We start from the raw sequence: 230,686 nt of genomic DNA, 5'->3' as shown, positions 1-230,686 counted from the left end.
TCGGAGGTCTGCGGGCAACCAGTGGTCAAGATGCCGAACGACGGGAGCGAGCCGTCGCCACCCGGGACCGCGCGGCGTACCGGTTCCGGCACCTGTGTCTGGTGGGGCTCGCGGAGGATGCGGGCAGCACACCGGACCTCGAGACCGGAGACGGCGCGAAGGCCACTCTGGAGGCCGCCCGTGCCGTAGCCGCGAAGTGGCCCGGCATCCCGCATGCCCCACGCAACCTGAGCGATGCCGCGACCCGCCTTTCCGAAGCGGTCCACGAAGCCCGCCAGCGCCTCGGCGCCCGTGCCGACCTGGACCTGGAGCCCGACGACGACATCCAACTGTTCACCGCCACCCTGGACGGCATGCGGGTGGGGGCGACGGGCCTGCTCACCACGCTCACCCAGGAGCGCGACCGCAGCCGTGACGACATCACCACCGGGGAGCGCCGCCTCTTCGACCAGATCCTCACCGGCGACATCCGCCGTCACCTCGCCGCCCGCATCCGTCAGGCCGGCGAACTTGTCGACCGCATGAACGGGCATCTGGAGCGGGTTCGTACCGCCTCCAAGGTCGCCGTCCAGCTTGTCTGGGACGTCCGTCCGGATCTCCCGGAGGGGACCCGCACTGCCCGTCAGCTGCTGCTCAAGGACCCCGGCCGAGTCGACGAGACCGACCGGGAGGCCCTGCACGCTTTCTTCCGCGCCCGTATCGAGGAGGCCAAGGGCAGCGACACGGCCGCGAGCTGGGAGGAGCAACTCGGCGAGGTGCTCGACTACACCGGCTGGCACCGCTTCACGGTGCGCCTCGATCGGGCGAACGGAACCGGCTGGCAGCCGCTGACCAGGAAGCTGCACGGCGCACTCTCTGGAGGGGAGAAGGCCATCGCCCTGCACCTGCCGCTTTTTGCCGCCGTCGCCGCCCACTACGAGGCCGTGCCGCTGGCACCCCGACCCATCCTGCTCGACGAGGTTTTCGTCGGTGTGGACGCGGTCAACCGCGGACAGGTCTTCGCCCTGCTCACCGCACTCGACCTTGATCTCATGGTCACCTCCGACCACGAGTGGTGCACCTACGGCGAACTACCCGGCATCGCCGTCCACCAACTCCTCACCGACGGGGACGACGACGCTGTCACCAGCGCTCGCTTTGTCTGGAACGGCACTGATCTGGAGGCGGGATGACCTGGAACGAACCGCCCTCGGGTGAACGCACCCTGCGCAGCCCCGAACTCCGCCCGCTCTGGCACACGGTCCACAGCCGACTTTCCTCCGGCCGCACCGTCACACGGGTGCGCTTGGGACCGCTCGACGAAGCTCAGCGCGAGGCTCTCGCCGACCTTCTGGGTCTGGACCGCTTGCCGGATCCTCACCCCTCCGTCTCACTGGCCCGCCTGGAAGAGGCCGTCACTGAGCTGTCCGGCCTTTCGGTGCGTGAAACTGTCACCGAACTCGTAGGCCCACTGGACGATCGCGCGACAGAACGGCGCCGCAAGGAAGATGAACGTGCCCAGCTGTGGGCATGGTTGGACGGTCATGCCACCGTGCGGGCTCAGCCCGCGCTCGCCGGCTGGACCGCGTCGTGCCGAGCCACCGGCCTGGTCGGTGGCTCACCGGAACTGACCCGAACCCTGCTCGCAGACGCGTTGACCGTGCTCGCGGAACTCCCGGCCCAGGCTGAGCCCCTGCCCGTCTTCGCCGCCCGGGTCCTGAAGGGCGACTCTCACGCACTCGACGACGGAACCCGCCTGTCCACCCTTGTCCTTCGTGCTCTGGCGACTCTTCACGACACTGTCGCGCCGGAATCCGCGGGGGAACGGCGCGCCTTGTGGACTTGCGCGGGCGTTGCCGACGACGACCTGTCGTCCACCGTTCTCGTCGGTGGACTACGTCCGGCAGGTGAAGGACCGCTTGCCCGTGTGGCCCGTGTCTGCGCCGAGGCTGGTCAGGCCGCCAGTCTGACTCTCGCCCAATTGCGAGCCCCGGGCGAGTTCACCCTCGCCTCCGATCCGGCACCCGTCGTCCACGCCGTGGAGAACCCCAGCATCCTGGCTCTGGCCGTACGTCGCTTCGGTCCCGACTGCCCGCCGCTTGTGTGCACATCCGGCTGGCCCAACAGTGCGGCCATCCACCTCCTCCGCCTTCTCGCGGATCAGGGCGCAATCCTCCGCTACCACGGCGACTTCGATGGCGAAGGCATCCGCATCGCCGCCTATCTCCTGGACAAGACGCCGGCCCTCCCCTGGCGCATGACGGCGGTGGACTACCGCGCCGCTGCAGCCCGCACATCGCACGGACCCAAGCCCGGCCGACTCACCGAGGCTCCCTGGGACCCCGAGCTGACCCGTGCCATGAGCGTCTACGGCACCGCCATAGTCGAGGAGCTGGTGGCTGACGTCCTGCTGGCAGACCTGGTCGAAGCGATCGAGTGAGGAAGCTGCTCCGGCCAGTCGTGACGCTTGTTTGACGCTCCGAGTGCCCAAAGGCCCCTCCGGCAAAATCGGTAGTTCCTGGAGGTCCGCACACGCCGTTTCCCGGTGCATGGTGCCCTGGTGGGGCTGATCGGGTGAAATGCCTGGGCCGCGATCCGCCAGCCCCTGAACCCGCGGGCGTTCAACGCGGAGCTGAAGAAGCGCATGACCGCGGCCCTGGACCAGCTCTCGGCCGCGCTCGCGAACACGGCGAGAGCGAAGCGGCCCTGCGGCACGTACGCCGGCACTTCATCACCGTCGACAACCTCCGCGCCGCGGTCACCCGGCTGGTGAACGGCACCTTCGCCGCACGCGATGGCGCCTGGTGGGGGCAGGGCACCGCGTGCGCGTCGGACTCGAAGAAGTTCGGGTCCTGGTCCAGCAACTTCATGACCGAGTACCACGCCCGCTACGGCGGCAACGGCGTGCACGGCGCGAGCGTGGTCGGGTTCGCCTTCACCGAGCTGCTGAACTTCCGCCTGCTGCCGCGGCTGAAGAACATCGGCAGCATCCGCCTGTACCGCCCGGACACGTCCCTGCCCGGCCGGCCGGCGGTCGGTGCCTCGCTGACGCGGCCGATCCGCTGGGAGCTGATCGAGCGGCAGTACGACCAGATGGTGAAGTACGCCACCGCGCTCCGGCTCGGCACCGCCGAGGCCGAGCAGGTGTTGCGGCGCTTCACCCGCGGCGGCCCCGAACACCCCACCTACCAGGCCCTCGAAGAACTCGGCCGCGCCGTACGCACGCTCTTCGCGTGTGACTACCTCGCCAGCCCCGGTCTGCGCCGCGAGATCCACGGCGGGCTGCAGGTCGTGGAGAACTGGAACAGCGCGAACACCGTGCTCCACTACGCAAGGACGGCGCTCTCACCGGGCCGGACAAGGAGCACGCCGAGACCTAGATGCTCGCGCTGCACCTGCCGCAGTCCGCGCTCGTACACGTCAACACGCTGCTCGTGCAGCAGATCCTCGCCGAACCGGCGTGGCCTGACCGCACCGTTCTGGTCGAACGTCAACCCGTACGGCACCTTCCGCCTGGACATGGACAAGCGCCTCGACCTGGCATCCACGCTGGCCCGCCCCGTACCTCGTCGGTGCCCTCGGCCCCATCGGCCGCCCTCGCCGACCGCGACCGCCTGCGGGCGGTCAGGAACCTGGCCGGGATGGAGGAAGACGGGCCGAGGGCACCGACGACGGAGATGTCCGTCAGAGATCGTCAACCCGCTCGGGTGCCCAGACTCCGCGTCAGGGTCGGGATCATCACCGCTGCGGGGACGAGGTGTAGCCCGAGGAGGGCGGTGGTGGTGGCCGTGGTTGCCCCGAAGAGAAGGGGCGGGATCAGCGAGATGGCGGTCAGCGATATGGCCGTCCACACGAATCGCTCGGCGGGGCGAGCGCTCAGGCGCAGCAGGGCGGCGGCAATGACGATGCCCACGGCCGAGAAGAAGCCGGTCACGACGGCGATGCCGGACAGCGGGATGGTCTCGCCACCATGGACCTCGAAGTCGGCGCCGGCGGCCCGGGCGAGCGCGGCGGCGAGAGTGGTGGCCGCCGCCGCTGCGAGCGTGGCGGTGAAGCCGGTGCCGACGAGGCGGCGGAGTCGGTGGGTGTGGCTGGTGCGGTCGGCGCCCGGGCCGGTTACGACGGCGGTTTCCTTCCTGCTGTTCATGTCGTTCCTCTGGTCATTCGGTAAGGGCCCGGCTTCCGGGCGGAGTGATGATGCGCACCTTGGCCGTGCGACGGTAGGGGTTGTGCAGGGCGCGGACGCCGGTGCCGCGGAGCCAGAACGCGGCGTCGTGTCCGAGGACCGGCCCCGGCTCGCCGTCACGTAGCTCCAGTTGCACCCGGCCACGGGTGACGACGCAGAACGCGTTGTGCCATTCCTCCGCGATCACGGCGATGCGTGCGCCGGCGCGCAGCGCGAGCATGTGCACCGGGTTTACTCGGTGCCGTCGGCCGGCAGGCGCTCCGGCAGTGCGAGCCGCGGGAACTGGTCGTCGTGGAACGTGGTGATCTCGGTGATCGTCCCGCCGGTAACGCGCAGGACGTCGATCGTCAGCGGCAGGTACGCGCCCTCGGACTGCTGCCAGAGGTAGAAGGCCAGGGCGGGCTGCCGGTTCACCGAGGTGGGAACGGCGCGCAGGCCGGTCATGCCCTCGAAGCCGCTCTCGGTCAAGAAGTTCACCACTGCGTCACGGCCGACGTACAGGCCGGGCGTGGGCGGCATCGAGAAGCGGACGTCGTCCCGCAGCATCGAGGCGAGCGCCTTGACGTCCGTGGCCACGCTGGCTTCGGTGTAGCGGTGCACCAGCTCACGCGTGGTGGCGTCCTCCTCTCCGCCGGTCCAGTCCTGCCGCTCGGCGGGCAGGTGCTCCCGCATCCCGGACCGGGCGCGCTGGAGCGCGCTGTTCACGGAGTTGACGGAGTCGCCGAGGAGTTCCGCGACGTCCTTCGCCGGCCAGCCGAGCACGTCCCGCAGGATCAGCACGGCCCTCGGGCGCGGCGCGAGGTGCTGGACCGCGACCAGGTACGCCAGCTCGATCGTCTCCCGCGCGACGGCGACGGTCTCCGGCTCGCCCGCGTCACCCGCGGGCAGTTCGTCGAGCAGCCGGTCCGGGTAGGGCTGCAACCACCGCGCCTCGCCGCCGGTCGCGGGCTCGGGGCGGCGCTTGGCGAGCAGGTCCAGGCAGGCGTTGGTGGCGATCCGGTACAGCCAGGCCCGGAACGTCGACCGCCCCTGGAAGGTCTCCCGCCGCCGCCAGGCACGTAGGAACGTCTCCTGCACGGTGTCCTCGGCGTCCTCGAACGACCCGAGCATCCGGTAGCAGTGCACGTGCAGCTCCCGCCGGTGCCGCTCGGCCAGCCCGGAAAACCCTGACTCGTCAACCTCGCCCAGCCCGCGCGTACCCAGCCCGCTCATACCCAGGTCCTCCAGCATGGTGTTTACGCTCATCACGTCATCCTTCCGTCTCACCCTGTCCGGTCATACATGTGACGGGCGCGGTCGCGAAAACTCATCACCAGGGTCGGTCGGCATGGCTGAGCAGCCGGAATGCCCCCGCCGTCCCGGCCGACGACGTCTGCCCGCCACCCGACTCCGGAGTGTCGGCAACTCGAGCCGGAAACCAACGTCGATCGGCTCGACCGGCTCTCCCGCTCCGTGCTGCACCTGGTGACCCTCGGCGCCGACCTGCGCGTGCGCGGCATCGAGCGCGCGGGCCCGCGGCCGGATCGGCGGGCGTCGCCCGAGGCTGACCGCGGACCGGGCTGCGCTCGCCCAGCGGCTCTACGACGAGCGACCAAGCCCAGCGAGCTACCAGCGGGTTAGTTGTCCCCTGGTGTCTGAGCCAGGACTTCGGGGCCCGGTCCACATGTCCCGCCGGCCCTCGGCAGGCCCGTCTCGCCCCGGCCCGCACACGGGAGCCCCGCCGCCGCCATGGCGCCGGGGCTCCCGTGGGTCAGCGGGCGGCGGGTTGTCCGAGCAGGGCCAGCAGTTCGCCCGGGGTGCGCAGTACGGCGGCGGGGCGCATCGCCAGGAGCGCCGGTTCGTCGGTGTCCGCCCATACCGCGGCGATCCCGGCGATACCCGCGTCGCGCGCGCTGGCCAGGTCGGTCACGGCGTCGCCCACCATGACGGTGTCGTCCGGCTTGGCGCCGAGCAGGGTCATGGCGCGGAGCACGATGTCCGGGGCGGGCTTGGCGCGGGCCACCTCGTCCGAGCCGATCACATGGGCGAAGTGGTGCAGCGCGTCCAGGCGCCGGAGCAGTGACCTCGCGCGCTCACCGCTCTTGCCGGTGGCGACGGCGAGCCCCACCCCGCGGCGGTTCAGCTCGGTCAGCAGCTCGCGCACCCCGTCGAAGAGCGGGACCTGTCCTTCCAGCCGGTAACTCTCCCGTACGAAGGGTTCCTGGAGGGCGAGCGGCAGACCCATGATCCGCATGATGTCCGGGAAATAGCGGCCCAGATGGCGGGTGTACTCCGGGAAAGGCGCCGGGCCGTCGCCGACCGTCTCCCGGTAGGCCACGGCGAACGCCTCGCGCATCACGGGGAAGCTGTCGACCAGCACCCCGTCCATGTCGAAGATGACGTGGCGCGGTATGCCCGTCAGGGAACGCATGGTCATGTCTCTCCTCGTGATGATCGCTGAGCGGGGTTACCGCCGGACCACGTCCGCCGTGCCCGCCCATCGCACGGACGTCGACGGGCGCGCCGAGGCGTACAGGTGCTCGATGACGTGGATGGTGCGGAGGGTTTCCTCGGCCGCCGCGCCCCGGCCGGCCGGATCGCGGAGCCGGGTGAGCAGGTCGTCGAGCTGCCGGTCGTACTCGACGCCGATGGGCTCCTCGGGGAGCGGCTGAGTGACCGCCTCCCCGTAACGCGTCACGACCAGTCGGGAGGAGCCCTCGCGCTGTGGGCTGAATCCGAAGGTGCAGCGCAGGGCCGCCTTGCCGCTCCTGCCCTCGATGACGAAGGAGGTGACGTCGAAGGGTTCGTGCGAGGCCCAGCTCGTGCGCAGCGCGACCGACACCTGGTCGTGGGTCACCAGGAAGGCGCGCGCGGTGTCCTCCACGTCCACCGCGCCGTCCCCCGTGGCGCCGTCCTGGCGCCAGCCGGCGGCGGCCTCCCCGCTCGCGACGAAGTCGGCCGAGAAGGCGCCCGCCACCTGGTCGAAGGTGGCGGGCCCCAGTAGCGGTGCCGCGACGTCGAACAGGTGCCAGCCCAGGTCCAGCAGGGCTCCTCCGCCCGCGAGTTCGCGGTGGGTGAACCAGCCACCGGCCGCGGGCACGCCGCGGGCCCGCACCCACGACGCCTCGATGTGCCGGATGGGCCCTATGTCACGTACCGCCGCGTACAGGGCCCGTACGTCGGCGCGCAGACGGGCCGCGCTGCCCGCCAGCAGCACTCCGCCGCCCGCGCGCTCCGCCTCGGCGAGACGCCGTGCCTCCGCCGAGGTGAGACAGACGGGCTTCTCCACGAAGACCGCCAGGCCATGCTTCAACAGCCCCTCGGCGACCTCCCCGTGCAGGTGGTTGGGGACGGCGACGACGGCGAGATCCAACGTCGACGGGTCGAGCTCACCGGCGGTGCCGAGCACCGCGATACCGGGATATCTGACCCGGGCCGCGCCCCGGGCCGCCGCGTTGGGGTCGATCACCGCCACCACCTCGAAGGCGGGGTGGTCGTGCAGGCGCCGGAGCCAGATCTCCCGGGCCGCCCAGCCGAGTCCCACCACGGCGACCCGGACCGGACCGGGTGCGTTCACAGCGCGGCCACGGTGTCGCTCACGATCTCGGCGATGCGGTGCATCTGGTCCTCGGTGCCGAGAAGGGTGCGGTGGTGCAGCCAGATCCCCTCGGCGTTGATGGTCTCCGAGGCGGGGCAGCGCGCGGCGATCTGCTCGACGGTCTCCGCGGGTGCGGAGTGCTCCCAGAAGGCGTCGGTGCGATAGACGGCGCGGAAGGCGGCGAACGCGGGCAGGCCCCGCCCGATCAGCTCGTCCACCAGGGCGTTACGGCCCTCCTCGGTAAGTCCCTCGACCCGGAACATCGCCATGTAGTGCGGATTGCGCTCGCACCGGTCGTCGAGACGCTGCGGCACGACGCGGGGTATCGCGTCCAGCAGACCGGACAGCAGGGGCCAGCGCTGCTCACGGGTGTCGATCTGGCTGTCCAGGCGGGCCAGTTGAGCCCGCAGCACACTCGCCGAGAACTCGTTCAGGCGGAAGTTGGAGCCCGAAGTGCGGTGCCGGTAGGTGCGGTCGGCCCGCGGGCGACCGCAACTGTGCCGCAGGAAGCCGAGTTCGTAGGACTCGGTGTCGGGGAAGAGCACCGCCCCGCCCTCACCGGCCGTCATGAGCTTGCCGTTCTGGAAGCTGAGCGCGGCGACGCTGCCCAGCTCGCCGATCCTGCTGCCCCGCCACCTGGCGCCGTGGGCGTGCGCGGCGTCCTGGATGAGCGGGACGTGGGAGTCGGCCGAGAGCTTGCCGAGCGCGTCCATGTCGGCGACCAGGCCGCCCATGTGCACCGGCATGATGGCGCGGGTGCGGTCCGTCACGGCGCGTTCGGCCGCGACCGGGTCGATGTTGTACGTGTCGAGGTCGACGTCCACGGGGATCGCGACCGCTCCGAGCCGCTGCGCCGCCTGCGAGGACGAGATGAAGGTGAAAGCGGGCACGATCACCTCGTCGCCGGCTTTCACCCCCAGCACCTCCAGGGCCAGTTCGAGGGCGTGCGTGCCGTTGGTCACCGCCAGCGCGCGGGGGGCACCGTGGAAGCGGGCGAACTCCTCCTCGAAGGTGTCGACCTCGCTTCCGCCCATCCGCCACCACTGCCCCTGCTCCAGCGCGCGGATCAGTCCGGTGCGCTCCTCGTCGCCGTACTGCGGCCACGCGGGGAAGTCGAGTCCCTCGGGGGAATCGGTCATTGTCATAACCTTTCTCCGGAAGCTTAATTACCGGAGACATTACCTGTGGCCGATTATTCCGTCATTCCCCTAAGGGGACCCCTATTACCCCCCAGTAGATGAAATCGTAAAAGGGTGCGCCGGAATCCTGGAACGCGGGGAGTGGGTCGCTTCCGGGGGCCGCGCGGTGGGTCCTTCGGCCGGGTGCGGCACGGCTGTCGGTGGGGCGTGGCACGTCGGTGGGGCGTGGCACGGTGGGGCCGTGGAATTGTCCGCGTCAGGGAACACCTAATGGGGGCATTCTTTTCGGTATTCCGGAATGTGCCGGTCGGTCCCGCGCGCCGTATTCGGTTATCGCATTCGGATATGGGACAGCCCTTGGCCCGGTCAGGGCGATACCTGGGCGCGGCGCAGCGCCAGCGCGGCGCACGCCTGCGCCTCGGGCGTGACACCGAGTATCCGGTGCACCCGCCGGGCGTGCTCGAACCACTCGAAGGGGCGCACGGGGCAGCCCTCGGCCGTGTTCCGCTCCATCAGCGTCCGCAGCGCCTGCGCGTACGTGGACCAGGCCGTCCGCGCCGCGTCACCGGTGACCGGGTCACCCGCCGCGATCCGGTCCGCCGCCGCGCCGAGTTCGGTCCGTACGGCCGGGGTGAACGGCCGGCTCCAGTACTGCCAGCACTGGAAGAGGAACGGTCCCCGCTGCCCGCCCGGCAGCAGCCCGGTCAGCACGCGCAGATGTCCGGCGGCTGTTGACGTCTGCTCGGCCCGTGCGAGCTGTCCGACGCCCGGTACCGACGCGGCCAGCTTCGCGCCGATGGCCGACAGGCGGTGCGCGGTGTCGCCGTCGGGGTGGCCGGGGCGCGCCGGGTCCAGCAGGACCCCGAGACCGGCCGAATCGGCGCGCAGCCGCCGTTCCAGGGCGTCGATGACATCGCTGTCGCCCCGCAGCAACAGCTCGGCGGTGCCCGGCACCGGGTGCGGGTCGGCCGGTAAGTCCGGTTCGCCGATCAGACGGACGGATTGCCAGTCGCTGTTCATGCCGGAGTCCTCACGTGTCGTGATGGGTGGAAGTCAGGTCGTGCCGCACACACCCGCCCGGTGGGCAGGCGCGGATGTCGTGTCGCGTGCTTCGGCCGGGCGGGTGGGCCTGGGTCAGATCACTGGTCGCAGGCCGAAGAACTCCCGGTAGGAGTCGATCTGTTGCTCCAGCATGTGAATGCCGTGGTGCACCTCGTGCCCCTGGGCCGCCGCCGCGCGGAGCAGCGCCGTCTCGTGCGGCTTCATGATGATGTCCGCGACCACGCAGGACGGTGCCAGCCGTGCCGGGGACAGCGGCAGCGGGTCCTGCGGACGCATGCCCAGCGGGGTCGCGTTGACGACGATCTCGGCATCCTCCAGGGCCTGTGGCGTGGTGGCGGCCGAGCGGCCCGGCCAGTGCCGCTCCAGTTGGGCGAGCAGCGCCGAGAGCCGGGGGGTGTCCGGGTCGTACACGGACAGCCGCTTCACTCCGGCGGTGAGCAGCCCCACCGCGATGGCACTGCCCGCGCCCCCCGCGCCGATCAGGGACACCCGCCGGCCCGCGGGCCGGTGCCCGGCCTCGCACAGTCCGCGTACGAAGCCCGAACCGTCGAAGTTGTCGGCGTGCCAGCCGCCGTCCGGTTCCCGGCGCATGGCGTTGGCGGTGCCGGTCACGGCCACCGTGGCGCTCACCGTGTCGGCCAGTGCGCGGGCGGCGGCCTTGTGCGGGACGGTGAACAGCAGGCCGTGCAGATTCTCGACGCAGCGCAGCCCCCGTACCGTGTCGGCCAGATTCTCCGGGCGGGTGTGCACCGGGACCAGTACGGCGTCCAGGCCGAGCCGGTCGAAGAGCGGATTCAGCAGGCCCGGCGCCTTCACCTGGGCGACCGGGTCACCCAGAACGGCGTACAGACGAGTCGTCCCACTGATGGGCCGCTTCGGCACGGTGATTCCTTCCCTGGCGGTGGTGACGGCGGTGGTGGCGGCGGACGAGATCGGCGGCGAACTCGGCGACCACCTGGGCCTGTTGGCCGTTCAGGCGCGGATCGCAGAGGGTGTCGTACCGGGCGACGAGCGGCGCGTCGTCCTGCGCGGACGCGCCGTCGAGGCACTCCGTGACGTCCTCGCCGGTCGCCTCCAGATGCAGCCCGCCCGGATGGGTGCCGAGCCGTTCGTGCACCTCGAAGAAGCCCTTGATCTCGTCCAGCACGTCCGCCAGCAGCCGGGTCTTGTATCCGCTCGGCGACTCACGGGTGTTGCCGTGCATGGGATCGCAGCTCCAGACCACCGGGTGCCCCGCCGCGCGTACGGCCTCCACCAGCGCGGGCAGTACCTCTCTGACGTGGCGCCGGCCCATGCGGGAGATCAGGGTGAGGCGGCCGGGTGTGCGGTCCGGGTCGAGCCGGCGCGCGTACTCCACCACCTCCCCGGGAGTCGTGCCCGGACCGACCTTCAGCCCGACCGGATTGGCCAGCAGTTCCGCGAAGCCGATGTGCGCGCCGTCGAGTTGCCGGGTGCGCTCGCCGATCCACAGGAAGTGTGCCGAACCGCTGTAGAGGGGACCCGCGCCCGAGTCGACGCCCGCCCGCAGCAGGGCCTGTTCGTAGTCCAGCAGCATCGCTTCATGGCTGGAGAAGACCTCCTCGCCGCTGCGGCCCAGGGCGCGCACATGGTTCATCGCCAGGGCCGCTTGCGCGTGCGCCAGCACCATGCGCTGAGGGTCGGCGGTCCGCGCGGCCGGGTCGGGCTCGAAGGAGTTGACGATGTCGCCCCGGTAGGCGGGCAGCCCCAGGGCGTCGGTCGGGGAGGAGCGCGGCTTCGCGTACTGACCGGCCACCCGCCCCACCGTGACGACCGGGAGCCCGCCGTGCCGCTCCAGCACCCCGGCCATCTGGAGCAGACACCGCAGCGTGGCGTTGAGATGGGACTCGGTGTTTCCCGCGAAGGTCTCCGCGCAGTCACCGGACTGGAGCAGCAGGGCTTCGCCCCGCGCCACCGAGGCCAGCCGCCCGCGCAGCCGGTCCGTCTCGGCGGCGGTCACCAGGGGAGGAGCGGTCCTGAGCACCCCCAGGGCGGTGCGCAGCGCATCCGGATCGGGCCAGACGGGCTGCTGTGCCGCGGGCCTGGCCAGCGCGTCGGACATGAGCCGGCCGGCCTCCAGTGTCCGCGGATACGGCCCGCCGGTAACCATCGGTATATGTTCCGGCATCGGGACGGTCCCTCCAGGGATGGCTGATCACGACCACTCCGCCATCCTCGCGGCCCCCGGGCACCCCGGGGTACCCCACACCGCCCCTATCCCTGCACCAGGGGGAGGAGGCGGGCGAGGTCGCGCGGAACGGCACGTACGCCGAACGGCACGTACGCGGAACGGCACGTACGCGGAACGGCACGTACGCCGAACCGCCGGGCCACCCTTACGAACCGCCCGGCCGCTTCTACGAACCGCCCGGCCACTCTCGGGTGTTCGCGCCCCTCCTGCCCGGCCCGCGGGCGGGCGGACGGCGCCGCTTCTCGACCACGGCCCGCACGGCCGTGGAGACCTGTCGGCACACCCCGGGCGGCACCGCGCGGGCCGCCGGCCAAGAGCCCCTGGCCGGTGACCCGCGCGGTGACATCAACTCGCGGCGTCATGCCGCCAGTTGAGGTCGCTCGGCAGTTCCTTGCGGTGCGTGATCTCCAACTTCCGGTAGACCCGCGTCAGATGCTGCTCCACCGTGCTCGCCGTGATGTACAGCTTGGTCGCGATCTCCCGGTTGGTGTAGCCCATCGCGGCGAGTGCCGCGACCCGGCGCTCGCTGCCGGTGAGCACCGCCAGCTTCACGGCGTCCCCCGAGGCGGCGAGCGCCTCCCCCAACTCACTGCTCACCGACAGCAGTTCCCGGGTGAGCGGCTCCGCCTGGCACCCCTGCGCCAGGTGCAGCGCCCTGCGGAACACCATCCGCGCCCTGCGGTTCTCGTCCAGACGGTGGTAGGCGCCGCTCAGTTTGGCCAGGGTGCGCGCCTGCTCGAACCGGTCGCCGCACTTCTCCAGCAGTTCCAGCGACTCCAGCAGCAACTGGGGCCGCCGCCCGACCGGGCCGGCCGACGCCGTCAGCCGCAGCGCCAGCGCCCGGCCGCGCGCGCTCCCGCTGCCCTGCCAGGTCAATTGGTTGCCGACCTGCTGCCGCATCTGGTCCTTGTTGCCCAGACCCAGCCACGCCTCCGCCGCTCCGGTGCGCCACTGCACCAGCCCCGCGGGGTCGAGGCCCCAGCCGCGCACCAGGTCGCCGCAGGACAGGAAGTCCGCGAGCGCCGCGTGGTAGTGCCGGGTGGCCAGATGCAACTGGCCACGCGCGTAGAGGTAGTGCACCCCGTAGGACGTCTGGAACATGGTGTCGGGAACCGGCTGCGCGAGCAGGGCCCCCGCCTCCTCGAAGCGGCCGAGACGGGCGTTGGCCAGGATGAGATTGCCCAGCGGCAGCCCGGCCGCCACGCCCCAGGCCCGGACATTCAGCTCGGTCAGCGCCTCCTGTGCGTACTGGGCCGCTCCCGGCAGGTCCCCCCTGGCCATCGCCACCTCGGAGCGCACGAAGAACATCAACGCCCGCCAGGCCAGTGTCCGTCCGCCCGCCTCCCTGCCGAGCAGCCGCTCGCACCACTCCAGCGCGGTACGGTGCCGGTCGGCCACCAGCAGGGTCCGGAACGCCATCAGGGCAGCCTCGTCGACCCAGCAGGTGTGACGGCCCAGGTGCAGATCGCGCAGGGTCTCCTTGGCCCGTACGACCGCCGCCTCGGTCTGTCCCCGGGAAAGCTGTCCCGCCATCACGGCGGCTGTCCGCAGCCACGGGTCGGCCAGCGGGGTGACGGTTCTTCCGTCGTCGGCGCGGGCCACCGGCAGGTAGTTGCGGCGGGCCAGCGGCGGCTGGGTGAACGCCAGCCACTGTTCGACGTCACGCAGTTCATCGGCGGTCGCGGGCGACTCCCCGGCCCCGGCCCGCACGATGTCCAGCAGTTGTCCGCCCTCCTGCGTCCGCCCGTGCCAGAGCAGATGCCGGATGAGGTTGAGCCCTTCCCGCAACGTCAGGTCCCCGGCCCGCAGCGTGTCGGTCAGCGCCGGCAGATGACGGCCCGCTCTCAACGGGTTGACCATCCACTCGGTGTGGGTGAGCCGGGCCCGGATCGACGCCGCCGCGTCCGGCTCGGCCGGCCCCGTCAGCGCCAGTTCCAGATATTCCGAGCCCCGCACCAAGTCCTGGGCGCGCAGCTCGTGTTCGGCGGCCTCCAGCAGGCAGGGCAGGCCCCAGGCGGGCGGCGGCGTACCGGCGCTGAGCAGATGGAACGCCACGGTGGCCGGCGCGCCGCCGCTCTCGAAGAGCAGTTCGGCGGCCCGCCGGTGCAGAGCGGCCCTGACCTCGTCCGGGATCCGTTCCACCACCGCGGCCCGCGCGGACGCCTGCCGGAACCCCCGGTCCCGCAGCAGCCCGGCCGAAGTGAGCTTGCGCCGGGCGCAGTCCACGGCCTGCGGATCGATGTCCAGCAGCCGGGCGACATCCAGCGCCGCCCCCTCGTCGCCGAGCACGGCGATGCCCCGCGCGACCTCCAGCACCACCGGATCGCGGTCCTGAAGCAGCCCCAGTACCGCGAGTTCGTAGTGGTTGGTGTCCTGCTGGGCCGCCCGGTCGTCGATCAGCGCGGACAACAGCAGGGGGTTGCCCCCGCTGGCCGCGTACAGCTCGGTGGCCAGCGGCCCCGCCGCCTCCGGGCCGAACCTGCGCGCCACCAGCTCGTACGCGCCCCCCGGGCTGAGCGGTGACACGAGGATGTGGCGCATGTGCTGCTGGCGCTGCAACTCCGCCAGGAGCGGGGCGGTGACGTCCGGGCGCTCGCCGTTGTCGGTGACCGTGACCATGATCCGGTCGGCGCTGCCGCGCCGCACCAACTGTTGCAGGAAGTCGAGCGACTGCGGGTCGGCGTGGCCGACATCGTCGACCGTGATCAGCAGCGGCCGGCCGGTCGCGATCGCCCGCAGCCGCAGGCACAGATCGTGGTAGAGCCGCTGCCTCTCCGCCCCGGCCGTCCCCCCGCCCGCCGCCTGTTCGAGCAGCCGGTCGATCGCCGCCCCGTGCGGATCAGGCAGCGGGGCGGCGTACAGTAACTGGCTGACCACTCCGAGGAACAGGCTGTCCTCGGACGGGGCGCAGGAGGCGCTGAGCACCAGGGCTCCGCGCTCCATCTGGCTGCGGGCGAAAGACTTCAGAAGAGTGGTGCGCCCGGTGGCCGGGGCCCCGCAGAGCAGGGCCACCTGTCCTTGCCCGGTCGTGCACCGTAAGGCCAAATCCTCCAGTAAAGCTATCTGGTCCTGACGTTCTATCAGTTCCACGGACCTCTTCCCCCTAGCGTCGGTCCTGCTGTGAAGCGGTGGCAGTGCGACAGACGCGTCGCAAGCTAACATCGGCCGGTGACGATCCGTCGACCGGACGGCAACCCTCCGGGGACTGCCCCGAAACCGGGACGGTGGTCCGGGCGGAAGCGTGGTGCGGCGGCCGTGCGCCCCATATGAAACCGGCCGATCCAGAAGCAGCCTGGTACAGAGGTCAGAGACGGTGTTCGTCGCGTTCAGCGGCGTGGTGCGGGTGTGTGGGCCGGGCGGTTTCGCGCCAACCTGTGCCGCGTGGAGCCGGTTACCGGAGAGTGGGCTTCCCGTTGCCGTCTGTTGTGTGCGCCTCCCCGGCGGGGGGTCGGTCCGGGGTCACCGGTGCGTCCTCGGCGGGCACCTGACGGGCAGGTTCCTCCCCGGCGGGCGCCACCTCCCCGGCCGGCGGCGGCTGCGCAGTCACCCGCGGAAGCTGGGACAGCGGCGGCGGTCCGCGATGGGTTGCCCCCTGCTCGATCAGCCAGGCGGCGGCCCGGTGGTGCCGGGCCACCCGGGACGACAGCGGGATCTGGGCGTAGGCCACCGCTCCGATCAGCGGGTGCGGGAAGGTGTACTCGGTGGCCACCGTGGCCCCCCGCCCCGGCCGCCGCCGTACCAGATCGCGCCGTTCGAGCTGCGCCAGACAGTGGTTGGCCTCGTCCGTGCCCCGCTCACCCATGGCGGCGATCACCTCCGCCGTCACCCCGATGCCGAAGACGGCCATGTCGTGCAGCACCGCCTTCTCGGCGGCGGGGAGGCTGTCCAGCCGGGCGGCGATGACGCTGTGCACCTGCTGCGGGATCGGCAGGGCCGGACCGCCCACACCGGAGAAGCGGCGCCAGGTGCTCAGGCCGGGCGCCGCGCGGTCCCAGAGCACCGGCACCCCGGACTGCAGCAGCCGGGCGTACTCCACGGCGAACCGCGGGTTGCCGCCGACGCACCGGCGCAGCTCGCTCCGGCCGATCGCGGGTATCCGGCTCTCGCCGCCGGTGACCGACGACGTACGGGGCACCCGGAGCAGCGCCTCGAACAGGCTGTCCGCGGCACCGTCGTCGAGGGGCTCAAGAGTGATGGTGGAGGACTTGGGAGTTCCCCCGCCCCAGCGCGGCCGGCGCAATCGCAGCTCGGGCCGGGTGGTGGCGACCACCAGCATCGGCGCCGCGTCGGGGCCGACCAACTCCTCGATGAAGTCGAGCAGTTGGTCGTGGGCCCGGTGCACGTCCTCGACGATCACCACGAGGGGCCGCTGCGCCGCCGCCTCCTCCAGGGTGTGCCGCAGCGCGGTCAGTGCCTGGCCCGCGTACGGTGCCCGGACCGCGTGCTCCTCAGGAGCGGCGAGCTTGGTCAGCTCGGTCAGCAGCCACTTCGACGTCGGGCGGCCCAGATTCAGCCGTTCCACCGCGAGGGCCAGTTTGTCCAGCGCGGTCGAGGGGACGTCGCCCGGCCCGATGCCGGCGAAGGACCGGACGAGTTGCCGCAGTGTCCCGTGCCCTTCCCCCACGTCGTACGAGGCCACCCGGCCGAGCACATGGCGGGGCAGCCCCGGGCAGGACGGGAGAACCCGCTCGAACTCGTCCGTCAACCGGCTTCTGCCGATGCCGGGTTCGCCGAAGACGGTCACCAGGTGACCGCGCTGGCGCAGATGTACGTCAGCCATCAGGCCGCGCAGTACGTCCAGTTCCCTGGTCCGTCCGAAGAAGGGGGCGGGCGCCGCCGGGGTGCTCTCCTCGGGACGGGCCGCGGTCACATGCCCGCCGCCGAGCTGGTCCAGGGCGGGAAAGCAGGTGAAGGCGTGACGGCTCGCCCGGAGGGTGATCTCGCAGATCCGGACGGTGCCGGGCGGCACGAAGGCGAGCGTCTGCTGGCACTGGTCGAGCACGCTGCCGGTCAGCTCGGTCAGCTCCGTCCGCCCGTCCGCGCGGTACACCGCCACCAGGGCCTGGCCCGTGGTGACCGCCGCCGCCGTGTCGAGCTGGACCGCCGTGGCGTCGAGGGAGGCCAGCGCGGCCGTACGCTCACGGATGGCCAGCGCGGCGCGTACGGCGCTCTCCGCGTCGTCCTCATGGGTGTGCGGTACGCCGAAGAGCGCCATCCGCACCGAGCCGATGGCGCCGTGGACGTAACCACCGTGGCGGCGTACTTCCTCGTGCACGATCGCGTCAACGGTGCGCAGGACATCGGCGACGCACTCGGCATCGTCCGCCGACTCGTGCAGGGGGTCCAGCTCGGCCCGCGTCATCAGGACGCTCACCAGCTTGTTCTCCTTGGACTCGACGGCGCGCGGCCCGCCGGCCCTGGACGGTCCGGTACGGGGTGCGGGCCGGTCGGCCGGCGCCCCGGCCGGGACCGCCTCCGGGCCGGCCTGCGCACCCGGCAGGAGCAGGGCCTCCTCATGGTTCAGGATCGCCTGTTCCAACTGCTGTAACTCATGGCCGGGATCCAGCCCCAGATCCTCCACGAGGCACTGACGGGTCCGCCGGTACACGGTCAGCGCGTCCGCGTGCCGCCCGCAGCGGTAGAGCGCCAGCATGAGCTGGCCGCACAGTCTCTCCCTGGTCGGTTCGGCTTCCGCCTCGGCGGCCAGTTCGCCGACGACCTGCTGGTGCAGTCCCGCGGCCAGTTCGGCCTCGACCCGCTCCTCCAGCACGCCGAGCCTGGCGCCCCGGATGACCGACAGCTCGGGCCACCGCACCCCCGACTCGGCGAGGTCGGCCAGTACCGGGCCACGCCACAGACCGAGCGCCTCGCGCAGCCGGCCGACCCCCGACTCCACTTTGCCCGCGGCCAGTTCGGCCCGGCCCAGCTCGACCAGCGCCTGGTGCCGGTACCAGTCGACACAGTCGGTCGGCACCCTCAGGACGTATCCGGGGGCGCTGGTCTCCAGGGTCACCTCGTGCTCGGTGGCCGCCGTCGCCAGTGTCCGGCGCAGGGCGGCCACCGCGTTCTGTAACACCTTGCGGGCCGTGGCCGGTGGCTGGTCGCCCCACACCGCGTTCATCAGCCGGCTGGTCGCCACCGTCTTGTTGGCGTGCAGCAGAAGGAAGCCCAGCGTCGCCCGCTGGCGGATGCCGCCCAGGGCCACGGGGCCGTCGTCGTCCAGCATCTCCAGCGGACCCAACAGGTTGAAGCGCACGGGCATATGTCTCGATCCGGCCAGTCGTGCCGCGCTGCGCTGCGGACGACGCTGATGTGAAGATCCTTACGAGCGGTCTCCGGTCGCCTGGGGAGAACGGCTGCCGGGATCTTCCGGTGGGACGGGTGCGGGTGCGGGTGCGGGGTAGCGGTTGAGGTCGCGGTTGCGGTTCGGTGCGGGTGTGGTGGTGAGTGCGGGTGCGGGTGCGGTCCGGGGATCTTCCGATGGAACGGGAGCGTGGTCAAGGGGATTCTGCCGGTCCCCGCTAAGGCCCCACTAAGGCCCCGGGCGGCCGCTCCGGTGCGGCCGGGGCGGACGGTGCTCGCGCGACGCCCAGGTGCGGGCCGACCGGGCGGTAAAGTCGTTGTGTGCCAACCTACTTGGGTATAGACGTGGGCGGGACAAAGGTCGCGATGCGCCTGGAGGGCACCGGGGCGGATCCGGCCGAAAGCACCTTCCGGTGGCCCCCGCCGGGCGATCCGAACCAGGATCTGGCCGCCCTCGGCAGCCATCTGCGCCGTCTTCTCGACGCCTGGTCCGGGCCCGTCGAGGCGGCCGGTGTCGCCGTCCCCGCCACACTCGGTCCGGCCGGACAGGTGCTCTCCTGGCCCAACCGGCCGTCCTGGACCGGGCTCGACCTCGGCGCCCGGCTGCGTGAACTGATCCCGGACACCAGGGTGTTCTGCCAGGACGACGGTGATCTCGCGGCCCTCGCGGAAGCCGCCGAAGGCGGTTACCGCGACCTGCTCTACCTCGGCGTGGGGACGGGTGTCGGCGGCGGGGTCGTCCTCGACGGGCGCCCCCAGCCGCGTCCGGGGCGTGGCTCGGCCGAGGTCGGACATGTCGTGGTGGACCGCTCGGGACCGCGCTGCGACTGCGGCCGCCGGGGCTGCGTGCAGGCCCTGGCCTCCGGCCCCGCCATGCTGCGTACCGCCGCCGAGCTGCGCGGCAGGGCGGTGGGCGCCGAAGACCTGCGCGAGGGTCTTGAACGGGCGGAACCCTGGGCCACGGAGGCCAGGGACCGCGGGTGCGCGGCGCTGGCCACGGTCGCGGTGTCGCTCGCCGAGGTGCTGCGGCCCGAGGCCGTGCTGATCGGCGGCGGCGCCGCCGCTGTGCCCGGCCTGCTGCCCACCGTCGCCGCCATGACCGCCGCGATGTCCCGCCCGGGTCACCCGGCACCGCCGGTCCGGCCGGCGGCGCTGGGCGCGTTGTCGTCGCTGCGGGGCGCGCTGCTGCTGGCCGCCGGAGCCTGAGACGTACGGCTGAGACGTACGGCTGGCACGTACGCGCCGGGCAACGACGGCCCGGTACGGGTGGCCTGACGCGGCCGGCCGTACACCGGTGCCGCGTCAGCCCCCCCCCGCGGTCGGTCCCCCTGTGGCCGGCGCCCGCCGTCAGTCCTTGACTCGCCGTCAGTCCTCGACCCGCCGCGTCAGCGCGCGTGCCGCCAGTCGGTAGCCGTACGCGCCGAGGCCCGCGATGACACCCGAGGCCAGCGGGGAGATCACCGACTCGTGCCGGAAGCTCTCCCTGGCCCAGACGTTGGACAGATGCACTTCGATCCAGGGGCGCGGATAACTGGCCAGCGCGTCCCGCAGACTCCAGCCGGCGATCATCAGGGCGCCCGGATTGATGATCGCGCCGACGGTGCCGTACGCGTCCTGGAGCGCGAGGATCAGATCCGCCTCGCTCTCGCTCTGCACGGCCGTCAGCCCCCACCCCCGTACCGCGATCTCCTCGGAGACCGCCTTCTCGATGTCCGCCAGCGTGTCCGTGCCGTAGATCTCGGGCTGACGGCGGCCCAGAGTGGACAGATTGGGGCCGTTCAGCAGCAGCACCTCAGGCATGTGCGTCTCCCTCATGAGTGATGTCGGCGGGGCTCTGCCGGGGCATGGCGGCCAGCGTGGCGGCCACCACCTCCTCCGGGACGTCCGGCACCAGCCCGACGCCCTTCCCCGAGTCGAGTACGAAGGTGAGGCCGTTCTCCGCCTTCTTGTCGCGGCGCATCAGCGAGATCAGCTCGTGCGCGGCGACGCCGGACGGCAGCGCGGTGGGCAGGCCGTAATGCCGTACCACGGTGGTGTGTTCGGCCACCCTGGCCGCGCCGATCCGGCCCAGCGCGCCCGCCAGTTGCCCGGCGAACACCGTCCCCACCGCCACGGCCTCGCCGTGCGACAGGGCGAAATCGGTGGCACGCTCCAGCGCGTGCCCCAGGGTGTGGCCGTAGTTCAGGGTGTGCCGCAGGCCCGAGTCGCGTTCGTCGCGCGACACCACGGACGCCTTGAGCCGGACGCTCGCGGCGATCTGCTCGCCGAGTTCCAGCTCGCGCAGATCTCCGGCGCCGATGAAGTGGCAGCGGGCGATCTCCCCGTACCCGCCGATGAGTTCACGCCGGGGCAGGGTGCTGAGGTAGTCGGTGTCGCACAGCACGGCGGCGGGCTGCCAGTACGTGCCGACCAGATTCTTCCCGTCGGGCAGATTCACCGCCGTCTTGCCGCCCACGCTCGCGTCGACCTGCGCGAGCAGGGTGGTCGGCAAATGCACCACGGGGGTGCCCCGGTGGTACAGCGCCGCCGCCAGCCCGGCCATGTCGGTGGTGCTGCCGCCGCCCACGGCCACCACCGCGTCGGCCCTGGTCAGGCCGAACGCGGCGAAGCGACGGCACAGCCGCTCCACCGAGGCGAGCGTCTTGTCCGGTTCGCCGTCCCTGGCCGGCTCCACCACGAAGGGCACCCCCGGATCGGGCACCCACTCGGCAGGCCGGGCCGACACCACCACCACCCGGCGTACCCCGAGCCCGGCCACAACGTCGGCCAGTGTGTGCCGCACCCCCGAGCCGATCACCACCTGGTACGAACGTTCCGCCAGCGGCACGTCGATCCGCCAGTACTGCTGTGTCGTCATCGAACACCTCCCGATGTCCGCGATCCTCCGACCGCCCCCGCCACCACGGGCACACCGGGGAGGAAAGACAGGGAGGGCTTAGGGGGGAGATCAGGGGGCCCGCGGCCGTGCCCCGGCACAAGACTGGCCCGAGCCGGAAGCGCTCGACCAAGGGAAGTGGTGACCGTGCTCCGCACCGACCTGATCCGGCCGCTGCCGGAACTGCTGCGGGACAACGCAGCACTGTACGGCGACAAGACCGCGTTCCGGGACGCCCGGCGCGCTGTCACCTACCGGGAGTTGGAGGAGCGCACCCGGCGCCTGGCCGGACACCTCGCCGACCTGCGCCTCCAGCCCGGTGACCGGGCGGCCATCTGCCTGGGCAACCGGGTGGAGACGGTGGAGAGCTACCTGGCCATCACCCGCGCCAACGGCATCGGGGTGCCGTTCGACCCGCGCGCGTCCGAGAGCGAACTCGCCTATCTGCTCGACGACAGCGGCGCCCGTTTCCTCCTCACCGACACCGCCACCCTGGCCCGGCTCTCCGGCGTCCTCGCCGAGCGGCCCGACTTACGTGTCGTGGCCGTCGGGGAACTGTCGCAGGACGTGCCGGGCGACACCCTGTCGTTCACCGCGCTCACGCGGACCGAGCCCGTGTCACCGGCCCGCGACGACCTGGGGCTCGACGAGCCGGCCTGGATGCTCTACACCTCCGGGACCACCGGACGCCCCAAGGGAGTGCTGTCCACGCAGCGCAACTGCCTCTGGTCGGTGGCCGCCTCCTACGTACCGATACCCGGCCTGTCCCACGAGGACCGGGTGGTCTGGCCGCTGCCGCTGTTCCACAGCCTGGCCCACATCGTGTGTGTGCTCGGTGTGACGGCGGTCGGAGCGAGCGCCCGGATCATCGACGGGTTCGCCCCCGAAGAGGTCCTGAGGGCGGTCAGGGAGGAGTCGGCGACCTTCCTCGGCGGGGTGCCCGCGATGTACCACTACCTCGTCCGCGCCGTCCGCGAGTCCGGCTTCGAGGCCCCGGACCTGCGGATGTGCCTGGTGGGCGGGGCGATCACCACGGCCGAACTGCGCAGGTCCTTCGAGGAGGTGTTCCACGCACCGCTGCTGGACGCCTACGGCTCCACCGAGACCTGCGGCTCCATCACCATCAACTGGCCCACCGGCGCCCGGGTCGAAGGGTCCTGCGGTCTTCCGGTGCCCGGCCTGAGCGTCCGGCTGGTCGACCCGGAAGCCGGGCACGACGTGCCCGACGGGACCGAGGGCGAGGTGTGGGTGCGCGGCCCGAACGTCATGGTGGGCTACCACAACCGCCCCGAGGCCACCGCCGAGGTACTGCGCGACGGCTGGTACCGCACCGGAGACCTGGCCCGCAGGGACAGCGCCGGCTACTTCACCGTCACCGGCCGTCTCAAGGAACTCATCATCCGCGGCGGTGAGAACATCCACCCCGGCGAGGTGGAGGAGGTGCTGCGCACCGTTCCGGGCGTCGCCGACGCGGCCGTCGTGGGCAAGCCCCACGACGTGCTCGGCGAGGTCCCGGTCGCCTTCCTGGTGGCCGGTCCCGAAGGTCTGCGCCCGGACCTGCTGCTCGCCGCGTGCCGCGAACGGCTGTCGTACTTCAAGGTTCCCGAGGAGCTGTACGAGATCGCGGCCATCCCCAGGACCGCCTCCGGCAAGATCACCCGCCATGTCCTGCTCGACCAGCCCGCCCGGCTGCGGGCGGTGGGCGGCGGCCACGTCCCGGCGCTGTTCGGCGTCGACTGGTTCCCGCTCCAGGCGCGGCCCGGCGCGTCCGCGTCCGTATCCCCGTCCGTATCCCCGTCCGTATCCGCTTCCGTATCCGAGTCTGTATCCGCGTCCGCGTCCGCGTCCGCGCCGCGCTGGTGCGTGGCGGGACCCGGCGCCGACGAGGTGGCGGTCGCGCTGGCACCCGGGGCCGCCGGGGTGCGTACGTACCCCGATCTCGGCGCCCTGCGCCGCGCGCTGGCCGAGGAGGGGGAGAGCCCCGACGCGGTCCTGCTGCTGACGGCGGCGACCGGCACCGGCGGGGCGGACGCCGCCACGGCCCGCGCCGCCGTCGCGCGGGTCGCGGGGGACATCGAGTCCTGGTACGCCGACCCCGTCGCCTCGCCCCTGCGCCTCGTCGTCGCCACCCGCGGCGCCGTCGTCACCGAGGAGGGCGGCACGACCGAGCCGGACGCCGGACAGGCGGCGCTCTGGGGCTGGGTGAGCGGCAGCCGCGCCGCGCACGGGGACCGGTTGGTCCTGGCCGACCTGGAGCCGGGCTCGGCTGCCGCGCTACCTGCCGCGCTCGCCTCGGGGGAACCGCACACGGCCCTGCGTAACGGCGTGGTCCTGGTGCCCCGGCTGAGCCGGACCGCCCCCGGCGAGCAAGAACCCGGGCAGCCGTCCCCCGGGCGGCTGCTGGTCACCGGGGCCGACACAACTGCCGCCGGTACGGTCGCACGGCACCTGGTGGCGGTGGGAGAGGCCGAGGACGTCCTGCTGCTCAGCCCGCACGGTACGGCGGACCGGGGCGCGGCGGAGCTCGCGGCGGAGCTGGTCGCGCTGGGCGCCCGCACCGAACTGCTCGCCTGCGACCCGGCCGACCGCGCGGCGCTGGCCGCCGCGCTGACCTCCTCGGACGTCCCGCTCGCCGGGGTGGTGCATATCGCGGGGCCGCCCGACGGGACACCCGACGAGCTGCGGCCCTCGGTACTGGACGGCGCCTGGCACCTGCACGAACTGACCAGGGACACCCCTGTCTCGTCCTTCCTCCTCCTGGTCGCCGGCGCGGGACCGACGGACGACCGGACACCGGGGGAGGCGGCCGAGACCGCGTACCTGGTGGCACTGTCCGCCGCGCGGCGGGCCGCCGGACTGCCCGGACTGACGGTGAACTGGCCGGCCGACGGGCCGGTGGGGGACCGCGAGGGCCTGGCCGCCCTGGACGCCGCCCGTACGGCGGACCGGTCCTCCCTGACCATCACCCGGATCGAACCGGGCGACCTGAGCCGCGGCGACGTACCGCCACTGCTGCGCGCGCTGGTCGAGACGTCCGCTCCGGGAGCGGACGGCGCTGCCGACCCGGCCACCACGGCCGCGCTGCGCGCCGGACTCGAACGGCTCGACGCCACCGGCAGGCTGGCCGCCCTCACCGACCTGGTGGCACGCGAGACGGCACAGCGTCGCCCGTCACCCGGCGGCTCCGCGCTGCCGACCGACCGGGCGTTCAAGGACCTCGGCTTCACCTCGCTGGACGCGGTGGCCCTGCGTAACGCCCTCACCGCCGCCACCGGCCTCGCTCTTCCCGTCACCGTCGCCTTCGACCACCCGACCCCCGCCGCACTCGGCCGCCACCTGCGCGCCGAGCTGTGGCCCGAGACCGCCGCACCGCCCCGCGCGAGGCGGCCGGTGGCCGTCCCCGACGAACCGATCGCCATCGTCGGCATGGCCTGCCGGCTGCCCGGCGGGATCGCGTCCCCCGACGACCTCTGGCGTCTGGTGGCCGAGGGCCGCGACGCGATCTCGCCGTTTCCCACGGACCGGGGATGGGACCTCGACGCACTCTTCGACCCCGACCCCACGGCACCCGGCACCTCGTACGTCAGGGAAGGCGGCTTCCTCGACACGGTCGCCGACTTCGACGCGGACCTGTTCGGCATCTCACCTCGCGAAGCACTCGCCACGGACCCCCAGCAGCGGCTGCTGCTGGAAACCGCCTGGGAGGCGCTGGAGAACGCGGGCATCGCCCCCACCTCGCTGCGCGGCGAGGCAGCCGGGGTGTTCGCGGGCGTGATGTACCACGACTACTCGTCGCACCTGCGGCGGGCGCCCGAGGGGACCGAGGGCTACCTGGGCATCGGATCGGCCGGCAGCGTGGTGACCGGGCGGGTGTCCTACACCCTGGGCCTCCAGGGCCCGGCCGTCACCGTCGACACCGCCTGCTCCTCCTCCCTGGTCGCCCTGCACCTGGCGGCCCGTTCGCTGCGGCAGGGTGAGTGCACCCTGGCGCTGGCCGGCGGGGTCGCCGTGATGTCCAAACCGTCGCCGTTCGTGGAATTCTCCCGGCAGCGGGGACTGGCCGCCGACGGACGCAGCAAGGCGTTCGCCGAGGCGGCCGACGGAACGAGCTGGTCCGAGGGCGTAGCCCTGCTCGTCCTCGAACGCCTCTCCGACGCCCGGCGCAACGGGCACCCGGTCCTGGCCCTGGTCCGTTCCTCCGCGCTGAACCAGGACGGTGCCTCCAACGGCCTCACCGCTCCCAGTGGACCCGCCCAGGAACGGGTGATCCGGCAGGCGCTGGACGAGGCCGGTCTCGCGCCCGCCGACGTCGACGCGGTGGAGGCCCACGGCACCGGCACCCGGCTGGGAGACCCGATCGAGGCGGAGGCCCTGCTCGCCACGTACGGCCAAGGCCGCCCGGAGGGACAGCCGCTGCTGCTCGGGTCGCTCAAGTCCAACATCGGCCACGCCCAGGCGGCGGCCGGAGTGGCGGGCGTGATCAAGACGGTCATGGCACTGCGCAACGGCGTGCTGCCCCGGACCCTGCACCTGGACCGGCCCACCAGCCGGGTGGGCTGGTCGCGCGGTGCGGTGGAACTGCTCACCGAGAACCGTGACTGGCCCGCCGTGGACCGGCCCCGGCGGGCGGGCGTCTCGTCGTTCGGAGTCAGCGGCACCAACGCGCACGTCATCCTCGAACAGGCCCCCGACGAGCCCGCCCAGGAGCCGGAGCGCACCCAACTGCCCTCGGTCCTGTGGCCGTTGTCCGCCCACACCGCCGAGGCCCTGCGGGGCCAGGCGGCGCGGCTGGCCGCGCACGCAGCCGACCACCCCGAGCTGGACCCGGCGGACATCGGTCTCGCGCTCGCCACCACCCGGGCCCCGCTGGAACACCGCGCCGTCGTCGTCGCCTCCGACCGTGCGCGGGCCGTCGACGCGCTCACCGCGCTGGCCGGGGACCGGCCGTCGCCGGACGCCGTGACGGGCACCCCGGCGGGCGGGCGGACCGCGTTCGTCCTGACCGGGCAGGGCAGCCAGCGGCTGGACATGGGCCGTCAGCTTTACGAGGGGATACCCGCCTTCGCCGTCGCCTTCGACGCGGTGTGCGAGGCCCTGGACCGCCATCTGAGCAGGCCGCTGCGCGCGGTGGTGTTCGGGACGGACGCCGCTGTGCTGGACTCCACCGAATTCGCCCAGCCTGCGCTCTTCGCCGTCGAGGTCGCTCTCCACCGGGTCCTCGAAGGCTGGGGTGTACGGCCCGACCTGCTCGCCGGTCACTCGGTCGGCGAGCTGGCCGCGGCCCACCTGGCCGGCGTCTGGTCGCTGGACGACGCGGCGGCGCTGGTCGCCGCACGGGGCCGGCTGATGAACGCGCTGCCGACCGGCGGCGCGATGGCGGCCGTGCAGGCCGCCGAGGAGGAGGTCGTTCCGCTGCTGGACGCGCGCGTGGGGCTCGCCGCCGTCAACGGCCCGCGCGCCGTGGTGATCTCGGGCGACGCCGACGCCGTGGAGCGGGTGACGGACGTCCTCGCCGGGCGCGGCCACCGCGTCAAGCGGCTGCGGGTGTCGCACGCCTTCCACTCGCCGCTGATGGCACCGATGCTGGACGAGTTCCGCGCCGTCGCCGAGCGGCTGACCTACGCACCGCCCACCGTGCCCCTGGTGTCCGGACTGACCGGCGGGCCGGCCACGCCCGAGGAGATCACCCGGCCCGACTACTGGGTGCGGCACGTGATGAGTCCGGTGCGCTTCGCGGACACGGTACGGACCCTGCACGCCGAAGGCGCCAGGACCTTCCTGGAGCTGGGTCCCGGCGGCGTCCTGACCGCGATGGTCCAGGACTGCCTGGAGGAGACCGCCGATCCCTCCGTGGCCGCCGTGCCCGCGCTCCGCCGCGACCGGCCGGAGCCGCACGCCCTGCTCGCCGCGCTGGCCCAGATGCACACCCGGGGGATCGAGGTCGGCTGGCAGGCGCTGTTCGCGGACGCGGGCGTGCCCGGAGCCCCGCTGCCCACCTACGCCTTCCAGCACCGCCGCTACTGGCTGTCGGCCGCCGAGGACAGCGCCGACGTCTCGGCCGCGGGCCTCACCGGCAGCGGACACCCGCTGATCGGCGCCGTGGTCGCCCGGCCCGGCGCCGGGGGGACGCTGTGCACCACCCGCCTGTCCCGTGCCGCCCAGCCGTGGCTCGACGGGCACCGGGTCGGCGGCGAGGCGGTGGTGCCCGGCACCGCCCTGCTGGAGCTGGTCCTGCGGGCCGGCGACGAAGCGGGTGCGGACACCGTCGACGAACTCGTCCTGCACACCCCGATGGTCCTGCCGGAGCAGGGCGGTCTGCGCGTCCAGGCCGAGGTCCGGGGCCCGGACGACTCCGGCCGCCTCCCGGTCCTGGTACACGCCCGGCCCGACACCCCGGGGGAGGTGCCGTGGACGCTGCACGCCGAGGGCTTCCTGGCCCGGCGGGAGCAGGCCCCCGACTTCCGGATGACCGTGTGGCCGCCCGAGGGCGCGACGCCGCTGCCGGTGGACGACTTCTACCGGCTGAGGCAGGCGGCCGGCTTCGACTACGGGCCGCTGTTCCAACTGCTCCGCGCGGCCTGGACGCACGGCGACGACCTGTACGCCGAGGTGGCGCTGCCGCAGGAGCACACCCCGCGCGCCGACCGCTTCGGCCTGCACCCGGCGCTGCTGGACGCGGCGCTGCACTCGGCCGCGGCCGTCGAGGACGGCGCCGCCGCCGCGGGTGACGCCCCCGGCGTGCGCGAACTGCCCTTCGAATTCCGTGACGTGGCCCTCTTCGCCTCCGGCGCCGCCGAACTGCGGGTGCGTCTGACCCGGCTGCCGTCCGGCGCCACCGCCGTACGCCTCGCCGATCCGGCGGGCGAACCGGTCGCCTCCATAGGAGAACTGGTGCTGCGTCCGGCGGCCGGGCCGGGGGACCGCGCGCCCGGCCCGCGGGAGCGGATGCTCTTCCGCACCCGCTGGAGCCCCGTGACCCTGCCCGCCGCCGAGTACGGGGCATGGGCCCACCTGGGCTCCGCCGCACCCGCGCACCCGGACTGGACGCGCTACCCGGATGCCGACGCACCGGATGCCGACGCACCGGACGCCGCCGCGCCGGCCACCGACGCGCCGGACAGCGCCGCGCCGGATGCCGCCGCACCCGACGTCGTCGTGATCGACGCGCGTGCGGAGCCCGGCACTCCCGCGCAGCGGCTCAGGGCCATGACCGGTGCGGTGCTGGCCGGTCTGAACGACGTGCTGGCACGGCCCGGAGCCGACGAGGCGCGCGTACTGGTGCTCACCCGGGGCGCCGTCGCGGTGCACAGCGCCCAGGAGGTCACCGACGCGGCCTCCGGAGCGGTCTGGGGCCTCGTCAGGTCGGCCCAGTCCGAACACCCCGGACGGATCGTCCTGGTGGACACCGACGGCGGTGCCGCCGCCCTCGGCGTCCTGCCCGCCGTCCTCGCATCCGCCCACTCCCAGGCCGCCGTACGGGGCACGGAGATCTTCCTGCCCCGGCTGGAGAAGGCCGCCTCGGGACCCGCCCTGAGCGCCCCGGACGGCTCCCGCGCCTGGCGTCTGGAGACCACCTCCGGCGGCGGCACGCTGAACGATCTCGCCCTGGTGGACCACCCGGCCGCCCTGGACCCGCTGGAACCGGGCCAGGTGCGCCTCGGTGTACGGGCCGCCGGGGTCAACTTCCGCGATGTGCTGGTCTCGCTGGGCGTGGTGCCCGGCGAGAGCGGGCTGGGCGGCGAAGCCGCGGGCGTCGTGCTCGACGTGGGCCCCGGCGTCACCACTCTCGCGCCCGGCGACCGGGTCATGGGCATGATCGGCGACTTCGGGGCCTTCGGACCCGTCGCGGTCACCGATCACCGCATGCTCGCTCCCATCCCGGCAGGCTGGTCCTATCAGCAGGCGGCGGCCGTCCCCATCGTCTTCCTCACCGCCTACTACGGCCTGCGCGACCTCGCCGGGGTACGCGAGGGCGAGACGATCCTGATCAACGCGGCGGCGGGCGGGGTCGGCCTGGCCGCCGTCCAGCTCGCCCGGCACTTCGGCGCCCAGGTCTACGCCACCGCGTCCCCGGCCAAGTGGGACACCCTGCGCTCCTGCGGCATCCCGGACGACCGCCTGGCGTCCTCCCGTACGGCGGAGTTCGGACCGCGATTCCTCGCGGCCACCGGCGGGCGCGGGATGGACATCGTGCTCAACTCGCTGGCCGGTGAACTCACCGACACCTCGCTCGGACTGCTGCCGCGCGGCGGCCGGTTCCTGGAGCTGGGCAAGACCGACATCCGGGAGCCCGGGGACACCGCCGTATCCCATCCGGGGGTGCGCTACCAGGCGTACGACATCCGGGAGGCCGGGCCCGACCGTATCCAGTCGATGCTGCGCACCCTGACCGGTCTCTTCGCCTCCGGCGAACTCAGCCCGCCGCCCGTGGCGGCCTGGGACGTACGGCGGGCCCCGGAGGCGTTCCGCCACCTCAGCCAGGCCCGCCACGTCGGCAAGGTGGTCCTCACCGTCCCGCGGGCTCTCGACCCGGCCGGAACGGTGCTCATCACCGGCGGCACCGGCGTACTCGGCGGCCTGGTGGCCCGTCACCTTCTCGCCGAGCACGGCGTACGGAACCTCCTGCTGGCGGGCCGGCGCGGCGCGGCGGCCGACGGAGCGACCGCGCTGGCGGCCGAACTCACCGCCCAGGGAGCCAGGGTGACCCTGGCCGCCTGCGACACCGGCGATCGCGAGGCCCTGGCCCAACTGCTCGCGGAGATACCGGACGCGCACCCGCTGACGGCGGTGGTGCACACGGCCGGTGTTCTCGACGACGGCGTGCTGCGTTCGATGACCCCGCAGCGGCTGGACACCGTACTGCGGCCCAAGGCCGACACCGCGCTCCACCTGGACGAGCTGACCCGCGACATGGACCTCGCGGCCTTCGTGCTGTTCTCCTCGGCGGCGGGCACGCTCGGCAATCCGGGGCAGGCCAACTACGCGGCGGCCAACGGGTTACTGGACGCGCTGGCCCAGCGGCGCGGGGCCGCCGGACTGCCGGCGGTCTCGGTGGCCTGGGGGCTGTGGGCGCAGGCCAGCGGCATGACCGCCGCGCTGGACGACTCCGCGCTGTCCCGCACCCGGCGCGGCGGCATGCGCGCCCTCACCTCGGCGCAGGGCCTCGCCCTCTTCGACGCCGCGCTGCGCGGCCCGGAACCGGCCGTGCTGGCGGCCGGGCTCGAACTGGGTGGCGCCCAACGCCCCGACCCGGTACCGGACTTGCTGCGCGATCTGATCCGGCCCGCCCGCCGGACGGCGCACACCGGCGCCGCCGGAGGCAAGGGCCTGCCGGACCGGCTGGCCCACCTGGCCGAGGACGCCGCCCGACGGGAGATCCTGGCCCTGGTACGGGGCGAGGCGGCGCTCGTGCTCGGGCACGCGACGGTCGACTCCGTCGGAGCCGAACGCTCCTTCAAGGAAGCGGGCTTCGACTCCCTCACCGCCGTCGAGCTGCGCAACCGGCTGAGCGGTGCCACCGGACTGCGGCTGCCCGCCACCCTGGTGTTCGACCACCCCACCCCCGCGGAACTCGCCCGCCACCTGTGGCCCCTGCTGTCCGGGACCGACCGGGACGAGGCGGCGCCGCCCGCCGTACCGGACGCCCCGACGCCCGCCACCGACGACGACCCGATCGTCATCGTGGCGATGGGCTGCCGGTTCCCGGCCGGCGCCGACAGCCCGGACCGCTTCTGGCGCCTGATCGAGGACGGCGTCGACGCCGTCTCGGATTTCCCGGCCGACCGGGGCTGGGACCTGGACACCCTCTTCCACCCCGACCCCGACCATCAGGGCACCTCCTACGCCCGGCGCGGCGCCTTCCTGGACGCGGCGGCCTTCGACGCCGAGTTCTTCGGCATCTCCCCGCGCGAGGCCCTGGCCATGGACCCCCAGCAGCGGCTGCTGCTGGAAGTGGCCTGGGAGACGCTGGAGAGTGCGGGCCTGGACCCCACCTCACTGCGCGGCACCGACGTCGGGGTCTTCACCGGTGTCATCAACCACGACTACGCCCAGCGGCTGCGGGACGCCCCCGCCGAGAGCGAGGGGTACCGGCTGACGGGGATCTCCGGCAGCGTCGCCTCCGGACGGGTGGCCTACGTCCTGGGACTTGAGGGCGCCGCGCTGACCGTCGACACGGCGTGCTCCTCGTCCCTGGTCGCACTGCACCTCGCGATCCGGGCGCTGCGCCAGGGCGAGTGCTCCATGGCGCTCGCCGGAGGCGTCACGGTGATGGCCACCCCGGACAACTTCATCGAGTTCTCCCGGCAGCGCGGACTGGCCGCCGACGGCCGGTGCAAGGCGTTCGCCGACGGCGCGGACGGCACCGTCTGGGCGGAAGGCGTCGGGCTGCTGCTCGTCGAGCGGCTTTCCGACGCCCGGCGCCTGGGCCATGACGTACTCGCCCTGGTGCGCGGGTCCGCGGTCAACCAGGACGGCGCGTCCAACGGGCTGACCGCGCCGAACGGACCCGCGCAGCAGCGGGTCATCCGGCAGGCGCTCGCCGACGCGCGCCTGTCGGCGGCGGACGTCCAGGCCGTCGAGGCGCACGGCACCGGCACCGCGCTGGGCGACCCCATCGAGGCCCAGGCGCTGCTGGCGACCTACGGCACCGAGCGCCCGGCGGACCGGCCGCTCTGGCTGGGGTCGGTGAAGTCCAACATCGGCCACACCCAGGGCGCGGCGGGCGTGGCGGGCATCATCAAGATGGTGCAGGCGATGCGGCACGGCGTACTGCCCGCGACCCTGCACGCCCAGTCGCCCTCACCGCACGTGGACTGGACCGCGGGGCAGGTGTCCCTGCTCACCGAGGCCCGCCCCTGGACCGAGGAGGACGGGCCTCGCCGGTGCGCCGTCTCGTCCTTCGGGGTGAGCGGCACCAACGCCCATGTGGTCCTCGAACAGGCGCCGCGCGAACCGGCGCCCGCTCCGCGGCGTGCGCCGTCGGCGCCGCTTCCCGGGGTCCTGCCGTTCCCGGTCTCCGCCCGTACCACGGGCGCGCTGCGCGGGCAGGCCGCCCGCCTGGCCGCCGCCCTGCGGTCCGAGACCGCGCCCGGCCAGGGCGATCTGGCGTACTCGCTGGCCACCACCCGGGCACACACGGAACACGCCGCGGTGATTCTGGCGGCGGACCGCGCCGAACTCCTGGCCGGACTGCGGGCCCTGAGCCGCGACGAGGAAGCGCCCGCGACCGTACGCGGCACCCGGTCCGCACCGGGCGATCTCGCCTTCCTGTTCACCGGACAGGGCAGCCAGCGGGCCGGTATGGGCCGCGAGCTGTACGACACCTTCCCCGTGTACGCCGCGGCCTTCGACGTGATCTGCGCCGAGTTCGACCAGCATCTCGACCGGCCGCTGAAGGAGATGGTGCTGGCCGGCGACCTGGGAGAACTGGATCGCACCGCCTACACCCAGCCCGCGCTGTTCGCCGTCGAGGTGGCCCTCTTCCGGCTCATGGAAGCCTGGGGGATCAGGCCCGACCGGCTGGCGGGACACTCGATCGGGGAACTGGTGGCCGCCCACGCCGCGGGCGTACTCGCCCTGGCCGACGCCTGCGCCCTGGTCGCCGCGCGCGGCCGGCTGCTCCAGTCGCTGCCCGAGGGCGGGGTGATGACCTCCGTACAGGCGTCCGAGGAGGACGTGCTGCCGCTGCTCGCCGGCCAGGACCAGGTGGGGATCGCGGGGATCAACGGGCCTCGGTCCGTCGTGCTGTCCGGCGCCGCCGAAGCCGTCGGCGAGATAGCCCGGAGCTGCGCGGAACGCGGCTGGAAGACCCGTGCCCTGCGGGTCAGCCACGCCTTCCACTCGCCTCTGGTGGAACCGGTCCTGGACGACTTCCGGAAGGTCGCGCAGGGCCTTCGGTACCACCCGCCCCGCATCGAGGTGGTCTCCGCCGTCACCGGCGGTCCGCTCGACGCGGACACGCTCGCCTCGCCCGACTACTGGACGCGGCACGTACGCCGCCCGGTCCGCTTCACCGACGCCGTGCGCACCCTGCGGGCGGCGGGCACCGGGACCTTCCTCGAACTGGGGCCCGACGCCGTCCTGACGGCCATGGTGGGCGAGACGCTTGCCGACGACGACCCCGCCGCGCGCTGCTTCGCCGCGCTCCGCCGCACCGGCCCCGAGGTGCGCGCGCTGCTCACGGCGGTGTCGAACCTGCACGCGCGCGGTGTCGCCGTCGACTGGGCCGCCGTGTTCGCCGGTACCGGTACGAGCCGGGTGGCGCTGCCCACGTACGCCTTCGAGCATCAGCGCTACTGGCCGGCCGCGGCCCGCCGTACGCGGGGCTCCGCCGCCGGGCCGCTCGGCCACCCCCTGCTGGGCGGGAGGCTGGACGTCGCGGACGGCGGCGGGCTGGTCTTCGAGGCGCCGCTGGCCCTGTGGTCGCATCCCTGGCTCGCCGACCACCGGGTGTCCGGTCGTGTCGTCGTGCCGGGCACGGCGCTGGTCGAGATGGCGCTGCGGGCCGCGGGCGAGACCGACACCGGCACTCTCGCCGAACTGCTCGTCGAGGCACCGCTGACCGTGCCCGAGGAGGGCTCGGTCCAGGTCCAGGTGGTGATCGGCGGCACGGACCGGGACGGCGGCAGGGCGGTACGCGTGTACTCCCGTACGGGCGACGGCACCGGCACCCCCTGGACCCGCCACGCCGACGGCACCCTGGTCGCCGAGGCACCCCGCCCGCCCGCCGCCGAGGACATCTGGCCGCCCACGGGCGCCGTACCGGTGGACATCGGCGGCTTCTACCCGCGCAAGGCCGCGGAAGGGTACGGATACGGCCCGGCCTTCCGGGGACTGCGGGCGCTGTGGACCCGGGGCGAGGAGACCTTCGCCGAGGTCGCCCTGCCGGACGGTGAGCTGCCGCAGGCCGCGGCCTTCGGTCTGCACCCGGCACTCTTCGACGCCGCCACGCACGCCGGGGACTTCGGCGCGCTGGGTGACGGCGGGCAAGGAGCGATCCGGCTGCCGTTCGCCTGGAGCGGGGTCACCCTGCACGCCTCCGGCGCCGCCCAACTGCGGGTACGGGTCGCTCCGGCAGGGCCCGACGCCTTCTTGCTCGAAGCGTCGGACGAGCGGGGCGGCCCGGTCGTCTCGGTCGGTTCCCTGACGCTGCGGCCGGTCGCCGCCGAGCAGTTGCGGGGCGGTACGGCGATCACCGACGAGGCGCTGTTCCGGCTGCGCTGGACCGAGGTGCCGGGCACCGGAGGGGACACGTCGCTCCGCTGGGCGCTGCTCGGCGGGAGCGGGGCCGTCCCGGACGGTTCCCTGGCCGTCCACTACCCGGACATGGGCGCGCTGACCGGCGTGCTGACCGGCGCGTCGGGCGGTGCGTCGGGCGGCGCGTCGGGCGGCGGCGTACTGCCGGACGCCGTCGTCCTCGACCTGGCCGGTGCGGACGGCCTGACCGATGCCGGTGACCTGGCCGGTCTCGACGGCGCGACCGCCGCCGAGCGGCTGCCCGAACGCACCCTGCGGCTGACCGGCCGGGTCCTGGACCAGCTCGTCGCCCATCTCGCCGAACCCGCCCTGGAGACCGTACCGCTGGTGATCCGTACCAGCGGCGCGGTCCCGGCGGCGGGCGAGGACGAAGCGTGCGACCCGGCCGCCGCGGCCGTCTGGGGCATGGTCCGCACCGCCCAGTTGGAGAACCCGGGCCGCTTCGTGCTGCTGGACACCGCTGAGCGGGAGCCGACGGTATCGGCCGCCCGGGTCCTCGCCTCCGGCGAACCCCAGGGCGCGGTGCGGGCCGGGCGTCTCCTCGTACCGCGCCTGGTCCGGGCCGCACCGCCGGCGGCCCCGGCGACGGGACGCGGCCTGGACCCGGAAGGCACCGCCCTGATCACCGGCGGCACCGGCGCGCTGGGCGGCCTGGTCGCGCGGCGCCTGGTGACCGGACACGGCGTACGCCAACTGGTGCTGCTGAGCCGTCGCGGTGCCGCCGCGCCCGGCGCGGCGGCGCTCGTCGACGAACTGACCGGGCTGGGTGCCGAGGTACGGGTCGAGGCCGCCGACGCGGCCGACCCCGCGGCACTCGCCAGGGTGCTGGCCGCCGTGCCGGCCGATCACCCGCTGACCGCCGTGGTGCACGCCGCGGGAACGACCGACGACGGCGTACTCACCGGACTGGACAGCGGGCGGCTGGCGGGCGTGCTGCGGCCCAAGGCGGACGGCGCCTGGCATCTGCACCGGCTGACCCGCGACGCGGACCTCGCCGCGTTCGTCCTCTTCTCCTCCGCCGCCGCCGTCGTCGGCAACCCCGGGCAGGCCAACTACGGGGCGGCCAATGCCTTCCTCGACGGTCTGTCCGCGCACCGGCGGGCGATCGGCCTGCCCGCCACCTCGCTGGCCTGGGGACTGTGGGGAGTCACCAGCGAACTGACCGCCCATCTGGGGAGCAGGGACGGCGTACCCCAGCTCTCCCCCGACGAGGGTCTGGCCCTGCTCGACGCCGCGCTCGCCTCCGACGCCCCCGGGCTGATGCCGGCCCGGCTCGACTTCGAGGGCCTGCGCGCCGCCGCGGCGGACGGCACCCTGCCCGCCGTCTACCACCTGCTGGTACGGCCCGCACCGAAGGCCGCCGCCCCCGCGACGGCCACCGGAGCCACCGGTACGTCCTGGCCGGAGCGGCTTGCCGGACTGACGGCGGCCGAACAGGGCGAGCTGGTCCTGGGACTCGTCACCACCTCGGCCGCGGCCTCGCTCGGCCACGCCGACGCCGAAAGCGTCGTCCCGGGACAGTCGTTCAAGGACGCCGGTTTCGACTCCCTCGCGGCGGTGGACCTGCGCAACCGGCTCTCCGCCGCCGCCGGGACCCGGCTGCCCGCCACCCTGGTGTTCGACTTCCCCACCCCCGTGGCACTCGCCGGGCATCTCCGAACGCTCCTCGCACCCGCCGCCGAACCGGAGGGAGCGGCGTTCCGGGCGGAACTCGACGGGCTGGAACGCTCCACGGCGGTCGGAGCGGAAGCGGCGGACGACAGCACCCGTACGCACGTGATATCGCGGCTGCGCGCCATCGTCTCCCAGTGGGAGCGGCACGGCGACGCGGCCGCAACCGACCTGGACTCGGCGACCGACGACGAGATCCTTGAACTGGCAGAGCAGGAACTGGGTCTGTGACCCACGCTGACAGACAGGAAGCAAATGGAACTGGGATACGCCTTACCGACCTCCGGAGCGCTCGCGACCCCGGAGAACATCAGCCGGATCGCCACCACCGCCGAACGGCTCGGCTACGACTCGGTGTGGACGTACGAGCGGCTGCTGCGGCCCGTGGAGCCGGTCGAGCCCATCGGGGGCGGCGAGCCGGCGCTGCTTCCCGACATGTACACCACCGTGTTCGAGCCGCTGGTCACGCTGAGCCACGTCGCCGCGCGGACCACCCGTATCAAGCTCGGCACCAGCATCATCGCGGCCCTGCTGCACCCGCCGGTGGTGCTCGCCCGCCAGTTCGCCACCCTGGACCAGTTCAGCGGCGGCCGGGTCGTCGCCGGGGTCGGACAGGGCTGGATGCGGCCGGAGTTCGAGACCGCCAACGTCCCGATGAGCCGCATGGGCGCGGGCCTCGACGAGGTGGTGGCGGCCATGAAGGCGTGCTGGGGCCCCGACCCGGTGTCCTACCAGGGGCGCTTCCACCGCATCCCCCCGTCGGAGATCAACCCCAAGCCGGTACGGGACATCCCGGTCCTGGTCGGGGCGATGACACCGGCCGGCATACGGCGCGCCGCACGCATCGCCGACGGGCTCAACCCGATCGCGATGTCCCGGGAATCCCTGCTCGGCGCCGCCCAGCTCTTCCGTGAGGGGGCCAGGGACGAGGGCCGGGACCCGGATGTCCTGACGGTCGTCGGACGCGCCAACGTGCCGCTGTCGGACAAGCCGATCGACAAGGACCGCCCCTTCCTCGGAGGTTCACCGGAGCAGATAGCCGACGACCTCGCCTCGCTGCGCGGGACGGGGATCGATCAGATCTTCTTCGCGAACATGGCCGCGTCCGACATCGACGAAGAGGTCGATTTTCTGGAGCGAATCAAGGCAGCCGCCCTTTCGGCCGACTGATTAAGGGGGTCGTTCATAGGGGTTCATGAGGGGTGGTTCGTCTCTGACGGGCCACCCATTATGAATACATGGCATCGATTATTCGGGAATTCGCAGTGGCCGCCGAACCGGACGTGGCCTGGGCCGCTTTGGAAGAAGTCGGCAAGGTGAACCAGCTCATCGGTTTCCTCGGCCCGGTCACCATGGACGGCGACGTGCGCCGCGTGGACATGGCGGAGAACGGCATCATCGAAGAACTCATCGTCAGCGTCGACGCCCCCCTGCGCCGTATGTCCTACAGCGTGCGCAAAGGCCCCTGGGCGCTGATACATCACCACTCGGTCATGCAGATCCTGCCGCCCGCCCAGGGGGCCGGCGGGTCACGCGTGGCCTGGCTCGTCGACCTCAAACCGGACGAGCTGGCCGAGGAGTTCGCCGCCGGGATGGAAGGCGCGGTCGAGGCCATCAAGACCTCTCTGGGCAAGACTGCGCCATGAGCGAGAAGGAGACGGCCTCCGTGGCCGGGCATCCTGGACGCGATCTGCCCGCACCCGGACGCGACCTGCCCGTACCGAGACGCGACCTGCCCGCACTGACCGGACTGCGGTTCTTCGCGGCTCTCCTGGTTTTCCTCGCCCACGCCTCACTTCTGTATAACCCGCTCGATATGTCGGTGCCCATCAACTTGTACCGGGATCAGGCGATCGCGGACAACATGGCGAAAATCTTCGCACCCGCCGGATTCGTCGGGGTGTCGTTCTTCTTCGTCCTGAGCGGCTTCGTACTGACATGGTCCCGGCGCGAGAAGGACACCGTCACCGCCTTCTGGCGCCGACGGCTGCTCAAGATCTTCCCCAACCACCTGGTGACCTGGGCGCTCACCATGATCCTGTTCGCCGCCGCGTACACCCCGGTGCACGCCTGGCTGCCGAACCTGTTCCTGCTGCACTCGTTCAGTCCCCGGTCCGACACCAACAACAGCGTCAACGTCCCGGCCTGGTCGCTCTGTTCGGAGCTTCTCTTCTATCTGCTCTTCCCGCTGATCATCCGCCCGCTGCTGCGCATCGCCGACCGCAGGCTCTGGCTGTGGGCGGGCGGCGCGGTCGCGGGAGTCGCCGTGATCGCCCTGCTGGCGCAGTACGTCATTCCGGCGGGACAGTCGTTCGCGCTGGCTCCGATGCCGATGACCAAGATGTGGTTCGGCTATCTCTTCCCGCCGTCCCGCCTGTTCGAATTCGTGCTGGGCATCTTGCTGGCACGCATCGTCATGGCCGGACTCTGGCCCCGGATCAGCGCCTGGCCGATCGCGGTCCTGGCGGTGGCCGGTTACGCGGCGGCGGTCGAGGTGCCCGCCCCGTACAACTTCTCGCTGACCACGGTCGTGCCGATCGCGGTCATCATCTGCGCCGTCGCCGCCCACGACGCCCGCGGTGAGCGCAGCGTGCTCCGCCATCCGTTCCTGGTCTGGCTCGGCACCATCTCCTTCGGCATGTACATGAGCCAGATGATCCCGATCTTCTACGGGCGCCTCGAACTGCTCGGCGGGGCGACCTACAGCACCCCGGTCGCCACCGGACTCCTGCTGCTCCTCCTGGCCGCCTGCGTACTCCTCGGCTGGCTCCTGCACGCCTGTGTGGAGTCGCCGGTCATGCGCCGCTGGGGCCGGAGCGGGACCAGACCGGCCCCGGCCCCCCTCCCGTCCGCCGACCGGTCCCCGGACCCGGCCGAAACGCCGGCCGCACCCGGCCGTCCGCTCTGAGAAAGGTACCCAGCGATGACGTCCCCCGAAAAAGAGGTGGAGACCTACCCGTTCGGTCCCTACCAGCGCCTCGACCTGCACCCCAAGTACGCCCGGTACCGCGAAGAGCAGCCGGTGGTCAGAGTCCGGATGCCGTACGGAGGCGAAGCCTGGCTGGCCACCAACTACGAGGACAGCAGGACGGTCATGGCCGACCCGCGCTTCAGCAGGGCCGCCACGATCGGCGCGGACGTACCGCGCTCACGCCAGGCGTTCGAGGACCCCATCATCGTGGCCCTCGACCCGCCGGAACACACCCGGCTGCGCAAACTCGTCACCAAGGCGTTCACCAACCGGCGTATCGAGCGGATGCGGCCCGGTGTCCAGAAGATCGTCGACTCTCTCGTGGACACCCTGATCGCCACCGGCGCCCCCGCGGACCTCGCGGAGACCGTCGCCTGGCCCCTGCCGATCACCGTCATCTGCGAACTGCTCGGTGTCCCGGCCTCCGACCAGGGGACCTTCCGGGCACTGGTCGATGTCTGGCTCACCACCGGGGACGAGCGCCCGCTGGAAGAGGTGACCGCCGCCCTCGACGAACTCATGGCGTACATGAGCGACCTGCTCGGCAAGCGGCGCGCGGAACCCCAGGACGACCTCCTCTCCGCGCTCGTCCAGGCCAGGGACGACGACGACAAGCTCAGCGAGGACGAGCTCGTGATGCTCGGCATCACCCTGCTCGCGGCGGGCCACAAGACGACGGCCAACCAGCTCAGCAGCCATGTCTTCGCCCTGCTGGAGAACCGGGAGCGCTGGGAGGAGCTCGTCGCCTCGCCCGCACTGGTCCCGAAGGCGGTCGAGGAACTGCTGCGGTACGCCCCGCTCGCACCCGCCTCGGACAACACCCGGATCGCTCTGGAGGACGTTCAACTCAGCGGTCAGCTCATCAAGGCCGGCGAGGCCGTCATGATCAACTACGCCTCCGCCAACCGCGACGAGGAGGTCTTTCCCCACCCCGACCAGCTCGACTTCCACCGGGAGTCCAACCCGCACGTCGCCTTCGGACACGGACTGCACCACTGCATCGGCGCGCCGCTCGCCCGGATGGAACTCCAGTTGGCACTCACCGCGCTGGTCACCCGCCTGCCCGGACTCGAACTCGAGATCCCCGCGGCGGAGGTGCCCTGGCGCAACGAATCGGTCGCCAGGGGCGTACGCGCACTGCCCGTGCGGTGGTGAGGCCGCGTGGACGAAACCCGCTGGACGGTCGAGGTGGACCAGTCGGCCTGCCTGGGAACCGGTGTCTGCGCCAGTGTCTTCCCCGCCCGCTTCGGACTCACCCGCGGCAAGTCCCGGCCGCTGCACGGGGAAAGCGGGCCTGACGCGGAACTGCTCGACGCGGCTGAACTCTGCCCGATGGGAGCGATCCTCGTCAGGGACCGGGCCACCGGAGTGAACGTGCTGCCCGAGGACGACTGAGCACCGCCCCGGCCGGCCGGCGACACCCTTGAGGGTCCGCCGGCCGGCCGGGGCGCGCCGCTGTGCCCGCTGTGTCCGGTGCGCCTGACGGGTCCGGTGCGTCTGCTGTGCCCGGCCGCGCGCCGATGGCGTGAACACGCCCTCGGTGGATGCGACTTCGGGTGCGTTGATGTAACTGTGGTGCAGAAATGTAACGATGTGCGAATGACATGGAGAGCCAGCGAATGACAGTCGTCATGGACGTGACCAGTCCCCGCAGCGAGGCATGCACGGTCCTCGATGTCCTCAACCGCGTCAGCAGCAAGTGGAGCATCGGCATTCTTCTGCTCACCATGAAGGGCCCGGTCCGCTTCACCGAGCTGGAACGCGCGCTGCCGGGCATCAGCAGGCGGATGCTCACCCTCACCCTGCGCAACCTCGAACGTGACGGCCTGCTGGACCGGGTGGTGTACCCCACCGCCCCGCCTCGCGTCGAATACACCGCGACCGACGTCGCCGCGGAGCTGTACGACTCGCTCTCCGGACTCACCGAGTGGGCCGCCCGGCACCAGAGCACCATCGCGGCCCACCGCGACAGCCACTCCTGCTCCTGACCGTCCCGCGAACAGGCAGGGCGGGGAGGTGAGCCCCGGTGTGGGCCGCCCCTCCCCGCCTTCTCCCCGCCCGCTCGGGATCCAGCCCTCAGCCGGCCAGCCGCGCCGCCATCTCCTCCAGCAGCACCCGGAGCGCGGGCCCGTCGGACGCCGCCCCGTAGAGATAGAAATCCGGCCGCACCAGCGCGGCCACCGCGCCCTTGCCGGACAGGTAGGGCAGATAGACGTTCCCGGTGTCCGCCACCATGTCCGTGCCGGCGGGACAGACCGTACCGGCCGGCCGTACCCACACCGTCCGCACACCCAGTGACGCCAGCAGGGCGTTGTCCCCGGCGGTCAGCAGATCACCGGGCGCCCGCGCGCTCAGCAGGACGAAACCGGTGCCGACCACCTCGTCGAACAGCCCCGTCCGGGCACCCGCGCTCACCCGCCCCTGCGGTGTCAGCTCACCGCCCGTGTCCGCCTCGGCTCCTCCCTGGTGCAGGAACCCGTCCTTGAGGGCGGCCACGGCGGACGGCTGCCCGGCCGTGCCCGGCGAGCGACGGCGCAGCGCCTTCATCAGCTCGGCCTGCTCCCTGGCCGTCTCCGGGTCCGTCTGGCAGATGATCCGGCCCAGGCTCACCGACATCCCGATGGCGTGGCGCACATGCTCCCGCCGCTCGTCGGTATAGGTGTCCAGCAGTCCCTCGTCCGCCCGGCCGGACAGCACCAGGCGCAGCTTCCAGGCCAGGTTGGCGGCGTCCCGGAAGCCCGACGACATGCCCTGGGCGGCGAACGGCGGCATCAGATGCGCGGCGTCACCCGCCAGCAACAGCCGCCCGGCCCGCCAGTGCCGCGCGTGCCGCGCCTCGAAGGTGTAGACGGCGTGCCGCTCCAGCACCGCGTCCTCCGGGTGCACTCCGCACTCGCCCAGCAACCGCCAGACGGTGTCCGGCTTGTCGAGGTCCTCCGGTGTCTCGGAGTCCAGCTTCATGAACTCCCAGCGCCGGTGCCCCGGCCCCGCCGACACCGCGGTCCGCGGCCGGGCCGGGTCGCACACCTGAAGATTGTTCGGACGGTACGTGCGCGGTGTGCGGGGTGCGATGTCGCAGATGAGCCAGTCGTGACGGAAGCCCAGATCCACGAAGTCCGCGTCCATGTTCGCGCGCACGAAGCTGTTCGCGCCGTCACAGCCGACCACCCAGTCCGCCGTCACGGCAAGCCGCTCGCCCTCCTGACCGGCCGCCTCCACCGTCGTCGCGCCGTCCCCGCCCGGGGACCGGAGGCCGACCGCCCGGTACCCGCGGATCACCCGCAGCGAGGGCAGTTCGGCCCCGCGCGCGGTCAGCGCTTCCTCGAGGCCGGGCTGATACATCGAGGTCGAGTCCGGCCAGCCGGACAGCCCGGGACCGTACGCCTCGTAATGCATCAACTCCTCGCCGTCCGCGTCCAGCCAGCGGTAGTCGCCCGAGGGTTCGCCGAACGCGCCGACCCGCTCGCCCAGCCCCGCCGCGGCCAGGATGCGCGCCGACTCGCCGTCGAAGGCCACCGCCCTCGGCAGGGGGTACGGCCGGGGCCACCGTTCCAGGACGGTGACCTCGGTGCCGCCCTGGGCGAGCAGCACCGACAGGAGCTGGCCGACCGGCCCGTAACCGACGATCAGCACCTGTGTCCTGATGGCGGGCGGTATCACCGCGCCGTCGACCGGTGTCACTCCGCCCGTCCGAGGATCTGCGCCGTCGCGGAGTCGTACGCGTCCGGGGCCACCAGGACCTTCACCGTCTCGACGCCGGAGTCGACGGTGAGCAGCCGCCGGCCCACCAGCACCCGCTGCCCGGTCTCGAAGGACCGGGACCGGATGACGGTGTCCGCGGCTACGAGTTCGCCCTCCCAGTTCCAGGCGTCCTCGCCCGGCGGCGTGGCCGGGGCGGCCCACTCGGCGAGCGCGCGGGGGCGGTCCTTCAGACGGTAGACCGCCTGCCACTCACCGGCCTTCACCCGGCGCTCGACCACCAGATACCCCTCGCTCCCGGTCACCCGGTAGTCGACGCCGTACTGATGCGCCACTTCCGGACCGACCCGCAGCGGTTCGAGGAAACCGGGACCGGCGAAGCCCACGTCGGTCAGCCACAGGTCGCCGTCCAGGCGCACACCCAGGAACATGTGCTCAAGATCCGGGCCGAACGTTCCGCCCGGACCGCGCACACCTGCCGACAGGTGGTCGACGGTGTACCCGAGGCCCAGCAGCAACCGGCGGAAGAGTCCGTTGAGTTCGAAGCAGACACCGCCACGCCCTTCGACCACCACCGGGCCGAAGGCGGCGTCCAGATCCAGGTCGACATCGGCCAGCGACGCGGTCCCCTGTCCGGTGCGCGCCGAGTTGTCGAAGGGGAGGGCCATCAGGTGCTGCTTCTGCAGACGCCGCAGCGTCTCCGGTGTTGCCTCGGTCCCGCCGTCGTGGCCGATGCGGTCGAGGTAGGTGGCGACATCGAACATGTCAGGCGCTCCTAGTGCTGAAGAGGGTGTCCTGAAGGTGCTCCGCGAGCATGACGGGGGTGGCGTGGTCGAAGAGCAGGGTGACCGGAAGGCGCAGGCCGGTCGCTTCGGCGACACGGTTGCGCATCTCGACCGCGCTGAGCGAGTTGAAGCCTTCCTCGAAGAAGGCCGCGTCGGCCGGGAATTGCTCGCCGTCCTGTCCGAGTGCGCTGGCCGCCGTCCTGCGGACCAGCGTCACGAGCTCCTTGAGCTGGTCGTCCGCCGAGAGTTCGGCGAGCCGCTTTCCGAGCTGTTCTCCGAGCGGCATCTCGTGCTCCGTTTCCGATTCCGGCAGGGAGATCCGGCCGCCCGACCGAGGGTTCTGGGCCTGTAGCCAGTAGTTTTTGTGTTGGAAGGGGTAGGTGGGGGTGTTGGTGTGGGGTGTTGGGGTGGGGGTGGGTGTGGGTGGGTGGTTGGTGGTGTGGGTGTGGAGGGTGGCGGTGGCGGTGAGGAGTTGGTGGGGGGTGTCGTGGTGTCGGGTGAGGGTGGGGGTGGTGAGGGTGGGTTGGTTGGTGTTGGTGTCGAGGTTTTGTTGGATGCTGGGGGTGAGGACGGGGTGGGGGCTGGTTTCGATGAATATGCGGTGGTTTTGTTTGATGAGGTTGTTGATGGAGTTGTGGAATTGGACGGGGTGGCGGAGGTTGCGGTACCAGTATTGGGCGGTGAGTGTGGTGGTGTCGGTGATGTATTGCTGTTCGAGGGTGGAGTAGTAGGGGGTGTGGGCTTGGGTGGGTTTGATGTCGGCGAGGAGGGTGGTGATTTGGTTTTTGATTTGTTCGACGTGGGTGGTGTGTGAGGCGTAGTTGACGGGGATGGTGCGGGTTTGTATGTGGTGGGTGGTGCAGTGGTTTTTGATTTCTTGGAGGGTGGTGGGGTTGCCGGCGATGACGGTGGAGGTGGGTCCGTTGTGGGCGGCGATTTGGGCGTGGGGGGTCCAGGGTTTGATGAGTTGGGTGGTGTCGTGGTGGGGGAGGGTGAGGGCGAGCATGGCGCCGTGGCCGGCGAGGGTGGTGGCGATGGCTTGGCTGCGGAGGGTGATGATTTTGGCGGCGTCTTGGAGGGTGAGGGCGCCGGCGATGTGGGCGGCGGCGATTTCGCCTTGGGAGTGGCCGATGACGGTGTGGGGGGTGATGCCTTGGGTGTGCCAGAGGTGGGCGAGGGCGGTCATGAGGGCGAAGGTGGTGGGTTGGACGACGTCGACGCGGTCGAGTGTGGGTGCGTTGGGGTGTTGGCGGATGACGTCGGTGAGGTTCCAGTCGGTGTAGGGGGCGAGGGCTTGGGCGATGGTGTTGATGTGGTGGGCGAAGGTGGGGCTGGTGTCGAGGAGTTGGGCGCCCATGCCGTTCCATTGGGTGCCTTGGCCGGGGAAGACGAGGGTGGTTTTGCCGGTGGTGGTGGCGTGGCCGGTGATGAGGTGGGGGTGGGGGGTGTTGGTGGTGAGGGCGTTGAGTGCGGTGTGGGTGGTGGTGTGGTCGGTGGTGATGAGGGTGGCGCGGTGGGGGTGGTGGGTGCGGCGGGTGAGGGTGTGTTGGAGGTGGGTGAGGTTGAGGTTGGGGTGTTGGGTGAGGTGGTCGGCGAGGCGTTGGGCGGTGGCGCGTAGGGCGGTGGGTGTTTTGGCGGAGAGGGGGAGCAGGAGGGGGGCGTCGGGAGTGAAGAGGGGAATGCTGCCGGTGTCGGTGTCGGTGCCGCTGTTGTTGTCAGTGCTGTCAGTGCTGTCAGTGCCGCTAGTGGTGTTGGTTTCTGTGTTTGTGGTGGGGGGTTGTTCGATGATGATGTGGGCGTTGGTGCCGCTGACGCCGAAGGAGGAGATGGCGGCGCGGCGGGGGTGGTTGGTGGTGGGCCAGGGTTGGGGTTGTTGGAGGAGTTGGATGTTGCTGTTGGTCCAGTTGATTTGGGGGGTGGGTTGGTCGATGTGGAGGGTTTGGGGGAGGTGGTTGTGGCGGATGGCTTCGACCATTTTGATGAGGCCGGCGACGCCTGCGGCGGCTTGGGTGTGGCCGATGTTGGATTTGAGGGAGCCGAGGTAGAGGGGGTGGGTGGTGTGGTGGGGGCCGTAGGTGTTGATGAGTGCTTGGGCTTCGATGGGGTCGCCGAGGGTGGTGCCGGTGCCGTGTCCTTCGATTGCGTCGATGTCGTGGGGGGTGAGTTGGGCGTTGGTGAGTGCTTGGTTGATGACGCGTTGTTGGGCGGGTCCGTTGGGTGCGGTGAGTCCGTTGGAGGCGCCGTCCTGGTTGACGGCGGTGCCGCGGATGATGGCGTGGATGGGGTGTTGGTGGTGTCGGGCGTCGCTGAGGCGTTCGAGGAGGATGAGTCCGGCGCCTTCTGACCAGCCGGTTCCGTCGGCTGCGGCGGCGTAGGGTTTGCAGCGTCCGTTGGGTGCGAGGCCGCGTTGTCGGGAGAATTCGATGAAGGTGGCGGGGGTGGCCATGATGGCGACGCCGCCTGCGAGGGCCATGGAGCATTCGCCGGAACGCAGGGCCTGGACCGCGAGATGGATCGCCACCAACGACGACGAACACGCCGTGTCCACGGTGATGGCCGGTCCTTCGAGGCCGAACATGTACGAGATCCGGCCGGAGGCGACGCTGCCGCTGTTGCCCACGCCCAGTGAGGCTTCCAACTCCTTGGGAATCTCGGGCAGCCGCGACGCGTAGTCGTGGTACATCAGGCCGGTGAAGACACCGATGTCTTTTCCGCGCAGCTTGGCGGGGTCGAGGCCGGTGCGTTCGAAGGTCTCCCAGGAGACTTCGAGGAGCAGGCGTTGCTGCGGGTTCATCGCCAGTGCCTCGCGCGGTGAGATGCCGAAGAACTCGGCGTCGAAACCACCCGCCCCGTGCAGGAATCCGCCCTCGCGCGTGTAACTGGTGCCGGAATGGTCGGGGTCGGGGTCGTACAGCGCCTCCAGGTCCCAGCCCCGGTCCTCGGGGAACCCCGAAACCGCGTCCCGGCCCTCCGCCACCAGCCGCCACAGGTCATCCGGCGACTCCACACCACCCGGCAGCCGGCACCCCATCCCCACAATCGCGATCGGCTCGGACGCCGCGCTGATCATGCGGTCGTTCTCGGACCGCAGCCGCTCGTTCTCCATCAGAGCGGTACGGAGTGCTTCGACGATCCGGGTGTCGGATGTGGTCATGATGTCTCTCCGGGGATGTCGGGGGTGTGCGCGTCGGTGGACGGGGCGCCGATCGCCCGCGCGACCAGGTCGTCGACGTCCATGGCCGCGATGAGTTCCAGCGCCCGGCTCGTGTCGTCGGCCACCACCTCGGCCGGGGTCTCCTCCTCGGCGGGGATGTCCGGCAGCAGCGCGCGGCGCAGTTCCCCGGCCAGGACCGCCGGGGTCGGGTAGTCGAACACCAAGGTGACGGGCAGCCGGATACCGGTGCCGCGCGCCAGCCGGTTGCGCAGTTCCACGGCGAGCATCGAGTCGAAGCCGATCTCCTTGAACGCCTGGTCCGGATCGACTGTCTCCTCCGGCGGAAGCCCCAGCACGTCCGACACCTGGTCGCTGACCACTTGGAGCAGCAGCGCATGCCGGTCGGGCTCCCCGAGCGCGGTCAGCCGGTCGCCCAGCGAGGTACCGGCGGGACCGCCCCGCCCGGCCGTCCGCCTCGGTTGCCGTACGAGGCCGCGCAGCAGCGGTGACAGTGTCCCGTCGGCGGCCTGGGCGCCCAGCGAGGCGAAGTCGAGCCGGGCCGGTGTCAGGAGCGCGACGGGCGAGTACAGACCGGCGTCGAACAGGGAAAGCCCCTCGTCCGAGCCGAGGGCGATCGCGCCTCGCCGGGACAGCCTGCCCCGGTCGGTGTCACCCAGATGTGTCGTCAGGCCGGACGCCTCCGACCACAGCCCCCAGGCCAGTGAGACGGCGGGCAGCCCACGGGCGGCCCGGAACTCGGCCAGTCCGTCGAGAAATCCGTTGGCCGCGGCGTAGTTGGCCTGGCCGGGGCTGCCGAGCACTCCGGCGGCGGACGAGAAGAGGACGAAGGCGGCGAGCCCCAGGTGCTCCGTCTGGGTGTGCAGATGCCAGGCCGCGTCCGCCTTCGGCCGCAGTACGGTGTCGAACCGCTCAGGGGTCAGATCGCCGAGCATCCCGTCGTCCAGGACCCCAGCGGTGTGCACCACGGCGGTCAGGGGATGTTCGGCGGGGATGCCGGCCAGCAGCTTCGCCAGCGCGCCGGGATCGGACACGTCGCAGGCGGCCACCGTTACGTCGGCGCCCAACGCGGTGAGGCCCGCCGCCAGTTCCGGTGCGCCGTCGGCCGCCGGGCCGCGCCGGCTGACCAGGATCAGATGCCGTACGCCGTGGTGGCTCACCAAGTGCCGGGCCACCAGGGCCCCCAGCGTCCCGGTACCCCCGGTGACCAGGACCGAGCCGGCCGGGTCCAGCGTCGCTACGGGTTCGTCCACCGCCCCGGGCCGCCATCGGGTCAGCCGGGGTACCGAGAGCAGCGGGCCGCGCTGAGCTAGCTGGGCCTCACCGAGAGCGGGCAGGGACACAAGTCGTTTCGCCGGGAGGTCGTCGTCGGTGTCGATCACGACGATGCGCCCGGGGTGCTCCGCCTGGGCGGTACGCAGCAGTCCCCACAGCGCCGAGGCCGCCGGGTCGACCGGCTCGGCGGCACCCGCCGACACGGCTCCACGGGTGACGACCACCAGGCGCGAGGACTCCGACCTCGCGCGGTCGTCCCAGTCACGCAGCTCTCCGAGCAACCGTCCGGTGAGGTCGCGGACCCGTTCGGGCTGGTCCGTCCGGTCCGCCGCCCACGCCGAGGTGTCCAGTACCTCGGTCTCGGTGGGAGACATCCCGTCGTCGGCGGGTTCCGCCGCAGGCAGCCACTCGGTGGCGAACAGGGCATCCGGCGCTCCCGGCGCCGAGGGCTCGCGAGAGGCCCGGAAGTTGAGGATGCCCACGGTGGCCACCGGCGCCCCCGACTCGTCGGCGAGGGCCAGCGCGACCTTGTCCTCGCCGAGGCGCGTCACATGGACCCGGAGCGAGGAGGCACCGGAGGCGTGCAGGGCCACGTCGTTCCAGGCGAAAGGCAGCCGCACCGCGCCCTCGGTCTCCTCCTGGGCGCAGAAGCCGCAGGCTTGCAGCGCGGCGTCCAGCAGGGCCGGATGCAGACCGAACAGCTCGGCCTGCTCCGTCAGTTCCTCCGGCAGCCGCACCTCGGCGAAGACCTCGTCGTCGCGGGTCCATACCGCGCGCAGCCCCTGGAAGGCGGGACCGTACCCGTATCCCTCGCGGGCTTTGCGGTCGTAGAAGTCACCGAGGTCCACCGGGAGCGCCCCGACCGGCGGCCAGACCGAGAGATCGGCGTCGAACGCGTCGTCGTCGGTGACACCCTCGGTGCCGAGCACTCCGGCCGCGTGACGCGTCCAGAGGACGGGTGAACCGTCGGACCCGGCCGGACCGGAGTGCACACCGACCGCCCGCCGTCCCTCGCCGTCCGCTTCCCCGACCACCACCCGCACCCGCCGTGCGATGCCGGGGTCGAGCGTCAGCGGCACTTCGATGATCAGCTCCTCCAGGACACTCGCGCCCACCTCGTCGCCCGCCCTGATGGCCAGCTCCACGATGCCGCTGCCCGGGACCAGCACCTGCCCCGACACCGAATGGTCGGCGAGCCAGGGCTGTGTCCGCGTGGACAACCGCCCGGCGGCGACCGTTCCGCCGTCATCCGGCAGGTCCACGAAGGTGCCGAGCATCGGGTGATCGGCCGGGTCGATGCCCGCACCGGTCAGCCCGGCGGCGCCGGTCCGCTTCGGCTCCAGCCAGTAGTTTTTGTGTTGGAAGGGGTAGGTGGGGGTGTTGGTGTGGGGTGTTGGGGTGGGGGTGGGTGTGGGTGGGTGGTTGGTGGTGTGGGTGTGGAGGGTGGCGGTGGCGGTGAGGAGTTGGTGGGGGGTGTCGTGGTGTCGGGTGAGGGTGGGGGTGGTGAGGGTGGGTTGGTTGGTGGTGTCGAGGTTTTGTTGGATGCTGGGGGTGAGGACGGGGTGGGGGCTGGTTTCGATGAATATGCGGTGGTTTTGTTTGATGAGGTTGTTGATGGAGTTGTGGAATTGGACGGGGTGGCGGAGGTTGCGGTACCAGTATTGGGCGGTGAGTGTGGTGGTGTCGGTGATGTATTGCTGTTCGAGGGTGGAGTAGTAGGGGGTGTGGGCTTGGGTGGGTTTGATGTCGGCGAGGAGGGTGGTGATTTGGTTTTTGATTTGTTCGACGTGGGTGGTGTGTGAGGCGTAGTTGACGGGGATGGTGCGGGTTTGTATGTGGTGGGTGGTGCAGTGGTTTTTGATTTCTTGGAGGGTGGTGGGGTTGCCGGCGATGACGGTGGAGGTGGGTCCGTTGTGGGCGGCGATTTGGGCGTGGGGGGTCCAGGGTTTGATGAGTTGGGTGGTGTCGTGGTGGGGGAGGGTGAGGGCGAGCATGGCGCCGTGGCCGGCGAGGGTGGTGGCGATGGCTTGGCTGCGGAGGGTGATGATTTTGGCGGCGTCTTGGAGGGTGAGGGCGCCGGCGATGTGGGCGGCGGCGATTTCGCCTTGGGAGTGGCCGATGACGGTGTGGGGGGTGATGCCTTGGGTGTGCCAGAGGTGGGCGAGGGCGGTCATGAGGGCGAAGGTGGTGGGTTGGACGACGTCGACGCGGTCGAGTGTGGGTGCGTTGGGGTGTTGGCGGATGACGTCGGTGAGGTTCCAGTCGGTGTAGGGGGCGAGGGCTTGGGCGATGGTGTTGATGTGGTGGGCGAAGGTGGGGCTGGTGTCGAGGAGTTGGGCGCCCATGCCGTTCCATTGGGTGCCTTGGCCGGGGAAGACGAGGGTGGTTTTGCCGGTGGTGGTGGCGTGGCCGGTGATGAGGTGGGGGTGGGGGGTGTTGGTGGTGAGGGCGTTGAGTGCGGTGTGGGTGGTGGTGTGGTCGGTGGTGATGAGGGTGGCGCGGTGGGGGTGGTGGGTGCGGCGGGTGAGGGTGTGTTGGAGGTGGGTGAGGTTGAGGTTGGGGTGTTGGGTGAGGTGGTCGGCGAGGCGTTGGGCGGTGGCGCGTAGGGCGGTGGGTGTTTTGGCGGAGAGGGGGAGCAGGAGGGGGGCGTCGGGAGTGAAGAGGGGAATGCTGCCGCTGTCGGTGCCGCTGTTGTTGTCAGTGCTGTCAGTGCTGTCAGTGCTGTCAGTGCTGTCGGTGCTGTTGGTGTCTGGGTTGTCGGTGTTGGTTTCTGTGTTTGTGGTGGGGGGTTGTTCGATGATGATGTGGGCGTTGGTGCCGCTGACGCCGAAGGAGGAGATGGCGGCGCGGCGGGGGTGGTTGGTGGTGGGCCAGGGTTGGGGTTGTTGGAGGAGTTGGATGTTGCTGTTGGTCCAGTTGATTTGGGGGGTGGGTTGGTCGATGTGGAGGGTTTGGGGGAGGTGGTTGTGGCGGATGGCTTCGACCATTTTGATGAGGCCGGCGACGCCTGCGGCGGCTTGGGTGTGGCCGATGTTGGATTTGAGGGAGCCGAGGTAGAGGGGGTGGGTGGTGTGGTGGGGGCCGTAGGTGTTGATGAGTGCTTGGGCTTCGATGGGGTCGCCGAGGGTGGTGCCGGTGCCGTGTCCTTCGATTGCGTCGATGTCGTGGGGGGTGAGTTGGGCGTTGGTGAGTGCTTGGTTGATGACGCGTTGTTGGGCGGGTCCGTTGGGTGCGGTGAGTCCGTTGGAGGCGCCGTCCTGGTTGACGGCGGTGCCGCGGATGATGGCGTGGATGGGGTGTTGGTGGTGTCGGGCGTCGCTGAGGCGTTCGAGGAGGATGAGTCCGGCGCCTTCTGACCAGCCGGTTCCGTCGGCTGCGGCGGCGTAGGGTTTGCAGCGTCCGTTGGGTGCGAGGCCGCGTTGTCGGGAGAATTCGATGAAGGTGGCGGGGGTGGCCATGATGGCGACGCCGCCTGCGAGGGCCATGGAGCATTCGCCGGAACGCAGGGCCTGGACCGCGAGATGGATCGCCACCAACGACGACGAACACGCCGTCTCGACCGTCACCGCAGGGCCCTCAAGACCGTAGGTGTACGCGATCCGGCCGGTGGTCGCGCTCCCCGAATTGCCTATGCCGAGGAACCCCTCCATATCGGGCGGGACCTGCTCCATCACCGGTGCGTAATCGTGGTACATCACCCCGGCGAAGACGCCGATGTCCTTTCCGGCCAAGGCCGTGGGGTCGAGGCCGGTGCGTTCGAAGGTCTCCCAGGAGACTTCGAGGAGCAGGCGTTGCTGCGGGTTCATCGCCAGTGCCTCGCGCGGTGAGATGCCGAAGAACTCGGCGTCGAAACCGCCCGCCCCGTGCAGGAATCCGCCCTCGCGCGTGTAACTGGTGCCGGAATGGTCGGGGTCGGGGTCGTAAAGCGCCTCCAGGTCCCAGCCCCGGTCCTCGGGGAACCCCGAAACCGCGTCCCGGCCCTCCGCCACCAGCCGCCACAGATCATCCGGCGACTCCACACCACCCGGCAGCCGGCACCCCATCCCCACAATCGCGATCGGCTCGTGCTTCTCCGACTCCAGCTCGGTGAGCTGATTGCGGCTGTGGCGCAGATCGACAAGCGCGCGTTTGAGATACTCACGCAGCTTTTCGTCACCGGACATCTTGGAATTCCCTTCGGAAATGCTGACCGGCGCCGCGTGCGATTCGGTCAGACGTTCGTCACCTAAGGGCTGTCCCGTTATACCTGGTGGGCGCACGACGACAGTTACGGCATCTCTCCGTGTTGTCGGAACCCCCGAATACATCAAGTATGTGGACGTCCCCTGTCTTGTGATGCACCGCATCTGAAGCCGCGCGCTGATCTACCAGGTATTACGGGACAGCCCTCGGCGTGCTTCACAGTCTGGCTTCGGCCGGGCCCGGAAAGCCCCCTGGGCCACCCCCTATGGCCTCCCTAACTTCGCCCGGCTGACTCCTCGTCAGCCATGGTGTAAAAAATTGTTGACCGGAACAGCCGGTCGATCCGTGAAGGGGTGGAGTGCCGATGCGCAAGGCGATTCAGTATGAATACGGTGGTCCCGAGGTGCTGCGGATCATCGAGGTGGACCGGCCGGAGCCGGGTCCCGGCGAGGTGCTTGTCCGGGTGCGGGCGGCCTCGGTGAACTTCGGCGAGACCAAGCTCCGCACCGGCGTGGCGAAGGCGGGTCCGCTGCCGTTCACCCTGGGCTCCGACCTGTCCGGGACCGTGGAATCCACCGGTCAGGGTGCCACCCGCTTCCGGCCGGGCGACGAGGTGTACGGCGTCCATTTCATCGGTACCTACGCGGAGTACGTCGCCGTCCCCGAGACCGCCCTGGCGCCGAAGCCCGGCGAGCTGGACCACGTCCGGGCCGCCGCGCTTCCGGTGGCCGGCCTCACCGCTCTCGCCGCGGTGGCGGAGGCGGGCTGCGCGCCGGGGCAGCGCGTCCTGATCCACGCGGGGGCGGGCGGAGTCGGTCATCTCGCTGTCCAACTGGCCAAGGAACGCGGGGCGTTCGTACTCGTGACGGCTCGCGCGGCCAAGCACGCGTTCCTGCGTGACCTCGGCGCCGACGAGGTCATCGACTACACAACGACGGACTTCACCCGGGCCGCCTCCGCGGTGGACGTGGTGTTCGACCTGGTGGGCGGCGCCTACGGTCCCCGGTCGCTCGATTCACTGCGGCCCGGGGGACTGCTGCTGAGTGCGGCGCTCGATCCGGGCCTGGACGAGAGCGAGGCCGAGAAGCGCGGGATTCGCTACAAGTGGGTGACGCTGCGCGCCACCGGAGCCGAACTGGAGAAGATCACGGCTCTTGTACGTCAGGGGCACCTCAGCCCGCACGTCGAACGGACCTTCCCCCTGGCAGATGTGGCAGCCGCCCACCGTGCCGCCGACTCGGGCCGGGTCACCGGCAAGCTGGTGATCACGCTCTGAGAGTCACCACGCGCCGCCACTAATTTCCGCGACCCCGACGCTCTGACCTGGGCGGGTACAAAAATGTTTCCGTGAGACAGAAATGTTCCTTCTTGTGCCCGCCGGAAAGGACCGAAAACCTGGAGCAGAATCAACGATTTCCACCGGAGGCAAACCATGTCCACGCCTGCCACGACTGGTCCCGTGAAGAATCGGTGGGTAGCGCTCATGGTGCTGTGCACCGGCTTCCTGATGATCATTCTCGACCAGACGATCGTCAATGTGGCGCTCCCGTCCATCCAGAAAGATCTGCACTTCTCGGCCGCCAACCTGGCCTGGGTGGTCAACGCGTATCTGATCGCCTTCGGTGGTCTGCTGCTGCTGGCCGGACGCCTGGGCGACCTGCTCGGCCGTAAGACAATCTTCCTGAGCGGGGTGTTCGTGTTCACCGCCGCGTCCGTGTGGTGCGGCGCGGCCAACAGCGAGGGCATGCTGATCGCGGCCCGCTTCGTCCAGGGCGCGGGCGGCGCGATCACCTCCGCCGTGCTGCTGGGCATGGTGGTGACCCTCTTCCCGGAACCCGCCGAACAGGCCAAGGCGATCGGTGTCTACAGCTTCGTGGGCTCCGGTGGCGCCTCGATCGGGCTGCTCGCGGGCGGCGTGCTGACCGAGGCCATCAGTTGGAACTGGATCTTCTACGTGAACATCCCGGTCGGCCTCCTGGTGGCCGTGGTGGGCATGAGGGTCCTTGACAAGGAATCCGGCGCCGGGCTGAGCCGGGGCGCGGACGTGCTGGGAGCGCTCCTGGTCACCGCCAGTCTGATGCTCGGTGTCTACACGATCCTCAAGGTGGAGCACTACGGCTGGCTCTCCACCCACACGCTCGGCCTGGGCGCCGCGACCCTGGTGCTGCTGGGGGCGTTCGTATGGCGGCAGGCGACGGCGAAGACGCCGATTCTGCCCCTGTCGATCCTCAAGACTCCGAACCTGACGGGCGCGAACCTGGTGCTCGGCATGATGATGGCGGGAATGTTCGGCTATCTGTTCCTGGGGTCGCTCTACCTCCAGTACGTCCTCGGGTACAACCCGGTGAAAATCGGCCTGGCCTTCCTGCCGGTGGCTGTCGCGATCGGCCTCTTCTCGCTCATCGTCTCCCCGCGGCTCAACATGCGGTTCGGCATGAAGGCGGTGCTGATTCCCAGCCTGGCCAGCATCGCGGTGGGTCTCGCGCTGCTCGGCCGTGCCCCGGTGGACGGCCAGTACGTGATCGACGTACTGCCGGCGCTGCTCCTGCTGGGTACCGGCGGCGGTCTCGCCTTCCCGGCTCTCGTCCAGCTCGCCATGTCCGGGGCCCGGCCGGAGGACTCAGGACTGGCCTCCGGCATCAACAACACGATGCAGCAGGTAGGTGGCGCACTCGGCCTGGCCGTGCTGGCGACACTGGCGGCGTCCGGGACGCGTAACGCCGCCGAGGACGGCCAGGACACCGCGGCGTCCCTGGTATCCGGCTACCACCTGGCCTTCGGCGTGGCCTCCGGCATCGTCGCCGCTGGTCTGGTGGTCGCGGTGATCGTGCTGCGGAAGCCGGTCGCACCGGCCCCCCGGCCGGACGACGGGACGGGCGCGCTCGAGCGCGACGTCGCCGGCAACAACGCGAGCTGATCACCGCCGCGCGTGGTGGTACCGGTGGCCAACCCCCCCGCCACCGGTACCATCGCCCGCGCGGTTCCGCAGGTGCCCGTGTCTGTGTCTGTGTTCTTTGCCAGTTCAGTGGAAAAGCCTGGAGGAGTGTTGTGAACCAAGAGTCCCGTCTTCGCAATGGAGACCCTGTGACCGCAGGGGACGGCGCGGGTGAGGCGGTCGACTGGGACGAGCTGATCGATCTGGTCCAGGGGACCGTCGTGCTGCCCTCCGACTCCGGGTACGCCTTCGCCAAGCAGGGGATTCTCGAATACTTCGACTCGCTGTCCCCGAAGGCGATCGTCTACTGCGAGTCGGCCGACGACGTGAGCGCCACCGTCCGGTTCGCCCGTGAGCACCACCTGCCCGTACGCCCCCGCAGCGGCGGCCACAACCTGGCCGGCTGGTCCACCGGGGAGGGCGTCATCATCGATGTGTCCCGCCTGAACCAGTTACGCGTCGGTGACTCGACGATCCACATCGGACCGGGTGCGCAGTCGATCGACGCGCTGACCGAACTGGCCACGCACGGCAAGCAGATCATCACCGGTACCTGCCCGACGGTGTGCGCGGGCGGATTCCTCTCCGGGGGCGGAATCGGCCTCCAGACACGGAAGTTCGGCATCGGCAGCGACCATCTGGTCTCCGCGCGCCTGGTGCTCGCGGACGGCCGCGAAGTGCGGGCCTCCGCGACCGAACACCCCGATCTCTACTGGGCGATACGCGGTGGCGGTGGCGGTGTCTTCGGCATCGTGGTCGAGTTCGAGGTCACCCCGGTCGACGCGCCCACCATCGTCTACTACAACACCATGTGGCCCTGGGCGAAGGCCCTCGAAGTGGTGACCGAGTGGCAGGAATGGTGCTCACGCGGGTCGGCCGATCTCGGATCCGTCCTCAGCATCCTGCTTCTCGACGGTGCCTCGGAGGACGAGCCGATGGTGCAGATCAACGGCGTTCACCACGGCTCCCCGGCCGACATCGAGACGGCCCTGAACGAGCTGGCCGCGGCCACCGGCGCCACCCCGCTGGTCCGGACCGCGGTCGAACTCCCTTATGACGAGGCGATGAAGCACGTCTACGGCTGCGAGACCATCACCGTGCGCGAGTGCCACCGGGAGGGCACGAACCCCGAAGCGGTCCTGCCACGCCAGCCGTTCATGCATGAGCGGACCCGGCTGCTGGGACGCCCGACGGGTGTCACGGCGGCCAAGGAACTGCTGGACGCTTTCAGCGCCGACCTCAGAGAGGGAGAGGGACGCAACCTCTACCTCATGGCGCTCGGCGGCGCGGCCAACGAAGTGGGGCGTACCGACACCGCGTACGTCCACCGTGACGCGGAATTCTTCGTGGCCTGTGCCACCCTCCTGTTCGTACCGTCTCCCGAGCCCGAAGAGGAGGAGGCCGCGCACGTGTGGCCGGCCAGGGCGTTCGACGTGATCGACCCGGTGTCCACCGGGGGGACGTATCTCAACTTCCCGAACCCCGATGTGGACGACTGGCAGCAGGCGTACCACGGCGAGAACTACGCCCGGCTGGTCGAGGTGAAGCGCGACTACGATCCGACGAACTTCTTCGGACACCCGCAGAGCATCACCGCTTGAGAACCTGGCCCGGTCCGGGCGGCTGAAACCCTCAGCCGTCCGGACCGCTCTGCCGGCGCCGGTCTCCGAGCACTGATCCGCGGCGCCGGTCTCCGAGCACTGATCCGCGGCACCGGTCCGCGGCACCGGTCCGCGGCACCGGTCCGTCAGCGCCGCCCTGCCGGGATGAACCAGGTCTGGCAGCACAAGCAGTGGTCGACGGGTCGTTCGCGGGATCGGAAGAACATGTCTCACCCGCCGGCGGAGTGGTCCCCGCCGGACGGGGCCGCGCCTTTGAAGGCGACGGCCACCCCTCGTTCGGCTTCGTCGCGGTCCCGTGGCACGCGGGCGGCGTCGCGGAAGCGTTTGGGGGCGAACCCGGTTGCCCGTTTGAAGGCGTGGCTGAAGGCGCTCTCGGAGGCGTAGCCGAGGGAGAGTGCCAGCTCCGACACCGATGTGTCCTCACGGAGCAGGGTCCGTTCGGCCAGGCGTATGCGCCATTGGTAGAGGTAGGTGAGCGGTGGCACTCCCGCCACGGCGGTGAAGACTCCGGCGAAGGCGCTGCGGGACATGGCCGCCGCCTGGGCGAGTTCGGAGAGCTGCCAGGGCCGGGCGGGATCGGTGTGCATCAAGTGCAGGGCCGGGGCGATGCGTTCGTCGGCGAGGGCGCGCAGCCACCCGGCGGGGTAGGACTCGCTCCGGGCGAGACAGGCGCGCAGTACGTGGGCGAAGACCAGGTGGGAGAGGTGCTCGGCCATGTTGTTGCTGCCGGGCCGGTCGGCGCTCATCTCGCGCAGCACCTGTTCGAGGAGCCAGCACAGCGTCGGCGCCTCCTCGCCGTCCCGGGGCAGATGTATCACCGGGGGCAGCACCTGAAGTAACAAGTCCGCGCCCGCGGTGTTGACTTCGAAATGGGCTCCGATCGATACGACGTCGGTGATGCCCTCGTCCCCGGCGTGGGCGAAGAGGTGGGGGGACGTCCCGAGCAGGGCCCGCGCGTCCTGCGGGGGCATGGACGGATCGGCGGCCATGACGAAGGGCAGACCTCCGTTGAAGGCCACCACATCCCCCGACTCCAGGAACACGGGTCGCTCGTCGCCCTCGACTGTCAGCCAGTTGACGCCGCGCAGTACGGCGTGGAGCTTGAGCCTGCCGGGGGCCGGAAACCGCAGGGCCCAGCTTCCCCCGGCGGTGAGACCGCGAGCGAGTACGCAGCGCGCACTGGTGACGTTGAGGGTGTGGGTGAGCGGGTCAGGATTGGTCGATCCCAGATATGGCGGTGCACCCATGAAAAGACTCTCGCGCAACTTATCTGGACGGGCAAGCATTCACCGCGAGCGACGGGCGGCGCATCCTGGATAAGTCACAGACCGTGACCGGCAAGCGGCACAGTACATGAATAATCCCCGGCAATTCGCACACGCATCGAGCCTGCACGCATTCGAATACCCGTTTCCTGATGGTATCCGGATTCTATTTCTTCATGGCAGGGCATGGTCGGAGGTATTCGCCGACGACCGCTGGGCCGAGCGGTTCGGACGCCGTCCGACCGATAACACCGCCTGTGAGGAGGAGAGCGCACCATGACTTCGCCCACCGTAGACGATGCACCGGGTCCGACCCGGCGAGTGCGCGCCTCCGCATCCCGTCGCTGCGAGACCGGAGGCCGGGTGCGGGCACGATCGACGGTACGGGGCGCCGGCGTCAACGGCGCGTTTTCCAGGCCGTGTTCAACCGGTCGAATATCGGCGCCCGTGCCGATGTGATGGGGACGCCGTCCGGGCCGTGTCTGCGCCCGGTCCGGAACGGGCACGACAGTCGCCCCCCCACCGTCGCGTGCACGTTCGGCGGGCCGATCACGCATGACACCGATGCGCCGACCCTCCACCAGCCTTTCCCGGCTGCCCGCGTCATCCTCAATTGATATTCCGCGAGGGGAAATTCTGCATGCCCGGCGAGAGGCTGAAGAACGTGCGTCCGCGACCGCGAGTATTGATGGTCGGGTTTGCCGGACATCAAGGAAAGGAGTACCTGCCGATCGTGCGGGAGAGTGCGGATATCGTCGGCGGCGTCGACCCCGCCCCGGCCGCGTCATCACTCGCCGACGAGTGGGGATTCCCGCATTACGACGCACTCGGTGAGGCACTGGAAAAAGTCGACTTCGACGCCGCGGTGGTCACCGTGCCGCACAGTGAGCACTTCCCGGTCTGTACGAAACTCCTGGCGCACGGCAGGCACGTCATCAAGGAGAAGCCCTTCGCCGTCACCGAGCAGGAGGCCCGGCAACTGATACACCTGGCGCAACGGGCCGACCGCAGCGTCTTCACGCTGCTGCAACGGAACTTCAACCCCGTGTTCCAGTTCGCCCGGGACAACCTCGCGCGCATCGGGGAGCCCTACTGGTTCTCGTACGACTACCACTTCAACCTGGCCCATCCGACGACGGGTTGGCGCGCCTCCACGGAGCGGGCGATGGGCGGTGTGCTCCTCGACATGGGCTACCACCTCATCGACGTACTGAGCGGAATGTTCCCCGAACACCCTCGGGTGCACTCCGCCTTCGTGCACCACTACCAGGAGATGCGGGACCGCCGACTGGAGGATCTCGTCAGCCTCATGTGCAGCTACCCCTCGACGGGGCTGGCGGGCTCGCTGCGTATCTCACGCCACAACTACGAGAAGACCGAACACCTCTGCGTGCTCGGTACGCAGGGCGCGTTGAACGTCGCCCCCGGGGTCGCCGTGCTGCACTCCGTCGGCGGGCTGCCGTTGGAGCGCTACACCTGGGACGGCCCCAAGATCGACGCCGTGCGTTCCATGATCGCCCACCATCTGGGGCACCTGGACGACCGCTACTACCGGCAGGGCCACCTCCAGCGTCAACTCGTCGCCGTACGCACGATCGACGGGATCTACCGGGACCGGTTGCGTGAGCGGAACGAGCTCGCCGACCGCTGCGCCTGACCAGCTCCACACGTAACGGCCCAAGCCCACCCGCGAAAGCAGGGAGGACCTATGACCACCGCCGACCAACTCGCCCTCCTCGGAGGCGTACCCACCATCGAACAGCCACTGCCGCACGAGGTCTGGCCGCCTCCCGCCGACGAGGCGGAGCTGGCCGAGCTGGCCGAGCAGCGGAACACCGACATCTCCATCAAGGGCAACAGCGGTCCCATCGGCCGGCTCGAGGCCGACTTCCTCGCCTTCCTGAACGACGGGGCCCGCTTCGCGGTCACCTTCAACTCCGGTACCAGCGCCCTCCTCGCCGCCTACTTCGCGCTCGGTGTGCGCGAAGGCGTCGACGTCGTGGGACCGGCACTCACCTACCACGCGGCGCTGAGTCCCGTCTTCGCGCTGCGCGGTGACGTGGTCCTGGCCGACATCGACCCCGACACCCGCGGTCTGGACCCCAAAGCCCTTCAAGAAGCGCTCACCGAGAACACCAAGGTCATCACGGTCGTCCACCAGTGGGGCCACCCCTGCGACATGGACGCGATCCTGCGGATCGCCGAGCGACACGGGCTGCGCGTCCTGGAGGACTGCTCCCACGCTCACGGCAGCCACTACAAGGGCAGGCCCGTCGGCACCTTCGGCGACGTCGCGGTCTTCTCCCTCCAGGCCAACAAGGCCGTTTACGCGGGGGAGGGCGGCATCCTCGTCACGAGCGACACCCAGGTGCACGACCGCGCCACACTCCTCGGCCACTACCGGGACCGCTCCCGGGACACCGTCATCGACGAGGAGCTGCGTGCGCACTGGGTCACCGGCTTCGGGCTCAAGCTGCGCATGTCGCCCTTCAACGCCATCGTCGCCCGGCACGCGCTCGCGGCGTTCCCGGCACGCAAGGAGGCCCGGCACCGCTGTCTGCGCCACTTCGGCGAACAACTCGCCGACGTGGCCTACCTGGAGCCGGTACACGTGGCCGACCACGTCGACATGGGGGCCTGGTACGGCTACAAACCGCTCTACCGGCCCGAGGCGCTGGGCGGCGTCCCCCGCTCCGTACTCATCGAGGCGCTGCGGGCCGAAGGCATGGAAGTGGGCGCCCCCTCCGGCCCCCGGCTGTCGACCCTGCCGCTCTACGCCCGCCCGGAGAACCCCCTCTTCCCCGGAACGCCGAAGAAGGGCAGCGCACCGGGGACCGGCTCCCGGGCCGAGCATGTAGAGCACGCCAAGCATGCCGAGCACGTGGAGCGGCACGCGCTGTCCCTGCCCACCTTCACCAACTGGCCCGAGGACATGAAGCTCATCGACCAGTACGCCGAAGCCTTCCGCAAGATCGGTCGTCACCGCGAAGCGCTCGTGCGGTACGCGGCCGAGCGGTCCCGATGACCCGCACCACCGAAGAGGGAGAGACCATGACGTTCAAGGAGTCCCCCGAGGCCGTGGCCCAGGTCCTTCAGCACGCCCTCGTCGGTGACGACCTGCCGGACTCGTTCACCCTGCTGGGGCGCGAATGGAGCCTGCACCGAGGCGTCTTCCCCAGCACCCTGAGCGCCGCCACCGAGGTGATGGCCTCGACCGTGCCCTATCCCGAGGGCGGCTCGTTCCTGGAGGTCGGCTGCGGTACGGGCGTCATCTCCGTGACCGCCGCGCTCAACGGCTGTGCCCACGTCACCGCGCTGGACATCAACGAGAAGGCGGTGGCCAACACGGTTGCCAACGCCGAGCGGCACGGTGTGGGCGACCGGGTACGGGTCCTCCACAGCGACATGTACACGGCGCTCGAGCCCACGGACCGCTTCGACACCATCTTCTGGAACGTGCCCTGGACCTACGTCGAGGACGGCTTCTCACTCTCCACCGATCTGCACTCCGCCGTCTTCGACCCCGGCTACCAGGGCCAGGCCCGCTACCTCGCCGGCGCCCACAAGCATCTGTCCGACGGCGGCCGGCTGCTGCTGGGCACAGCCGACCTCGGGGACCGCGAACGGCTCGACGCCCTCGCCGAGGAAGCCGGCATGCGGGCCGAACTGCTGCACCGTGTGCGCCGGATCGAGGAAGTACGGGTCATGGAGTACCACGTGCTCGAACTGCGCGCGAAGTGATCCGGCGGCCCCGAAATCCACTCTGTGAGCAGTGAGGCGCTCCATGTCACCACAGGACGATCTCGAACTGGCCCTGGAACTCGGCGATATCGCCGACCGCATCACCAGCCGTCGCTTCCGAGCCCGCGACCTGCGGATCCGGGAGAAGCCGGACCGTACGCCCGTGACGGACGCGGATACCGCCGTCGAAACGGCCGTACGCGAGGCACTGAGGTCCGCCCGCCCGGCCGACGCCTTCGCCGGGGAGGAGACCGGCGGCTCCGTGACGGCCGGGCGCACCTGGATGGTCGACCCCATCGACGGCACCAAGAACTTCCTGCGCGGGGTACCGGTCTGGGCCACACTCATCGCCCTGCTGGAGGACGGCCGGCCCACCGTCGGTGTGATCAGTGCCCCCGCCCTGCACAGCCGCTGGTGGGCGGCGGCCGGACGGGGCGCCTGGCTGCGGCGCGGGCCGGCCGACAGCGCCCCCCTGCCCCTGCGGGTCTCCGCCAACTCCCGCCTCGCCAACGCCTATCTGTCCACCACCAGTACACGTACGTGGGACATCTTCCACTCGCGTGAGGCATATCTGCGCCTGGCGGAGGCGTGCTGGGAGGACCGTGCCTTCGGAGACTTCCTCCAGCACTGCATGGTCGCCGAAGGGACGCTCGACATCGCGGCCGAACCGGTCGTGAACCCCTGGGACATCACCGCTGTACAGATCCTCCTGGCGGAAGCCGGCGGTGTCTGTACCGATCTCCTGGGCGCCTCGCCCCAGGGCGGCACCGGCGCCCTGTCCGCAAACCCACGGTTGCATCAACTCGCCCTGAAGGCCCTCTCGGCCCCGCCCGGCGCCGCCCTTGACCACGGGACCGAAGACCTCGGACACCCGGCATGAGCCCGGTGCGCGTCCCGTGCCCGCGATGACATCGCCCGGTCGGTACGCCCCCTCGGCCGTTCGGTCCCGGCGCCCAACTGTCAGGTCGCACATCCACAGAGAAACGGACCATCATGCTGATTCTTTCCCTCAAGGAAGGCCATGACGGCGCGGTAGCAGCCGTCGAGGACGGCAAGCTGCTCTTCTCCCTGGAAGCGGAGAAGGACTCGTTCACCCGCTACAGCGGCATGACCGCAGAGGTGTTCGCCGTAGCGGCGGACCGGCTGGACAAACAGCCGGACGTCGTCGCCATGAGCGGCTGGATCAAGGGGACCCAGGCCACCGACCAACCCTCGCGCAGCGGGTACTTCGGGGTGGGGGAATCCGCGATCTCGGACGAGGTCGGCCGGTTCTTCGGGAAGACCGTGCGCGTCTTCTCCTCCACACATGAGCGCTCCCACATCATGACGTCCTACGGAATGTCGGCACTCCGCCGGGACCAGCCCTTCTACAGCCTGGTCTGGGAAGGGAACATCGGCTCGTTCTACCGCATCGACGAGCACGGGAAGGTGACCCATCTCAAGGAGGTGCTGAACCACCCGGGCAACAAGTATTCGTACGGCTTCGCGCTCGCAGACCCCAAATTCAGTCCGCACGAGGAATTCGTCCGTTTCCAGGACGCGGGCAAGCAGATGGCCTTGGCCGGATTCGCCGAGAATCGATCGGCGACCCGGGCGGAACAGGAAGTGATCGACTTCGTCCTCGGTCAGAAGACGGTCATCACCGGCAGCCTGAAAGACCGGATGACCGATTCCCCGTTCCACAACATCGGCGTGGAGTCGGACGCGTACAAAAACCTCGCCGCGCGCCTGTCGAACGCCGTCTTCGACCAGTTCCACGCATACGCCAGGGAGCATTTGACAGAAGGACTCCCGCTGCTCATCTCAGGAGGCTGCGGACTCAACTGCGAGTGGAATCGCCGCTGGCGCGAGTGCGGACTCTTTCCCGCGGTCTTCGTCCCGCCGTGCCCCAACGACAGCGGCTCCGCGATCGGGACCGCCATCGACGCCCAGCACTTCTACACCGGCTCGGCCGACCTGGACTGGGACGTCTACGCGGGTGGCGAATTCGTCGAGGACATGGAATTCGACCCGCGGCGCTACGACACCCGCCCGGTGAGCCACGCCGAGGTCGCCCGCTACCTCCGCGACGGGAACATCATCGGCTGGGCGCGGGGCCGCTGGGAAATCGGCCCCCGCGCGCTCGGGAACCGGTCGATCCTGGCCGCTCCCTTCACCGAGGAGACGACGGTCAGGCTCAACAAGATCAAGCAGCGCGAGAGTTACCGCCCCATCGCCCCGATCTGTCTGGAACAGGACGCGGGCCGCTGGTTCGGTGGCGGGGTCCCCGATCCCTACATGCTGTATTTCAGCCAGGTCGAGTCCGGCGAACTGCGGGCGGTGACGCATGTCGACGGAACGGCTCGCACCCAGACCGTCGACCCGACGGCGAATCCGGAAATGGCCGATCTGCTGACCACCTTCGGCGAGTTGACCGGATTCAGCGTTCTCTGCAACACCTCGCTCAACTATTCGGGGCGCGGGTTCATCAACCGCACCAGCGACCTGATCGCGTACGGCGAACTCCACGGGCTGGACGGATACGTCGTGAACGACTCCTTCATCACCCCGCGACGGTGATGCGCCCGCCGCCCGGTCGAAGACGTCGCCCGAGCTGACACCCGGCCCCGGCGGACAGCGAACGCGCTGCCCGCCGGGGGTTCAGCGCGCCCTGCGGCTCGTCCCGGACGCATCGGCGAGCCAGACATGTGCCGCAGCCACCACGTCCTTGATGAAGGTGCTCCCGCCGCGCAGCGCGTTCTCGTCGAGCAGCGAGACCTCCTCGGCCGCCACCCACGCGAACTCGGTGTGTTTGTCCCATTCGAGTTGGGGCGACGAGAGGTCCCCGTCCACCTCGACGACATAGTCAGACTCGATGTGCCGCAGCCCGTTCGCCGTCCACTCCTCGTGTGCCACCCGGGCAAGAACGCGGCGCAGCCGCCACCCGGTCTCCTCCGCGATCTCCCTGCGGAGGGCGTCCAGGAGCGATTCCCCTTCCTCCACGGCTCCGCCGACGACGTCCCAGCACCCGGGGAAGAGGCGTCGGCCGGCCGAGCGGCGCTGGACGAAGATCCGGTCGTGCGGGTCGCGGATCAGCGCGCCCACCACCGGTCGGGGTTCGGTCGTCTCGGTCATCTCGGTCCTCACGGGCGTCGGGCGACCACGAAGACATAGCCGATCTGTGGGAGCGCACCGAACCGGGGAAGGGAGCGGGTGAAGTTGAAGAACTCATGGTGGCGGTCGTCGGCGGGGGGCGCGACATCGCCGAAGGCATCGGCGAACGCCTGATAGGTGCGCCGGACGTGCTCTCCGATGTCGTTGAACTCCACCACTTCCAGACCGGCGCGGTCCAGGGCCGTACGAAGCTCCGCCGGTTCGGGCAGCGCGGGGGACCCGAACGCCCGGCATGTCTGGCGGACCAGATCCGCGGTGTCCCCGCTCACCGGCGACCGGAGCAGCACATCGGTGATGACCAGCGGGCTACCGGGTCGCAAGGTCCGGGCGATCTCGGTGAGGGCGGCGGTCCGGTCGCTGATGTGCATCATGGACTCGATCGCCCAGGCACCGTCGAAGGACGCGTCTTCGAAGGGCAGCGCGCAGGCGTCCGCGTACCGGAAGTCCACGCGGTCGGCGAGCGCGGTGGCGTCCGCCCGGGTCCGGGCGAGGTCGAGATCCTGGTCGCTGACGGAGATTCCCGACACCTGGGCGCCGGTGGTCCGGGCGATGCGCAGGGCGGGCCGTCCGGTTCCGCAGCCGACGTCCAACAGGCGCCGGCCGGGTGCGGCGGCCAGTTGTCCCGCCACGAGTTCGGTGAGCCGGTCGGTGGCCTGGTCGAGCGAGCGGTCGTCCGCGGCGCTGTCCCAGTAGCCGACGTGGATGTTCCCGTCGACGGCCGCGCCGTCCACGATCTCGGACGACGGAAGGGTGTGCCGCGCGGACGGTTCGTTGGTCATCGAGGTCTCCCGAACGTGGGGGGTGTGTCAGCCGGTGAAGAGGCCCGACCGCCGCGTATCGCCGAGTGAGCGGTCAAAGACTCCAACTCGGCGTGGGCGGGCCGGACGGTCGCGCGGACGGGTGCCGGTGACGACCTCGGTGACGACCTTGGCGACGACCGAGGGACGTGGTGTTGCGTACGGATCGTACGTAGGGCGGCCGGGCACTTGCGGTCGATGCGGTGGTGGGGGGCATCGAGTGACGATTCTCCTGGGGGCCGCGCGGTTCGTCCAGGGCGCACAGGGGGGAGCCAGTGGGAACGGGTGGGCGCGGACGGCCGCCGTCGGCGCGCCCGGACGCGGCCACGTGTCCGTTTACGCCTCACGTCGTTTGTCAAAGCATGACCTCAATGCGCAGAATCACCACCGTTCTCGGTGCGGCCGCTGTCCTTTCGTCCTTCGCCGTCTCGGCGGCGAACGCCGCCGGATCCGGGCCCGAGTCCGGCGGGCTCATCACTCCGGTGAACCCGGTCAGCGAACTCGACGCCGTCGCCACGACCGGCATTCCGGCGGAGCACCACGCCGAACTTCCCAAGGTGAAGCACCAGTTGGCCGGCCTGAGTCACCTCAGAGACCTGAATCAGTTGCACCAGCTCACCGACCTCGGGGCGCCCGTACTCAACCTGCTCCCCGCGGTGGGGTGACGTTCGCGCCGACCGTGGACACGCGTTGACGAGTGGCGGCGTACGGCGCTGGGGCGCGCCGTGGCCCGTACGACCGGCCACTCCGCGTCGGCGGCCGTGTGGTGCGCCGGTGGCGGGGCCGGCGTGCCGGTGGGTCATTGCTGATCGGCGAGTTCCTTGTCGAGATTCGCGAGATATCTGCGCAGCAGACCGTGCAAGGTCTCGATCTCCTGGGAGCTGAAGCCGTCGAGTGCCCGGTCGTTGGTGTCCAGGAGTGCCGAACGGGCCTGGGGCAGCTTCGCCATGCCGTCGTCGGTCAATGAGATCAGGCTTACGCGCCGGTCGTCGGGATCGGGTGCGCGTTCGACCAGTCCGTCGCGCTCCATGCGTGCCAGCAGTTGCGCCATGGACGGCTGTTCGATCCGGGCCAGTCGGACCAGCTCCTTCTGGGGGAGCGGGCCTCCCGTTGCCAGGGCGGCCAGTACCGGCATCTGTCCGAAGCTCAGCCCGAGCGGTCGCAGTCGGCGGTCGTTGAGCCGGGCCAGCACGCGGGCGGCGGTGTTGACCAGGGAAGCGGCCGGCGAACTCGGAGTTGGAAGCATCACGTGCGCATTGTATAGGCACCTATGTATGATGGATGCATAGGTGCCTATGTAATTGGGCTGTCTTAAGGAGATGCGGATGATCATTCGGAACGTGACCGTCATCGACGGCACCGGCAGTGCTCCGCGGGCCGGGATGGATGTCCGCATCGCGGACGGACGGTTCACGGACATCCGCCCGTCGAGCACCGGGAGTTCGCCGGCGCCGGCCGGGGAGCCGGTGCTGGACGGCCGTGGCGGCTATCTCCTGCCTGGCCTGTGGGAAGGCCACACCCACCTGCGGGACTACGGCGCGTCGCTCCCCCGGCCTGAGCGGTTCGCCCACTTGCGGGACGTGCTCGCGGGGTATCTCGCGGAGGGCGTCACGTCGGTGTGCGACCTGGGGGGTATGCCGGAACTGAGCCCCGAGTTGCGCGACGTGAGCAAGGCGGACGGCACCATGGCGTCGCTGTTCACCACCGAAGTGGCGTTCACCGGTATCGACGGCTGGCCTGTGACCGGCCTCGTGGGTGATCGTTCGGGGGTGATGGAGGTAGGCAGTGCCGACGACGCGCGCCGCCACCTTCGGGGACTGCGGCTCAGTGAGGTCGACTACGTCAAGTGCATGTTCGACGGCAAGTCCGGAGGTGGCCGCCGACTGCCGCCGGAAGCGCTTGAGGTGATCATCGCCGCCGCACACAAGGCGGGCAAGAAGGTCCTTGTACATATCGCGACGGGCACGGACCTGCGGGAGGCGGTCCAGGCGGGCGCCGACTGCATCGAGCACTCCCCGATTCCACGGGACCCCCGCGACCTGGGCGAAGCCGAGCAACTCGCCGCCGTCATGGCCGAAGCGGGAACGCTCTACTGCCCGACGATCGCCACCTGGGAGCAACTGGCCTTCGGGGCGTACCCCGACTACCTGGACCGGCTCGACACCGACGGCATTCTCACCCCGGACGAGGCCAAGGAGATCGCCGCACGTCCCACCTACGGTCAACCGTTTCCCAAGCACCCCGAGGACGAGTGCCGGATCCGGTTCGACTACGCGATGCGTACGCTGCCGATCTTCCAGGAAGCCGGCGTCGAACTCGTCGCGGGCAGTGACATCGCGAGGGTCATGCCCACACCCCCCCGCGCACTGCTGCGTGAGCTCCAGTTGTTCGCGAAGGCCGGCGTGCCGAACTCCGCCATCATCTCCGCCGCCACCGGCCGGGCGGCGGAGAAGATCGGTCAGTTTCCCACGAGGGGAACCGTCACCGTGGGAAGCGTCGCCGACGCCCTCCTGCTGGACGCCGACCCCCTCGCGGACATCTCCCATCTGGTCGACCGGCGACACGTCCGTGCCGTTGTCAGCTCCGGCCACATCGCATCGCCGCTCGCCGGCAGTTGAGGCGACGCCGGTGCCGCAGGGCGCCCGGGGGTCTCAGGCCCAGCGCAGTCGGTTGCCCGTGGAGTTGCGGGCCAGGAACAGTGTGAGGTACGTCTGGCCCGCCATCGCGCCGATGCGGTGTTCGCGGCCGTAGTAGGTGTTCTCGCCGGCGGCGTCGTAGGTGCGGCCGTCGGTGAAGCGGGACATGAGGGAGAGCTGGGCGTCGTTGTGCAGGCGCTCCCACTCGGCGGCGGGCGGGGTGATGCCTCGGTCCTGTCCGGTGAGGGAGACCAGAAGGTCGAAGTTGCCGAAGTAGAAGGGGAAGTGCGTGCCCCAGTCGTTGCCCTCGGGGTAGTGAATCTCCGCCGAGTCCGCGCGGTAGATCGGGCTGGTGCCTCCCTCGGGCAGTGGGAAGGGGATGTCCACCAGCGCGGAGTACGTCAGGTTGATGTTGTGCAGCGCGGCCCGCGGCGCGGGCCGGTTCGCCAGGCCGAAGACGAAGCCCTGGTACAGGCTCTGGTCGAAGGCCACCATGTACAGCGGGTGCAGCCGTGCGTGGTTCTGAAGGGTGCCGTCGTCGGCGATGTTCGTCCCCCGGAGCCAGGAGGACAGCCGGATGCCGTTGACGCGTGCCCTGTTGGTGAGGTCGGCCGGTCTGGCCGCGGCGGCCAGCAGGAGTTCGACGTTACGGCGCCTCCAGCGGGCGCCGTTGGGGTGGCCGGGCATCATCGCGGCGGCCAGGGAGAGCGCGGCGGCGCTCCAGTTGTCCTCTTCCGCCTTGCTGTCCCCGGGGGTGACGACGGTGCCGTCGCGGCGGGTCATGTAGAGCTGATCACCGCCGGTGCCGATGAGGTGGACGCCGTCGCCGGTGGTGAGCCGGTCCGCTTCCCAGACCAGCATGGCGACGAGTTGACCGCGCTCGGTGGCGTCCAGTTGGTCCCAGAACAGCCAGCCTGCCAGCGCCGTGTAGTACGCCCACAGGGCACTCTGCCAGCCGCCGCCCCAACGGGTCGCGGTGTCCGTGTTGTTGGCCCGGTGCCGGGCGGCGAGGGTGCGGATCAGATTGTGGGTCCGGATGGTGGCGTTCGCGGCCGAGAGCGTCCTCGGGTCGTACGTGTTCGTGACCAGGGCGGTGGTGGCGGCGACCGCGGCCATGGCGGGCAGCCGGATGGCCCGCTCGTCGGTTCCCCTGAGGTCGATGTACCCGTCGGGAAGGTAGTAGGTGTAGGTGGCGGCGTACCAGGGCCCGATCAGATAGCGCGCGCTCCCGGCGAGGATGGCCGTCACCCGGGTTCCGGCGGCGTCCGCCCCTGAATAGGAGCCCAGCTTGCGCCAGTTGACGGGTACGACGCGATTGCCGTCCGCCGCCATTGCGGTGCCCGTCGTGCCGGCCCCGAACAGACCGGTGACTCCGATCGCGCCTGTCGCTCCGAGGAAGCGGCGTCGGGAGAGTGCAGGCAGGTCGGGCATGGGCGTACTCCTACTCGCGAGGGGCATGCGGGTGTGCCGGACGAATTGCTGGTGGCCGGGACCGTCAAGTGTTCAGGTCCCTCCTGACCGGGTCCGCGACAGAGAGCGCTTTCTACTAATCACCATGAGGCGAGCGGCCGTCAAGGGGGTGGGCACGTGTCTTCGGCTTGACTGTCGACGTGTGTGTCGATAGTTTTACATACATGACGAAAAGTGATGCTCTCAGCGCGAGCGGCGCCGCTTCGGACGCGCCGCGAACCCATGTCGTCACCGGTACCGCCTCCGGCATCGGTCTGGCGACCAAGCAGCTCCTGGAGGAGCAGGGGCACCGCGTCATCGGGGTGGATCTCCGTGACGCCGACGTGATCGCCGACCTCTCGACGCCGAAGGGCCGTACGGCTCTGGTCGATCAGGTGACAGAGCTGAGCGGCGGCAGGATCGACGCGATTCTCGCCGTGGCGGGCGTCGACAGCGGGGGACCGGCCACCGTCGCGATCAACTACTACGGCGCGATCGCCACCATGGAGGGCCTGCGCCCACTGCTGCTCGACTCGCCCGCTCCCCGCGTCGTCGCGGTCTCCTCGATCACCTCTGTCCACCCGTTCGACCAGCGGCTCCTGGACATCCTGCTGGACGGCGAGGAGGCGGAGGCACAGGCCCGTGCCGCCGAGGCGGGGCAGGTGTACGCGACGACCAAGCGGGCGCTGTCGCGGTGGATCCGCCGGCACGCCGTCGACGCCGAATGGGCCGGCGCGGGTATTCCGCTCAACGCGGTCGCTCCCGGTCTGGTCCGCACCGAACTCCTCAAGCGCCTCTTCGAGGACCAGGAGACCCGGCGGCGCATCGAGGCGGGCAGCCCGATGCCGCTGGGCGGACCGTACGAGCCCGTGGCCGCCGCCGAACTGCTGGCATGGCTCACGAGTGAGCGCAACGGCCACATGACGGGGCAGACCATCTTCCTCGACGGTGGCGCCGATGTGGTGCTGCGCGGCGACTCCACCTGGTAACCACGCCGCCGAAAGGTGATGACGGTGCGCCGCCTGAAGCGGGAGGGGACGCACCGTCGGCGGGTGCACCGTCGGCGGTGTCACGCCCCGCCGGGCAGCAGCCGTTCCAGAGCGTCGAGACCCGCTCGCGCGGTCACGAGAGCCGAGCGGACCGAGTCGGCCGGCCCACGGGCACCCTCGACGACCAGCATGTCGATCGCCGACTGGGTGATCTGCCGGGTGACCGCGTCCACGTCGTAGTCGGGGCCGGGGTGATACCACCACGCCACCCAGTTGCACATCCCCAGCACACTGAAGGCGGCCACGCGAGGGTCGAGCGGCTTGAACTCCCCCGCGGCGACACCGCCTTCGATGATCGCGGACAGCTCCGCCAGCACCTGGCGCCGCGCCTCGCGATGCCGCACCTGCCAGGACTCGGGGAGCATCGCCTCGGACTGGTCGAGCACCCGGAACTGACTGGGGGAGGCGGCCCGTTGACGTACGACCAGATCGGTGAACGCGCGCAGCTTTCCCTCGTGGGAGAGGTCGCTACGGGCGCGCAGGCCGGCGACCTCCTCGGCGAGCGCGAAGCCGATCTGCTCCACCAGCATCTCCAGCAACTGTTCTTTGCTGGACACATAGTGGTAGAGCGCCGTCCGGGAGACTCCCACCGCCGCGGCGATGTCCTGGAGGGTGGTCGACTCGTATCCCTGTTCCGAGAACAGTTCGGTCGCCTTCTCCAGGACATCACGCGTGACGAGTGAGCGGCGCGCGGTACTCCGCCGTCCGCTTTCGGGTGTCTTTGCTTTGGCCATGTCTGTGATCGTAGGCGAGAAGGCCGTACGAGGAACCTGGTGCCCGCGCCCATGAGTGGGCGCACGCGTGCGGTCAGACCGCCAGCGGGAAGCGGTGGGTGAGCCATTCGCCGATCGCGTCGGCCGCCAGGGCGCTGCCGGTGGGCTCACCGGGGGCGATGGGGCCGCCGAAGTGCAGTCCGCGTACGCGGCGATGTGTCAGGTCCCGCGAGCCGAGGCTGCTCAGCATCGCGGTGGTGTCGGCGGGGAAGGACGCCTGGTCGCCGGTGAGTTCGACGAGCAGTGCGGGCGCGGTGACGCCGGGCGCGCAGCGCAGGAAGTCCGCGTTGGTCGCCGTGGCGGACCAGGTGGAGAGCCACGCCTGTGGGGTGGACAGGCGGCCGAACCCGGTGAGGCCGTAATTGATGAGGTCGGGGCGGCTGCCGAGGAGCGATCCGTAGGGTCGTTCGTTGGGGTCCAGGGACTGGTCGACACCGCGCGGGTCGGCGTCGGTGCGGTAGACGGTGATGATCCTCGGGGCGAGTGAGCGGCGCCGGTCGGCGGCGTCCGCGCTTCGTTTGAAGCGTCTGCGCGCGGCCGTCGTTTCGGCGGCCAGTTGCCGGGCGTGGGCGTCGATGCGCGCGATACGGGCTCGCTGGGCGGCCCGGTAGCGCTGGATGAACTCGCCGGTGTAGGTGGAGCTTCGGGGCGCGGGGGCGAAGCCGTTGGCCGCGCTGTACGGGTCGAGAGCGGGGTCGACGGACATCGGGTCGCTCTCGTCGGTGACCGAGGGGTCGATCAGCCGCTGGAGGAGTGCGCCCTGGCCCGGATGGGGTGCCATGAAGACGACGGCGTCCGGGGCCGGCAGCTCGGCGCCGGGCAGGTCGACGGGGCGGCCGGCGGGTGTGTGGGCGATGCGTTCGTCCGGGGGGAGTGCGGCCTGCTGGTGGTAGAGCGCGGCGAGTGTGCCACCGCCCGAATGCCCGAGGGTGACCACGTGATCGAAGCCGGCGTCCCTGAGGAACGCCTGGCCCGCGGCCATGTCGAGCACGGCCTGCTCGTGGAGCAGGTTGATGTCGTTGTTGACCGAGCGCGTGCCCTGTGTCCACACGGCCGCGCCACGGGCGAGGAGTTCGGGCACCAGTACGTGGTGGGTGAAGTCCTGGCGGGGATGCATCAGGGACACGACGGTGCGGGCGCCGGGCACGGTGCGCAGGACGCCGCTCACCGTCGCGCCGTCCGCGGTGGTCAGTTCGTGCGGCGTGGAGACGGTTCGGTCGGGGATCGCGCGGGCGGTGATGTACCGGCCGGCTCCCAGACGGTCGGACGGGCTCATCGGGCCTCCACTCGCAGGGCGTTCTTGTCGTGCTGGGTGACGCGGGAGTCGGTGAGCCCGGCGACCACGCTGTACCAGACGGCGTGCCGGCACCCGGTGGCCCGGCGGTCCACGACGATCGGGCCGGGGGAGGTGATACGGAAGTACGGTCCGATCCTGTCCACCCGTACGGCGGAGTCCCGCGCGGCGACTTCGGGGATCGTGGTGTTCTCGGGGACGTCCAGGACGAAGAAGGTGCTCATCCCCGGGTCAGCTCCTCCGTAGCCGTGCCCGCGCCCGTATCCGAATTCGTACTCGTATCCCTGGCTGTGGCGTCGACGCGGGACTTCTCCCACCGCGCGGCCCTTTGGACGATCAACTCGGCCTTACGGGTGAGGAGTTTGTCCATGCTCGGTTCGGGGCCGGAGGCGACGTCGACCAGGGCCTCGACGGTGAGTTCGGCGTCGAGGTCTTCCTGCGGCGTGACGGGCCGCAGCGCGCGGGTGATCTCGACCATGTAGCCGTTCGGGTCGTGGGTGTAGATGGACTCGATGGTCTCGTGCATGACCCGCATCTCGACCGGCCATCGGGACTCGTCGAGCCGACGGCGGTACTCCGTGAGGTCGTGCTCGCTGTCGACATGGATGGCCAGATGGCGGGAGTTGATGAAGAACTGGGGCACATCGTCGGCGAACCGCGCGTAGACGTCGCCCGCGGCGCCGGCACCGGCGGGGGGCTCGTATCCGAAGTAGTAGAAGAACGCGATGCGGTCGTCGTTGCCGATGTCGAAGAAGAAGTGGACGAAGTCCGGGTGCCGCTCCGGGCCCCAGCCCGCCGCACAGATCGAGTGGACGACCGGGAACTTCAGTACGTCGCGGTAGAAGCGCACCGTGGCGACGGGATCGAAGGTGGGGAAGGCGGCGTGGTCGACGCCCTTGACCCGATGCTCGGGCGGATTCATGTCAGACCTCCTCGTGCTCGTACTCGTGCTCGTGCTCGTATTCGCGGTGGATCGACGGACAGGCGGGGGCGGTTCATCCGGCGACCGGGGAATCCACCGGGGAATCCAGCCGGAGCAGGCTTCCGGCTCCGGGGATGTCGACACTCAGCCCGAGCTTTCGCAGCAGGGTGTACGCGCCCGCCGTCGCCGCCGAGACGACCGGAATGCCGAACTCGTCCTCCGCGGCCTGGACGAGGTCGAGTGACGGCATCTGTACGCAGGCCGAGATGACGAGCGCGTCGACCCCGGCCAGGTCCAGCTCCCGTGCGGCACTCATCACCCGCGCGCCCGGGATACGGCCGACCCGCTCGTTGTCCTCGACCTCCAGCGCCCGCCAGTCGGCGACGTCGAACCCCTCCGCCTCCAGATAGGCGACGACCTTCCGTGCCAACGGGAGCGTGTACGGGGTGACCAGGGCGATCCTGTCCGCCTTCAGGGCCCGCAGACCTTCCGACAGGGCGCCGGCACTGGACAGCACCGCGGCGTTCGCCCCGCCGGCGGCGAGTTGTTCGCCGATCGCCGACTCGACGCGCTCGTGCTCGCCCGGTCCGCCGACCATCAGCGCCACCAGACAGGCGTAGAGAACGGCGTCGACCCCCGCGTCTCCCAGCTCCAGGACGCACCGTTCGCGCTGTGCGTTCATCGCTCGCAGTTGCTCCGGCGACACGGTGTGCAGCCGCATGCGGCTCGCGTGGAACGAGAAGTCCGCCGAGGGGTGCCGGCCGAGCAGTCGCGGCATCTCGGTCTCGACCGTCACGTTCGAGCTGGGTACGACGAGGCCGATCCGAATCGGTGCGGGCAGCGGTGCGGGCATGGGACATTCCCTTCAATTGACGCTGATGACTATCTTTCGACGCAAGCGTCAATATGTCAAGGGCCGCCGGTCACCTTCCACGAGTCGCAATGAGTCAGAACGGGTACGCGGGGATCTCGGCGCGGCTGGTGACCCACTGCCATTCGGTGAACTGGTCGGCGTTGGTGTGGGTGCTGTGGTTGAAGCCGTTGCCGGAGGTGCCGGTGCCGCCGATGGGTCCGTAGACCTCGTGGAGCACGGTCTGGTCGTTGATGTGGACGATCCCGGTGTGGAGTTGGTCCGCGATCCGGCCGGCCCGTGCCTCGTCGGCCGAGACGACCGCGGCCACCAGGCCGTAGCTGGTCCGGTTGGCCAGGGCGACCGCCTCGTCGTCGGTGCCGAAGGTGGTGAGGGGCGCGACCGGCCCGAAGATCTCCTCGTCGAAGGCGGGCATGCCCGGAGCGACACCGGTCAGTACGGTCGGCTGGAAGAAGAGTCCGTCGCGGGTACCGCCCACCGGCGCGCGCGCTCCCTGGGCGAGGGAGTCACCGACGATCTGCTCGACGCGGGCGGCCTGACGCTCGCTCACGATGGGGCCCACCAGCACCCCCTCGGTCATCGGGTCACCGACCACCAGCGCCTTGGCCTTCCTGACCAGGGCCTCCGTATAGGCGTCGGCGATCCGTTCGTGCACGAGGTGGCGCCCGGCGGTCAGACAGATCTGCCCCTGGTGGAAGAAGGAGCCCCAGGCGCCGGCTGAGGCCGCCGCTTCGACATCGGCGTCGTCCAGCACGATGTAGGGGTTGTTGCCCCCCAGCTCCAGGGACACCCGCTTGAGCAGCCCGCCCGCGACGGAGCCGATCTCCCGGCCGGCCCGGGTCGAACCCGTGAAGCTGATCATGTCCACCGCCGGGTCCTTGACCAGCGCCTGTCCGGTCTCGACCGCGCCCGGCAGGACGTGCAGCAGCCCCGGCGGAAGTCCGGCCTCCTCCAGCAGCCGCGCGAACACGACACCGCCGGACAGCGCGGACTGGACGTCGGGCTTGAGGACGACGGCGTTGCCGAGAACGAGCGCGGGGCCCACCGCGCGGGCCGCCAGCAGCAGCGGGGAGTTCCAGGGCGTGATGACGCCCACGACCCCGACCGGGATCCGGCGGGCGACGCTGCGCCGCCCCTCCTCCGCGCTGGCGGCCAGGATGCCCTGCGGCGCGCTGCCGAGCGCCGCGGCTTCCAGGATCTCGCGGGCGGTCATCCGGGCCTCCCACTCGCCCTTGAAGCGGATGGCCCCGGTCTCGCGCATCAACTGCTCGGCGATCTCGTCCGCGTGCTCCACAAGCAGCTCCGCGAACCTGCGCAGGACATCACCCCGCTGGGGGGCGGGCACCCGGGCCCAGGACGTCTGCGCCTGCCTCGCGGCGGCGGCGGCCGAGGCGACGTCGGCCGCCGAGGCGATGCCGGTGTGCCCCAGGACCGCACCCGTGGCCTTCTCGATCACCGGCTCGGTGCCGAGCCCCGGCTCCTGCCAGCCGTTGCTGTAGATCTTCCCGTTCCACGCGCCGTCCGGCGCGAAGAGTGTGGTGGGCATGGGTGTCTCCTCGTTGATGCCGTACGCCCGTGAGCCGACGCGTTCCATCGGCTGCCCCGGAGACGACTTGCCTTCCACAATGGGCCTGGTACGCAACCTCGTCAACCTTGACGTCAAAATATCGACGATGGAGTCGATGGGCCTCGTGCGACCGTTGGCGTGAGGCGCCGCAACGCCCGCGTGACGCGATTGTCAAATATTCGACATGCGGGGTGGACCTTCGGAGGGAGTGTCGTTAGATTGCGCGGCATGGCGAAAACAACGGCGCGCACATGTCCCGGCGGTGCAGGCGATGAGCCGGGACTCGTCCCGTACCCGGAGCGGACCGAGGCCCGCTACCGGGCGGCCGGGCTCTGGTCCGGCCGGTCCCTGCCGGTGGAGCTGACGTCCGCCGCGACCGCCCATGCGCGGCGCACGGCGCTGATCACTCCCGAGGGCCGTCGGACCTACCGGGAACTCTTCGGCGAAGCCGAGCGGTTCGCGGCCGGCCTGCTGGGGACGACGAGCCTGCGGCCCGGCGACGCCGTGATGTTCCAGATGGGCAACGTGGCCGAGACCGTCGTGTCCTATCTCGGCTGTCTGCTGGCCGGGATGCGGCCGGTGTGCACTCTGCCGCAGCACGGTGTCCGGGAGATCGGCGTGCTGGCCCGGCACATCGGCGCGCGCGGCCTCGTCGTCCAGGCCGACTTCGGGCGCGGCCGGCTCCTCGGCAACGCGAAGACGCTGGTGGCCGACGGCGTGATCGAGGACGTCGTCGTGGCACGCGGCGACGCCTCCGGCTTCGTGGCGTACGAGGACGTGCTCGCCTCCGGCGCGGCGGACGACCCGGGGGCCCTGCCGTACCGCGAACTGGATCCCCGTCAGATCGCCGTCTTCCAACTGTCCGGAGGTACGACCGGCCTGCCGAAGGTCGCGCCCCGGCTGCACGAGGAGTACACCTACAACGCCCGCGCGTGGGCCCGGACGCTGGGCTGGGGTCCCGGCAGTGTGGTCCTCTACCCGCTGCCGATCATGCACAACGCGGGAATCGCCCTGGCCCTGCAACCCGTACTCCTCAGCGGCGCGACACTGGTCCTGGCGCCTTCGGCGGACACCGGGACCCTGCTCGGCCTGATCGAGGCGACCCGCCCGGAGGCGATCCCCCTCGTCCCGCCCGCCCTGGCGATCCGGCTGCTGGACGACCCGCGCGCCAGGACCGCCGACCTGTCCTCCATCAAGGACTTCATCGTCGGAGGCCAGAAGCTGGCGCGGGAGGTGGCCGAGCGTCTGCGGGACGAACTGGGCATCACGGTGCGGCAGAAGTTCGGCATGGCGGAGGGGATGTTCCTCCTCACGCCCGCGCACGCCGATGAACGCGTGCGGCACCACACCGTGGGACAGCCGCTCTCCCCCGAGGACGAGATCCGCATCCTGCGCCCCGGCCGGGACACGCAGGTGCCGGACGGCGAGATCGGCGAACTGTGCGTCCGCGGCCCCTACACGATCCGCGGCTACTACCGCGCGCAGCGGCACAACGCGGGGGCCTTCACCGCCGACGGGTTCTACCGCACCGGGGACCTCGCCAGACGGCACGTCATCGACGGCCTGACCTGCTACTCGATCGACGGCCGGATCAAGGACGTGATCAACCGGGGGGTGGAGAAGATCCACGCCGACGAGGTCGAGGAGCTGATCATGCGTCACCCGGCCGTCTCCACGGCCGCGCTGGTGGCCATGCCGGACAGGGTGCTGGGCGAGCGCGGATGCGCGTACCTCGTACTGGAGCCCGGCGGTCAGCCGCCGACCGTGCGCTCGCTGGGCGCGTTCCTGCTGGCGCAGGGCCTGGCCACGTACAAACTGCCCGAGCGCGTCGAGCTGGTGCCCGATCTGCCGCTGTCGAACGTGGGCAAGGTGTCCAAGAAGGACCTGCGGGAGGACATCGAGGCGAAGCTCGCCCGCGAGGGGGACACCGGTTCCTAGGTCGTGACTGACACATTGCGCCGTCCGCCCGCAGGGCGGGGCGTGTGCCCGCCGCGGAGCGGCTGATGACTGGCGTCGGTGCGTGCGATCGCGCGGCGGAGGATCGCTCTCGTACCGGGCGTACTTGATCGACTTTCGACAACGCGGGAGTACCTCCCGTGCCCCTCGGGGGCTACGGGGGCTACGGGGGAAGCGTGCGCGCCGGGCCGGGCAGGGACGGGCAGCGACAACGGCGACGGGAGAGGGGCCAGGAACTGGCCCCTCTCCCGCCGTCGTCGCCGTCGTGCGGCGCCTCAGCCCGCGGTGATCGTTCCACCGCCGGCCAACTCGCCTCCGTCGACGGTGAATTCGGCGCCCGTGGCGAAACTCGACTCGTCGCTGGCCAGATAGACGACGAGTCCCGCGATCTCCGCAGGATCGGCGACCCGCTTCATGGGATTGAGCTGCCCCACGTCCAGGCCCTCGGTCATCGCCGTGGCGACAGCGCCGGGGTGCACCGAGTTGACCCGGATGTGGAACTCGGCGAGTTCCAGGGCGAGGGACTTGGTCAGACCGCGCAGTGCGAACTTCGACGCGTTGTATCCGTGGAGCCCCGCGAAGCCCCGGAACCCCGCCACCGACGACACGTTGATGATGGAGGCGGGGGCGGAAGCGATCAGGCTCGTGCGAGCGGCCTTGGCGCCGAGGAACTGACCCGTCACATTGACCGACATGATCTGTTCCCAGCTCTTGAGGCTGTACTCCTCAAGACTTCCGAAGTTCATGATCCCCGCGTTGTTCACCAGGACGCCGAGAGATCCGAAGCTGTCCAGCGCCGTCTGGACGGCGGCTTCCCAGGACGGGTAGCTCGTGACGTCGAGGTGCGTGTATACGGCGTCGTCCGTGCCGATCTCCTTGACCAGACTCTGTCCTTCGTCGTCAAGCAGATCTCCGACGACCACCTTGCCTCCCTCGGCGACGATCGCCCGCGCGTGAGCCGCGCCCATTCCGCGCGCGCCCCCGCTGATGAGGGCTACTTTTCCGGTAAGCCTGTTCATGATTTCCTCGATTCCTGGATTCCTCGATCTCTTGCTCCGAGCGTGATCAGGACGTTGCTCCCGCGGGGTCGGCCGGCGCGGGGGTCGCCTGATGACCGACAAGTCGCCACGTCCCCCGCTCCTCTCGCCAGACCACGAGATATCCGGCCACGATCGACCGTTCCTCGCCATTGACCAGGGCCCGCAGTCCGAGCACCCCGCCGGCCTGGAAAGCGTGCTCTCCCAGTCGCACGGCCGACTCCACCCGGGCGTCGACGGACCGGAAGACGAACGTGCCGTCGCGGAATTTCTCGACGAAGGACTTCTTGTCGTCCAGCAGCCCCGTCGAGTGGGTGTAACGCAGCTCCTCGGAGAGGAGCCCGGCCGACGCTTCCGCGTCACCGGAGACGAGCAGGGCCGCTCGCCTCGCTTCGAGGTCCGACGCGAAGCGGAGCAGGTCCGCGTTGCCTGACATGACCCTTCCTTCCGGCCGGCCTCTCGCCTGTGTGCGCTCGCCGACGCCACCAACCATCACACGCCTCATCGTTCGCGTCAAATTATCGACACTGGTGACTATTTGGGTCGGTGTGCAGATGTTCCATTCTTCGGAGTGAAGTTGTGCTCCGTGTACAACAGGGCGCGCGATACGAAAGTCAGCCGGATGTGACTGTCGGACGACATGAGGATGTCAGTGGCTGGCGACACGAGATGTCAGTGGGCGACGACATGAGGTGTGTCAGTAGGTAGTCGTCTCGTCGGAGTCGAGGAGGCGCAGGCCGTACTGGACATCGGGGGCCAGGACGGCGGTGTCGCCCTCGGTCGGTACGAGGAGGCCGGAGTCGATGAGCCCCGCAATGGCGGTGGCCCACTCCGGGGTGTCCCTGTCGTACGGGGAGACGCTGCCCGCGTGGTGCGCGTGGAAGAGCACCGTGGCGTCGAGGTCGGTGAGGACGTCGCGGTCCGGGGGCCGGCGGGGGGTGCGCCAGGACCGGTCGTGGTCGGCGGGGTGGAGCCAGTCCATCTGCCGGTCGGTGAGGACGTCGTTGCGCGGGCTCAGGGTGAAGTGGTGGGGTGCCGCGCGGCGCAGGGCGTACGGTCCGCCGAGCTCGGGGTGGGCCCAGGCGTGGGCAAGGGCGTCGGCGGTGCGGTCGTAAGTCCAGCGCAGCGACTCGGCGAGGTAGTCCGCGGTGAGCGGGCGGCCAGCGTGGGCGAGCGCGTTGAGGACGGCGGCCGCGTCCGCGTCGGTGCCGGGGTCCTGGGGTGGGTGCTCGGTGTCGGTGTGGCGGGGCAACTGGTAGACGGCCTCGGCGTACGGGGTGAGGTCGGCGGGGTGCAGGTCCAGGCGGCGGGCGAGTTCGAGGACGACGTGCAGGGGCTGGTTGGGCAGCGCGTCCATGGTGATGGCGCCCTCGTGGACGCCGAGGAGGTCGGCGAGCTCCCACGCGGAGAGGCCCGCGTTGTGCAGGCGGCGGCGCAGTTCGTCGCCCCAGCCGCGGGGCTTGTAGCGCGGGGGCGGGTGGAAGCGGTCGGTCACCGGTCGGGGCCTTCGTCGGAGAGGATCACCACGTCCAGGCGGCGGGCTTCCATCCAGTCGGTCAGGGGCGCGGGCCCGGCGCCGATCCCGGCGACTTCGCACATGCCGCGGTGGAGCCAGAACGGGTTGACGCCGATCCGGCGGCAGGTCCGTCCGATGGTCTCGACCAGGGCGCGGTCCGAAGCGTCGAGGGTGGGGTTCTTGGGGTCGGCGAAGTAGCGGCGGCGGGTGCCGGAGCCGTCCGCGCGGCGGTGGGCGAGGTGGGCGGCGAGGAGTTCGGCGGCGTACGGGGGCAGGGGGGTCTTGCCGGTGGTGTGCGCGTAGCTGGGGCTCTCGTCCTGGTGGCGCCGGTCGATCTCGTGGGCCCAGTCGGCGCGCAGGTAGGCGGCGGCGTCCGGGAAGGCCGGCAGGTACAGGTAGTGGCCGTGCTCGTCGAGGTTGCGGCACAGCAGATGGGAGAACCGGTCGGGGGCGGCGGTCAGGTGCAGGGAGATGACGGTGACGGCGGCGGCGTGGGTGGAGACGGTGGCGCGCAGGGCGCGGCAGATGCCCGGGGTGAGCCAGGTCGTCAGCTGGTCGGCGGCGGCCGGTCCCAGCGCGCGGGACTGCCAGCGCAGCAGGACACCTTGGGCGAACAGGGATGCCTGGATCGCGCGGAGGCGGATGAGGGCGAGGCGTCCGCTGGCGGCGGGGCCGAGGCGTTCGTCGCGCAGGTAGGCGTTCAGGGCCCGCTTGAAGGCGTTGCCGGTGCGGCCTTCGGCGAGGTGGTTGCGGTGGCGGCGTACGAAGGCGTCGGTGGCCTGGGCTTCGGTGCGGTAGGCGAGGTGGAGCTGGTCGAAGGTGTCTCCGGCGAGCTGGCGGCGGCAGGCGGCGAGGAAGAGCGGGAAGTCGGCGGTGGGCAGCGCGGGCCAGTCGGCGTCGGGGTCGGCGTACTCGTCGGGGTTCAGCGGGTGGGACACGGCCGGGGCCGGCAGGGGCAGGACGCGTTCGAAGGTGTCGCCGCCCATGGCCCGGACCGGCCGGTGGGGTGCGCCGAAGGGGATGCGCCCGCGGGCGGCGCCCTTGCGTTCGGATCGGCCCAGGCTCTCGATGGCGTTGCACATGCGGGCCGGGTCGCCGCCGCCGGACCAGATCAGCCACAGGTCGGCGTCGGCCTGGTCGGCGAGTTCGGCGAGCTGGAGGGCCTCGCGGTGGGTGAGCCGGTGGGCGCGCTCGATGAGGATGTCGGTGACGCGGGCAGCAGTGATCCACGCGGTGGCGGCCTTCCACGCGTCGGCGATGCTCAGGCGGCAGGTGCGTACGGCGGCCGGGTTCTTGCCCGCTCCGGCCAGGACGTCCCACACCAGGTCATTGGCGGAGCGCACCGGGTTGGGGCGGACCACGATCCGCTCCGCGGCCTCCAGTGCGGCAAGGCGCCGGGAAAGGTTCGGGTCGTCGTTGGAGTCGATGACGACGTACACCGTGCGGTGGGGTTCGGACGGCCGTGCGGCGGGGTCGTCGATCACCTCGCCGGTGGGCAGGACGCCGGTCACTGGAGGCCGCCGCCAAGGAGGGCGTAGGCGTTGTGGACGGTGGTGTCGTCGACGGTGCTGAGGCCCTGCTCCTCGCACAGGGCGGCGGCGGTGTGGGTGAAGACCGCCCAGTCGCGCATGGTGCCGTGACCGTACGAGCTGTCGACCTCCAGGAGGAGATCGTCGCGGGCTTCGGCGTAGATGGGGTGGTAGCGGCGCATCAGGGCGGGGACCTTGACGGGTTCGAGCGGGGAGAAGGGCAGGCGGCGGAAGACCCGGGAGCGGAGCATCGGCTCCTTGGACAGGACTTCCCAGCAGCCGTCGCCGCCGACGTAGAGCAGGGCGAAGCGGGTCCGGGGGTGATCGTGGAGGTGGCGCAGCAGCTCGATGCAGTCGCCGGTCAGGCGCTGGGCTTCGTCGACGACGACCAGGCGCATCGGGGTGGCGAGCAGGCCGACGAGTTTGGTGGTGAGGTCGAAGCGGTTGCGGGAGGAGGGGTTCTCGGTGCCGGTGAGTTCGCGCAGCAGATGGTCGGCGATCATCCGCATGGTGGGGCGGGCGGGGAAGGTCATCACGGACACTCGCGGGCGGGACACCGCATCGAGCAGGTCGAGGGCTTCCAGGGCGGCCTCGACGGCGAAGGTCTTGCCGGTGCCGGCCGGGCCGTGGACGACGCCGGTGGCGGCGTTGGCGACGAGATCGCGGACGATACGGGCGGTCATCTGGAAGTGTCCGGTGGGCAGGGCCGCGGCCCCGGTCAGGTCGACGAAGTGGCGCGGCATCAGCTCTCCGGGTCGGCAGTGGGGTCGGTCAGTCCGAGCAGGCTCGTGCTGGCCCTGGCGGCAAGCGCCTGGTCGCGTTCGCGCTGCGTGCGGGTACGGCCGTCGCCTTCGGGCACCAGCCGGGACTCGGCGGGCGGGGTGCCGTCGCCGGTCATCGGCGCAAGGGTGCGGCGGGCCTGGCGGGAGGCGCGGCGGCGCTCCTGGCCGAGGCGTTTGGCCTCGGCGGCCGCGTGGATGCGGAAGGCGTCGGTCTGCTCGGCGGTGAGCTGCCCGGTGGGGTGTGCGGTGCACAGGTGCTTGCCCGCGAGGTAGACCTCGATCTGCCGGTCGTCGTGCGGCATGTAGCGGATCTGGACGACCTGTCCGCCGCGGCCCTGGAGCTCGGGGGCGACGTAGGACAGGGAGTTGAAGCTGATCCCGTCCTTGCGGATCGTGCGCTCGGCGTCGGCGAGCATGAGGTGGCGCAGCTCGTCGGCGGGGATACGCCGCAGGGGTGCGGGATCGTCCGTCCATGCCTGGAGGGGGGTGCGGCCGCCGAGCATCCGGTGCGGGCGCTGGGTGTTGTACCAGCGGGCCCAGGCGGCGAAGCGGTCGACGAACCGCTCGATGCGCATCGGCCCGCCCGCTTGGCCTTCGGCTGCCTGCTTGGCGGCCACCGAGTCCTTCACCGGCCCGTACAGCTTGCCGCCGGCGTCGCGCGGCCCGCCGGTGAAGCCGGGGAGCTGGGAGATCAGCGTCTGCTCGATCGTGAGGTTCAGCCGCTCCACCTTGCCCTTGCGGTGCGGGGTGAAGGCGGGCAGGCGGTGCATGACGACGGCCAGGGTGCCGAGTGCGGCCTCGACGGCGTCGGCGGCGAACTCCAGGCCGCGGTCGATGCGTACGCGCTCGGGCACCGCGCCGAACGGCGAGACGTCTGGCTCGTGGAGCATCGCCATCCGCATCGCGGTGAACACCGTCCCCGAGGTCGGGGTCAGGGCGATGGACCAGCCGAGCAGGGCGCGGGTGCCGTCGTCGACGACGGTCGTCATCCACGGGCAGAGTGCTTTGCCCTTCGGCGGCAGGACCAGCAGCGGGATCTGCTTGTGGTCCATCTCCCAGCACCGGCCGCGCAGCGCGTCGGGTCGTTGCAGGTATACCGAGGCCGCGCGCCGGCCGGACTCTCCGCTCTGCCACGCCGCCCGTTCGGCCGGGGTCAGCTCCTCGGCGAACGCCCGCTGCAAAGTCCGCAGCGTCACCGGCCGTGCCCTGGCCCATCCTTCGGCGAGGAAGCCGGGCACCGGCGCACCGGCCGTGGTGCCGTCCCCGGCGACCACGGCGTGCCGGGCGCGGTGCAGGGCTGCGATGTTGCCCCGGTAGAAGGCGAACGCTTCACGGTCGGTCTCGCTGAGGAGGTAGTGCGGCCGCGGCTGCCGGACGGGGCGGGCGGCTGGCGGGGACAGCCACCGCCACACGGTGCGCTCGCTCACCCCAGTGCTCTGCGCGACGGTCCGTACGTGTCCGGCCGTCAGCACGCCGTCGGCGCGCAGCTCCTCAAGCCGGGACACCGCCGCCCGCCGAACCTCCGCCGCGATCTTCGCCACGTCCCGAAGTGTCAGTGGCATGTCGCCGCCGCGACACCCCACTGACATGAGTGCCGCTCGAACTGGCGAACCGGACCCGGAACGGCTGCGTCCCGCCCCCTCCAACTGCTAGAGCAGGGCACGTGTCCCGCCGTCCCGGAAACGACCGATTCCGGGACGGTCACCCGCCGGGGCAGCCAGGGCGCGGGAGGCGTCCCGAAAGGCGTCCCGAAACCGACGGGCGCCACGGAGAAGCGGGACGGGTATTCGGGACACGCCGCTTCGGGCGGCCAAGCGGGAAGGGAACGCGTGAACGCCGAGCTGGACGAGATCGCCCGCGCGGAGCTGATCGAGCGTGAACCGTGCCCGCGGTGCGGGGCGCCGCCCGGGTCGGTGTGCCGGGCGAACTCCGGCGTCGTCGCCGTCGATTACCACACAGGCCGCTACGGCAAGATCCCCGCGCTCAAGTCCGGGCCCGCGATCCGTATCCCCGCCGCACGCGGCCCCGGCCGCACCTGGCAGCCCGGCCCCGAACCCGCTCTCGACCCCGCACTCCTCGCGCGGGTCGGCGACCGCATCGGGTACGCCCGGGTCTCCAGCAAGGGCCAGGACCTCGCCGGACAGGTCCGCCTCCTGAAGAAGGCCGGCTGCGTACGCATCTACGTCGAGAAGATCGGCACCCGGGAGAAGATCCGCCCCGAGTACAACGCGGCGCTCGCCGACCTGCGCCCGGCCGACACCCTGACCGTCACCATGCTCGACCGGCTCGGCCGCAACATGATCGAGCTCATCACCTCCGCACAGGACCTCGCCGAACGCGACCACCGCCTGGAGATCCTCGGCGGCCCGCTCGCCGGGATGTACGACCCGCAGGGCGCGGGCAAGGTCCTGTTCGTGGTGTTCGCCGCGATGGCGGAGGTCGAGCGGGAGTTCATCCACGAGCGGACCCTGGTCGGCCTGGACACCGCCGCGGCGAACGGCAACCACGGCGGGCGCCCGCCCGCCATCGACGGTGACCAGCTCGCCGTCGCCCTCCGGCGCCGTGATGCGAAGGAACCCGTCACCTCGATCGCCCGGCACCTCGGCGTCGGCCGCTCCACCCTCTACCGCACCCTGGCCGCGTACGACGAAGCCGCAACAACCACGGCCGCCCCTCGGACGACTTGACCTTCGAGCCAGGTGGAAGGTTCACCGCCGGGGTGTGAGCACGATGCGGATCTCCCAGTTCGCCGAACGCTGCGGCGTCCCGGCCACCACCCTGTGCTTCTGCGAGGGTGCCGGGCTGCTGCTGGCCGACCGCACCCCCTCCGGATACCGCACGTTCGGCGAGGAGGCTGTCGAGCGCCTCGCGTTCATCGGCGCGGCCAAGCACCTCGGACTGCCCCTGGAGGAGATCGGCGAACTCCTCTAAGGAACGAGAGGAGACGCGAGCGAGAACCGCAGCGGCAACCCGGGCTGAGCCTGGATCCCCGCTGCGTCGCTCCCCTTGGCCGAACGGGGGCCTGGTCCGGTGCCCTTTAGAACGTTTGGCAGGACACCTCGAACGGGATCTTGACTGTCCCGTAAGCGCACACGGTCTTTGCCCCGGCCCCGTCGGCGAGCACGAAAGCACCCCCCACAGAGCCATTGGTGACCGTGGCGTCCTCGGACGCGCGGCAGCTCCCGCTCCCGCGGTAGGCATTACCGCCTGCCGACTCCACCTTGTTGCAGGTGTAGGTGGGATACAGGCCGGCCTGAGCATAAGCGGCCGCTGGGCTCAGGGTCAGCGTCGCGGCGACCAGTGCGCCGCCGAGAGCTGCGGTGATGACGCGCCTCATGTGATCAACTTCCTTTGACAGATAAGGGAACGTTGTACGGTCACCTATCTATCCAGAATCACGTTCCGTAATCAAGTAATCACCACTGGCTACCAGCCGCCTTCGGTGGCTGCCTACCGCCGACACCGAGCGCGGCAGCCGAAAACTGGGTCAGGCCGCCGAAGGCGCACCCGGGAGCCCGCCGCGAGAACCTGACGGGTGCGTTTCGCACTGACGCCCGCCATGTCGCCAGCCACTGACACTCTCGTGTCGCCCGACAGTGACTCCGGTGAGCTACCTAGAGGTTCCGTGCTATATGCGGATATAAGGCGTCGCCGACGTGGTCAGAGGCTGGAGGACTTCGGTGGCGACGTCGCGGGCGGGCCCGTACGCGTACCAGGCGAGGCGCATACGGTGCAGGCTGATGGGGTCGGTTCTCTCGACCGCCGCCGGTCGGGGCCCACGAACTGAAAGGGCTCGCCGCCGAGCGATGTCGGGGGAACCAACACTGACGCGGTACTGCTCGACGGGCGTACGGTCGTAGCCTCGGCCAAGGCACCCACCACATCGGATGTGACGACAGGAATCGTCTCCAGCGTCCGGCGGGCCGCCGAGGGGCTGACCCAGCGGCGCGATCTCGCGCCGGTCGCGACCGTACGGCTTTCGACACCGCCGCAGTCGCTGGTACCGATGGTGGACCGGCCGTCGGATCTCCGGGATTCGATCGGCGGGCACACCTTCATCTGCCACGCGTAGGTGATCGTGTCGCCTTCCCACACGACCACGCCGTTCCGAACCGGCTCGCCACTGCCTGGAATGAGTACGTCCGCTTCGATTCGTTCCATGAGGTTCCTTATGGTGATCCGATCCGTCCTTCCGGATCACGCTAAGTGACGCCCGGCGCGGCGTCATTGGGCTCTGTGCCCATGCGGAACGACCGCGCGGTGCGTATCCGGCACTCACTGGCCATGACGCACCGCGTCCCCCGGGAGTGGGGGCTCCCGGGGGACACGGCGGGTATGCGGCCGGTACGTCGACTACCGGCGCACTACCAGGTGAAGGCCGCCGACTGGGTCGTGGTGGCCGTGCAGTACGAGGTGAAGCTGCCGCCCGCGTCGTTCACGGTGAACTTCAGGGACCAGTTCGACTCGCTCGGCGCCCCCGCGAGGACCACCGAGTCGGTGGTGTCACCGGTGGCCAGGGAGCCGGCCGCGAGCGGGAGCGGACCGAACGCCATCGGGTCGCCGGTGTTCGCGGCCGGGTGCACGGTGCCGGCGAACTGCACCTCGCTCGTCGCGCCACCGGACGTCTTGTTCAGCTTGAGCGTCGTGGTGACGGTGTTGGCGTCGTACGGGAACTGCGCGGGGATGTCCGTGGAGGCGATCCGCACCGTCTTGCCGCCGGAGTCGGCCGCGGTGAGTGTGATGACGCCGCCGCCCGCGGGGCCGCAGTCGTACGAGGCGGTCGCCGTCCCCGGGGCGACGGCGAACGCCGAGCCGGCCAGGGCCAGGGACGCCGCGAGCGCGCCGGAGGCGGCGATCGCGGTCAGTGCGGATCGTCGCGTCGAGAAGCCATTCATGGGGGTGTGCTCCTTCTATGCAGATGCCGTGTCGCTGACAGAACTGAACTGCGTGCGGGTACCGGGCCCGGCGCCACGACCGCAGTACAACCCGTGATCCTCTTCTGGTGGTTGGCGATCTCTTGGCTGCCACTCGATGAACCGCCGCGCCCGTCCGGGCACGGGGCCGCGGCGCTCGTATAGGTCCGGTATGGCACGCCCCGGCAGAGTGGACTCGACTCTTCCGACCCAGGGAAAGCCCATGGACCCGACTGGAGCAGCCTTGTCCGAACCACAGCCCGTCGTCCCTGCCGTGGTCCCCGCCGTCGTCCCCGCACAGTGGCGCGTCGTGCTCAACGGCGGGGGGGAGTACTCGATCTGGCGGACCGACCGTGAACTGCCCGCCGGCTGGCGTGCGGAGGGGACCAGCGGGGCGCGCGAGCGGTGTCTGGCCCGGATCCAGGAGGTGTGGGCCGATCCGCGTCCGGCGGGCCCGCGCCGTTCTGCGGCGCGGGGGCCGGGCGCGGCGGACGACAGCGTCGCGGACGTCGTCGGGCGGCAGGCGCGCCGGGTGCCGGGGGCGGTGGCCGTGCGGGGTGAGGGGTTCGCGCTGTCCTTCGGGGCGCTCGACGCGGTGTCGAACCGCTGGGCGCGGTATCTGCGGTCGCTGGGTGTGGGGCGCGGCGCGCTGGTGGGGGTGCTCCTCGGGCGGGGTGCCGAGCTGCACGCGGTGACCCTGGGCGTGTGGAAGGCGGGGGCCGGGTGTGTGCCGCTGGACCCGGACTTCCCGGCGGCCCGGCTGACCGCGCTGCTCGCCGACACGGGGGCCCGGCTGCTGGTCACGGAAGTGGCGTACGGGCCGGACGGATTCGGGGGACAGATCCGGTACGTGGACGATCCCGAGGTGCGCGGCGCGCTCGCCCGGCACCGGGACGGGCCGCTCGCCGGGGCGCCGGATCCGCTGGACGCGGCGTATGTGACGCAGGTGCCGGGGGCGGCCGGGCGCCCGCCGGCCGTGGCGGTCACGCACCGCGGCCTGGCGCACCATATGGCCTGGGCGGCGCGGGAGTTGACCGGTGCGGACGGCGGCGGCACGGCGGTGTTCGCACCGGTCGCCGGCGAACTGGCGGTGACGGGCCTGTGGGCTCCGCTGTGGGCCGGACAGCGGGTGCTGCTCGCGCCGCGGGCGCTGGACCTGGCGGAGCTGGGCGGGTGGCTCACGGCGGCCGGCCCGTTCGCGTTCCTGACCCTGACGCCGGGTCATCTCGATTTGCTGGTGCGGCAGTTGGGCGACGCGGGGAGTGCGGCGACGGCCCTGACCTTCGTGATCGCCGGCGGGGCGCCGGGGCCCGCCGCGGCGCGGCTCGCCGGGCTGCTCGCCCCTGGCCGAGTGCGTACCGCGTACGGGACGGCCGAGATCTCGTACGGCACGTTCCTGACGCCCGTACAACCAGGCACGGACACGGACACGGACACGGACACGGACACGGACACGGAGTCGAGAGTGCTGGACACCTCCGTGGTGCCCGGCGGGGACACGGCGTTGCGGGTGCTCGACGGCGCCTGTCTGCCGGTCCCGGACGGTGCGGTGGGCGAGCTGTACGTGGCCGGTCCGGGCGTCGCGCGTGGCTACGTGGGGAGGGCCGCGCTGACCGCGCGGCGGTTCGTCCCCGATCCCTGCGGTCCGCCGGGAACGCGGATGCACCGCACCGGGCAGCTCGCGCGCCGGACGGCGGCGGGGGAGGTGCGGCTGGTGGGCCGTACCGACCGGGAGGTGTGGTCGCGCGGGCACCGGGCCGACCCGGCGGAGACCGAGGAGGCGCTGTACGACCACCCGAGCGTCGCCGAGGCCGTCGTCATCGGCGTCCAGGCCGCCCCGGGGGATGCCCGGCTGACCGCCTACGTGGTGCCGCGCCCCGGCGCGCAGGGCCTGGACGCGGTGGCGCTGGTGGCCCACTGCCGGCGGCGGCTGCCCGCACATCTGGTCCCCGCGAGCCTCACCCTCGTCGACGAGGTGCCGCGCGACGCCGACGGGCGGGTGGAGCGGTCGGCGCTCCCCGAGCCGCACCGGCGGGGCGCACGGGACAGCTCCGGCGGACGGGCCTCGCGGCGGCGCGCGCTGCTCGGCGGGTACGACCTCGCGGAACTGCTCGCGGCGCACCGGGTGCCGGGCGCCTGTGTCGCCGTCGTGGACGACGGCGGCCTGGTGGCGGTCGAGGCCGCGGGCAGCGACGGCGCGGGCAGGCCGATCACCCCGCGCACCGCCTTCCCGGTGGGGGAGTTGAGCCGGTACGTCGCGACTCTGGGCGCGCTGCGTCTGATGGACGAGGGGCTGCTGCCGCCGGACGCCGGGATCGCCCGCACCGGGGACACACCGCTCACCCTGGCCGATCTGCTGGACCGCCGCCGCGACGGCGCCGGTCCCGCGCCGGCGGCCGACGCCGGCGGTGAGGCGTTCGGCCCGCTGATGCGGCGCCTGGTGCTCGGCCCGCTCGGCCTGGACGACAGCGGCTTCGGCGGGCCCCCGCCCCGTACGAACGGCAGGAGCGGCGCCCCGCTGGCCGGCGTGGGCCACGACGCCACCGGTCGCGCGCTCGACGGCGACCAACGGGCCCTGGATCCGGCGGAGTTGTGGACCACCGCCGCCGATCTGGCCGAGGTGGCGCTGGAGATCCGGCGTTCCGTGCTCGGCGCCCCGCTCGCGTTGCTCGGCCGGGCCACCGCGGCCCGGATGCTCGCTCCCCGGGCCCGCGAACCCGGCACCGTCCGAACGGGCCGCGGCCCTGGCTCCGGCGGGCTCGGCGGCCCCGGCGGCCCCGGCAGCCGCGACGGCCGTGCCACGAGGGTCGATGTCGATGCCGTCGGCTCCGACATGGAGTTCGGTTACGAGGCGGCCCCGCCCGGCTACTACGCCGCCTCGATGCTCTGCCTGCGCGCGGGCCGCGGCCTCGTCGTGCTCGCCAACGGCCGGGCCGGGGACCGGGTGTGCGGGGAGATCGAGGCCCGGCTGAAAAGTCGTACACCGAATGGCGGACAAGCGTCGGCCCGCCGGTGACGGAACGTGGCGGCGCCCGGCAGATCCGCAGGAAGGCCATCAAGTTACCGTTGCGTAGCGTTAATTGGTACAGGATTGTGTTGTCAAGACCGGCTCCAGTCCACAGAATGTCCCCGCAGTGTCTCCGCGGGGGGTGGGGCGCGCGCAGTCTCGGGGGGAGGCGGTATGGCGCCCCATTTGTCGTTTCAGGTGCTGGGCCCGCTGAAGGTGAGTGTGGACGGCCGGCCGCTGCCGCTGCGCAGCGCGCGACAGCGCACGGTGCTGGCCGTGCTGCTGCTGACCCGGGGACGCGCGGTCTCCGTGGACGCGCTCGCGGACGCCGTCTGGCACAGCGGTCCGCCCGTCACCGCCCGCAACCAGATCGCCATCTGTGTCTCCGCGCTGCGCAAGACATTCCGTGACGAGGCGGGCGTCGACGGCCTCATCGAGACATCGCAGCCCGGCTATGTGCTGCACAGACAGGACCACTACGTCGATGTGGCCGAACTGTACGAGTCGGCCGCCGCCGCCCGCGCCGCCGCCGAGGCCGGGGACGCGAGCGAGGCAGCGGCCCGCTTCGAGGACGCCCTCGCGCTGTGGTCGGGGCCGGTGCTCGACGGCATGGACGGCAGTGCGCTGAGCGGCATGGTCGGGCGGATCTCCGAGCTGAGGATCGACCTGGCCGAGGAATACGCCGCCGTCCAGCTCCAGCAGGGCCGCTACCGCTCGGTGGTCGAGAGCTTAGGCCCGGTCGTCGCCGAGCATCCGCTGCGTGAGCACGCCCGCGCCGTCCTCATGCAGGCGTACCACCTGTCGGGCCGCCGCTCCGAAGCACTGGACTGCTACCGCGAAGGGCGCCGCATCCTCGTCGCGGAGCTGGGCGTCGAGCCCGGCGCCGAACTGCGTGAACTGCACCGCTCGGTGCTGGAGGGCGACGGACAGGCCCCGGTGCGGGCCGCCGCCGTGCCGGGCGCCGTCGTTCCCGACGCCGCGCCCTTACCCGTAGCCGTACTTGACGACGTGCCCCACCAACTCCCTTTGCCACCCGAGCCGTTCGTCGGCCGGAAGGACGAACTCGAGCTGCTGCGGCGGCTCGTGCCAACGGCGCCGGGGTACCCCGGCGGCACGACGGCCCGCATCGCGGCGGTCTGCGGCACCGCCGGGGTCGGCAAGAGCGCGCTCGCCCTGCACTGGGCCGACCGCGTCGCCGGGCGCTTCCCCGACGGCCAGCTCTATCTGGACCTCCAGGGCGCGCACGGGCACGGCGCGTCCGGCACCCCCGAGGCGGCCCTGGACCGGGCGCTGCGCGCGCTCGGTGTGCCCGGCACCTCGATCCCCGAGGGCCTTGAGGACCGGGCCGCGCTCTACCGCAGCACCCTCGACGGCAGACGGCTGCTCGTCGTCCTCGACAACGCCCGCTCCGTGGACCAGATCCGCCCGCTGCTGCCCGGCCGGGGCTGCGCGCGCGTCCTGGTCACCAGCCGGGACCCGCTGAACGCCCTCGCCGGGACGTCGGGGGTGGCCCGCGTGGAGCTGGGCGCCATGGACTCCGCAGAGTCCCTGGACCTGCTCGCCGCCACGATCGGTGAGCACCGGGTGAGCGCCGAACCGGTCGCGGCGCAGCGCCTGGTGGACCTGTGCGAGCGGCTTCCGCTGGCCCTGCGGGTCGTCGCCACCCGGCTGCTGTCCGACCACCGGTGGTCGCTGCGCCAGATGGCGGCGCGGATGGAGGACCGCCGCGAGCGTACGGGCGAGCGCACCGGCGTGCTCAGTCCGGGCGAGAGCGGGCTGCGCTCCGGCGTCTGGCTCGGCTACCGGGCGCTGTCGGTCGAAGCCGCCCGCCTCTACCGGCAGTTGAGCACGCTTCAGGTGCCCGACTTCCCGGCCTGGATCGGCGTCCCCGTCCTCGGCGTCACCCCGGGCGACTCGGCGGAACTGCTCCAACAGCTCGTCGGCGCCCAGCTCTTGGAGACCCGGCCCGCGCACGGCGGCGGGACCCGCTTCCGCTTCCAGGACGTGATGCGCCAGTTCGCCCGCGAGCGGTGCCTGGCGGAGGACAGCGCCGAGGAGCGCGAGCAGACCCTGGAGCGGGTCCTGACCGCCGTACTCTCCCTGGTGTGCGCGGCCCAGGAGCAGTTGTACGGCAAGGGTGAGTCCCCGCACGGGGAAGCGGCGCTCGCCGAGCCGGTCCCGGGCGAGACGGTGAGCGAACTCGTCGCCGACCCCATCGAGTGGTTCGAGGGCGAACGGGAAGCGCTCGAAGCCCTGGTGTCGCAGGCGGTACGCGACGGACAGGAGGCCCGCGCCTGGCTCCTCGTGGTGGGGGCGGTCCCCTTCTACGAGACCCGCAACTACCTGGAGGACTGGCGCCGTACCGCCGAGTGCGCCCTGGAAGGCGCCCGCCGCGCGGGCCACACCCGAGGGGCCGGCACCATGCTCCGCTCCCTGGGGACGCTCGCCATCTACCGGCGCCGCTACGGCGAGGCGCGGGAGCGGCTGCTCACCGCCCTGGCCCATCTGGAGCGGACCGACGACATCCAGGGCCGGGCCATCGCACGGCGCAACCTCGCGGTGTGCGCCCGCTTCCTCGGCGACCTCGACGAGGCGGCCCGCTACTGCCAGGAGTCCCTGGTGCTGTTCCGGCAGGCCGGGGACAACTCGGGCCTCTCCCACGCGCTGGGGCTGCTCGCCCAGATCGAGATCGAGCAGGGCAACCCCGAGCGCGGCGTGGAGCTGAGCAACCAGGCGATCGAGGTCAGTTACACGGCCGGGTCGCTGCGCAGCCGTACCCAGAACCTCTACCGGCTCGCCGAGGCGCTGCTCGGCGCGGGCCGGTCGGCGCAGGCGGAGCGGATCTGCCACGACGTGGTGGGCCTGACCCGTGGTCAGAGCGACCGGCTCGGTGAGGCGCACGGGCTGTGCGCGCTCGGCGAGGCGCAGTGGCGGCAGAACGAGCCGCACAAGGCCCGCGCCAGTCTGCTGCGGGCGCTGCGTCTCGCCGAGGAGGTGAGCGACCGGTTCCTACAGGCCCGGATCGTCACCCACCTCGCCTGTGCCGAGGCGATCAGCGGCGCCAGTGGCGCGGGCGAGCCGCTGGACTGGGCGCAGGAGGAGTTCCGTACGTTCAACGCGCCGATGTGGGTACGGCGCGCCGGCCGGCTGCGCGAGGTCCTGCGGTCGCACGACGCCGTCCGACCCATCGAGGGATCGGTCCTGGCCTGTCTGCTCGCCGACCGCTGACAGGCTTTCCGACAGCACCCCCGCGCCTCCCCGTGTCCCGCGTACGCGTCACGTCCAGGGCAGGTCGTCCTGTACGGCACCGCTCTGCGCCCTGATCACGGTCCACGGCAGATCGTCCTGCGTGTTCGGCCCGGCGCCCACGGCGAGAAGCAGCGGAAGAACCAGCAGCGCGGCGCCGGCGAGCGCGGTCGCGGCCCTGCGGGGCTTACGGGTGGTACCGGCCGTGCCGGTCGTACCGGTCGTAGGGGTCGTACGGGGCGTACGCATGAAGGATTCTCCTCATTGTTTCTGAAAAATGCTTGCAGAATACTTTGACGGACTTCCTGGAAGCATCCTAGGAGGAGCGCTCTTTTGAAGTGATTTCCCTGCTATTTCGCGTACTCGAAATCGATTCGATAACACGCGAAAAGTGTCCGCGGATAGGGTTCTGGAGACCAATTCGCAGTGGACTTCACGGGGGATGGAGATTGCGCTGTGCTGAACTCTGCTGGTGTGGCTCGCCGGCCCGCCGAAGGAGCCGCCGAGCCTACCGGTTCGGGTACGGACGCGTCGGGGGCGATCGAATTCCGGCTGCTGGGCCCGGTCTCCGCGACCCGGGCGGGCACGGTGGTCCCGCTGTCCGGGGCGAAGATCCACACCGTACTCGCGGTGCTGCTGCTCGCACGCGGCGCTCTGGTCGCCGACAGCCGGCTGAGCACCGCGCTGTGGGGAGACGCGCCGCCGCCCACCTCGAACTCGCAGATCTATACCTATGTCTCGCGGCTCAGAAAAGCGCTCGGAAATTACGTACGGATCTTCCGGAAAGGCCCCGGATATGTTCTCGACGCCCGGGAGGCCGAGGTCGACCTGTTCTCCTTCGAACGGCTCGACCGGCTCGGCCGCCAGGCCCTTGAGGAGAGCCGCCACGAGGAAGCGGGCAGACTCCTCGGTGGCGCGCTCGACTGCTGGAGCGGCCATGCCCTGGAGAACGTGACCGAGCACCTTCTCCAGTTCGAGCGGCCACGGCTGGAATTCCTGCGGGCGCAGGCGCTGGAGCGCCGGATCGAGGCGGACCTGTCGTTCGGCCGGCACCGCTCCCTGGTACCCGAACTCCTGTCCCTGGTGGCCCGCTTCCCCATGGACGAGAACCTGCGCGCCCACCTCATCACCGCACTGCACCGCTGCGACCGGCAGGCCGAGGCGGTCCAGGTCTACGGCGAGGGCCGTCGCATCCTCGACGAACAGCTCGGCGTGGCGCCCGGACAGCAGCTCAGCGGGGCCTATCTGCGGATGCTGCGCGGCGAGAGCGCCGACCCGCGGCGCCGGCCGCATGTGCTGCTGCCCGCGCGGGCCGCCGCGTTCACCGGGCGCACCGCCGAGGCGGCCCGGCTCAGATCGCTGCTGCTGCGCCGCTCCCCGGGCCCCGGCGCCCGGCTGCGGGCGGCGCTGGTGACGGGGATGCCCGGCAGCGGCAAGACGGCCCTGGCCACCGAAGTGGCCCACGGCTGCGCCGAGGCGTTCCCGGACGGTGTGGTGCACGCCGACCTCCAGGACGCCGACGGGGCCGCCCGCCCGCCCGCGGCCGTGCTCGCGGAGATCCTGGCCGCGCTGGGCGAGAGGGAGGACACCGCGCGGACCGCCCGGCACTCACTGAGCGCTCTGGTGAGCCGCTACCGGGTCCGGACCGCGGACGCCCGGCTGCTCGTCGTCCTGGACGACGCCTCCAGCGACGTACAACTGACCGGGCTGCTGCCCGTCGGCCCGGACAGCGCGCTACTCGTCACCAGCCGGGGGCGGCCGGCGTTCGTGTCCGCCGTCCACACCATGAGCCTGGGGCCGCTGGACGACGAGGACGCCGTGGCGCTGCTCGCCGAGAGCGCGGGCGCCGACCGTATCCGCGCCGAACCCGCCGCGGTCCGGGACCTGGTGCGCTACTGCGCCGGGCTGCCGCTCGCGCTGCGGATCGCGGGCGCCCGGCTGGCCGCCCGCCCGCACCGGACCGTCGCCCGGTTCGCCGCCCAACTCGCCGATCCGCGCACCCGGCTGGCCGCCCTGAGTTACGGCAACCTCAGCCTGACCCGCACCCTCGGCCGCGCCCTGACGCGGCTGACCCCGGCCACCGCGGCCGTGCTGCCCTGGCTCTCCTCGGTGGGTCCCGGTCCCTTCACCGCCCGACTGGCGGGCGAGTTGACCGGTCTGCCCGAGGCCGAGGCGGAGCGCGCCCTGGACGAACTCGTCGACGGCAGCCTGCTCTTCGCGGAGCCCGACCGCGCTTTCGGCGAGGACCGCTACCGCTTCCACCCGCTGGTCCTGCTGCACGCGGACGCGACTCCCCGACAGGAGCTGCCCCGGTGACGGTGCGTCAGGTCCGAGTCCCCATCCGAGCCCAGAGCCCAGAGCCCAAGTCCGAGCCCAAGTCCAAGAAGGATGGTGACCGCCATGAGTGAGGCCGCCCCGACCACTCGACAAGACGCGGTACAGGCCCTCTACTCGGCGATCGAGGAAGCGGCCCAACTGCTGGAGGTGGAGTACGCCCGCGACGACGTGCTGCGCATCCTGGATCTGTACGGAGGTGATCTCACCCAGGCCCTCGTCGCGTTCCGGGTCGCGACCGGCGCGCGCCGCGCGGGTGAGCTGGACTGCCGGTTCACGGTGCCGCGGGACGTGGACCCGTACCAACTCGCGCTGGAAAACGGTCTGTTGGAGAAGACGGACCACCCCGTGGCGCGACTGCTCGCGGATCTGAGCGAGAACTGCCCCGTCGAGGGCTACGGCATCGACTTCGGTGTCGTAGGAGGGTTCAAGAAGATCTGGGTGGTGCTGCCCCGTACCGCCCTCCAGGACGTCACGAAGCTCGCCGGCCTCCCGTCGATGCCGCCCAGCCTGGGCGCGAGCCTCGACTTCATCGCCCGGCACGGTCTGGGCGACACCGTGGGCCTGCTCGGTATCGACTACCGCAGCCGCACCGTCAACATCTACTTCGGCGAGCCGCCCGCCGGGGGCATCGCCCCCGAGTCCGTACGGGCCATGCTCCGCGAGGTCGACCAGGCCGAACCCAGCGAGCAGATGCTCCGGCTCGGCCGCGAGGCGTTCGGCGTCTACGTGACCCTCGACTGGGACTCCCCGGTCATCGCGCGGATCTCCCTCGCCGTGGCGACGACGGACCCGGCCTCCCTGCCCGTCGAACTCGACGACCGGATCGGGCTGTTCGTACGGCACGTCCAACGCGCCGACCCCAACACGAAGTTCGTCTATGCCGTCGCCTCCACGCCCGACGGTGAGTACTACAAGCTCCAGTCCTACTACCGGTGGGGTGCCACCGTGCCGGAGATCATGCAGCTCCCCGAAGGAGCCCTCGCGGACCCGGTGTGACCCCCGCGCCGCCCCCGCCGCCCCCGCGCCGCGCCTTTCTCCGCTCCTGATCTCCCGTCCCGCCCCGTCCCCTTGCCTCTCTGTCTCCTTTTCCCATCCTGTTCGGAAGGACGAACCTTGAGCACCATCGAAGTCCCGGTACTGATCGTGGGCGGCGGCGGCTCCGGCCTGGCCGCCTCCGTCTTCCTGTCCGGCCATGGCGTCGAACATCTGCTGGTGGAGCGCCGCGCGGAGACCTCGCGTCTGCCGAAGGCGCACTACATCAACCAGCGCACCATGGAGATCTTCCGTCAGTACGGCCTGGCGGACGACGTGGCCGAACCGGCGGCCACACCCGAGCAGTTCGGCAAGGTCCGCTGGCAGACCACGCTCACCGGCCAGGGCCCGCTGGACGGCCGCGTCATCCATGAGATGGACGGCTTCGGCGGTGGCGCGCTGCGCGAGGCGTACGAGGCGGCCGGCCCCGTACTGCCCGCCAAACTGCCGCAGTTGCGCCTCGAACCGGTGCTGCGCAAGCACGCCGAGGACCGCAACCCCGGACGTGTCCAGTTCGGCCATGAGCTGGTCTCGCTCACCGAGGACACCGAAGGCGGGGCCGGCCCGTCCGTCACCGCCGAGATCCGCTCCACCGAGACCGGCGAGACCACGACGGTCATCGCGCGCTATGTGATCGCGGCGGACGCCGGCCGCACGGTGGGCCCCGCCCTGGGCGTACGTATGGAGGGCCTGCCCGCCCTGTTCGACGCCACCACGGCGTACTTCTCCGCCGATCTGTCGCAGTGGTGGACCGAGGGCTCGATCATCACCTGGTTCCTCAACCCCCACCGTCCCCAACTGTCCAGCGCCCTCATCGAGATGGGCCCGACCTGGGGCAAGAACTGCGAGGAGTGGGGCCTGCACCTGCCGCTCGCCGGTATCGACCGCACCGACGAGGAGGCGGTCGTCGGCCGCATCCGCGAAGTGCTCGGTCTGCCCGACCTCGAACTGACCCTGCACGACGTGACCAGTTGGAGTGTGGAGGCGGTGCTCGCCGAGCGCTACCGCCACGGCGGGGCGTTCCTCGTCGGCGACGCGGCCCACCGCCAGCCGCCCGCGGTCGGCCTCGGCCTCAACAGCGGTATCCAGGACGCGCACAACCTCGCCTGGAAGCTCGCCGCGGTGCTCTCGGGCCGCGCCGACGACAGCCTGCTCGACACCTACGAGGCCGAACGCCGGCCGGTCGGCCAGTTCAATCTCGGCTGGGCGATGTCCGCCGCCTCGCACCACCAGGTGGTCATCGACGCCGCCCTCGGGCTCGGCCCGCACGTGCCGCCGGAGCGCCGTACGCCGGTGTTCTTCTCGTACTTCTCGCCGACCCCGGTCGGTGCCGCGCAGCGCGCCCGCGCGGCGGAGATCTTCGCCACCCACCGCGGCGAGTGCCAGGCCCTCGACGTGGAGACCGGCTTCGCCTACGAGCAGGGCGCGGTCGTCCCGGACGGCAGCCGGCCCCCGGCCCGCGCGCCGCTGGGCGACGAGTACCGGCCCACCACCCGGCCGGGGCATCTGCTGCCGCACGCCTGGATCGAGCGGGACGGCAAGCGCGTGTCCACCCACGACCTGGTCGGTTCCGCCACCGGCTTCGTGCTGATCACCGGGGCGGACGGGGCGGCGTGGGCCGAGGCCGCCCAACTGGTCGCCGAGAAGTTCTCCGTCCCGGTGACCACGGTCCACATCGGCGGCAACGACGGCGGCAACGACGGCAGGAGCGGCGGCGGTACGCGGTACACCGACGCGGACGGCGCCTGGCAGCGCCTGCGCGAGACGGACGCGGCGGGCGCCGTCCTGGTCCGGCCCGACCAGCACGTGGCCTGGCGCGCCACGGGCGCCGAGGCCGACCGGGCGGGAGCCCTGACCGAGGCGCTGTCCCTCGTCCTGGGGCACCGGGCCCCGTGACCCCCCGCACCACCACCCGCCCGAACTCCCTTACCTACACGGAAGAAGCACCATGATCAACAGAAGGTCCTTCCTCGCCGGCGCCGGCGGCGTCACGCTGGCCTCGACGGCACTGGCCACGACGGCGCTGTCCGGCGCCGCCCAGGCCAGGACCGGCGCCTCCGGCACCCGGTGGAGCCAGCTCGCCGACCGGCTCCAGGGACGTCTCGTACTCCCCTCGGACTCGGACTACCAGCGGGCCAAGCAGCTTTTCCAGGTCCAGTTCGACGCCACCAGCCCCAAGGCGGTCGCCTACTGCGCCTCCACCGCCGACGTCGCCTCCTGCGTCCGCTTCGCCGAGGCCAACGGCATACCCGTCGCCGCCCGCAGCGGTGGCCACAGCGCGGCCGGCTACTCCACCACCCCGGGCCTGGTCATCGATGTCTCCGGACTCAACTCCCTTCACCTCGGGGACGGTTCGGTACGGATGGGGCCCGGCGCGCAGCTCGTCGACATCGCGGACAAGCTCGCACCGGCCGGTGTCGGCATCTCCGCCGGATACTGCCCCACCGTCGCGGCCGGCGGCTTCTTCCAGGGCGGCGGCATGGGCCTGTTCACCCGCAGCATCGGCATCGCCTCCGACAAGGTGACGTCGGCGCAGGTGGTCCTCGCCGACGGGCGCACCGTCACCGCGTCCGCCGACCGCCACAGTGATCTGTTCTGGGCGCTGCGGGGCGGTGGCGGCGGCAACTTCGGGATCGTGACCTCCTACGACGTCACGCCCTCGCCGCTGACCGACGTGGCCGCCGTCAACCTCGTATGGACCTTCGACCAGTCCCTGGACATGCTGGACGGCTGGACCCGGTGGCTGCCCGACGCCCCGTGGACGATCGGCAGCGGTGTCAACGTCACGCTCACCGACGCCGGACCCGGCACCGTGCCGACCGCCTCGGTGTTCCTGGCCTCGGTGGACACCGGCCCGGCGTTCGACGCCGAGATCGCCCGGCTGACCTCGCTGGTCGGCCGTGCCCCGGTGTACCAGCAGCGGTTCAACGCCCCGTACAAGACCATCCTGATGCAGCTCTACCTGTGCTCCGAGCTGACGGTGCAGCAGTGCCACCGCACCGACACCTCTCCCGACGGGAAGATCCAGCGCCCGGGGTTCGGCGCCTGGCGCAGCCGGCTGTTCGAGCGGACGATGCCGCGCGAGGGCTGGGCCAAGGCGCTTGCGACCTTCGACTCGAAGCGCTTCCCCGGGCAGATGCGGCAGTTGCAGATCTCCGCCCTCGGCGGCCGGGCGAACACCGTGGCCCGCGACGCCACCGCCTATGTCCACCGCGACAGCCTCTTCTCGGTCAGCTACCTCACCTCGAACGCCGCCGCGCCGGTCCCGGACGAGGCCAAGGCCGCCGCGTGGGAGTACGTCGACGACGGCTTCGCGGTGATCGACCCGTACTCCAACGGCGAGACGTACCAGAACTTTATCGACCCGCGCCTGCCGGACTGGCGGCGGTCGTACTACGCCGAGAACTACGCCCGCCTCGCCCGGGTCAAGGAGAAGTACGACCCGCACCAGTTCTTCCGCTTCGCGCAGAGCGTCCGCTAGGCACCCGTCCGGCGGCGCCGCACCGCCCTGCCCCGCACGGGGTTCGCGCCCCGGCGGGGCGGGCGGCGATCTCATCACCCCAGTCCATCCCGCCGGTTCGGACCGGCCCAGACAGGAGCACTCCATGAAGATCGCGGACCGCACGCGCCCGGCCCCGCTGGCGCTGCCCGACGACGTTCGCCCGGACGACGTGCGCCGGGCCACGGCACGGCTGATCGCGTACATCAGCGACAGAACCGACGAGGACGGGGTGATACGAGAGCGGTGCGACAGCAGAGTGCTGGAGTCGGCGCTCGCCCTCTCGCTGATCACCCGCACCGGCGCCGGCGACTCCCCGGCCAGGGACCGTCTCCTGACCTATCTGCGCGGCCACCAGGACTCCCCGGACAAGCTCGAGAAGGTGCTCTCCTCGCTCGCCGTCGGGGCCGCCGCGGGCCGGGAGCCCGGCGGCGACAGCGCGCTCGTCGGCACCCTGGCCTCGGGCATCCTGGGCGCCGCGCCGGGTTTCATCTCCACCCGCCGCCGCCTCATGGTGTACGCGGTGCTCTCGGTGCTCGGCTGCCCGCTGCCCGCCGACGCCGAACTGCCGGGCGGCGGAAAGGTTCCCACCGACCCGCTGCACTCCTGGGCCGCCGTGCAGCAGGGGTCCATCACGCTGATCCTGGCCGGCGCCCTCGGCGTACGGAACCAAGCCACCGAGGCCGCCCTGGACACCCTGCTGGCCACCGACCCCGCCCACTCGGTGTGGGAGGGCTACGCGCTGATGCACCTGCTGGTGCTGCACGCGCTCGCCGGTACGCCCGGCCACGAGGAGACGGTGCGCGGCGGCCTGGCGACGCTGCTGCGCCATCAACGCGCCGACGGCGGCTTCCCGTTCGTCCTGGAGATGGACAACTGGTGCACGTCCACCGGCGGTCTCGCCCTGCACGCGGCGGGCGCCGACCCGGCGCTGCTGCGCCGTATGGCGGCGACGCTCGGCGCGCAGCGGGGCGGCGCCGCGGTGCGCTCGCTCTCCCGTGGCCGGACGCTGACCGGCGGCTGGTCCATGTCGCCGATCGTCGCGCAGAACGACGTCGACGACACCTCCTGTGCCCTGGAGTTCCTGCACGCGATCGACCCGGTCGCGCACGCCGAGACGGTACGGGGCGGGGTGGCCGCGCTGCTGGCCGTGCAGAACGCGGACGGCGGCTTCCCGACGTACGTCGAGGGCGCCTCCTCCGAACCGTGCATGACGGCCGCCGCGGTCTGCGCGCTCGGCCCGCACCCGGCCACCGCGCCCCGGCGCGAGACGGCCCTGGCGTTCCTCGCCGACAGCCAGCTCACCGACGGCGGCTTCGAGCCGGGCTGGAGCCGCAGCCGGCTGCACAGCCTGTTCCGGGTGCGGCTCGCCGCCACCACGGCGGGGCCGGACGATACGCGCACCGCCGCCATGGCCGCGCGGATCGAGCGTACGGTGCGTGAGACACAGAACGACGACGGCGGCTGGGGCATGCAGAGCGGCGACCCCAGCGACGACATCAGCACCGCCTACGGCCTGATCACGCTCTGCCACGCCGACGATCCGCGGCCCGTCGGCAGGGCCCTGACCTGGCTGATGGAGCGTCAGAAGGCCAACGGTGGCTACGGCGGCCCGCCCGACATGGTCGGCCCGCGCCCCTTCGCGTACCACTTTCCGCTGCTCACCGACATCCCGGTGCTGCTCGCCCTCGGGCACGTCCGCGCGCGGGTCCAGGGGGTCCGATGAGCTTGCTGAACGAACTCCCCGCCCACCTCGATCACTTCGACCACCTCCACCGGCCTACCTCAATTCCCGAACCACCGACCCCGTGAGAAACGCCCTGCACCCCCACGGAACACGGAGAGACAGACATGCTGCGAAAACTGGCCGCCCTGCCCAGCGGAAGGGTCGGCAAGTGGGTCGTCATCGCGATCTGGGCCGTCCTACTGGTCCCGGCGCTGATGCTGGCCGGGAAGCTCGGTGACGCGGAGGAGAACGACAACTCGGCCTGGCTGCCCGGCAACGCGGAGTCCACGGCGGTTGTCGAGCGCGCCCAGAAGCTGATGCCCGCCGACTCCGTGCCCGCGGTCGTGATCTACGACCGGGAGGGCGGGGTCACCGACGCCGACCTGGCCAAGGCGCGGGCGGACGCCAAGGCGTTCCAGAGCGTGAACAACGTCGTGGGCGAGCCTCAGGGACCCGTCAAGTCCGAGGACGGCGAGGCCATTCAGACCATCGTCCAGGTCCACAAGGACAAGACGGGCTGGGAAGGGCTCGGCAAGGTCGTCGACGCGATGGCCGAGGTCGGCAAGGAAGGCGCGGACGGTCTCGGCTTCCACGTCGCGGGACCGGCCGGCTACGGCGCCGACTCGATCAAGGCGTTCGGCGGCGGCGGCGCGCTGACCACCATCACCGCGCTCGTCGTGGTCGTGATCCTGCTGATCACCTACCGAAGCCCGGTGCTGCCCCTGTTGCCGCTGATCACCGTCGGCGTCGCCCTGATGGCGGCGGAGGCGCTGATCTATCTGCTGGCCAGGGACGCCGGACTCGTCATCAACAAACAGACCAGCTTCATCCTGGTCGTACTGATCTTCGGCGCCGCCACCGACTACGCGCTGCTCCTGATCTCCCGCTACCGGGAGGAGCTGGCGCGCCACGAGGACCGGCACGAGGCCATGGCGGAGGCCCTGTACCGCTCGGGCCCGGCGATCGTGGCCAGCGCGGCGACCGTCGCGGTCAGCCTGATGCTGCTCATGCTCGCCGTCCTGAACTCCACCGCGGGCATGGGCCCGGCCTGTGCCATCGGGGTCATCGTCGGCCTGCTGGCCATGATGACGCTGATGCCGGCACTGCTGGTCGCCTGCGGCCGGTGGATCTTCTGGCCGGTGAAGCCCGTGTACGGCGCCGAGGCGGAGCAGAAGGACAGCGTCTGGAGCCGGATCGGGACCATCATCTCCGGCCGGCCGAGGCTGGTGTGGATGGGCACCGTGCTGGTGCTCGCGGTGATGGCGCTCGGCACGCTCGGGCTCGACGCCTCGGGCCTGTCCAACAAGGACCAGTTCACCAACAAGCCGCAGATGGCGGTCGGTGAGGAGATCCGCGGCGAGCACTTCCCGCCAGGAGAGGGCGACCCCGTCTACGTCGTGGCCAAGTCCGGCGCGGCGGAAGAGGTCAAGGCGGCGCTGGCCGGGGTGGACGGATTCACCGGCGTCGCGGACCCGGTGATCAAGGGCGACGAGGCGGTCCTGCTCGCGCAGTTGGCGGACGAGCCCAGCAGCGAGGCGGCGATGAGCACCGTCGACCGGGCCAGGGACGCCGTCCACCGGATCGAGGGCGCGGACGCACAGGTCGGCGGCAGCACCGCGATCATGGTCGATACGGAGAACGCGGCGGCCCGCGACTCCAAGGTGATCATCCCGATCGTGCTGCTCGTGGTGCTGCTCATCCTGGGTGTGCTGCTGCGCGCGGTGGTCGCGCCACTGATCCTGATGGCGACGGTCCTGCTGTCGTTCGGCGCGGCCCTCGGTGTGAGCAGCCTGGTGTTCGAGCATGTCTTCGGCCTCGCCGGGGCCGACGCGTCGTTCCCGTTGCTGGCGTTCGTGTTCCTGGTCGCACTGGGCATCGACTACAACATCTTCCTGGTCACCCGGGTCCGCGAGGACACACTCCTGCACGGCACCCGGCGCGCCGCGCTGACCGGACTGACATCCACCGGCGGTGTGATCACCTCGGCCGGTGTGGTGCTGGCCGGCACCTTCGCGGCGATGGCGTCGCTGCCGCTCGTCTTCGCGGTCGAGCTGGGATTCGCGGTGGCGTTCGGCGTGCTCCTCGACACCATCGTGGTGCGCTCGGTGCTGGTCACCGCGCTCACCCTGGACGTGGGCCGCTGGATGTGGTGGCCCGGCAAGCTGTTCCGGCACCACGACGACACCGTGGCGCCGAAGGGCGAACCCGGCCAGGTGCCCGCGTACAGCGGCAGTTGAACCAGTCCTGCCACGGCCCCGGCACCGCCCCGCGAGGCGGCGCCGGCGGCAGAGGCGACCGCATGCACCGTCCGGGGCATGTCCGGACACATATTTTCGGGGCAGACCTATGAGTGCAGAGTCGATGGACAGGGGAATCCGCCGCAGCACCATGACCGCCGTCCCGGTGGCAGTCGGACAGTGCGTAACACACGCCGTCGCCGAGCAGCGGCCGGGGGGAAGCATGGGGACGGGGAGCACGGACGGCTCGGGCGCGCAGCGCATCACGGAACTCGAGCGTGAGATACAGGAGTTGAAGCGCGCCAACGAAACACTCAAGCAGTACGTGAGCAAGGTGCTCGACCTGGACACCACCTCCCTGCGGCGCCGGCACGACAGCGTCCCGGAGACCGCCGGACAGGGCGGCCCGGAGGCGGCCGGTCCACCGCGCCGTCCCGCGTCGGGCGTCGGGGTGGAGTTCCGGGTGCTCGGCCCGGTCGAGGCCGCCGTCGGCGGCCGGTGGGTGGACCTGGGGGCGCCCAAGCAGCGTGCGGCGCTCGTGCTGCTGGTGAGCCAGGTGGGCCGGCCGGTCTCGGTGGACGCGCTGCTGGAGGCGCTGTGGGACGGCCGGCCGCCGCAGTCGGCGATCACGTCGCTGCACGCGTACATCGCCAATCTGCGACGCGCGTTGGAACCGCACCGGGCGCCGCGCACCCAGGCGACGGTGCTGTGCACGCGCGGGCGCGGCTATCTGCTGAACAGCCGGGTCGTCACGGTCGACGCCCACCGCTTCGGGGAGAGCGCCACCGCCGGCTGGCAGGCGCTGGACCGGGGTGATCCGCAGCGGGCGCTGTACGAGTTCGAGGCCGGCCTGGCGCTGTGGCGCGGTCAGGCGTACGCGGAGGTGGCCGGGGCCCCGCAGGTCGCGCCCGAGGCCGTACGGCTGGAGGAGATGCGCCTGTCGGTGATCGAGGGCCGCTGCGCGACCCTGATCGCGGTGGGCAACCACGAGATGGCGGTGCCCGAACTGGTGGCCTTCACCCAGGCCCACCCGCTGCGCGAGTACGGCTGCGAACTCCTGAGTCTCGCGCTGTACCGGGCGGGCCGCCAGGCCGACGCGCTGTCGGTGCTGCGGGCCCATCAGAAGAAGATGCTGGAGGACCTGGGGATCTCACCGAGCCCCGCGCTCCAGCACCTGGAGTTGGAAATCCTTCGCCAGGCACCGGAGTTGGAGCGCTCCTGACCCTCCCGCCCCGTCGCCTCCCAGCCCCGGCCGATGACCACGGCCGGGGCTGAGCGGCAGGCCGGTCAGCGGGCGAGCACGAGCGTGGTGGGCGACGGGGTGTCCAGGAAGCGGATGTCCTCGAACCCGGCGGCGGTGAGCCACGCGTGGCAGTCCCGGCGCCGCCAGGTGGAGCCGTGCCGGCTCTTGAGCAGCATCTCCCCGGCGAAGGACAGCGCGAACGGCGGGCCGCTGCGGTCGTCGTCGGTGAGGTAGTCGGAGACGACGAGGGTGCCGCCGGGCCGCAGCGCCCTGCGTATCCGGGTGAAGATCGCCTGGTTGTCCTCGGGCCCTTCCTGATGGGCGATGTTGGAGTACATGACGATGTCGTGGTCGTCGTGCCCGAAGTCGACCGTGTGGAAGTCGCCGTCGACATGGTCGACCCGGTCGCCCACGCCCTGTTCGGCCAGCAGCCGCCGGGCGATCGCGTTGATCGGCGCCCAGTCGATCTGGGTGGCGCGGGCGTCGGGGTTGAGCCCGAGCCACAGGGCCGAACAGACCCCCGAACCACCGCCGATGTCGAGGATCGAGACCTTCCCGGCGTCGGCCAGAGCGAGCGCTTCGGCGGCGATGCGCGCCACGGGCAGGGACTGCGCGGCGATGGCCTGGACGAGGTCTTCCCAGTGCGGGTTGTCGGCGACCTCCACCACCGCGTCCGTCAGCGGCCCGCCGGCGCGTACGACGTCGGGCAGCGCGGCCAGCGATCCCAGATGGCCCATCTTCAGTCGGGCGAACCCGGCCAGTGACGCGGGCCGGCCCTCCACGAGAAACGCGGTCGCCTCGGGGGAGTTGCGGTAGTGGCCCCGTACCACCTCGACCAGGCCGAGGGCGACCAGACCGTCCAGCAGCGTCTGCGCGCCGCGCGGTGCGATTCCCGCTCGCTCGGCCAGCGCGGCCGGTGTGTCGGCGCCGTCCTCCAGGTGGTTGAACAGCGCGTACGTCGCCGCCGTGCCCACCACTCCGGTGGCCCAGTAGCCGTTGATGATCCGCATGACCCGGTCGGACCTCGGTCCGTCCTGCGGGCCCAGGGTCAGGTCGGTGTTGATGTCGGTGTCGGTGTCGGTGTCGGTGTCGGTGTCCGGGTCCATGTCGATGTTCGTGTGGATGTCGGTGATGCTCATACGTTCCTCCCTGCGTACGGGCGCGGCGCGGCCTCGGCGGCCGGGCGCTCCCCGTGGTGATGGGCCGTGCCGTCGACCCAGGTGCCCAAGGCCGTCCCGGCGGTGATTCCGGGGCCGGATCCGGCGAGCACGCCGGTGGCGTCCGTGCGTTCGCCAGGGCCTCCTCGACGGCCTCGGGGCAGCGCTTTTCGGATTCGATCTCGTAGATACGGTTGCGTTCCTCGAAGCCCAGGTGGTTCAAGGTCCTCAGGGAGTGAAGACATTTCGCTGCCTTTTGCCTCTGTCTTCCGTATTCAGGGTGTCAATGTCGTACGTCGGGCTTGCCCACTCCTTGGCGTCGGCTTGCCGCCGCCGTCCCCGGGCCGGGCACCGCGCGGGCGCAGGTTGTTCCTCAGCTCGGCGCGCAGCACGTCCACGACGCGTTCGGCCTGGTCCGGGCGGAGTTCGGCGTGCATGGGTATGGCCAGGTTGCGCTGGAAGAGATCCGCCGAGACCGGGCAGCGCTGCGCGGCGTCGTACACCGGCTGGAGATGGCCGGCCCAGGTGCCGTGCCCGCAGCCGACGCCCTGGGCGCGCAGCGCGGCGGCGAGAGCGGCGCGGTCCACCCGCGGGTCGAGGGTCACCAGGTAGGACTGCCAGGCGTGGGTGCGGTCCTCGGGCACGTACGGCACCGTGAGCAGTTCCTCGTCGGCCAGCGACCGCGTGTACGAGGCGGCGATCGCGCTCCGGCGTTCGAGCAGTTCCTCGACCCGTCCGAGCTGCACCTGGAGGATCGCGGCGGCGATGTCGGAGAGCTTGTAGTTGTAGCCGATGTCGGTGAACACGGGGATCGGCAGGCCGACCACCCGCGCCTGGTCGAAGATGCTCCCGATGCCGAAGGACGACCGCAGCCGGGCGTCCGCCCCGATCACCGGGTCGGCGGCGAGCAGCGCCCCGCCCTCACCGCTGGTGGCTCCCTTGCGGCCGTGGAAGGACAGGCAGGCCACCGGCGCCAGCGTGCCCGCCGGGCGGCCCTGGTAGGTGGCGCCGACCGCGCAGGCGGCGTCCTCCACGACGAACAGGCCGTGGCGGTCGGCGACGGCCATCAGTTCGGTGTAGTCGGCGGGCAGCCCGACGGTGTCCACCGCGATGATGCCCACCGTGCGCGGGCCGATGAGATCGGCCACCGCCTGCGGGTCGATGGTGCCGGTGTCGCGGCGTACGTCCGCGAAGACGGGGGTCGCGCCGACGTAGCGCACCGCGTGCGCCGGGGCGGGGAAGGTGTAGTCGGCGACGATCACCTCGTCGCCGGGCTCGACGCCGAGCGCCAGCATGCTCAGATGCAGCGCCGCGCCGCAGTTGCTCAGTGTGACCGCGTCACCGACGCCGTAACGCTGCTTGAGCTGGGCTTCGAGTGCCTTGCCGCGCGGGCCCTGGCCGGCCGGCCAGCCCGAGGCGAACACCTCGGCGACGGCGGCGAGTTCCCGCTCGCCCAGGCTCGCGTGCACGAGCGAGATGCTGTCCGTGGTGGTCACGGTCATCGGAGGTCACCCCTGAGGTCTTCGTCTGTGGTCAGGTCGTCGCGGCCATCACGGCCATCACGGCCATCACGGCCGTCGCGGTCGTCACTGCTCACGCCGCGGACCGCCCGGCCGGGTCCGGGGCGGGCGGGGTGAAGCGGAGCGGGGTGATCTGCTGGACGTCGTAGCGCTCGCGCATCCGCTCCACGGCATCGGAGTCCACCGACCGGCCGGCGGCGAATATCTCGACGATCTCCTCGAAGTACCGCTCGTGGTCCGGCGAGGGTGAGCTCTGGAAGAGCATGCGGGCCGGGGTGTCCGTGGGGTTGCGGAAGGCGTGCGGGCAGCCCGGCGGTACGAACATGCAGCCGCCCGTGACCGCGCGGGCGGCGCGGTCGCCGCCCGGGGACCGCCAGTCGTGCCAGGTGTCCCGCGTCCGCTCGGTGGGCTCGAACGCGAACAGCTCCAACTCGCCGTCCAGGACGTAGAAGAACTCCTGGGAATGGCTGTGGGTGTGCGCGCCGACGTCGAACCCCGGCGGCACGACCACCTCGAACACCGAGAAGGAGGAGCCGTCCGCGGCCGTGACCTTGAAGGTCACGTCCTGGGCTTTCGTGACGAGTTTCCGGCCCTGGCCGGGCGGGACGATGAGACCGCTCATAGGGTGTCGCTCTCTCGGGTGGAATATGGCGCGGACCGGGCGGCGGCGCGGCGGCGGAATTGTGGAGTCGGGGAATCCCGGAACCCCGGGGACGCCGGATGGATCAAGGCGGCGGCGGGCGTTTTCTCGTTACGCCGGGAAATCCGCGCCCCGGTCCGGCACTTGCCGGCCTCCGCGGCGAGAATGCCTGTGGTGACTTGGGGGCCACTGGGTCCGGGATTGGTGCCTGCTTGCCGCCAAGCCGGGGCCAATACGCCGCGTATTCCCCGGCAAGGGGCGGCGTCAAGGATGCGTTTCACGGTCCGCCGATCACGGTAGGGGCGGCCGCGTCCGTACGGAATTCGGAATCCGGCGGGACGACGACACCGTTCGGCATACGAATTCTGTGTGCGCGAGCCGCCCGGGGGGTCGGCGCGTTCCGGTGTCGGCCGGCCCGCCTGAACCGCACATCGTGGATCTCGCTTCCGACCATCCCGAGGGGGAAACCATGCCGTCCGCCCAGAACCGGCAGAACACGGTGCAGGCGATCGCGGGCCGCAGCGATCTCGTCCTCGTCGTCGGCCCGGCCGACTCCACCGATTCACCGGACCTCTTGGCGACCGCCCGGTCCGCCGGCACCGAGGTACGGCTCCTGCCTGACCCGGACCTGCTCGACTCCAGTTGGCTGGAGGGCGTACGGACGGTGGGCCTCACGGCGGGCGCGAGCGTGCCCGGGGCGCTGGTGGAACGCGTACTGCGCCAACTGGCGCGACTGGGCTTCCAGGACGTGGAGACGGACATGACGGACATGACGGACGTGGCGGACTTGACGCGCGTGACGGAGGCGACCGGGCCGCCGGGAACGGGGGCCGGTGTGACGACGGTCGTGGCGCGCGGCGGCGTCGATGAGGGGATCGAGGAGTCCTGCGGCAAGCTGCTGGACCGGGTCGACCGGCGGATCGAGGAACTGCTGAGTGCCGAACAGGCGCGCTGGAGTGCCGTGGACGCCCGCGTCGCGGTACCGGTCAAGGCCGTCGCGGAACTGCTCGCGTCGGGAGGCAAGCGGCTGCGTCCCCTGTTCTGCGTCACCGGCTATCTGGCGGCCGGCGCCGCCGCGGACGAGGACATGGTCGTCGACGCGGCGGCGGCCCTCGAACTGCTGCAAGCCTTCGCCCTCATCCACGACGACGTCATGGACAACTCGCCCACCCGGCGCGGCGCCCCGGCCGTCCACGCCGCGTACGCGGACCTCCACGCGCGGCGCGCCTGGGCGGGGGAGTCCCGCCGGTACGGGGAGGGCGTCGCCATCCTCGCCGGGGATCTGGCGATCAGCTACGCGAACCGGCTCGCGGGCCGGCTGACCGGCGCGGCGGCCCAGGTGTGGCACGAGCTGGTCACGGAGATGGTCATCGGCCAGCACCTGGACATCGCCCTGGCCGCCGAGGTGGATCCGGACCCGGAGCTGGCCCGCTGGGTCGCCGTCTGCAAGTCCGGCCGCTACACCATCCACCGCCCCCTGGCTCTCGGCGCGGCCATCGCCGGACGGCCGGGGCTGCACGGGGTGTTCGAGGCGTACGGGGTCGCGGCAGGCGAGGCGTTCCAGTTACGGGACGACCTGCTGGACGCGTTCGGAGACGCGACGGTGACCGGCAAGCCGACCGGCCTGGATCTCAGCGAGCACAAGATGACCCTGCTGATCGCACTGGCCGCGGCCAAGGACCCGAGGGTCGCGCGGATGGTCGACGACAGCCGCCACGCCGACTGGGACCCGGCCGCGCTCCGCGCCGCCCTGCACGCCTCCGGAGTGCGCGCGGATGTCGAGGAGCGGATCGACACCCTGGTCGCCGACGCCCGCGCGGCTCTGGCGGACGCGGGCCTGCCGCACCGCTGGCGACGGCGCCTGGTGGAACTGGCCGACATGGTCGCCTACCGCGACCACTGACGCCGTATCCGCACCGCCGTATCCGCACCGCCGCAACCGCACCGCCGTATCCGTACCACCGCTCGGCCGGACGCACAGGGAGATCTTGTGGGAAGCACGTTGCTGGACAAGCTGAGTCACCGGCCGAACCGGGGGTCGGCCCGCCCCTCGGGCCGTACGTCGGGCCGTACGTCGATACACAAGCACGGCCTGTATCTCGGAGTCGTACCGGAGCGAGCCGCACGCGTCCACGGCGCCCTGCCGCTCGTCCTCGACCACGACCTCGACGTCCTGCCCGAGGCCGGCCGCCGACTGACGGTCCGTCAACTCGTGCGCCACGTCGCGGACATCGCCAACCGGTTCGCCGCCGCCGGGGTGCGCCCCGGCGCCCATGTGGTGATCTGCAAGGCGCCCAACTTCGACCTCTGGCTGCTGGCGACGGCGGTGGAGCGTATCGGCGCGGTGCCGGTCATGCTCTCGCAGCACCTGGACTCCGAGGCCGTCGCGGCGCTGCTGGCCAAGCTGGAGCGACCGCACCTGGTCACCGACGGCCCCAAGCTCCGCTCGCTGACCGAGGACGGGGTGGGTCTCGCGGAGCTGACCCGGGGCGTGATCGGTGTGGGCGACGCCGGTCCGGACGCGGTCGCGCTCGCCGGACTCGACGGCACGGCGGCGGTACGGCCGGTCCTGCGCGGACTGGACGAGCCGGCCATGATCACCCACACCTCGGGCACCACCGGACTGCCCAAGCTGGTCGTGCACACGCCGCGTACGATGCGCTCCCGGCTGCGCCCGCAGTTGTTCCTGCTGGGGCTGATGAGGAAGCGGGGGACCGTCGCGATCCATATCCCCTTCGGTCACTCCCGGACGTTCGCGGCGATGTCGCTCTGCCTCCTGAAAGGGATGCCGACGCTGCTGGTGAAGGACGGCACCCCGGACGCGGTCGCCGGCTTCTTCGCCGAGCGCCGCCCCTGGCTGATCGAGGCGCTGCCCAACTCCTTCCTGGCGTGGGAGGAGTTGGCCGACGACGCGCGCCGGCCGTTCGCGTCGGTGAAGTACTTCAGCAGCACCTTCGACGCGATCCACCCGAGGACGGTGCGCCGTCTGCTGCACGCCTCCGGCCGGCGGGCGCAGTTCTTCCAGATCTACGGGCAGAGCGAGGTCGGCCCCGCGGCCGGCCGGCCGTACTACCGCCGCTTCGCCCACCGGATGGACGGCCGCTGCGTCGGCTACGCGTTGCCGGGCAGCGCCCGGGTCCGGCTGGTGAGCCGGGACGGCGGACGGCCCTCGCGGCACAACCCCGGCTTCATCGAGGTCCGTTGGGACGGGCTGGCGAAGACGTACCACGGTGAGCGGGAGCGCTACGACGCCAACGTCCATGACGGCTGGTGGCGTACGGGGGACGTCGGCTACCGCTCCTCGTTCGGCTGCCTGCACCTGCTCGACCGCGAATTCGACGCGATCCCCGGGGTGGGCAGCAACCTCGAGATCGAGGACATCCTCCTGGACGAGCTGGCGGAGCTGGCCGAGATCGTCGTGGTGCCGGGCCCCGGCTCCGACGCGGTCCCCGTCGTCTGCACCCACCGTGACGAGCCGCTGGACCCGGACCGCTGGCGCGCCGCCACGGCCGCGTACCCGCGGCTTTCGGACCCCGTCCAGATCCCGCTGGCCGAACTGCCGCGCACCGCCACGCTGAAGACCCGCCGGGTCGAACTCTCCCGCCGCCTGGCGGCCGGTCTGTAGGGCGGTCTCCAGGGCGTCACGCCGCGCCGTGGTGGGCCAGCCCCACGGCGAGAGTGGCCACCGCGGTGACCAGGAACACGATCCCGCCCACGATGTCGCGCGAGCCCACCCGCAGATGGGCGATGATCGCGCCGATGAAGTACAGCACGAGGCCACAGGCGGCGATGGTCCCCAGCACCGGCACGGCGAACCCGGCCAGCAGCCCCGCGGTGCCCAGCGCCAGCAACACGCCCAGGACCGGCACGTACTTCCGGGGGATGCCTTTTATGTCGGCCTGGGTCTTGGGGTATTCGTGGCCGATCAGATAGATGACGGCGGCGCCGCCGTTGAAGACCGCGCCGATGACGGTGACCGTGACGAAGGCGATGAACACGTTCTCTCCGATCTGTGTCGATCGACCGCCGGGTGTGCGCCGGCGGTCGAAACGCCCGGCAGCCGCCGCCGGGCAACACCACGACGACGACAGTGCTGTCGGGGGTCGGGAATGATTCCCGTGCGCTGTCGATCGTACGTGCCGTCCCGGCGCTCCGGCAGCGCTCACGCGGCAAGTAAGAATTAAAAGAATACTAGTAACTCACATCGGCGACATCTATCGGTCGAGGGTTGAAGTCCTTGAAAGAGGAAATCAATCAACCGAGCTCACAACAGTCCAGGTGTGGACGGATCCGCCCCGTCCGACCTGCGTGTGTCCCCCACGGTCCGCATCTCTACGGAGGTGTCGCGAGTGCACGAAGACGAATTCCCCATCGATCGCGTTATTCATCCGGCGTGTATACCCGACAGGGAATCAGCCGCTGAATTCCGCCACACGATTCTCCGTCTCGCCGCCTATCCGCTGCTCCTGCTGGCCACTTTCCTGGTGGCGGCCGGCGCGCTCGTATTCCACTGGGATCCCGCCCGGGTCAGTCCGCTCTTCCTGGTCGGCGTCCTGCTCTACCTCACCGTTCTGGAGAGGCTGATTCCGTACGAGCGCGACTGGCATCCCAGCCGGGCCGAATGGCGCTGGTACGGCGTCTACTTCCTGCTGACGATGGCCGGCAGCGCCCTGGCGCAGCTTCTGGTGACCACCGCCGTCGGGAGGCTGTCGCCGGCCGAACCGGCGCTCCCGCTCGGTGCGGAGATCCCGGCCGCCCTGCTGGGCGGATCGCTCGCCAGCTATCTCGTCCACCGGCTGGGGCACTCCAACCCGCTGCTGTGGCGGCTGCACGGAGTGCACCACGTCCCGCCGAAGGTCAACGTCGCCAACAACGGCGTGAACCACGTCCTCGACATCGTTCTCGCGCAGGGGATCGTCCAACTCGCCCTGGCCTGCGCCGGGTTCTCCCGTGAGTCCGTCCTGGCCGCGGGGCTGTTCGTGGCCGCCCAGGGCTACTTCGTACACGCCAACATCGATGTGCGGATCGGGCCTCTCAACCATCTGCTGGCCAGCCCGGAACAGCACCGTCTGCACCACAGCACGGATCTGTCGGAAGCCGGGCACTACGGCTCCGATCTGTCCTGCTGGGACCACCTCTTCGGAAGCTTCACCTGGCGGCCGGGCCGTGCGCCCGTCTCGGTGGGGCTCAGTGATCCCGGTTCGTTCCCCAGGACCGGCGAGATCGTCGCGAGCCTGCTCCATCCCGTGCGCCGCGCGAGGCGGCCGGGGAGCCCAACCGCCTGAACCGGGCCCCGAGCGAAACCGCCTGGACCCGGGCCCCAAGTGCCCTGCCCCCGGCTGCCCCTTGGGCTCCGACGGCCCCGCACCGCCGACCTTCGTCGCTGCCTCGTGGCAGCGAGCTACCACTTGAGGAGTGTGCGATCTTGGCTGGCGCGAACAACGACGCTTCCACTGGCAGAGTCGCGATCATCGGTATCGGCTGCCGCCTGCCCGGCGGAGCCTCCGATCACCGGGCCTTCTGGCGGAATCTGCTCGACGGCAAGGACTGCGTCACGCCCACCCCGGCGGACCGCTACGACGTCCGCACACTCGGCAGCCGCCACCGGGACAAACCCGGCCGGCTGACGGGCGGCCGGGGCGGATACATCGACGGATTCGACGAGTTCGAGCCGGCCTTCTTCGGGATCAGCCCCCGCGAGGCCGACTCCATGGACCCGCAGCAGCGCAAGCTGCTGGAGGTGGCCTGGGAGGCGCTGGAGGACGGCGGCCGGCGCCCCGCCGACCTGGTGGGCAGCAACACCGCTGTCTACGTGGGCGCGTTCACGCTCGACTACAAGATCCTTCAGTTCGCCGACCTGAGTTTCGAGACGCTCGGCACCCATACGGCGACCGGCACGATGATGACGATGGTGTCGAACCGGATCTCGCACTGCTTCGACTTCCGCGGCCCCAGCCTGTCCATCGACACCGCGTGCAGCTCGTCCCTGGTGGCCGTCCATCTGGCGTGCCAGAGCCTGCGCCGGGGCGAGAGCGATCTCGCGCTCGCGGGCGGCGTCCTGCTGCACATGGCCCCGCAGTACACCATCGCCGAGACCAAGGGCGGATTCCTGTCGCCCGGCGGACACTCCCGTACCTTCGACGCGCGGGCCGACGGCTATGTGCGCGCCGAGGGGGTCGGGCTGGTCGCGCTCAAGCGGCTTCAGGACGCGCTGGCGGACGGCGACCCGATCCACGCGGTGATCGTCGGCAGCGGCGTCAACCAGGACGGCCGCACCAGCGGCATCACCGTCCCCAGCGGGGACGCCCAGGTCTCCCTCGTACGACAGGTGTGCGCCGAGGCGGGCATCACCCCCGGCGACCTCCAGTACATGGAGGCGCACGGCACCTCGACACCGGTGGGCGACCCGATCGAGGCCAACGCCCTGGCGCGCGCGCTCGCCATCGGGCGCGCGCCGGGCGCCCCGTGCTACGTCGGATCGGTGAAGGCCAACATCGGGCACACGGAGTCGGCCGCCGGGATCGCCGGACTGATCAAGACCGCGCTCGCGCTCGAACACCGCCGGATCCCGCCCCACATCAACCTCGAACGGATCAACCCCGCCATCGGCCTCGCCGGCGCGCCGTACGAGATCCCCACCCGCGTCACCGACTGGCCCGCGCACGAGGGTCCCGCCCGAGCCGGGGTCAACTCCTTCGGCTTCGGCGGCACCAACGCCCATGTCGTCATGGAGGAACCCCCGGCCCGGTCGGTACGCCTCCCGCGCGGCGCGCCCCCGGCCCGTCCGCGCCCCACCCGCACACCGGCGCCGGCCTGGAGCATCCTCCCGCTGACCGCGCGTCACCCCGACGCGCTCGCGGAGGTCGCGCAGGGCATCCGCAGCGAGCTGGCGGGGGACGACGGACCGGCCGCCGCCGTCGCCGACCTCGGACACACCCTCGCGCACCGCCGCCAGCATCTGGAGTCACGGCTGGCCGTCGTGTACCGCACCGGCGACGGCGCACGGGACTGCCTCGACGCGTCACTCGCCGCCCATCTGCGCGGCGAGCCCCACCCCCGGGTGATCCAGGGCCGCCAACTGGACGCCCCGGAGCGGCGGTTGGTCTGGGTCTTCACGGGTATGGGCCCGCAGTGGTGGGGGATGGGCCGGGGGCTGCTCGCCGCCGAACCGGTGTTCCGCGACGCGATCACCGCGTGCGACCGCGAGATCCGCGAGATCGCCGACTGGTCGCTGCTGGAGGAGATGGCCGCGGACGAGGACCGCTCGCGGATGGCGGAGACCTGGCTCGCGCAGCCCGCCAACTTCGCCGTACAGATCGCACTGGCCGCCCTGTGGCGTTCGTACGGAGTGCGCCCGGACGCGATCGTGGGGCACAGCACCGGCGAGATCGCCGCGTTCTACGAGGCCGGTGTCTACTCCCTCAAGGACGCCGTCGCCGTCGCCGTCCACCGCAGCCGTCTCCAGCACACCCTGACCGGCACCGGGACCATGCTCGCCGTCGCGCTGCCCGAGGAGGAGGCCGAGCGCCGGGTGCGGCCCTACGGGGACCTGATCTCCGTGGCCGCCGTCAACAGCCCCACCTCGCTCACCCTGGCCGGGAACGAGGAGGCGCTGGCCGCGCTCGCCGACGAGCTGCGGGCGGAGCAGGTCTTCGCCAAGTTCCTCGCGGTAGGCGTGCCGTACCACAGCGCCGCGATGGATCACATCAAGGACGAACTGCTGACCTCACTGGCCGGCCTCGCGCCCCGCCCGGCCCGTCTGCCGCTCCACCTCACAGGTCAGGAAGGTGTCGCGGGGGACACCGAACTGGACGCCGGATACTGGTGGAAGAACGTCCGCGACCGGGTGCGCTTCCGTGCCGCCGTGGACCGCCTCGCCGACGACGGCCACCGCCTCTTCCTGGAGATCGGCCCGCACCCGGTGCTCGGACACGCGATCCGCGAATGCCTTCAGAGCACCGGACACACGGCCGTCACGGTCCCGTCCGTGCGCCGCGACGAGGACGAGCCCGAGCGGATCGCCATGTCTCTGGCGACCCTGCACACCCTGGGCACCGACATCGCGTGGGACGTGCTCCAGCCCAGTGGCCGGACGGTCGCGCTGCCCCGCTATCCCTGGCGGCGCGACCGCTACTGGACGGAGCCGCGCCCCGTCGCGCAGATCAGACTCGGCCAGGTCGACCACCCGTTACTCGGCCGCAGGACCGACCACACCGAACCGACCTGGCAGTCGAGACTGGACACCGAGCGACTGCCGTACCTGGCCGACCACCGCATCCAGGACACCGTGGTGTTCCCCGCCGCCGGATATCTGGAGATGGCCGCCCAGGCCGTACGGGTGCTCACCGGCGGTACCACGGCCGTGCTGGCCGACATCGACCTGCGCAAGGCGCTCTTTCTCCCCCCGGACGAGGCACGGACGGTCAATCTGTCGCTGTCCCTGGAGAACGGGGACTTCACCATCGCGTCCGTCACGGGCGCCGACGCCGAGCGCGCGGTGCACGCCAGCGGCGTCGTACGCACCGTGCAGCGCCGCTTCACCGGCCCCGCGCTGGACAGCGCCACGATCAAGGACCGCAGCACCCGACGGCTCGGCGGTGCGCAGTGCTACGCCGGGCTGGCCGCCCTGGGCTATCACTACGGGCCCGCGTTCCAGGCCGTCGAGGAGGTCTGGATCGGCACCGGCGAGGTCCTGGCGCGGATCGGCGCGCCCGCGGCGATCGGTGACGACGCGGCCCGCCACCACATCCACCCCGTGCTCCTCGACGCCTGCTTCCAGACCCTGCTGACGCCGATGATCGTGGCGCCGGACCCGGCGTCCCCCGACGCGCCACCGCCGGGGGGCGGCATCCGACTGCCGCTGTCGCTGGCCGAGATGAGCCTCGCGCCGGTCGGCGGCCAACCCCTGTGGGTGCACGGCACGGTCTCCCACGACGACGGGAACGAACTGGTCGGCGATCTCGCCCTGTACGCCGAGGACGGGACGGCCCTCGGCCGGCTGCGCGGCTTCCGCGCGGCCGACGTCGCGAAGGCGTCCGCGTCCGTCTCCCTGAGCACCGTCGACTCCTGGCTCGCCGAGCCCGCCTGGATCGACCGACCCCCGGCGGCGTCCGAGGAGGACACGCGCGGGGACGGCGTCACCGGCCCCCGCGACTGGCTGGTCCTCGCGGACGACAGCGGCGTGGGGGACGCCTTCGCGGAGCTGGTGACCGCGCGGGGCGACCGCTGCCGCACGGTGCGCGCGGGCGCAACCTACGAACGGGGCGCGCGGGGAGGGGAGTTCACCGTCATACCGGACTCCGCCGACCACCTGGAACGGCTTTTCGCCGATCTGGACGAGGACGGCACGCCCGGCACAAGCTACGACCCCACCGTCGTCCATCTGTGGAACCTGAACGTGCCGGACCTCGCCGTCTGCGCGCGCACCGACCTGGCACAGGCAGTCGGCACCGGTACGTACTCCGTCGTCGCGCTCGCCCGGACCCTCCTCGGCCGACGCGGCACCGGCGGACTGCATGTCGTCACACGCGGCGCGCAGCCCGTCTCCCCCGGCGAGGGCGCCGAACCACTGGCCGCACCCGTCTGGGGCGTCACACGCGTGCTCCGGCACCAGGAACTGACCGGCCACCGGGGCAAGTTGGTCGACCTCGACCCTGCCCGCGAGCCGGACGCGGACGGCGTCCGCGCGGACGCCGAAGCCCTGCTGCGCGAGTTCCTGTGCGACGACGAGGAGGAGATCGCCCTGCGCGGGGAGCGCCGCGCGACGAGCCGTCTGCTCCCCGCCGGGGGACTGACCGGACCGCTGCCGCTACGGCTGCGCGCGGACGGCGGCTATCTGGTGACCGGCGCCTTCGGGGCGCTGGGCCGGCTCCTGTGCCGCACCCTCGCCAAGCGCGGCGCCCGCCGGATCATCCTGATGGGACGCACCCCCGTCCCGGCCCGCGACCGGTGGGCGGCCACCGACCCCGCCACCGACCGGGGCAGGGCCGTGGCCCTGATGAGGGAGCTGGAGGCGCTGGGCACCCAACCGGTCCTGGCCCGCGTCGACATCACCGACGAGGAGGCGCTGACCACCTGGCTCGGCGAGCAGCGCCGCAGCGGCGCACCTCCCCTGCGGGGGGTGTTCCATCTGGCGGGCCAGGTACGGGACACGCTGCTCGCCGACATGGACCGGCCGACCTTCGACGCGGTGAACGACCCGAAGACCGTGGGCGCGTATCTCCTGGACAAGCACCTGAGTGACGAGCCGCTGGAGCACTTCGTTCTCTTCGCCTCGGTCGCCTCGCTGCTGACGACGGCGGGACAGACCAACTACGCGGCGGGCAACGCGTTCCTGGACGCGCTGGCCCACCGGCGCCGCGCGCGCGGACTGCCCGCGCTGAGTCTGGACTGGGGGCCCTGGGCGACGGGAATGATCGAGGAGCTGGGTCTGGTCGACCACTACCTCCACAGCCGGGGAATGAGTTCCCTGACCCCGAACGCCGGGATGAGTGTGCTGGAGCGCGTCCTGGGGCAGGACCGGGCCCAGTTGCTCGTGGCCACGGTCGCCGACTGGCCCACCTTCCTGTCCTGGTACGACACCCCGCCCCCGCTCGTCGCCGAACTGGCCGCCGCCGCAAGAGAGCGGGCCGCGGGAGGCACCGGGGGAGCGGGCGAGGAGGGCGACGGCTTCCTCGACGCGTTCCGCGCCGCCGACGAGACACAGCGCCGCTGCCTGGTGACCGAACGGTTCACCGAACTGACCGCCACCGTCCTGCGTACACCGGCCACCGACATCGACGTGTCGACCGGGCTCGGCGCGCTCGGGCTCGACTCGCTGCTCGCCATGGAACTGCGCGCCAAGGTGCAGGCCAAGCTCGGTGTCGCGCTGCCCGTGGTCGCCCTGCTGAGCGGCACCCCCGTCAGCGAGCTGACCTCTCATGTCTACGACGGTCTGGTCGAACGGGTCGCCGCCGACGCCTCGGGCGGCGGCGCGGGCTCGCAGGTGGAGGTCTTCACCGACGAGCGCAGCCACCCACTGACCCAGAACCAGAAAGCGCTGTGGTTCCTCAAGCAGCTCAACCCCGAGGGGTACGCGTACAACATCGGCGGCGCCGTGGAGGTCAGGGCCGCCCTCGACCCGGAGCTGATGTTCGACGCCGTACGCGCGATCGTCGCGCGCCATCCCGCGCTGCGCACCACCTTCCATCTTCAGGACGGCCGGCCGGTGCAGCGCACGACGTCCGGGGCGGAGCCCGACCTCGCGCTGTTCGACGTACGGGGCCAGGAGTGGGCCGACATCGAGCGGACGATCATCGCGGAGTACCGCAGACCCTACGACCTCGAACGTGACGCGCTGGTCCGGTTCCGGCTGTTCAGACGGGCCCCGGACCGGTGGATCATCATGAAGGCCGTCCACCACATCGTCTCGGACGCGATCTCCACGTTCACGTTCATCGAGGAACTCCTCGCCGTGTACGAGACGCTGAAGCGGGGCGGGCAGCCCGCGCTGCCCCCGGTGGGCGCCCGCTACCTCGACTTCCTCAATCAGCAGAACCAGTTCCTGGCCGGGCCCGAGGCCGGCCGCATGCTCGACTACTGGCGCTCCCACCTGCCCGCCGAAGTCCCGCTCCTCGACCTGCCGGTCGACGCGCCCCGTCCCGCCGTGCAGACCCACAACGGCGCCTCGGAGTTCTTCATCCTCGACGCCGAACTCAGCGGCCGGGTACACGCGTTGGCGCGGGAACACCGCGTGACGCCGTTCATGGTCCTGCTGAGCGCCTACTACCTCCTGCTGCACCGCTACTCCGGGCAGGACCATGTCGTCGTCGGCAGCCCGGTGACCGGCCGCACCCAGCAGGAATTCGCCTCCGTGTACGGCTACTTCGTCAACCCGCTGCCCCTGCACGCCGATCTGTCCGGCGGCCCGGCGGTCGCGGAGCTGCTGGACCAGGTCCGCAGGACCGTACTGAACGGACTGGACAACCAGGAGTACCCGTTCGTCCTGCTGGTGGAGGAGCTGGGGCTCCAGCACGACCCCAGCCGCTCGGCGGTGTTCCAGGCGATGTTCATCCTGCTCACCCACAAGGTGGCCACCGAGCAGTACGGCTACCGGCTTCAGTACATCGAACTCCCGGAGGAGGAGGGCCAGTTCGACATCACCATGTCCGTGTACGAGGAGGAGGCCGAGGGCCGCTTCCACTGCGTCCTGAAGTACAACACCGACCTCTTCCGGCCGGCGACGGTGCGCCGGATGGCCTCGCACTACGTCAATCTGCTCGACAGCATGACGAGGGCGCCGTCCGACCTGCCCACGCCGCGACTGAACATGCTCGCGGCGGGGGAGCGCGAGAAGCTGATCACCGAGTGGAGCGGCGCTTCGGACCTGCCCGACCCCGCCGTACCGCAGCCGGTGCGCCCGGTCCACCGTCTGATCGCCGACACCGCCGCCGCGCACCCCGACGCCGTCGCCGTCGTCGTCCCGTCCCCCCGGGGCGGCGAGACGAGGCTGACGTACGGCGAACTCGACGCACGCGCCGACGCCAGAGCCCGGCGCCTGCGCCAACTGGGCGTCACGGCGGGCTCGGTCGTCGGTCTCTGCCTCGACAAGACACCGGAACTGATCGTCACCCTGCTCGCCGTTCTCAAGGCGGGCGGCGCCTACCTGCCGGTCCACCCCGATCAGCCCGCCGACCGGGTCGGCCAGGTCCTCGGCGACGCCGGAGCCGCCCTGTTCATCGTCGACGACACCCGCGCCGGGTGGGCCGACGGGTTACCGGCCACCGTCCTGACCCTCGACACCCTGCGTACGACGGAGCGCGAGGAGCCGGCGCCGCAGAAGGACACGCAGAAGGACACGCGGAAGGACACGGAGGAGGACACGGACCTGGACTCCGCCGCGTACGTCATCAACACCTCCGGCTCCACCGGCCGCCCGAAGGCCGTACGGGTCAGCCACCGCGCCCTCGCCGCCGCGTACGACGCCTGGCTGCGGACGTACCGGCTCCGGACGGACGCGCGCGTCCATCTCCAGATGGCCGAGCCCTCCTTCGACGTGTTCACCGGCGATCTGGTACGCGCCCTGTGCTCGGGCGGCACCCTGGTGCTGGCCGACCGGGACCTGGTCTTCGACACGGCACGACTGCACCGCACGATGCGGGCGCAGCGGGTCGACTGCGCGGAGTTCGTCCCGGCGGTCGTGCGCGCGCTGATGGACCACTGCGCACGCGACGGCGAACGGCTCGACTTCATGCGCCTGGTGATCGTCGGCTCGGACGCGTGGAAGGTCGCGGAGTACCGGCGGCTGCGGGACCTGTGCGGCCCCGGCACCCGCGTGATCAACTCGTACGGCGTCACCGAGGCGACCATCGACAGCGCCTGCTTCGAAGACACCGCCGACGACCTGGAACCGGGGCAGATGGTGCCCATCGGACGCCCCCTGCCGGGCAGCACGCTCCATATCCTCGACGCGCACGGCGAACCGGTGCCCCCCGGCGTGCCCGGCGAGCTGTGGATCGGCGGCGCGGCTCTGGCCCTCGGTTACGCCGGAGACCCGGAGCAGACCGCGCGGCGCTTCACGCACCGCACCCTGAGCCGGGAACCGGGCGCCGCACCCGTACGCCTCTACCGCACCGGAGACGTGGCGCGCTGGGACACCCACGGCCGGGTCCATCTCCTCGGGCGCAGCGACCACCAGGTCAAACTGCGCGGCCACCGAATCGAGATCGGGGAGATCGAGTCGCGGCTGGCCGGGTGGCCCGGTCTGGCGCGGGCGGTGGTGGCCGTCCGGGCGGACGCCGCCGGAGAGCCCACCCTGTGCGCCTACTGCGTCGCCGAGCCCGGCGCGACGCTGGACCGGCGCGCCCTGCGCCGCCATCTCGCCGGCGCCCTGCCGTCGTACATGGTGCCCTCCCACATCGCCGAGCTGCCCGAACTGCCGCTCACCGCCCATGGAAAGCTCGACGTCGCCACACTGCCCGTGCCGCACCACGACGACCGGCAGCAGTCCCACGAACCCCCGGTCACCCTCTACGAAGTCGCCATGGCCCGGCACTGGCAGGCGCTGCTCGGGACGCGGCGGGCCGGGCTCGGGGACGACTTCTTCGAATGCGGCGGCAGCTCGATCAAGCTGATCGAACTCCTCCACCATCTGCGGACCGAGTTCGGCGTCGCCGTCCCCGTCAGCAGGCTCTACCAGGTCACGACCCTGCACGGGATGGCCGCGGCCGTCGAGGACCTGGTCAACAGCACGACCGCCGACGAACTGCCCTATCTGACCTTCAATCCCGGACCGGGCAGCCCCGTCTTCTGCTTCCCCCCGGCGGGCGGCCACAGCCTCGTCTACCGCGGCTTCGCGGCCCAGCTCCCGCAGTACCGGATCATCGCCTTCAACTATGTGCCGGGCGAGGAGAAGGTCGCCCGCTACGCGGACCTCGTGGAGGCCGCCGAACCCGACGGCGCCTGCCGTCTCCTCGGCTACTCCCTCGGCGGCAACCTCGCCTTCGAGGTCGCGAAGGAGCTGGAATCGCGCGGCCGCCGGGTCACCCATGTCGTGGTGCTCGACTCGCACCGCCTCATGGCGGCGTACGAACCGGGCGAGGACGGCATCACCACCTTCGAGGAGGAGCTGGGCCGCCATCTGTACAAACACACCGGATCGGAGATCGTCACCCACACCGTGCTCGAACACGCCGCCGACTACCTGCGGTTCTGCGGCCGGACCCCCAACACCGGCACGGTCGCCGCGGCGGTCGGTGTCGTGACCGACGAGGAGAAGGCCGCCGCGCACGGCGTCGGCGCCCCCGGCACCTGGCACGGCAGCTCCACCGGCGGGACGCGCGTGCTGCGCGGCTCCGGCACCCACGCCGACATGCTCGATCCCGCGCATCTGCCCCGTAACGCGGAGCTGGTGCGGGCCCTGCTGACGGGCGAGGCGGACGACCATGCCGGATAAGCGGACGGGTCCGGACCAGCGGACCGGGCTGTACGACACGGAGCCCGACTGGACCCGCCGGGAGACGGCGCCCGGCGCCCCGCCCCGGGTCATCGTCATCGGCGCGGGCGTGGCCGGACTCTCCACCGGCTGCTACGCCCAGATGAGCGGGATGCGCACCCGTGTCTTCGAGAAACACGTGCTGCCCGGCGGCTGTTGCACCGCCTGGTCGCGCGACGGCTATCTCTTCGACTACTGCATCGAGTGGCTGATCGGCACGGCGGCCGGCAACGACGCCAACCAGGTCTGGCGTGAACTGGGCGCGCTCGACGGCAAGACGATCACCAACTTCGAGCTGTTCAACACGGTCGTCGACGAGAGCGGCCGGTCGGTGACGTTCTACAACGATCCGGCCCGACTGGAGGAACACCTCCTCACGATCTCACCGGCCGACGCCCACCTGATCCGCTCCTTCTGCCGCGACCTGCGGCGCTTCGCGGCCATCGACCTCTACCCGTTCCTGACCGCGCCCGCGCTGCGGACCGTACGCGAGAGGGCGGCGACGCTGCGCACCGTACTGCCCGCGTTCCGCCTCTTCTGGCGCACCGCCGCCACACCGATGCACGCCTTCGCCGACCGGTTCGAGGACCCGCTGCTGCGCCGGGCGTTCCGCAACATCTTCTTCCAGGACCCCGAAGGCTTCCCGCTGCTCCCGTATCTCTACAACATGGCCTGCGCCTACCACGGCAACGCGGGCTTCCCCCAAGGAGGTTCACTCGGTCTCGCCCGGTCGATCGAGGAGCGGTACACCTCCCTCGGCGGTACGGTGACCTACCGCGCCCGCACCGAGAAGGTCCTGGTCGAAGACGGCCGGGCGGTCGGGATCCAACTGCGCGACGGCAGACAGTTCTACGCGGACCATGTCGTCTCGGCCTGCGACGGACACACCACGATCCACGGCCTGCTGGGCGGCCGGTACACCGGCCCCAGGATCGACAAGCTCTACGACGAACTGCTCGAACGCCCCGGCACCCTCTTCCCCGCCGTGGTCTCCGCCTTCGTCGGCATCCGGGGCGAACTCCCCGCCCAGGAAGCCCACAGCACCACCTATCTGCTGTCGGAGGCGGAAGGGCGCCAACTGCCCGGCTCGCTCCAGAACAGCCTGGTGGTGCAGTTGCGCTCCCGCTACAGCGACGGTTTCGCCCCGCCCGGCAAGTCGGTCGTCCACTGCACGTACTTCAGCGACTTCACGTACTGGCGGTCGCTGCGCCTGAGCGACCGCAGGGAGTACCGGGCACGTAAGCGCGAGGTCGCCGAGTTCGTACGGCGCTTCCTGGAGCGGATCTGGCCGGGCACGGACGAGCGCATCGATCTGGTGGACGTGGCCTCGCCGGCGACGACCCGCCGCTACACCGGGAACCACAACGGTTCGATCCTGGCCTGGAAGGCGTTCTCCGATGCCGACGACGTGGCGGCGGCCCTGGTCGGCAAGGACCGGATGCGGCTGCCCGGACTCGGCGGATTCTCCATGGCCGGTCAGTGGGTCGGGATGGGCGGTCTGATCCGGGCCGCGTCCACCGGCCGTTTCGCCGTCCAGTACCTGTGCGACGAGCTGGGCGTGCCCTTCCGCGCCTGGGAGAGCACCGGAACGGAGCCCTGGCACAGCGGCAGGCTGGGCCGTCTTCCCCAGCTCGACCGGTGGAACTCACGCGAGGACACCGGAGCGTGACGAGGCGGGAGCGTGTGACCACAGAGGAGAGCGAGTTCATGGCACGTCCGGCTGATCCCGCGGGCTCGGCGCGCGGCAGGGAAACCATGATCATCATCGGTGCGGGGCTCGGTGGTCTCTCCACCGGCTGCTACGCGCAGATGAACGGCTACCGCACCCAGGTGCTGGAGATGCACGAGATCCCCGGCGGCTGCTGCACCGCCTGGAAACGCGGGGACTTCACCCTGGACGCGTGCGTCAGTTGGATGCTCGGCAGCGGCCCCGGCAACGAGATGCACCAGATCTGGCTGGAGCTGGGCGCGCTCCAGGGCAAGGAGGTCCGCCACTTCGACGTGTTCAACATCGTGCGGGGACGGGACGGCCGGGCCGTCTACTTCTACTCCGACCCGGACCGGCTCGAGGCCCACCTCACCGAACTCTCGCCCGCCGACGCGAAGCGGATCAAGGGGTTCTGCCGCCAACTGCGCGCCTTTCGCAAGGCGTTGGCCGTCTATCCGTTCCTCAAACCGGTCGGGCTGATGGGACGGGCGGAGCGCTGGCGCATGCTGGCGTCCTTCGTCCCGTACTTCAACGCCGTCCGCAGCACCATCTCGGTGCTCATGTCCGACTACGCGGCGCGGTTCGAAGACCCGTTGCTGCGCGAGGCGTTCAACTTCGTCCTGTACGAGAAGCACCCGGCGTTCCCCGTGCTGCCGACGCACTTCCAGCTCGCCTCGCACGCCAACCTCTCCGCCGGAGTGCCCGAGGGCGGCTCGCTCGGTCTCGCGGAGTCGATCGAGAGCCGCTACCGCCGGCTCGGCGGCCGGGTCACGTACAACACCAAGGTCGACGAGGTGCTGGTCGAGAACGACCGGGCGGTCGGCGTACGGCTCAGCGACGGGCGTGAACTGCGGGCGGACATCGTCGTGTCGGCCTGCGACGGACCCACCACCATGATGAAACTCCTCGGCGGCCGCTACCTCAACGACGCCTACCGGCGCCTCTACACCCGCACCATCGAGGAGCCGGGCATGGTGTTCCCCGGCTACTTCACCCTCTTCCTCGGGCTGAAACGGCCGTTCCCCGAGGGCGAGCCGTGCACGACCTATCTGCTGGACGACGAGCAGGCGGCGGAGTTGACCGGCATCCGCCACCAGAGCATCAACGTCCAGTTCCGCAGTTGCCACTACCCGGAGCTGTCCCCGCGCGGGACGACCGTCGTCTACGCCACGTACTTCTGCGACATCGCGCCCTGGCGGGCGCTGGACGAAGGCCCCGAGCAGATCACCCGCGCCCGCGGCGGCCAGGAGCTGCACACCCTTCCGGTGCGCCACGGGCGCGGCTACTACGCGGCCAAACGCCGGGCGCGTATCGCCCTCGTGCGCTTCCTGGAGGAGCGCTACCCCGGTATCGAGGACGCCATCGCGGTGCGCGACGTCTCCAGCCCGCTCACCCAGGTCCGCTACACCGGCAACTACGACGGCACGGTGCTGGGGTGGCAGCCGTTCGTGGAGAGCGGGGAGACGCTGGAGGAGCTGATCAAGAAGCACGGTCCCGGGCTGCCGGGGCTGGCGAACTTCTACCAGTCCGGCGTCTGGGCGACCACCGGCGGGCTGATCCGCGCCGCCGCGGCCGGCCGCCATGTCATGCAGTTCGTCTGCCGGGACGACGGCAGAGCGTTCACCGCGTCCGTCGACGAGTCCGCGCCGCCGCCGACCCATCTCGTCATCCCGGTCGGCGCGCGCCCCGCCGCCCCGGAGAAAGGGCCGAAGTGAAGATCAAGAAGTGGGTGGTCCGCGAGCACGTCGAGGGCACTCCCGACGTCGAACGGGTCTACGAGAAGGTGGTCGAGGACCTACAGGTCGACCTCGCACCCGACGAGATGCTGCTGAAGACGCTGTACGTGTCAGTCGACCCCTACCTCCAGGGCATCGCGCTGGACACCCCGCTCGGCGACCACATGGGCGCCGACTCGATCATGCGGGTGCTGGACGCCGGCCCGCGCGCCGCCCACCAACCGGGCGACCTGGTACAGGGTTTCGGCGGCTGGCGGTCCCATGTCGTCGCCAACGGCGCCCAGACGCTGTGGCAGACGGGGACCTTCCCGATGGTGTTCCCGGCCTACCGCAGACTCGATCCACGGTGGTACGACGACGCGCTGCCCCTGGCGTCCGCGCTCAGCTCCATGGGCGGCCCCGGTATGACGGCCTGGGGCACGCTCACCACCTTCCTCACGGCGGGACCGGGGGACACCCTCGTGATCAGCGGCGCCTCCGGCGCGGTGGGGACACTGGTCGGCCAGCTCGCCTCGCTCGCCGGAGCCCGCGTGGTCGGCACGACATCGAGCCCGCGCAAGGCGGACTATCTGCGCCGGCTGGGCTTCGACGCGGTCGTCCTCTACCGGCACGGCGACAGCGCCTCGAGCGTCCGCGACGCGCTGGCGCGGGCCGCCCCCGGCGGTGTCGACCGCTACTTCGACAATCTGGGCGGCGCCGTGACGGACGCGGTCTTCGCCATGCTCAACGTCGGCAGCCAGGTCGCGGTGTGCTGGCAGTGGGCGACCCAGGTGGGGCGTGACGCGGTGGGGCCCCGGCTCCTGCCGTACCTCATGTTCCCGCGCACCACCGTCCGCGGGATCTTCTCCCTGGAGTGGTTCACCGAGGAGAACTGGCAGGCGCTCCATACCGAGTTGGGCGGCCGGGTCCGGCGCGGCGAGGTCGTCTGCGACCACACGCTGCATCACGGCTTCGACAACATCCCGGCCGCGTACGGGAGCCTCTACCACGACCGCGCGGCCAACCTCGGCAAGGTGCTGGTCGAGCTGTGAGGGCCGCGCCCCGTACTCCGCTGCCGCACGTAGCACCGCCCCGAAGGAACAGCCAGGAGGAATCGTGTCCGCCGCCCGCGCCGACAGCGCAGTCCCCGAGCCACCGCCGGCCCCGCTCCACCGCATGGAGTTCGACGTCCCCGGCCCGCCGTGCCCCACCACCCTGCCCGACGGCTCTCCCGCCTGGCTGGTGAGCCGGTACGCCGACGTACGCCAGGTCCTCAGCGACAGTTGGATCGGCCGCGCCGAGCTGTACGCGGCCGACGGACCGCCCATGTCGGAGACGCCGGGGCTGGTCAACGACCCCGACCTGATGTTCAACCAGGACGGCCCCGGCCATCTGCGGCTGCGCCGCACCATGCGCCGGGCGTTCACCCCGAGAGCCGTGGCCCGGTGGGAGCCCTGGATCGTGTCGATCGTGACGGAGCTGCTGGACGGGCTGGCCCGCCGCCGGGGGACGGTGGACATCGTCGCCGAGTTCACCCGCCCGCTGCCGGTGGCCGTGATCAGCAGACTCATGGGACTCGACGCGTCCGCGCGCGAGCGGATGCGGCACTGGAGCAAACACGCCTTCTCGGACGGCACCGGCTCCGCCGCCGAAGTGGAGACGGCCCTGGCGGAGTTCTCCGCGTTCGGCGCCGAGCTGCTGGCGGCGCGCCGCCGCGCGCCCGGGGACGACCTGGTCAGCAGTCTGGTCACCGCCGCCGACGACGAGGGCGGTATTCCCGAGCCCCAACTGGTCAGCCTGGTCTGCGGGTTGGTGGTCGGCGGCCATGACAGCACCATGACGATGCTCGGCAATTCGCTGCTCTACCTGCTGGGCGACCGACCGGAGTGCTGGGCGCGCGTCGCGTCCTCGGAGGCGGCGGCGGGCGCGCTCGCCGACCGGCTGTTCCACCTGGTTCCGCTGGGCGACGACCGGGGAAGCATCCGGCGCGCCTCGCGGGACGTCGAGGTGGGTGGCGTGGTGATCCCGTCCGGCGCGGTGATCGTCGCCGACTGCGGCATGGCCAACCGCGACCCGGCGGTCTTCCGGACCCGCCAGGACGCCGACCTGTTCGCACCGCTGGAGGCCGCCACCCTGTCGTTCGGCGCCGGACCGCACTACTGCCTGGGCGCGTGGCTGGCCCGGCTCGAACTGACCCTGGCCCTCCACCACTTGGCGGCCCGCTTCCCCCGCCTGCGCCTCGCGGAACCCCCCGAGAACGTCGTCTGGCGCCTGGGCACCACCTCCCGCAGCCCGGCCCGCCTCCCGGTGACCTGGTAGCGACCGGTTCGGATTCCATGCGGACATCTGAACGAAGAACCGTCACTGCTGGCCACGTACCCCGCCCGCGTAAGGGCATTCACGTCCTTTCGTGTGATGACAGGGGAAGTCGCCAGGAGGGAGGGTAATTCGGCGTACCTACAGGAGGGTTGAGGACCACATATGACCGTTGAGGCCGAACGGGAAGCCGTACGGGCACAGGCATCCGGGCAGCAGAGTCTGGCGACGGCCGCCGCGCGGAATCTGGCGACGATCGCCAAGTCCGTTCCGCAGATGCAGGAAACGTCCTCGCGGTGGCTGCTGAGGATGCTGCCGTGGGTGGATGTGCGCGGTGGTACGTACCGGGTCAACCGGCGGTTGAGCTATGCCGTGGGCGACGGGCGCGTGACGTTCGTGCAGACCGGTGCGCGGGTCTCGGTCGTCCCCGGCGCGTTGCGGGAGCTGCCGGCGCTCAGGGAGTACGGCGACGAGGCGGTGCTGGGCGAGCTGGCGGCCCGCTGTGAGCAGGTCGACTGCCCGCCGGGCACGGTGCTGGCGCGGGCGGGCGACGCGAAGGACCGCGTCTTCCTGCTCGCGCACGGCCGCGTCGACAAGATCGGCACCGGGCCGTACGGCGAGGAGACCGGCCTGGACGTCCTGGCCGACGGCGCCTGCTTCGGCGACGGGTCCCTGACCGAGACGGACTCGTCCTGGGAGTCCACGTTCCGCGCGACCACCGCCTGCACGCTGCTGGTGCTCTCCCGCGAGGCGGTCGACAACCTCGCCGCGCGCGACGAGTCCCTGGGACGCCATCTGCGCGCGGGCGCGGCGCTGCCGGGGCAGCGCACCAACAAGTACGGCGAGGCCGCGATCGACCTCTCGGCCGGCCACGTGGGTGAGGCGCAAGTCCCGCACACCTTCGTGGACTACGAGCCCAGGCCCCGCGAGTACGGGCTCTCCATCGCGCAGACGGTCCTGAAGGTCCACAGCCGAGTGGCCGACCTCTACAACGACCCGATGAACCAGACCGAGCAACAACTGCGCCTCACCCTGGAGGCGTTGCGCGAGCGCCAGGAGTACGAGCTGGTCAACAACAAGGAGTTCGGGCTGCTCAGCAACTGCGACTACGCCCAGCGCCTCCAGCCCCACGAGGGACCGCCCACTCCCGACGACATGGACGAGCTGCTGTCGCGGCGGCGCGGCAACAAGTTCTTCCTCGCCCACCCCCGTGCCATCGCCGCGTTCGGCCGCGAGTGCAACAGACGCGGCCTGATCATGGAGCCGGTGGACGTCGACGGCCACCGCGTCCCGTCCTGGCGCGGCGTGCCGATCTATCCCTGCGGGAAGATCCCCGTCAGCCAGGCCCGTACGACCTCGATCATGTGCATGCGTACGGGGGAGGACGACCAGGGTGTGATCGGGCTGCGGCAGTCGGGGATCCAGGACGAGATCCAGCCGAGTCTGTCGGTGCGGTTCATGGGCATCGACGAGCAGGCGATCATCTCCTACCTCGTCAGCGCCTACTACGGCGCCGCGGTCCTGGTTCCGGACGCTCTCGGCATCCTGGAGAACGTCGAAGTCGGCCGCCGGCACTGACCGCGCGGCCCGTCCGCCCAGGGCCCCGCCATCTCCCCCCCCACCCGAAAGGCACTTCACGCATGTCCCGAACCGGCGGGGCCGACAGCCCCTTGCCCACCTGGAACGGGCCACCGCCCGCCCGCCCACCCCTCCTCCCCACCTCCGCACCGGCCGCCGCACCGGCTCCACCCCCGTACGCCGCGCTCGAACGCCTGCTGGCCGGCCCCGCCGGACTGGGCACGGCCGCCGCCCGCGCCTTCCACTCCGGGGCCCCGTCCGGGGAAAGGGACCACTCGGCAGCGCGGCGTACGGGCACGGACACAGGATCGGCCACGGACACAGGCTCAGCCGCGGACACGGCGGTGCGGATCCCGTCCCTGTACTGCCCCGACGCCGTACGTGACGACCCCGCCCTCGGCGAGGAGGTCAACAACCGCCTGGTCGACTGGGCCGAGGAGATCGGCATCTTCACCGGACGCCTCGAGCGCCTGCGCTCACACCAGTTCGGGCAACTGTTCATGCTCGCGCATCCCGACTGCGACGACCCCGACCGACTGATGGCCGCGGCCCGCTGCGGGCTCGCGGAATGGTCCGTGGACGACCACTGGGTGGACGAAGGAGACGACACCGAACCGGAACTCCTCGGCTCACGCCTCGCGATGGCCCACGCGGTGGTCGACCCCGTCCGCCTCCCCACCCGCTACCTCGCACAGTTCGAACAGGTCGTGGCCCAACAGCCCGTCCTGCGCGCCTTCCGGTCCAGCCTCGCCCATCTGTCCCAGATCGCCAGCACCACCCAGATGGCACGCCTGCGCCATGAACTCGCCGTCATGTTCGTGGGATACGGACAGGAAGCCGAATGGCGCGGCAGCGAACGCAGGCCCGCGGTGTGGGAGTACCTGCTGCACCGCTACGAGAACGCCTTCTACCCCTGCATGGTGCTGATCGACCCGGTCGGCGGTTACGAACTGCCGGCCCACGAGTTCGCCGATCCCACGGTGCGCCGCACCTACCTCTACGCGGGCATGGCCAACGTCCTGCTCAACGACGTCTATTCGATGGCGAAGGAAGATCCCGGAGACACCAACCTGCCCAACCTCATCGCCACCGAGGACAACTGCTCGCTGCAAGAGGCCGTCGACCGCACGGCGGCCGTCCACGACGAGCTCATGCACACCGTCGAGGCCGACTGCGCCGTTCTGGCAGCGGCCGGCTCCCCTCAACTGCGCCGCTATCTGGCCGGTCTGTGGGCGTGGATGGGCGGCAGCAAACAGTGGCACGCGACCAGCCCCCGGTATCAGACCGCGCGGTAAAGAAACCCGTACCGAAGGAGAAGTCCATGACCGTTCAGAACACCACCACCCACCACCCCCTGCGCAGCCTCTACCAGAAGTCCGTCGCGAACTACTGGAATCAGGAGAAGAACCCCGTCAACCTCCGTCTCGGCGAGGTCGACGGCATCTACCACCATCACTACGGCATCGGCGAGGTGAACCGGTCCGCCCTCGAAGGCCCCGAGGAGACCCGGCAGGAGCGCCTTACGGCCGAGCTTCACCGCCTGGAATGCGCACAGAGCGACCTGCTGATGAGCCACCTCGGCGACCTCACCCCGGCGGACCGCGTCATGGACTCCGGTTCGGGCCGCGGCGGCAGCAGTTTCGTCGCCCACAGCCGCTTCGGCTGTCAGGTCGACGGCGTCTCGATCTCCGAGACCCAGGTCGCCTTCGCCAACGGCCGGGCCAAGGAACACGGCGTCGCGGACAAGGTCCGCTTCCACTTGAAGAACATGCTGCACACCGGATTCGAGAGCGACAGTTTCCAGGCCATCTGGAACAACGAAAGCACCATGTATGTGGACTTGGCCCTGCTGTTCCCCGAATACGCCAGGCTCCTCAAGCACGGCGGTCGCTACGTCACCATCACCGGCTGCTACAACGACGCCTACGGCCTGCCGTCCCGGGCGGTCAGCGAAATCAACGCCCATTACATCTGCAGCATTCATCCCCGCAGCAAGTACTTCAAGGAAATGGCCGCCAACCGCCTCGTCCCCGTCAGCGTGGTCGACCTGACGGCGGCCACGATCCCCTACTGGGAACTGCGCGCCGAGTCCCCCCTGGCCACCGGAATCGAGAAGGCTTTCCTGGACGCCTACAACGACGGCAGCTTCCAGTACCTGCTGATCGCGGCGGACAAGGTCTGACGGGCTGACCGACTGACCGTCTGACGGACGCGGGCGCCGGCCGGTCAACTCGGCGGTGGGGCACGGGACTGGAGGGGGCTTCGTCACTCTGCTGCGTAATCACGTCACGCGTATGGGTGACTGCGCTCGGTGCGTGTACGGGTCAAGATCGTTTCATGAAACTTTCCTTGATCCGTCGCGCGTCCGTCGCGGCCCTCGTGCTGGCGGCGACGGTCGCGCCCGCGGTCGCGGCCCAGTCGAGCGACACCACCCCGAGGTCCGGCACCGCCGTCAAGGCAGCCGCCATCGGGGCGAAGGCCCGGTTGTTGGGCGAGAAGATCGTTCCGTACAAACTCGCCTTCCAGGACACGACAGTCGGCGGGCTGTCCGGCATCGACCGGAATCCGTGCACCGGCGAGTACGTCATGATCAGCGACGACCGCTCCGTGCTCCAGCCCGCCCGCTTCTACACCGCCAGGATCGACGTGGACGGCGCCGGGGTCCACTCCGTCGACTTCACCGGCACCCACCCCTTCCGGCAGCCGGACGGCTCCGTCTACCCACCGGTGAGCGCCGGCGACGGCAAGGCGGTGGACCCGGAGGAGGTGCGGGTCGACCCGCGGAGCTGTCGCCGGTACTGGTGGGCGCAGGAGGGCGACCGGCCGAGGTCGGCGAGTGAGCCGGTGATCCAGCCGTCGATCCAGTTCGCCAACCGCTCCGGCGCCTACCGAGGCCAACTGCCGCTGCCGGCCAACTACGAGATCACGACGGGCGATCTGGGCCCCCGGCGGAACAAGTCGATCGAAGCGATCACCTTCGGCGACAAGGACCGCGTACTGACCAGCGCCGTCGAAGGCCCGCTGCTCCAGGACGGCCCGGAGCCCACCCTGGAGCACGGCGCGCTCGTCCGCGTCACACGGCAGAGCCGGGAGGGAGCGGTACTGGGACAGGTCGCCTACCCCCTGGAGAAGATCTTCGCCGCGTCCGACCCGTCCAGCCCGTGGCCCCCGGACACCGGCGTGCCCTCGATCCTCGCGTTCCCCGACGACCCCAGCCGCTACCTCGTCCTGGAGCGTACGTGGGTGGCCGGCTCGGGCTACAAGATCCGCGTCTACGACGCCACCACCCGTGGCGCCACCGAGGTGGGGGGCATGGACTCCCTGGTCGGTCAGCGCGTCGTACCGATGCGCAAGAAACTGGTCGCGGACTTCCACGACTTGGGCCTGTCCACGGTCGACAACACCGAGGGCATGACCTGGGGGCCGATCCTGCCGAACGGCGAACGGACCCTGATCCTGGTCAGCGACGACAACTTCGCCGACGACGCGGTCACCCAGATCGTGGCACTCGGCGTCCGCGTCCGCTGAGAGGCGACTGACGGCAAGCGTCCGAACGGGCTGGGGCTTCGTTGCCTCAGCCCGTTCCGCGCGTACGCGCCCGTCGTCACGCCAGCCGGGGGAAGAGGGCGAGCGCGTTGTCGCGCTCCACGCCGCGCAGTTCGTCCTTCGTGAAGCCGTCGAAGGCCATGAGGTTGTCGATGTTGCGCACGGCGGTGGGTTCCGGGGCGGCCGGCCAGTCGGTGCCGAAGAGGATGTGGTCCGAGGTGGTCACCTCGAGGGTCGGCAGCAGTGAGTTACGGCTCCCGGCGAGCGCCGTGTCGTAATAGAGCCCGCGCAGTACCTCCGCGACATGGGCCGGGTCGATGTCGGCGTCGTCCGGTCCGCGTCCCATGACGGTGTGTTCGCCGATCCGCCGGCCCAGTGTGGGCAGCGCACCTCCGCAGTGCGCCAGGATCAGCCGCAGCCCCGGATGGCGCAGGAAGACGCCGGTGTAGAGGGCGTTGGTGATGGTGCGCGCGGTGTCGAAGGGGAACTCGACGACCGAGCTGGGCCAGCCGAAGCCCAGGGCGTCGATGTGCGGGCAGTCCACCGGGTGCACGAAGACCGGGGTGCCGCGCCGTGCCAGCTCGGCCAGGACGGGCTCCAGGGACGGATCGCCGAAGTAGCGCCCCAGGACGTTCGCGGTCAGCACCGCTCCGTCGAGCCGCAACTCGTCCAGCGCGTACGCCAGTTCCGCAAAGCGCCTCGTCGGGGCCGTCGGCCGGGAGCGTGGCGAAGGCGCCGAAGCGGCGGGGGTACGCGGCGATCAGCTCGGCGTGGCCGTCGTTGATGAGCCGCGACAGCCGTGTCCCGAAGTCCGGGGGCGTCGTCCGAGCCCGCGAACGCCAGCGGCATGGACAGGAGTTGGGCGGCGATCTCCTGCCGGTCCATATAGGCGAGTGCGGCCTGCGGCGACCATCGCACGGCGTGCTCCTCTGCTTCCTGGTGCGTGGACATGCTGACCACCTTCGTTCCGTATCGGCATCGACGGTTCTGGTTCGACCCCACGCTGCGCGAGCGCGCCGCGGCCGAGCCCACGGTGGAGCTGCGCCACGGGTGGACCTGCGAGGGTTTCGAGGACAGCGAGAGCGTGGACGGCCGGTCCGAGGACGGTCGGCTCGCGGGCGGTCGGTCCGAGGACGGTCGGCTCGCGGGCGGCGCCGACGACGGTGTCGCGCTGCGGCTGGCGTCCGAGACGTACGGCAAGCGGAGCGTACGGGCCCGCTACCTGGTGGCCTGCGACGGCGCCGGGTCCCCGATCCGCAAGGCCCTGGGCATCGGCTCGCTGCGCGACTCCGCCGATGTACGGGCCCGGTGGCAGGGCGCGTACGTACGCCTCCCCGGCCTGCGCCGAAACGTCCCGCACGCCCCGGCGGTGCAGTACTACCTGCTCAACCCCCGCCGTATGATCCTCGGTTCGCTCGACGGCGGCGATCTGTGGCGCGTCACCTACCCACTGGCCGATGGCGAGAGCCCCGCCCCCGCCGACGTGCGCGCCACGGTCGCCGGCGCGCTCGACGGCGCGGCCGACGAGGTCGAGATCCTGGACACACGGGAGTGGACCGGCGACGCGGTGGTGGCCGAGTCCTTCCGGGCCGGTCATGTCCTGCTGGCGGGCGACGCCGCCCACCGGATGTGGCCCTCGGGAGGGCACGGGATGAACACCGGCCTCGGGGATGTCGCCAACCTCGGCTGGAAGCTGGAGGCCGTCCTGCGGGGCCGGTCCCCGGACACCCTGCTCGACACCTACACCGCCGAGCGCCGCCCGCACGCCGAGCGCCTGGTCCGCCGCGCCTGGCACAACTACCGCGCGGACAAAGCGATCCGGCCCGATCCGGCACTTGACGACCCGGCGGAGAGCGAGGCCCGGGTCCTGGCCGGTGAGCGGATCACCGCCACCCGGCGGACCGAGTGGCGCTCCCTCGGCGTCCAGCTCGACGTGCGCTACGACTCGTCACCGCTGATCGTCCCCGACGGTACCCCCGACCCGCCGGCCGACCCGGAGGCGTACGTCCCCACGGCCCGGCCCGGACACCGCGCCCCGCACTTCACCCTCGCCGACGGACGCTCCGTACTCGACCTGTTCCGCGGCAGGTTCACCCTCCTGAACTTCGCGCCCGCCGTGGACAGCGGAGCCCTGGCCAGGGCGTTCCGGAACCGGGGGATACCCCTGGACGAGGAGTGGGCCGGCGCCCCTGGGGCGTGTCCGCAAAGTCCCGCCTGGCCTGCGACGCCTGGACGGCACCTCTCCCCCGTAGCCCCCGAGGGGGGCACGGGAGGTGCCCCCTGCGTTGTCTTCAGTCGGCCAAGTACGGCCGGGCCATCCACAACGCCGATCCTCCGCCTTGCGATGCACCGCACCGGCCGCCGCAGGCCCCGCCTTGCGGGCGAACTCCGGTACAAGGCCCAACTCGGCCATGCGCGTTTCTATCTCGGCGCCGAGAGTTACGGCGGTACGGGCCTGCCCGATCCCGGCCTGTGGCGTTTCTCGCCGCTCGCCCGAGTCCCCGGAAATCTCGCGCGCGAGACCCTTCGCCGCAACGTGCCCGGAGTGGCCGGATGGATCGACCAGGTGAACCGGCGCGACCGTCACGCGTTCCTCAGCTCGAACCTGGAGGGCGGCGAAGCGAAGTTCACTCCGGTGGACAAGCTCACGCGCTGAACGAAAAGCAGGCCCGTTCCGTAATTCAGCTCCGCTCTCCTCGGTGCCGAACCGAGGAGAGCGGTCACCGCTAGGCTGGTTCCGTGCCCGATACCCCCTCACGCCCCGTCCGCCCACGAGGACGTCCGCCCAAGGATGCCCAACTCGCTCCGACCGACCAGGTCATGGCCGCAGCGATCGAGGCTTTCTCGGTGCACGGCTACAACGGGGTTTCGCTCCGGACGGTCAATGACGAACTGGGCGTCAGCCGCAATCTCCTTTACCAGCGTTTCGGTTCGAAGGAGAAACTGTGGCACGCCGCGGTCGACTGGGCCTTTCGCCCGCTCCTGGACCATCTGGAGGCCGCGGACGACGAATTGGCCGACCCCATGATCCGGCTGAGAGTACTGACCCTGAATTTCATCGAGTACTCGGCCACGCGGCCTTATCTGGCACGCCTTGTCATGATGGAGGGCTCGGTCCCGTCCGATCGGCTGGACTATCTCTACGAGCACTACATCGAACCGGTCCGGTCGCGCTTCCTACCTGTCTTCGATCTGCTGCGCGAACAGGGCAGAATCAAGAACATCCCGGCCGAGGTCTTCTACTTCCTGGTCACCTCGGGGGGAACCGCACCCTACGGCCAGCAAGGACTCGCCTCGCGAATGAACCCGGAGCTGGCGTCGACGGACGAGACGCGTGTGCGCCTCTACGCCGAGAATGTGGCCGAAGTGCTCATCAACGGCTTGTCGTTGACCGACTGAGCGCGTGGGCAGAGGAAGAAGAGTTCGGGGTCTCCTTCGTCAAGACCATGGAGAATTCCGGCCGGGCGCCAGTTGGCGTGGCCGAGCAATCGCCGCATGGGGTGGTTGGAGACATTGGTCGAGGTGAACAGCTTCGGGGTGGTGCGCGTCGACTCGACGGCCGCGAGAAGCCGGGCGCCCACGCCTCGCCGGCGGGCGCCGGGCGCGACCATCAGCAGGGTGAGAAAGCCCTGCTCGAAGAAGGTGTACTCCAGCACGCTGTAGCCCAGCGGTCCCGTGTCGTCCTCTGCCAGCAGGACCAGGCCGTGTTCGCACCAGCGCCGGATGCTGTCACGTCGTACGTGATCGCCCGCCGCCGCCACGGAATCGATCTCGGCCAGCGCGGCCCCGTCCGACACGTCCGCGCGTCTCACCCGTGGCCCGCCGGGGCCGTCGACGCGTCCCATGTCCATGTCCATGGGACGCATCGTGGCAGTGACCCGTGGCGGGTATCAACCGGCGGTCGGGCGGGCGAACGCCGGGCCGTGCCGCCGCCTAGTTGACCAGGTTCTTCCCGTAGAAGTCGGCCAGTTTCGTGAGCACGGGCTCGACGTACCGCTCCTTGTCGTAGAGGTCCACATGGCTCGCGCCCTCGACCCAGTGGAACTCCTTCGGCTCGCGAGCGTCCTCGAACGCCTCGACGCTCATCCAGGACGTCACCGCCTCACGCCCGGCGATCATGAGCACCGGACGCGGCGCGATCAGGTCCACGCACCGGTAGGCGTCGAAGAACACCATGTGGTCGATGCTGGACCAGGTGAAGGTCTTCGCCGAGCGCGGATGCTGGGCGCGGTCGGTGCGGTAGTACTCGAACCCCTCCGCACCGTGCCGGCCACCCTGCGCACGGGCCTCCTCGATCGTGTCGGGAAAGAGCGTGAGGGGCTGGACTTCCTCACCGCGGGCCTCGGCGGTCCGCGCCGCCGCCGCCGCGTCGAGCATCTGCTGGATGACGGCCGGGTCCTGAGTGCCGTCGGGGCCGTAGCGGAACTGGCGCGCGATGTCGACGCCGCTGATGGTGCCGACGGCCCTTACGCGATGGTCCGTCGCGGTGGCGGGCAGTACGTACGCGCCCGAGGCGCAGATACCCAGCGCGCCGATACGGTCGGCGTCGACCTCGTCACGGGTGGTGAGGTACGAGACCGCGGCCTTGATGTCCTCGACCCGGTGCGCCGGGTCCTCCAGACCGCGCGGGGTGCCCTCACTGGCGCCCTGGTACGCGGCGTCGAACGCGAGGGTGACGAAGCCCCGCTGGGCCAGGTGCCGCGCGTACATGCCGGAGGTCTGCTCCTTCACGCTGCCGCCGGGATGGCCGACGACGATCGCCGGATACGGGCCGGCGGCCGCGCCGTCGGGGGTGTAGAGGTGACCGGCGAGCTTCAGACCGGCGCTCGGGAACTCAACATCTGTCCTCATGACGTCCTCCAGTGCTTACGACGGGTGGTGACCTCGTTCTGTCGGCCACGTTTCCCACCGTCGCTCCGGCCGGTGGCAGGTGCCAGGGAGGGCCCTGCCTATGCGGATTAGTACCAGGCACACGGGTGCCACAAGGCGGAGACTGGAAGTCATGGGACACAGTGGCGCCGCTTCCGGCGGCAACGAACTGGGCGACTTCCTGCGTGCCCGGCGCGCGAGCCTCACCCCCCGGTCGGTGGGCCTGCCGGACGACGGGCGGCTGCGCCGCGTCCCGGGTCTGCGCCGCGAGGAACTGGCCCAGCTCGCGCATGTGAGCGTCGACTATGTCGTACGGCTGGAACAGGGCCGTACGCGCAGGGTCTCCCGCCCCGTCCTTGACGCCCTCGCCGACGCCCTGCTCCTCGCCCCGGACGAGCGCGCGTATCTGTTCACCGTCGCCGACGTCACGCGGCCCGCCCCCGCCCGGCCGCCCGCCCGGCAGAGCGTCGACCCGCGCCTGCGCCAGTTGCTCGACGGCATGAGCGAAATCCCCGCCATGATCCTCAACCGCCGCATGGACGTGCTGGCCTGGAACCCGGCCGCGGCGGCCCTCCTCACCGACTTCGAGGCACTGCCCACGGCCGAGCGCAACCTGATCCGGCTGACGTTCCTGGACGACGACTACCGAGCCCTGTACGCGGACTGGCCACGCGCCGCACGCGAGTGTGTCGGGGTCCTGCGGATGGAGGCGGGCCGCTGTCCCGACGACCGGGCCCTGGCCGCGCTGATCGGCGAACTCAGCGTCCGCGACCCGGACTTCCGCACGTGGTGGGCGAGCCACCAGGTGCGCGGGCCGAGGCAGCTCACCAAGACGTACCTCCACCCCGTCGTCGGCGCGCTCACGCTCGACGTGCAGCAGTTCTCCGTCGATACCCAGCCCGAGCAGCAACTGGTCGCCTACACCGCCCCACTTGGCTCCCCCTCCCTGGAAGGGCTGCGGTTCCTCCTCCAGATCAGCGTGTCGCAGCCGCCGGTGGGTCGTTGACCGGGTGCGGCCGGACGAATATGCGCCCGGCACGCTGAACGGCAGGCGGCGAAGGAGCAGCGATGGGCGTGGAGTCGCGGACCATGAGCGTGAGTGGCGGCGCCGTACCCCGCTGAACCGACCCCCGTCGCGGGACCAGCAGCCGGGGCCGGACGGCCCCGCCTTCCTCCGGGAGATGTTCCATGGCCGTGCCCCAGATGATCGCCGTATCCCTGCCGGGCAGCGGCACCCCGCTGCTGGCGGACGTCACCAGCGCCCTCGGTTACACCTCGTACGGCACGATGAGCGGCGATCCGGCCGCCGGTGCCGACCGTCCAGGTCCAGGCCCCGGCGAGGTGTACGCCCTCCTCACGGCGGCCTACGGCCCCGACCGCACGGCGCTACTGCTCAACCCGCGCTACGACCGGGAGATCCTGGAGGGCGCCTTCCACCAGGCGGTCAGCGCCCTGTGGCGGGTGTGGTGGACCCGACTGGGCCAGCCCACCACCCTCGCGTCGGCCGTCGACCCGGACATCGAGTCCCGCCTCACCCGCCTGCCGGACACCACGCTGCTCGGCCTGCTGCCGGGCCGGGGCTGCTGGTACGTCACCGGCCTCGACCTGCGGTACGCCGACGCGGACTTCCTGCGCACCTGGCACACCCGGTCCCAGCCGCCGATCGTCCACCACCACCGCGACATCCGGGACCGGATCATCAGCCAGATCCGCGCCCTCTCCCGGCCCGCCGACCGTGTCGGCACCCTCCCCGAACACCTCATCTACCGCGACATCCTCGCCACCCGGCCCACCCTGGACGCCAAGATCACGCTCGCCCTCACCGACCCCGGTTTCCCCGGCATGAGAGAAGGCCACCGCTGCCAATGGCTGCTCCACCACCCGGCGATCTGTGTGATCACCCACGAAGAACTCGCCGGCCCCGAACTCGGCGGTTCCACCGACGCCCGGGACCGGGCCCTCGCCCGGCTCCTGACCGCCACGGGCCATCCCGCCGAGACCGGCGACATTCCGGCGCCGACGGCCGACGGGGCCACCGAAGACCTCGCGGTGGGCGTCGGGCGCGAGCTGTTCACCCCCGACCACGAACGGCTGCTCCGCCGCCACCACAGCGCACTGCTGCCCGACGTGCCCGACGCGCCCGACGTGCCCGATGTGGCCGACGATTCCCCAACCAATCCTCCCGGTCCCGGCGTACCGGCCGTCTCGTCGTGGTAGTCAGGAAGTCACGAGCACCGAGGAATCACCGGAACCACAAGGGGGATTGATGCTGTCCGAGACACTGACGGTATTGGCGAGCAGCGGTGCGGGGGCGCTGGCGGCGGCCATGGCCACCGACGCCTGGCAGGGGGCGCGGGCCGGGGCGGTGCGGCTGTTCCGGCGGCGCGGCGACGACGGACAGGCCGCGCTCGAAGGGCAGTTGGACCGCCAGGCCGCGCTCGTACAGGAGGCGGACGACGCCGACGAGGCCCGGCAACTCGTCCAGGGGCAGTGGCAGTTGGAGTTCGCGCAACTGCTGCGCGAACATCCCGAAGCGGCGGCCGAGCTGAACAGCCTGGTGGAGGGCATCCGGAGCGAACTCCCGGAGCCCCAGCAGAACTGGGTGCAGAACATCACCGCGCGGGACCACGCGACGGCGTACGGAGTGCAGGGCGGAAACGTCAACCACTACCACCAGGCCCCGCGCCCGACGCCCGGCGCAGCGGAGGAAGACCCCCGCTAGGCCCTGGCCTCGCCCGCGCTCAACCGCCGGACGGACCGCATGCGCGGCCCGTCCGGCGATCGACCGAGAGCGCCCAACTCACCTGGCGAGTACCGCCGGTTCGTCCAGCCGCGTCAGTTTCCGTGGGTTCGCGATCGCGTAGATCCGGGTCACCCGCCCGTCCTCCACGACGAGGCTGATCGCGACCAGATTGCCGTCGATCTCGACCCGGCCGGCGGGCGCGCCGTTGAGCCATACGGTCGTCGTCTCGTACGGGGCCACCGTCCGGTCCGCGCCCGAGAGCAACTTCGCCACCACCTCGGCCCCGTGGATCGGCACCAGAGCGGCGGCGGCGTGCCCGCCACCATCGGCGATCAGGACGACGTCCGGCGCCATGACCTCCATCAGCTCCTGCAACCGCCCGGTGCGCAGCGCGCCCAGGAACCGCTCCACCACCGCCCGTTGCTCCGACCGGCTCACCCGCACCCGAGGCTGCCGGGCCGCCACATGGTCACGTGCCCGGCGCGCGATCTGCCGCACCGTGGCCGCGGACTTCCCCACGGCCTCGGCGATCTCGCCGTACGGCATCTCGAAGACCTCGCGGAGCACGAACACAGCCCGCTCGGTCGGCCCGAGCGTTTCCAGCACGGTCAGCATCGCGATCGACACACTCTCCGCGAGTTCGATGTCCTCGGCGACATCCGGGCTGGTCAGCAGCGGTTCCGGCAGCCACTCGCCGACGTACTCCTCGCGGCTGCGCGACAGCGTGCGCAGCCGGTTGAGCGCCTGGCGGGTGACGGTGCGTACGAGATACGCCCGTGGGTCACGCACCTGTGTCTCGTCGACGGCGGCCCATCGCAGCCAGGACTCCTGGAGCACGTCCTCCGCGTCGGCCGCCGACCCGAGCATTTCGTAGGCGACCGTGAACAGCAGGCCGCGATGGGTGACGAAAGGGTCCTCGATCATACCGTCGACGCCGCCACGCCGGACGTGCCAGGACGCGTGGCCAGCGGAATCTCGCACGCGTCGGAGAAGCCCTGTGACTCGACTCCGAGCGCCACATTGTTCCTGGTCGCAAGGTTGCAGTAGGAGATGTATACGGTCAGCTCGACCAGTCCCGCCGGGCCGAGTCGACCGAGCAGACTTTTGGACAATTCGTCGGTGACGGTCGGCGGTGTGCTCGTCATGGCCTCGGCGTAGTCCAGCACGTCCCGCTCCAGCGGTGTGAACACGTCCGACTCCCGCCAGCGCGGCACCTCGCTCGCCTTGACCACGTCCATGTCCATGTTCACCGCCTGGAAGTAGCCGATGTCGAGGCACCAGCTACAGCCGACCTGTGCCGCGACGGCCATGTGCGCGAATGACTTGAGGCTCTCGTCGACGGAATCCCATCGGCTCACCTTCTCGCCCATTGCCATGATGGTCTCGGTGACCGCGGGATTGTGCGACGTCGCCTCGGCGGGCTCGGCCACGGCACCGAACCGCTTGATCATGTTCTCCCTGAGCTCGGTGGGAAGTTCCGCCTTCGGAACGCGCAGCGCCATGATGTTCTCCCTGTACGTATGCCTGTCCGGCTGATCGACATGAAGACACCGCCGGGCGCGCGAACGTGACACCTCCCTGGGTGTCACCCACCCGCGTGGAAGCCGTTGCACACGACGGACGTGTACTTCGTGGGTCCGCCCTCGACGTGGTAGATCACCACGGTCCAGTCGCCCGGGTCGTCGCTCACCGGGATCGCGTCGACGGTCCGCTCGCCGAAGTGGGCCTGGAAGTCGTCGGGGTACTGGAACTTGACCGTGCCGCCCGATGACCACTCGGAGTAGAGGTCGACGGGTTCGGTGGTGAAACCGATGCCCTTGCCGACCGACTTGAGGGGGCGCCCGGTGGTGCGGTCGGTCTCGTGCGGCGGGCGTATCCCGACGGACACGTAGTACGGCTCGGGGCGCTTGCCGCTCCCGGCGTCCTTGGGGCGCATGGACACCGAGGCGGTGCCCGAGCCGGTGGTGTGCAAGACGGAGGACCGCAGACCGTCCGGCGGCGAGGAGTCGCCGATACTGGCCAGATCGCAGGTGCCCCCGCCATGGGATGCCTGATCCGGATCGTCCGACAGGGTCCAACGGTCCTGCGAGACACGGTCGTTGACGATGTGGTCCGGTGGCTGCTCGGGCGCGTCGTCCTTGGGGGTCGCGTCGTCCTTGGCGGTCGTGTCGTCTTTGGCGGTCGCCTCGTCCTTCGCGGTCGCCCCGGATGTGATGGTCCCGGTGGCAGGTGCCGCGCCGGGGTCCTGGTCGTCGTCGCCCAGCCTGGGATGCAGCCACAGCGCCAGCGGCACGACGAGCACGACCGCGCAGGCCGCGAGCCAGCGTCTGCCATGTCCGCGCCGGGCGGCGGGAGCCGGCGATCGGTTCGGTACGGCGTAGCGGGTGCCCGCCTTGCCGGTCTCGTCGTATCCCCAGCGCGCGGGCGGCTCGGCCGACTCGGCGGACTTGGACTCGGACTTGGACTCGGGCTTGGGCTCGGATACGGATACGGGCTCGGGCCCCGGTACCGCTTCGGTGTCCCGGGCCACCGAACGGTAGTGGGCGTCCGAGGCCAGCGCCGAGTCCACCGCGCATCCGGCGATCACGGCCGCCAACTCGGGCCGTTCCGCCGGGTCCTTGGCGACGCATCGCCGGATCAGCGCGGCCAGGTCCTCCCGTACGCCCGCGACGTCGATGTCCTCGTGCACGGACCGGTAGTTCACCGACGAGGGGTCCCCCTCGCCGTACGGAGGCCGGCCGGTCGCCGCGTGGGCGATCGTCGCTCCGAGCGCGAAGACGTCCGCCGCCGGGCCGACCTCGTTGCGCAGGAGAACTTCCGGCGCGGCGTACCCGGGTGTCCCCAGCGCCATTCCGGTCCGGGTGAGAGCCGTCAGGTCCAGTCCCCGGGCGATGCCGAAGTCGATCAGTTGCGGCCCTTGCGGCGCGAGGATGACGTTCTGCGGTTTCAGGTCCCGGTGCGTGACCCCGTGGACATGCACCGTGGCCAGCCCCTCGGCGAGCGCCGCGAACAGCCGCAGCGCGCTCTCGGGCGGGAACGGGCCGCTCGCGCGCACGGCGTCGCGCAGCGTGGGCCCCGGCACGTACTCCGTGGCCAGCCAGTACGGCGACGCGTCGAGCGACGCCTCGATCAACTGGGCGGCGTACGGGCTGCGTACGGCCTCCATGGTCGCGGCTTCCCGCCGGAAGCGGGCCAGCGATTCCGGATGGTCACTGATCTCGTCGCGGATCACCTTCACCGCCACCAGCCGGCCGCCCGGCGAACGGCCCAGGTACACCTGGCCCATGCCGCCCGCGCCGAGCCGGGCGAGAATCCGCCATACGCCTATTCGCGCGGGATCTTGAGGTCTCAGCTCGTCCACCGGCACGACTTTGCCATACCCGGGCAGCCGGCGGACGACGAGGGACGTACAAATACCCTTCCCGCGCCGCGACGTTGAGCGGATTCGAGCCGGGCAGCGGGTGCGTCCACCGTGCCGCACCGCTCCGACACCAACCGTCCGGCCGCGCGGCGGTCAGCGCATCCGAAGGACGATCTTCCCCCGGCTGTGCGGCCCGGCGAGCGCCTTGTACGCCTCCCGTACCTCCTCGATGGGGTACGTGGCGCTGATGGCGACGTTCAGTTCGCCTTCGGCGATCAGGGCGGCCAGCTCGGCCAGGACCTCCGCGCGGGCCGCGGTCATGCCCCCGTCGTTCTTGGTGCCGTACTTCTGCGCGGCGGGGAAGTCGGCGATCGTGTTGATCCGTACGGGGGCGACGCCCAGCTTCACGGCGAGTTCGACGTAGCCGTCTCCGTACGCGTCGATGAACGCGTCGACGCCGTGGGGCGCCGCCTCGCGGATCCGTTCCTCGACGCTCTCGACACCCCCGTCGTACGAGATCGGCACCGCGCCCAGTGAGGCGAGCCAGTCGTGATTGGCCTCGCCCGCGACGGCCAGGACCCGCACGTCCTGACGGCGCAGCAGTTGCACGGCCAGGGAGCCCACGCCGCCGGCGGCGGCGCTGACCACGACGGTCTCGCCGGATTCGGCCCCGACGGCCCGGACGGACGCGTACGCGGTGGTGCCCGCCACGAAGAGGGACCCCGCCACGTCCCAGTCGACGGCCGCGGGCTTGGGTGTCACCTGGTCGGCGGGGACGGCGACGTAGTCCGCCTGCGCGGCGCGCCGGTTGGTGAACCCGATCACCTCCGCGCCGATCGCGGGCGCGCCCACGGCGCCGCCGCCCACCGCGACGACGCGGCCCGCGAAGTCGCTGCCCTGGCCGGAGGGGAAGGTGGCGGGCCAGACGGCGTGCATCAGCCCCTCGCGTACCTTGCCCTCGCCGGGATTGAGCCCGGCGCCGACCACTTCGACGACGATCTCGTCGGCGGCCGGGGCGGGCTCGGCGACGTCGGCGATGTACAGGACGTCGACGGATCCGTACTGGTCGTAGCGGACGGCTCTGGGCATGCGCGTGCTCCTTCGGGAGGGTGGGCGGGGCCGGCCCGGGGGCGGTCGCCGGCGTGGCGGGGCTTTCCGGACACGCCCTACCGGCCGATGGTGTCCAGCTCGGCGATCGCGTCGGCCGGCAGGCGCAGCTCGGCCGCGGCGACGTTCTCGCGCAGATGGCCGACGGACGAGGTGCCGGGGATCAGGACGGTGGTCGCCGAGCGCTGGAGCAGCCAGGCCAGTGCGACCTGCTGCGGCGAGGCGTCCAGCCGGGCCGCGACCGACGTCAGGGTCTCGGACTGCAACGGGGTGAAACCGCCGAGGGGGAAGAACGAGGCGAAGGCGATGTTCTCGGCCGCGCACCGGTCCACGAGCGCGTCGTCCGCGCGGTTGGCGAGGTTGTAGAGGTTCTGCACGGTGACGACGGGCGCGATGGCCTGCGCCGCGGTGAGCTGGGCGTCGGAGATGTTGCTGAGACCGAGATGGCGGATCAGACCCTGCTCGCGCAGCTCGGCCAGCGCGCCGAACGGCTCGGCCACCGACTGGTCGGAGATGCCCTCGGACGGGCCCAGACGCAGATTGACCACGTCCAGGGCCGACAGGCCCAGATGCCGCAGATTCTCCTCGACCTGCGCCCTCAGATCGGCGGGCTCCAGCGACGTGAACCAGGCTCCGTCACCGCTGCGGCGACCGCCCACCTTGGTGACGATGCGCAGGTCGGCGGGGTAGGGGTGCAGAGCCTCTTTGATCAGCTCGTTGACGACGGTGGGGCCGTAGAAGTCGCTGGTGTCGATGTGCGTGATCCCGAGCCCGACCGCCTCGCGCAGCACGGCCAGCGCCTGGTCACGGTCCTTGGGCGGGCCGAAGACGCCGGGGCCGGCCAGTTGCATGGCTCCGTAGCCCATGCGGCTGAGGGTGAGGCCCTTCGCCGGGGTGAGGGTTCCGCCGGGAATGGTGGTGGTCATGCCACCAAAGTCGCATGAGTCGCGGGAGTTGTCGTCTCGGGAGGCGTGCGCGGGGGGCGTGCGCGGGGGACGAAACGCGACGCCGCCGGACCCGGACGCCTTGCGGTGGTCCGGATCCGGCGGCGGGCGGCCGGTGGCGGGTGGCTCAGCTCAGACGCCGACACCGAAGTCGCTGGCGATGCCGGAGAGGCCGGAGGCGTAACCCTGGCCCACGGCGCGGAACTTCCACTCCGCGCCGTTGCGGTACAGCTCGCCGAAGACCATCGCGGTCTCCGTCGACGCGTCCTCGGTGAGGTCGTAGCGCGCCAGCTCGGCGCCGCCGTCCTGGTTCACCACCCGGATGAACGCGTTACGGACCTGGCCGAAGCTCTGGCCGCGCGACTCCGCCTCGTGGATGGAGACCGGGAAGACGATCTTGTCCACCTCGGCGGGAACACCGGCGAGGTTGACCTTCACCGACTCGTCGTCGCCCTCGCCCTCACCGGTGAGGTTGTCACCGGTGTGCTCGACCGAACCGTCAGGGCTCTTGAGGTTGTTGTAGAAGATGAAGTGCTGGTCGGAGGGGACCTTGCCGGCCGCGTTGACGAGCAGCGCGCTCGCGTCGAGGTCGAAGTCCGCGCCGGTGGTGCTGCGCGCGTCCCAGCCGAGGCCGACGATCACCGCCGTCAGGCCCGGCGCCTCCTTGCTGAGCGAAACATTGCCGCCTTTGGAGAGGGAAACTCCCACGATCTTCTCCTGGTGCTCGAAGGTATGGACTGCTCAAAATCTACAACACTGTAGAAATTGCGGGTCGGCCGACTCCGGCCACCACGGGGAAAGGGCTTGCTTCCGGTGTACTCCGGGCGCCCTAAGGGCAACTTCGCCATGAAACCCGGCCTCGTTGTCGGGTTTGTGGCGTCCGCTGTCACGTCCGTCTCACTAGGTTGCGCCTGCCGCCCCGCTCTCCGACGGGGCGGCGGGGGGTGGGATCGAGATGACGGTCACCGATGGCGCGGGTGGTGGCGACAGAGCCGACGCGGGCGGCGCGCGCCGCCGTATCGACGTCGACGCGCACGGCGCGTACCACTGGCGCGTGGTCGCGCAGAACGGCCGTGTGGTCGCGGTGTCCGCGCGGTCGTACGACGAGTACGGGCACTGCCGCGCCGCCTTCGAGACGCTGTGCCGCGATCGCGCGGCACTCGTCGGCGCCGTACAGCACACCGCGGAAGGCAACGGCTGGATGTGGTTATTACGTGATGCCGCGGGTGAGGTCGTCGCCGTCTCGGCGCGGCCCTACGAGCGGCACTCGACCTGCCGCTCGGCCTGGCAGCGGTTCCGTGCCCTGCTGGCCGAGATGGTGGAGGTAACGGGAAGTTGCCCTTAGGGCACACCTCGTTCACATCTCGGTGCGCGCCCGTCAATCGCGTACCGGGAGCGTCGGCCCCGTGACGAGAAGAGCGAGTGGGCAGGAAGCGGACGCGCCCCGAAGGCTGTACGCGGACCCGGGCCTGCCCGACCGTGTCTTCAGGGGTGTCGCCCGTGGCGGGGGAGGACTGGTGCTCGCCGTCATGCTCCTGGTCGGCGGATTCCTCCTGTACCGGGCCTGGCAGGCGCTGTCCAGGGCGGGTTGGTCGTTCCTGACGACCGAGGCATGGGAGCCGGACGCCGGCCGGTTCGGGATCGCGGCCGTGCTGGTCGGGACCGTGCTGATCGCGCTGGTCGCGATCACCGTCGCCGTACCGCTCGCGATCGGCGGGGCGCTCTACATCTGCGAGTACGCGCCGCCGAGGCTGCGGCAGACGCTGATCGGTGTGGTCGACCTGATGGCGGCCGTGCCGTCCGTCGTCTACGGCCTGTGGGGCCTGTTCTTCTTCGAGGGGCAGATCCTGCCCACCGCCCGCTGGATCGCCACCTATCTGGGCTGGATCCCGTTCTTCGGCGTCCCCGCCGCCGACCCGGCCGACCCGCTCGCCCCGCAGACCGTCTACACGTCGTCGACCCTCATCGCGGGCATCGTCGTCGCCCTGATGGTCGCGCCGATCGCGTGCTCGGTGATGCGCGAGGTGTTCTCGCAGGCGCCGGTCGGCGAACGCGAGGGCGCCTTCGCGCTGGGCGCCACCCGCTGGGGCATGATCGCCGGCGTCGTCCTGCCCTTCGGCAAGGGCGGCATGATCGGCGGCACGATGCTGGGACTCGGCCGCGCGCTGGGCGAGACGATCGGGGTCTACCTGATCATCTCGCCGGTCTTCGAAATCCAGTGGCATGTGCTCCAGAGCGGCTCCAACTCGGTCGCCGCGCTGATCGCCCTGCGGTACGGCGAGGCCAGCGAGTTCGGTATGTCGGCCCTGATGGCCGCGGGCTTCGCCCTCTTCCTGATGACTCTCGTCGTCAACTTCGCCGCATCGTCGATCGTCGCCCGCAGCCGCTCCGGCGCGGCGAGTGAATGAGCGGCGAGTGAATGAGGAGACACCACACATGACCATCGCGCCTCAAAGACCCGCGCCGGGCGGCCCGCACGCGGTCGAGCGCGCACCGGCCCCGGCCGTGGGGGAGCGGCGGCGCTCGCCGACCCAACTGCGCGCCACCGATGTGTACGCCCTGCTGGGCGCCGCAGCGGCCGCGCTGTCCCTCACCGGGCTGCTGTTCACCCGGCTGCTGCCGTTCAGCGGCGCCGTCGGCTTCGTCGTCGTCGCGTACGTCTTCTTCCTGCTGCTCTACGGCCTGTTGGTCTCCTTCGACGAGGACGGACCCGCCGTACGCGACCGGATCGCCGCCGTCGTCGTACAGAGCCTGGGCCTGGTGATGGTGGCCGCGCTCGCCTGCGTCGTCGTCTACACCCTGTGGGAGGGCCGCAGGGCGCTGCCGCACCTGAACTTCTTCGTCCAGGACATGGCCGAGGCGGGACCGCTCGACCCGCTGTCGACCGGCGGCATCCTGCACGCGATCCTCGGCACCCTGCAACAGATCGCCATCGCGCTCGCCATCACGGTGCCGACCGGGCTGCTCTGCGCGGTCTTCCTCAACGAAGTGCCGGGCCGCTTCGCCCGGTTCGTACGGACCGTGGTCGAGGCGATGACCGCGCTGCCGTCGATCGTCGCGGGACTGTTCATCTACGCCACGGTCATCCTCGCGCTCGGCTTCGACCGCTCCGGCTTCGCCGCGTCCCTCGCGCTGTCCGTCATGATGCTGCCGATCATCATCCGGGCGGCCGACGTGGTGATCCGGCTGGTGCCGGGCAATCTGCGCGAGGCGGCGTACGCGCTCGGCACCTCGCGCTGGCGCACCGTGTGGCACGTGGTGCTGCCGACCGCCCGCTCGGGTCTGACGACCTCCGTCATCCTCGGCACCGCACGCGGCGTCGGCGAGACCTCGCCGGTGCTGCTCACCGCCGGATTCACCGCCGAGGCCAACATCGATCCGTTCTCGGGGCCGCAGGTCTCGCTGCCGCTGGCCACCTTCGAGTTCGTCAAGTCGCCCGAACCCACCATGATCGCGCGGGGTTTCGGGACGGCGGCGGTGCTGATGGCCCTGGTCCTGCTGCTGTTCGTGATCGCCCGGATCGTCGGCGGGCGCGGGCCGGGCCAGTTGACGCGCCGTCAGGAACACCGGCGGGTACGGGCGTCCAAGCACGACGCCGAACGGTTCGCGGCCCGAGCCGGCGCCCGAGCTGTGGGCGCCGGAGCTGTGGGCGCCGGTGCGGGCGCCCGCACCGCCGATGCCCGAGCGGGCGCCCGCACCGCCGATGCCCGAGCGGGCGCCCGCACCGCCGACGCCACCACCCCCAACTCCCCCACGAAGCCGCCGAGTCCACCCCGTACACCCAGAAGGAGTGCCCCGTGAGACCGGCCACCGTCTCCCGACTCGCCATGGCGGCAGCCGCGTTGCTGTGCGCGCTGCTCGCCTTCCACGCGCCGGCCGCCCAGGCGGCCTCGTACACCAAGATCAGCGGCGCGGGCTCCACCTGGAGCTCCAACGCGCTCGACCAGTGGCGCCGCAACGTCGCCTCCAACAGCGGCATGACCGTCAACTACGCCGCGCTCGGCTCCTCGGTCGGCCGTGAGCAGTTCAAGAACGGCACCGCCGACTTCGCGGTCTCCGAGATCCCGTACGGGCTCACCGAGGCGGGGGCCACGGACGCCCCGCCCAAGCGCGGCTACGCCTACATGCCGATCGTCGCGGGCGGCACCGCCTTCATGTACAACCTCAAGATCGGTGGCAAGAAGGTCACCAATCTGCGGCTCTCCGGCGATGTCGTCACCAAGATCTTCACCGGGAGGATCACCCGGTGGAACGCCCCGGAGATCAAGGCGGACAACCCCGGACTCAACCTGCCGGCGATCCAGGTGATCCCGGTGGTGCGCTCCGACGGCTCCGGTACGACGGCCCAGTTGACCACCTGGATGTCCAAGCAGCACGGCAGCTTGTGGAACGACTACTGCCGCCGGGCCGGCCGGTCCACGCCGTGCGGAATGACCTCGTACTTCCCCGTCGTACCCGGCTCCTCGCACATCGCCAAGTCCGGCTCGCTCGGCGTCTCCGGCTTCACCAAGCAGGGGCACGCCGAGGGGGCGATCACCTACGTCGAGTACTCGTACGCGATCACGACCGGCTTCCCGGTGGCGAAGATGCTCAACGCGTCGGGGTACTACGTCGAGCCGACCGCGTCCAGTGTCGCCGTGGCCCTGCTGAAGGCCCGCCTCAACGAGGACAAGGGCTCGGCGAACTATCTGACGCAGATCCTGGACGGCGTCTACCGGTCGCCCGACCGCCGCACGTACACGCTCTCCAGCTACAGCTACATGATCATCCCGACCAAGGCAGAACAGCCCTTCACCACCGCCAAGGGCAAGACACTGGGCACCTTCGCCAACTACTTCCTGTGCGACGGCCAGCAACAGGCCGAGGAGCTCGGCTACTCGCCCCTGCCCATCAACCTGGTCGAGGCCGGATTCGCGCAGGTCAAGAGGATCCCCGGAGCGCCCGCCAACAGCACCGACATCTCGAAGTGCCGTAATCCCACGTTCTCCGCGGACGGTTCCAACACCCTCGCCAACAAGGCCCCCTACCCGAAGGCGTGCGACAAGAAGGGTCCCACGCAGTGCAGCGACGGCACGGCGGGCGCCAAGGAGAAGACACCCGTCAAGTCCACCGCCACCAGCGGCGGTTCGGGCGGCTCGAACGGCGGCGGCTCCGGCGCCTCCGGCGGCAGCGGGGGCAGCGCCTCCGGCGGGGCCACCGGCGGCGCGACGACGGCGGGCACCGCGGGTACGTCCACCGGCGGCGCCACCGACGCGGGCGGAGCCTCCGGCGATACGGGGGGAAGCGCCGCCGGCGGCGTCATCGACCCGGACACCGGCGAACTGATCGGCGGTGACGGCGCGGGAGACTCCTCGGTCGTCGGCAATCCGGTCACGCTCGCGGCGGGCGAGTCCGGTGGGCTGCGCGGCGTACTCATGGCCCTGTCGGCCGTCCTGCTGCTCGGCGTGGTCGTCGGCCCGCCGATCACCGCCCGCGCCCTGGCCGCGCGCGCCCGCCGCGGGGAGGGCCTGCGATGAGACCGCTCCGATCCACGAAGGCGAGACCGCCCCGATCCGCGAAGGCGGGCGTCGCCGCGCTGCTGGCCGCCCTGGTGGTGGCGCTGCTCCCGCTGCCCGCCGCCACGGCCCCCGCCCAGGCCGCCGAGAGCTCCGCGGTCACCGTGACCGGCAAGAAGGGGACGTACGACGACTTCTCCTCCCTCGAGGTCACCGTCCACCAGACCACCCAGTTGCGCGCCCAGGGCGTACGCGTCAGTTGGACCGGGGCCCGGCCGACCGAGACCGGCTTCGCGCACAACTACCTCCAGCTCATGCAGTGCTGGGGCGACGACCCGGCCGGACCCCGGCGCGACCAGTGCCAGTTCGGCGGCAGCGGCGTACAGCAGGGCGGCTCCTGGACCTCGCTGCGGCAGATCGACGCGGTGCCCGACCCGGCGGAGACGGAGTACATCGGCAACGGTCAGGGCGAGTCGTACGTACCCTTCCGGCCGGCCAACGGCGAGAAGCCGACGACCGGTTCGCGCGACTGGACCTACTTCGGGTCGCTGGACACCAACGAGGAGCCATACGCCGTCACCCACCCGGACGGAACCGGCGAGTTCACCTTCCCGATGCTGACCGACCAGGAGGCCGACCAGCTCGGCTGCGGCGCCCCGGTGACGCAGGGGGGCACCGTCAAGGGGCGGTCCTGCTGGCTGGTGATCGTCCCGCGCGGCGAGTACGACATCGACGGTGCGACCGGCCAGGGCCGCCCGCTCCAGTCGTCCCCGCTCGCCGCCTCCAACTGGGCGCAGCGCATGGTCGTTCCGCTGGACTTCCTGCCGGTCGGCAACAGTTGCCCGGCCGACCGGGCGGAGCGCCGGGTGACCGGCTCGGAGCTGGTCACCGACGCGATCTCGGCGTGGCAGCCCGCCGTCTGCTCGGCGAGCGACGGCGCCAAGTTCGCGTTCAGCCAGAGCGGCGAGGAGGGGGCCAGGGACACGATCTCCCGGCCGGTGGCCGGCGCACCCGGACTCGCCTTCACGGTCGACCCGGTCGTGGCGTCGGACGCGGAAGCCGAGGAGACGGGCACCGCACCCGACGGCACCGTGGTGCACGCACCCGTGGCGGTGAGCGGTCTCGCGGTCGGCTTCTTCGTCGAACTGCCCGACTCCGGTCAGCTCACGTCGATGAAACTCACCCCCAGACTGCTCGCCAAACTGCTCACGTCCTCCTACCAGAAGGATGTGACACGCGCGCGCCGTGAAATACCCGAACACATCAAGGACAATCCGCTCAGTCTGTTCCACGACCCGGAATTCAAGGAGATCAACCCCGATTTCAAGGACTGGTCGGCGACGTCCCTGTCGCCCATGAGTCTCATGGTGCAGCTCGCGAATACGGACACGTCGAGAATGGCCTGGCAGTGGCTCAGGTCGGACCGCGAGGCCAGGGAATTCCTGTCGGGCACCGCCGATCCGTGGGGCATGAAAATAAATCCGTTCTTCGCGGGTCTCGGCCTCGCCACCGACACATCCGTATCCGACTTCCCCAAGGCGGACCCCACCCGCACCGAGGTCGTCATCGACGGGGAGAGCCTGGAGTACGGGACCACCGACGTCGCCCCGTACGTCCAGGACATGCACGACGGCGCGCTGCGCACCCGGCGCGGCAACAACGGCGCCACCACCACGGCCGCCGCGAGCAGCAACGGCTCGCCCGCCAAACTGGTCAACACCCCGCCGCTGCCGGGAGAGCGGATGGTCCTGGCCCTCGTCGACGCCGCGTCCGCCGCGCGCTACGGCCTCCAGACCGCCGCGCTGCGCAACGCCGCCGGAGCCTTCGTCGCCCCCACCACCGACTCCCTGCTCGCCGGCGTGGCCTCGATGAAGAAGTCCCCGGTGCCGGGGGTGCTCGCGACCGACCCGGGCGCGGCGAAGGGCAACGCCTACCCGCTCGCCTCCGTCGTGTACGCGGCCGGGTTCACCAGCACCCCGGCCGCCGACCGCAAGGACTACGCGGGCCTCATCCGCTACGCGGTCGGCGCCGGGCAGTCGCCCGGCGTCTCACCGGGCCAACTCCCGCCCGGCTACGCCCCGCTCCCGGCGGCGATGCGCACCCAGGCGCTGGCGGCGGCCGACGTCCTGCAGAACGCGAAGGACGCCGAGGACGCCGAGGACGGCGGGGACGTCGCCGGCGGCGCGGGCGGCGGCGGGGACACCGCGGGCGCGGCGGGCGGCGGCGCGGGCGGCGGCCTGGACGGTGGTGGTGGCGGTGGCGGTGGCTCCGCCGGCGGTACGGCCGGGGCCGGCGGAGCGGCGGACGCCGGAGGTGCGTCCGGCGACCCGGACGAGGCCGGTTCACCCGATCCGAGTGCCGCACCGGAACTGGCGCGCGACGCGGCCGAGTCCGGCGGGCTGACCCCGTCCACGATCCTCGGGATCATCCGCTGGGTGCTCCTCGGTGTGCTGATCGCGGGCGGTCTCGCGGCCCTTTCGGGACCGGTTCTGCTACGCCTTTCGGCACGGAAATCGGCCGGGGCCGGAGGCGGGGCCGGTGGCGGGGCCGGGGGCGGTGCCGGGGGCGGATGAATTCTCCGTCCGAGTTCTCCAGGAGTCACCCAGGCAATCAGCTCGTAACCTGATCAACCTGATGAGTTGGTGGCCGACAGGACCCGGATACGGAAAAGTAATCGATGGCCGGTCGACGGGCCGGTGTTCGAAGAATTCGGAATTCCGCGCTTCTCGGTTCTGCGTTTCCGCTCGAGCGTCCATTCCTCATATTCGTAATGACGGAGGAGAACACAAGTGAGCGTCAAGTCCCGCGCACGTATCGGTGCCCTTGTCGGCGCCGCCGCCCTCGCACTCGGCGCCCTGGCCGTCCCGGCCTCGGCCGACCCGGCGCCCGGCTCCTACCGGGTGCTCGCGGGTGTCGGCTCCGACACCACCCAGGACGTGTTCAACGGCCTGGGCAACGCCATCGACTCCGGCAGCCTCATCGCCTCGTACAACGCCACCGGCACGACGACGATCAAGACGCGCGCGACGAACTGTGTGATCCCGCGCCCCAACGGCTCGTCCGCCGGCATCAACGCGCTGCGCAACGCCGTCGACAACAACACCGGCTGCCTGGACTTCGCCCGCTCCTCGCGCGGCGTCTCCAACACGTCGACCACCGACCTGACCTTCATCCCGTTCGGCAAGGACGCGGTGACCTTCGCCGTGCGCGGCGACAGCGCACTGCCCACCGCGCTCACCACCGCGCAGCTCACCTCCATCTACACCTGCAACACCACCACCCTGAACGGCGTCGCGCTCACCCCGCTGCTGCCCCAGGCCGGCTCCGGCACCCGCTCCTTCTTCCTGGGCGTGCTGGGCCTGACCGAGGACACCTTCGGCTCCTGCGTCGACGACACCGTCCAGGAGCACAACGGCGAGGAGCTGGACAGCGCCGGCGACATCGCCCCGTACTCCATCGCCCAGTACATCGCGCAGGGCAACCAGCCCGGCGATGTGGTCGACCGCCGCGGCTTCGCCGTGCTCGGCGCGGTGAACGGCGCCCAGCCGCAGTTGGCCGACGGCTCGCTGAACACCGCCTTCCCCTTCAACCGTGACGTCTACAACGTCGTCCCGACCAACAAGCTGACCGTCGCCAACATCGCCGGCACCTTCGTCGGCACGGGCTCCAAGGTCTGCGCGCGGCCCACGCTCATCAAGGAGTACGGCTTCGGCACCATCTCCAACTGCGGCAGCACCGCCCTGAAGGGCGAGAGCTGACCACCAACCGCTGACCGCGCGACGGCCGGGCACCCCTCAGGGTGCCCGGCCCCCCGGCGTACCGCTGCACCGCCCGGCGAACCCCGCCGCTCACCCCTGTCACCCACGACCGGATCAACTCCACCACTCCACCGACCTCTTGGGGGGCGACCCACCATGCGAGCCACCGCACCACAGCACCGAACGTCCACCGTCCTGCTGATCTGCTGCACGCTGCTGCTGGCAGCGGCGGCCACCGTCCTCGGCCTCGCCCCCCAGGCGCGGGCGGCCGGGGACATCGGCGAGCTGACGTTCGAGACGACGTCCGGCAAGATCGCCGACAACCCGACCTTCCCGAAGGTGAGTACGGAGGCGGCCTGCCCCACGGCCAACGCGCAGCAGCTTCAACTCTCCCTGGTCAGCCCCTCGGGCGGCACGCTCCTGCTCGGCAGGACGAGCGTCGGCGCACCCTACGACCAGGGCCCGATCACGGCCGACATCCCCGCCGGGACATCGCTGGAGGGCCGCCTGCGCACCGCGATTCCCACCGGATCGCTCGACGGGACGTACGAGATCCGGCTGTTCTGCCGCAACGCCGCCAACGTCGGATTCGACTACTACACCAGCCCGATCCAGGTCGCGGGTGACTCCTGGAAGGTCCCGTCCGCCGCCGTCACCCCGACCACCACGACCCTCACCCCGACTCCGGCCGGCACCGCGCCCGTCGGCACGCAGGTCACGCTGACGGCCGCCGTCACGCCGCCCGGCGCGGTGGGCAAGGTGGCGTTCCTCGACGGCACCGAGGTGCTGGACACGGTCGATGTCGCCGCCGGCGCCGCCGAGTTGAAGACGTCCGCGCTCGCGGCGGGGGCCCACACCCTGACCGCCAAGTACGTTCCGACCGACCCGGCCGTGTACGCGCCCTCCGACTCACCGGTCGCCAACTACACGGTCACCGAGGCCGGTTCCTCGCCGTCGCCCGACCCGACCGAGACCGAGACGCCCGCCGACCTCGACGTCACCGACGAGGACGGCACACCGCTGGACGTCAACCCGACGCTCACCCCCGGTCAGACCGTCCTCGTCACCGCGCGCGGCTATACCGAGGACGCCACGGTCAAGGTCGTACTCACCGACAGCGAATCCCCGTTCCCGGACGCCACCGCCGACGCCGAAGGCACCGTCGCCGACTACGAGTTCACGGTCCCGGACCCGCTCGCGGACGGCTCGTATACGGCGACACTCACCGAGGACGCGGCGGACGGCCACAGCGTCGAGTTCGTCTTCAGCCTCGGCGACGCACCCGGCCCCGACCCCAGCCCCAGCGACACGGCGGGCGCCGACGGCGGTACGGCCGACGGAGGCACGACGGACGGATCGACGGGCGGGGACGACTCCGGCGGCTCGGACGGTTCCTCCGGCGGCGACGGCGGTACGGGGCCGCTCGCGTCGACCGGCGGCAACGCCCTGACGCTGGGACTCGCCGCGCTGTCCCTGTGCGGACTGGGAACGCTGTTCGTGCTGCGCGCCCGGCGTGGCGGGCTGCTCAGGTTCTGACGGTACGGGGGTGGGCGGGGCGTCCGCCCCCGCCCACCCCGCGCCCCGCGACCGCGCCGACCCGCCTCCAGCCCCAGCCCCAGTCCCTCCCCCTTCCCCCCCCGTCTCGCGAGGAGCGCATCCGACGTGACGACCGTGCTGACCCCGCCCCAGCCCCCGCTCCAGCCCCTGTCCCCGCCACCACCACCCCCTGAGTCGGCGGCCGAACCGCGACCGGGCTCCGGGGGAGACCGCCCCCCGGCCCGCCCCGGGCTCGCACTCGCCGGGGCGGCACTGTGCGTCCTCGCCGCGGTCCTGCTCGGCTTCACCGCGAACCTCACGGTCGTCGGGCACCTCCAGCACGCCCGCGACCAGCAGACCGGATACGACGAGCTGCGCAAGCAACTCGCCCTCGGCACCGCCCCGGTGGGCCAGCGGACATTCGACGACAAGCCCCTCGCCATGGGCGCGCCCGTCGCACTCCTGCGCATTCCCTCCCTCGGGCTGCGCGAGGTCGTCGCCGAGGGCACCACGTCCAGTGTCCTGATGTCCGGCCCCGGCCACCGGCGCGACACCGCGCTGCCCGGCCAGGAGGGCGCCAGCGTGATCATGGGCAGGCAGTGGGGCTACGGCAGTCCGTTCAACGCCCTCGACAAGCTCACGGCCGGCACGTCGATCGAGGTGACGACCGGTCAGGGCAAGGCGGTGTACGAGGTGTTGGGCGTCCGCCGCCCCGGCGACAAGCTCCTCGCACCCCTCGCCGACGGCCGGGGCCGGCTCACCCTCATGACCGCGTCCGGTGGCCCGTACACCCCCGCCGGAGTGCTGCGCGTCGACGCCGCGCTCACCACCCCGGTCCAGCCCAGCCCGCCCCGGCCGCTGCGCAGCGGCTGGATCGGGCCCGCCGAGGAGGCCCTGGGCGGGGAGAGCGGTGCCTGGCTCGCGGTCTTCCTCTGGTCGCAGGCCCTGCTGATCGCCGCCCTCCTCACTGTCTGGCTCCACCGGGTGTGGGGGACCTGGCAGACCTGGATCGCCGCCGGACCCGTACTGGTCGCGCTCGGCGTCGCCGTCTCCGGCGCCGCCACCCGCCTTCTGCCCAACCTGCTGTAGAGAAAGAGGAGTTGGTCGACCATGACCGCCGACACGATGTCCCTGCCCACGGCCGCCTCCCGAGGCGGCGCGGCGGCACCCACGTCACCCGCGACGCTCGAGGCCGAGGAGGTCTCCGCCTGGTTCGCCGACCACAAGGTCCTCGACCGGGTCTCGCTGACCATGCCCGCCCTGGAGGTCACCGCTCTCATCGGCCCGTCGGGCTGCGGCAAATCGACCTTCCTGCGCATCCTCAACCGGATGCACGAGCTGATCGGATCCGCCTCCCTGGCCGGGCGGGTGCTGCTCGACGGCGACGACATCTACGACCGGGGCCGCCGCATCACCCGGGCCCGCCGTGAGATCGGCATGGTGTTCCAGAAGCCCAACCCGTTCCCCGCGATGTCGCTGTACGACAACGTCCTCGCGGGCCTGAAACTCAACGGCATCAAGGCCAACAGCTCCGGCAAGGACGACCTGGTCGAGGAGTGCCTGACCAAGGCCGGCCTGTGGCGCGAGGTCAAGGACCGCCTGCGCCAGCCCGGCGGCGCGCTCTCCGGCGGCCAGCAGCAACGCCTGTGCATCGCACGGTCGTTGGCGGTCCGCCCCCGGGTCCTGCTGATGGACGAACCCTGTTCCGCACTCGACCCGACCTCCACCCGCCGTATCGAGGAGACCATCGCCGACCTGAAGGAGGAGGTCACCATCGTCATCGTCACGCACAACATGCAGCAGGCCGCCCGTGTCTCCGACAACTGCGCGTTCTTCCTCGCCGAACTGGGCACGCCGGGCGTGATCGTGGAGCACGGAACGACGGACGCGATGTTCAACGCCCCGCAGGACGACCGGACGTCGGACTATGTGAACGGCCGCTTCGGCTGACGGGACGGGGTGGATGTCAGTCCCGCCCGTTAATCTCGGCGTCCACCACCCGCTGCCCGCAGCCCGCTGTCCGAAGAGTGAAAGGCGCGACAGAGCCCACATGATGTTCGACGACCCCGCCGCCCTGCACCGCGAGTGCGCCGCACGGCTCGGCGAGAAGACCGGCCCGCGATTCGCGGCCATGTCCCGCCGTGGTTTCAGACTGACCGACCCGGCCGATGCCGCCCCTGCCACCGGCCGCTGCCGGCTCGGCGGCCCCGCCCTGCTCGAACCCGGCACCTCCTGGCCCGAGTTCGCCGGCCTCCCCCTCTCCCTGCACGCGGTCCTCGACACCGACGCACTCGCCCCCTGGCTCGGCGAGGAACTGCCCACCCGGCCGGGCCTGCTCAACTTCTTCTACTTCGACGCGGACATACCGTTCGACGAATATCAGAACCTCGACATGACCCTGCCCGGCGCGGGCCGCGTGATCGCCGCCGACCCGGCGCGGGCGGTGGAGACAACAGCACCCCGCCCGGCCCGGAGCTACCCGGCCACGCCTGTCCACGCGGCGGAAGTGACCATGCTCCCGGACTGCTGGGACATCGAGGACGACGACATCGACTTCGACCGGGACGAACACTGGGGCGCCACGTCGCTCATCCTCACCGCCATGGACGGCCTGGACTCGAACACCGCCGGCCACCACTGCGCCTTCGGCTGGCCCGACACCTCGTACGCGACCTGGGTGACCGACCGCGACGACGACGGCCCCGCGATCCACCTGCTCCAGCTCCCGGAGGACCCGCGACTGGGCTGGGGCGACGCCGGGACGATGTACTTCACGATCCCGGCGGGCGACTTCGCGGCGGGCGACTTCACCACGGCCGACGCGGACATGCGCTGCTGCTGAGTCCCTGGGGCACCGCACCGCACCGCACCGCACCGCACCGTGCCTGAACTGTCCCGTTCACCACGCGGATTGGGACTCCGCGGTCTTCCGACGAACCGGGCGGCGCACCGATATCGTTGCCGGTGAGGACGGATGCGAACAGTGTCGGCGATGCCGGCGATTCCGCGACGGGGGAAGACGTGCTGGATCCTATTTCTCTGGCGGCTGTGACGACCGTGCTGGGCGCGGTCGGCGCCGGGATGGCGAACGAGGCAGGGAAAGCGGCCTGGGAGTCGGCCGGTGGTCTGGTCCGCCGCATCGCCGGCCGCGAGGTGGTGGCGCCCGTCGATCCGGGGGACCTGGATGCGGTGGCGCGCGTCGTGTACGACGGTGTGCACCGCGATCCGGCGCTGGCGCGAGCGTGGAGCGCCTTCGCGCGGAGCGTGCCGCTGTCCGGCGGCGGGGCGGCCCGGCCCGAACTGCCGCCGTCCGTACGGTTCTTCACCGACCGCCGCGATGCGATGAAGGCACTCGACCGCGAGGCGTCCCGCGCCGCCGACGGCCGCCCCCGTATCGCGCTGCTCCATGGCGCCCAGGGCATGGGCACGAGCGCGCTGGCCGTGCACTGGGGGTGCCGGGAGGCGGCGAAGCGGTTCCCTGACGGGCGGGTCTATGTCGACCTGCGCGGGTTCTCCGCCGGAAGCGCTCTGGACGGGAGTACGGCGCTGCGCGCGGTCCTGCGGGAGTTGGGCGTGCCCGAGGAAGAGGTACCACCCAGGGCGGAGGACCGCGTCGGCGCGCTCCGCCGGATCGTGGCGGACCGGCGGCTGCTGATGGTGCTCGACCACGCCTATTCGGCCGCGCAGGTACGGCCGTTGCTCACATCCGCGCCCGGTGTGTTCGTCCTGGTCGTCGCCGCGAACGCGCTGCCCGGTCTGGACGCCGTACGGATTCCGGTGGGCCCGCTGGCCGAACGGGACGCGGTGCGGCTGCTCACCGAGATCGCGGGGAAGCAGGCGGTCAGCCGCGCCCGCGCGACACTGCCGTCCGTGCTGGCCCGCTGCGGAGGGTCCCCGTTCGCGCTGCGGGCCGCCGCGTCGCGGCTCGCCGACCTGCCCGAGACCGGTCACGTGTCCGTGCCGGAGTCCGGATCGGGATCCGATTCCGCTGCCACCGAGGATCCCGTCCGCACCGCCGCCCACGACGCCTACCGGCTGCTGGACCCGGCCACGGCACGCCTGTACCGGCTCATGTCCCTGTGGCCCTGGCCCACGATCGGCCCCGCCGCCGCGTCCTGGATCGGGGAGACGGACGAGACCGAGGCCGCCCGCCTCCTGGACGAGCTGGCTGCCGTGCAACTCCTTGAACTCACCGACGCCGGGGGCTACTTCTACCGCCCGGCCGTCCGCCGGCACGCCGAGGACACCGCCCACGGCGAAGACCGTGTCGCGGGATGCGCGGCAGCGGTCGCCCGCGCCGTCGCGGGCTGTCTCGACCTCGCCCTGCGCGCGGCGAACGCCGCGCTGCCCGAGAGCTGGCGCGTGCCACCGCCCCCCACCCACGCCCCCAGCACCCCTGCTCCGTACGCGGATCGCGGCGAAGCCATGACAGCCCTCATCGCCGAACGGGGCAATCTGTTCCAAGCGGTGCACGCGGCCGAGGAGTTCGCCGACTTCCCCACCGTCGTACTGCTGGGCCAGGCCCTGTGGCCCCTGCAACTCAAGGCCGGATATCACGACGAACTCCTGCCGGCCCTGCGCGTCGCCGTCCGCACCGCCGACGCGCACTTCCCCGACACCCGCGCGGCCGGCGCGCTCCACGCCCAACTGGCCCACACGCTGATCGAGTTGCGGCGCTACGACGAGGCCGAGAGCGCCGCACGGTCCGCCGCCGCCGACGAGCGCGCCGCCGGGCACGTACGCGGACATGCCTCAAGCGTCGAAATGCTCGGCCTGCTACGGCTGCGGCAGTGGCGCTTCCAGGAGGCGTACGACTGCTTCGACGAGGCCGGACGGATCTACGACACCATCCAGCCGGGCGGCGAAGGCGCCACGGACCTGCCTCGCGCCCGTGCTCTGCTGGAGCGCCACCGGGGCCGTGCGCTGCGCGGCCTCGGAGACCGGGAAGCGGCCCGGGAACGGCTCGGGAGCGCGCTGCGGTTCTTCCGAGCCGGCGGCGAGGCGTACAACACGGCGCGCACGCTCACCGATCTCGCCGAGACCAGCCTCGCCGACGACGACCCGGCCGGGGCGCTGCCGCTCATCGACGAGGCGATCGCGACGCTGGCGACGGAGCGCGCGGAGTACCAACTCGCCTATCTCGCTTCGCTGCGGCAGCGCTGCGTCAGCCCTCCGTCCGTCTGACCGACACATGGTGGGCCTCCGACCCCGTACGCACGACCAGCCCGCTCCTGATCACCTCCGCGACCCAACGGCCCCCGGCCAGCAACGCGTGCAGCGCCGACGCGTACGCGGCCGGGTCGGCGTCGCCGGTCACGTCGCTCGTCTCGGCGGCGGTCAGGAGCAGGGACTCCCCGCGCCGCGTCCGCACCGCGCAGGTGCCCGGACCCGTCACATAGGCCGCGAGGGCACAGTGCGGATGACGGTCCAGGACCTCCGCCGCCCACCGGGCCGGACCACCCAGCCGCGGATCGTCGGCCGGGCCGTGGCGGAATACGACATCCGCGATGTCGAGCCGGCCGATGTCCCGTGTCTCCTCCGGTACGGCGCTGTGCGCCTCGCCCTCGTCCTCGCCCGCCGGCTCGTGCGACGGCTCCGCGTAGCGACGGACGTCGACCTCAACGGCGCCCCCGGCGCCCCCGGTCCGCTCGCCGCGCACCCGCGTGAACACCCGGAGCGGGACAGTTCGGGTCGGCGGCTCGTAAGGCGGCAACGGCAGCGGCTCCAGCAGCGCCTGCCATGGCGGCTCGGGGGTCTTCATCAAGTCGTAGAACAGACTCCGCAGCCGCGCCGCCGACTCACCGGGCATCGAGGTGGTGTACCGCGCCGGGCCCGCCATCGGGCGGTGGTCCGCGAACAGCGCTTCCAACTGGGCGCGGGGAGAGGCGTGCGGGACCAGACGCGGAGCGGTTCTTACGAAGTCGGCCACGGGCGCGTTCTCGTCAAGCCCCGACAGCGGGCCCGCGCCCAGCAGCACCGGCGTCCCGAGCGCCGCCGCGTAGTAGGTGACCGAGCCGTGGTCGCCGATCACCGCGTCCGCCGCGATCAGCGCCTGCCGCCAGCCCTCCAGCGGATCGATCAACGTCAGCCCGCCCCGTCCGGCGCGGTCGAGCCAGGCCCGGATCTGGCCGGGCCCGTGGCCGTGCCAGATGTTGGGGTGCAGGATCGCCACGAGGCGGTATTCGTCGGCGGGGAGTTCGGCCGTCAGCCGGGGCAGCAGGAGCGGCAGGATGTCCCCGTCGCCGCTGTCACCGCCCCCGCCGCTGTCGCCGAACAACGAGTCAGGATTCCACGTGGAGTTGAGGACGACGAGCTTCTGACCGCGCCGTACTCCCAGCGCCCGGCGGAACCGCTCCCGGTACGGCCCGGCGGCCAGTATCCGGTCGAAGCACGGGTCCCCGGCCAGTACCGCCGTACCGACGGCTTCCGGGCACGCGGCGCGCAGGCGGTCGACCTGCTCGGGGTGGGAGAGGACGAGAGCGTCCGCGACGGGAACGCCGTCGGCGAGCAGCCACTCCGGCGACGACCCGAAGACCGGAGGCGGGAGGTGTCCGGTGTCCGGTGTCCGGTGTCCGGTGTCGAAAGCCTCTTAGTGTATCCAATGCCGTGCGACAGAACGGCCAACGCGCAGGTGAATTCCTCGAGTTGGCCCCCGAAGCTCGCGGTCACCACAAGATCGACAGGAGTCACACGCGCCTGCTCCCAGGGCAGGACCGGGAGCCCCGACGCGGCGAACAGCTCGCGCACCCCGGCCTGGAACGGGGACGACCCGGTGCAGGTCAGCAGGAGCTGCACCCGCAAGTCGTCGTGGAACAGGGGGAGTACGTCCAGCAGCCGGCTCGCCGACGTCACGTTGTGCACCACGATCAGCACCCGCCGGCTCCGGCCACGGGTCGCCCACCGCTGCGCACCGTCCCCGACCGGCACACGTATCCAGTCGTCCGCCCCCGCAGTTCGCATGCGTGTCCCCTCCGTGATCAAAGGGCCACGATAGTCAACGGCGCGACCGCCCCCGCGCGACCGGGTCAGCGCAGGATCCCCGCCCGCCGCGCCTCCCGCAGCCACGACGGGAACTCCGACAGCAGCCGGTCGTACAGCTCAGGATCGGAGACGCGCTCGATGTCGTCCACGGCGAAGAAGCCGACGTTGTCGACGCGGCGGCCCTCCATCGTGTCGAAGCGTTGCAGCATGCCGAAGTTGGCCCGGCGGCCGAGCCCGACGAACTGCCAGAACACCGGCTCCTCGACCGCCGCGCGCAGCTCCCGCTCGATCTCGTCGTCCCGGTACACACCACCGTCGGAGAAGAACAGCACCAGGGTCGGCGCGGGCACGGGATTCTCGCGTACGTACGCGCGCACCTCCGCGATGACCTTCTGCTCCTCGTTCTGGACACCGACCGCCCGCATGTCGACCTGTCCCGCGACGAGGCCCTTCGGCGGCTTCTTACGGCCGAGGAGGCTGATCTGCCCCACCCGCACATGCAGCTTCAGCCACTCGGGCAGCTCGCCGATCACCAGATCGGGCAGCCGGGCCGGATTGGTGGCGAACGTCCACGCCTGCATCTCGCCGTCGTCATCAAGCTGCGCGGCTACGGCCGCCATCCGCTCGGCGACGTTCTTCACCACACCGCGCGAGTAGAGCGCGCTCATCGAGCCCGACGCGTCGAGGACGAGGACCACGCGCGCGACGACGCCCGTGACGCCGTGCTTGTCCAGGCTGACCGCGACCTGCTCCTTGCGCAGCGAGAGGCGTTTGCGCATGTCGACCGGCAGCCGCTCCTCACCCTTGGTGAGCCGCGCGGCGGGCCGGCCGCCCACCGCAGCGGCGGGCGCGGGCGCGGGAGCAGAAGGAGCGGCCGGCGTCCGCGCCGGAGCCGGCGGGGCCACCGGAGCCGGCTCCTCGTCGACCGTGATGCCGAAGTCCGTTGCCAGTCCGGCCAGCCCGCTCGCGTACCCCTGCCCGACCGCCCGGAACTTCCACCCGCCGCCCCGCCGGTACAGCTCCCCGCTGACGTACGCGGTCTCCGAACCGGCCTCCATGTCGAACCGGGCCAGCTCCGTCCCCGACGCCGCGTCCAGCAGCCGCATCCGCAGACCGGGCACCTGCCCGAACGTCCCGCCGTCGGCGGACGCGCACAGCGCCACGCGCTCGATGCCCGGCTCCAGCGCGGCCAGGTCCACCTCCACCGTGTCGGCGCCGGGCTGCTTGCCGAGGTGGCGTACGGCGCCGGAGGCGTGGCGCGGCTGGTTGTAGAAGACGAAGTCGCCGTCGGAGCGCACCTGTCCGAGGCCGGTCAGCAGAAGCGCGGAACCGTCCACGTCCGGTGTATCGGGCCCCGCCGACCAGCTCAGGACGGCCCGCACCGAGGGGACCGTCACCGGGAGATTGGCGCCTTTGCTCAATGTCGTCACGGTAGCCAGTCTGCACGCCGAGGGATGCGAAGTCGCCGGAGGTGACGGACTTCGTGGGCGGTAGCGGGGTCCGTCGTCTCCCCGATCTCCGTCGAGACCTTCGACGCGCCTCCCGCGCCCCGCCGCAGTACGATCACGGCATGGCTACATGTGCGGATCTCGCCAACGCGACTGATGACGTGACGCCCCTGTCGCCCACCGACGAATGCGCCGACTGCGTCGCACTCGGCCGTCGGGACTGGGTCCATCTGCGCCTCTGTCTCACCTGCGGACACGTCGGCTGCTGCGACAGCTCACCGCTGCGCCACGCGTCCGAGCACTTCGCGCAGACCGGTCATCCCGTCATGCGGTCCCTGGAGCCCGGCGAGGACTGGCGCTGGTGCTTCACTCACCAGTTGCTGGGCTGACCGCAGGGCTTACCGCACCGGATCCTCAGCCGGCGCCTCCATCCGCCCGGCCTGCGCCCCCATCCGCCGAGTCAGCCGTGTCGTCGGCCGCGTCATCATCCTCCAGGTCGCCCCCATCCGCCCCCGGGCTCGCCGCCTCCTGCTCGATCGGCAGGCACACCTGGAAGCGGGTGTCCCCCGGACGTGAGGTGACCCGCAGATCCCCGTGGTGCTTGTTGACCACGATGCGGTACGAGATGTCCAGACCCAGCCCCGTACCCTCACCGACCTGCTTGGTCGTGAAGAACGGCTCGAAGATCCGCGGTCGCACCTCCTTCGCGATGCCCACCCCCGTGTCCGCGATCTCGACCATCAGCCGCTTGTCCTCGCGCCACGTGCGCACCGTGAGCGTGCCGCCTTCGGGCATCGCGTCGAGCGCGTTGACGATCAGATTCGTCCACACCTGGTTCAGCTCCGCGCCGTACGCCGGGATCGACGGCAGGTCCGGGTCGTACTCCTTGACCACCCGCACCTCGGCCGGGATCTTGGCCTGGAGCATGGTCAGCGTGGCGTCGAGCAGCGCGTGCACATCCACGACCTGCAACGGAGTGCGGTCGAGCTGCGAATACTGCCGGGCCGCCCCGACCAGCTCCGAGATCCGTTCCACCGAGTCGTCGATCTCGCCCATCATCAGCTCGGTGTCGATGGTGTACGTGATCCAGCGCACCGCGGGCTCCAGATGCTCCTCTCCCACCGAGCGGGCCGCCTCCGTCAGCCACGGCACCCCGATACCCGCGGCCACCAGCGACGGCGCCAGATCCCACGCCCCGGTGACCCCCTGCTCCTCCAGCCAGTCGCTGACGGTGTCCTCCGCGTCGGCGGTCTCCATCGCGCTCATCTCGACGCCCGCCGAAGCCTGCCGAACGGCGTCGTCCTGGAGCCCCACCAGCTTGTGCAGACCCGCCCCGTCGAGCCGGCCGTCGGCGATCATCGCCAGTTTGTGCCGCATGCCGGTGACCCGCTCGCGCAGCCCGGCGGTCGCCCGCAGGGCCGCCGCGGCGGGGTTGTTCAGCTCATGGGTGAGACCTGCGGACAGCGACGCCAGGGCCAGCAGCCGCTCGCGCTCGTTGACCATCGCGTTGGCCGCGCGCGTACCGAAGAACAGCCCCTCCAGCAAATGCAGCGCCATCGGGAACCAGGTGCGTACCGCGTACGCGAACTCCTCGGCCGGGAGCACGAAGAACTCGACGTCACTGACCGCGCGCAGCGTGTGCGGATACGACTGGTCGACGCGGTCGCCCAGGTACGCGCGGGTGGCGCCGCTGTACACGCCCCGCTGCTCCGTCGTCTTGACCTGGACGTCGTCGCCGTGCAGGACCCGGTTGAGCGAGATGACCCCGCTGAGCAGGACGAAGAAGCAGGTGCCGGGCTCCCCCTCCCGGTACACCACCTCACCGGCGTCCCGTCGCTCGACCCTGCCGCGCTCGGCCAGCCAGTGAAGCTGTTCGAGGCTGAGCGATTCGAACAGGAAGAGGCCGCGCAACTGCTCCGGTGTCAGCCGCTCCTGAGGCTCGCCGGTGCCCTCCGGGGCGGCTGCCGGAGTGTCTTCGGGGGTGGTGCTCACTGTGCCTCCAGATATCGATGCACCAGGGATACGGCCATGGCGCCTTCGCCGACGGCCGACGCGACGCGCTTGACCGACGTGGCGCGTACGTCCCCGGCGGCGAAGACGCCCGGGACATTCGTCTCCAGGTGGTACGGATCGCGTGGCAGGCCCCAGCCCGCCGGGCGCTGCCCGCTCCTCATGAGGTCCGTGCCGGTGATGACGAAGCCCCGGTCGTCGCGGGTGATGGCGCCGTCCAGCCAGTCGGTGTGGGGCTCGGCGCCGATGAAGACGAACAGCCACGACGTGGCGACGCTTCTGCTCTCCCCGGACCGGGAGTCCCGCAGCGTCAAGCTCTGTAGATGCCCGTCGCCCTCCGCGCACGTCACCTCGGTCCAGGGATGGACCTCGATGGCGGAGATGCCCTTGAGCTGGTCGATCAGATAGCGCGACATCGAACGCGTCAGATCGCCCTGGCGGATCAGCAGGTGGACGCGGCGCGCGTAACGGGAGAAGTACACGGCCGCCTGGCCTGCGGAATTGGCGCCGCCGACGATATAGACCTCTTCGTCGGAGCAGTTGATCGCCTCGGTGACGGTGGACCCGTAGAAGACGCCCGTGCCGGTCAGCTCCGCCACACCCACGGCGCCGAGGCGCCGGTAGGAGACCCCGGTGGCGAGGACCACGGTGTGCGCGGTGACGGCGCCCGCCTCTCCCAGCCGCAGCACGCGGCCGGAGCCCGCCGCGTCCAGCGCCACGGCCCGCTGGGTGCTGAGGATCTCCGCCCCGAACTTGAGCGCCTGACGGCGGGCCCGCTCCGTCAACTGCTGGCCCGACACACCGTCGGGGAAGCCCAGGTAGTTCTCGATACGGCTGCTCTGGCCGGCCTGCCCGCCGGTGGCTTGCTGCTCCACCAGCAGCGTACGGAGCCCTTCGGACGCGCCGTAGACGGCGGCGCCCAGACCGGCGGGGCCGCCGCCGACGACCACCAGGTCGTAGAAGTCGGAGGACGGTGCCGTACTCAGCCCGACGTGCGCGGCGAGTTCCCGCTCGGAGGGCTTCACCAGGGTCTTGCCGTCGGAGGTGACCACCATCGGCACGTCCGCCTGGGTGAGTCCGGCGGCGGTCAGCAGTTGGCCGCCCTCCGGTTCGTCCGAGAGCAGCCACCGGTAGGGCACCAGATTGCGGGCGAGGAAGTCCCGTACGGCGAAGGACGGGGCCGACCACCGGTGGCCGATCACGCGCGTCTGGGTGGCGACCGGGTCGGGGGTGGCCAGCCACAGCTCGAGGAGCGAGTCGATCACCGGGTAGAGGTTCTGCTCCGGCGGGCTCCACGGCTTGAGCAGATAGTGGTCGAGGTCCACGACGTTGATGGCGTCGATCGCGGCCTCGGTGTCCGCGTACGCGGTCAGCAGCACCCGGCGGGCCAGCGGGAAGAGATCCATCGCCGCCTCGAGGAATTCGAGGCCGTTCATACGGGGCATCCGGTAGTCGGCCAGCATGATCGCGAGCTGGTCCCCCCGCAGCTTGATCTCCCGCAGCGCCTCCAGAGCCTCCTGGCCCGACACGGCGCGTACGACGCGGTAGCTCTCGCCGTACTGCCGCCGGATGTCCCGGGCAACGGCCCGGGACACGGCGGGATCGTCGTCGACGGTCAGAATTGTCGGATTCGCCATACCTCCATCATGGCTTCCGGCGGCGCCGAACGGAGGGTGGGAGCGCTCGCGGATTCGCCGTCAGCATCCGCCGTTGTCCCGGAACCGGGCCATGGCGGCTCGGATGTTGCCCCGGATGGTACGGAGATTGCTGTCGACGACCTGCTGCTGAAGCCTTGACAGCTCAGGGTCTCCGGCCAGCGGTCTTCCGTTCTGTCCGATACGGACCTCGACGCCGTTTCCCTTGACGTGGGCATGGGGCGGCGCGTGGTCGTTCGAATAGATCTGAATGGTGACGCCGTTCTGACTGACGATGGTGCCGACGCCCGGGTAGTCGCTCTGGGTCGCCAGTGACACGCTGACGGCCGCGTGCGGAGCCCGCGTTCCGGGCAGGGAGCCGTACGAGGTGGGGCAAGCCGGCGGGTCCTCGTCCGGCGGCCTCTCCTGTGCACCGTCCTGCGGGCGCTGCCGCTGCGCGTCGCGGGCCCGTTCCGCGTCGGCGAGTTCTTCCCTGGCCCGCTCGACCCGCCTGCGGTTGTCGATGAGACCGGTGAGGGCGTCGTACAGATCGTCGCCGTGCCGCCGGACGTTGTTGATCAGCCGCGCGGCGTCGTCCCACTTCCACGGAGCGCCGTACCGGGCGGCGAGCCGGCCGACCGCGCCGCCGACCAGGCTGAGCAGCGAGTTGACCAGGGTCTGCGCGCACGCGCCCATGTCGCCCTCGGTGACACAGTCCAGCGCGTCGGTGATCCCCAGCTCGTCGGCGAGGATCCTGGCCAGTTCCTGGGCGGCTTCGCGCGCCCGCTCCTCGTTGGACGCCTGGTCCTGCTGCGCCTCCTCCAGCTCCCGCAGCGCGTCCTCGTAGTCGCGCTCGGCCTCCGAGTCCCCCGCTTCGACCGTGCCGTCGGGGTCCTGGAGGGAGGGGTCGTACGCACCGTCACCACTGTGATCCCGGCCCGCCTCGGCCGAGTCGTCGTTATCGGGGTCGCTGCCCGAGCCGTTGCCCGACTGGTCGTCGCTGCCCGACTGGTCGCCGCCGGGTCCGGCGCCGCACGCGCTTCCGGTGATCTCGCAGACCGCGGCCTGGAGACCCCCGCCGATCTGGCCTCCGACGCCGCTCACGACCAGACTCGCGACGATCGCGGCGACCAGGACGATCAGTCCTACGTACTCGGCCACCGACTGGCCCTTGTCACCACGCGACGCGACCGCCCGCGTGAAGCGGTGGAGCAGCCCTAAACCCGATGTTCCGTCCACGGAATCCCCCAAACCCATGGCTGACATGGAGGGAAGGCTATTTGGCCGGGTTGGGGGCGTCATGGGCCCTCGGGCCCAACTTCCCCTCATGCGGGGCCCTTTGCTACGAGAAGGCCCTGGGCCCGTTGGGCCCACCCGGGGGTGGCTTCCCGGTCCGGGGTGCGGTGGACGGCGGTTGGGGGGCCGCCGTCCACCGCGGTCGAGGTGGCTCAGTGCGCGGTGTTGGTCTGCCAGACCACCGTGCCGTCGGCCGCGCGGATCACCACGTTCCCGTCCATGAGGACGATGAGCTTGGCGCCCGGATTCCCGGTCGTACGGGACTTCCACACCGGCCTGTCGTCGGCCGTGAGGACGAGGAGGTCGCCGTCCTCACGGAAGACCGCCTTCGCTCCGCCGGTCCCGGCGGTGCCCGACTCCCAGCGCTGCTGGTCGCGCTCGTCGAGGACGACGAGATTGCCGTTCGGACGCATCACGAGCCGGGCCTTGGCCGTGCCGACTGCCCCGTCCGCGGGGAGCAGGGTGAACGGAGCCTCCAGGATCAGGTCGCCGTCGTCGGCGCCGCCACCGTCGAGTTTGCCGTCGGCGAGGAGTTCGATGGTGGTGAGCGAGGGGGCGAACGCGTACACCGCGCCCTCGGTCCTGACGAACTGCTCGAAGTGCACCTGGGTGCCCTTGAAGCTGACATCGGTGGCGGTGCCCACCAGCGGGTCCTTGCCGACCAGGGGGTCCCGCAACGGGAACTGCGGGTCTTCGACCCAGTCCTTCTGGATGAACTCGAACTGCCGCACCAGGTCGGCCTGGTAGCAGACGAAGACCAGACCGCGCGGTGCGTCCGGGCCGTTGCCCGCGCTGCCGGCGGGGTCGAACGGCTGACCGTAGGGGATGCCGCGCCGCATGATGCGCCGCCCGTCGAGGCCGCCCTTCTCCGGGACGGTCTCCTTGTCACCCGACTTGATCAGCAGGCCGTCGCGCGGACTGGTCTTGCGCAGATGCGAGAACAGCGGGGTGATCTCCCCCTCCAGATCGTCGCGGTAGCTGATGTCGTTGTCCGACCACGCCTCCGCGTCACTGGGACTGTCCGCGTGCGGGCACTTCGCCACCGGCGTGCCCGAGCGCCAGCGGCCGACCATGCGGGCGGCCAGCCACTCGGTCGTCGCCTCCGGCGGGACCTTCCCCTGCGCCTTCAGCTCCTTCAGCCGCACCGCGATCTGCGCCCACCAGCCGGGGACGTCCTGCGCGAGGCGCCGCAGCACCTGGAAAGAGCCGTTCTTCGCCCAGCCCGGCAGGTCGTTCGGCCGGGCGCCGTCGCGCTCGTAGCCGACGACGATCTCGCCGGTCGGGATGATCCGGGTGCCAGGGCTGCCCTTCTTGTGCTCGGGCCTGTTCGGGTCCGGCTCGTCGAAGCCCTGGACGGCGGGCTCGCTGATGCCGTCCTTGAAGCCGAAGTGCTCCTTGCCCCGGCGGGTTCCCTCGAGGGTCGCGCCGTCCTGCTCGAAGACGATCACGACCTTGTGCCGGGCGGCCTCCTCGCGCTCCTCGGTCAGCGCGACCCGCAGATCCTGCGGACGGTCCGCCGCGACCGTCAGCACCGCGTGGACGGGCTGCCCCGTGCCGTTGCCGAACAGCCAGTGCTCCGGGGCGCACTGGCCGGTGTCGCCCAGCATCTCGGCGCGCGCCGCGGGGCCCTGCCTGAAGGCTTCCTGGGTGCTGCCCGCCAGGACGGACGGGAAGGGATCGCGTCCGGCCAGCAGCCGCAGTCCGGGATAGGTGAAGCTGACGACCCGCCATACGGCGTTCAGCGCCTTGGGATCGTCACCGCCGGACTGCTTACGGGCCTTGCTGAACTCCGCGTTGAAAGCGGCGACCTGACGGGTCGTCGCGATCCGGGGCCGCAGCCGGCGCAGCCACGTCCTGGCCAGCTCGTTGTCCTCGAACTTCAGCAGGAGTAACTGGACATGGTCCTTCTTGGCCCCCGCGATGATGTCGCCCTGGATCTCCCGGCTCTTGCGCAGCGGCAGATCGGCCCCATCGCCACCGGGCGGCGAGGGCGCGGTCGAAGGCTGTGCGGCGTAGGTCATGACCGGGCCCCCGGCTCCAGGGAGATCCACTTGGCGATGCTCGGAACCCCTTCCTCGTTGAGGAGGAAGAGCATGTACCAGCCGGGCGGCGCCGCCTCGGCGCTGGGCGGTGCCTGAAGCTCCAGCTCGCCGTTGCCCTGCCGCTTGATCCGCAGCTCCAGATGGCGCTGGCTGGTGTTGACCGAGTGGGTGGCGGTCGTGGGCGCCAGCAGCACGGCCCGCTTCACCTCGTCGGCGGTGGTACTGGAGACCGTGAACCGCTGGTCGTAGCCGAGCGGAGCGGTCGGGGCCGAACCGAGCGTGGGACGGGCGCCGTTGTGGAGATACGACGGCTCGTACATCTCGATCGTGCCGTCGATGTCGTCCTTGATGTCCCGGTCGTTGGCGATCTGCTGCGCCTCGTCGCCGGTGATCATGACACGGCCGTCGGGCAGCACCACGGCGTTCGAGTGGTAACCGCGCGGGAGTCGCTGGACGGGGCCCAGCCGCCAGTCGCCGTTCTCGTCGCGCAGCTCCGTGTGCCGGTACTTCAGGTCCGCGTTCGGGTTGTACTGCCCGTTGCCGTAGTCGCGGATGTCGTACGAGCCGTTGACGGTGAGCAGGTTCCCGGTGGGCAGCAGCAGCGTGTTGTCCTGCGTACGGCCGAAGGCCCGCGCCTCCTTGGTCTTCCACTTGCCGGCGGCGAGCTGGTAGGTGTTCGGGTCCGTACGGTCACCGCCGAGGACCAGGACGGAGTCCGGACCGCGGAAGCCGCCGGGGAGCGGTACGGCGGAGCCGTAACTGCGGTTCATGGCGCCGGGCCGCTGCTCCAGATCGCTCCGGGTCTCCTTGACCGGGTCGAACAGCCACTGCTGGTCGTGGCTGCGGCCGAGTCCGTAGATCTTCCCGTCGCGCAGACTGAACAGATGCGGGTAGTCGAGCTTGTACGGCGCGTCCGCGCGGAAGCGGTCGACGCTCTGGAACCGGGGGATGTCGGTCTTGCTGTACGGAACCGGGTCGCGCAGCGCGGGGAAGCGCTCCACGATCGGGGTGGGCGTGCCCCAGCCCAGCTCGGACTGGCCGGACATGATCAGCATCCGGCCGTTGGCGCCGGTGACGACGCTGGGATACCAGCGGCCGACGGACATGTCCTCGTTCATCGCCCAGGTCTCGCTCCACGGGTCGAAGACGAAGGAAAGCTTGGCCCCCGAGCCGCCGTTGGCGCCGAGATTGCCGCCGAAGACGCCAAGCATCCCGTTCGGCAGGAAGGCGTGTCCGGCGCAGAAGATCGGCGCGGGACGGGAGATGCCCGTGCTGTCGGGCATCGTGACGGCGGGCGGGGTGACCTTCTTGAAGGCCGCGTCGCCGGTGCCCTTCGCGGGGTCCCAGAGGAAGGCACGTCCCCGGTTGGCCGCGCCGATGATCTGGGTGGGCGCCGTCTCCTTCGTGGGGTCGGTCTCGACCCGCTCGAAGGAGAACAGGAGCACCTTGCCGGTGGGCAGTTGGGCGATATGGACGCCGAAGTCCGGTGAGTCGAAGTACTCCTTGAACGCGCCGAAGTCCGACGCCTTGTAGTCCCCGTTGATCTGGCGCTGGGTGTCGGTGAGCATCTTGAGCCGGGCGGTACGGGTCGCCTGCGGGTAGGTGCCCAGATCCTCGGCTCCCGCGCGAGTGGCGGCGTGCTCCTCGGCGTGCTCGCGCCCGAGCACCGCCACCTCGGCGGGGTCGACCTCGGGCTTGGCCTCCGCCTTGGCGCCGGGCTTGGCTTCGGGCTTGGCGGGATCGGCGCCGGCTCTGGTGGAGTGCTCGTGGTGGCCCTCGCCGTTGTGGGCGACAACGGGGGTGGCACCGGCGAGAGTTGAGGCGGCGAGGGCGCTGGTGACCGCACACGCCGCGAGGGTGTTGGACAGCCTTGTCCGAGAGCGGGGAATTCTCATGAGGCCCGGTCCAGGTCCTTTCGGGGATGGTTGAAGCGCGTGGCACGGCGACGCCGCACCCGGAGCGAATGACTACTCGCAGTAATCATGCTGGTGGTGTTCGAGAGCAAAGGTCCAGGAAAACGAGCGATTTTGGCTCAATGGAGGTAACAGTCGGTTGATAGGGTTCGCGCCCGGCGTGAGCGCCCGGCGCGCGGGGCGCCTGCCGTCCGGCCCTGTCCGCCACCGGCGCACGCCAAGTCGGCTTCTGACGCGGGCTGTTGACAAACCCGTGACATGCTTGAAAACTCTCACTGCTCGTCCGCAGGAGCTGGACTGTCAAGCTCAATTATTTGCGGTTCTCTTGCAAGATTGATTGCGATCCCGCCGCTCCCCCCACCACGGACCGGCAGGCATCACTCGCTCACTCACTCTGTCGACCCCACGGAAACAGAGGACACCATGAAGTCGAAGCACCTGAGTCGACGGCTGATCTCCGGCCTGTCCATGACCGGCCTGCTCGTCGTCGGACTCCTGCCCGCCGCGTCGGCGTCCGCTCCGGCGGCCGGCGCGCCCGCGAAGGCCGGTGACATATCGGCGCGGCCGGCCGCCGCCGAGCGCGGGGCCACCCTCCCGTACGTCGAGTACGAGGCCGAAGCCGCCGACTACGACGGCACGTTGCTGGAGGCGGACCCCAAGCGCACCTTCGGGCACACCAACTTCGCCAGCGAATCCTCCGGCCGCAGATCGGTGCGGCTGGACAGCACCGGCCAGTTCGTGGAGTTCACCTCGGCGAACGCGGCGAACTCGATCGTCGTACGCAACTCCGTCCCGGACGCGCCGGGCGGTGGCGGCATCGACGCCACCGTCAGCCTCTACGCCGACGGCACCTTCGTACAGAAGCTGGATCTGTCGTCCAAGCACAGTTGGCTGTACGGCAACACCGACGACCCCGAGTCGCTGACCAACACGCCCCAGACGGACGCCCGCAGGCTGTTCGACGAGTCGCACGCGCTGCTGGACAAAAGCTATCCGGCGGGCACGAAGTTCAAGCTCCAGCGCGACGCGGACGACAACGCGTCCTTCTACATAGTCGACCTGATCGACCTGGAACAGGTCGCGCCCCCGACGAGCAAGCCGGCCGAGTGCACCTCGATCACCGAGTACGGGGCGGTCCCCGACGACGGCGACGACGACACCAAGGCCATCCAGGACGCGGTCACCGCCGACCAGAACGGCACCATCGACTGCGTCTGGATCCCGCCGGGCCAGTGGCGTCAGGAACAGAAGATCCTGACCGACGACCCGCAGAATCAGGGCCAGTACAACCAGATCGGGATCAGCGACGTCTCGGTCCGCGGCGCCGGCATGTGGCACTCCCAGCTCTACACGCTCACCGAGCCGCAGAACGCGGGCGGGATCAACCACCCGCACGAGGGCAACTTCGGCTTCGACATCGACGACAACACCCAGATCTCCGACATCGCGATCTTCGGCTCCGGCCGGATCCGCGGCGGCGGGGGAGCCGAGGGCGGGGTGGGCCTCAACGGCCGCTTCGGGCAGAACACCAAGATCTCCAACGTATGGATCGAGCACGCCAACGTGGGTGTGTGGGTCGGCCGGGACTACGACAACATCCCGGCGCTCTGGGGTCCCGCCGACGGGCTCGAGTTCAGCGGGATGCGGATCCGCAACACGTACGCAGACGGCATCAACTTCACCAACGGCACCCGCAATTCACAGGTCGACAATTCCTCATTCCGCACCACCGGCGACGATTCACTCGCCGTCTGGGCCAATCGCTATGTCAAGGACCCGGCGGTGGACATCGCGCACGACAACTCGTTCACCAACAACACGATTCAGTTGCCCTGGCGGGCGAACGGCGTCGCGATATACGGCGGTTACGGGAACACGGTACGGAACAATCTGATCGCCGACACGGCCAACTACCCGGGAATCATGCTGGCGACCGATCACGACCCGCTGCCGTTCTCGGGCGAGACCGTGCTCACCGGTAACGCGCTCCACCGCACGGGCGGCGCATTCTGGAACGAGGACCAGGAGTTCGGCGCGATCACGATCTTCCCGGCGAGCCGGGACATCACCGGGGTGAAGATCAGGGACACCGAGATCTCCGACTCCACGTATGACGGCATTCAGTTCAAGAACGGCGGCGGCAACGTACCGGACGTCGAGATCAGCGACGTGTCGATCGACAAGTCCAACAACGGCTCCGGCATCCTCGCGATGGGCGGCGCCCGCGGCAACGCGACGCTGACGAACGTCACCATCACCAACTCGGCCGAGGGAGACGTCCTGGTCGAGCCGGGATCGAGCTTTGTGATCACGGGCGGCCCCGGCACTTCGCGGGTGGCCGACTGACACACCGTCGACCGGGCGAGAGCCCGCTGGACCGCCTTCCGTACGGCTCTGTGAGGGGAGCCGTACGGAAGGCGCTTTTCGCACATCCACTAACTGGGGGAGAATTCTCTTTTGTCCGCTTTGTGGGGCAGGGTGTTATGTGTATTCAGCGACTAACTTGTCCGTTTCTGGGCGGTGTTGTCGTCGGGCGGTTGCGTCGATCCCCAGTGATGTGTGTCACAAGCGCGGCGACTCGCCTCTCCTGCCCCGCCGCCCACTTCCCGTGTGGGAAAGGAAAGTTGAGGCTTGTACCGCCGGGCGGGAATTCGAATTGCCCGCCCGCCGGATCGGCGAATGGCAGGGCGTGGTGAATTCAGGACTTGTTTCGCCCGGACGTTCTCGCTTACGTTCTCGTTATTCCGGGCGGAACGCCGAATCCTGCCGCTGTCCGGAAACCGCACTCACCCACTCACGTACGGCAGGAGCGGGGGACCCAGGTAAGTCGCCGATCCGGCATTGCCGGACCGGCTTGGGGTGAAGTCGCGCCCACAGCGCGGCCGGGCATCTCCCGCCCGAACCCGACAGCTCACCTCGTAGGCGACGGAGAGGATTTCGTCATGCCCGCAGAGGGTAAGCACCGCCGTTCCCGCACCAGCCCGCTCGCCCGCCGCCTCATCGCGGTCGGCACGGGCGGTGCCGCACTCGCCCTGCCCCTGGTGACCGCCACCACGGCGGGCGCCGCGCCCGCCCCGCAGCACGCGGTCACGGCCCCGACGGCCGTCGACGCCGTCAAGACGGTGACCCACACCGTCGTGAAGGGCGAATCACTGGCCAAGATCGCGGACGCCCGTTCCGTGAGCGGCGGCTGGGAAGCGCTGTACAAGAACAACCGCAGCGCCGTCGGCGACGACCCGTCGCTGATCCGCCCCGGGCTGAAGCTGAAGCTCGCGGGGGCGCCCAAGGCCGCCCCGACCGCGTCGACCGAGAACGCGTCGGCCGCCAAGTCCACCGAAGCCGTGCAGACGGCCGCCAAGTCGTACACGAACGACCTGGACGGCTGGATCCGCGAGGCGCTGGACGTCATGGCGCAGAACGGCATCCCCGGTTCGTACGACGGCATCCACCGCAACATCATGCGCGAGTCCGCGGGCAACCCGCAGGCCATCAACAACTGGGACTCCAACGCCGCGGCCGGCATCCCGTCGAAGGGCCTGCTCCAGGTCATCGACCCGACCTTCGAGGCGTACCACGTGCCCGGCACGTCGACCGACAGCTACGACCCGGTCGCCAACATCGTGGCGGCCTGCAACTACGCGGCCGACCGCTACGGCTCGATCGACAACGTGAACGGCCCGTACTGATCGGAACCGGCGCCTGTCCCCAAGGCCGGGCGGGCTGTCGCTGACGCGACAGCCCGCCCGGCCTTTCGGGCTGAGACGGACCACGAAGCGGGCCGTGTTCTCAAACATGGACGGATTTGCGGTGCTTTGCCCCCAAGCGCCCGACCGGCTTGCGTATCCCTCTACTCCTGGAGCAGCCGCGCCGCCAGGTCGGCCACCCGCTCCCGCCACACCACCAGCGCCGCGTCCGCGTCGAAGTCGCGCGGGCCGCTCTGGGTGAGCACCAGCCGGGGCCCGTGCCCCGTCCCGGTGCGCAGCTCCCAGCGGACCTCGCCGTCGGGATGCCAGGCGTACGCGAGGAGTTCCGGTGCCCGTACCTCCGTCACCGGCCCCACCGGTACCTTGTCGGCCGTGAAGCCCTCCGGCACCGGCGAGCCCGCCAACGGCTCCTCCCCGCCCGTGAGTCGGTCCCAGACCGCCCCGGCGGGCCGTACGAGCTGACGCTCGAACCGGACCCGCCGTCCGCCGTCGTCCGTCTCCTCGACCCGGCCCCGCGTCAGCTCGTCGAACCGCGCCAGATACGCCTCGTGCAGCCTCCCGCGCGTGTCCCGCTCGACATCGACGGGGCCGCCCGCCAGCAGTTGTCCCAGCGCGATGACGCAGATCTGCCAGCCGGACGCGAAGCTCGCCGCCCCGAACCGGTCGCCGAAGGTGTGCACGAGGATGAGCCGCGAGCCGTCCCCGTCCGGTGCGATCTCCCAGCGCAGATGGTCCTCGCCCCAGGTGAAGGCGAACAGGCGCGGCTCCTCGGCGTCGGTGACCCGCCCGGTCATGCCGGGGCCCGGGTCGCCGGGGAAGTGGAAGCCGATCTCGCCGCCCGGCCGTAGATCCACGCTCACCTCGGAGGGGAACCACTCGGCGAGCTGCGCGGGCTGTGTGATCGCGTCCCAGACCCGCTGCGGCGGATGCGCGAGCCGGCGCTCCATGCGCAGCTCGGACCGCCCGTGGTGCTCGGCGGACAGGGACGAGGAGAAGTTCTGGTCGTCAGTCATGAGGAATCGTCCTCCGTCACGTCGAGATGCCGTTCGAGATGCTGCTCGAGCGCGTCGAGGCGGCCGGTCCACAGATGCCGGTAGTGCGCGAGCCAGGCGTCGAGCTCGGCGAGCGGTTCCGGGGTCAGTTCGTACCAGCGGCGCTGGGCGTCCTGCCTGACCCGTACGAGCCCGGCGTCCCTCAGCACCCGCAGATGCTTCGAGGTGCCCGGCTGGCTCAGGCCGAGCCGGTCGGTCAGCTCACCGACCAGATGCGGACGCTCCAGGAGCAGATCGAGGATCTTGCGCCTGCTCGGCTCCGCGAGCACGTCGAACGGTATGGGCATATCCCGACCATACCCACACGGCTATATAACCGCAAGCGCATATAGCGAGGTGCTATCCCCGTGCCAGCAGCCAGTCCATCGCCACCGGACACGCGTCGAGCACCGAGACGTGCCCGTCCTCGGGCCGTACCCACAGCTCGGCCGAGGGGAGCGCGGCGAGCATCGACCCCGCGTGCGACGGCGGTACGACGCGGTCGCGGCTGCCCTGCACGAGCAGTACGGGCGCGGCGACCTCCGCCAGGTCGAAGCCCCACGCGGTGGCGAAGGCGACGTCGTCGTCGATCAGCCCGCCGGGACCGGCCTGCCCCGCCTTCACCGCGTCGGCCCCCAGCGACGACCACGTGCCCGCCAGCGCCGCGAAGTCGGCGGGGATGAAGCTCGCGGGGTCGAACTCGTCGGTCGCCGCGTACAGTTCGCGCGCCTCGCGCCCGTCGGCTGCGGCCCGCAGACCGCCGGGCGCCTCCATCCCCTCGTACCAGTCGAAGTCCCGTGTGTACGGCGCGATGCCCGCCAGACAGACGGCACCCGTCACCCGCTCCGGCAGCAGCGCGGCGCACGCCAGCGCGTGCGGACCCCCGCCGGACGCCCCCATCGTCGCGAACGACCCGACGCCGAGCGCGTCCGCGATCCGCTCCACGTCGGCCGCGGCCGACGCCACGTTCCGGCCCGGCAGCGGGCTCGAACCTCCGTAACCGGGGCGGCCGTACGTCACCAGCCGGATGCCGCGCGCCGCCGCCGCGGCGAGCAACGGCTCCAGCGGGACGCCGGTCTGCGGCGAGCCGTGATGCCAGACGACGGTCAGTTCGTCCGAGTCGCCGCCCCCGCTGTCGTACGTCCGCAGCGTGCGTCCGTCGCCGAGCTTCACGTCCTGTTCGATGACCACCGGATCACCCTACGGCGTGAGGTCACCCCGCTCAGCAGATCCCGTCCCCCGGCTTGGGGTTGCCCAGCGCGAACAGCGGGCGCAGCCGTATCCCCGCCCAGGTCCCGAGCAGGGCGGTCGCGCCCCAGATCCAGCCGTGCAGACTGCCCGACGCGATGCCCGCGAGGTACGCGCCGATGTTGCAGCCGCCCGCCAGCCGCGCGCCGATCCCCATCAGTACCCCGCCGAGCACCGCGGCCACGGCGGTGCGGCCGGGGATGCCCCGGTGCAGCGCCCAGGTGCCGCCGAGCGAGGCGGCGACCGCGGCGCCGATCATGATGCCGATGTCGGTGAGGCTGTTCTTGTCCTTCAGTACGGGCCCCGCGAACATCTCCGCGTTGCCCGGCTGCTGCCAGAACGACCAGTTGCCGGGGTTGCCGCCGAGCGCGTCGACGACCCGCGATCCCCACAGGCTGAACGCGCTCGTGACACCCCAAGGTCCGCCGGACACCAGCAGCACACCGGCGCCCAGCACGGCCAGCGCCAGCGCGCCGGCGGCCAGCGGCCACGAGCCGCGCAGCACACGGGCCGCGCCCCTGGCGCTGGGCGGGGTGCTGATCGGCGGCGGGTTGCGGCGCGCCTGTACGCGGCGGCTCACCAGCACGATGAGGCCCAGTACGGCGATGGTCACCGCCCACGAACCGAACCAGCCGACGTGGTCGGACAGCAGGACCGGATCAAGCGCGGGCAGGTCCTTCCAGAGGTCGAACTGCCAGGCGGCGAGGGTCGATCCGACGATGAAGCCGCCGAGCGTGAGCACGATGGACGACTGCCCGGAGCCCACGGCGAACAGCGTGCCGGACGCGCACGCGCCGCCGAGCTGCATACCGACCGCGAAGACGAACGCCCCGACGAGCAGCCCGACACCGAGCGGCCCCGCCGACGGCGCGGGCACGGACCCGAACAGTCCGGTGCCGCTGCCGATGATCAGCGCGAAGAGAGTGGCGGTGGTGCCCAGCAGCAAGGCGTGGGCGCGCAGCCCCTGCCCGTTGCCGACGGCGACCAACTGCCGCCAGGCGGAGGTGAATCCGAACCGCGAGTGGAAGAGTGCCAGGCCCAGACCGAGCCCGAGCAGCAGGAGCGAGCCGGGCTTGGCGCCGTGCGTCGACCACACGTACGCGGTCAGCGCGACGGCGAGCAGCCCGGATATCGCGAGCGGCACCCGCCGTACCGGGGGCGCGGGTTCGGCCTCGGGGGCGGGCGCGGAGGTCGGGGAGGGGGTGAGCAGCGCGGCGGGGTTGGCCCGGCGCGGGGGAGCGGTGGTGGTCACGACTGTTCTCCGGAGTCGGTGGTCGGCGGCAGGGCGCGGAGGTTTGGGCGCGGGGGCCCGACTCAGGAACAACAGAGGTTGTCGTCGACGCACCACACCGAGTTCGCGAAGCACGCGAGACACAGGAGACGGGCGGGTGCGGACATGGCGGCGAGACTAGCGCCCACATTCGATTCCGTGCACACGTATCTCACGGACCGGACGCGTGGCCCGTCCGACGCGGCGCGTCCGGCAGGACGTGGCGTGCCTACGCCTGCCCGGCGATCCGGCGGTGGATGTCCGCGGTCATGTTCCGCATCGTCACGCGGAAGATCTCGGCCTGATGCTCACCGAGGTACCCGGTGTGCCCGAACACCTCCAGGACGACGAGACCGTGCATGTGCCCCCACGCGCCCAGGAAGAGGGCGGCGGCGGGGGCCGGCAGATTTCCCAGACCGCTCGGCGGCAGGTTCTCCAAATAGGTCCGCAACGCGGGCGACAGCGCGGGGACGTCGGCAGCGGCGAGTTGATCCTCGGTGAACCCGTCGAACATCTCGCGCTCGAACAGCGCGCCCATCCGCCGCACCGCCTGGGTGGTCGGGCCCTCGACCGGTGCCGCGTAGTACCGCAGCGGTGTTCCGTAAAGGAGTTGGAAGCGCTCGGGCTGGGAGATGCCCCAGCGGCGGTACCCCTCGGCCGCGATCACCAGGCGCGGTAGCTCCGAACCGCCGGACGCGGTGTCCACGGCCGTCTGCACCGCGGCGGCCAGGTCGTCGTACGCCTTGGCGACGAGCGCCGTGACGAGGGCGTCGCGGCTCGGAAAGTAGTGGTAGAGCGCCTGGACGGTCATGTCGAGGCTGCGGGCGACCGCCCGCAGGGACAGGGCCGCCGGCCCGTCCTCGCCGAGCTGGATCTCGGCGGCGTCCACTATCTCCTGGGTGGCCACGGCCCGGCGCCGTTCGCGCAATGAGGGCCGGGCGGCTGCGTGTTCGTCTGCGGGCATGCACTCACCGTACGACGGACATCGGGAATGTGAACAGTGTCAGATAAATCTCGCACTGCCAAACCTTGGGTGGCCCCGCTTACCTTCATCGCGGCGACGAAGAGTGCGACACCGATACCGACATCGATACCGACACCGCACCGACCGGGCTCCGACGGGGTGAGAAGCCTCCGTCGAGCCCTGCGCCGGCCCCCTCATGCGCGGCACACACGCGCACGGCCGCTTCACGTCGTTTCCGTGCAAGGAAGCAAAGGAGATCATGCGTGTTCGAACGCATAGCCGAACTGGCGATTCGCCGGGCCCGGCTCGTACTCGTCGTCGCCGTCGTGGCGGTGGCCCTCATGGGTGTCGCGGGCGCCGGCGCATTCGGCAAGCTGCTGGGAGGCGGCTTCGCCGACCCGGCATCACAGTCCACCAAAGCCAGTGAGGTCATCGACAAGAAGTTCGGCGGCGAGACGAATCTCGTTCTGCTCGTCCGTGCCACCGAAGGCCGCGTCGACACACCGGCCGCAGAGCGGAGCGGCCGGGCTCTGGTGGCCGACCTCAAGGACGAGAAGACGCTCGCCAACGTCGTCTCGTACTGGGACACCGACAGCGCCGACCTCCGCTCCCGCGACGGCCGCGAGGCCATGATCCTCGCCCACGTCAAGGGCGACGAGACGCAAGCGCAGAAGCACACCACGGAACTCCTCGACGCCTACAACGGCCCCTACGAGGACGCGCTCACGGTCCAGGCCGGAGGCAGCGCCGCCGTGGGCAGTGACATGTCGACACAGGTGGTCGACGATCTGATCCTGGCCGAGGCCATCGCGATCCCGCTGACCCTCATCCTGCTGCTGTTCGTCTTCGGCAGCGTGGTCGCCGCCCTGCTGCCGCTCGCCATCGCCGTCATCGCGATCCTCGGCTCGTTCGCCCAGCTCTCGTTCCTCGGCAGCGTCACCGACGTCTCCAACTCCGCGACCAACCTCACCACGGCCCTGGGCCTGGGACTTGGCATCGACTACGCGCTGCTGATGATCAGCCGTTTCAGGGAACAGTTGGCGACCGGGGCGAGCGTGGACGACGCCGTTCGCCGCACCGTCAACACCGCGGGCCGTACGGTCGCGTTCTCCGCCGCGACCGTGGCCGCCGCCCTCGCGGCGCTCCTGGTGTTCCCCCAGTACTTCCTCAGCTCCTTCGGCTACGCGGGCGTCGGGGTCGTCGCCGTCGCGGCCATCGGCACCCTGTTCGTGATGCCCGCCCTGTTCGTCGTCCTCGGCCACCGGGTCAACAGCGGGAAGCTGCCATGGGCCAAGACCGGGCGCACCGACGCCCGCACCTCCCTGTGGGGACGGCTGGCGCGCACCGTCATGCGGCGCCCCGCGCTCACCGCGCTGCCCGTGCTCGCGGTCATGCTGCTGGCGGCGAGCCCCCTGCTGGGGATCACCTTCGGCACGCCTGACGAACGCGTACTGCCCGAAGGCGCCGAGAGTCGCCAGGTGTCCACGGCACTACGGGAGAACTTCAACGGCAGCGACGACGCCGCCCTGCACATCGTCATCGACCAGCGCGTGGGCGAGGCCCCCTTGGGGGCGTACGCGGGCGAACTGGCCGCGCTGAAGGGCGTGGTGCGCGTCGAGACCAGCGCGGGCACGTATGCCGACGGCAAGCTCGCGGCGGCGGCCGGCCCCGGCAGCGCCGCCCTCGGCAAGCCCGACGCGCAGCGGATCAGCGTGGTCAGCTCCCTGCCGCCGAGGTCGGACGAGGCGCAGGACCTGGTCGGTGACGTCCGGGCGCTGAGCCCGCCCGCCGGGTCGCACCCCTTGGTGGGCGGGGTCGACGCCGAACTGGTCGACTCCAAGGAGTCCATCGGCGACCGGCTGCCGCTCGCCGTGGCCCTGATCGTCCTCACCACCTTCGTCCTGCTCTTCCTGTTCACCGGCAGCGTCGTACAGCCGCTGCGCGCCCTGGTCCTCAACTTGATCAGCCTGGGCGCCACCCTCGGCGTCATGACCTGGATCTTCCAGGACGGCCACTTCTCCTCCCTGCTCGGCTTCACGGCGCAGCCGATGGAGGTGTCGATGACGGTGCTGATGTTCTGCATCGCCTTCGGTCTGTCCATGGACTACGAGGTGTTCGTCACCAGCCGGATCAAGGAACTCCACGACCTGGGCGAGGACAACGAGTCGTCGGTGGCCAACGGACTCGGGCATACGGGAGGCATCGTCACCGCGGCGGCCTGTCTGCTCGCCGTGAGCTTCTTCGCCTTCGGCACGTCCGAGATCAGCTTCATGCAGATGTTCGGCCTGGGCAGTGGACTGGCCATCCTCATCGACGCCGTCGCCGTACGCGGCGTACTCGTACCGGCCGCGATGCGTCTGCTCGGCCGCTCGGCCTGGTACGCGCCGGGCTTCCTGCGCACGTTCCACGGACGGTTCGGCCTGAGCGAGGGCGGCCCCACGCCGCAGCAGACCGAGCCTGCGGGCGCTGCCGCGGAACCGTCGTACGAGAAGACGTCGACGGGAGCCTGACCGCGCGATTCGGCCCGTCCGGCGTCCGCTCACGAACCGGCCGCCGGACGGGCCCGGCCAACTCAGCCCCGATCAACTCAGCCCAGGCCAACTCGGCCCCGGCCAACTCCGTTCCACCGAGACGACAGCCACCGCACGGACGCCCGCCCCAGCCCCGTCATCATCGCCTCCAGCCGCGGATCCGTACCCGCGTCCGCCGAGTCCATCGAGCACGCCGCCGCCAGCAGAAACCCCGCCTGCGCCGAGATGAGCACGTCCACCGCCTCCCGCTCGACACCGCTCAGCAGCGGATGACGCGCGGCGTACGGCTCCGGGTCGAGCCCACTGAGGGCCACACTCCCGAGCAGCATCACCAGATCCGCGTACGCGGGCCCGGTCCACGCGTGCGGCCAGTCCACGACCACCACACGCTCGCCGGTGAGCAGGACGTTGAACGGATACAGATCCCCGTGCGTCAACGTCTCCCCGGCCGTCGCCTCCGGCAACAGCGCCTCAAGGGCGAGGTGCCGGTCCAACGCACGCGCGGCGTCCGGCGCGATCACACCCAGCTTGGCGAGCGACCGGGGACTGTCCGCCAGCCGTGCCCAACCGCCCAACCGGGGTGACACGTCGCCCGAGTCGAGGCGCGGCGCGGGCGTCAGCCGCCGCGCCAGACCGGTCATCGCGTCGAGCACCCGCGCCAACTCGTCCTCGCGCCACGGCTGTACGGGCAGCGCCCCGTCCACGTCCTCGAAGACGAGCGCCACCCACCCCTGATCGTCGTACGACCCCAGAAGCCTCGGTACGGGGACCCCGGGCGGCAGCGCGCCGTTCACCGCGCCCTCGCGACGGTGGAACGCCGCGATGGCGGGAGCGGCGTCGGCATCGACCGCCTTGGCGAACGCCCTTCGCCCGTCGGCCAGTCGCAGCCGCGCCGCGAGCCCGTCGGAGAACCCGCCCTTCTGGCTCGTGGCCGCCGCCACCGTCGCGCCGAGCACGTCCTCGATGCCACGGCGCACGGAGCGGGGAAGTTCGTGCCACGGCCTGCGCCGGCTGCCGGTGGACGCGTCGTTGTCGGTCGTCATATCTCTCCAGAGATCGAAAAGGAGCCGAGGCAGGAATTCCGTTTACCTGCCCGAAATTAAACTCGCCGAGTCGTGCAACCCTCCGGGAAGATCCCGTGTCTGCCTAGGTGTTCGGATGAAATTCCAGCAGACAGCACGGGCCCGATAACCGAGCGGCAGGCCGCCATTGGCGGGCCCGTAGGTTTACTGCGCCCTCGTGCTCAGAGAAAGGTGTTCCTATGCGCTACACCAAGCGCGCGGTCGTGGCTGCGGCCTGCGCATTCGCCCTGGTCCCGGCGGGCGCGGCGGTCGCGGGCGACGGTCCGGCACCGGCCCCGTCGAAGTCGTCCAAATCGGCGAAGTCGACCGCCCCGAGCGAAGCGGGAAACCCGGCGAGCGCGAAAGCGCGGGTGGCGGGAGTCTGTGCCGACGCGTACCAGGTCGGAAAGACAGCGTACATCGACAGGGCCGGAGCGCACATCGCTTCGGTCAAGCAGTTCTACTCGAAGACCTGCAACGAGAATTACGGCTATCTCTGGGTCTGGGATTCATTCCGCAAAACCAACAAGGATTACGACGTGAGCGTCGCCGTCTACAGCTACAGCCAGGACGACTTCTTCGGCGGGCAGGCGTGGACCGACCATAACGGCCAGGAATTCTGGTCGGGGGCCGCGGACACGGTGAAGGACTGCACGGCAGCGGTCGGCTCCCTCCGCAGGGCGGGCGACCCGCTCGCGGGCCAAGCGGCGAGCCAGAAGATGTGCTGACGCGGGTGGGGTGGCCCGACGAAGCTCGGGCCACCCCGTCAACGCGCCGCGAACGCCGTGCCGCACGGCCGGGTCCCCGGGCCCGCGTACCGGCCTCCTGGGAGCGAGCCCGAGGCGCTACCGACCGTCGCCGCGCTGGAGCGGGGCGACGCGGGGCGAGGTGATGACCCGCGTCGACGTACGGATCTCCAACGAGCGGGCCCGGACGGAGCTGGGCCGGACGCCGCGCCACCCCGGCTACCGGGGGGCCTGGCCCACGGCCGTACGTAGGAAAGGCGCTGGTCAGCACCCGTACCGTACGCCCGGTCCGCCCGTCGCGACGTACCGATCAGATATGGAGAAGCGTCCGTCACCGCGCCCCATTAGCGTGACTGTCATGGAGGCCGCGAAGGCGGCCCCGTCTCACAGATGGAGTCACGATGCGTAAGGCCACGAGGACGGACACGCGCTCGCCCGCGCGGGGCGCCGCCGGCAGCCATGATCTGATCCGCGTGCACGGCGCGCGTGTGAACAACCTCAAGGACGTCAGCGTCGAGATCCCCAAACGCCAGCTCACGGTGTTCACCGGCGTCTCCGGCTCGGGCAAGAGCTCGCTGGTGTTCGGCACGGTCGCCGCCGAGTCCCAGCGGTTGATCAACGAGACGTACAGCACCTTCGTCCAGGGCTTCATGCCGACGCTGGCGCGGCCCGAGGTCGACGTACTCGAAGGGCTGACGACCGCGATCATCGTCGATCAGCAGCGGATGGGCGCCGACCCCCGCTCCACGGTCGGCACCGCCACCGACGCCAACGCGATGCTGCGCATCCTGTTCAGCCGGCTCGGCACGCCGCACATCGGCTCGCCCGGCGCGTTCGCCTTCAACGTCGCCTCCGTGCGGGCGAGCGGTGCGATCACGGTCGAGCGCGGCGCCCGCAAGGCCGTGAAGCAGACGTTCAGCCGCACCGGGGGCATGTGCCCGCGCTGCGAGGGCCGGGGCACGGTCTCGGACATCGACCTCACGCAGCTCTACGACGACTCGAAGTCGCTCGCCGAGGGCGCGTTCACCATCCCCGGCTGGAAGTCCGACAGCTTCTTCACCGTGCGCGTCTACGCCGAGTCGGGCCTCCTCGACCCGCACAAGCCGATCCGTAAGTTCACGAAGCAGGAGATGCGGGACTTCCTCCACCGGGAGCCGACCAAGGTCAAGGTCGAGGGGGTGAACCTCACCTTCGAGGGACTGATCCCCAAGATCCAGAAGTCCTTCCTGTCCAAGGACAGGGAGGCGATGCAGCCGCACATCCGCGAGTTCGTGGACCGGGCGGTCACCTTCACCACCTGCCCCGAGTGCGACGGCACCCGGCTCAGCCAGGAGGCCCGATCCTCGAAGATCAAGGGCATCAGCATCGCCGACGCCTGCGCGATGCAGATCAGCGACCTCGCCGACTGGGTGCGCGCGCTGGACGAACCGTCGGTCGCGCCGCTGCTCGACTCGCTGGGCGGGACCCTCGACTCGTTCGTGGAGATCGGACTCGGCTATCTCGGCCTGGACCGTGCGTCGGGCACGCTGTCGGGCGGCGAGGCGCAGCGCGTCAAGATGATCCGCCATCTCGGCTCCTCGCTCACCGACGTCACGTACGTCTTCGACGAGCCCACGGTCGGCCTGCACCCCCATGACATCCAGCGGATGAACGATCTGCTGCTGCGACTGCGGGACAAGGGCAACACGGTGCTCGTCGTGGAACACAAGCCGGAGACGATCGCCATCGCCGACCACGTCGTGGACCTGGGCCCCGGCGCCGGTACGGCGGGCGGCACGGTCTGTTTCGAGGGCACCGTGGAGGGGCTGCGGGTCGGCGGGACCCTCACCGGCCGCCACTTCGACGACCGGGCCGTTCTCAAGGCGACGGTGCGCGAGCCCACCGGGGCGCTGGAGATCCGCGGCGCGACGACGCACAACCTGCGCGGCGTCGACGTCGACATCCCGCTCGGGGTGCTCACCGTCATCACCGGTGTCGCCGGTTCCGGCAAAAGCTCCCTCGTGCACGGATCGCTGGGCAAGGGGTCGTCGGCCGGTGCGGATGTGGTGGCGATCGGGCAGGGCGCGATCCGCGGTTCGCGGCGCAGCAACCCGGCGACGTACACCGGACTGCTCGAGCCGATCCGCAAAGCGTTCGCCAAGGCCAACGGCGTGAAGCCGGCGCTGTTCAGCCCCAACTCCGAGGGCGCCTGCCCCAACTGCAACGGCGCCGGTGTCATCTATACCGACCTGGCGATGATGGCCGGGGTCGCCACCGTCTGCGAGGAGTGCGAGGGCAAGCGGTTCCAGGCGTCGGTCCTCGACCATCACCTCGGCGGCCGGGACATCAGCGAAGTGCTCGCGATGTCGGTGGCCGAGGCGGAGGAGTTCTTCGGCGGCGGCGAGGCGGCCACACCGGCCGCGCACCGCGTTCTCGACCGGCTCGCGGACGTCGGGCTCGGCTATCTCACCATCGGGCAGCCGCTCACCACGCTGTCCGGCGGCGAGCGGCAACGGCTCAAGCTGGCCACGCACATGGGGGACAAGGGCGGCGTCTATGTCCTTGACGAGCCCACCACCGGTCTTCACCTCGCCGATGTCGAGCAACTGCTCGGCCTGCTCGACCGGTTGGTCGACTCCGGCAAGTCGGTCATCGTCATCGAGCACCACCAGGCGGTCATGGCACACGCCGACTGGATCATCGACCTCGGCCCCGGCGCCGGACACGACGGCGGCCGGATCGTGTTCGAGGGCACCCCCGCCGACCTGGTCGCGGACCGCTCCACCCTCACCGGCGAACACCTCGCCGCGTACATCGCCACCTGACCGGAGTGGGTCGGCCGAAGTGGGTCGGCCGAAGCGGGTCGGCCGAAGTGGGTCGTGCCCAGACTTCCCCGTGACCGGCCCGTGTCGCTGTTGGGCCGAACGGGTGAGGAGCGGGAGGATGGGCGCATGATGACACAGTGCGCGAGAGGGGTGATCCGGTGAGCAGATACGGCGGTTACGACAGGTACGACGCCACCGACGAGCAGTGGGAGGGTCTGGCCCAGGTCGTCCCGCTGCGCGGCCGCAACGAGTGGCCCTCGCGCGTCGACCACCGGACGATCCCGGAGGACTACGCAGCCGAACAGCGGCGATTCGTCGTGCTGCGGGTGCGGGTCTTCGCCGACGCGCGTGATGTCGCGGAGCATCTGATCGCGAGGATCCCGGTGCTCCTCGACCTGACCGGCGCCGACACGGACGTGGCCAAACGCATCCTGGACTTCAGCAGCGGGGTGGTCTTCGGGCTCGGCAGCGGCATGCACCGGGTCGACCGCAACGTCTTCCTGCTCGCGCCGGTCGGCACCGAGGTCGAAGGGATCGCGGCGGCGGCCGTTCAGCAGCCGTGAGGGGAAATCCCGCAGACCTGATAGATCTGGACCCGTGACGGAACCGGATGTACAGGGATTGCAGCGCAGGCTGGTGGAGTTCGCGGCGGCACGGGAGTGGGAGCCGTACCACACGCCGAAGAACCTGGCCGCGGCGCTGAGCGTCGAGGCGTCCGAACTGCTGGAGATCTTCCAGTGGTTGACGCCCGAGCAGTCGGCACGGGTGATGGACGACCCCGGGTCGGCGCACCGCGTGCGGGACGAGGTCGCGGATGTGCTGGCGTATCTGCTCCAGTTCTGCGACGTGTTGGGGATCGACGCGCTCACCGCGCTCTCCGAGAAGATCGACCGGAACGAACTGCGCTTCCCGCCGAGCGGCGACCGTACGTCCACGTTGGACTGATTCGTCACTCTGCGGAGTGAGCGAGTTATCCACAACTGGCTTCCTGTCCACAGATTTCCGAATTCCTCTGTTCTTTCTGTTGCCGACACCTCACTCTGGGTAATGAAGTAAGTGAGCAAGGTGCTCGACAGACGGGGACAGACGAACGGCGAAGTGGCAGACGAACAGCCAGACGAACAGCCAGACGGACGGACGGACAGACGGAGACGGGGATGCCGAATGGACGCGGAAAGGCTCATCGGAGCCGGCCGGGTTGCCTTGGCCGGGAGCGGCGCGGCGCTGGACGTGGTGGCGGAGGCGTGGCAGGCACAGGCTCTCGCCCAGGCGATCGGGGACCAACTGGCCCTGCACGGACCGCAGGAGCTGAGGACGGAGGCAAGGGGTCTCGCTGAAACGGGCGCTCGGGGAGGCGCGTCGCCCGATCATCCCTCGTTGCGCGCCGGGGGGATACGGGCGGCACGGCTCTCGACGGTGACGGACACGCGCGGCGCGCTGACCGGGCTCGGTGTGCTGCTCGGCGAGGTGGGGATCGCGCTGGTCTCGGTGGCGTGCGGGACGGACGAGGAGGGGTTGTACTGGCAGTGCATCGAGGCCATCGACGCGGCGGACGAGTCGAACGACCGGGTGCTCGGCATGCTGCGCAGACTCACCGCGCAGGACGAGGTGCGTGAGCGCCTGCGACAGCGGGTGCGGGAGACGGAGAAGGAGAAGGAGAAGGAGTGGGGGTGAACGGAATGTGACCACACGCCCTGGACGGGAACGGGATTTCGCAGAGCCCGGCGAGGAGGCGCGGCCGACGGGCGGTCCAAGGTGCAGGATGGATGCATGGATCTTCGAATCTTCACCGAGCCCCAGCAAGGGGCGAGCTACGAGACGCTGCTGACCGTCGCCAAGGCGACGGAAGACCTTGGCTTCGACGCCTTTTTCCGCTCCGACCACTATCTGCGCATGGGTTCCGCCGACGGTCTTCCCGGACCCACCGACGCATGGATCACGCTTGCCGGTCTCGCGCGTGAGACCAAGCGGATCCGGCTCGGCACCCTGATGACGGCGGGCACCTTCCGACTCCCGGGCGTGCTCGCCATCCAAGTCGCGCAGGTCGACCAGATGTCGGGCGGCCGGGTCGAACTGGGCCTGGGCGCGGGCTGGTTCGAGGAGGAGCACACGGCGTACGGAATCCCCTTCCCCAAGGAGAAGTTCGCCCGCCTCGAGGAGCAACTGGCCATCGTCACGGGGCTGTGGGGCACGCCGGCGGGCGAGACGTTCTCGTACGACGGGACGTACTACCAACTGGCCGACTCACCCGCGCTGCCCAAGCCGGCCCAGTCCAAGGTCCCGGTGCTGATCGGTGGACACGGCGCGAAACGCACCCCGCGCCTCGCCGCCCAGTACGCGGACGAGTTCAACATCCCGTTCGCCTCGATCGAGGACAGCGAGAAGCAGTTCGGCCGTGTGCGGGACGCGGCGGTCAAGGCCGGACGGAAGGCCGACGACCTGGTGTATTCGACCGCGCTGGTCGCCTGCGTGGGCAGGACCGACGCGGAAGTGGCCCGCCGGGCCGCGTCCATCGGACGGGAGGTGGAAGAACTGAAGGCGAACGGACTCGCGGGCTCGCCCGCCGAGGTCGTCGACAAGATCGGACAGTACGGAGCGGGCGGCGCCTCCCGCATCTACTGCCAGATGCTGGACCTGGACGACCTCGACCACCTGGAACTGCTCTCCTCCCAGGTCCAGTCGCAGCTCAGCGCGGGGTAGCGCGTCGAGGGCCGGATCCTCGCCTCACCTCACACCTACGCCTTCCAACCTGTGACGTCTACTGTGCGTGGATGAGTCAGGATTCGAATCCGCAGGTGTTCTCCAACCGCTGGGCCGACGCCGTCGGTCCCGGCGGCCGGAGTTGGCCCCGTGATCTCTGCGGGTGTATCGAGTACGGCATCGGACCGCGGCAGCCGACCCGCTTCCATCCAGAACGCCAGGACACCACAGCACCAGGATGGATCCGCCTTCTCGAACTGGTCGAGGAGGCGGCAGCCGACGAACGGGAAGTCTTCAAGCCGCTGGTGGAGCTGACCGCCGAACAGCGGCGCCAGGTCGTCACGCTCCCGCCGAGCATCGCCAGACTCACCTCGGTGAAACACCTCGTGCTCTACGGCAGCAACCTGGTGCGTATTCCACCGGAGATCGGCGCGATGGAGAGCCTTGAGGAGTTCAGCCCGTACACCTCCTACCGCCTGCACTGGTTCCCGTACGAACTCACCCGGTGCCCCAACCTGCGGCGCAGCACGGTGAGCACCCGTGCCCTCTACGGCAGTTACAAGTCGCGGACGCATTTTCCGTCGTTGCCGGCCGCCGCGACCGGCGTCCAAGGTGTCGACCTCGGCAACCTCGACCTCGACAACCTCGACCCCGGGGTACGGGGTGCCACAGCGATCCGTACGTGCGGCGTCTGCGATCGGCGGATCGAGGGCGTGAACCTCCGACAGGTCTGGATCTCACTGTGGACCTCGGGCGCCGACGTCCTGCCGCTGCTGGTCAACGCTTGCTCGACCACCTGCGTCGACGCGCTGCCCGTGCCGGCCGAAGGCTACGTACGGACACCGCACACCGGCGGGCCCGGCGTCACCCAGCCGCCGGCCGGCCGACTGCCGCGCCCCCGATGACTCCGTCCCCGGACCGGCGAGCCATCGAGGACCGGCCGCGCCGAAACTCCCTCGTAGCCGGTCGTACAACGGGCCATACTCGGTCAGGTGTTCCTTACGATCAGTACCACCGGCACCCCTGAACGTCCCGCGACCGACCTCGGATTTCTGCTGCACAAGCATCCCGACAACGCGCAGACGTTCTCCACCTCCCATGGCACCGCGCACGTCCTCTACCCCGAGGCGTCCGTCGAGCGCTGTACGGCGGCGCTCCTGCTGGAGGTCGATCCGGTGGCCCTCGTCCGGCGCGGCAAGGGTAAGGGGCGTGGTGGCGCGCCCGACGCGGCGCTCGCGCAGTACGTCAACGACCGTCCGTACGCGGCGTCCTCGCTGCTCGCCGTCGCCCTGAGTACCGTCTTCAAGAGCGCGCTGCGCGGCGTGTGCAAGGCGCTGCCCGAGCGCGCCGCCGAGCCTCTGCCCCTGCGGATCGAGGTGCCCGCCGTGCCCGCGCGCGGTGGTGCGGAGCTGGTCCGCGACCTCTTCGGGCCGCTGGGCTGGACGACGGTCGACGTGCGGCCGGTGGCGTTGGACGAGACGTTCCCCGCGTGGGGTGACTCGCGCTACGTACAGCTCGTACTGGAGGGGGAGCTGCGACTCGCCGACGCGCTGCGGCAGTTGTACGTGCTCCTGCCGGTTCTTGACGACGCCAAGCACTACTGGGTCGCGCCCGACGAGGTGGAGAAGCTGCTGCGGGCCGGCGAGGGCTGGCTGGCCGACCACCCGGAGCGGCAGCTCATCACCAGCCGCTATCTGTCCCGCCGTTGGGGGCTGACGAGGGAGGCCAACGAACGGCTCGAACTGGTCCGGCTCGCCGAGGCCGACGACATCGACGTCGAGGCGATCGACAACGCCGTCGAGGACCCGGCCCCGGAAGAGACGCCGGAAGAGAAGACCGTGTCGCTCGCCGAGCAGCGCCGCGACGCGATCCTCACCGCCCTGCGCGACGCGGGTGCGAGCAGCGTGCTCGACCTGGGCTGCGGCCAGGGGCAGCTCGTACAGGCCCTGTTGAAGGACGTGCGCTTCACCAAGGTGGTGGGCGTCGACGTGTCCGTACGCGCGCTCACCGTCGCCGCCCGCCGGCTCAAGGTGGAGCGGATGAGCGAGCGCCAGGCGGAGCGCGTCACGCTGATGCAGGGCTCCCTCACGTACACCGACAAACGGCTCAAGGGCCACGACGCCGCCGTGCTCAGCGAGGTGATCGAGCATGTGGACCTGCCGAGGCTGCCCGCCCTGGAGTACGCGGTGTTCGGTACGGCCCGGCCGGCGACCGTCGTCGTGACGACGCCGAACGTCGAGTACAACGTCCGCTGGGAGACCCTGCCCGCCGGGCACGTACGCCACCGGGACCACCGTTTCGAGTGGACGCGCGCGGAGTTCCGCGCCTGGGCGGACAAGGTGGCGCCGCGCTTCGGGTACGCCGTGCGGTACGCCCCCGTGGGGCCGGACGACCCCGAGGTGGGGCCGCCCACGCAGATGGCGGTGTTCACCGTCGCCGCGACGGACATGAGGTCGGACATGAGGTCGGACATGAAGTCGGACATGAAGAAGGAGGAGAAGGCCGCATGAGCAGCAACGAGACAGTGGACGAGACCACGCCCGCCCGCACCCTCCCCGTCACCGACCTCTCCCTCGTCGTCCTGATCGGCGCCACCGGCTCCGGCAAGTCGACCTTCGCGCGCGCCCACTTCAAGCCCACCGAAGTCATCTCCTCCGACTTCTGCCGCGGCCTCGTCGCCGACGACGAGAACGACCAGAGCGCCAGCGGCGACGCCTTCGACCTGCTCCACTACATCGCGGGCAAGCGTCTCGCCGCCGGGCGGCGCACGGTCATCGACGCCACCAACGTCCAGCAGGAGAGCCGCAAGCAGCTCGTGCGGCTCGCCAGGGAGTACGACGTGCTGCCCATCGCGATCGTCCTCGACCTGCCCGAGGCCGTCTGCGCCGAACGCAACGCAGCCCGCCCCGACCGGGCCGACCTGCCCCGCCATGTCATCAAGCGCCACCAGCGGGAGCTGCGCCGTTCGCTGCGCGGACTCGAACGCGAAGGCTTCCGCAAGGTCCACATCCTGCGCGGCGTGGAGGAGGTCGAGCGCGCCGAGGTCGTCACCGAACGCCGCTACAACGACCTCACCCACCTCACCGGCCCCTTCGACATCATCGGTGACATCCACGGCTGCCGATCCGAGCTGGACACGCTGCTGGCGAAGCTCGGTTACGCGGACGGCGACGGCGCGCACCCCGAAGGCCGTACGGCGGTCTTCGTCGGCGACCTGGTCGACCGCGGCCCCGACAGCCCCGGCGTGCTGCGCCGCGTGATGCGCATGGTCGGAGCGGGCAACGCGCTGTGTGTGCCGGGCAACCACGAGAACAAGCTCGGCCGCTGGCTCAAGGGCAGAAAAGTCCAGCTCACCCATGGACTCGCCGAGACCGTCGAGCAGTTGGCGAAGGAGGACGACGCCTTCAGCGAGCAGGTGGGGACCTTCATCGACGGACTCGTCAGCCACTACGTCCTGGACGGCGGCAAGTTGGTCGTCTGCCACGCCGGCCTGCCGGAGAAGTACCACGGCCGCACCTCGGGCCGGGTCCGTTCGCACGCGCTGTACGGGGACACGACCGGTGAGACCGACGAGTTCGGCCTGCCCGTCCGCTACCCGTGGGCCGAGGACTACCGGGGCCGGGCGGCGGTGGTGTACGGCCACACCCCCGTACCGAGCACCTCCTGGATCAACAACACCATCTGCCTCGACACCGGCGCCGTCTTCGGCGGCAGGATGACGGCGCTGCGCTGGCCCGAGCGCGAGCTGGTCGACGTACCGGCGGAGCGCGTCTGGTACGAGCCGACCAAGCCGCTCAGCGTCCAGGCACCCGGCAGCCGTGAGGGCCGCCCGCTCGACCTCGCCGACGTGCACGGCCGGCGCGTCGTGGAGACCCGGCACATGGGCCGGCTCACGGTGCGCGAGGAGAACGCGGCGGCGGCGCTCGAGGTCATGAGCCGCTTCGCCGTCGACCCGAGGCTCCTCGCCTACCTGCCGCCGACCATGGCGCCCACGGCGACGTCGCACGAGGAGGGCTTTCTGGAGCACCCGGCCGAGGCGTTCGCGCAGTACCGCGACGACGGTGTGGCACAGGTCGTGTGCGAGGAGAAGCACATGGGCTCGCGCGCGGTGGCGCTGGTGTGCCGCGACGCGTCGGTGGCGCGCGAGCGCTTCGGCATCGGCGACACCGACGACCCCGGTGCACCGACCGGCGCCCTGCACACCCGCACCGGCCGCCCTTTCTTCGACGACCCTGCGGTCACCGAAGAGATCCTGGGCCGGCTGCGTACGGCCATCGGCGCCGCCGGGCTGTGGGACGAGCTGGACACGGACTGGCTGCTGCTCGACGCCGAGCTGATGCCGTGGTCGCTGAAGGCCACCGGTCTGCTGCGCACCCAGTACGCGGCGGTCGGCGCGGCGGCGGGCGCCGCCTTCCCGGCCGTGACGAGCGCGCTCGAATCGGCCGTGGGCCGGGGCGTCGACGTGGGCGCGCTGCTGGCCGTCCAGCGGGACCGGGCCGCCGACGCGACGGCGTTCACCCAGGCGTACCGCCGCTATTGCTGGGAGACGGAGGGCCTGGCTGGCGTACGCCTCGCGCCGTTCCAGATCCTCGCCGCGCGGGGCCGCAGCCTGGCCGCCGTACCGCACGACCGGCAGTTGGCCTGGCTCGACCGGCTCACCGAGCACGACCCGACCGGTCTGCTCCAGGTCACCCGGCGTCTCGTCGTGGACACGGGCGACGAGGAGTCGGTACGGGCCGGGGTCGACTGGTGGCTGGAGATGACCGGGCGCGGCGGCGAGGGCATGGTCGTCAAGCCGCTCCAGGCGCTCGTACGGGACGGCAAGAACCGGTTGGTCCAGCCGGGCATCAAGGTGCGCGGGCGCGAGTATCTGCGGATCATCTACGGCCCCGAGTACACCCGGCCGGAGAATCTTCAGCGTCTTCGCGGCCGGTTCCTCACCCACAAGCGTTCGCTGGCGCTGCGGGAGTACGCGCTCGGGCTGGAGGCGCTGGACCGGCTGGGGGACGACGAGCCGCTGTGGCGCGTCCACGAGGCGGTGTTCGCGGTGCTGGCCCTGGAGTCGGAGCCGGTCGACCCCCGGCTCTAGGCCGTGTCTGCAAAGTCCCGCCCGCCCGGTCTCTGCGTCATTCGCCGCGTGAACCGTGCCCGATCCGCGAGGATGGGGGCATGGGATTCCATGTCGACTCCGAGACCGGGCGGCTGCGCCGCGTCATACTGCACCGCCCCGACCTGGAGCTGAAGCGGCTCACCCCCAGCAACAAGGACGCGTTGCTCTTCGACGACGTGCTGTGGGTGCGCCGCGCGCGCGAGGAGCACGACGGGTTCGCCGACGTCCTGCGCGACCGTGGGGTGAAGGTCCATCTCTTCGGTGACCTGCTGCGCGAGTCCCTGGACATCCCCACGGCCCGCGCGCTGGTCCTGGACCGCGTCTTCGACGAGAAGGAGTACGGCCCGCTCGCCACCGACCACCTCAGAGCGGTCTTCGACGCGCTGCCGACGGACGATCTCGTGGAGGCGCTGGTCGGCGGGATGACCAAGCGGGAGTTCCTGGACAGCCACGCCGAGCCGTCCTCCGTCCGCTTCCATGTCATGGATCTGGACGATTTCCTGCTGGACCCGCTGCCGAACCACATCTTCACCCGCGACACCTCCGCCTGGATCTACGACGGTGTGTCCATCAACGCGATGCGCTGGCCGGCCAGACAGCGCGAGACCGTCCACTTCGAGGCGATCTACAAGCACCATCCGCTGTTCACCGGACCGGGCGCGGGCCCCTTCCACCACTGGTCGGAGGGGCAGGACGACTATCCCTCCACCATCGAGGGCGGCGACGTCCTGGTCATCGGCGAGGGCGCCGTACTGATCGGGATGAGCGAGCGCACCACACCGCAGGCCGTCGAGATGCTGGCGCGCGGGATGTTCGAGGCCGGTTCGGCCCGCACGATCGTGGCGCTCGACATGCCCAAGCGGCGCGCTTTCATGCACCTCGACACGGTGATGACGATGGTCGACCGCGACATCTTCACCCAGTACGCGGGCCTGGGCATGCTGCGCTCGTACACCATCGAGCCGGGCGCGGGCGGGAACGAACTCAAGGTGACCGACCATCCGCCGGAGCACATGCACCGCGCGATCGCCGCCGCCCTGGGCCTGGACGGGATCCGGGTCCTGACCGCGACGCAGGACGTGCACGCCGCCGAGCGCGAGCAGTGGGACGACGGCTGCAACGTGCTGGCGGTCGAGCCGGGCGTGGTCGTGGCGTACGAGCGCAACGTGACCACCAACACCTATCTGCGCAAGGAGGGGATCGAGGTGATCGAGATCCGGGGCAGTGAGCTGGGCCGGGGGCGGGGCGGGCCGCGCTGTATGAGCTGTCCGATCGAGCGGGACGCCGTCTGACCGGTCCGACAGGGTCCGTGTTGCCGTACGCCCGTGTTCTGTTCACCCGGCGCCCTGTATATCAATACGTAAGGTCGTATATAGTTCCAAGGTCCCCGTGCAGGTCCCGTATTCGCGACGCAGGAGCAGCCACCATGGCGATACAACTCGCAGGCCGCCACTTCCTCAAGGAGCTCGACTTCACCGCCGAGGAGTTCCGCGCGCTGGTCGAGCTGGCCGCCGGGCTCAAGGCCGCGAAGAAGTCGGGCAACGAGGTCCAGCTCCTGCGGGGCAAGAACATCGCCCTGATCTTCGAGAAGGCGTCGACGCGCACGCGCTGCGCCTTCGAGGTGGCCGCCGCCGATCAGGGCGCCTCCACGACGTACATCGACCCGGCCGGCTCGCACATCGGGAAGAAGGAGTCCGCCAAGGACACCGCGCGGGTGCTCGGCCGGATGTTCGACGGCATCGAGTTCCGCGGTGACGCGCAGTCGACCGTCGAGGAGCTGGCCGCGCACGCCGGTGTGCCCGTCTTCAACGGGCTCACCGCCGACTGGCACCCCACACAGATGCTCGCCGACGTGCTCACGATGACCGAGCACACCGACAAGCAGGTGGACCGGATCGCCTTCGCCTACCTCGGGGACGCCCGCTACAACATGGGCAACTCCTATCTCGTCACCGGCGCGCTGCTGGGCATGGACGTACGGATCGTGGCGCCCCGCGCGTACTGGCCGGCGGACGACGTGGTCGCCCTGGCCCGTAAGTCCGCCGAGGTCAGCGGCGCGCGTATCACGCTGACCGAGTCCATCGCCGAGGGTGTGCGCGGCGCGGACTTCGTGGCCACCGACGTGTGGGTGTCGATGGGGGAGCCGCAGGAGGTCTGGGACGAGCGCATCGCGGCCCTCGGGCCGTACAGCGTGACGATGGACGTGCTGAGCGCGACGGGGAATCCGGACGTGAAGTTCCTGCACTGTCTGCCGGCCTTCCACGATCTGGGGACCGTCGTCGGGTGGGAGATCCACGAGCGCCACGGGCTCACGGAACTCGAAGTGACCGACGAGGTGTTCGAGTCCGCGCACTCGGTGGTCTTCGACGAGGCGGAGAACCGGCTGCACACGATCAAGGCCGTGCTCGTCGCGACGCTGGCCGCCGACGCGACGACGGCCTCAGCCACGGCGTAGCGCCGCCGTGGCTCAGCGCGCCGACAGCGTGAACCAGACCGCCTTGCCCTGCTCGGTCGGACGGTGGCCGCAGTCGGCGCTCAGGGTGCGGATCAGCAGCAGTCCCCGGCCGTGCTCCTGCCAGGGGTCGGGCGGGTGGCCGGGCGTCGACGCCGACAGATTGCCGGGCGGGCCCGGGTCGCCGTCGTGGACCTCGATCTGACAGCCGGTCGGCAGCAGCGCCAGCACCAGCTCGATGGGGATGTCCGGATTGGTGTGCTCGACGGCGTTGGCGACCAGCTCCGCCGTCAGCAGTTCCGCCGTGTCGCTGTCCGCCGTGGGGCCGATGTCGGCCAGCGCCGTACGGATCAGGGCACGCGCCATCGGCACCGCTGCCGCGCTGTGCGGCAGTGTGATGCGCCAGGAGGCGGTGTCGGTGTCCGAGGCTTCGAGCAAGGCGGGGATTCCGTTCGGGGCCGTGCGAGGTGTCGAGCTTCGACAGGTCTGGGCCTGAGCCCAGCCTTACGGAGCGTAAGCGGCTTCACAAGGGGCGGCGGACCGCCGGAAATGGGACCTCCGCCACATATCACCCGGGACCTTCGGCGTCTCGTGGCGGCGAGACCCGGCGAGACCCGGCGAGGACCCGGTGAGACCCGGTGAGGACCCGGTGGGACCGGTGAGATCTGGCGAGGACCCGCTTACGGTACCGCGCTCCGTATCGCGTAGTCGTGACGGCGGTCACGGATGAGTGATACCTTGCTGTCGAGGGTCCGCCCCGGCGGCCCGGTACCCCGCGCGACCGACACGCAGCGTGACCGGCACACAGCATCGAGCTGAAGGAGGCCGCACCCATGAGCCCGTTCTCCGGCTCCACCCCCCGCACCGAGGAGTGGCGCCATCTGCGGCTGACGCGCGAGGACGGCGTCGCGACCGTCACCCTGGCCCGCCCCGACAAGCTCAACGCCCTCACCTTCGGCGCCTACGCCGACCTGCGCGACCTCCTCGCCGAGCTGTCCAGGGAGCGGTCCGTGCGCGCCCTCGTACTGGCGGGCGAGGGGCGCGGCTTCTGCTCGGGCGGCGACGTGGACGAGATCATCGGTGCCACGCTCGCCATGGACACCGCGCAGCTTCTCGACTTCAACCGGATGACCGGGCAGGTCGTGCGGGCCGTCCGCGAATGCCCGTTCCCGGTGATCGCCGCCGTGCACGGAGTCGCCGCCGGCGCCGGCGCCGTCCTCGCGCTGGCCGCCGACTTCCGCGTCGCCGACCCCACCGCCCGCTTCGCGTTCCTGTTCACCCGCGTCGGACTCTCCGGCGGCGACATGGGCGCGGCCTATCTGCTGCCGCGCGTCGTCGGGCTCGGACACGCCACCCGGCTGCTGATGCTCGGCGAACCCGTCCGCGCCCCCGAGGCGGAACGCATCGGCCTCATCAGCGAGTTGACCGACGAGGGCGCCGCCGACACTCGCGCCGCCGAACTCGCCCGCCATCTCGCCGACGGTCCCGCCCTCGCGTACGCGCAGACCAAGGCGCTGCTCACCGCCGAGCTGGACATGCCGCTCGCCGCGTCCGTCGAACTGGACGCCGCCACACAGGCGTTGCTCATGAACGGCGAGGACTACGCGGAGTTCCACGCCGCCTTCACCGAGAAGCGTCCCCCCAAGTGGCAGGGCCGCTGACCGTGACCGGCGCACGGATACCCATCGAGCCCCTGAGGATCGCGGTCATCGGCGGCGGACCCGGCGGGCTGTACGCGGCGGTCCTGCTCAAACGGCTCGACCCACGGCGCGAGATCACCGTCTGGGAACGCAACGCCCCCGACGACACCTTCGGCTTCGGGGTCGTCCTCTCGGACGAGACCCTGGGCGGCATCGAGCACGCCGACCCCACCGTCCACCGAGCCCTCCAGCAGGAGTTCGTGCGCTGGGACGACATCGACATCGTCCACCGGGGCCGCACCCTGACCTCCGGCGGCCACGGCTTCGCCGCCCTCGGGCGCCGCCGGCTCCTGGAAATCCTGCACGAGCGCTGCGTGTCCCTGGGCGTACGGCTCCGCTTCCGCACCGAGGCGCCGCCCGCCGCCGAACTCGCCGCCACGCACGACCTGGTGATCGCCGCCGACGGTGTGCACAGCCCCACCCGCGAGGCCCACGCCGATGTCTTCCGGCCCACGGTCAGCACCGAGCGCTGCCGCTACATCTGGCTCGCCGCCGACTTCGCCTTCGACGCGTTCCGCTTCGAGATCGCCGAGACCGAGCACGGGGTGATGCAACTGCACGGCTACCCGTTCTCGTCCGACGCCAGCACCGTCATCGTCGAGATGCGCGAAGAGGTCTGGCGCGCCGCCGGTTTCGACGCGCTGGACGAGCGGCAGTCCACCGAACAGTGCGCCAAGATCTTCGCCGACGCGCTCGGCGGCCGGGCGCTGCGGGCCAACAAGTCGTCGTGGAGCGCGTTCCGTACGGTCGTCAACGAACGCTGGAGCCACGGCAACACGGTCCTCATCGGCGACGCCGCCCACACCGCGCACTTCTCCATCGGCTCGGGCACCAAGCTCGCCGTCGAGGACGCGCTGGCGCTCGCCGCGTGCGTCGAGGAGCAGCCCGATCTGCCGGCGGCGCTCGCGGCGTACGAGAGCGAGCGGCGCCCCGTCGTGCGGTCCACGCAGCGGGCGGCGGCGGCGAGTCTGCGCTGGTTCGAGGAGCTGGCCACCTACACCGACCAGCCGGCCCGGCAGTTCGCGTTCGGCCTCCTCACCCGCAGCCGCCGCGTCACGCACGACAATCTGCGGCTGCGCGACGCCGCGTTCACCGGCGCCGTGGAGGCGGACTTCGGCTGCGAGCCCGGTACGCCGCCGATGTTCACCCCCTTCCGGCTGCGCGGGCTGACGCTGCGCAACCGGGTCGTCGTCTCGGCGATGGACATGTACGTCGCCGAGGACGGCGTGCCCGGCGATTTCCATCTCGTACACCTCGGGGCGCGCGCCCTCGGCGGGGCGGGGCTGGTGATGACGGAGATGGTGTGCGTCGGCCCCGAGGGCAGGATCACGCCGGGCTGCACCGGACTGTGGACGGACGAACAGGGCGCGGCCTGGCGGCGGGTGACGGACTTCGTGCACACCGGCGCATCCAGTGCCGCGATCGGTGTCCAACTCGGCCACTCGGGACGCAAGGGCTCCACCCGTCTGATGTGGGAGGGCATGGACCAGCCGCTGCCGGCCGGCAACTGGCCGCTGACCGCCGCCTCGGCGCTGCCCTACCTGCCGGACGTCAGCCAGGTGCCGCACGCGCTCGACCGGGCCGGACTCACCGGGATACGCGAGCAGTTCGCCTCCGCGACCCGCCGGGCCGCCGACGCCGGCTTCGACCTGCTCGAACTCCACTGCGCGCACGGATACCTGCTCTCCGGTTTCCTCTCGCCGCTGACCAACACCCGGACCGACGCGTACGGCGGCGACCTCGCGGGACGGCTCCGCTACCCGCTCGAAGTCTTCGACGCCGTACGGGAGTTGTGGCCCGAGGACCGGCCGATGACGGTCCGGATCTCCGCCACCGACTGGGCGCCGGGCGGCAACACCGCCGAGGAGGCGGTCGAGATCGCCCGCGCGTTCGTCGCGCACGGCGCCGACGCGATCGACGTGTCGACGGGACAGGTCGTCCCGGACGAACGCCCCGAGTTCGGCCGCTCCTACCAGACACCGTTCGCCGACCGGATCCGCAACACCCTCGCGGTACCCGTCGTCGCGGTCGGCGCCATCTCGTCCTGGGACGACGTCAACTCCCTGCTGCTGGCGGGCCGCGCGGACCTCTGCGCCCTGGCCCGCCCCCACCTCTACGACCCGCACTGGACCCTGCACGCGGCGGCCGACCAGGGCTACACCGGCCCGGGAGCACCCTGGCCACTGCCGTACCGCGCGGGCAGCCGCCCACCCCCGACGGGCCGCACGGACGGCCCGAAGCCGAGACTCACCCTGACCTGACCGGGCCGCTCCCGCCGGTCAGGCACTCGTGGCACAGGCAGCCGCCGGGGTGCGGGGCACCCGCGTAGGTCTCCTGGCGGTACATGGCCGCGAGCCGTTCGAGGCAGGTCGCCCACTCGCGCGCCAACTCCTGCGTGTGGCCCTTGATCCCGAGCTTGGCGGCCCGGTGCAGCACCGCCGGGGTGTACACGAGCTTGGCCCGGAAGGTGTGCAGATGGCGGGTCGACGTGTCGATGGTGATCCAGTGGCCCGTGTTGCGGGCCTGACCGACCGTGGTCAGCTCCATGTTGCCCATGCCCGCATGGGTCGAGATGACGAACACACGCGCGCCGCCCCGGTACGCCTTCGTGCCGGGCCGCAGCTCCTGACCGCCGTCGCCGTACCGCCGCCATCGCACGATGTTGGCGACGACCATCCACTGCGGTTCGGGTGCTTCGTCCACGCTCCGCATGATGACCGCGCACGTCCCGGCCCGTCACCTGATTTCAGGCCGGGCGTACGAACTCCGCCCCCGCGTCGCGCAGTTGGCTGTGCAGCGCCGTGAAGACCGCCGCCGAGCGCCCGCCCGGCCAGTCGGCCGGCAGCAGCTCCACCGGCAACCCCGGGTCGGCGTAGGGCAGTTGGCGCCAGGAGTCGAGTGCCAGCAGATAGTCCCGGTAGGCGTCCTCGGGCGAGGCGGCGGCCGGTCCGCGGGTCTCCCACCAGCGCAGTACCGGTTCGTGCGCCTGAAGGAACTCCTCGTGCAGCGCGGCGATCTCGCCCAGGTCCCACCACCGCCCCACCGCCTCCGCCGTCGCCGCGAAGCCCAGGTGCTCGCCGCGGAACAGGTCGACGTACGGGTCGAGCCGCAGCCGCTCCAGCGCGTGCCGCGTCTCCTCGCGCAGATGGCCGGGCGCGATCCATACCCCCGGCGCGGCGGTACCGAAGCCCAGCCGGGCCAGCCGTGAGCGCAGCAGATGGCGCTTGTGCCGCTCGGCCTCGGGGACGGAGAACACCGCGAGCACCCAGCCGTCCGACAGCCGGGGCGCGGGCCGGTCGTAGATGCGCCGGTCGCCGTCGTCCAGCAGTTGCCGGGCGTCGGCGGAGAGCGCGTAGCCGGCGGCGCCCTCCGGCGTGCGCTCGGCGATCAGCAGCCCCCGGCGCTTGAGCCGGGACACCGACGAGCGTACGGACGGCGCGTCGACCCCGAGCGCGCCGAGCAGCCGGACCAGCTCGGCCACGGCGAGCGGCGCGCCGTCCGGTGTCCGGCCGTACGCGCCGTAGAGGGTGACGATCAGAGATCGCGGGGTGTGCTGCTCGGCCACGTGATCACTCTAGAGCCTGTCCTCGGCATGGCGCCGTCCGCGCATGGCGGCCGGTACGGGGCACCTCGCGTGAGGTCTACGTCTGCGACGGCGCGTACCGGTCGAAGTGAAACACCGTTTCGAAGCCCAGCCGCGCCCACAGCGGAGCGCCCATGACCGACGCGTGGGCGGAGCACGCCTCGCAACCGCGAGACCGCGCCTGGAGAAGGGCCGCTGTGAGAACCCGGGGGGCGATGCCACGCCCACGCGCGGAGGGGACGGTGCCGAGGAAGCACGCGGCACAGTCCAGTCCCTGGTCCGAGGCCACGTCGACGGTGAACAGCGCGCGGACCGGCTGCCCGTTCAACGTGGCCTGATGGACGCGCAGTTCCGGGATGTCAGCGTCGTCAGGGCCCACATCAAGGCCGCGACGAGGCGCCCCCCTGTGCGGTGCTCAGACCTCCGGCCGCAGGCGGAATCGCTGGAGTTTGCCCGTCGGGGTGCGGGGGAGCGCGTCCAGGAACTCGAAGACGCGCGGGCATTTGTACGGCACCAGTTGCGACGTGACGAAGGCGCGCAGCAGCTCCCTCGTCCCCTCGTCTGGCCGCACCCCCGCCCGCAGGACGACGTACGCCGCCACGATCTGGCCCCGCAACTCGTCGGGGTGCCCCACGACCGCCGCCTCCGTCACATCCGGATGCGCCAGCAGTGCCTCCTCGACCTGCGGCCCCGCGATGTTGTACCCCGCCGAGATGATCATGTCGTCCGCGCGTGCGACATAGCGGAAGTAGCCGTCCGGCTCCCGCACATAGGTGTCGCCGGTGAGATTCCAGCCGTCGTGTACGTAGACCGACTGGCGCGGATCGCGGAGATAGCGGCAGCCCACCGGGCCGCGTACGGCCAGCAGCCCCGGCTCCCCGTCGGGCAGCGGATCGCCGGACCCGTCCACCACGCGCGCCTGCCAGCCGGGCACCGGCACACCCGTCGTGCCGGGCCGGGCCGCCTCGTCGGCCGCCGAGATGAAGATGTGCAGCAGTTCCGTCGCGCCGATGCCGTTGATGACGCGGACACCGGTCCGCTCGTACCAGTCCTGCCAGGTGGCGGCCGGCAGATTCTCCCCGGCCGACACACAGCGGCGCAGACCGGAGATGTCGTACGCGGTCCCGCCGGTCGCGTTCAGCTCGTTGAGCATCACCCGGTACGCGGTCGGCGCCGTGAACAGCACCGACACCCCGCGCTCGGCCACGGCCGCCAACAACTGCCTGGGGCCCGCCTGTTCGAGCAGCAGCGTCGACGCGCCCACCCGCATCGGGAAGATCACCAGACCGCCGAGCCCGAAGGTGAAACCGAGCGGCGGGCTGCCGGCGAACACGTCGTCGGGCTCCGGGCGCAGCACGTGGCGCGAGAACGTGTCGGCGATGGCGAGCACATCGCGGTGGAAGTGCATGCACCCTTTGGGCCGCCCCGTGGTCCCCGACGTGAACGCGATGAGCGCGACGTCGTCGGCCGCCGTCTCCACCGCCTCGTACCGCTTCGGCATCCCCTGCGCCCGCCGCAGCAGATCGTCCGGCGCGTCCCCTCCGTACGTCACGACGCGCAGCCCCGGCACCTGGGCCTTCACCAGGTCGTCCACCGATCTGATGTCACACAGCGCGTGGCTGACCCGCGCGATCTCGCACATCGTGGCCAGCTCGCGCGCCCGCTGCTGCGCGAGCACCGTCACCGCCACCGCGCCCGCCTTCAGTACGGCGAGCCAGCACGCGGCCAGCCAGGGCGTGGTCGGTCCGCGCAGCAGGACCCGGTTGCCCGGCACCACGCCCATCTCGGAGGTCAGGACGTGCGCGATCCGGTCCACGTGGGTGCGCAGTTGTCCGTAGGACCAGCTCTCGCCCGACGGGAGGTGGAAGACGGGGCGGTCGGCGCCGAGGCGGTCCACCGTGCGGTCGAGCAGTTCGGCGGCGCAGTTGAGCCGGTCGGGTCCGCGCAGTCCGGGCGGGTCGAAGACCAGCTCCGGCCACTGCTCGGCCGGCGGCAGATGGTCGCGCGGAAAAGTGTCGCGGTGCGCCGAGGGTGTGAGAACCGCCGGTGTCAGCTCCATCGTTCGCCCCCTCGTGGGGTGGCTTGGTGGCCTTGTGCATCGAGCGTATCGTGTAGGTGACGACAGTCAACAGTCCGCGATAGACGTGACAGGTGCGATCAAGTAAAGGCCCCCAATGCCCGTATTCTCGCTCGATCCGGCACAAAAGTCCTGGTGCGACGAGCTGCGCGTCGTCGCCGTCAACCAACTGCGCCCCCTCGCCGGGAAAGGCGAGCCGGGCCGGATCAACCGCCCGCTCGTCGCCGCCCTCGGCGAGCTGGGGCTGCTCGACCGCATGCTCGGCGCGGGGGCGCTCGATCTGTGTCTGCTGCGCGAGTCCCTGGCCCACGGCTGTACGGAGGCCGAGACCGCGCTCGCCCTCCAGGGGCTCGGAAGCTACCCGGTCGTCCAGGCCGGTTCGGAGGAGCAACGGGCGCGCTGGCTGCCCGAGGTGGCGGCGGGCCGCGCCGTGGCCGCCTTCGCGCTGAGCGAGCCGGGCGCCGGATCCGACGCGGCGGCGCTCGCGCTCGGCGCCGTACCGGAAAAGGGCGCGGACAACGGAGCGGACGGCCCCGGCTGGCTGCTCACCGGCGAGAAGCGCTGGATCTCCAACGCGCCCGAGGCCGACTTCTACACCGTCTTCGCCCGTACGACCCCCGGCGCCGGCGCGCGCGGCGTCACCGCGTTCCTCGTCCCCGCCGACCGGCCCGGACTCACCGGCTCACCGATCGAGATGCTGTCCCCGCACCCCATCGGCGCCCTGGCCTTCGACTCCGTACGCGTGAGCACCGCCGACGTCCTCGGCGAGGTGGACCAGGGCTTCCGCGTCGCCATGAACACCCTCAACCTCTTCCGCCCGAGCGTCGGCGCCTTCGCCGTGGGCATGGCGGGCGCCGCCCTCGAAGCGACACTCACCCACACCGCCGCCCGCACCGCGTTCGGCGGCCCGCTCAAGGACCTCCAGTCCGTCGCGCACCAGGTGGCCGAGATGGCGACGCGTACGGAGGCGGCCCGGCTGCTGGTGTACGCGGCGGCCGAGGCGTACGACCGGGGCGCGCCGGACGTGCCGCGCCGCTCCGCGATGGCGAAGCTGTTCGCGACGGAGACCGCGCAGTACGTGGTCGACGCCGCCGTCCAACTGCACGGTGCCCGCGCCCTGCAACGCGGTCACCTGCTGGAACACCTCTACCGGGAGGTCCGCGCGCCGCGCATCTACGAAGGCGCCACCGAGGTCCAACGCACCATCATCGCCAAGGAGTTGTACGGATGAGCCTGGAGCGGACCAACCCCGCCGAACTCGCCCCGCCCAGCGGCTTCTCCCACGCGGTCAGTGTGAGCGCGACGGACGGCCGGCTGGTCTTCCTGGCCGGCCAGACCGCGCTCGACCCGACGGGCGCGGTGGTGGGGGAGACCCTGGTCGAGCAGTTCGAGACGGCCCTCGGCAATCTCCTCACCGCGCTGGCCGCGACGGGCGGCACCCCGGCCGACCTCGCGCGCGTCACGATCTACGCCACCGACGTCGCGGACTACCGCGCGCACGCCGCCGAACTGGGCCGGGTCTGGAAGCGCCTCGCGGGCCGCGAGTACCCGGCGATGGCGCTGATCGGCGCGGTCAGACTCTGGGACGAGAGCGCGCTGGTGGAGCTGGACGGCATCGCGATGGTGCGCTGAACGGCGGTGCGTCCCGCGGAAATATGCTTGACCGGTCCATGGGCCGACAGGCCCGGCGCCCAGCGGTACGCCGTTCGAGATCGGAGCATCCGCATGAAGGACGTCACCCCCCTGACCGAGGGCTGGACGCTGCGCCACGAGCGGACCGACATACCGGCGACGGTCCCCGGCTGTGTCCACACCGATCTGCTCGCCGCCGGGGTCATCGAGGACCCGTTCCTGTCCCGGAACGAGACGGCGGTGGCCTGGGTGGGCCGTACCGACTGGCGTTACGACACCGTGCTCGGCGCCCGCGACACCGCGCACGAGCGCACCGACCTCGTCTTCGACGGACTCGACACCGTCGCCGCGATCAGCGTGGGCGGCGAACGCGTCGGCAACACCCGCAACATGCACCGGAGTTACCGCTTCGACGTCACGGACCGACTGGACCCGGCCGCCGGTACGCCGCTGCGCGTGGAGTTCACCTCCGCCTATACGGAGGCCGAGGCCGTACGCGCGCTGGTGGGGGAGCGGCCCAACGCCTACCCCGAGCCGTTCCAGTACATCCGCAAGATGGCCTGCTCGTTCGGCTGGGACTGGGGCCCGACCCTCGTCACCGCCGGTATGTGGAAGGCCGTCCGGCTGGAGCACTGGTCCACGGCCCGGCTCGCCACCGTCCGCCCGCTCGTGACCGTCGACGCCGACGGATCGACCGGCCGCGCCGAGCTGCGCGTCGACGTCGAGCGCACCACGGGAGGGGTCCTCACCGCCCGCGCCCGCGTCGGCGACCACACCGCGTCCGTCGACTTCGACACCGAGCGCACCACCCTCACCGTCGAGGTCCCCGACGCCGCCCTGTGGTGGCCCCGAGGCTACGGCGAACAGCCCCTGTACGAAGCCGAGTTGGAGCTGCTGGACGCCGCCGGCGCGGTCCTCGACCGGTGGCGGCGCCGGCTCGGATTCCGTACCGTCACCCTCGACACCGGCGCCGACGCGCACGGCACCGCGTTCACCCTGGAGGTCAACGCCGAGCCGGTCTTCGCGCGCGGCGTCAACTGGATCCCCGACGACGTCTTCCCCTCCCGTATCACCCCCGACCGCTACCGCACCCGCCTCACCCAGGCCGCCGACGCGGGCGTCAATCTCGTACGGGTCTGGGGCGGCGGCCTCTACGAGAGCGACGACTTCTACGACATCTGCGACGAACTCGGCCTCATGGTCTGGCAGGACTTCCTCTTCGCCTGCGCCGCCTATCCCGAGGAGCAGCCGCTGCGCTCCGAGATCGAGGCCGAGGCCCGCGAGAACGTCACCCGCCTCATGCCGCACGCCTCCCTCGTCCTGTGGAACGGCAACAACGAGAACCTGTGGGGCTTCCGAGACTGGGGCTGGGAGCCCGCGCTCGACGGCGACTCCTGGGGCGAGGGCTACTACCTGGGCCTGCTGCCGCGCGTCGTCGCCGAGACCGACCCCACCCGGCCCTACTGGGCGGGCAGCCCCTGGTCGGGCAGTTGGGACCAGCACCCCAACGACCCCGCGCACGGCACCGCGCACTCCTGGGACGTGTGGAACCGCGACGACTACACGCACTACCTCGACACCGTCCCCCGCTTCGTCGCCGAGTTCGGCTGGCAGGCACCGCCCGCCCACGCCACGCTGCGGCGCGCGCTGCCGGGAGAGGAGCTGTCCGCCACGTCGCCCGGCATGCTCCACCACCAGAAGGCGTACGACGGCAACGGCAAACTGGAGCGCGGCCTCGCCCACCACTTCGCCCTGCCCGACGCCGGGCCGGCCGGCTTCGACCGCTGGCACTACCTCACCCAGCTCAACCAGGCACGCGCCATCGCCACCGGCATCGAACACTGGCGCTCCCACTGGCCGGTGTGCGCGGGCACCGTCCTGTGGCAGCTCAACGACTGCTGGCCGGTGACCTCCTGGGCCGCCGTCGACGGCGACGGACGCCTCAAGCCGCTCTACTTCGCGCTGCGCCGGGTGTACGCGGACCGGCTGCTCTCCGTCCGGACACGCGACGGTAGTCCCACCCTGGTCGCCGACAACCAGTCCGCGACGCCCTGGGAGGCGGACGTACGGCTGCGCCGTATGGCCGCCGACGGCCGGACCCTCGCCGAGACGACGGTGACCGCGCGCGCCGGAGCACGCTCGGTCGCGCTCGCGGCCGTGCCCGACGAACTGCTGCCGGCCGTGCCCGACGCCGGTTCCGCGGACGAGTTCCTGGTCGCCGACGCGGGAGAGCTGCGGGCGCTGCACTTTCCCGTACGCGACCGGGAGTTCGCCTTTCCGGCCCCGCGCTACGAGGTGCGGACCGTGCGCCGTGACGGTGCGGTGGACGTCGTCGTCACCGCCGGGACGCTCCTGCGCGACCTGCTGCTCCAGGCCGACCGGCTCGCGCCCACGGCCGTCGCCGACCAGGGCCCGCTGACGCTGCTGCCCGGCGAGAGCGCCACCATCCGGGTACGCGGCTGGGACGGTGACGGCGCAGACTCGCCCGCCCTCGTCCGCGCCGCGCTGTTCATGGTGGAGCCCGCGTGAACGTGTTCCGCCATGTCAGTCGGCCAGATCCACCCGCACCGTCAGCAGGTTCGTGCCCATCAAACGGACCATCGCGCTGTTGCCGGCCGGCAGGGTCTTCAGCCGCGCGCGGGCGTCGTCCTGCGGCATCGGGTGGGCCGTCCCGGAGTGCCAGGTGCCCTTGACGCGGACCCGGACCTTCGGGTCGGCCAGGATGTTCCGTACGTAGTGCGACGTGTCGCCGTACTCCGACACCAGCCAGAACTCGCTGCCGACCAGACTCCCGCCGACCGGCGTCCGCCGGGGCAGTTTGGAGGTACGGCCCGTGGTCTCCAGCAGGATCTGCCCCGGCATCCGGGTCGACAGCGGATTGACGATGTGCCGCTGGAACGTGGTGACGACCCGGTGCTTGATCTCGTGGTAACGCGACATCCCTGACTCTTCCTTTCGCTGTGCTGACGCCTTCTCATCCTTCTCTTATCTTGCTCATACGCTGTCATCACGCGCCGTGCATATTTTCACGCCATGTTCTTCACCTACCTCCGGCGCGAACTGCGCCGCCGCCGCAAGGCGGCGCTCGTCGTCGCCTCGGGGCTCGCACTCGGTATCGCGCTGGTCATTGTCGTCAACTCCGTCTCCTCGGGCATGCAACAGGCCCAGGGGAAGGTCCTGGAGTCGCTGTACGGGCTCGGCACGGACATGACCGTCACCAAGGCCGCCCCGCCCGCTGACGAGGGGGGCCGGGAACGGCCCCGCTTCAACTTCGACGCGGAGGACGGTGACGAGGCGCAGAGCAGCGACATCGTCATGCCGCAGGGTTTCGAGACCCTCGCCTCCAGCACCGTCGACAAGGTCGCCGACCAGTCCGGTGTGGCGAACGCCGCGGGCGGACTCAGCCTGTCGGTCGTCAAGGTCGACGGGGAGTTCAAGCCCGGCCAGTTCGAGCCGAAGGAGGGCGGCGCGACCGGCGGTGGCGGCGGCGGTGGCGGTGGCGGCGGTGCCCCGGAGGGTGAAGTACGCGGCGGCGGCGCCGAGTTCGACGTCAACTCCTACACGGTGTACGGCACCGACACCGCCCAGCAGGACCTCGGCCCGCTGACCTCATCCAAGATCACCGACGGACGCACGTTCAAGACCACCGAGACCGACGCCAAGGTGGTCATCGCCGACTCCGCCTACGCGAAGGAGAAGAAGTACGAGGTCGGCGACGAAGTCACCATCAAGGGAACGAAGTTCGAGGTCGTCGGCATCGCCACCGCCGACAGCGGCGACGCGGCGGCCAATCTCTACGTACCGCTGAAGCAGGCGCAGACCCTGTCCGACTCCAAGGACAAGGTCACCACGGTCTACGTCCAGGCCGACGACTCGCAGCAGATCGACGCCGTCAAGTCGGACATCCAGAAGAACATCTCGGGCACCACCGTCACCACCTCCGCCGACCTCGCCGACACGGTCTCCGGCTCCCTGTCCACGGCGTCCGACCTCGCCACCAACGTCGGCAAGTGGCTGTCCATCGCCGTCCTCATCGCCGCGTTCGTCGTCGCGGGACTGCTCACCGTGTCGGCCGTCAGCCGCCGCGTCCAGGAGTTCGGCACGCTCAAGGCCCTCGGCTGGAAAAGCGGGCGCGTCACCCGGCAGGTCGTCGGTGAGGCGATGGTCAACGGTCTGGTCGGCGGCGCGCTCGGTATCGCCGTCGGCGTGGCCGGCGCCTACGTACTGACCGCGGTCAGCCCCTCCCTGACCGCCCAACTCGGCGCTGCGGCCAGTGGCCCCGGCGGTGGCGGCGGTGGCGGCGGTATGGCCCGGATGGCCGGTGGCGGCGGGCAGACGGCCGACAAGGCCATCGAGATCGCGCTCACCGCGCCCATCTCCGCCGCCACGATCGCCCTGGCGGTCGGCCTCGCGGTGACGGGCGGCCTGATCGCCGGCGCCTTCGGCGGCTGGCGCGCCTCCCGCCTGCGTCCGGCCGACGCGCTGCGCCGGGTCGAGTAGCGCCCGGGGGCGCGCCGCCGTGGACCACCGCGTCGACCACGCGTGGCGCGCCCCGTGAACCACCCCGTACTCATCGCAGCAGCAGCCCAGGAGTCCCACCATGTATGAACTCAGCGGCGTCACCAAGCAGTACCGCAGAGGCAAGGACACCGTCCACGCGCTCGCCGGGGTCGATCTGACCATCGGCGAGGGCGACCGGCTCGTCATCAAGGGCCCCACCGGCGGCGGCAAGTCCACCCTGCTCCAGATGCTCGGCGGCCTCGACCGGCCCACCGCCGGCAGCGTCAAGCTCGACGGCACCGACCTCGCCAGTCTCGGCGAGGCGAAGCTCACCGCCGTACGCGGCCGGTCCATCGGCTTCGTCTTCCAGAGCTTCAACCTCATCCCCACCCTGTCCGCGCAGGAGAACGTCGAGACGGCGCTCGTACCGCTCGGCACCAAGGCCAAGGAGCGCCGCGACCGCGCCGCCGAGGCCCTGCGCTCCGTCGGGCTGGGGGAACGCCTCAACCATGTGCCCTCCGAGATGTCCGGCGGGCAGCAGCAGCGCGTCGCCATCGCGCGGGCTCTCGTCAAACGGCCGAAGGTGCTGCTGGCCGACGAACCCACCGGCAATCTCGACGAGTCCATGCGCGACGAGATCATGGACCTGCTCGAAGGGCTCTGGAAGGAGCACGGGCTGACCTTCGTGATGGTCACCCACGACAGCTCCATCGCCCGCCGCGCGACCCGCCTCGCCACCATCAGGGCCGGGAAGATCACCATCACCGAACGCGCCCAGTAGGGCGGCAGCGGGGGAAGCGGGGCCCGGCCGACGCCGACACGGCCGGGTCGGGGGAGTGGGCGTGGGGGTGGGAGTGGGCGTGCGGGGGAGCGCGGGGGCGGCGCGGGCGTGTCAGGGCGAGGCGGGGGGCGTACGACCGTACGCTGAGCCGGTTCGCGGGCCCGTCCCCACCCGGGCTCCGCCCGTCCCCCCACGTCGGCCCCGGAGAAGTTCTTGCGGTCCAGCTCATCTCTGACCCATCTGTTCACCCGCCTTCCGCTGGCCGGAAGCTATCCGGCCGCCGTCGCTCTGGCGCTGCTCGCGCTGAGCCCGTATCTGATCCTCACCACCGCCACGCTCCTGGCGGAGCCGCAGATCATGCGGGGCATCGGGGCCACCGCGTACGAACTCCAGCTCACCAGCGGCATGTCGAACGCGGCGTACGCCTTCGGTGCCGTCCTGTGCGCCGATCTCGTCCAGCGGGTGGCACGGCGCCGGGTCTATCTCGTCTGCGAGAGCGGATTCGTGCTGAGTTCGGTACTGGCGCTCAGCGCGCAGAACATCGGCATGTTCGCCGCCGGGGTGGTGCTCCAGGGCCTGTTCACCGGCATGCTGCTGGTCGCCGCGCTGCCGCCGCTGATCACCGGACATCCCATCGGCAAGCTTCAGACGACCGCCGCCGTCGTCAGTCTCGGGCTGTTCGGGATGGTGGCCTTCGGGCCGCTGGTGGGCGGGCTCGTCGGCTCCCTCGGCGGCTGGCGGCCCCTGTTCGCGGGCATCGGCACCCTCGCGCTGATCGGACTGATCATCGGCTCGCTGACCTTCGAGGGCAACGCCCCGCCGGACCGCCGCGCGAAGTTCGACTGGACCGCGATCCCGCTCGCCCTCGGCACCACGGCGCTGCCGTTCTTCGGTGTCTCGTGGCTGACGCGCGGTTCGTTCGGCGATCCCGAGTTCTATCTGCCGGTCGCCGCCGGGCTGGTCTGCGGTGTCTTCCTGGTGGGCGGCCAGTACCGCAAGGCCCGCCCGCTGATGCCGGTGCGCCCCATCAGCAACACCCTGCCGGTCGTCGGCACGCTCAACGCGATGCTCGTCGGGGCGTGTTTCACCACCCTGCTGGAGCTGACCGAGGTCTATCTCACCGACGAGGCGCGCTACTCTCCGCTGCGGATCGGGGCGCTCGTCACCCCCCAGATCCTCGGCGTCCTCATCGCCAGCCTGCTGTTCCGCCGGCTGATGTCGACCCGCTGGACGCCGTTTCTGGCTCTGGGCGGCACCGTCAGTGTGGCTGTCGGTGCCGCCGTCCTGCTGGCCGCCTCGACGTCGAGCGCGACGGTGGCCGTCCCCGTCGCCGCGTTCTTCCTGGGCTTCGGCGCGGGCGCGGGCGTGACGCCCGGACTCTTCCTGGCCGGCTTCTCCGTCCCCGCCTCGCAGATCGGTCCGACGTTCGCCCTGGTCGAACTGTTGCGCTCGGAGGCGGCGTTCCTGATCGGTCCCGTCCTGCTGCACTTCGCGCTCGACCAGGGGCTCGCCGACGGATTCCACGTCGCGGTGGGGGTCACCATGGGGATCGCCGTGCTCGGCGGTCTGAGCCTGGTGGTGCTCTACCTCCTGGGCGGCGCCCGCCCGCACGCACCGGACCTGGAGCCCTGGCTCGCGGGTACGTCGACGGCGTACCACTCACCGGCGCTGCTGGCGGCGGTCCGCAAGCACTGACCGCCATGTCACCTTCCGCTTCTACCAGTTGGTGAACGCGCCGTCCGCGGTGCGCAGATGGGGCCGCTCGGCGGCCGTGGCCTGGTACTTGCGCGCCTCCTCGCGGTCGATGACGACCCCGATCCCGGGCACCTCGCTGAGTTCGACACGGCCGGGGACCACGGTCGGCCGTTCGACGAACAGGGCGGCTGTCGCCGGTTCCGGGTCGGTCTGGTGCTCCTGGACGGCCACGTTCGGGCACGCGAGATTGAGCTGGAGCGACGAGGCGGCGGTCACCGGGCCGAGCGGATTGTGCGTGGCGAGCTTGATGTGGTGCGTCTCCGCCATGGCCGCGATCTTCCTGGCCTCGGTGAGCCCGGCCGCGACTCCTACGTCGACCCGCGCGTAATCGATCAGATCGCCCTCGATGAGAGCCCTGAACTCCCATTTGGAGCCGTACTGTTCACCCGCCGCCAGCGGTACGCCGGTACGGGCCCGGAGCATGCGGTAGCTCTCCGGGTTCTCGCTGCGCAGCGGATCCTCCACGAAGTACGGGCGGGCCGCCTCGATCTCCCGGCACAGGGTCAGCGCCTCCGGCGGATCCAGCCGGGTGTGCACATCGAGGATCAGCTCCACCTCGTCGCCGACGGTGTCCCGTACCTGATGGAAGAGTTCGACCGAGTCCCGCAGACAGCGCCGGGCGTCGAGCACCCCGTCCGCCGTGTGCGGCGCGGCGAAGCGCAGATGGCGCCAGCCGTCCCGTACGAGAGCGCGGCAGTGGTCCAGGAACCGGTCACGGTCGTGGTAGCCGTCGCCGACATGCGTGTACGCCGGGACGTGGTCCCGCACCCGGCCGCCCAGCAGTTCGTGGACCGGGACGCCCAGCGCCTTGCCCCGGATGTCCCACAGCGCGACGTCCACCGCGGCGATGGCGGCGCCGACGATCCGGTCCGAGGGGAAGAAGCCGCGGCGCGACATCACCTGCCACAGATGCTCGATACGCCGCGGATCCTCGCCGACGACCAGATCGGCGAGATGGTCGAGCGCGCCGGCGACCGCCTTCTGCCGGGACCGGATGCCCACTTCGCCCAGACCGTGGATGCCCTCGTCGGTGTCGACCGCGACCAGCATCATGCTGTCTCCGTGGTCGGGGAGAGTCAGCACTTCCAGGCCGGTGATCTTCATGTCACTCCTCGATGAGAACGTTCCCGCAAACTCCACAACATCGCGGGACTGAATCATCAACGGCACCGGAGCGCTCGCGCAAGGCCCCTGCGGGCAGGGGATTTCCAGGGGATTTTCCTTGCCGCAACACTCTTGACACCGTCCGGGAACGTTCGCAAGGATCCACCGCATCCAGCCGAGACGGCTGGAGACGCGAGGGGTAAGCGAACTCAAGGAGGCCGTCCGTGCCAGTCACGATCCGGGAGGTGGCGAGCGCCGCCGGCGTCTCCGTCTCGACGGTGTCCCGCGCGTTCACCGCACCCGACCAGGTGCAGCCGAAGACCCGTCAGCGCATCCTCGACGCCGCGGCCAAGCTCGGTTACGCGCCCAATCCGGCGGCCCGCAGCCTGCGCGGGGTCGGCACCGGAACCCTCGGGCTGATCATCCCGGACATCGCCAACCCCTTCTTCCCGCCCATCGTGAAGGCGATGCAGGCCCGTGCCCGACGACTCGGGCACACGGTGCTGGTCGCCGACAGCGACGAGCGCGAGGCCGACGAGCTGGAGACGATCGCGGCCGTGTCGAAGCGCGTCGACGGGCTCGTCCTCTGGGCCTCCACACTGCCCGAGGCCCGGCTGCTCGAACTCGCCGAACAGATGCCGCTCGTCGTGGTGAACCGCCATGTGCCGGGCATCGCCGAGGTACACATCTCGCTGTCGGCCGGAATCGCGCAGGCCGTCGAGCATCTGCGCGCCTACGGCCACCGGCGCTGTGTGTTCGTCAACGCCTCGCGCGCCGAACTCAGCCGTGGCAAGTCCATCCACGAGTCCTTCGAGGCGCTGGACCTGTCCCTGGTCGAACTCGGCCCGTACGAGCCGAGGTTCGAGACCGGCGTGCACGCGGCGACCCTCGTCGCCGCGCACGGGGCCACGGCGGTCCTCGCCCACAACGACCTGGTCGCCCTCGGTGTGCTGCACCAGATGGCGAACCTCGGCGTGTCCGTCCCCGGCGACGTCAGCGTCATCGGTATCGACGACACACAGCTCGCCTCCGTCTCCACCCCCAGCCTCACCACCATCAGGATCGATCCGGTGGAGGTCGCCACCCGGGCCACCGATCTGCTCATCGAGACGATCGCGGGCGGCGCGGGCGGCGCGGCTTCCGTACCCGTACCTGAACCCGTGGAGATCGGCTCACGGCTGATCCCGCGCGCCTCGACGGGCCCCGCGCCCGCGTCCGCCACCTCCCGCTGAACCCACGACAGTCCGGCACCCCCCGCACCAACGCACCATGTCCACCATGCCCCTTGGAGTCGATATGTGCCGTATCTCCCGCCGCGCAGCATGGCTCGGCTGCATAGCCGTGACCCTGGCCCTCACGGGCTGCTCCGCCGTCACCCCGAGCAAGGCCGGCTCCGGCGGCGACCTCGTGCTCCGCGTCCAGGGCATGCCGCCGGCCACCGACAAACCCGCCCTCGCCCTGTTCAAGAAGCAGGTGGCCGACTTCGAGAAGGCCAACCCCGGCATCGAGGTCAAGGGCTCCACCACGGTCTTCGACCCGCTGACGTTCGCCGCCAAGCTCTCCGGCGGCAACGTCGAGGACGTCATCAGGGTGCCGCTCACCGAACCGCCCCGGCTCATCCAGCAGGGCCAGGTGCAGCCCATCACCGGGCAGCTCCAGGAGTGGGACCACTTCGCCGAGTTCAACCCGCAGATCCTCAAGCCGCTGAGCGATGCCGACGGCGAGGTCTACGGCGTGCCGCAGAACCCGTACGCCCAGGGCCTCGTCTACAACCGCGACCTCTTCGAGAAGGCCGGTCTCGATCCCGACAAGCCGCCCACCACCTGGCAGGAGGTACGCACCGCCGCCAAGGCGATCAGCGACCGCACCGGAAAGGCCGGCTTCGTCCACGAGTCCAAGGACAACCAGGGCGGCTGGCAGCTCACCATGCTGTCGTACGCCTTCGGTGGCGAACTCCAGCGCCAGGACGGCGACACCTACGTCGCCGACTTCACCGGCGAGCCGACCAAGAAGGCGCTGAACCTGCTCAAGGACATGCGCTGGAAGGACGACTCGCTCGGCAAGAACCTGCTCAACAACCAGAACGACGTCATCCGGCAGTTCGCGGCCGGCCAGATCGGGATGTTCATGGGCAGCCCCGGCACCTACCGGCTCGCCGCCACCCAGTTCGGCATGGAGGACACCGGCGCCTTCGGAGCCGCACCCATGCCGCAGTCGGGCGGCGACGCCACACTCACCGGCGGCGACATCTACCTCGTCCCCGAATCGACCGACAAGAAGCACGCCGAAGCGGCCGTCAAGTGGCTGACCTTCGCCTACGCCGAACCGCAGTACAGCACCGACGCCGCCGCGCGGCAGGCCAAGGCGCTCGCCGCCGACCCCAAGTCCGCGGTGGGCGTGCCCACCCTGCCGGTCTTCGACGCCGAACGGCAGACGGCGATCGACGCCGCGATCAAGCCGTACGTGAATGTGGAGCTGGACCACTTCCGGCCCTACACCGAGGGGCTGTCGTCGCTCGAACTCAAGCCGGAACCGCCCTACCAGGCACAGACGCTCTACACCGCCCTCGATCCGGTCGTGCAGGCGGTCCTCACCGAGCGGGACGCCGACGTCGACACCCTGCTGGCGGACGCCGAGAAGGACGTCAACGCCAAGCTCGCCGCGGACCAGAAGTAGCTGCTGTCCCATGAGCCTGCTCAGCCCCTCCCGGCACACCCCCGCCTCACCCGGAAAATCTCCCTCGCGAGGCACCGGCCGCACCGGCCGCAAGAACGGCGGACCGGCCGGCCGGCGCGCGGTAGCCGTCCGCAAGCAGTTCACGGCGTGGCTGTTCCTCGTCCCCACCCTGATCGTCTTCGGGCTGTTCGCCTGGTGGCCGATCGTGCGCAGCCTGCTGCTCGGCTTCCAGCGCACCAATCTCGTCGACCCCGCCGTCTGGGTCGGCCTCGACAACTTCCGCGCCCTGTTCGACGATCCGCTGCTGGCCACCGCCGTGGGCAACACCCTGCTCTTCGTGGGCCTCGCCATGGTGATCGGCTTCCCCGCGCCCCTCGTACTGGCCGCCGTGGTCAGCACGGTGCGGCGCGGTGCCGGGATCTACCGCTTCCTCGTCTATCTCCCGGTCGTCATCCCGCCGGTCGTCGCGATCCTGCTGTGGAAATGGTTCTACGACCCGGGCAGCGGCCTGTTCAACAGCGCCCTCGGCACGATCGGCCTCGGCCCCTTCTCCTGGCTCGAATCGCCCGACACCGCGATGCTGTCGCTCGTCCTGGAAGCCACCTGGGCCGGCATGGGCGGCGCCGTGCTGATCTACCTCGCCGCGATGGCCGGGATCCCGGCGGAGCTGTACGAGGCCGCCGAGGTCGACGGCGCCAGTGTTTGGCGGCGGATCTGGCATGTCATGCTGCCCCAACTGCGCCCCGTCATCGGGCTGTTGCTGCTGGTGCAGCTCATCGGCACCATCCAGGTCTTCACCGAGCCGTACATCTTCACCGGGGGCGGACCGCAGAACGCCACCCTCACCGTGCTGCTGCTGATCTTCCGTTACGCCTTCCAGGACGGCGAGTACGGCCAGGCAGCCGCCCTCTCCTTCCTGATGGTGCTCGCCCTCGCCCTGCTGTCCGCGGTCTATCTGCGGGTCACCCGCGGCTGGAGCACGTCATGACCTCCGCCACCACCTCCGCCACGACCTCCGCCACCACCTCCGCCACCACCTTTGTCTCCGTCCACGACCGGCAGCGCCCCGGCGTCCGGGCCGCCGTCCGCTCCATCCAGGCGCTCACCCTCGTCCTGCTGCTGCTCATCGGCGTCGGCCCGCTGTACTGGATGGTCAAGGGCGCCGTGTCGCCGCCCACCGAGCTGACGACGCGGCCGCTCGCCCTGTGGCCGGACCGGCCGCTCCTGGACAACTTCGCCACCGCCTACACCGATCTGAGCGTCGGCCACTATCTGATGAACACCCTGCTGGTGGTGGGCGGTTCATGGGCGGTGCAACTCTTCATCTCCGCCACCGCCGGGTTCGCGCTCTCCGTCCTGCGGCCCAAGTTCGGCAAGGTCGTCTACGGGGCGATCCTGGCCACGATGTTCGTCCCGTACACGGTGAACATGGTCAGCCTCTTCATGACCGTGATCGACGTGCCGTTCCTCCATCTCAACCTCGGTGACACTTACTGGGCGATCTGGCTGCCCGCCGGCACCAACGCCTTCACGGTGCTGCTCGCCAAACAGTTCTTCGACGCCCTGCCCCGCGAACTCTTCGACGCGGCGCGCGTCGACGGCGTCAGCACCCGCCAACTGCTCACGAAGATCGTGCTGCCGATGAGCCGGCCGGTGCTCGCCGTGATCAGCCTGCTGGCGGTCATGCACAGTTGGAAGGACTTCATCTGGCCGCTGGTCGCCCTCACGGACCCCGAGAAGCAGCCGATCAGTGTCGCACTCGCCCAACTCGCCACGCAGGCGCCGCAGGACCAGCTCATCGCCGCGATGGTGATGGCCGTCGCGCCGCCGGTCATCGTCTTCGCCGTCTGCCAGAAGTACATCGTCGCCGGCCTCGGCTTCACCGGCGTCAAGGGCTGAGACCGGCCCCCCGGTTCTTCCCCGTACCTACCTCGCACCTTCCTCTCAGGGACAAGAGAAAGGCTCCGCCATGTCAGTAGCCCGCCGTAGATTCCTCCAGAGCACGGCCCTCGCCACGGGCGCCGCACTGCTGCCCGCCACCACCGCCCACGCCGCCGACCCGCTCACCCTCACCGCCGAGGGCATCACCCTCATCGGCAAGAGCGACGGCAGCGTCCTCGTCCAGGACGGCGCCGGCACCGACCGCGTCCTGCTCACCCACTTCATGATCAAGGACAGTGCGCTGGGCCAGCAGCGCACCTTCGGCGGCACCCCGAAGGCGATCACGCTGCCCGACGGCCGGCCCGGCCTGGAGATCACCTACACCCTCGGCAGCGGCGCCCCCGGCGTCACCGTGACCGGCACCTTCGGCGTCACCCCGCACAAGGCCCAGCTGACCTGGCGGACCGGCGGCTCCGGCACCCTCACACCCTCCGGCTTCATGTTCGCCAGGACGCTGTACGGGACGAGCGCGCCCCAGTCGTACGAAGCGCTGACCGTGTGGAACCGCGACGCGCGCGGCGGTATCCCGTACGAGACGAACGCGGGCGGCGCCTACACCGAGACCTGGCCGGACAGCAAGGGCTTCTTCTGCCTCGACAGCACCAACCCCGCCTACACCAACGCCACCTGGATCCACGCCCCCGGCACCGCCACCGGCACGACCACAGCCGTCACCGAGGCCGACCTCGTGCTCGGCGACCTGCGCCCGCGCGCCGCGGGCACCGTCGCGGCCGGCCGCGCCCTGGGCGTGGAGGTCTGGACCGACCAGCCCTTCAACCTCTACAAGGCCGCCGGACAGACCATGACCCTCAAGTCACAGGTGGTCAACGGCGGTACGGCCGCGAAGGCCGTCACCCTCACCTGGTGGGCGCGCGACTACGCGGGCACCAAAATCGCCGGCGGCACACTCTCCAAGACCCTGGCCGCCGGCGCCGCCTGGGACGCCGCCCTCACCGTGACCTCCCCGTCCCAGGGCATCGTCTTCACCGAGGTCGAGGCCGTCGCGGGCACCGACAAGGCACTGGCCCGCACCAACCTCACCGTGCTGCCCGACTTCACCTACCGCGCCGGCACCGAGTCCATGTTCGGCATCGCCAACTACCCCTGGCTGCTCAAGCCGGGCAAGGACGCCGTACTCGGCCTGCTCAAGACCCTGGGCGTCAAGTGGATCCGTATCGCCTACGCAGGTGCCCCCGGCATCGACACCGCCACCCTCGACGCGCACGGCATCGCGCACAACGTCGAACTCAGCGGCATCCCCGTCGGCGGCACCCCCCAGCAGATCGCCGACTGGGCCGACACCAATGTCGCCAAGGCGATCGACGCCAAGGCGCTCTACTTCGAGGTGAGCAACGAGGTCAACCAGCCCTGGATGTCGGGCCGGGGCGCCGACGTCTACGTACGCGACGGACTGCGCCAGGTCACCGACCGGCTGACCGCCGCGGCGTCGCCCATGAAGGTCATGAACGCGGGCCTCGGCGGTATGGACTACATCTGGACGGAGAACTTCCACGCCGCCGGCGGCTGGGACCTCATCGACGCCTTCGCCTTCCACCCCGGCCGGGGCAACTTCACCCCCGACTACGCCCCGCCGCCCTCCGAATGGACCCAGGGCTCCGCCGGCTCGTACTGGAACTTCCTCGGCGCGCTCCGCAAGGCCCGCCAGGTCGTCGACACCTACGGCGGGAACAAGGAACTCTGGCTCACCGAGGCGTACGCCTCCACCAAGCCCAACGCCTGGTGGACCGACACCTACCGCAACGCGGCCGAGAACACCCTGCTCACCCTTGCCCTCGCCAAGTCCGAGGGGGTCACGGGCGTCAACTGGTACCAACTCCACGACTCCACCATCCACCACCCGCAGGAGGCCGACCCGGCCAACGTCGAGTACCACTTCGGACTGATGAACCGCGACACCAGCGCGAAGCCCTCGCTGCTCGCCTTCGCCACCGCCGCCCGCGTCCTGGACCGTGCCGGCTTCGTCCGCCATCTCGCCTTCGCCGACCCGGACATCAAGGGCCTGCTGTTCACCACCCCCGAAGGCCCCGTGTCGATCCTGTGGAGCCGCAAGGACGGCTACGTGCTCAACGCCGACCACGGCACGGACTCCTGGTACGCCTCGCCCGAGCCCTGGACCGACCGCTGGACCACCAAGAGCGACGTCGTCGCCCACTCCGGCACGGTCAGCGGCACCGTGCGCGAGCTGAACTGCATCGGCCAGGAACGTACCCTCACCGCGGCGGGCGGCAAGGTCACGCTGCGCCTCGACGGCGCGCCGCGCGTCTACTACGGACTCGCCGCCAACCCCGACTGGAAGTAGCCCATGAGAAACGAGACCGCGCGCTACGACATCACCGTGGTCGGCGGCGGCCTGGCCGGGACCTGCGCGGCCATCGCCGCGGCCCGGCTGGGGCGCACCGTCGCCCTGGTCAACAACAGGCCCGTCCTCGGCGGCAACTCCAGCAGCGAGGTACGCGTCTGGGTGTGCGGCGCCACCGGACACGGCAAGAACCACCACGCCCGCGAGGGCGGCATCATGGGCGAGCTGTTCGTCGAGAACCAGTACCGCAACGCCGAGGGCAACCCGTACTACTGGGACACCGTGATCCTGGACGCCGTACGCGCCGAGCCCAACATCGCGCTCTACCTCAACACCGACGTCCGCGAGGTCGACGCGCACGGACCGGCGGACGAGCGGAAGCTGACCGCCGTCACCGGCTGGATGATGGGCTCCGAGCGGCGGATCCGCTTCGAGAGCGACCTCTTCCTCGACTGCACCGGCGACGGTCTGATCGGCCATCTCGCCGGCGCCCACCACCGCATCGGACGGGAGTCGCGCGAGGAGTACGGCGAGCCGTGGGCCCCCGAGGCCGCCGACGACATCTCGCTGGGCTCCACCCTCCTCTTCTACACCAAGGACGCCGGACACCCCGTCCGCTACGTGCCGCCGGACTTCGCCAAGGACATCACCAAGACCTCCATCCCCGAACGCCGCATCATCAAGGCCGGTGACAACGGCTGCGCGTACTGGTGGATCGAGTTCGGCGGCGAACTCGACACCGTGCACGACAACGAGCGCATCCGCGACGAACTGTGGTCGGTCATCTACGGAATCTGGGACCACATCAAGAACTCCGGCGACTTCGACGCCGACACCATGACCCTGGAGTGGGTGGGCTCCGTCCCCGGCAAGCGCGAATACCGGCGCTTCGTCGGCGACTACGTGCTGAACCAGGCCGACATCCTCGGCCAGACACCGTTCGACGATCGCGTCGCCTTCGGCGGCTGGTCCATCGACCTGCATCCACCGCAGGGCATGTACGCCACCGAGGCGGCGGCCAAACAGCGCTACGCGGACGGGATCTACCACATCCCCTACCGGAGCCTGTACTCGGCGAACACCTCCAACCTGCTCTTCGCGGGACGCGACATCTCCGCCAGCCATGTCGCGTTCGGCTCCACCCGCGTCATGGCCACCTGCGCCACGATCGGCCAGGCCGCCGGGACGGCCGCCGCCCTGTGCGCCCGACACGGCGTCACGCCACGCGCGTTGGACATCGGTGAGCTGCAACGCACCCTGCTGCGCGAGGACGCCTCCGTCATCGGCCTCGCCTCCACCGACCCCGACGACCTCGCCCGGCGCGCCACCGTCACCGCCCGCTCCACCCTCACCCGACTCGCCGTCGAAACACCGCACGAGCGCTGGCCGCTGGCGGCCGACGCCGGGATCGTCCTGCCCGTGGACCCGGGGCTCACCGGCCTCCAACTGCTCGTGGACGCCGCGCGGGACACCGATCTGACCGTCGAGCTGTACGACCCGGAGCTGGGCCAGAACTACGTACCGCGCCGGCTCGTCGACTCCGTCACCGTCCCGGTCACCGCCGGCGCCGGACAGTGGATCGACACCCGCCTCACCTGGTCGCCCGACACCCCGCGCAACGCCTTCCTCGTCGTACGGGCCAACGCCGACCTGACCCTCCACCGCACCGACACACCGACCCCCGGCGTCCTCTGCTTCACCCGCGTGCCCCTGCGGCCCCAGGACGAGACACCGCAGCCCCTGCGCGAATGGACGGACACCGGTCTGCTGCGCAGAACCTTCTGTCTGCGTACGGGAGCGACGGACGCCTTCGCCCCCGCCAAGGCCGTCGACGGCTACGCCCGCCCGTACGCCGGACCGCACATGTGGGTCTCCGAACCCCTCGGCGCCTCCGAGGAGACCTGGCTGGAGCTGGCCTGGCCCGAACCGGTCACCCTGAGCCGTATCGACCTGCTCACGGACGACGACGTCAACGAGGATCTGATCAACCTGCACCACCACAGAACCCCGTTCGACACGCTGCCCACGCTGCTGCGCGACTACCGCGTCGAGGGCCGCCGGGGCGACGGCCCCTGGCAGCTCCTCGCCACCGTCTCCGACAACCGGCGCCGTCGCCGTATCCACACCTTCGATGAGCCGGTGACCGTGTCGGCGGCGAGAATCGTGGTCGGGGCGACCAACGGCGCGCGGTCCGCGCACATCGTGGCCGTCCGCGCCTACGGACCGGAGGACTGAGCGTGCCGACGACGGTCATGGTCACCGGCGCCGCCGGACGGATCGGACGCGCGGTGCTCACCCTGCTCGCCGAGCGGGGCATCGAGACCAACGCCCTCGTCCTGTCGGACCCCGGTGACCTCACCGCGCGCCTGGTGGTCACCGGGGACGCCGGCGACGCGGAGGTGGTACGGGCCGCACTCGACGGCGCCGACGCGGTCATCCACCTCGCCGCCATCCCCACCCCGCAGCACCACACGGGGCGGGAGGTCTTCGCCGCCAACACCCTGGCCACGTACACCGTGCTGGAGGAGGCCGGGCGGGCCGGAATCCGCCGTACCGCGCTCGCCAGCTCCTACGGAGTCACCGGCCTGCCCTGGACGGACGACCCGGACCCGCACCCCGCGTATCTCCCGCTGGACGAGGCGACGCCGCCCCAAGTGGCGGACGCCTACGGCCTGTCCAAGCAGACCGACGAACTGACCGCCCGCATGATGGCGCGCCGCCACACCATGAGCGTGATCTGTCTGCGCTACCCGTTCGTCGGCGGCTTCGACGAACGGCTGCGGGCCCACGCCGCCCGGATCACCGCGGATCCCGCCGCCGGGGCGCGCGAACTGTGGACATACCTGGAGACGCGCGACGCGGCGCGGGCCGCGCTGCTCGCGCTCGACGTACCCGGGCCGGGGGCCCACGCCGTCCATCTGTGCGCGCCCGAGACCCTGGTGCCGTACCCGACGGCGGAACTCCTGCGCCGCTACCACCCCGACACCCCTCTGCGCCGCTCCCTGCCCGGACGCACCGCGCCCGTGGACACCACGGCCGCGCGGCGGTTGCTCGGCTTCACCGCGCGCCATCTGCTGAGCCCGTCCGGCGGCTGAGCCCGTCCGGCGACTGAGGACGAACCGGCCGGACGAACCGGCCACCGGCCAGACGAACCGGCCACCGGCCAGACGAACCGGCCACCGGACGGACCCGGCCACCGGACGGACCCGGTGAACACTTCCACGGAGAATCGCATGACCCTGTTCGACCTGCCGCTGGACCGGCTCACCGACTACCGCCCGGAGCGGGACGAGCCCGCCGACTTCGACAGCTTCTGGCGGCGGACGCTGGACGAGACCGCCGCCCGGCCGCTCGACCCCGTCCACCGGCCGTACGACGCGGCGCTCACCACCGTGACCGCGTACGACACCGAGTTCACCGGCTACGGCGGCGACCGCGTGCACGCCTGGCTGCTGATCCCGGCCGGGATTCCCGCCCCGATGCCGTGCGTGGTCCACTTCCTCGGCTACGGCGCGGGCCGCGGCTTCCCGCACGACCATCTCGTCTGGCCCGCCGCGGGCCGGGCGGCGCTCGTGATGGACACGCGCGGCCAGGGCGCCACCAATCCGCGCAGCGCCGGGGCGACCGGGGACCCGCACGGCACCGCCGCCCCACAGGCATCCGGGTTCGTCACCCGAGGCATCCTCGACCCCGCCGAGTACTACTACCGGCGGGTCTTCACCGACGCGGTGCGCGCGGTCGACGCGGCGGCGGCACACCCGGCCGTCGACGGGCGGCGGATCGTCGTCCACGGCGCCAGCCAGGGCGGCGCCGTCGCCCAGGCGACGGCGGCGCTGCGGCCCGGACTCGAGGCGGCCATGATCGACGTCCCGTTCCTCACCCATGTCCGCCGGGCCGTGGACATCACCGACCAGGACCCCTACCAGGAGGTCGTACGCTTCCTCGCCACCCAGCGCGTCCCGGAGACGGTCTTCCGTACGCTCTCCTACTTCGACGGCCTCAACTTCGCCGCCCGCGCCACCGTCCCCGCGCTGTACTCCGTGGCCCTGCGGGACACGGTCTGCCCGCCCTCGACGGTCATGGCCGCGTACCACCACTGGGCGGGCGAGAAGCAGCTCACGGTCTACCCGTGGAACGGCCACGAGGGCGGCGCGGGCCGCCAACGCGATGTGCAACTGCGCTACCTGCGGTCGCCGGCCGACAGACTCTAGGAACGTGCGGATCTTGCCGAC

164 protein-coding genes, 2 pseudogenes and 1 riboswitch (1 of these 167 running past the window's edge) are annotated in these 230,686 nt (G+C 71.0%); of the genes and pseudogenes, 94 read left to right on the top strand and 72 right to left on the bottom strand.

What is annotated here, in order from left to right:
• From OG329_RS08600 to OG329_RS08590, 3 genes and pseudogenes are all read left to right on the top strand, one after another.
• Nucleotides 1-1,172: the final stretch of a TIGR02680 family protein gene (locus OG329_RS08600; RefSeq protein WP_405793849.1), read on the top strand. Its footprint begins 2,986 nt before the window's first position; 1,172 of the gene's 4,158 nt are visible here — the last part of the coding sequence; the start codon falls outside the window, past its left edge; its stop codon occupies nucleotides 1,170-1,172.
• The gene (locus OG329_RS08595) at nucleotides 1,169-2,419 is read left to right on the top strand and encodes a TIGR02679 family protein (RefSeq protein WP_405793847.1); all 1,251 of its coding nucleotides are present in this window, start codon (nucleotides 1,169-1,171) and stop codon (nucleotides 2,417-2,419) included. Before OG329_RS08600 ends, OG329_RS08595 begins: the two co-directional genes overlap by 4 nt.
• 134 nt (nucleotides 2,420-2,553) lie before the next feature.
• Nucleotides 2,554-3,261: pseudogene (locus OG329_RS08590) on the top strand (Tn3 family transposase); the annotation flags it as partial.
• 44 nt (nucleotides 3,262-3,305) lie between these two features.
• Here the strand turns inward: OG329_RS08590 and OG329_RS08585 are convergent.
• The 12 genes from OG329_RS08585 to OG329_RS08530 form a co-directional block, all read right to left on the bottom strand.
• Entirely contained in the window at nucleotides 3,306-3,500 is a 195-nt protein-coding gene (locus OG329_RS08585; RefSeq protein ID WP_405802234.1) for a hypothetical protein, read from the bottom strand.
• 173 nt (nucleotides 3,501-3,673) lie between these two features.
• Nucleotides 3,674-4,126: a DUF6069 family protein gene (locus OG329_RS08580; protein WP_405793845.1), complete on the bottom strand. Its 453-nt coding sequence runs from the start codon at nucleotides 4,124-4,126 to the stop codon at nucleotides 3,674-3,676.
• 13 nt (nucleotides 4,127-4,139) lie between these two features.
• Nucleotides 4,140-4,385, bottom strand: a complete 246-nt coding sequence (locus OG329_RS08575) for a hypothetical protein (protein ID WP_405793843.1) — start codon at nucleotides 4,383-4,385, stop codon at nucleotides 4,140-4,142.
• 11 nt (nucleotides 4,386-4,396) lie between these two features.
• Nucleotides 4,397-5,410, bottom strand: a complete 1,014-nt coding sequence (locus OG329_RS08570; RefSeq protein WP_405793841.1) for an RNA polymerase subunit sigma-70 — start codon at nucleotides 5,408-5,410, stop codon at nucleotides 4,397-4,399.
• Nucleotides 5,411-5,915: 505 nt separating this feature from the next.
• A complete protein-coding gene (locus OG329_RS08565) occupies nucleotides 5,916-6,581 on the bottom strand; it encodes an HAD-IA family hydrolase (protein ID WP_405793840.1) in 666 nt (221 codons plus the stop codon).
• A 30-nt stretch (nucleotides 6,582-6,611) separates the two neighbouring features.
• Entirely contained in the window at nucleotides 6,612-7,721 is a 1,110-nt protein-coding gene (locus OG329_RS08560) for a Gfo/Idh/MocA family protein (protein ID WP_405793839.1), read from the bottom strand.
• Entirely contained in the window at nucleotides 7,718-8,881 is a 1,164-nt protein-coding gene (locus tag OG329_RS08555; protein WP_405793837.1) for a DegT/DnrJ/EryC1/StrS family aminotransferase, read from the bottom strand. The genes OG329_RS08560 and OG329_RS08555 overlap by 4 nt, the downstream gene beginning before the upstream one ends.
• A 366-nt stretch (nucleotides 8,882-9,247) precedes the next feature.
• Nucleotides 9,248-9,901, bottom strand: a complete 654-nt coding sequence (locus OG329_RS08550; protein ID WP_405793835.1) for a hypothetical protein — start codon at nucleotides 9,899-9,901, stop codon at nucleotides 9,248-9,250.
• 114 nt (nucleotides 9,902-10,015) lie between these two features.
• Nucleotides 10,016-10,825 (bottom strand): shikimate dehydrogenase family protein, encoded by an 810-nt coding sequence (locus OG329_RS08545; protein ID WP_405793833.1) that lies wholly within the window; start codon nucleotides 10,823-10,825, stop codon nucleotides 10,016-10,018.
• The gene (locus OG329_RS08540) at nucleotides 10,773-12,023 is read right to left on the bottom strand and encodes a 3-deoxy-7-phosphoheptulonate synthase class II (RefSeq protein ID WP_405801713.1); all 1,251 of its coding nucleotides are present in this window, start codon (nucleotides 12,021-12,023) and stop codon (nucleotides 10,773-10,775) included. The genes OG329_RS08545 and OG329_RS08540 overlap by 53 nt, the downstream gene beginning before the upstream one ends.
• A 474-nt stretch (nucleotides 12,024-12,497) precedes the next feature.
• On the bottom strand, nucleotides 12,498-15,314 hold the full coding sequence (locus tag OG329_RS08535) for an AAA family ATPase (protein WP_405793831.1): 2,817 nt from the start codon (nucleotides 15,312-15,314) through the stop codon (nucleotides 12,498-12,500).
• A gap of 229 nt (nucleotides 15,315-15,543) precedes the next feature.
• Entirely contained in the window at nucleotides 15,544-18,408 is a 2,865-nt protein-coding gene (locus OG329_RS08530; RefSeq protein WP_405793829.1) for a BTAD domain-containing putative transcriptional regulator, read from the bottom strand.
• 368 nt (nucleotides 18,409-18,776) lie between these two features.
• On the opposite strand from OG329_RS08530, the gene OG329_RS08525 reads away from it, so the two are divergent.
• Nucleotides 18,777-19,661: an ROK family protein gene (locus OG329_RS08525; protein ID WP_405793828.1), complete on the top strand. Its 885-nt coding sequence runs from the start codon at nucleotides 18,777-18,779 to the stop codon at nucleotides 19,659-19,661.
• A 159-nt stretch (nucleotides 19,662-19,820) separates the two neighbouring features.
• Here OG329_RS08525 and OG329_RS08520 read toward each other — a convergent pair whose 3' ends face one another.
• Nucleotides 19,821-20,255 (bottom strand): type II 3-dehydroquinate dehydratase, encoded by a 435-nt coding sequence (locus OG329_RS08520; RefSeq protein ID WP_405793826.1) that lies wholly within the window; start codon nucleotides 20,253-20,255, stop codon nucleotides 19,821-19,823.
• The gene (locus OG329_RS08515) at nucleotides 20,248-21,312 is read right to left on the bottom strand and encodes a 3-dehydroquinate synthase family protein (protein WP_405793825.1); all 1,065 of its coding nucleotides are present in this window, start codon (nucleotides 21,310-21,312) and stop codon (nucleotides 20,248-20,250) included. Before OG329_RS08515 ends, OG329_RS08520 begins: the two co-directional genes overlap by 8 nt.
• 165 nt (nucleotides 21,313-21,477) lie before the next feature.
• Here OG329_RS08515 and OG329_RS08510 point away from each other — a divergent pair, with 165 nt between their 5' ends.
• The 7 genes from OG329_RS08510 (at nucleotide 21,478) to OG329_RS08480 (ending at nucleotide 41,217) form a co-directional block, all read left to right on the top strand.
• On the top strand, nucleotides 21,478-36,489 hold the full coding sequence (locus tag OG329_RS08510) for an SDR family NAD(P)-dependent oxidoreductase (RefSeq protein WP_405793824.1): 15,012 nt from the start codon (nucleotides 21,478-21,480) through the stop codon (nucleotides 36,487-36,489).
• Between the two features lie 24 nt (nucleotides 36,490-36,513).
• Nucleotides 36,514-37,428 (top strand): TIGR03619 family F420-dependent LLM class oxidoreductase, encoded by a 915-nt coding sequence (locus OG329_RS08505; protein WP_405793823.1) that lies wholly within the window; start codon nucleotides 36,514-36,516, stop codon nucleotides 37,426-37,428.
• A 68-nt stretch (nucleotides 37,429-37,496) separates the two neighbouring features.
• Nucleotides 37,497-37,904: an SRPBCC family protein gene (locus tag OG329_RS08500; protein WP_405793822.1), complete on the top strand. Its 408-nt coding sequence runs from the start codon at nucleotides 37,497-37,499 to the stop codon at nucleotides 37,902-37,904.
• Entirely contained in the window at nucleotides 37,901-39,166 is a 1,266-nt protein-coding gene (locus OG329_RS08495) for an acyltransferase family protein (protein WP_405793820.1), read from the top strand. Before OG329_RS08500 ends, OG329_RS08495 begins: the two co-directional genes overlap by 4 nt.
• Before the next feature lie 15 nt (nucleotides 39,167-39,181).
• Nucleotides 39,182-40,384, top strand: a complete 1,203-nt coding sequence (locus OG329_RS08490) for a cytochrome P450 (protein WP_405793818.1) — start codon at nucleotides 39,182-39,184, stop codon at nucleotides 40,382-40,384.
• Between the two features lie 6 nt (nucleotides 40,385-40,390).
• On the top strand, nucleotides 40,391-40,624 hold the full coding sequence (locus OG329_RS08485) for a ferredoxin (RefSeq protein WP_405793816.1): 234 nt from the start codon (nucleotides 40,391-40,393) through the stop codon (nucleotides 40,622-40,624).
• A gap of 224 nt (nucleotides 40,625-40,848) precedes the next feature.
• Nucleotides 40,849-41,217 (top strand): winged helix-turn-helix transcriptional regulator, encoded by a 369-nt coding sequence (locus OG329_RS08480; protein WP_405793814.1) that lies wholly within the window; start codon nucleotides 40,849-40,851, stop codon nucleotides 41,215-41,217.
• Between the two features lie 88 nt (nucleotides 41,218-41,305).
• Here OG329_RS08480 and OG329_RS08475 read toward each other — a convergent pair whose 3' ends face one another.
• Genes OG329_RS08475 through OG329_RS08460 form a run of 4 tightly spaced genes read right to left on the bottom strand, consistent with a single transcriptional unit; the run spans nucleotide 41,306 to nucleotide 52,344 of the window.
• Entirely contained in the window at nucleotides 41,306-42,910 is a 1,605-nt protein-coding gene (locus tag OG329_RS08475) for a bifunctional 3-(3-hydroxy-phenyl)propionate/3-hydroxycinnamic acid hydroxylase (RefSeq protein ID WP_405793812.1), read from the bottom strand.
• Nucleotides 42,907-43,692, bottom strand: coding sequence for an arylamine N-acetyltransferase (locus tag OG329_RS08470; protein ID WP_405793810.1), 786 nt, complete (start codon nucleotides 43,690-43,692; stop codon nucleotides 42,907-42,909). Before OG329_RS08470 ends, OG329_RS08475 begins: the two co-directional genes overlap by 4 nt.
• Nucleotide 43,693: 1 nt before the next feature.
• Nucleotides 43,694-46,867, bottom strand: coding sequence for a type I polyketide synthase (locus tag OG329_RS08465; protein ID WP_405793808.1), 3,174 nt, complete (start codon nucleotides 46,865-46,867; stop codon nucleotides 43,694-43,696).
• Complete coding sequence (locus tag OG329_RS08460) at nucleotides 46,864-52,344, bottom strand: type I polyketide synthase (RefSeq protein ID WP_405801711.1); 5,481 nt, start codon at nucleotides 52,342-52,344, stop codon at nucleotides 46,864-46,866. Before OG329_RS08460 ends, OG329_RS08465 begins: the two co-directional genes overlap by 4 nt.
• Nucleotides 52,345-52,706: 362 nt before the next feature.
• Between OG329_RS08460 and OG329_RS08455 the strand changes: the two genes are divergently transcribed.
• The 3 genes from OG329_RS08455 (at nucleotide 52,707) to OG329_RS08445 (ending at nucleotide 56,878) form a co-directional block, all read left to right on the top strand.
• Nucleotides 52,707-53,618 (top strand): NADP-dependent oxidoreductase, encoded by a 912-nt coding sequence (locus OG329_RS08455; protein WP_405793807.1) that lies wholly within the window; start codon nucleotides 52,707-52,709, stop codon nucleotides 53,616-53,618.
• 183 nt (nucleotides 53,619-53,801) lie between these two features.
• On the top strand, nucleotides 53,802-55,259 hold the full coding sequence (locus tag OG329_RS08450; RefSeq protein WP_405793805.1) for an MFS transporter: 1,458 nt from the start codon (nucleotides 53,802-53,804) through the stop codon (nucleotides 55,257-55,259).
• Between the two features lie 167 nt (nucleotides 55,260-55,426).
• Nucleotides 55,427-56,878 carry an FAD-binding oxidoreductase gene (locus tag OG329_RS08445; protein ID WP_405793803.1) on the top strand — a complete coding sequence of 484 codons (1,452 nt, stop codon included), beginning with the start codon at nucleotides 55,427-55,429 and terminating at the stop codon, nucleotides 56,876-56,878.
• 230 nt (nucleotides 56,879-57,108) lie between these two features.
• Here the strand turns inward: OG329_RS08445 and OG329_RS08440 are convergent, their stop codons facing one another.
• Complete coding sequence (locus OG329_RS08440; protein ID WP_405793802.1) at nucleotides 57,109-58,146, bottom strand: AraC family transcriptional regulator; 1,038 nt, start codon at nucleotides 58,144-58,146, stop codon at nucleotides 57,109-57,111.
• Between the two features lie 658 nt (nucleotides 58,147-58,804).
• On the opposite strand from OG329_RS08440, the gene OG329_RS08435 reads away from it, so the two are divergent.
• The 5 genes from OG329_RS08435 to OG329_RS08415 all read left to right on the top strand — a co-directional run bounded on the left by OG329_RS08435 (nucleotide 58,805) and on the right by OG329_RS08415 (nucleotide 64,464).
• Nucleotides 58,805-59,821, top strand: a complete 1,017-nt coding sequence (locus OG329_RS08435; RefSeq protein WP_405793800.1) for a Gfo/Idh/MocA family protein — start codon at nucleotides 58,805-58,807, stop codon at nucleotides 59,819-59,821.
• 51 nt (nucleotides 59,822-59,872) lie between these two features.
• Nucleotides 59,873-61,189 carry a DegT/DnrJ/EryC1/StrS family aminotransferase gene (locus OG329_RS08430; protein WP_405793798.1) on the top strand — a complete coding sequence of 439 codons (1,317 nt, stop codon included), beginning with the start codon at nucleotides 59,873-59,875 and terminating at the stop codon, nucleotides 61,187-61,189.
• Nucleotides 61,190-61,215: 26 nt separating this feature from the next.
• Nucleotides 61,216-61,905, top strand: coding sequence for a methyltransferase (locus OG329_RS08425; RefSeq protein WP_405793796.1), 690 nt, complete (start codon nucleotides 61,216-61,218; stop codon nucleotides 61,903-61,905).
• 43 nt (nucleotides 61,906-61,948) lie between these two features.
• The gene (gene hisN / locus OG329_RS08420) at nucleotides 61,949-62,785 is read left to right on the top strand and encodes a histidinol-phosphatase (protein ID WP_405793794.1); all 837 of its coding nucleotides are present in this window, start codon (nucleotides 61,949-61,951) and stop codon (nucleotides 62,783-62,785) included.
• Nucleotides 62,786-62,898: 113 nt separating this feature from the next.
• Nucleotides 62,899-64,464, top strand: a complete 1,566-nt coding sequence (locus OG329_RS08415) for a carbamoyltransferase C-terminal domain-containing protein (protein WP_405793793.1) — start codon at nucleotides 62,899-62,901, stop codon at nucleotides 64,462-64,464.
• Between the two features lie 81 nt (nucleotides 64,465-64,545).
• On the opposite strand, the gene OG329_RS08410 is transcribed toward OG329_RS08415, so the two are convergent.
• Together OG329_RS08410 and OG329_RS08405 are read right to left on the bottom strand one after the other, a co-directional pair.
• Nucleotides 64,546-65,019 (bottom strand): NUDIX hydrolase, encoded by a 474-nt coding sequence (locus OG329_RS08410; protein WP_405793791.1) that lies wholly within the window; start codon nucleotides 65,017-65,019, stop codon nucleotides 64,546-64,548.
• An 8-nt stretch (nucleotides 65,020-65,027) separates the two neighbouring features.
• Nucleotides 65,028-65,837 (bottom strand): methyltransferase domain-containing protein, encoded by an 810-nt coding sequence (locus OG329_RS08405; RefSeq protein ID WP_405793789.1) that lies wholly within the window; start codon nucleotides 65,835-65,837, stop codon nucleotides 65,028-65,030.
• Between the two features lie 389 nt (nucleotides 65,838-66,226).
• Here OG329_RS08405 and OG329_RS08400 point away from each other — a divergent pair, with 389 nt between their 5' ends.
• Nucleotides 66,227-66,520 (top strand): hypothetical protein, encoded by a 294-nt coding sequence (locus OG329_RS08400; RefSeq protein ID WP_405793788.1) that lies wholly within the window; start codon nucleotides 66,227-66,229, stop codon nucleotides 66,518-66,520.
• 134 nt (nucleotides 66,521-66,654) lie between these two features.
• Here the strand turns inward: OG329_RS08400 and OG329_RS08395 are convergent, their stop codons facing one another.
• Complete coding sequence (locus tag OG329_RS08395) at nucleotides 66,655-67,101, bottom strand: MarR family winged helix-turn-helix transcriptional regulator (RefSeq protein ID WP_405801710.1); 447 nt, start codon at nucleotides 67,099-67,101, stop codon at nucleotides 66,655-66,657.
• Between the two features lie 79 nt (nucleotides 67,102-67,180).
• Between OG329_RS08395 and OG329_RS08390 the strand changes: the two genes are divergently transcribed.
• Nucleotides 67,181-68,473 (top strand): amidohydrolase family protein, encoded by a 1,293-nt coding sequence (locus OG329_RS08390; protein ID WP_405793786.1) that lies wholly within the window; start codon nucleotides 67,181-67,183, stop codon nucleotides 68,471-68,473.
• Between the two features lie 33 nt (nucleotides 68,474-68,506).
• On the opposite strand, the gene OG329_RS08385 is transcribed toward OG329_RS08390, so the two are convergent.
• The gene (locus OG329_RS08385) at nucleotides 68,507-69,922 is read right to left on the bottom strand and encodes a twin-arginine translocation signal domain-containing protein (RefSeq protein ID WP_405793785.1); all 1,416 of its coding nucleotides are present in this window, start codon (nucleotides 69,920-69,922) and stop codon (nucleotides 68,507-68,509) included.
• Nucleotides 69,923-70,125: 203 nt separating this feature from the next.
• Here OG329_RS08385 and OG329_RS08380 point away from each other — a divergent pair, with 203 nt between their 5' ends.
• Complete coding sequence (locus OG329_RS08380) at nucleotides 70,126-70,929, top strand: SDR family oxidoreductase (RefSeq protein ID WP_405793783.1); 804 nt, start codon at nucleotides 70,126-70,128, stop codon at nucleotides 70,927-70,929.
• Nucleotides 70,930-71,009: 80 nt separating this feature from the next.
• Here the strand turns inward: OG329_RS08380 and OG329_RS08375 are convergent, their stop codons facing one another.
• From OG329_RS08375 to OG329_RS08350, 6 genes are all read right to left on the bottom strand, one after another.
• Nucleotides 71,010-71,723: a TetR/AcrR family transcriptional regulator gene (locus tag OG329_RS08375; protein WP_405793781.1), complete on the bottom strand. Its 714-nt coding sequence runs from the start codon at nucleotides 71,721-71,723 to the stop codon at nucleotides 71,010-71,012.
• A gap of 73 nt (nucleotides 71,724-71,796) precedes the next feature.
• Complete coding sequence (locus OG329_RS08370) at nucleotides 71,797-73,038, bottom strand: hypothetical protein (protein WP_405793780.1); 1,242 nt, start codon at nucleotides 73,036-73,038, stop codon at nucleotides 71,797-71,799.
• A complete protein-coding gene (locus tag OG329_RS08365) occupies nucleotides 73,035-73,280 on the bottom strand; it encodes a hypothetical protein (protein WP_405793778.1) in 246 nt (81 codons plus the stop codon). Before OG329_RS08365 ends, OG329_RS08370 begins: the two co-directional genes overlap by 4 nt.
• Complete coding sequence (locus OG329_RS08360; RefSeq protein ID WP_405793776.1) at nucleotides 73,277-73,978, bottom strand: VOC family protein; 702 nt, start codon at nucleotides 73,976-73,978, stop codon at nucleotides 73,277-73,279. Before OG329_RS08360 ends, OG329_RS08365 begins: the two co-directional genes overlap by 4 nt.
• 73 nt (nucleotides 73,979-74,051) lie before the next feature.
• Nucleotides 74,052-74,831: an Asp/Glu racemase gene (locus tag OG329_RS08355; protein ID WP_405793775.1), complete on the bottom strand. Its 780-nt coding sequence runs from the start codon at nucleotides 74,829-74,831 to the stop codon at nucleotides 74,052-74,054.
• Nucleotides 74,832-74,925: 94 nt separating this feature from the next.
• Entirely contained in the window at nucleotides 74,926-76,395 is a 1,470-nt protein-coding gene (locus OG329_RS08350) for a benzaldehyde dehydrogenase (RefSeq protein ID WP_405793773.1), read from the bottom strand.
• A 249-nt stretch (nucleotides 76,396-76,644) separates the two neighbouring features.
• On the opposite strand from OG329_RS08350, the gene OG329_RS08345 reads away from it, so the two are divergent.
• Nucleotides 76,645-78,354 (top strand): AMP-binding protein, encoded by a 1,710-nt coding sequence (locus OG329_RS08345; protein ID WP_405793771.1) that lies wholly within the window; start codon nucleotides 76,645-76,647, stop codon nucleotides 78,352-78,354.
• A 293-nt stretch (nucleotides 78,355-78,647) separates the two neighbouring features.
• Here the strand turns inward: OG329_RS08345 and OG329_RS08340 are convergent, their stop codons facing one another.
• The 6 genes from OG329_RS08340 to OG329_RS08315 all read right to left on the bottom strand — a co-directional run bounded on the left by OG329_RS08340 (nucleotide 78,648) and on the right by OG329_RS08315 (nucleotide 84,777).
• Nucleotides 78,648-79,391 carry an SDR family oxidoreductase gene (locus OG329_RS08340; protein WP_405793770.1) on the bottom strand — a complete coding sequence of 248 codons (744 nt, stop codon included), beginning with the start codon at nucleotides 79,389-79,391 and terminating at the stop codon, nucleotides 78,648-78,650.
• Nucleotides 79,392-79,437: 46 nt separating this feature from the next.
• Nucleotides 79,438-79,845: a nuclear transport factor 2 family protein gene (locus tag OG329_RS08335; protein ID WP_405793768.1), complete on the bottom strand. Its 408-nt coding sequence runs from the start codon at nucleotides 79,843-79,845 to the stop codon at nucleotides 79,438-79,440.
• A gap of 261 nt (nucleotides 79,846-80,106) precedes the next feature.
• Nucleotides 80,107-80,904, bottom strand: a complete 798-nt coding sequence (locus OG329_RS08330; RefSeq protein WP_331764353.1) for a helix-turn-helix transcriptional regulator — start codon at nucleotides 80,902-80,904, stop codon at nucleotides 80,107-80,109.
• Nucleotides 80,901-82,436 carry a hypothetical protein gene (locus tag OG329_RS08325; protein ID WP_331764352.1) on the bottom strand — a complete coding sequence of 512 codons (1,536 nt, stop codon included), beginning with the start codon at nucleotides 82,434-82,436 and terminating at the stop codon, nucleotides 80,901-80,903. The genes OG329_RS08330 and OG329_RS08325 overlap by 4 nt, the downstream gene beginning before the upstream one ends.
• Complete coding sequence (locus OG329_RS08320) at nucleotides 82,433-83,197, bottom strand: ATP-binding protein (protein ID WP_331764351.1); 765 nt, start codon at nucleotides 83,195-83,197, stop codon at nucleotides 82,433-82,435. Before OG329_RS08320 ends, OG329_RS08325 begins: the two co-directional genes overlap by 4 nt.
• The gene (locus OG329_RS08315; RefSeq protein ID WP_405793765.1) at nucleotides 83,197-84,777 is read right to left on the bottom strand and encodes a Mu transposase C-terminal domain-containing protein; all 1,581 of its coding nucleotides are present in this window, start codon (nucleotides 84,775-84,777) and stop codon (nucleotides 83,197-83,199) included. The genes OG329_RS08320 and OG329_RS08315 overlap by 1 nt, the downstream gene beginning before the upstream one ends.
• Before the next feature lie 288 nt (nucleotides 84,778-85,065).
• Here OG329_RS08315 and OG329_RS08310 point away from each other — a divergent pair, with 288 nt between their 5' ends.
• Together OG329_RS08310 and OG329_RS08305 are read left to right on the top strand one after the other, a co-directional pair.
• Complete coding sequence (locus tag OG329_RS08310) at nucleotides 85,066-85,923, top strand: recombinase family protein (protein ID WP_331764349.1); 858 nt, start codon at nucleotides 85,066-85,068, stop codon at nucleotides 85,921-85,923.
• Nucleotides 85,924-85,966: 43 nt separating this feature from the next.
• Nucleotides 85,967-86,167, top strand: coding sequence for a MerR family transcriptional regulator (locus tag OG329_RS08305; protein WP_405801709.1), 201 nt, complete (start codon nucleotides 85,967-85,969; stop codon nucleotides 86,165-86,167).
• Between the two features lie 106 nt (nucleotides 86,168-86,273).
• On the opposite strand, the gene OG329_RS08300 is transcribed toward OG329_RS08305, so the two are convergent.
• A complete protein-coding gene (locus OG329_RS08300; protein WP_331764347.1) occupies nucleotides 86,274-86,573 on the bottom strand; it encodes a hypothetical protein in 300 nt (99 codons plus the stop codon).
• Nucleotides 86,574-87,053: 480 nt separating this feature from the next.
• Between OG329_RS08300 and OG329_RS08295 the strand changes: the two are divergent.
• A pseudogene (locus OG329_RS08295) lies at nucleotides 87,054-87,308 on the top strand (hydantoinase/oxoprolinase N-terminal domain-containing protein); the annotation flags it as partial.
• Between the two features lie 292 nt (nucleotides 87,309-87,600).
• Here OG329_RS08295 and OG329_RS08290 read toward each other — a convergent pair.
• Nucleotides 87,601-88,131: a hypothetical protein gene (locus tag OG329_RS08290; protein WP_405793763.1), complete on the bottom strand. Its 531-nt coding sequence runs from the start codon at nucleotides 88,129-88,131 to the stop codon at nucleotides 87,601-87,603.
• A gap of 262 nt (nucleotides 88,132-88,393) precedes the next feature.
• On the opposite strand from OG329_RS08290, the gene OG329_RS08285 reads away from it, so the two are divergent.
• Together OG329_RS08285 and OG329_RS08280 are read left to right on the top strand one after the other, a co-directional pair.
• On the top strand, nucleotides 88,394-91,165 hold the full coding sequence (locus tag OG329_RS08285; RefSeq protein ID WP_405793761.1) for an AMP-binding protein: 2,772 nt from the start codon (nucleotides 88,394-88,396) through the stop codon (nucleotides 91,163-91,165).
• Between the two features lie 165 nt (nucleotides 91,166-91,330).
• Nucleotides 91,331-94,384, top strand: a complete 3,054-nt coding sequence (locus tag OG329_RS08280) for an AfsR/SARP family transcriptional regulator (RefSeq protein WP_405793759.1) — start codon at nucleotides 91,331-91,333, stop codon at nucleotides 94,382-94,384.
• A 48-nt stretch (nucleotides 94,385-94,432) separates the two neighbouring features.
• Here OG329_RS08280 and OG329_RS08275 read toward each other — a convergent pair whose 3' ends face one another.
• Nucleotides 94,433-94,651, bottom strand: a complete 219-nt coding sequence (locus OG329_RS08275) for a hypothetical protein (RefSeq protein WP_405793757.1) — start codon at nucleotides 94,649-94,651, stop codon at nucleotides 94,433-94,435.
• A 207-nt stretch (nucleotides 94,652-94,858) separates the two neighbouring features.
• On the opposite strand from OG329_RS08275, the gene OG329_RS08270 reads away from it, so the two are divergent.
• The 7 genes from OG329_RS08270 to OG329_RS08240 all read left to right on the top strand — a co-directional run bounded on the left by OG329_RS08270 (nucleotide 94,859) and on the right by OG329_RS08240 (nucleotide 106,455).
• Complete coding sequence (locus OG329_RS08270; RefSeq protein ID WP_405793755.1) at nucleotides 94,859-96,718, top strand: BTAD domain-containing putative transcriptional regulator; 1,860 nt, start codon at nucleotides 94,859-94,861, stop codon at nucleotides 96,716-96,718.
• Between the two features lie 84 nt (nucleotides 96,719-96,802).
• Nucleotides 96,803-97,735 (top strand): aromatic prenyltransferase, encoded by a 933-nt coding sequence (locus OG329_RS08265; protein ID WP_405793754.1) that lies wholly within the window; start codon nucleotides 96,803-96,805, stop codon nucleotides 97,733-97,735.
• 117 nt (nucleotides 97,736-97,852) lie between these two features.
• Entirely contained in the window at nucleotides 97,853-99,667 is a 1,815-nt protein-coding gene (locus OG329_RS08260; protein WP_405793752.1) for an FAD-dependent monooxygenase, read from the top strand.
• 52 nt (nucleotides 99,668-99,719) lie between these two features.
• Complete coding sequence (locus OG329_RS08255) at nucleotides 99,720-101,252, top strand: FAD-binding oxidoreductase (protein WP_405793751.1); 1,533 nt, start codon at nucleotides 99,720-99,722, stop codon at nucleotides 101,250-101,252.
• A 124-nt stretch (nucleotides 101,253-101,376) separates the two neighbouring features.
• On the top strand, nucleotides 101,377-102,996 hold the full coding sequence (locus OG329_RS08250) for a prenyltransferase/squalene oxidase repeat-containing protein (RefSeq protein WP_405793749.1): 1,620 nt from the start codon (nucleotides 101,377-101,379) through the stop codon (nucleotides 102,994-102,996).
• Nucleotides 102,997-103,121: 125 nt separating this feature from the next.
• Nucleotides 103,122-105,233, top strand: a complete 2,112-nt coding sequence (locus OG329_RS08245; protein WP_405793747.1) for an MMPL family transporter — start codon at nucleotides 103,122-103,124, stop codon at nucleotides 105,231-105,233.
• Nucleotides 105,234-105,456: 223 nt separating this feature from the next.
• A complete protein-coding gene (locus tag OG329_RS08240) occupies nucleotides 105,457-106,455 on the top strand; it encodes a BTAD domain-containing putative transcriptional regulator (RefSeq protein WP_405793746.1) in 999 nt (332 codons plus the stop codon).
• A 65-nt stretch (nucleotides 106,456-106,520) separates the two neighbouring features.
• Here OG329_RS08240 and OG329_RS08235 read toward each other — a convergent pair whose 3' ends face one another.
• The 3 genes from OG329_RS08235 to OG329_RS08225 all read right to left on the bottom strand — a co-directional run bounded on the left by OG329_RS08235 (nucleotide 106,521) and on the right by OG329_RS08225 (nucleotide 109,775).
• Entirely contained in the window at nucleotides 106,521-107,615 is a 1,095-nt protein-coding gene (locus tag OG329_RS08235; RefSeq protein WP_405793745.1) for a class I SAM-dependent methyltransferase, read from the bottom strand.
• A 293-nt stretch (nucleotides 107,616-107,908) separates the two neighbouring features.
• Nucleotides 107,909-109,135, bottom strand: a complete 1,227-nt coding sequence (locus tag OG329_RS08230) for a DegT/DnrJ/EryC1/StrS family aminotransferase (protein WP_405793743.1) — start codon at nucleotides 109,133-109,135, stop codon at nucleotides 107,909-107,911.
• Between the two features lie 91 nt (nucleotides 109,136-109,226).
• Nucleotides 109,227-109,775, bottom strand: coding sequence for a cupin domain-containing protein (locus OG329_RS08225; protein ID WP_405793741.1), 549 nt, complete (start codon nucleotides 109,773-109,775; stop codon nucleotides 109,227-109,229).
• Nucleotides 109,776-110,262: 487 nt separating this feature from the next.
• Between OG329_RS08225 and OG329_RS08220 the strand changes: the two genes are divergently transcribed.
• Nucleotides 110,263-111,696 (top strand): polyprenyl synthetase family protein, encoded by a 1,434-nt coding sequence (locus OG329_RS08220; protein ID WP_405793739.1) that lies wholly within the window; start codon nucleotides 110,263-110,265, stop codon nucleotides 111,694-111,696.
• 111 nt (nucleotides 111,697-111,807) lie between these two features.
• Nucleotides 111,808-113,418, top strand: a complete 1,611-nt coding sequence (locus tag OG329_RS08215; protein ID WP_405801708.1) for a class I adenylate-forming enzyme family protein — start codon at nucleotides 111,808-111,810, stop codon at nucleotides 113,416-113,418.
• Between the two features lie 16 nt (nucleotides 113,419-113,434).
• Here OG329_RS08215 and OG329_RS08210 read toward each other — a convergent pair whose 3' ends face one another.
• Complete coding sequence (locus OG329_RS08210; RefSeq protein ID WP_405793737.1) at nucleotides 113,435-113,791, bottom strand: DoxX family protein; 357 nt, start codon at nucleotides 113,789-113,791, stop codon at nucleotides 113,435-113,437.
• A gap of 438 nt (nucleotides 113,792-114,229) precedes the next feature.
• Here OG329_RS08210 and OG329_RS08205 point away from each other — a divergent pair, with 438 nt between their 5' ends.
• The 10 genes from OG329_RS08205 to OG329_RS08160 all read left to right on the top strand — a co-directional run bounded on the left by OG329_RS08205 (nucleotide 114,230) and on the right by OG329_RS08160 (nucleotide 135,609).
• Complete coding sequence (locus tag OG329_RS08205) at nucleotides 114,230-115,078, top strand: sterol desaturase family protein (protein WP_405801707.1); 849 nt, start codon at nucleotides 114,230-114,232, stop codon at nucleotides 115,076-115,078.
• 140 nt (nucleotides 115,079-115,218) lie between these two features.
• Nucleotides 115,219-124,725 carry an amino acid adenylation domain-containing protein gene (locus OG329_RS08200; protein ID WP_405793736.1) on the top strand — a complete coding sequence of 3,169 codons (9,507 nt, stop codon included), beginning with the start codon at nucleotides 115,219-115,221 and terminating at the stop codon, nucleotides 124,723-124,725.
• Entirely contained in the window at nucleotides 124,715-126,433 is a 1,719-nt protein-coding gene (locus OG329_RS08195) for a phytoene desaturase family protein (protein WP_405793734.1), read from the top strand. Before OG329_RS08200 ends, OG329_RS08195 begins: the two co-directional genes overlap by 11 nt.
• Nucleotides 126,434-126,519: 86 nt before the next feature.
• Entirely contained in the window at nucleotides 126,520-128,187 is a 1,668-nt protein-coding gene (locus OG329_RS08190) for a phytoene desaturase family protein (protein ID WP_405801705.1), read from the top strand.
• Nucleotides 128,184-129,239: an MDR family NADP-dependent oxidoreductase gene (locus OG329_RS08185; RefSeq protein ID WP_405793732.1), complete on the top strand. Its 1,056-nt coding sequence runs from the start codon at nucleotides 128,184-128,186 to the stop codon at nucleotides 129,237-129,239. Before OG329_RS08190 ends, OG329_RS08185 begins: the two co-directional genes overlap by 4 nt.
• Before the next feature lie 124 nt (nucleotides 129,240-129,363).
• Nucleotides 129,364-130,506 carry a cytochrome P450 gene (locus tag OG329_RS08180; protein ID WP_405801703.1) on the top strand — a complete coding sequence of 381 codons (1,143 nt, stop codon included), beginning with the start codon at nucleotides 129,364-129,366 and terminating at the stop codon, nucleotides 130,504-130,506.
• Nucleotides 130,507-130,668: 162 nt separating this feature from the next.
• Nucleotides 130,669-132,081: a family 2B encapsulin nanocompartment shell protein gene (locus OG329_RS08175; RefSeq protein WP_405793730.1), complete on the top strand. Its 1,413-nt coding sequence runs from the start codon at nucleotides 130,669-130,671 to the stop codon at nucleotides 132,079-132,081.
• Nucleotides 132,082-132,143: 62 nt separating this feature from the next.
• Nucleotides 132,144-133,376, top strand: coding sequence for a family 2 encapsulin nanocompartment cargo protein terpene cyclase (locus OG329_RS08170; protein WP_405793728.1), 1,233 nt, complete (start codon nucleotides 132,144-132,146; stop codon nucleotides 133,374-133,376).
• A gap of 26 nt (nucleotides 133,377-133,402) precedes the next feature.
• The gene (locus tag OG329_RS08165; protein WP_405793726.1) at nucleotides 133,403-134,263 is read left to right on the top strand and encodes a geranyl diphosphate 2-C-methyltransferase; all 861 of its coding nucleotides are present in this window, start codon (nucleotides 133,403-133,405) and stop codon (nucleotides 134,261-134,263) included.
• A 155-nt stretch (nucleotides 134,264-134,418) separates the two neighbouring features.
• Entirely contained in the window at nucleotides 134,419-135,609 is a 1,191-nt protein-coding gene (locus OG329_RS08160; RefSeq protein WP_405793725.1) for an esterase-like activity of phytase family protein, read from the top strand.
• Nucleotides 135,610-135,685: 76 nt separating this feature from the next.
• Here OG329_RS08160 and OG329_RS08155 read toward each other — a convergent pair whose 3' ends face one another.
• Nucleotides 135,686-136,291, bottom strand: a complete 606-nt coding sequence (locus tag OG329_RS08155; RefSeq protein ID WP_405793723.1) for an amidohydrolase family protein — start codon at nucleotides 136,289-136,291, stop codon at nucleotides 135,686-135,688.
• Nucleotides 136,267-136,578, bottom strand: coding sequence for a hypothetical protein (locus tag OG329_RS08150; RefSeq protein WP_405793721.1), 312 nt, complete (start codon nucleotides 136,576-136,578; stop codon nucleotides 136,267-136,269). The genes OG329_RS08155 and OG329_RS08150 overlap by 25 nt, the downstream gene beginning before the upstream one ends.
• On the opposite strand from OG329_RS08150, the gene OG329_RS08145 reads away from it, so the two are divergent.
• Both OG329_RS08145 and OG329_RS08140 read left to right on the top strand, forming a co-directional pair.
• Nucleotides 136,577-138,283, top strand: coding sequence for an FAD-dependent monooxygenase (locus tag OG329_RS08145; RefSeq protein ID WP_405793720.1), 1,707 nt, complete (start codon nucleotides 136,577-136,579; stop codon nucleotides 138,281-138,283). The two genes, OG329_RS08150 and OG329_RS08145, sit on opposite strands and share 2 nt — an antisense overlap.
• A gap of 164 nt (nucleotides 138,284-138,447) precedes the next feature.
• Nucleotides 138,448-139,026: a TetR/AcrR family transcriptional regulator gene (locus OG329_RS08140; RefSeq protein ID WP_405793718.1), complete on the top strand. Its 579-nt coding sequence runs from the start codon at nucleotides 138,448-138,450 to the stop codon at nucleotides 139,024-139,026.
• Here OG329_RS08140 and OG329_RS08135 read toward each other — a convergent pair.
• On the bottom strand, nucleotides 138,972-139,484 hold the full coding sequence (locus OG329_RS08135) for a GNAT family N-acetyltransferase (RefSeq protein WP_405793716.1): 513 nt from the start codon (nucleotides 139,482-139,484) through the stop codon (nucleotides 138,972-138,974). The genes OG329_RS08140 and OG329_RS08135 overlap by 55 nt on opposite strands.
• A 76-nt stretch (nucleotides 139,485-139,560) precedes the next feature.
• Nucleotides 139,561-140,478 (bottom strand): alpha/beta hydrolase, encoded by a 918-nt coding sequence (locus OG329_RS08130; RefSeq protein WP_405793714.1) that lies wholly within the window; start codon nucleotides 140,476-140,478, stop codon nucleotides 139,561-139,563.
• A gap of 151 nt (nucleotides 140,479-140,629) precedes the next feature.
• Here OG329_RS08130 and OG329_RS08125 point away from each other — a divergent pair, with 151 nt between their 5' ends.
• From OG329_RS08125 to OG329_RS08115, 3 genes are all read left to right on the top strand, one after another.
• The gene (locus OG329_RS08125; RefSeq protein WP_405793713.1) at nucleotides 140,630-141,502 is read left to right on the top strand and encodes a helix-turn-helix transcriptional regulator; all 873 of its coding nucleotides are present in this window, start codon (nucleotides 140,630-140,632) and stop codon (nucleotides 141,500-141,502) included.
• A 182-nt stretch (nucleotides 141,503-141,684) separates the two neighbouring features.
• Nucleotides 141,685-142,713 carry a hypothetical protein gene (locus OG329_RS08120; protein ID WP_405793712.1) on the top strand — a complete coding sequence of 343 codons (1,029 nt, stop codon included), beginning with the start codon at nucleotides 141,685-141,687 and terminating at the stop codon, nucleotides 142,711-142,713.
• Nucleotides 142,714-142,762: 49 nt separating this feature from the next.
• Nucleotides 142,763-143,218 carry a hypothetical protein gene (locus tag OG329_RS08115; protein WP_405793711.1) on the top strand — a complete coding sequence of 152 codons (456 nt, stop codon included), beginning with the start codon at nucleotides 142,763-142,765 and terminating at the stop codon, nucleotides 143,216-143,218.
• A gap of 78 nt (nucleotides 143,219-143,296) precedes the next feature.
• Here the strand turns inward: OG329_RS08115 and OG329_RS08110 are convergent, their stop codons facing one another.
• The 6 genes from OG329_RS08110 to OG329_RS08085 form a co-directional block, all read right to left on the bottom strand.
• Nucleotides 143,297-144,163: an RNA polymerase sigma-70 factor gene (locus OG329_RS08110; protein ID WP_405793709.1), complete on the bottom strand. Its 867-nt coding sequence runs from the start codon at nucleotides 144,161-144,163 to the stop codon at nucleotides 143,297-143,299.
• Nucleotides 144,160-144,741: a carboxymuconolactone decarboxylase family protein gene (locus tag OG329_RS08105; RefSeq protein ID WP_405793707.1), complete on the bottom strand. Its 582-nt coding sequence runs from the start codon at nucleotides 144,739-144,741 to the stop codon at nucleotides 144,160-144,162. The genes OG329_RS08110 and OG329_RS08105 overlap by 4 nt, the downstream gene beginning before the upstream one ends.
• 83 nt (nucleotides 144,742-144,824) lie before the next feature.
• Entirely contained in the window at nucleotides 144,825-146,600 is a 1,776-nt protein-coding gene (locus tag OG329_RS08100; RefSeq protein ID WP_405793705.1) for a serine/threonine-protein kinase, read from the bottom strand.
• Nucleotides 146,601-146,753: 153 nt separating this feature from the next.
• Nucleotides 146,754-147,689 carry an NADP-dependent oxidoreductase gene (locus OG329_RS08095; RefSeq protein ID WP_405793704.1) on the bottom strand — a complete coding sequence of 312 codons (936 nt, stop codon included), beginning with the start codon at nucleotides 147,687-147,689 and terminating at the stop codon, nucleotides 146,754-146,756.
• A gap of 77 nt (nucleotides 147,690-147,766) precedes the next feature.
• Nucleotides 147,767-148,633, bottom strand: a complete 867-nt coding sequence (locus tag OG329_RS08090) for an oxidoreductase (RefSeq protein WP_405793703.1) — start codon at nucleotides 148,631-148,633, stop codon at nucleotides 147,767-147,769.
• A gap of 150 nt (nucleotides 148,634-148,783) precedes the next feature.
• Entirely contained in the window at nucleotides 148,784-149,359 is a 576-nt protein-coding gene (locus OG329_RS08085) for a TerD family protein (RefSeq protein ID WP_405793701.1), read from the bottom strand.
• 247 nt (nucleotides 149,360-149,606) lie between these two features.
• Here OG329_RS08085 and OG329_RS08080 point away from each other — a divergent pair, with 247 nt between their 5' ends.
• The 11 genes from OG329_RS08080 (at nucleotide 149,607) to OG329_RS08030 (ending at nucleotide 164,624) form a co-directional block, all read left to right on the top strand.
• Complete coding sequence (locus OG329_RS08080) at nucleotides 149,607-149,996, top strand: hypothetical protein (protein ID WP_405793700.1); 390 nt, start codon at nucleotides 149,607-149,609, stop codon at nucleotides 149,994-149,996.
• Nucleotides 149,997-150,057: 61 nt separating this feature from the next.
• Nucleotides 150,058-151,059: a phosphate ABC transporter permease subunit PstC gene (gene pstC, locus OG329_RS08075; RefSeq protein WP_405793699.1), complete on the top strand. Its 1,002-nt coding sequence runs from the start codon at nucleotides 150,058-150,060 to the stop codon at nucleotides 151,057-151,059.
• Nucleotides 151,060-151,087: 28 nt separating this feature from the next.
• Nucleotides 151,088-152,452 (top strand): phosphate ABC transporter permease PstA, encoded by a 1,365-nt coding sequence (pstA, locus tag OG329_RS08070; protein WP_405793697.1) that lies wholly within the window; start codon nucleotides 151,088-151,090, stop codon nucleotides 152,450-152,452.
• Complete coding sequence (gene pstS / locus OG329_RS08065) at nucleotides 152,449-154,167, top strand: phosphate ABC transporter substrate-binding protein PstS (RefSeq protein ID WP_405793695.1); 1,719 nt, start codon at nucleotides 152,449-152,451, stop codon at nucleotides 154,165-154,167. The genes pstA and pstS overlap by 4 nt, the downstream gene beginning before the upstream one ends.
• On the top strand, nucleotides 154,164-156,719 hold the full coding sequence (locus OG329_RS08060) for a hypothetical protein (protein WP_405793693.1): 2,556 nt from the start codon (nucleotides 154,164-154,166) through the stop codon (nucleotides 156,717-156,719). Before pstS ends, OG329_RS08060 begins: the two co-directional genes overlap by 4 nt.
• A 216-nt stretch (nucleotides 156,720-156,935) precedes the next feature.
• Complete coding sequence (locus OG329_RS08055; protein ID WP_405793691.1) at nucleotides 156,936-157,904, top strand: hypothetical protein; 969 nt, start codon at nucleotides 156,936-156,938, stop codon at nucleotides 157,902-157,904.
• Nucleotides 157,905-158,060: 156 nt separating this feature from the next.
• Entirely contained in the window at nucleotides 158,061-159,440 is a 1,380-nt protein-coding gene (locus OG329_RS08050) for an Ig-like domain-containing protein (protein ID WP_405793690.1), read from the top strand.
• Between the two features lie 126 nt (nucleotides 159,441-159,566).
• Nucleotides 159,567-160,529, top strand: coding sequence for a sortase (locus OG329_RS08045; protein WP_405793688.1), 963 nt, complete (start codon nucleotides 159,567-159,569; stop codon nucleotides 160,527-160,529).
• Nucleotides 160,530-160,565: 36 nt separating this feature from the next.
• Nucleotides 160,566-161,390 (top strand): phosphate ABC transporter ATP-binding protein, encoded by an 825-nt coding sequence (locus OG329_RS08040; RefSeq protein WP_405801702.1) that lies wholly within the window; start codon nucleotides 160,566-160,568, stop codon nucleotides 161,388-161,390.
• A gap of 100 nt (nucleotides 161,391-161,490) precedes the next feature.
• Nucleotides 161,491-162,282 carry a DUF1963 domain-containing protein gene (locus tag OG329_RS08035; protein ID WP_405793686.1) on the top strand — a complete coding sequence of 264 codons (792 nt, stop codon included), beginning with the start codon at nucleotides 161,491-161,493 and terminating at the stop codon, nucleotides 162,280-162,282.
• A 206-nt stretch (nucleotides 162,283-162,488) separates the two neighbouring features.
• Nucleotides 162,489-164,624, top strand: a complete 2,136-nt coding sequence (locus OG329_RS08030) for a tetratricopeptide repeat protein (RefSeq protein WP_405793684.1) — start codon at nucleotides 162,489-162,491, stop codon at nucleotides 164,622-164,624.
• On the opposite strand, the gene OG329_RS08025 is transcribed toward OG329_RS08030, so the two are convergent.
• Together OG329_RS08025 and OG329_RS08020 are read right to left on the bottom strand one after the other, a co-directional pair.
• Nucleotides 164,605-165,717 carry a hypothetical protein gene (locus tag OG329_RS08025; RefSeq protein WP_405793683.1) on the bottom strand — a complete coding sequence of 371 codons (1,113 nt, stop codon included), beginning with the start codon at nucleotides 165,715-165,717 and terminating at the stop codon, nucleotides 164,605-164,607. The genes OG329_RS08030 and OG329_RS08025 overlap by 20 nt on opposite strands.
• A 748-nt stretch (nucleotides 165,718-166,465) precedes the next feature.
• Nucleotides 166,466-167,851, bottom strand: coding sequence for a VWA domain-containing protein (locus OG329_RS08020; protein ID WP_405793682.1), 1,386 nt, complete (start codon nucleotides 167,849-167,851; stop codon nucleotides 166,466-166,468).
• A gap of 140 nt (nucleotides 167,852-167,991) precedes the next feature.
• Here OG329_RS08020 and OG329_RS08015 point away from each other — a divergent pair, with 140 nt between their 5' ends.
• Nucleotides 167,992-168,258 carry a UBP-type zinc finger domain-containing protein gene (locus tag OG329_RS08015; protein ID WP_405793681.1) on the top strand — a complete coding sequence of 89 codons (267 nt, stop codon included), beginning with the start codon at nucleotides 167,992-167,994 and terminating at the stop codon, nucleotides 168,256-168,258.
• 25 nt (nucleotides 168,259-168,283) lie between these two features.
• Here the strand turns inward: OG329_RS08015 and OG329_RS08010 are convergent, their stop codons facing one another.
• From OG329_RS08010 to OG329_RS07990, 5 genes are all read right to left on the bottom strand, one after another.
• Nucleotides 168,284-169,795 carry an ATP-binding protein gene (locus OG329_RS08010; RefSeq protein ID WP_405801700.1) on the bottom strand — a complete coding sequence of 504 codons (1,512 nt, stop codon included), beginning with the start codon at nucleotides 169,793-169,795 and terminating at the stop codon, nucleotides 168,284-168,286.
• A 62-nt stretch (nucleotides 169,796-169,857) separates the two neighbouring features.
• The gene (locus tag OG329_RS08005) at nucleotides 169,858-171,516 is read right to left on the bottom strand and encodes an FAD-dependent oxidoreductase (RefSeq protein WP_405793680.1); all 1,659 of its coding nucleotides are present in this window, start codon (nucleotides 171,514-171,516) and stop codon (nucleotides 169,858-169,860) included.
• 60 nt (nucleotides 171,517-171,576) lie between these two features.
• Complete coding sequence (locus OG329_RS08000) at nucleotides 171,577-172,779, bottom strand: hypothetical protein (protein ID WP_405793679.1); 1,203 nt, start codon at nucleotides 172,777-172,779, stop codon at nucleotides 171,577-171,579.
• A 182-nt stretch (nucleotides 172,780-172,961) separates the two neighbouring features.
• Entirely contained in the window at nucleotides 172,962-174,830 is a 1,869-nt protein-coding gene (locus OG329_RS07995; protein WP_405793678.1) for a Dyp-type peroxidase, read from the bottom strand.
• Nucleotides 174,827-176,746 (bottom strand): galactose oxidase-like domain-containing protein, encoded by a 1,920-nt coding sequence (locus OG329_RS07990; RefSeq protein ID WP_405793676.1) that lies wholly within the window; start codon nucleotides 176,744-176,746, stop codon nucleotides 174,827-174,829. The genes OG329_RS07995 and OG329_RS07990 overlap by 4 nt, the downstream gene beginning before the upstream one ends.
• 441 nt (nucleotides 176,747-177,187) lie before the next feature.
• On the opposite strand from OG329_RS07990, the gene OG329_RS07985 reads away from it, so the two are divergent.
• Both OG329_RS07985 and OG329_RS07980 read left to right on the top strand, forming a co-directional pair.
• Nucleotides 177,188-179,110, top strand: coding sequence for a right-handed parallel beta-helix repeat-containing protein (locus tag OG329_RS07985; protein ID WP_405793674.1), 1,923 nt, complete (start codon nucleotides 177,188-177,190; stop codon nucleotides 179,108-179,110).
• A gap of 431 nt (nucleotides 179,111-179,541) precedes the next feature.
• A riboswitch (cyclic di-AMP (ydaO/yuaA leader) is annotated at nucleotides 179,542-179,702 on the top strand.
• A 4-nt stretch (nucleotides 179,703-179,706) separates the two neighbouring features.
• Nucleotides 179,707-180,450, top strand: a complete 744-nt coding sequence (locus tag OG329_RS07980) for a transglycosylase SLT domain-containing protein (protein ID WP_405793673.1) — start codon at nucleotides 179,707-179,709, stop codon at nucleotides 180,448-180,450.
• A gap of 161 nt (nucleotides 180,451-180,611) precedes the next feature.
• Here OG329_RS07980 and OG329_RS07975 read toward each other — a convergent pair whose 3' ends face one another.
• From OG329_RS07975 to OG329_RS07955, 5 genes are all read right to left on the bottom strand, one after another.
• Entirely contained in the window at nucleotides 180,612-181,481 is an 870-nt protein-coding gene (locus OG329_RS07975; RefSeq protein ID WP_405793672.1) for an SRPBCC family protein, read from the bottom strand.
• The gene (locus tag OG329_RS07970; RefSeq protein WP_405793671.1) at nucleotides 181,478-181,807 is read right to left on the bottom strand and encodes an ArsR/SmtB family transcription factor; all 330 of its coding nucleotides are present in this window, start codon (nucleotides 181,805-181,807) and stop codon (nucleotides 181,478-181,480) included. Before OG329_RS07970 ends, OG329_RS07975 begins: the two co-directional genes overlap by 4 nt.
• Before the next feature lie 52 nt (nucleotides 181,808-181,859).
• Nucleotides 181,860-182,690: an alpha/beta fold hydrolase gene (locus OG329_RS07965; protein ID WP_405793670.1), complete on the bottom strand. Its 831-nt coding sequence runs from the start codon at nucleotides 182,688-182,690 to the stop codon at nucleotides 181,860-181,862.
• 31 nt (nucleotides 182,691-182,721) lie between these two features.
• Nucleotides 182,722-183,999, bottom strand: a complete 1,278-nt coding sequence (locus tag OG329_RS07960) for a YeeE/YedE family protein (protein WP_405793668.1) — start codon at nucleotides 183,997-183,999, stop codon at nucleotides 182,722-182,724.
• Between the two features lie 247 nt (nucleotides 184,000-184,246).
• Nucleotides 184,247-184,981, bottom strand: coding sequence for a TetR/AcrR family transcriptional regulator (locus OG329_RS07955; protein ID WP_405793667.1), 735 nt, complete (start codon nucleotides 184,979-184,981; stop codon nucleotides 184,247-184,249).
• A gap of 263 nt (nucleotides 184,982-185,244) precedes the next feature.
• Here OG329_RS07955 and OG329_RS07950 point away from each other — a divergent pair, with 263 nt between their 5' ends.
• The gene (locus tag OG329_RS07950; protein ID WP_405793666.1) at nucleotides 185,245-187,491 is read left to right on the top strand and encodes an MMPL family transporter; all 2,247 of its coding nucleotides are present in this window, start codon (nucleotides 185,245-185,247) and stop codon (nucleotides 187,489-187,491) included.
• Nucleotides 187,492-187,568: 77 nt separating this feature from the next.
• Here OG329_RS07950 and OG329_RS07945 read toward each other — a convergent pair whose 3' ends face one another.
• Nucleotides 187,569-188,555, bottom strand: a complete 987-nt coding sequence (locus tag OG329_RS07945; protein WP_405793664.1) for an aminoglycoside phosphotransferase family protein — start codon at nucleotides 188,553-188,555, stop codon at nucleotides 187,569-187,571.
• Between the two features lie 218 nt (nucleotides 188,556-188,773).
• Here OG329_RS07945 and OG329_RS07940 point away from each other — a divergent pair, with 218 nt between their 5' ends.
• The 11 genes from OG329_RS07940 (at nucleotide 188,774) to argF (ending at nucleotide 202,388) form a co-directional block, all read left to right on the top strand.
• On the top strand, nucleotides 188,774-189,301 hold the full coding sequence (locus OG329_RS07940; protein ID WP_405793662.1) for a hypothetical protein: 528 nt from the start codon (nucleotides 188,774-188,776) through the stop codon (nucleotides 189,299-189,301).
• Nucleotides 189,302-189,720: 419 nt separating this feature from the next.
• A complete protein-coding gene (locus tag OG329_RS07935) occupies nucleotides 189,721-192,123 on the top strand; it encodes an ATP-binding cassette domain-containing protein (protein ID WP_405793660.1) in 2,403 nt (800 codons plus the stop codon).
• A gap of 158 nt (nucleotides 192,124-192,281) precedes the next feature.
• Nucleotides 192,282-192,686, top strand: coding sequence for a cell division protein SepF (locus tag OG329_RS07930; protein WP_405793659.1), 405 nt, complete (start codon nucleotides 192,282-192,284; stop codon nucleotides 192,684-192,686).
• A 34-nt stretch (nucleotides 192,687-192,720) separates the two neighbouring features.
• Nucleotides 192,721-193,068: a nucleotide pyrophosphohydrolase gene (locus OG329_RS07925; protein WP_405793657.1), complete on the top strand. Its 348-nt coding sequence runs from the start codon at nucleotides 192,721-192,723 to the stop codon at nucleotides 193,066-193,068.
• A gap of 219 nt (nucleotides 193,069-193,287) precedes the next feature.
• Nucleotides 193,288-193,797: a DUF6099 family protein gene (locus tag OG329_RS07920; RefSeq protein WP_405793655.1), complete on the top strand. Its 510-nt coding sequence runs from the start codon at nucleotides 193,288-193,290 to the stop codon at nucleotides 193,795-193,797.
• 96 nt (nucleotides 193,798-193,893) lie between these two features.
• Nucleotides 193,894-194,823: an LLM class F420-dependent oxidoreductase gene (locus OG329_RS07915; protein WP_405793653.1), complete on the top strand. Its 930-nt coding sequence runs from the start codon at nucleotides 193,894-193,896 to the stop codon at nucleotides 194,821-194,823.
• 71 nt (nucleotides 194,824-194,894) lie between these two features.
• Nucleotides 194,895-195,728, top strand: a complete 834-nt coding sequence (locus tag OG329_RS07910) for a leucine-rich repeat domain-containing protein (protein ID WP_405793652.1) — start codon at nucleotides 194,895-194,897, stop codon at nucleotides 195,726-195,728.
• Between the two features lie 87 nt (nucleotides 195,729-195,815).
• Nucleotides 195,816-197,333 (top strand): 3' terminal RNA ribose 2'-O-methyltransferase Hen1, encoded by a 1,518-nt coding sequence (locus tag OG329_RS07905; RefSeq protein WP_405793651.1) that lies wholly within the window; start codon nucleotides 195,816-195,818, stop codon nucleotides 197,331-197,333.
• Nucleotides 197,330-199,912 (top strand): polynucleotide kinase-phosphatase, encoded by a 2,583-nt coding sequence (locus tag OG329_RS07900; protein ID WP_405793649.1) that lies wholly within the window; start codon nucleotides 197,330-197,332, stop codon nucleotides 199,910-199,912. Before OG329_RS07905 ends, OG329_RS07900 begins: the two co-directional genes overlap by 4 nt.
• 80 nt (nucleotides 199,913-199,992) lie before the next feature.
• A complete protein-coding gene (locus OG329_RS07895) occupies nucleotides 199,993-201,225 on the top strand; it encodes an arginine deiminase (protein WP_405793648.1) in 1,233 nt (410 codons plus the stop codon).
• Nucleotides 201,226-201,359: 134 nt separating this feature from the next.
• Complete coding sequence (gene argF, locus OG329_RS07890; protein WP_405793646.1) at nucleotides 201,360-202,388, top strand: ornithine carbamoyltransferase; 1,029 nt, start codon at nucleotides 201,360-201,362, stop codon at nucleotides 202,386-202,388.
• A 12-nt stretch (nucleotides 202,389-202,400) separates the two neighbouring features.
• On the opposite strand, the gene OG329_RS07885 is transcribed toward argF, so the two are convergent.
• Nucleotides 202,401-202,823, bottom strand: a complete 423-nt coding sequence (locus OG329_RS07885) for an ATP-binding protein (RefSeq protein ID WP_405793645.1) — start codon at nucleotides 202,821-202,823, stop codon at nucleotides 202,401-202,403.
• A gap of 395 nt (nucleotides 202,824-203,218) precedes the next feature.
• On the opposite strand from OG329_RS07885, the gene OG329_RS07880 reads away from it, so the two are divergent.
• Nucleotides 203,219-204,046 carry an enoyl-CoA hydratase family protein gene (locus OG329_RS07880; RefSeq protein WP_405793644.1) on the top strand — a complete coding sequence of 276 codons (828 nt, stop codon included), beginning with the start codon at nucleotides 203,219-203,221 and terminating at the stop codon, nucleotides 204,044-204,046.
• Nucleotides 204,031-206,346: a bifunctional salicylyl-CoA 5-hydroxylase/oxidoreductase gene (locus OG329_RS07875; RefSeq protein WP_405793642.1), complete on the top strand. Its 2,316-nt coding sequence runs from the start codon at nucleotides 204,031-204,033 to the stop codon at nucleotides 206,344-206,346. Before OG329_RS07880 ends, OG329_RS07875 begins: the two co-directional genes overlap by 16 nt.
• On the opposite strand, the gene OG329_RS07870 is transcribed toward OG329_RS07875, so the two are convergent.
• The 4 genes from OG329_RS07870 to OG329_RS07855 all read right to left on the bottom strand — a co-directional run bounded on the left by OG329_RS07870 (nucleotide 206,333) and on the right by OG329_RS07855 (nucleotide 209,727).
• Nucleotides 206,333-206,797 (bottom strand): hypothetical protein, encoded by a 465-nt coding sequence (locus OG329_RS07870; protein ID WP_405793640.1) that lies wholly within the window; start codon nucleotides 206,795-206,797, stop codon nucleotides 206,333-206,335. The two genes, OG329_RS07875 and OG329_RS07870, sit on opposite strands and share 14 nt — an antisense overlap.
• Nucleotides 206,798-206,831: 34 nt before the next feature.
• Nucleotides 206,832-207,650, bottom strand: coding sequence for a PaaX family transcriptional regulator C-terminal domain-containing protein (locus OG329_RS07865; RefSeq protein ID WP_405793638.1), 819 nt, complete (start codon nucleotides 207,648-207,650; stop codon nucleotides 206,832-206,834).
• Between the two features lie 76 nt (nucleotides 207,651-207,726).
• Nucleotides 207,727-207,957, bottom strand: a complete 231-nt coding sequence (locus OG329_RS07860) for a GNAT family N-acetyltransferase (RefSeq protein ID WP_405801699.1) — start codon at nucleotides 207,955-207,957, stop codon at nucleotides 207,727-207,729.
• Nucleotides 207,958-208,083: 126 nt separating this feature from the next.
• Nucleotides 208,084-209,727 carry an AMP-binding protein gene (locus OG329_RS07855; protein ID WP_405793636.1) on the bottom strand — a complete coding sequence of 548 codons (1,644 nt, stop codon included), beginning with the start codon at nucleotides 209,725-209,727 and terminating at the stop codon, nucleotides 208,084-208,086.
• 115 nt (nucleotides 209,728-209,842) lie between these two features.
• Here OG329_RS07855 and OG329_RS07850 point away from each other — a divergent pair, with 115 nt between their 5' ends.
• The 3 genes from OG329_RS07850 to OG329_RS07840 all read left to right on the top strand — a co-directional run bounded on the left by OG329_RS07850 (nucleotide 209,843) and on the right by OG329_RS07840 (nucleotide 213,906).
• Nucleotides 209,843-210,976: an acyl-CoA dehydrogenase family protein gene (locus OG329_RS07850; protein WP_405793634.1), complete on the top strand. Its 1,134-nt coding sequence runs from the start codon at nucleotides 209,843-209,845 to the stop codon at nucleotides 210,974-210,976.
• Nucleotides 210,973-211,377: a RidA family protein gene (locus tag OG329_RS07845; protein WP_405793632.1), complete on the top strand. Its 405-nt coding sequence runs from the start codon at nucleotides 210,973-210,975 to the stop codon at nucleotides 211,375-211,377. Before OG329_RS07850 ends, OG329_RS07845 begins: the two co-directional genes overlap by 4 nt.
• Nucleotides 211,378-211,470: 93 nt before the next feature.
• Nucleotides 211,471-213,906 (top strand): glycoside hydrolase family 2 protein, encoded by a 2,436-nt coding sequence (locus OG329_RS07840; protein WP_405793630.1) that lies wholly within the window; start codon nucleotides 211,471-211,473, stop codon nucleotides 213,904-213,906.
• A 15-nt stretch (nucleotides 213,907-213,921) separates the two neighbouring features.
• Here the strand turns inward: OG329_RS07840 and OG329_RS07835 are convergent, their stop codons facing one another.
• A complete protein-coding gene (locus OG329_RS07835; protein ID WP_405793628.1) occupies nucleotides 213,922-214,317 on the bottom strand; it encodes a nitroreductase/quinone reductase family protein in 396 nt (131 codons plus the stop codon).
• Between the two features lie 93 nt (nucleotides 214,318-214,410).
• On the opposite strand from OG329_RS07835, the gene OG329_RS07830 reads away from it, so the two are divergent.
• From OG329_RS07830 to OG329_RS07820, 3 genes are all read left to right on the top strand, one after another.
• On the top strand, nucleotides 214,411-215,877 hold the full coding sequence (locus OG329_RS07830) for an ABC transporter permease (RefSeq protein ID WP_405793626.1): 1,467 nt from the start codon (nucleotides 214,411-214,413) through the stop codon (nucleotides 215,875-215,877).
• 100 nt (nucleotides 215,878-215,977) lie between these two features.
• Nucleotides 215,978-216,658, top strand: a complete 681-nt coding sequence (locus tag OG329_RS07825; RefSeq protein WP_405793624.1) for an ABC transporter ATP-binding protein — start codon at nucleotides 215,978-215,980, stop codon at nucleotides 216,656-216,658.
• Between the two features lie 213 nt (nucleotides 216,659-216,871).
• Nucleotides 216,872-218,353 (top strand): MFS transporter, encoded by a 1,482-nt coding sequence (locus OG329_RS07820; RefSeq protein ID WP_405793623.1) that lies wholly within the window; start codon nucleotides 216,872-216,874, stop codon nucleotides 218,351-218,353.
• 21 nt (nucleotides 218,354-218,374) lie between these two features.
• Here OG329_RS07820 and OG329_RS07815 read toward each other — a convergent pair whose 3' ends face one another.
• Complete coding sequence (locus OG329_RS07815) at nucleotides 218,375-219,517, bottom strand: mandelate racemase/muconate lactonizing enzyme family protein (protein WP_405793622.1); 1,143 nt, start codon at nucleotides 219,515-219,517, stop codon at nucleotides 218,375-218,377.
• Nucleotides 219,518-219,741: 224 nt separating this feature from the next.
• Between OG329_RS07815 and OG329_RS07810 the strand changes: the two genes are divergently transcribed.
• From OG329_RS07810 to OG329_RS07775, 8 genes are all read left to right on the top strand, one after another.
• Complete coding sequence (locus tag OG329_RS07810) at nucleotides 219,742-220,749, top strand: LacI family DNA-binding transcriptional regulator (RefSeq protein WP_405793621.1); 1,008 nt, start codon at nucleotides 219,742-219,744, stop codon at nucleotides 220,747-220,749.
• Nucleotides 220,750-220,795: 46 nt separating this feature from the next.
• Nucleotides 220,796-222,193, top strand: a complete 1,398-nt coding sequence (locus OG329_RS07805) for an ABC transporter substrate-binding protein (RefSeq protein WP_405793619.1) — start codon at nucleotides 220,796-220,798, stop codon at nucleotides 222,191-222,193.
• Nucleotides 222,194-222,203: 10 nt separating this feature from the next.
• The gene (locus OG329_RS07800; RefSeq protein ID WP_405793617.1) at nucleotides 222,204-223,181 is read left to right on the top strand and encodes a carbohydrate ABC transporter permease; all 978 of its coding nucleotides are present in this window, start codon (nucleotides 222,204-222,206) and stop codon (nucleotides 223,179-223,181) included.
• Nucleotides 223,178-224,092: a carbohydrate ABC transporter permease gene (locus OG329_RS07795; protein ID WP_405793616.1), complete on the top strand. Its 915-nt coding sequence runs from the start codon at nucleotides 223,178-223,180 to the stop codon at nucleotides 224,090-224,092. Before OG329_RS07800 ends, OG329_RS07795 begins: the two co-directional genes overlap by 4 nt.
• Before the next feature lie 70 nt (nucleotides 224,093-224,162).
• On the top strand, nucleotides 224,163-226,454 hold the full coding sequence (locus OG329_RS07790; RefSeq protein ID WP_405793614.1) for a hypothetical protein: 2,292 nt from the start codon (nucleotides 224,163-224,165) through the stop codon (nucleotides 226,452-226,454).
• A 3-nt stretch (nucleotides 226,455-226,457) separates the two neighbouring features.
• Entirely contained in the window at nucleotides 226,458-228,689 is a 2,232-nt protein-coding gene (locus OG329_RS07785; RefSeq protein ID WP_405793613.1) for an FAD-dependent oxidoreductase, read from the top strand.
• Nucleotides 228,690-228,691: 2 nt separating this feature from the next.
• On the top strand, nucleotides 228,692-229,549 hold the full coding sequence (locus OG329_RS07780) for an NAD-dependent epimerase/dehydratase family protein (protein WP_405793612.1): 858 nt from the start codon (nucleotides 228,692-228,694) through the stop codon (nucleotides 229,547-229,549).
• 138 nt (nucleotides 229,550-229,687) lie between these two features.
• Nucleotides 229,688-230,665: an acetylxylan esterase gene (locus OG329_RS07775; protein ID WP_405793611.1), complete on the top strand. Its 978-nt coding sequence runs from the start codon at nucleotides 229,688-229,690 to the stop codon at nucleotides 230,663-230,665.
• Nucleotides 230,666-230,686: the final 21 nt, after the last annotated feature.

The organism is Streptomyces sp. NBC_01506, from assembly GCF_045040295.1.
Lineage (GTDB): Bacteria > Actinomycetota > Actinomycetes > Streptomycetales > Streptomycetaceae > Streptomyces.
Note: the sequence above shows the minus strand (reverse complement) of the source record. Positions and strands in the feature narration are given on the sequence as shown.

Excerpts from the sequence above, each read along its gene's own strand:
- OG329_RS08595 (WP_405793847.1), top strand. The coding sequence starts at position 1,169 with ATGACCTGGAACGAACCGCCCTCGGGTGAACGCACCCTGCGCAGCCCC.
- OG329_RS08585 (WP_405802234.1), bottom strand. The coding sequence starts at position 3,500 with ATGTCCAGGCGGAAGGTGCCGTACGGGTTGACGTTCGACCAGAACGGT.
- OG329_RS08580 (WP_405793845.1), bottom strand. The coding sequence starts at position 4,126 with ATGAACAGCAGGAAGGAAACCGCCGTCGTAACCGGCCCGGGCGCCGAC.
- OG329_RS08575 (WP_405793843.1), bottom strand. The coding sequence starts at position 4,385 with ATGCTCGCGCTGCGCGCCGGCGCACGCATCGCCGTGATCGCGGAGGAA.
- OG329_RS08570 (WP_405793841.1), bottom strand. The coding sequence starts at position 5,410 with ATGAGCGTAAACACCATGCTGGAGGACCTGGGTATGAGCGGGCTGGGT.
- OG329_RS08565 (WP_405793840.1), bottom strand. The coding sequence starts at position 6,581 with ATGACCATGCGTTCCCTGACGGGCATACCGCGCCACGTCATCTTCGAC.
- OG329_RS08555 (WP_405793837.1), bottom strand. The coding sequence starts at position 8,881 with ATGACCGATTCCCCCGAGGGACTCGACTTCCCCGCGTGGCCGCAGTAC.
- OG329_RS08550 (WP_405793835.1), bottom strand. The coding sequence starts at position 9,901 with ATGAACAGCGACTGGCAATCCGTCCGTCTGATCGGCGAACCGGACTTA.
- OG329_RS08540 (WP_405801713.1), bottom strand. The coding sequence starts at position 12,023 with ATGTCCGACGCGCTGGCCAGGCCCGCGGCACAGCAGCCCGTCTGGCCC.
- OG329_RS08535 (WP_405793831.1), bottom strand. The coding sequence starts at position 15,314 with ATGTTAGCTTGCGACGCGTCTGTCGCACTGCCACCGCTTCACAGCAGG.
- OG329_RS08520 (WP_405793826.1), bottom strand. The coding sequence starts at position 20,255 with ATGCCTGAGGTGCTGCTGCTGAACGGCCCCAATCTGTCCACTCTGGGC.
- OG329_RS08515 (WP_405793825.1), bottom strand. The coding sequence starts at position 21,312 with ATGACGACACAGCAGTACTGGCGGATCGACGTGCCGCTGGCGGAACGT.
- OG329_RS08505 (WP_405793823.1), top strand. The coding sequence starts at position 36,514 with ATGGAACTGGGATACGCCTTACCGACCTCCGGAGCGCTCGCGACCCCG.
- OG329_RS08500 (WP_405793822.1), top strand. The coding sequence starts at position 37,497 with ATGGCATCGATTATTCGGGAATTCGCAGTGGCCGCCGAACCGGACGTG.
- OG329_RS08495 (WP_405793820.1), top strand. The coding sequence starts at position 37,901 with ATGAGCGAGAAGGAGACGGCCTCCGTGGCCGGGCATCCTGGACGCGAT.
- OG329_RS08490 (WP_405793818.1), top strand. The coding sequence starts at position 39,182 with ATGACGTCCCCCGAAAAAGAGGTGGAGACCTACCCGTTCGGTCCCTAC.
- OG329_RS08480 (WP_405793814.1), top strand. The coding sequence starts at position 40,849 with ATGACAGTCGTCATGGACGTGACCAGTCCCCGCAGCGAGGCATGCACG.
- OG329_RS08470 (WP_405793810.1), bottom strand. The coding sequence starts at position 43,692 with ATGTTCGATGTCGCCACCTACCTCGACCGCATCGGCCACGACGGCGGG.
- OG329_RS08465 (WP_405793808.1), bottom strand. The coding sequence starts at position 46,867 with ATGACCACATCCGACACCCGGATCGTCGAAGCACTCCGTACCGCTCTG.
- OG329_RS08455 (WP_405793807.1), top strand. The coding sequence starts at position 52,707 with ATGCGCAAGGCGATTCAGTATGAATACGGTGGTCCCGAGGTGCTGCGG.
- OG329_RS08440 (WP_405793802.1), bottom strand. The coding sequence starts at position 58,146 with ATGGGTGCACCGCCATATCTGGGATCGACCAATCCTGACCCGCTCACC.
- OG329_RS08435 (WP_405793800.1), top strand. The coding sequence starts at position 58,805 with ATGCCCGGCGAGAGGCTGAAGAACGTGCGTCCGCGACCGCGAGTATTG.
- OG329_RS08430 (WP_405793798.1), top strand. The coding sequence starts at position 59,873 with ATGACCACCGCCGACCAACTCGCCCTCCTCGGAGGCGTACCCACCATC.
- OG329_RS08425 (WP_405793796.1), top strand. The coding sequence starts at position 61,216 with ATGACGTTCAAGGAGTCCCCCGAGGCCGTGGCCCAGGTCCTTCAGCAC.
- hisN (WP_405793794.1), top strand. The coding sequence starts at position 61,949 with ATGTCACCACAGGACGATCTCGAACTGGCCCTGGAACTCGGCGATATC.
- OG329_RS08415 (WP_405793793.1), top strand. The coding sequence starts at position 62,899 with ATGCTGATTCTTTCCCTCAAGGAAGGCCATGACGGCGCGGTAGCAGCC.
- OG329_RS08410 (WP_405793791.1), bottom strand. The coding sequence starts at position 65,019 with ATGACCGAGACGACCGAACCCCGACCGGTGGTGGGCGCGCTGATCCGC.
- OG329_RS08405 (WP_405793789.1), bottom strand. The coding sequence starts at position 65,837 with ATGACCAACGAACCGTCCGCGCGGCACACCCTTCCGTCGTCCGAGATC.
- OG329_RS08400 (WP_405793788.1), top strand. The coding sequence starts at position 66,227 with ATGCGCAGAATCACCACCGTTCTCGGTGCGGCCGCTGTCCTTTCGTCC.
- OG329_RS08395 (WP_405801710.1), bottom strand. The coding sequence starts at position 67,101 with ATGCTTCCAACTCCGAGTTCGCCGGCCGCTTCCCTGGTCAACACCGCC.
- OG329_RS08390 (WP_405793786.1), top strand. The coding sequence starts at position 67,181 with ATGATCATTCGGAACGTGACCGTCATCGACGGCACCGGCAGTGCTCCG.
- OG329_RS08385 (WP_405793785.1), bottom strand. The coding sequence starts at position 69,922 with ATGCCCGACCTGCCTGCACTCTCCCGACGCCGCTTCCTCGGAGCGACA.
- OG329_RS08380 (WP_405793783.1), top strand. The coding sequence starts at position 70,126 with ATGACGAAAAGTGATGCTCTCAGCGCGAGCGGCGCCGCTTCGGACGCG.
- OG329_RS08375 (WP_405793781.1), bottom strand. The coding sequence starts at position 71,723 with ATGGCCAAAGCAAAGACACCCGAAAGCGGACGGCGGAGTACCGCGCGC.
- OG329_RS08370 (WP_405793780.1), bottom strand. The coding sequence starts at position 73,038 with ATGAGCCCGTCCGACCGTCTGGGAGCCGGCCGGTACATCACCGCCCGC.
- OG329_RS08365 (WP_405793778.1), bottom strand. The coding sequence starts at position 73,280 with ATGAGCACCTTCTTCGTCCTGGACGTCCCCGAGAACACCACGATCCCC.
- OG329_RS08360 (WP_405793776.1), bottom strand. The coding sequence starts at position 73,978 with ATGAATCCGCCCGAGCATCGGGTCAAGGGCGTCGACCACGCCGCCTTC.
- OG329_RS08355 (WP_405793775.1), bottom strand. The coding sequence starts at position 74,831 with ATGCCCGCACCGCTGCCCGCACCGATTCGGATCGGCCTCGTCGTACCC.
- OG329_RS08350 (WP_405793773.1), bottom strand. The coding sequence starts at position 76,395 with ATGCCCACCACACTCTTCGCGCCGGACGGCGCGTGGAACGGGAAGATC.
- OG329_RS08345 (WP_405793771.1), top strand. The coding sequence starts at position 76,645 with ATGGCGAAAACAACGGCGCGCACATGTCCCGGCGGTGCAGGCGATGAG.
- OG329_RS08340 (WP_405793770.1), bottom strand. The coding sequence starts at position 79,391 with ATGAACAGGCTTACCGGAAAAGTAGCCCTCATCAGCGGGGGCGCGCGC.
- OG329_RS08335 (WP_405793768.1), bottom strand. The coding sequence starts at position 79,845 with ATGTCAGGCAACGCGGACCTGCTCCGCTTCGCGTCGGACCTCGAAGCG.
- OG329_RS08320 (WP_331764351.1), bottom strand. The coding sequence starts at position 83,197 with ATGCCGCGCCACTTCGTCGACCTGACCGGGGCCGCGGCCCTGCCCACC.
- OG329_RS08305 (WP_405801709.1), top strand. The coding sequence starts at position 85,967 with ATGCGGATCTCCCAGTTCGCCGAACGCTGCGGCGTCCCGGCCACCACC.
- OG329_RS08300 (WP_331764347.1), bottom strand. The coding sequence starts at position 86,573 with ATGAGGCGCGTCATCACCGCAGCTCTCGGCGGCGCACTGGTCGCCGCG.
- OG329_RS08290 (WP_405793763.1), bottom strand. The coding sequence starts at position 88,131 with ATGAATGGCTTCTCGACGCGACGATCCGCACTGACCGCGATCGCCGCC.
- OG329_RS08280 (WP_405793759.1), top strand. The coding sequence starts at position 91,331 with ATGGCGCCCCATTTGTCGTTTCAGGTGCTGGGCCCGCTGAAGGTGAGT.
- OG329_RS08275 (WP_405793757.1), bottom strand. The coding sequence starts at position 94,651 with ATGCGTACGCCCCGTACGACCCCTACGACCGGTACGACCGGCACGGCC.
- OG329_RS08265 (WP_405793754.1), top strand. The coding sequence starts at position 96,803 with ATGAGTGAGGCCGCCCCGACCACTCGACAAGACGCGGTACAGGCCCTC.
- OG329_RS08255 (WP_405793751.1), top strand. The coding sequence starts at position 99,720 with ATGATCAACAGAAGGTCCTTCCTCGCCGGCGCCGGCGGCGTCACGCTG.
- OG329_RS08250 (WP_405793749.1), top strand. The coding sequence starts at position 101,377 with ATGAAGATCGCGGACCGCACGCGCCCGGCCCCGCTGGCGCTGCCCGAC.
- OG329_RS08245 (WP_405793747.1), top strand. The coding sequence starts at position 103,122 with ATGCTGCGAAAACTGGCCGCCCTGCCCAGCGGAAGGGTCGGCAAGTGG.
- OG329_RS08240 (WP_405793746.1), top strand. The coding sequence starts at position 105,457 with ATGGGGACGGGGAGCACGGACGGCTCGGGCGCGCAGCGCATCACGGAA.
- OG329_RS08235 (WP_405793745.1), bottom strand. The coding sequence starts at position 107,615 with ATGAGCATCACCGACATCCACACGAACATCGACATGGACCCGGACACC.
- OG329_RS08230 (WP_405793743.1), bottom strand. The coding sequence starts at position 109,135 with ATGACCGTGACCACCACGGACAGCATCTCGCTCGTGCACGCGAGCCTG.
- OG329_RS08225 (WP_405793741.1), bottom strand. The coding sequence starts at position 109,775 with ATGAGCGGTCTCATCGTCCCGCCCGGCCAGGGCCGGAAACTCGTCACG.
- OG329_RS08220 (WP_405793739.1), top strand. The coding sequence starts at position 110,263 with ATGCCGTCCGCCCAGAACCGGCAGAACACGGTGCAGGCGATCGCGGGC.
- OG329_RS08195 (WP_405793734.1), top strand. The coding sequence starts at position 124,715 with ATGCCGGATAAGCGGACGGGTCCGGACCAGCGGACCGGGCTGTACGAC.
- OG329_RS08190 (WP_405801705.1), top strand. The coding sequence starts at position 126,520 with ATGATCATCATCGGTGCGGGGCTCGGTGGTCTCTCCACCGGCTGCTAC.
- OG329_RS08180 (WP_405801703.1), top strand. The coding sequence starts at position 129,364 with ATGGAGTTCGACGTCCCCGGCCCGCCGTGCCCCACCACCCTGCCCGAC.
- OG329_RS08175 (WP_405793730.1), top strand. The coding sequence starts at position 130,669 with ATGACCGTTGAGGCCGAACGGGAAGCCGTACGGGCACAGGCATCCGGG.
- OG329_RS08170 (WP_405793728.1), top strand. The coding sequence starts at position 132,144 with ATGTCCCGAACCGGCGGGGCCGACAGCCCCTTGCCCACCTGGAACGGG.
- OG329_RS08165 (WP_405793726.1), top strand. The coding sequence starts at position 133,403 with ATGACCGTTCAGAACACCACCACCCACCACCCCCTGCGCAGCCTCTAC.
- OG329_RS08160 (WP_405793725.1), top strand. The coding sequence starts at position 134,419 with ATGAAACTTTCCTTGATCCGTCGCGCGTCCGTCGCGGCCCTCGTGCTG.
- OG329_RS08145 (WP_405793720.1), top strand. The coding sequence starts at position 136,577 with ATGCTGACCACCTTCGTTCCGTATCGGCATCGACGGTTCTGGTTCGAC.
- OG329_RS08150 (WP_405793721.1), bottom strand. The coding sequence starts at position 136,578 with ATGTCCACGCACCAGGAAGCAGAGGAGCACGCCGTGCGATGGTCGCCG.
- OG329_RS08140 (WP_405793718.1), top strand. The coding sequence starts at position 138,448 with ATGGCCGCAGCGATCGAGGCTTTCTCGGTGCACGGCTACAACGGGGTT.
- OG329_RS08135 (WP_405793716.1), bottom strand. The coding sequence starts at position 139,484 with ATGGACATGGACATGGGACGCGTCGACGGCCCCGGCGGGCCACGGGTG.
- OG329_RS08130 (WP_405793714.1), bottom strand. The coding sequence starts at position 140,478 with ATGAGGACAGATGTTGAGTTCCCGAGCGCCGGTCTGAAGCTCGCCGGT.
- OG329_RS08125 (WP_405793713.1), top strand. The coding sequence starts at position 140,630 with ATGGGACACAGTGGCGCCGCTTCCGGCGGCAACGAACTGGGCGACTTC.
- OG329_RS08120 (WP_405793712.1), top strand. The coding sequence starts at position 141,685 with ATGGCCGTGCCCCAGATGATCGCCGTATCCCTGCCGGGCAGCGGCACC.
- OG329_RS08115 (WP_405793711.1), top strand. The coding sequence starts at position 142,763 with ATGCTGTCCGAGACACTGACGGTATTGGCGAGCAGCGGTGCGGGGGCG.
- OG329_RS08110 (WP_405793709.1), bottom strand. The coding sequence starts at position 144,163 with ATGATCGAGGACCCTTTCGTCACCCATCGCGGCCTGCTGTTCACGGTC.
- OG329_RS08105 (WP_405793707.1), bottom strand. The coding sequence starts at position 144,741 with ATGGCGCTGCGCGTTCCGAAGGCGGAACTTCCCACCGAGCTCAGGGAG.
- OG329_RS08095 (WP_405793704.1), bottom strand. The coding sequence starts at position 147,689 with ATGCCCAGAGCCGTCCGCTACGACCAGTACGGATCCGTCGACGTCCTG.
- OG329_RS08090 (WP_405793703.1), bottom strand. The coding sequence starts at position 148,633 with ATGACCACCACCATTCCCGGCGGAACCCTCACCCCGGCGAAGGGCCTC.
- OG329_RS08080 (WP_405793700.1), top strand. The coding sequence starts at position 149,607 with ATGACGGTCACCGATGGCGCGGGTGGTGGCGACAGAGCCGACGCGGGC.
- pstA (WP_405793697.1), top strand. The coding sequence starts at position 151,088 with ATGACCATCGCGCCTCAAAGACCCGCGCCGGGCGGCCCGCACGCGGTC.
- OG329_RS08060 (WP_405793693.1), top strand. The coding sequence starts at position 154,164 with ATGAGACCGCTCCGATCCACGAAGGCGAGACCGCCCCGATCCGCGAAG.
- OG329_RS08050 (WP_405793690.1), top strand. The coding sequence starts at position 158,061 with ATGCGAGCCACCGCACCACAGCACCGAACGTCCACCGTCCTGCTGATC.
- OG329_RS08040 (WP_405801702.1), top strand. The coding sequence starts at position 160,566 with ATGTCCCTGCCCACGGCCGCCTCCCGAGGCGGCGCGGCGGCACCCACG.
- OG329_RS08035 (WP_405793686.1), top strand. The coding sequence starts at position 161,491 with ATGATGTTCGACGACCCCGCCGCCCTGCACCGCGAGTGCGCCGCACGG.
- OG329_RS08015 (WP_405793681.1), top strand. The coding sequence starts at position 167,992 with ATGGCTACATGTGCGGATCTCGCCAACGCGACTGATGACGTGACGCCC.
- OG329_RS08005 (WP_405793680.1), bottom strand. The coding sequence starts at position 171,516 with ATGGCGAATCCGACAATTCTGACCGTCGACGACGATCCCGCCGTGTCC.
- OG329_RS08000 (WP_405793679.1), bottom strand. The coding sequence starts at position 172,779 with ATGTCAGCCATGGGTTTGGGGGATTCCGTGGACGGAACATCGGGTTTA.
- OG329_RS07995 (WP_405793678.1), bottom strand. The coding sequence starts at position 174,830 with ATGACCTACGCCGCACAGCCTTCGACCGCGCCCTCGCCGCCCGGTGGC.
- OG329_RS07990 (WP_405793676.1), bottom strand. The coding sequence starts at position 176,746 with ATGAGAATTCCCCGCTCTCGGACAAGGCTGTCCAACACCCTCGCGGCG.
- OG329_RS07985 (WP_405793674.1), top strand. The coding sequence starts at position 177,188 with ATGAAGTCGAAGCACCTGAGTCGACGGCTGATCTCCGGCCTGTCCATG.
- OG329_RS07980 (WP_405793673.1), top strand. The coding sequence starts at position 179,707 with ATGCCCGCAGAGGGTAAGCACCGCCGTTCCCGCACCAGCCCGCTCGCC.
- OG329_RS07975 (WP_405793672.1), bottom strand. The coding sequence starts at position 181,481 with ATGACTGACGACCAGAACTTCTCCTCGTCCCTGTCCGCCGAGCACCAC.
- OG329_RS07970 (WP_405793671.1), bottom strand. The coding sequence starts at position 181,807 with ATGCCCATACCGTTCGACGTGCTCGCGGAGCCGAGCAGGCGCAAGATC.
- OG329_RS07955 (WP_405793667.1), bottom strand. The coding sequence starts at position 184,981 with ATGCCCGCAGACGAACACGCAGCCGCCCGGCCCTCATTGCGCGAACGG.
- OG329_RS07945 (WP_405793664.1), bottom strand. The coding sequence starts at position 188,555 with ATGACGACCGACAACGACGCGTCCACCGGCAGCCGGCGCAGGCCGTGG.
- OG329_RS07940 (WP_405793662.1), top strand. The coding sequence starts at position 188,774 with ATGCGCTACACCAAGCGCGCGGTCGTGGCTGCGGCCTGCGCATTCGCC.
- OG329_RS07935 (WP_405793660.1), top strand. The coding sequence starts at position 189,721 with ATGCGTAAGGCCACGAGGACGGACACGCGCTCGCCCGCGCGGGGCGCC.
- OG329_RS07920 (WP_405793655.1), top strand. The coding sequence starts at position 193,288 with ATGGACGCGGAAAGGCTCATCGGAGCCGGCCGGGTTGCCTTGGCCGGG.
- OG329_RS07915 (WP_405793653.1), top strand. The coding sequence starts at position 193,894 with ATGGATCTTCGAATCTTCACCGAGCCCCAGCAAGGGGCGAGCTACGAG.
- OG329_RS07910 (WP_405793652.1), top strand. The coding sequence starts at position 194,895 with ATGAGTCAGGATTCGAATCCGCAGGTGTTCTCCAACCGCTGGGCCGAC.
- OG329_RS07900 (WP_405793649.1), top strand. The coding sequence starts at position 197,330 with ATGAGCAGCAACGAGACAGTGGACGAGACCACGCCCGCCCGCACCCTC.
- OG329_RS07895 (WP_405793648.1), top strand. The coding sequence starts at position 199,993 with ATGGGATTCCATGTCGACTCCGAGACCGGGCGGCTGCGCCGCGTCATA.
- argF (WP_405793646.1), top strand. The coding sequence starts at position 201,360 with ATGGCGATACAACTCGCAGGCCGCCACTTCCTCAAGGAGCTCGACTTC.
- OG329_RS07880 (WP_405793644.1), top strand. The coding sequence starts at position 203,219 with ATGAGCCCGTTCTCCGGCTCCACCCCCCGCACCGAGGAGTGGCGCCAT.
- OG329_RS07870 (WP_405793640.1), bottom strand. The coding sequence starts at position 206,797 with ATGCGGAGCGTGGACGAAGCACCCGAACCGCAGTGGATGGTCGTCGCC.
- OG329_RS07855 (WP_405793636.1), bottom strand. The coding sequence starts at position 209,727 with ATGGAGCTGACACCGGCGGTTCTCACACCCTCGGCGCACCGCGACACT.
- OG329_RS07850 (WP_405793634.1), top strand. The coding sequence starts at position 209,843 with ATGCCCGTATTCTCGCTCGATCCGGCACAAAAGTCCTGGTGCGACGAG.
- OG329_RS07845 (WP_405793632.1), top strand. The coding sequence starts at position 210,973 with ATGAGCCTGGAGCGGACCAACCCCGCCGAACTCGCCCCGCCCAGCGGC.
- OG329_RS07840 (WP_405793630.1), top strand. The coding sequence starts at position 211,471 with ATGAAGGACGTCACCCCCCTGACCGAGGGCTGGACGCTGCGCCACGAG.
- OG329_RS07835 (WP_405793628.1), bottom strand. The coding sequence starts at position 214,317 with ATGTCGCGTTACCACGAGATCAAGCACCGGGTCGTCACCACGTTCCAG.
- OG329_RS07830 (WP_405793626.1), top strand. The coding sequence starts at position 214,411 with ATGTTCTTCACCTACCTCCGGCGCGAACTGCGCCGCCGCCGCAAGGCG.
- OG329_RS07825 (WP_405793624.1), top strand. The coding sequence starts at position 215,978 with ATGTATGAACTCAGCGGCGTCACCAAGCAGTACCGCAGAGGCAAGGAC.
- OG329_RS07815 (WP_405793622.1), bottom strand. The coding sequence starts at position 219,517 with ATGAAGATCACCGGCCTGGAAGTGCTGACTCTCCCCGACCACGGAGAC.
- OG329_RS07805 (WP_405793619.1), top strand. The coding sequence starts at position 220,796 with ATGCCCCTTGGAGTCGATATGTGCCGTATCTCCCGCCGCGCAGCATGG.
- OG329_RS07800 (WP_405793617.1), top strand. The coding sequence starts at position 222,204 with ATGAGCCTGCTCAGCCCCTCCCGGCACACCCCCGCCTCACCCGGAAAA.
- OG329_RS07795 (WP_405793616.1), top strand. The coding sequence starts at position 223,178 with ATGACCTCCGCCACCACCTCCGCCACGACCTCCGCCACCACCTCCGCC.
- OG329_RS07790 (WP_405793614.1), top strand. The coding sequence starts at position 224,163 with ATGTCAGTAGCCCGCCGTAGATTCCTCCAGAGCACGGCCCTCGCCACG.
- OG329_RS07785 (WP_405793613.1), top strand. The coding sequence starts at position 226,458 with ATGAGAAACGAGACCGCGCGCTACGACATCACCGTGGTCGGCGGCGGC.
- OG329_RS07775 (WP_405793611.1), top strand. The coding sequence starts at position 229,688 with ATGACCCTGTTCGACCTGCCGCTGGACCGGCTCACCGACTACCGCCCG.